Annotated in this window: 193 protein-coding genes, 1 tRNA gene and 1 pseudogene (2 of these 195 only partly in view); 127 read left to right on the top strand and 68 right to left on the bottom strand. The window is 59.9% G+C overall.

Features of this window, described 5'->3' with window-relative positions; all coding sequences use genetic code 11:
- On the top strand, positions 1-487 hold the 3' portion of the coding sequence (locus LF252_RS01515; RefSeq protein WP_226266601.1) for a hypothetical protein. Its footprint begins 245 nt before the window's first position; only the last 487 of its 732 coding nucleotides appear in the window; its start codon lies off the left edge, out of view; it ends in the stop codon at positions 485-487.
- A gap of 103 nt (positions 488-590) precedes the next feature.
- Here the strand turns inward: LF252_RS01515 and LF252_RS01510 are convergent, their stop codons facing one another.
- Together LF252_RS01510 and LF252_RS01505 are read right to left on the bottom strand one after the other, a co-directional pair.
- Positions 591-2,126, bottom strand: a complete 1,536-nt coding sequence (locus LF252_RS01510) for a glycosyltransferase family 39 protein (protein WP_226266599.1) — start codon at positions 2,124-2,126, stop codon at positions 591-593.
- A gap of 33 nt (positions 2,127-2,159) precedes the next feature.
- Positions 2,160-2,405: a hypothetical protein gene (locus LF252_RS01505; RefSeq protein WP_226266597.1), complete on the bottom strand. Its 246-nt coding sequence runs from the start codon at positions 2,403-2,405 to the stop codon at positions 2,160-2,162.
- A 147-nt stretch (positions 2,406-2,552) separates the two neighbouring features.
- Here LF252_RS01505 and LF252_RS01500 point away from each other — a divergent pair, with 147 nt between their 5' ends.
- Positions 2,553-3,899, top strand: coding sequence for a YfcC family protein (locus LF252_RS01500; RefSeq protein WP_226266595.1), 1,347 nt, complete (start codon positions 2,553-2,555; stop codon positions 3,897-3,899).
- 69 nt (positions 3,900-3,968) lie between these two features.
- Here LF252_RS01500 and LF252_RS01495 read toward each other — a convergent pair whose 3' ends face one another.
- Entirely contained in the window at positions 3,969-4,370 is a 402-nt protein-coding gene (locus LF252_RS01495; RefSeq protein WP_226266593.1) for a DUF6960 family protein, read from the bottom strand.
- 240 nt (positions 4,371-4,610) lie between these two features.
- Between LF252_RS01495 and LF252_RS01490 the strand changes: the two genes are divergently transcribed.
- The 8 genes from LF252_RS01490 (at position 4,611) to trpS (ending at position 13,272) form a co-directional block, all read left to right on the top strand.
- On the top strand, positions 4,611-6,431 hold the full coding sequence (locus LF252_RS01490) for an alpha-amylase family glycosyl hydrolase (RefSeq protein WP_226266591.1): 1,821 nt from the start codon (positions 4,611-4,613) through the stop codon (positions 6,429-6,431).
- A gap of 144 nt (positions 6,432-6,575) precedes the next feature.
- The gene (locus LF252_RS01485; RefSeq protein WP_226266589.1) at positions 6,576-8,414 is read left to right on the top strand and encodes a glycosyltransferase; all 1,839 of its coding nucleotides are present in this window, start codon (positions 6,576-6,578) and stop codon (positions 8,412-8,414) included.
- Positions 8,415-8,433: 19 nt separating this feature from the next.
- Positions 8,434-9,264 (top strand): DUF4198 domain-containing protein, encoded by an 831-nt coding sequence (locus LF252_RS01480; protein WP_226266587.1) that lies wholly within the window; start codon positions 8,434-8,436, stop codon positions 9,262-9,264.
- Positions 9,265-9,366: 102 nt separating this feature from the next.
- Complete coding sequence (locus tag LF252_RS01475) at positions 9,367-9,741, top strand: STAS domain-containing protein (protein WP_044002696.1); 375 nt, start codon at positions 9,367-9,369, stop codon at positions 9,739-9,741.
- A gap of 111 nt (positions 9,742-9,852) precedes the next feature.
- Complete coding sequence (locus LF252_RS01470) at positions 9,853-10,770, top strand: ribonuclease Z (RefSeq protein WP_226266585.1); 918 nt, start codon at positions 9,853-9,855, stop codon at positions 10,768-10,770.
- A gap of 106 nt (positions 10,771-10,876) precedes the next feature.
- Positions 10,877-11,626, top strand: coding sequence for a queuosine precursor transporter (locus LF252_RS01465; RefSeq protein WP_226266583.1), 750 nt, complete (start codon positions 10,877-10,879; stop codon positions 11,624-11,626).
- A gap of 19 nt (positions 11,627-11,645) precedes the next feature.
- Positions 11,646-12,278, top strand: coding sequence for a hypothetical protein (locus LF252_RS01460; RefSeq protein WP_226266581.1), 633 nt, complete (start codon positions 11,646-11,648; stop codon positions 12,276-12,278).
- Positions 12,279-12,294: 16 nt separating this feature from the next.
- A complete protein-coding gene (gene trpS / locus LF252_RS01455) occupies positions 12,295-13,272 on the top strand; it encodes a tryptophan--tRNA ligase (protein ID WP_226266579.1) in 978 nt (325 codons plus the stop codon).
- A gap of 108 nt (positions 13,273-13,380) precedes the next feature.
- Here the strand turns inward: trpS and LF252_RS01450 are convergent, their stop codons facing one another.
- From LF252_RS01450 to LF252_RS01440, 3 genes are all read right to left on the bottom strand, one after another.
- A complete protein-coding gene (locus LF252_RS01450) occupies positions 13,381-14,631 on the bottom strand; it encodes a T9SS type A sorting domain-containing protein (RefSeq protein ID WP_226266577.1) in 1,251 nt (416 codons plus the stop codon).
- A 286-nt stretch (positions 14,632-14,917) separates the two neighbouring features.
- The gene (gene carB / locus LF252_RS01445) at positions 14,918-18,148 is read right to left on the bottom strand and encodes a carbamoyl-phosphate synthase (glutamine-hydrolyzing) large subunit (protein WP_226266575.1); all 3,231 of its coding nucleotides are present in this window, start codon (positions 18,146-18,148) and stop codon (positions 14,918-14,920) included.
- Between the two features lie 65 nt (positions 18,149-18,213).
- Positions 18,214-18,606, bottom strand: a complete 393-nt coding sequence (locus LF252_RS01440; protein WP_226266564.1) for a hypothetical protein — start codon at positions 18,604-18,606, stop codon at positions 18,214-18,216.
- Positions 18,607-18,787: 181 nt separating this feature from the next.
- Between LF252_RS01440 and LF252_RS01435 the strand changes: the two genes are divergently transcribed.
- Positions 18,788-19,210 carry a hypothetical protein gene (locus LF252_RS01435; protein WP_226266561.1) on the top strand — a complete coding sequence of 141 codons (423 nt, stop codon included), beginning with the start codon at positions 18,788-18,790 and terminating at the stop codon, positions 19,208-19,210.
- Between the two features lie 30 nt (positions 19,211-19,240).
- Here the strand turns inward: LF252_RS01435 and carA are convergent, their stop codons facing one another.
- The 5 genes from carA to LF252_RS01410 form a co-directional block, all read right to left on the bottom strand.
- Positions 19,241-20,320: a glutamine-hydrolyzing carbamoyl-phosphate synthase small subunit gene (gene carA / locus LF252_RS01430; protein ID WP_226266559.1), complete on the bottom strand. Its 1,080-nt coding sequence runs from the start codon at positions 20,318-20,320 to the stop codon at positions 19,241-19,243.
- A gap of 661 nt (positions 20,321-20,981) precedes the next feature.
- A complete protein-coding gene (locus LF252_RS01425) occupies positions 20,982-22,121 on the bottom strand; it encodes an aspartate aminotransferase family protein (protein WP_226266556.1) in 1,140 nt (379 codons plus the stop codon).
- 176 nt (positions 22,122-22,297) lie between these two features.
- Positions 22,298-23,278 carry an N-acetyl-gamma-glutamyl-phosphate reductase gene (gene argC / locus LF252_RS01420; protein ID WP_226266554.1) on the bottom strand — a complete coding sequence of 327 codons (981 nt, stop codon included), beginning with the start codon at positions 23,276-23,278 and terminating at the stop codon, positions 22,298-22,300.
- Positions 23,268-24,458 carry an argininosuccinate synthase gene (gene argG, locus LF252_RS01415; RefSeq protein WP_226266543.1) on the bottom strand — a complete coding sequence of 397 codons (1,191 nt, stop codon included), beginning with the start codon at positions 24,456-24,458 and terminating at the stop codon, positions 23,268-23,270. The genes argC and argG overlap by 11 nt, the downstream gene beginning before the upstream one ends.
- Before the next feature lie 116 nt (positions 24,459-24,574).
- On the bottom strand, positions 24,575-25,144 hold the full coding sequence (locus tag LF252_RS01410; RefSeq protein ID WP_226266541.1) for a GNAT family N-acetyltransferase: 570 nt from the start codon (positions 25,142-25,144) through the stop codon (positions 24,575-24,577).
- Between the two features lie 624 nt (positions 25,145-25,768).
- Here LF252_RS01410 and argB point away from each other — a divergent pair.
- The 5 genes from argB (at position 25,769) to LF252_RS01385 (ending at position 30,827) form a co-directional block, all read left to right on the top strand.
- The gene (argB, locus tag LF252_RS01405; RefSeq protein WP_226266532.1) at positions 25,769-26,551 is read left to right on the top strand and encodes an acetylglutamate kinase; all 783 of its coding nucleotides are present in this window, start codon (positions 25,769-25,771) and stop codon (positions 26,549-26,551) included.
- Positions 26,539-27,612, top strand: coding sequence for a M20 family metallo-hydrolase (locus LF252_RS01400; RefSeq protein ID WP_226266530.1), 1,074 nt, complete (start codon positions 26,539-26,541; stop codon positions 27,610-27,612). The genes argB and LF252_RS01400 overlap by 13 nt, the downstream gene beginning before the upstream one ends.
- A 107-nt stretch (positions 27,613-27,719) precedes the next feature.
- On the top strand, positions 27,720-29,027 hold the full coding sequence (gene argH, locus LF252_RS01395; protein WP_226266528.1) for an argininosuccinate lyase: 1,308 nt from the start codon (positions 27,720-27,722) through the stop codon (positions 29,025-29,027).
- A 575-nt stretch (positions 29,028-29,602) separates the two neighbouring features.
- Positions 29,603-30,136, top strand: a complete 534-nt coding sequence (locus LF252_RS01390; protein ID WP_226266526.1) for a TetR/AcrR family transcriptional regulator — start codon at positions 29,603-29,605, stop codon at positions 30,134-30,136.
- Between the two features lie 28 nt (positions 30,137-30,164).
- Positions 30,165-30,827 (top strand): hypothetical protein, encoded by a 663-nt coding sequence (locus LF252_RS01385; protein WP_226266524.1) that lies wholly within the window; start codon positions 30,165-30,167, stop codon positions 30,825-30,827.
- Positions 30,828-30,899: 72 nt separating this feature from the next.
- Here LF252_RS01385 and lpdA read toward each other — a convergent pair whose 3' ends face one another.
- Positions 30,900-32,294, bottom strand: coding sequence for a dihydrolipoyl dehydrogenase (gene lpdA / locus LF252_RS01380; RefSeq protein WP_226266514.1), 1,395 nt, complete (start codon positions 32,292-32,294; stop codon positions 30,900-30,902).
- A 236-nt stretch (positions 32,295-32,530) separates the two neighbouring features.
- Between lpdA and LF252_RS01375 the strand changes: the two genes are divergently transcribed.
- Positions 32,531-33,268, top strand: coding sequence for a tetratricopeptide repeat protein (locus LF252_RS01375; protein WP_226266512.1), 738 nt, complete (start codon positions 32,531-32,533; stop codon positions 33,266-33,268).
- A gap of 209 nt (positions 33,269-33,477) precedes the next feature.
- On the opposite strand, the gene LF252_RS01370 is transcribed toward LF252_RS01375, so the two are convergent.
- Positions 33,478-34,713 carry an NAD(P)/FAD-dependent oxidoreductase gene (locus tag LF252_RS01370; RefSeq protein WP_226266510.1) on the bottom strand — a complete coding sequence of 412 codons (1,236 nt, stop codon included), beginning with the start codon at positions 34,711-34,713 and terminating at the stop codon, positions 33,478-33,480.
- A 151-nt stretch (positions 34,714-34,864) separates the two neighbouring features.
- Between LF252_RS01370 and fabG the strand changes: the two genes are divergently transcribed.
- Positions 34,865-35,614, top strand: a complete 750-nt coding sequence (gene fabG, locus LF252_RS01365) for a 3-oxoacyl-[acyl-carrier-protein] reductase (protein ID WP_226266508.1) — start codon at positions 34,865-34,867, stop codon at positions 35,612-35,614.
- Positions 35,615-36,003: 389 nt separating this feature from the next.
- Positions 36,004-36,681 carry a YiiX family permuted papain-like enzyme gene (locus LF252_RS01360; protein ID WP_226266506.1) on the top strand — a complete coding sequence of 226 codons (678 nt, stop codon included), beginning with the start codon at positions 36,004-36,006 and terminating at the stop codon, positions 36,679-36,681.
- Between the two features lie 60 nt (positions 36,682-36,741).
- Here LF252_RS01360 and LF252_RS01355 read toward each other — a convergent pair whose 3' ends face one another.
- Positions 36,742-37,497 (bottom strand): hypothetical protein, encoded by a 756-nt coding sequence (locus tag LF252_RS01355; RefSeq protein WP_226266504.1) that lies wholly within the window; start codon positions 37,495-37,497, stop codon positions 36,742-36,744.
- A gap of 671 nt (positions 37,498-38,168) precedes the next feature.
- Between LF252_RS01355 and LF252_RS01350 the strand changes: the two genes are divergently transcribed.
- The 14 genes from LF252_RS01350 to dnaK all read left to right on the top strand — a co-directional run bounded on the left by LF252_RS01350 (position 38,169) and on the right by dnaK (position 54,908).
- Complete coding sequence (locus LF252_RS01350) at positions 38,169-40,238, top strand: VWA domain-containing protein (RefSeq protein WP_226266502.1); 2,070 nt, start codon at positions 38,169-38,171, stop codon at positions 40,236-40,238.
- A gap of 24 nt (positions 40,239-40,262) precedes the next feature.
- Positions 40,263-40,664: a hypothetical protein gene (locus tag LF252_RS01345; protein ID WP_226266500.1), complete on the top strand. Its 402-nt coding sequence runs from the start codon at positions 40,263-40,265 to the stop codon at positions 40,662-40,664.
- Positions 40,665-40,715: 51 nt separating this feature from the next.
- A complete protein-coding gene (locus LF252_RS01340) occupies positions 40,716-41,648 on the top strand; it encodes a pseudouridine synthase (RefSeq protein WP_226266498.1) in 933 nt (310 codons plus the stop codon).
- Complete coding sequence (locus tag LF252_RS01335; RefSeq protein WP_226266497.1) at positions 41,648-42,622, top strand: alpha/beta hydrolase; 975 nt, start codon at positions 41,648-41,650, stop codon at positions 42,620-42,622. The genes LF252_RS01340 and LF252_RS01335 overlap by 1 nt, the downstream gene beginning before the upstream one ends.
- Positions 42,623-42,860: 238 nt before the next feature.
- Entirely contained in the window at positions 42,861-44,333 is a 1,473-nt protein-coding gene (locus LF252_RS01330) for a CoA-acylating methylmalonate-semialdehyde dehydrogenase (protein ID WP_226266495.1), read from the top strand.
- Positions 44,334-44,412: 79 nt separating this feature from the next.
- A complete protein-coding gene (locus LF252_RS01325; protein ID WP_226266493.1) occupies positions 44,413-44,709 on the top strand; it encodes a GIY-YIG nuclease family protein in 297 nt (98 codons plus the stop codon).
- A gap of 88 nt (positions 44,710-44,797) precedes the next feature.
- Positions 44,798-46,150 carry an aminotransferase class III-fold pyridoxal phosphate-dependent enzyme gene (locus LF252_RS01320; protein ID WP_226266491.1) on the top strand — a complete coding sequence of 451 codons (1,353 nt, stop codon included), beginning with the start codon at positions 44,798-44,800 and terminating at the stop codon, positions 46,148-46,150.
- 138 nt (positions 46,151-46,288) lie between these two features.
- Positions 46,289-47,665: a dihydropyrimidinase gene (gene hydA, locus LF252_RS01315; RefSeq protein WP_226266489.1), complete on the top strand. Its 1,377-nt coding sequence runs from the start codon at positions 46,289-46,291 to the stop codon at positions 47,663-47,665.
- A 91-nt stretch (positions 47,666-47,756) separates the two neighbouring features.
- A complete protein-coding gene (locus LF252_RS01310) occupies positions 47,757-48,167 on the top strand; it encodes a four helix bundle protein (RefSeq protein WP_226266487.1) in 411 nt (136 codons plus the stop codon).
- A 41-nt stretch (positions 48,168-48,208) separates the two neighbouring features.
- Complete coding sequence (locus tag LF252_RS01305) at positions 48,209-49,075, top strand: nitrilase-related carbon-nitrogen hydrolase (RefSeq protein ID WP_226266485.1); 867 nt, start codon at positions 48,209-48,211, stop codon at positions 49,073-49,075.
- Positions 49,076-49,208: 133 nt separating this feature from the next.
- A complete protein-coding gene (locus LF252_RS01300; RefSeq protein WP_226266483.1) occupies positions 49,209-50,534 on the top strand; it encodes an FAD-dependent oxidoreductase in 1,326 nt (441 codons plus the stop codon).
- Positions 50,535-50,610: 76 nt separating this feature from the next.
- Positions 50,611-52,002 (top strand): NAD-dependent dihydropyrimidine dehydrogenase subunit PreA, encoded by a 1,392-nt coding sequence (gene preA / locus LF252_RS01295; RefSeq protein ID WP_226266481.1) that lies wholly within the window; start codon positions 50,611-50,613, stop codon positions 52,000-52,002.
- Between the two features lie 89 nt (positions 52,003-52,091).
- Positions 52,092-52,706, top strand: a complete 615-nt coding sequence (locus LF252_RS01290; protein ID WP_226266479.1) for an immunity 53 family protein — start codon at positions 52,092-52,094, stop codon at positions 52,704-52,706.
- 258 nt (positions 52,707-52,964) lie between these two features.
- The gene (gene dnaK / locus LF252_RS01285; RefSeq protein ID WP_226266477.1) at positions 52,965-54,908 is read left to right on the top strand and encodes a molecular chaperone DnaK; all 1,944 of its coding nucleotides are present in this window, start codon (positions 52,965-52,967) and stop codon (positions 54,906-54,908) included.
- A 74-nt stretch (positions 54,909-54,982) separates the two neighbouring features.
- Here the strand turns inward: dnaK and LF252_RS01280 are convergent, their stop codons facing one another.
- A complete protein-coding gene (locus LF252_RS01280; protein ID WP_226266475.1) occupies positions 54,983-55,411 on the bottom strand; it encodes a hypothetical protein in 429 nt (142 codons plus the stop codon).
- A gap of 184 nt (positions 55,412-55,595) precedes the next feature.
- Here LF252_RS01280 and LF252_RS01275 point away from each other — a divergent pair, with 184 nt between their 5' ends.
- The gene (locus tag LF252_RS01275) at positions 55,596-56,747 is read left to right on the top strand and encodes an FAD-dependent oxidoreductase (RefSeq protein WP_226266473.1); all 1,152 of its coding nucleotides are present in this window, start codon (positions 55,596-55,598) and stop codon (positions 56,745-56,747) included.
- 2 nt (positions 56,748-56,749) lie between these two features.
- Here the strand turns inward: LF252_RS01275 and LF252_RS01270 are convergent, their stop codons facing one another.
- Entirely contained in the window at positions 56,750-57,919 is a 1,170-nt protein-coding gene (locus LF252_RS01270) for an endonuclease/exonuclease/phosphatase family protein (protein ID WP_226266471.1), read from the bottom strand.
- Positions 57,920-58,083: 164 nt separating this feature from the next.
- Between LF252_RS01270 and LF252_RS01265 the strand changes: the two genes are divergently transcribed.
- From LF252_RS01265 to hemE, 3 genes are read left to right on the top strand one after another with little or no spacing between them, the layout of a single operon-like run.
- A complete protein-coding gene (locus LF252_RS01265) occupies positions 58,084-58,710 on the top strand; it encodes a MarC family protein (RefSeq protein ID WP_226266469.1) in 627 nt (208 codons plus the stop codon).
- 7 nt (positions 58,711-58,717) lie between these two features.
- A complete protein-coding gene (locus LF252_RS01260; protein WP_226266467.1) occupies positions 58,718-59,263 on the top strand; it encodes a hypothetical protein in 546 nt (181 codons plus the stop codon).
- A gap of 50 nt (positions 59,264-59,313) precedes the next feature.
- Positions 59,314-60,351, top strand: coding sequence for a uroporphyrinogen decarboxylase (hemE, locus tag LF252_RS01255; protein WP_226266465.1), 1,038 nt, complete (start codon positions 59,314-59,316; stop codon positions 60,349-60,351).
- A 196-nt stretch (positions 60,352-60,547) separates the two neighbouring features.
- Here the strand turns inward: hemE and LF252_RS01250 are convergent, their stop codons facing one another.
- The 5 genes from LF252_RS01250 to LF252_RS01230 form a co-directional block, all read right to left on the bottom strand.
- Entirely contained in the window at positions 60,548-61,561 is a 1,014-nt protein-coding gene (locus LF252_RS01250) for a bifunctional heptose 7-phosphate kinase/heptose 1-phosphate adenyltransferase (RefSeq protein WP_226266463.1), read from the bottom strand.
- A gap of 66 nt (positions 61,562-61,627) precedes the next feature.
- A complete protein-coding gene (locus LF252_RS01245; RefSeq protein WP_226266461.1) occupies positions 61,628-62,851 on the bottom strand; it encodes a pyridoxal phosphate-dependent aminotransferase in 1,224 nt (407 codons plus the stop codon).
- Positions 62,852-63,063: 212 nt separating this feature from the next.
- Positions 63,064-65,055: a glycosyltransferase family 2 protein gene (locus tag LF252_RS01240; protein WP_226266459.1), complete on the bottom strand. Its 1,992-nt coding sequence runs from the start codon at positions 65,053-65,055 to the stop codon at positions 63,064-63,066.
- A gap of 196 nt (positions 65,056-65,251) precedes the next feature.
- Positions 65,252-65,866, bottom strand: a complete 615-nt coding sequence (recR, locus tag LF252_RS01235) for a recombination mediator RecR (protein ID WP_226266457.1) — start codon at positions 65,864-65,866, stop codon at positions 65,252-65,254.
- Between the two features lie 139 nt (positions 65,867-66,005).
- A complete protein-coding gene (locus LF252_RS01230; protein ID WP_226266455.1) occupies positions 66,006-66,287 on the bottom strand; it encodes an ATP-dependent Clp protease adaptor ClpS in 282 nt (93 codons plus the stop codon).
- 216 nt (positions 66,288-66,503) lie between these two features.
- Here LF252_RS01230 and LF252_RS01225 point away from each other — a divergent pair, with 216 nt between their 5' ends.
- Together LF252_RS01225 and LF252_RS01220 are read left to right on the top strand one after the other, a co-directional pair.
- The gene (locus LF252_RS01225) at positions 66,504-67,061 is read left to right on the top strand and encodes a hypothetical protein (protein ID WP_226266453.1); all 558 of its coding nucleotides are present in this window, start codon (positions 66,504-66,506) and stop codon (positions 67,059-67,061) included.
- Positions 67,062-67,115: 54 nt separating this feature from the next.
- The gene (locus LF252_RS01220; protein WP_226266451.1) at positions 67,116-67,862 is read left to right on the top strand and encodes a hypothetical protein; all 747 of its coding nucleotides are present in this window, start codon (positions 67,116-67,118) and stop codon (positions 67,860-67,862) included.
- Between the two features lie 58 nt (positions 67,863-67,920).
- Here LF252_RS01220 and LF252_RS01215 read toward each other — a convergent pair whose 3' ends face one another.
- Both LF252_RS01215 and LF252_RS01210 read right to left on the bottom strand, forming a co-directional pair.
- Positions 67,921-68,559 (bottom strand): YceI family protein, encoded by a 639-nt coding sequence (locus LF252_RS01215; RefSeq protein ID WP_226266449.1) that lies wholly within the window; start codon positions 68,557-68,559, stop codon positions 67,921-67,923.
- A gap of 59 nt (positions 68,560-68,618) precedes the next feature.
- The gene (locus tag LF252_RS01210; protein WP_226266447.1) at positions 68,619-69,068 is read right to left on the bottom strand and encodes a MarR family winged helix-turn-helix transcriptional regulator; all 450 of its coding nucleotides are present in this window, start codon (positions 69,066-69,068) and stop codon (positions 68,619-68,621) included.
- Between the two features lie 198 nt (positions 69,069-69,266).
- Here LF252_RS01210 and LF252_RS01205 point away from each other — a divergent pair, with 198 nt between their 5' ends.
- From LF252_RS01205 to LF252_RS01155, 11 genes are all read left to right on the top strand, one after another.
- Positions 69,267-69,833 (top strand): DUF6799 domain-containing protein, encoded by a 567-nt coding sequence (locus LF252_RS01205; protein WP_226266445.1) that lies wholly within the window; start codon positions 69,267-69,269, stop codon positions 69,831-69,833.
- Between the two features lie 187 nt (positions 69,834-70,020).
- Positions 70,021-72,873 (top strand): hybrid sensor histidine kinase/response regulator transcription factor, encoded by a 2,853-nt coding sequence (locus tag LF252_RS01200; RefSeq protein ID WP_226266443.1) that lies wholly within the window; start codon positions 70,021-70,023, stop codon positions 72,871-72,873.
- Positions 72,874-73,076: 203 nt separating this feature from the next.
- Positions 73,077-73,961 carry a sugar phosphate isomerase/epimerase family protein gene (locus LF252_RS01195; RefSeq protein WP_226266441.1) on the top strand — a complete coding sequence of 295 codons (885 nt, stop codon included), beginning with the start codon at positions 73,077-73,079 and terminating at the stop codon, positions 73,959-73,961.
- Positions 73,962-74,076: 115 nt separating this feature from the next.
- Positions 74,077-75,753 (top strand): GMC oxidoreductase, encoded by a 1,677-nt coding sequence (locus LF252_RS01190; protein WP_226266439.1) that lies wholly within the window; start codon positions 74,077-74,079, stop codon positions 75,751-75,753.
- Between the two features lie 13 nt (positions 75,754-75,766).
- Complete coding sequence (locus LF252_RS01185) at positions 75,767-76,375, top strand: gluconate 2-dehydrogenase subunit 3 family protein (protein ID WP_226266438.1); 609 nt, start codon at positions 75,767-75,769, stop codon at positions 76,373-76,375.
- A gap of 115 nt (positions 76,376-76,490) precedes the next feature.
- Positions 76,491-77,666 (top strand): Gfo/Idh/MocA family protein, encoded by a 1,176-nt coding sequence (locus LF252_RS01180; protein WP_226266436.1) that lies wholly within the window; start codon positions 76,491-76,493, stop codon positions 77,664-77,666.
- Positions 77,667-77,735: 69 nt separating this feature from the next.
- Positions 77,736-78,788 carry a sugar phosphate isomerase/epimerase family protein gene (locus LF252_RS01175; protein ID WP_226266434.1) on the top strand — a complete coding sequence of 351 codons (1,053 nt, stop codon included), beginning with the start codon at positions 77,736-77,738 and terminating at the stop codon, positions 78,786-78,788.
- Between the two features lie 15 nt (positions 78,789-78,803).
- Positions 78,804-79,274, top strand: a complete 471-nt coding sequence (locus tag LF252_RS01170; protein ID WP_226266432.1) for a c-type cytochrome — start codon at positions 78,804-78,806, stop codon at positions 79,272-79,274.
- A gap of 217 nt (positions 79,275-79,491) precedes the next feature.
- The gene (locus LF252_RS01165; RefSeq protein WP_226266430.1) at positions 79,492-80,748 is read left to right on the top strand and encodes a nucleoside permease; all 1,257 of its coding nucleotides are present in this window, start codon (positions 79,492-79,494) and stop codon (positions 80,746-80,748) included.
- A gap of 48 nt (positions 80,749-80,796) precedes the next feature.
- Positions 80,797-81,687, top strand: a complete 891-nt coding sequence (locus LF252_RS01160; protein ID WP_226266428.1) for a hydroxypyruvate isomerase family protein — start codon at positions 80,797-80,799, stop codon at positions 81,685-81,687.
- Between the two features lie 154 nt (positions 81,688-81,841).
- Entirely contained in the window at positions 81,842-82,612 is a 771-nt protein-coding gene (locus LF252_RS01155; RefSeq protein WP_226266426.1) for a 3-keto-disaccharide hydrolase, read from the top strand.
- A gap of 89 nt (positions 82,613-82,701) precedes the next feature.
- Here the strand turns inward: LF252_RS01155 and LF252_RS01150 are convergent, their stop codons facing one another.
- The gene (locus tag LF252_RS01150; RefSeq protein ID WP_226266416.1) at positions 82,702-83,718 is read right to left on the bottom strand and encodes a dipeptide epimerase; all 1,017 of its coding nucleotides are present in this window, start codon (positions 83,716-83,718) and stop codon (positions 82,702-82,704) included.
- A gap of 171 nt (positions 83,719-83,889) precedes the next feature.
- Between LF252_RS01150 and LF252_RS01145 the strand changes: the two genes are divergently transcribed.
- Both LF252_RS01145 and LF252_RS01140 read left to right on the top strand, forming a co-directional pair.
- Positions 83,890-85,311, top strand: coding sequence for a dicarboxylate/amino acid:cation symporter (locus LF252_RS01145; protein ID WP_226266414.1), 1,422 nt, complete (start codon positions 83,890-83,892; stop codon positions 85,309-85,311).
- A 208-nt stretch (positions 85,312-85,519) separates the two neighbouring features.
- Positions 85,520-86,176 carry a hypothetical protein gene (locus tag LF252_RS01140; RefSeq protein WP_226266413.1) on the top strand — a complete coding sequence of 219 codons (657 nt, stop codon included), beginning with the start codon at positions 85,520-85,522 and terminating at the stop codon, positions 86,174-86,176.
- Positions 86,177-86,244: 68 nt separating this feature from the next.
- Here LF252_RS01140 and LF252_RS01135 read toward each other — a convergent pair whose 3' ends face one another.
- Positions 86,245-87,243, bottom strand: coding sequence for a hypothetical protein (locus LF252_RS01135; protein WP_226266411.1), 999 nt, complete (start codon positions 87,241-87,243; stop codon positions 86,245-86,247).
- 180 nt (positions 87,244-87,423) lie between these two features.
- Here LF252_RS01135 and LF252_RS01130 point away from each other — a divergent pair, with 180 nt between their 5' ends.
- The 3 genes from LF252_RS01130 (at position 87,424) to LF252_RS22720 (ending at position 92,320) form a co-directional block, all read left to right on the top strand.
- A complete protein-coding gene (locus tag LF252_RS01130) occupies positions 87,424-89,070 on the top strand; it encodes a CTP synthase (protein ID WP_226266409.1) in 1,647 nt (548 codons plus the stop codon).
- A 211-nt stretch (positions 89,071-89,281) separates the two neighbouring features.
- Entirely contained in the window at positions 89,282-91,159 is a 1,878-nt protein-coding gene (gene yidC, locus LF252_RS01125) for a membrane protein insertase YidC (RefSeq protein ID WP_226266407.1), read from the top strand.
- Between the two features lie 126 nt (positions 91,160-91,285).
- On the top strand, positions 91,286-92,320 hold the full coding sequence (locus tag LF252_RS22720; protein WP_262904824.1) for a DUF6438 domain-containing protein: 1,035 nt from the start codon (positions 91,286-91,288) through the stop codon (positions 92,318-92,320).
- Between the two features lie 74 nt (positions 92,321-92,394).
- Here LF252_RS22720 and LF252_RS01110 read toward each other — a convergent pair whose 3' ends face one another.
- A complete protein-coding gene (locus tag LF252_RS01110) occupies positions 92,395-93,144 on the bottom strand; it encodes a superoxide dismutase (RefSeq protein ID WP_226266405.1) in 750 nt (249 codons plus the stop codon).
- Between the two features lie 199 nt (positions 93,145-93,343).
- Between LF252_RS01110 and LF252_RS01105 the strand changes: the two genes are divergently transcribed.
- Positions 93,344-94,636 carry a carboxypeptidase-like regulatory domain-containing protein gene (locus LF252_RS01105; RefSeq protein WP_226266403.1) on the top strand — a complete coding sequence of 431 codons (1,293 nt, stop codon included), beginning with the start codon at positions 93,344-93,346 and terminating at the stop codon, positions 94,634-94,636.
- Positions 94,637-94,717: 81 nt separating this feature from the next.
- Here LF252_RS01105 and LF252_RS01100 read toward each other — a convergent pair whose 3' ends face one another.
- On the bottom strand, positions 94,718-94,858 hold the full coding sequence (locus tag LF252_RS01100) for a hypothetical protein (RefSeq protein WP_226266401.1): 141 nt from the start codon (positions 94,856-94,858) through the stop codon (positions 94,718-94,720).
- A 106-nt stretch (positions 94,859-94,964) separates the two neighbouring features.
- On the opposite strand from LF252_RS01100, the gene LF252_RS01095 reads away from it, so the two are divergent.
- The 4 genes from LF252_RS01095 (at position 94,965) to LF252_RS01080 (ending at position 101,730) form a co-directional block, all read left to right on the top strand.
- Positions 94,965-95,996 (top strand): alkaline phosphatase D family protein, encoded by a 1,032-nt coding sequence (locus LF252_RS01095; RefSeq protein WP_226266399.1) that lies wholly within the window; start codon positions 94,965-94,967, stop codon positions 95,994-95,996.
- Positions 95,997-96,395: 399 nt separating this feature from the next.
- The gene (locus LF252_RS01090) at positions 96,396-99,320 is read left to right on the top strand and encodes a glycoside hydrolase family 3 N-terminal domain-containing protein (RefSeq protein WP_226268697.1); all 2,925 of its coding nucleotides are present in this window, start codon (positions 96,396-96,398) and stop codon (positions 99,318-99,320) included.
- A gap of 3 nt (positions 99,321-99,323) precedes the next feature.
- Complete coding sequence (locus LF252_RS01085; protein WP_226266397.1) at positions 99,324-99,908, top strand: hypothetical protein; 585 nt, start codon at positions 99,324-99,326, stop codon at positions 99,906-99,908.
- Between the two features lie 199 nt (positions 99,909-100,107).
- Complete coding sequence (locus LF252_RS01080) at positions 100,108-101,730, top strand: 3-(methylthio)propionyl-CoA ligase (RefSeq protein WP_226266392.1); 1,623 nt, start codon at positions 100,108-100,110, stop codon at positions 101,728-101,730.
- A gap of 217 nt (positions 101,731-101,947) precedes the next feature.
- Here LF252_RS01080 and LF252_RS01075 read toward each other — a convergent pair whose 3' ends face one another.
- The 3 genes from LF252_RS01075 to LF252_RS01065 all read right to left on the bottom strand — a co-directional run bounded on the left by LF252_RS01075 (position 101,948) and on the right by LF252_RS01065 (position 105,059).
- Positions 101,948-102,457, bottom strand: coding sequence for a DUF2059 domain-containing protein (locus tag LF252_RS01075; RefSeq protein WP_226266390.1), 510 nt, complete (start codon positions 102,455-102,457; stop codon positions 101,948-101,950).
- Between the two features lie 40 nt (positions 102,458-102,497).
- Positions 102,498-103,631: an acyltransferase family protein gene (locus tag LF252_RS01070; protein WP_226266388.1), complete on the bottom strand. Its 1,134-nt coding sequence runs from the start codon at positions 103,629-103,631 to the stop codon at positions 102,498-102,500.
- A gap of 249 nt (positions 103,632-103,880) precedes the next feature.
- Positions 103,881-105,059 (bottom strand): acyltransferase family protein, encoded by a 1,179-nt coding sequence (locus LF252_RS01065; protein ID WP_226266368.1) that lies wholly within the window; start codon positions 105,057-105,059, stop codon positions 103,881-103,883.
- 410 nt (positions 105,060-105,469) lie between these two features.
- Here LF252_RS01065 and LF252_RS01060 point away from each other — a divergent pair, with 410 nt between their 5' ends.
- From LF252_RS01060 to LF252_RS01045, 4 genes are all read left to right on the top strand, one after another.
- Entirely contained in the window at positions 105,470-108,610 is a 3,141-nt protein-coding gene (locus LF252_RS01060; RefSeq protein ID WP_226266366.1) for a SusC/RagA family TonB-linked outer membrane protein, read from the top strand.
- 108 nt (positions 108,611-108,718) lie between these two features.
- Positions 108,719-110,299 carry a SusD/RagB family nutrient-binding outer membrane lipoprotein gene (locus tag LF252_RS01055; protein ID WP_226266364.1) on the top strand — a complete coding sequence of 527 codons (1,581 nt, stop codon included), beginning with the start codon at positions 108,719-108,721 and terminating at the stop codon, positions 110,297-110,299.
- A 41-nt stretch (positions 110,300-110,340) separates the two neighbouring features.
- Positions 110,341-111,618 carry a hypothetical protein gene (locus LF252_RS01050; protein ID WP_226266362.1) on the top strand — a complete coding sequence of 426 codons (1,278 nt, stop codon included), beginning with the start codon at positions 110,341-110,343 and terminating at the stop codon, positions 111,616-111,618.
- A 132-nt stretch (positions 111,619-111,750) separates the two neighbouring features.
- Entirely contained in the window at positions 111,751-112,068 is a 318-nt protein-coding gene (locus tag LF252_RS01045; RefSeq protein ID WP_226266360.1) for a hypothetical protein, read from the top strand.
- A 101-nt stretch (positions 112,069-112,169) separates the two neighbouring features.
- Here LF252_RS01045 and LF252_RS01040 read toward each other — a convergent pair whose 3' ends face one another.
- From LF252_RS01040 to LF252_RS01020, 5 genes are all read right to left on the bottom strand, one after another.
- Positions 112,170-113,942 carry a glycoside hydrolase family 10 protein gene (locus LF252_RS01040; RefSeq protein WP_226266358.1) on the bottom strand — a complete coding sequence of 591 codons (1,773 nt, stop codon included), beginning with the start codon at positions 113,940-113,942 and terminating at the stop codon, positions 112,170-112,172.
- A gap of 169 nt (positions 113,943-114,111) precedes the next feature.
- Positions 114,112-114,735, bottom strand: coding sequence for a M15 family metallopeptidase (locus LF252_RS01035; RefSeq protein WP_226266346.1), 624 nt, complete (start codon positions 114,733-114,735; stop codon positions 114,112-114,114).
- A 100-nt stretch (positions 114,736-114,835) separates the two neighbouring features.
- A complete protein-coding gene (locus LF252_RS01030) occupies positions 114,836-116,041 on the bottom strand; it encodes a serine hydrolase (protein WP_226266344.1) in 1,206 nt (401 codons plus the stop codon).
- A 93-nt stretch (positions 116,042-116,134) separates the two neighbouring features.
- A complete protein-coding gene (locus tag LF252_RS01025) occupies positions 116,135-116,344 on the bottom strand; it encodes a hypothetical protein (protein WP_226266342.1) in 210 nt (69 codons plus the stop codon).
- A 20-nt stretch (positions 116,345-116,364) separates the two neighbouring features.
- Positions 116,365-116,670, bottom strand: a complete 306-nt coding sequence (locus LF252_RS01020; RefSeq protein ID WP_226266340.1) for a hypothetical protein — start codon at positions 116,668-116,670, stop codon at positions 116,365-116,367.
- 161 nt (positions 116,671-116,831) lie between these two features.
- On the opposite strand from LF252_RS01020, the gene LF252_RS01015 reads away from it, so the two are divergent.
- The 5 genes from LF252_RS01015 (at position 116,832) to LF252_RS00995 (ending at position 122,225) form a co-directional block, all read left to right on the top strand.
- The gene (locus tag LF252_RS01015) at positions 116,832-117,938 is read left to right on the top strand and encodes a TonB-dependent receptor plug domain-containing protein (RefSeq protein ID WP_226266330.1); all 1,107 of its coding nucleotides are present in this window, start codon (positions 116,832-116,834) and stop codon (positions 117,936-117,938) included.
- Between the two features lie 100 nt (positions 117,939-118,038).
- Positions 118,039-118,881 carry a rhomboid family intramembrane serine protease gene (locus tag LF252_RS01010; RefSeq protein WP_226266328.1) on the top strand — a complete coding sequence of 281 codons (843 nt, stop codon included), beginning with the start codon at positions 118,039-118,041 and terminating at the stop codon, positions 118,879-118,881.
- Between the two features lie 164 nt (positions 118,882-119,045).
- A complete protein-coding gene (locus LF252_RS01005; protein ID WP_226266326.1) occupies positions 119,046-119,957 on the top strand; it encodes a T9SS type A sorting domain-containing protein in 912 nt (303 codons plus the stop codon).
- Complete coding sequence (locus tag LF252_RS01000; protein WP_226266324.1) at positions 119,954-121,159, top strand: alpha/beta fold hydrolase; 1,206 nt, start codon at positions 119,954-119,956, stop codon at positions 121,157-121,159. The genes LF252_RS01005 and LF252_RS01000 overlap by 4 nt, the downstream gene beginning before the upstream one ends.
- A gap of 37 nt (positions 121,160-121,196) precedes the next feature.
- Positions 121,197-122,225 (top strand): 2Fe-2S iron-sulfur cluster-binding protein, encoded by a 1,029-nt coding sequence (locus LF252_RS00995; RefSeq protein ID WP_226266322.1) that lies wholly within the window; start codon positions 121,197-121,199, stop codon positions 122,223-122,225.
- A gap of 114 nt (positions 122,226-122,339) precedes the next feature.
- Here LF252_RS00995 and LF252_RS00990 read toward each other — a convergent pair whose 3' ends face one another.
- The gene (locus LF252_RS00990; protein ID WP_226266320.1) at positions 122,340-124,772 is read right to left on the bottom strand and encodes a glycoside hydrolase family 31 protein; all 2,433 of its coding nucleotides are present in this window, start codon (positions 124,770-124,772) and stop codon (positions 122,340-122,342) included.
- Positions 124,773-124,977: 205 nt separating this feature from the next.
- On the opposite strand from LF252_RS00990, the gene LF252_RS00985 reads away from it, so the two are divergent.
- On the top strand, positions 124,978-126,114 hold the full coding sequence (locus tag LF252_RS00985) for a glycosyltransferase (protein WP_226266318.1): 1,137 nt from the start codon (positions 124,978-124,980) through the stop codon (positions 126,112-126,114).
- On the top strand, positions 126,111-126,593 hold the full coding sequence (locus tag LF252_RS00980; RefSeq protein ID WP_226266317.1) for a YdeI/OmpD-associated family protein: 483 nt from the start codon (positions 126,111-126,113) through the stop codon (positions 126,591-126,593). The genes LF252_RS00985 and LF252_RS00980 overlap by 4 nt, the downstream gene beginning before the upstream one ends.
- 87 nt (positions 126,594-126,680) lie before the next feature.
- Here the strand turns inward: LF252_RS00980 and LF252_RS00975 are convergent, their stop codons facing one another.
- Entirely contained in the window at positions 126,681-128,744 is a 2,064-nt protein-coding gene (locus LF252_RS00975; protein WP_226266316.1) for an alpha amylase C-terminal domain-containing protein, read from the bottom strand.
- 141 nt (positions 128,745-128,885) lie between these two features.
- On the opposite strand from LF252_RS00975, the gene ggt reads away from it, so the two are divergent.
- From ggt to LF252_RS00960, 3 genes are all read left to right on the top strand, one after another.
- Complete coding sequence (gene ggt, locus LF252_RS00970) at positions 128,886-130,610, top strand: gamma-glutamyltransferase (protein ID WP_226266315.1); 1,725 nt, start codon at positions 128,886-128,888, stop codon at positions 130,608-130,610.
- Between the two features lie 590 nt (positions 130,611-131,200).
- Positions 131,201-131,755: a phage tail protein gene (locus LF252_RS00965; RefSeq protein ID WP_226266314.1), complete on the top strand. Its 555-nt coding sequence runs from the start codon at positions 131,201-131,203 to the stop codon at positions 131,753-131,755.
- Between the two features lie 174 nt (positions 131,756-131,929).
- The gene (locus tag LF252_RS00960) at positions 131,930-139,267 is read left to right on the top strand and encodes a LamG-like jellyroll fold domain-containing protein (RefSeq protein ID WP_226266313.1); all 7,338 of its coding nucleotides are present in this window, start codon (positions 131,930-131,932) and stop codon (positions 139,265-139,267) included.
- 81 nt (positions 139,268-139,348) lie between these two features.
- On the opposite strand, the gene LF252_RS00955 is transcribed toward LF252_RS00960, so the two are convergent.
- The 4 genes from LF252_RS00955 to LF252_RS00940 form a co-directional block, all read right to left on the bottom strand.
- Positions 139,349-139,690 carry a hypothetical protein gene (locus LF252_RS00955; RefSeq protein WP_226266312.1) on the bottom strand — a complete coding sequence of 114 codons (342 nt, stop codon included), beginning with the start codon at positions 139,688-139,690 and terminating at the stop codon, positions 139,349-139,351.
- Positions 139,691-139,798: 108 nt separating this feature from the next.
- Complete coding sequence (locus LF252_RS00950) at positions 139,799-140,353, bottom strand: YceI family protein (RefSeq protein ID WP_226266310.1); 555 nt, start codon at positions 140,351-140,353, stop codon at positions 139,799-139,801.
- A gap of 40 nt (positions 140,354-140,393) precedes the next feature.
- Complete coding sequence (locus tag LF252_RS00945; RefSeq protein WP_226266309.1) at positions 140,394-140,912, bottom strand: hypothetical protein; 519 nt, start codon at positions 140,910-140,912, stop codon at positions 140,394-140,396.
- 163 nt (positions 140,913-141,075) lie between these two features.
- Positions 141,076-142,230 (bottom strand): helix-turn-helix domain-containing protein, encoded by a 1,155-nt coding sequence (locus tag LF252_RS00940; RefSeq protein ID WP_226266307.1) that lies wholly within the window; start codon positions 142,228-142,230, stop codon positions 141,076-141,078.
- Positions 142,231-142,291: 61 nt separating this feature from the next.
- Between LF252_RS00940 and LF252_RS00935 the strand changes: the two genes are divergently transcribed.
- The 6 genes from LF252_RS00935 to LF252_RS00910 all read left to right on the top strand — a co-directional run bounded on the left by LF252_RS00935 (position 142,292) and on the right by LF252_RS00910 (position 149,247).
- Positions 142,292-142,753 carry a hypothetical protein gene (locus LF252_RS00935; protein ID WP_226266305.1) on the top strand — a complete coding sequence of 154 codons (462 nt, stop codon included), beginning with the start codon at positions 142,292-142,294 and terminating at the stop codon, positions 142,751-142,753.
- Between the two features lie 118 nt (positions 142,754-142,871).
- On the top strand, positions 142,872-143,753 hold the full coding sequence (locus LF252_RS00930) for an AraC family transcriptional regulator (RefSeq protein WP_226266304.1): 882 nt from the start codon (positions 142,872-142,874) through the stop codon (positions 143,751-143,753).
- A 280-nt stretch (positions 143,754-144,033) separates the two neighbouring features.
- Positions 144,034-144,435 (top strand): DUF983 domain-containing protein, encoded by a 402-nt coding sequence (locus tag LF252_RS00925; protein ID WP_226266302.1) that lies wholly within the window; start codon positions 144,034-144,036, stop codon positions 144,433-144,435.
- A 106-nt stretch (positions 144,436-144,541) separates the two neighbouring features.
- Positions 144,542-145,867: a carboxylesterase family protein gene (locus tag LF252_RS00920; RefSeq protein ID WP_226266290.1), complete on the top strand. Its 1,326-nt coding sequence runs from the start codon at positions 144,542-144,544 to the stop codon at positions 145,865-145,867.
- A 198-nt stretch (positions 145,868-146,065) separates the two neighbouring features.
- Positions 146,066-147,568 carry a serine hydrolase gene (locus LF252_RS00915; RefSeq protein ID WP_226266288.1) on the top strand — a complete coding sequence of 501 codons (1,503 nt, stop codon included), beginning with the start codon at positions 146,066-146,068 and terminating at the stop codon, positions 147,566-147,568.
- 329 nt (positions 147,569-147,897) lie between these two features.
- Positions 147,898-149,247 carry an alpha-amylase family glycosyl hydrolase gene (locus LF252_RS00910; RefSeq protein ID WP_226266286.1) on the top strand — a complete coding sequence of 450 codons (1,350 nt, stop codon included), beginning with the start codon at positions 147,898-147,900 and terminating at the stop codon, positions 149,245-149,247.
- Between the two features lie 155 nt (positions 149,248-149,402).
- Here the strand turns inward: LF252_RS00910 and LF252_RS00905 are convergent, their stop codons facing one another.
- On the bottom strand, positions 149,403-151,001 hold the full coding sequence (locus LF252_RS00905; RefSeq protein WP_226266284.1) for an N-acyl-D-amino-acid deacylase family protein: 1,599 nt from the start codon (positions 150,999-151,001) through the stop codon (positions 149,403-149,405).
- 15 nt (positions 151,002-151,016) lie between these two features.
- Complete coding sequence (locus LF252_RS00900; protein ID WP_226266282.1) at positions 151,017-151,589, bottom strand: YdeI/OmpD-associated family protein; 573 nt, start codon at positions 151,587-151,589, stop codon at positions 151,017-151,019.
- A gap of 131 nt (positions 151,590-151,720) precedes the next feature.
- Between LF252_RS00900 and LF252_RS00895 the strand changes: the two genes are divergently transcribed.
- The 3 genes from LF252_RS00895 to LF252_RS00885 all read left to right on the top strand — a co-directional run bounded on the left by LF252_RS00895 (position 151,721) and on the right by LF252_RS00885 (position 154,122).
- Positions 151,721-152,674 (top strand): aldo/keto reductase, encoded by a 954-nt coding sequence (locus LF252_RS00895; protein ID WP_226266271.1) that lies wholly within the window; start codon positions 151,721-151,723, stop codon positions 152,672-152,674.
- Positions 152,675-152,834: 160 nt separating this feature from the next.
- Positions 152,835-153,332: a GNAT family N-acetyltransferase gene (locus LF252_RS00890; protein WP_226266269.1), complete on the top strand. Its 498-nt coding sequence runs from the start codon at positions 152,835-152,837 to the stop codon at positions 153,330-153,332.
- A gap of 70 nt (positions 153,333-153,402) precedes the next feature.
- The gene (locus tag LF252_RS00885; protein ID WP_226266267.1) at positions 153,403-154,122 is read left to right on the top strand and encodes a DUF421 domain-containing protein; all 720 of its coding nucleotides are present in this window, start codon (positions 153,403-153,405) and stop codon (positions 154,120-154,122) included.
- Positions 154,123-154,201: 79 nt separating this feature from the next.
- On the opposite strand, the gene LF252_RS00880 is transcribed toward LF252_RS00885, so the two are convergent.
- Positions 154,202-155,380, bottom strand: coding sequence for a serine hydrolase domain-containing protein (locus LF252_RS00880; protein WP_226266265.1), 1,179 nt, complete (start codon positions 155,378-155,380; stop codon positions 154,202-154,204).
- A gap of 75 nt (positions 155,381-155,455) precedes the next feature.
- Here LF252_RS00880 and gloA2 point away from each other — a divergent pair, with 75 nt between their 5' ends.
- Positions 155,456-155,845 carry an SMU1112c/YaeR family gloxylase I-like metalloprotein gene (gloA2, locus tag LF252_RS00875; protein WP_226266263.1) on the top strand — a complete coding sequence of 130 codons (390 nt, stop codon included), beginning with the start codon at positions 155,456-155,458 and terminating at the stop codon, positions 155,843-155,845.
- 142 nt (positions 155,846-155,987) lie between these two features.
- On the opposite strand, the gene LF252_RS00870 is transcribed toward gloA2, so the two are convergent.
- On the bottom strand, positions 155,988-156,638 hold the full coding sequence (locus LF252_RS00870) for a hypothetical protein (RefSeq protein ID WP_226266261.1): 651 nt from the start codon (positions 156,636-156,638) through the stop codon (positions 155,988-155,990).
- A gap of 124 nt (positions 156,639-156,762) precedes the next feature.
- Here LF252_RS00870 and serA point away from each other — a divergent pair, with 124 nt between their 5' ends.
- Positions 156,763-158,667 (top strand): phosphoglycerate dehydrogenase, encoded by a 1,905-nt coding sequence (serA, locus tag LF252_RS00865; RefSeq protein ID WP_226266251.1) that lies wholly within the window; start codon positions 156,763-156,765, stop codon positions 158,665-158,667.
- A 591-nt stretch (positions 158,668-159,258) separates the two neighbouring features.
- Here the strand turns inward: serA and LF252_RS00860 are convergent.
- Positions 159,259-161,100, bottom strand: coding sequence for a T9SS type A sorting domain-containing protein (locus LF252_RS00860; protein WP_226266249.1), 1,842 nt, complete (start codon positions 161,098-161,100; stop codon positions 159,259-159,261).
- 374 nt (positions 161,101-161,474) lie between these two features.
- Complete coding sequence (locus tag LF252_RS00855; protein WP_226266247.1) at positions 161,475-162,818, bottom strand: D-alanyl-D-alanine carboxypeptidase/D-alanyl-D-alanine-endopeptidase; 1,344 nt, start codon at positions 162,816-162,818, stop codon at positions 161,475-161,477.
- A 135-nt stretch (positions 162,819-162,953) separates the two neighbouring features.
- Here LF252_RS00855 and LF252_RS00850 point away from each other — a divergent pair, with 135 nt between their 5' ends.
- The 3 genes from LF252_RS00850 (at position 162,954) to LF252_RS00840 (ending at position 166,899) form a co-directional block, all read left to right on the top strand.
- A complete protein-coding gene (locus LF252_RS00850; RefSeq protein WP_226266245.1) occupies positions 162,954-163,811 on the top strand; it encodes a T9SS type A sorting domain-containing protein in 858 nt (285 codons plus the stop codon).
- Positions 163,812-163,930: 119 nt separating this feature from the next.
- Positions 163,931-164,485 carry a hypothetical protein gene (locus tag LF252_RS00845; protein ID WP_226266243.1) on the top strand — a complete coding sequence of 185 codons (555 nt, stop codon included), beginning with the start codon at positions 163,931-163,933 and terminating at the stop codon, positions 164,483-164,485.
- An 86-nt stretch (positions 164,486-164,571) separates the two neighbouring features.
- Complete coding sequence (locus LF252_RS00840) at positions 164,572-166,899, top strand: GAF domain-containing protein (protein WP_226266241.1); 2,328 nt, start codon at positions 164,572-164,574, stop codon at positions 166,897-166,899.
- 92 nt (positions 166,900-166,991) lie between these two features.
- On the opposite strand, the gene LF252_RS00835 is transcribed toward LF252_RS00840, so the two are convergent.
- The 3 genes from LF252_RS00835 to LF252_RS00825 all read right to left on the bottom strand — a co-directional run bounded on the left by LF252_RS00835 (position 166,992) and on the right by LF252_RS00825 (position 168,749).
- A complete protein-coding gene (locus LF252_RS00835) occupies positions 166,992-167,672 on the bottom strand; it encodes a phosphatase PAP2 family protein (RefSeq protein WP_226266239.1) in 681 nt (226 codons plus the stop codon).
- A gap of 144 nt (positions 167,673-167,816) precedes the next feature.
- Positions 167,817-167,898 (bottom strand) — tRNA-Leu (locus tag LF252_RS00830).
- 134 nt (positions 167,899-168,032) lie between these two features.
- Positions 168,033-168,749 carry a phosphatase PAP2 family protein gene (locus tag LF252_RS00825; RefSeq protein WP_226266237.1) on the bottom strand — a complete coding sequence of 239 codons (717 nt, stop codon included), beginning with the start codon at positions 168,747-168,749 and terminating at the stop codon, positions 168,033-168,035.
- 96 nt (positions 168,750-168,845) lie between these two features.
- Between LF252_RS00825 and LF252_RS00820 the strand changes: the two genes are divergently transcribed.
- Positions 168,846-169,487, top strand: coding sequence for a class I SAM-dependent methyltransferase (locus tag LF252_RS00820; protein ID WP_226266235.1), 642 nt, complete (start codon positions 168,846-168,848; stop codon positions 169,485-169,487).
- A gap of 155 nt (positions 169,488-169,642) precedes the next feature.
- On the top strand, positions 169,643-171,481 hold the full coding sequence (locus LF252_RS00815) for a M61 family metallopeptidase (RefSeq protein ID WP_226266233.1): 1,839 nt from the start codon (positions 169,643-169,645) through the stop codon (positions 171,479-171,481).
- Between the two features lie 192 nt (positions 171,482-171,673).
- Here LF252_RS00815 and LF252_RS00810 read toward each other — a convergent pair whose 3' ends face one another.
- The 3 genes and pseudogenes from LF252_RS00810 to LF252_RS00800 all read right to left on the bottom strand — a co-directional run bounded on the left by LF252_RS00810 (position 171,674) and on the right by LF252_RS00800 (position 174,391).
- A complete protein-coding gene (locus tag LF252_RS00810; protein ID WP_226266231.1) occupies positions 171,674-172,843 on the bottom strand; it encodes a glucose-1-phosphate adenylyltransferase family protein in 1,170 nt (389 codons plus the stop codon).
- A gap of 80 nt (positions 172,844-172,923) precedes the next feature.
- Complete coding sequence (locus LF252_RS00805) at positions 172,924-173,580, bottom strand: hypothetical protein (RefSeq protein WP_226266229.1); 657 nt, start codon at positions 173,578-173,580, stop codon at positions 172,924-172,926.
- A gap of 169 nt (positions 173,581-173,749) precedes the next feature.
- Positions 173,750-174,391, bottom strand: a pseudogene (locus LF252_RS00800) (Bax inhibitor-1/YccA family protein).
- Positions 174,392-174,675: 284 nt separating this feature from the next.
- Between LF252_RS00800 and LF252_RS00795 the strand changes: the two are divergent.
- The 5 genes from LF252_RS00795 to LF252_RS00775 all read left to right on the top strand — a co-directional run bounded on the left by LF252_RS00795 (position 174,676) and on the right by LF252_RS00775 (position 180,615).
- Positions 174,676-175,254, top strand: coding sequence for a hypothetical protein (locus LF252_RS00795; RefSeq protein WP_226266227.1), 579 nt, complete (start codon positions 174,676-174,678; stop codon positions 175,252-175,254).
- 99 nt (positions 175,255-175,353) lie between these two features.
- On the top strand, positions 175,354-176,370 hold the full coding sequence (locus LF252_RS00790) for an MBL fold metallo-hydrolase (RefSeq protein WP_226266225.1): 1,017 nt from the start codon (positions 175,354-175,356) through the stop codon (positions 176,368-176,370).
- Between the two features lie 315 nt (positions 176,371-176,685).
- Complete coding sequence (locus tag LF252_RS00785) at positions 176,686-177,699, top strand: ABC transporter transmembrane domain-containing protein (RefSeq protein ID WP_226266222.1); 1,014 nt, start codon at positions 176,686-176,688, stop codon at positions 177,697-177,699.
- Positions 177,692-179,077 (top strand): HlyD family secretion protein, encoded by a 1,386-nt coding sequence (locus LF252_RS00780; protein ID WP_226266220.1) that lies wholly within the window; start codon positions 177,692-177,694, stop codon positions 179,075-179,077. Before LF252_RS00785 ends, LF252_RS00780 begins: the two co-directional genes overlap by 8 nt.
- Complete coding sequence (locus LF252_RS00775; RefSeq protein ID WP_226266218.1) at positions 179,074-180,615, top strand: TolC family protein; 1,542 nt, start codon at positions 179,074-179,076, stop codon at positions 180,613-180,615. Before LF252_RS00780 ends, LF252_RS00775 begins: the two co-directional genes overlap by 4 nt.
- 3 nt (positions 180,616-180,618) lie before the next feature.
- Here LF252_RS00775 and LF252_RS00770 read toward each other — a convergent pair whose 3' ends face one another.
- On the bottom strand, positions 180,619-181,194 hold the full coding sequence (locus LF252_RS00770; RefSeq protein ID WP_226266217.1) for a hypothetical protein: 576 nt from the start codon (positions 181,192-181,194) through the stop codon (positions 180,619-180,621).
- Positions 181,195-181,323: 129 nt separating this feature from the next.
- Here LF252_RS00770 and LF252_RS00765 point away from each other — a divergent pair, with 129 nt between their 5' ends.
- The 6 genes from LF252_RS00765 (at position 181,324) to LF252_RS00740 (ending at position 187,603) form a co-directional block, all read left to right on the top strand.
- A complete protein-coding gene (locus LF252_RS00765; RefSeq protein WP_226266215.1) occupies positions 181,324-182,805 on the top strand; it encodes a sodium:solute symporter in 1,482 nt (493 codons plus the stop codon).
- Positions 182,806-182,986: 181 nt separating this feature from the next.
- Positions 182,987-183,469: an energy transducer TonB gene (locus tag LF252_RS00760; RefSeq protein WP_226266209.1), complete on the top strand. Its 483-nt coding sequence runs from the start codon at positions 182,987-182,989 to the stop codon at positions 183,467-183,469.
- 112 nt (positions 183,470-183,581) lie between these two features.
- Entirely contained in the window at positions 183,582-185,432 is a 1,851-nt protein-coding gene (locus LF252_RS00755; RefSeq protein ID WP_226266207.1) for an ABC transporter ATP-binding protein, read from the top strand.
- An 85-nt stretch (positions 185,433-185,517) separates the two neighbouring features.
- On the top strand, positions 185,518-186,066 hold the full coding sequence (locus LF252_RS00750; protein WP_226266205.1) for a hypothetical protein: 549 nt from the start codon (positions 185,518-185,520) through the stop codon (positions 186,064-186,066).
- On the top strand, positions 186,066-186,599 hold the full coding sequence (locus LF252_RS00745) for a hypothetical protein (RefSeq protein ID WP_226266204.1): 534 nt from the start codon (positions 186,066-186,068) through the stop codon (positions 186,597-186,599). Before LF252_RS00750 ends, LF252_RS00745 begins: the two co-directional genes overlap by 1 nt.
- A gap of 110 nt (positions 186,600-186,709) precedes the next feature.
- Positions 186,710-187,603, top strand: a complete 894-nt coding sequence (locus LF252_RS00740; RefSeq protein ID WP_226266202.1) for a DUF2911 domain-containing protein — start codon at positions 186,710-186,712, stop codon at positions 187,601-187,603.
- A 217-nt stretch (positions 187,604-187,820) separates the two neighbouring features.
- Here LF252_RS00740 and LF252_RS00735 read toward each other — a convergent pair whose 3' ends face one another.
- From LF252_RS00735 to LF252_RS00720, 4 genes are all read right to left on the bottom strand, one after another.
- On the bottom strand, positions 187,821-189,506 hold the full coding sequence (locus LF252_RS00735; RefSeq protein WP_226266200.1) for a sodium:solute symporter: 1,686 nt from the start codon (positions 189,504-189,506) through the stop codon (positions 187,821-187,823).
- Complete coding sequence (locus LF252_RS00730) at positions 189,503-189,643, bottom strand: hypothetical protein (protein WP_226266198.1); 141 nt, start codon at positions 189,641-189,643, stop codon at positions 189,503-189,505. The genes LF252_RS00735 and LF252_RS00730 overlap by 4 nt, the downstream gene beginning before the upstream one ends.
- 80 nt (positions 189,644-189,723) lie before the next feature.
- Positions 189,724-190,350, bottom strand: a complete 627-nt coding sequence (locus tag LF252_RS00725; RefSeq protein WP_226266196.1) for a phosphatase PAP2 family protein — start codon at positions 190,348-190,350, stop codon at positions 189,724-189,726.
- 262 nt (positions 190,351-190,612) lie between these two features.
- A complete protein-coding gene (locus LF252_RS00720) occupies positions 190,613-193,180 on the bottom strand; it encodes a PIG-L family deacetylase (protein ID WP_226266194.1) in 2,568 nt (855 codons plus the stop codon).
- A gap of 333 nt (positions 193,181-193,513) precedes the next feature.
- On the opposite strand from LF252_RS00720, the gene LF252_RS00715 reads away from it, so the two are divergent.
- On the top strand, positions 193,514-195,160 hold the full coding sequence (locus LF252_RS00715; protein WP_226266192.1) for a S8 family peptidase: 1,647 nt from the start codon (positions 193,514-193,516) through the stop codon (positions 195,158-195,160).
- A gap of 185 nt (positions 195,161-195,345) precedes the next feature.
- The gene (locus LF252_RS00710; RefSeq protein ID WP_226266190.1) at positions 195,346-196,272 is read left to right on the top strand and encodes a YitT family protein; all 927 of its coding nucleotides are present in this window, start codon (positions 195,346-195,348) and stop codon (positions 196,270-196,272) included.
- A gap of 19 nt (positions 196,273-196,291) precedes the next feature.
- On the opposite strand, the gene LF252_RS00705 is transcribed toward LF252_RS00710, so the two are convergent.
- On the bottom strand, positions 196,292-196,957 hold the full coding sequence (locus tag LF252_RS00705) for a DUF3667 domain-containing protein (RefSeq protein WP_226266188.1): 666 nt from the start codon (positions 196,955-196,957) through the stop codon (positions 196,292-196,294).
- 187 nt (positions 196,958-197,144) lie between these two features.
- Between LF252_RS00705 and LF252_RS00700 the strand changes: the two genes are divergently transcribed.
- The 3 genes from LF252_RS00700 (at position 197,145) to LF252_RS00690 (ending at position 199,910) form a co-directional block, all read left to right on the top strand.
- Positions 197,145-197,972, top strand: a complete 828-nt coding sequence (locus LF252_RS00700; RefSeq protein ID WP_226266186.1) for an MOSC domain-containing protein — start codon at positions 197,145-197,147, stop codon at positions 197,970-197,972.
- A 360-nt stretch (positions 197,973-198,332) separates the two neighbouring features.
- A complete protein-coding gene (locus tag LF252_RS00695; protein ID WP_226266184.1) occupies positions 198,333-199,139 on the top strand; it encodes a DUF547 domain-containing protein in 807 nt (268 codons plus the stop codon).
- 93 nt (positions 199,140-199,232) lie between these two features.
- Positions 199,233-199,910 (top strand): DUF2461 domain-containing protein, encoded by a 678-nt coding sequence (locus LF252_RS00690; protein ID WP_226266183.1) that lies wholly within the window; start codon positions 199,233-199,235, stop codon positions 199,908-199,910.
- 81 nt (positions 199,911-199,991) lie between these two features.
- Here LF252_RS00690 and LF252_RS00685 read toward each other — a convergent pair whose 3' ends face one another.
- The gene (locus LF252_RS00685; RefSeq protein ID WP_226266181.1) at positions 199,992-200,615 is read right to left on the bottom strand and encodes a deoxynucleoside kinase; all 624 of its coding nucleotides are present in this window, start codon (positions 200,613-200,615) and stop codon (positions 199,992-199,994) included.
- Between the two features lie 146 nt (positions 200,616-200,761).
- On the opposite strand from LF252_RS00685, the gene LF252_RS00680 reads away from it, so the two are divergent.
- Entirely contained in the window at positions 200,762-201,187 is a 426-nt protein-coding gene (locus tag LF252_RS00680; protein ID WP_226266179.1) for an STAS/SEC14 domain-containing protein, read from the top strand.
- An 80-nt stretch (positions 201,188-201,267) separates the two neighbouring features.
- Here the strand turns inward: LF252_RS00680 and LF252_RS00675 are convergent, their stop codons facing one another.
- Positions 201,268-201,936, bottom strand: coding sequence for a DUF6565 domain-containing protein (locus LF252_RS00675; protein ID WP_226266167.1), 669 nt, complete (start codon positions 201,934-201,936; stop codon positions 201,268-201,270).
- Between the two features lie 160 nt (positions 201,937-202,096).
- Between LF252_RS00675 and LF252_RS00670 the strand changes: the two genes are divergently transcribed.
- A complete protein-coding gene (locus LF252_RS00670; RefSeq protein ID WP_226266165.1) occupies positions 202,097-202,609 on the top strand; it encodes a GNAT family N-acetyltransferase in 513 nt (170 codons plus the stop codon).
- 45 nt (positions 202,610-202,654) lie between these two features.
- A complete protein-coding gene (locus tag LF252_RS00665; protein ID WP_226266164.1) occupies positions 202,655-202,936 on the top strand; it encodes a CDGSH iron-sulfur domain-containing protein in 282 nt (93 codons plus the stop codon).
- A 76-nt stretch (positions 202,937-203,012) separates the two neighbouring features.
- Here the strand turns inward: LF252_RS00665 and LF252_RS00660 are convergent, their stop codons facing one another.
- Complete coding sequence (locus LF252_RS00660) at positions 203,013-203,264, bottom strand: acyl-CoA-binding protein (protein ID WP_226266162.1); 252 nt, start codon at positions 203,262-203,264, stop codon at positions 203,013-203,015.
- A gap of 155 nt (positions 203,265-203,419) precedes the next feature.
- On the opposite strand from LF252_RS00660, the gene LF252_RS00655 reads away from it, so the two are divergent.
- Positions 203,420-204,712 (top strand): amidohydrolase family protein, encoded by a 1,293-nt coding sequence (locus LF252_RS00655; RefSeq protein WP_226266160.1) that lies wholly within the window; start codon positions 203,420-203,422, stop codon positions 204,710-204,712.
- An 84-nt stretch (positions 204,713-204,796) separates the two neighbouring features.
- Positions 204,797-205,297, top strand: coding sequence for a CinA family protein (locus tag LF252_RS00650; protein WP_226266158.1), 501 nt, complete (start codon positions 204,797-204,799; stop codon positions 205,295-205,297).
- A gap of 86 nt (positions 205,298-205,383) precedes the next feature.
- On the opposite strand, the gene LF252_RS00645 is transcribed toward LF252_RS00650, so the two are convergent.
- Positions 205,384-206,427 carry a hypothetical protein gene (locus LF252_RS00645; RefSeq protein WP_226266156.1) on the bottom strand — a complete coding sequence of 348 codons (1,044 nt, stop codon included), beginning with the start codon at positions 206,425-206,427 and terminating at the stop codon, positions 205,384-205,386.
- Between the two features lie 165 nt (positions 206,428-206,592).
- Between LF252_RS00645 and LF252_RS00640 the strand changes: the two genes are divergently transcribed.
- Positions 206,593-207,831: a zinc dependent phospholipase C family protein gene (locus tag LF252_RS00640; protein WP_226266154.1), complete on the top strand. Its 1,239-nt coding sequence runs from the start codon at positions 206,593-206,595 to the stop codon at positions 207,829-207,831.
- 190 nt (positions 207,832-208,021) lie between these two features.
- Positions 208,022-208,756: a peptidylprolyl isomerase gene (locus tag LF252_RS00635; RefSeq protein ID WP_226266152.1), complete on the top strand. Its 735-nt coding sequence runs from the start codon at positions 208,022-208,024 to the stop codon at positions 208,754-208,756.
- 111 nt (positions 208,757-208,867) lie between these two features.
- Here the strand turns inward: LF252_RS00635 and LF252_RS00630 are convergent, their stop codons facing one another.
- The gene (locus LF252_RS00630) at positions 208,868-209,230 is read right to left on the bottom strand and encodes a hypothetical protein (RefSeq protein WP_226266150.1); all 363 of its coding nucleotides are present in this window, start codon (positions 209,228-209,230) and stop codon (positions 208,868-208,870) included.
- 97 nt (positions 209,231-209,327) lie between these two features.
- Positions 209,328-211,442 carry a M13 family metallopeptidase gene (locus tag LF252_RS00625; RefSeq protein WP_226266148.1) on the bottom strand — a complete coding sequence of 705 codons (2,115 nt, stop codon included), beginning with the start codon at positions 211,440-211,442 and terminating at the stop codon, positions 209,328-209,330.
- Between the two features lie 208 nt (positions 211,443-211,650).
- Between LF252_RS00625 and xseA the strand changes: the two genes are divergently transcribed.
- From xseA to LF252_RS00590, 7 genes are all read left to right on the top strand, one after another.
- Positions 211,651-213,135, top strand: coding sequence for an exodeoxyribonuclease VII large subunit (xseA, locus tag LF252_RS00620; protein ID WP_226266147.1), 1,485 nt, complete (start codon positions 211,651-211,653; stop codon positions 213,133-213,135).
- 20 nt (positions 213,136-213,155) lie between these two features.
- Complete coding sequence (gene xseB / locus LF252_RS00615) at positions 213,156-213,380, top strand: exodeoxyribonuclease VII small subunit (protein ID WP_226266145.1); 225 nt, start codon at positions 213,156-213,158, stop codon at positions 213,378-213,380.
- A gap of 81 nt (positions 213,381-213,461) precedes the next feature.
- The gene (locus tag LF252_RS00610) at positions 213,462-213,812 is read left to right on the top strand and encodes a hypothetical protein (protein WP_226266143.1); all 351 of its coding nucleotides are present in this window, start codon (positions 213,462-213,464) and stop codon (positions 213,810-213,812) included.
- 17 nt (positions 213,813-213,829) lie between these two features.
- Entirely contained in the window at positions 213,830-214,531 is a 702-nt protein-coding gene (locus LF252_RS00605) for a hypothetical protein (RefSeq protein ID WP_226266142.1), read from the top strand.
- A gap of 64 nt (positions 214,532-214,595) precedes the next feature.
- Positions 214,596-215,294, top strand: coding sequence for a hypothetical protein (locus LF252_RS00600; protein ID WP_226266140.1), 699 nt, complete (start codon positions 214,596-214,598; stop codon positions 215,292-215,294).
- A 188-nt stretch (positions 215,295-215,482) separates the two neighbouring features.
- Positions 215,483-216,295: a sensor histidine kinase gene (locus LF252_RS00595; RefSeq protein ID WP_226266138.1), complete on the top strand. Its 813-nt coding sequence runs from the start codon at positions 215,483-215,485 to the stop codon at positions 216,293-216,295.
- Positions 216,292-216,717: a response regulator gene (locus LF252_RS00590; RefSeq protein ID WP_226266136.1), complete on the top strand. Its 426-nt coding sequence runs from the start codon at positions 216,292-216,294 to the stop codon at positions 216,715-216,717. Before LF252_RS00595 ends, LF252_RS00590 begins: the two co-directional genes overlap by 4 nt.
- 99 nt (positions 216,718-216,816) lie before the next feature.
- On the opposite strand, the gene LF252_RS00585 is transcribed toward LF252_RS00590, so the two are convergent.
- Together LF252_RS00585 and LF252_RS00580 are read right to left on the bottom strand one after the other, a co-directional pair.
- Positions 216,817-219,624 (bottom strand): TonB-dependent receptor, encoded by a 2,808-nt coding sequence (locus LF252_RS00585; RefSeq protein ID WP_226266134.1) that lies wholly within the window; start codon positions 219,622-219,624, stop codon positions 216,817-216,819.
- 159 nt (positions 219,625-219,783) lie between these two features.
- Positions 219,784-220,140 (bottom strand): MGMT family protein, encoded by a 357-nt coding sequence (locus LF252_RS00580; protein WP_226266132.1) that lies wholly within the window; start codon positions 220,138-220,140, stop codon positions 219,784-219,786.
- A 255-nt stretch (positions 220,141-220,395) separates the two neighbouring features.
- Between LF252_RS00580 and LF252_RS00575 the strand changes: the two genes are divergently transcribed.
- From LF252_RS00575 to LF252_RS00555, 5 genes are all read left to right on the top strand, one after another.
- Positions 220,396-221,565, top strand: coding sequence for an efflux RND transporter periplasmic adaptor subunit (locus tag LF252_RS00575; protein ID WP_226266130.1), 1,170 nt, complete (start codon positions 220,396-220,398; stop codon positions 221,563-221,565).
- 107 nt (positions 221,566-221,672) lie between these two features.
- The gene (locus tag LF252_RS00570) at positions 221,673-224,753 is read left to right on the top strand and encodes an efflux RND transporter permease subunit (RefSeq protein WP_226266129.1); all 3,081 of its coding nucleotides are present in this window, start codon (positions 221,673-221,675) and stop codon (positions 224,751-224,753) included.
- 53 nt (positions 224,754-224,806) lie between these two features.
- Positions 224,807-226,231, top strand: coding sequence for a TolC family protein (locus tag LF252_RS00565; RefSeq protein WP_226266127.1), 1,425 nt, complete (start codon positions 224,807-224,809; stop codon positions 226,229-226,231).
- A 25-nt stretch (positions 226,232-226,256) separates the two neighbouring features.
- Positions 226,257-226,682: a hypothetical protein gene (locus LF252_RS00560; protein ID WP_226266125.1), complete on the top strand. Its 426-nt coding sequence runs from the start codon at positions 226,257-226,259 to the stop codon at positions 226,680-226,682.
- 213 nt (positions 226,683-226,895) lie between these two features.
- Entirely contained in the window at positions 226,896-227,081 is a 186-nt protein-coding gene (locus LF252_RS00555; RefSeq protein ID WP_226266123.1) for a hypothetical protein, read from the top strand.
- Positions 227,082-227,205: 124 nt separating this feature from the next.
- Here the strand turns inward: LF252_RS00555 and LF252_RS00550 are convergent, their stop codons facing one another.
- Complete coding sequence (locus LF252_RS00550) at positions 227,206-228,471, bottom strand: zinc dependent phospholipase C family protein (RefSeq protein ID WP_226266121.1); 1,266 nt, start codon at positions 228,469-228,471, stop codon at positions 227,206-227,208.
- A 218-nt stretch (positions 228,472-228,689) separates the two neighbouring features.
- On the opposite strand from LF252_RS00550, the gene LF252_RS00545 reads away from it, so the two are divergent.
- Positions 228,690-229,106: a hypothetical protein gene (locus LF252_RS00545; RefSeq protein ID WP_226266114.1), complete on the top strand. Its 417-nt coding sequence runs from the start codon at positions 228,690-228,692 to the stop codon at positions 229,104-229,106.
- A gap of 207 nt (positions 229,107-229,313) precedes the next feature.
- Positions 229,314-230,686: the 5' end (the start) of an efflux RND transporter permease subunit gene (locus LF252_RS00540; protein WP_226266113.1), read on the top strand. 1,789 nt of this gene lie beyond the right edge of the window; 1,373 of the gene's 3,162 nt are visible here — the first part of the coding sequence; it begins with the start codon at positions 229,314-229,316; its stop codon lies beyond the right edge, outside the window.

Raw genomic sequence — 230,686 nt, 5'->3', positions numbered from 1 at the left:
AATTGGCAAAGTGGGCGCCTCGGAGTGTGGCCACTGCCGGCAGGTGCTGAAGCCCAAGGAAATGGACGGCTCATTGCGGCAGACGTTTCAGGAACTGAAAAACCGGTCCAGAGTACCGCTGTGGCACTTTGTGGGCCTGGCCGCTTTGGTGGCCCTGGCGTGCTGGCTTCTGGTAAAAAACAGCAACGACCAGCGGGCCAATCAGTCGTTCATCACCACCCCGCACAAAGGCGACATCTACCACGTGCGCACCAACAACGGGCATTACTCTCTGTGGAAAGTGCAGGACGTGACGGGCAACGCGGTGAAGCTGCTGGCGAACAACTACGAAATCGATAACGAAACCAAAGTACAGGAGCTGAACCGGCCCGAAAACTACGCCACCGACCCACTGGAGCTTACCCGCTACGACCTCAAGATCATGCTCGATAAGCAGGAAATTGTGGATGTGGAGCGGCCGGAGTCGAGCGTAGTTGTCAAGCGCTGAGCTACCGGCTTCAGTAAGATGCCCTTAGCGGCCCGCCAATCATTCATTGGCGGGCCGTTTTTGTGGTGCCAACACCGAGAGTTGAAGTCTAGTACGGGTACCGTTAAAACCGCCCCCACTCGGCCAGGCCCTGGGTACGTTCCTGGTGGATGCGCTGCACGATAACGCTATCCGGGGCGGTGCCGAGCAGGATGGCCGTACCCCGCTCCCGGGCGTAGGGGTTGCGCACCTCCCCTACCCGGCAGAACGAGCGGAAGTGGGCGGCCAGGTTGTCTGGCTCGTCATCAATCAGGAGCACGTAGTGCCAGGGCTGCGGAGGGGCTTCGTGCTGCCAGAACAAATAGCTCCCGTTGAAGCTGTGGGCGGCGGGAATAGGGCGGTGGCGGTTGTAGTAGTTAATGGCCCCGGCCTGTCCGTAGTTGGCCGCCAGAATAAGCGTGCGGGCGCGGGTAGCGGCTGGCAGAGCCTGGTAGGCAGCCCAGGTTTTATCGGCCAACTCACGCCAGCCCACCATATCGGCAAAATCCTGCGGTAAGGCGTGGTCCCGGCCATCTTCCCAGCGCATGATGCCGGTGCCCTGGTAATGGCGGCCCACTTGCTGCATGCGCCCGGGCGGCACCACCGTGAAGATGACGGGCAGCAGTGGAAGGCAGGCCAGCACCGGCACCAGCAGTAGCGCGGGTCGTAGCACCCGCTGCCCACGGGGCCAGCGGGCCAGCACTTTTTCCCACCACGCCGCGCCGGCTGCCAGTAGCACCGGGTAATATCCCAGGGCGTAGTAGTTTTTGCCATGCAGCACCGTGAGCAGCAGCAGGCCCCCGCAGCACAGCAATGCCACCACCCGGTAAGCCCGCAGCCGGCCCACCAGAAGCGCCAGCAGCCCGGCCGGCCACACCCACAGCCCCGGCAGGTTCATCAGCAGCTGGTCCTGCCAGAACTCAGCCGCCGATACGTGCACCAGCTGGGTTTCGTGCAGCAGCTGCATGTGGTGCAGAAACGGAATGCCGTGCCGCAGCTGCCACACTAGGTTGGGCAGCCATAGCAACAGGGCTACCCCTGGCCCCAGCCAGAAGGCTCGGGTAACCAAGGCCCGCCGCATGGGCGTGAGCAGCAGCGCCGCGCCCAGGGCCGCTATGTAAAATAGCGTGGTGTATTTGTTCAATAACCCGAGTCCTAATACCACGCCCAGCGCCACCCACCGCTGCGGCGAGGGTTGTTGCTGCTGCCGGATAAGCAGGTAGGCCCCCAGCGTGAAGACCAGCACCTCAAAAGAGTTAGGCTGAAACAGGAAGTTGAGCCGGGCATACGCCCCCACCAAATAACACACGCCCGCCAACGCCACGGCCCAGTTGCCGCCATCTAGCCGCTGGGCCGCGCGACCTACCACGTACACCGTGAGGCTGCCCCACAACGCCGGCCAGAATTTCACCCAGAACCAGCCGCCCCCCAAGGCCAACGTAAGCCAGCTTTGCAGGGCCGTGAGCGGGGGTACCTCCAGATAGCCCCAGGCCAGGTGCCGGCCGTAGTCGAGGTAGAGGTATTCGTCGCGGTGCAGCTCGTAGGCGTGGCTGGCCAGGAGAAACGTGCTGCTGAATTTCAGCAGGGCTAGGAGCAGCGGCAGAGAACGGGCAGGCTTCATGGCCTGAATATAGCGGCTACCCGATATGTAATCTTATAACTCTTCCGGCAGTCGAATAGCGGCCAGGTAATCGTGCAGGCCGGCGGGGTGTTGGAACAGGTGAATGAACAGAACATGTTCCGCGTCCCGTTCCCGCCACTCCTCGGCATAAAAATCCCCCGCCGCAAACAGCCGCAGCCGAAAGCTGTCCTGTTGTCGCTCGGCTAGCAGGTGGCCGTGCCGCTGCAGGTATTCTGCCTGCCGGTACATGTGCAGCTGTTTGAATTCGGTGTACTTCATGCGCTCAGCCCTCAGAACCCTAAGGTACGCCGGGCGGGTTCAATTCGAGTGGTGCGGTAAGGGGCAAAAGTTGGTTGACAATCAGCAAAGTCTCATTCCCGGCGAAGTAGCGGCGCGTTCCTGCATCCGTGCACGTACCTTCGCGGCATGAAGACGATTCGCTTTCCGCACCCGCTGGTATTGCTGGTGGGCTTTATTCTGCTGGCCTGCCTGCTGAGCTACGTGCTGCCCGCCGGCGTGTTTGCTCGCCACCCCGATGCAGCCACCGGCCGCGACGTGGTAGTAGCCGGCTCCTACCACCGGGTAGCCGCCACGCCGGTTAGCCCTCTGCAGGCCTTAGTCGATATTCCGAAGGGTTTGGTGGATGCGGCCGCGGTAATTTTCCTGGTATTTCTGGCGGGCGGGGCGTTTACGGTGGTGGACCTTACCGGGGCCCTGCGCCAAGGCGTGGATTGGCTGCTGAGCAAGTTTCGGGGGCGCGAGGCCGTGGTTATTCCCATCATTTCGGTGCTGTTTGCTACCATGGGCGCTCTGGAAAATATGCAGGAGGAAATTGTGCCGCTGGTGCCCGTGCTGCTGATTCTGATGCGGCGCATCGGCTACCCCACGCTCACGGCGGCGGCCGTCAGTATCGGCTCGGCGGCCGTGGGGGCGGCGTTCAGTCCGCTTAACCCCTTCCAGGTAGGCATTGCCCAGAAGCTGGCCCAGCTGCCGCTGCTCTCGGGGGGCGGGTTCCGGCTGGTGTTCCTGGCCCTGGCGCTGGCCATCTGGATTGGGGGCACCGTGCGCTACGCCCTGCGCCACCGCGTGCAGCCCCAGTCGGCCGAAGCCGCCGACCCCGGCGTGGCTCCTACGGGCCGCAACCACGGGTTGGTACTCCTACTACTGTTCGGGGGCTTTGCTTTTTTTGCGTACGGGGTTTTGAAGCTGGGCTGGGAGTTTGAGCAGATGGCCGCCCTGTTTTTCACGCTGGGCGTGGTAGCCGGGCTGGTGGGTGGGTTGGGCCTCACGGGCACGGCCGAAGGCTTCATTGCCGGCTTCCGGGATATTGCGTTTTCGGCCCTGTTGATTGGCTTTGCCCGGGCCATTTTTGTGGTGCTGGAGCAAGGCCAGATTGTGGATACCATTGTCAACAGTATGTCGGCGCCGCTGGCAGGGCTGCCGGCCTGGGTGGCCGCCCTGGGTATGATGGGCGTGCACACGGCCCTGCATTTGCCGGTGCCCAGCGTGAGCGGCCAGGCCGTCCTGACGATGCCCCTGCTGGTGCCTCTTTCCGACCTCATCGGCCTTTCCCGGCAGGTAACGGTGCTGGCCTACCAGTACGGGGCCGGCCTCTGCGAGCTGATTACGCCCACCAACGGCGCCCTCATGGCCATTGTGGCCGCCTGCGGAGTGCGCTTTGATGAGTGGTGGAAGTTCGTGCTGCCGCTGTATGCCCTACTCCTGGCTCTGGGAGCCGTGGCCGTAGTTGTGGGTATTGCGGTGGGAGTGTAGAAGTTCAGGTTACCTAATGCAAAAAGCCTCCGCACCGGTCAGGTACGGGGGCTTTCTGCGTTTAGATACTTATTGCAGCTCCAACTCCGAGGCCTCAAAAATGCGCTTGACTTTGCGCTTGCGCTCCACCAGCTGAAAGCGGAAGGCATCGGCGGCTTCGTCGTAGTACACGTCGGAAATCAGACCTTCGTGGGCAGGTTGGTCCTCTGCGGGGTCAGTTTCCACCACCGGGTCGCCGAAGCTGAACGGGGGCTTCACGTAGAGCTCCTTGAATAGCTCACTACTCACCTTAAACTGCTGCTCATCGTAGCGGAGCAGCATCCAATCGTCGGTTTCATCAATCTTTTCGAACACTTTACCCACCGGTTCCAGCCACTCAAACGTGCGGCGGTTGGCGGGGTGAATGTAACGCAGACCGTATTCGGGCGTCCAAGAATACAGGCCGTACACAACAGGTTTGGGACGTGGCACGCAGTAAAAAAGTAAGCGAGTGGTAGCTTTATGCAACAGGCCGCAACGGGCAAGGGTTCCGGCTTGGGCTCTAGTAACGGGCCCTGAAAGCACGGGGCTGCGAAGGTGCACGGTTTTCTGCGAACTGCCTGCCGGGCTTGCCTAACCCGCTGGTTGGGCCCGAGCACAACTTTACTGATTTAGATGCAGTAAAGAGGCCTTAACTGTTGACCTTTTGTGCTGATTTTCTTCCACAATACAATGCCTGCTACTGACTCCCCTTCCGCCCCCGCCGTGCTACAGGCCGGCATGGGCGCTATACCACACGAACACGGCACCACGTTCCGGGTATGGGCCCCGGCCGCCACGGCCGTAACCCTGGTTGGCCCCTTCAACGACTGGGACGCCACCGCTCATCCGCTCACGCACGAAGCCGACGGCTACTGGGCCGCCGACTTCTCCGACCTGGGCCCCGGCACCGAATACAAGTTTCACCTGACTACGCCCGCGGGCGAGCTGACCAAAAACGACCCTTACGCCCGCGAAGTAACCCATTCAGCGGGCCACTCAGTGGTGCACGACCCCAACTTCGATTGGGATGACGAACCGTTTCAGATGCCGGCCTGGAACGAGCTAGTGGTGTACGAGCTGCATATCGGCACTTTCCACGCCCCCAACCCCGAGCGGCCGGGCACTTTTTACGACGCCATTGAGAAGCTTGACCACTTGGTTGACTTGGGCATTAACGCCGTGGAAATAATGCCCGCTACCGAGTTTCCGGGCAGCCTGAGCTGGGGCTACAACCCGGCTCATCCCTTCGCCATCGAAATCGACTACGGCGGACCTACGGCCTTTAAGGAGTTCATCAAGCAAGCCCACCGCCGCGGCATTGCCGTAATTCTGGACGTGGTGTACAACCACTTCGGGCCCGGTGATTTGGACCTGTGGCAGTTTGATGGGTGGCAGGAAAATGACGGCGGCGGCATCTACTTCTACAACGACTGGCGCGCCGAAACGCCCTGGGGCCACAACCGCCCCGACTACGGCCGCGAAGCCGTGCGCCGCTACATCCGGGACAATGCCCTGATGTGGCTGGAAGACTACCGCGTGGACGGCCTGCGTTGCGACGCCATTGCCCACATCCGCAACGTGGATGGCACCAACGACCCCGCCCGCGACCTGCCCGATGGCTGGAGCCTGATGAAGTGGGTGAACGAGGAAATCCGGGAGCGGATGCCCTGGAAAATCACCATTGCCGAGGACCTGATGGGCAATGAGTACATCACCAAGAGCCCTGAGGAGGGCGGCCAGGGCTTCTCTACCCAGTGGGACGCCCGATTTGTGTACCCCGTGCGCGACGCGCTGGTAACGCCCGAAGACGCCGACCGCAACATGTTTGCGGTAGCCGAAGCCGTGGAAGCCCGCTACAACGGCGACGCCTTCCAGCGCGTGGTGTATACCGAAAGCCACGACGAAGTGGCCAACGGTAAGGCCCGCGTGACGGAGGAAATTATGCCCGGTAATGCCACCTCCTGGTTTCCCAAAAAGCGCTCTACTTTGGGTGCGGCGTTGGTATTTACCGTGCCCGGCATTCCCATGATTTTTCAGGGCCAGACCATGCTGGCCGACGGCTCCTTCTCCGACGACCAGCCTCTGGACTGGAACCGCGCCGAGGAGCACGCTGGGTTGGTGCGCCTGTATCAGGATTTGATTCGGCTGCGGCGCAACGGCGACGGGAACACCCGCGGCCTGCTGGGTCAGAGCGTGCACGTGCACCACATCAACAACGACGACAAAATCCTAGCCTTTATCCGCCGCGACCAGGGCGGCCCCGGCGACGCTACTGTAGTACTCTGCAACTTCGCCGACCGGGCCCACCCCAACTACACCATTGGTCTGCCCCGTGGCGGCACCTGGCGGGTACGCTTCAACTCCGACTGGCAAGGCTACGACCAGGAATTTGGCAACTTTGAAAGCGTAGATTCGGAGGCGGAAAATGGTGTGTACGATGACCAGCCTTTCCACGGCACCTTCGGGCTGGCCCCTTACTCCGTGCTCATCATCTCGCAGGACCCGCAATAGGGGTAGCCTTTTCGCCAATCATGGCGGCGTTTTACGGCAGCGCTTCGGGCGGGCCGTAAAACGCCGCTTTTTCTTGCCGGTAGCCGTCGGAAACTCCGGTGGGCCGTATATCTTGCCGAGACTCCCATCCGTAGCCCGTTCTGCATGCAAGTTCCAGTACCCTCTCCCGAACCCGTTGCCCCCGATGCCCTGCTGGTAGAAGCCGCCTGGGAGGTCTGCAACCAAGTAGGCGGAATTTACACCGTTATCCGCTCCAAAGTGCCCGCCACCGTGCAGGCCTGGGACGACCGGTACTGCCTGCTGGGCCCTTACTTCGCCCACCAGGCCCAAGGGGAATTTGAGCCGTTCGATGATTATCAGCTGGCCAAGCTCTCCGACCCGTTTGCGGATGCCGTGCGCGAAATGCGCCGCCAGGGCTACGATGTGTGCATGGGTATCTGGCTGGTGACGGGCCGGCCCCGCGTGGTACTCATCAACCCTTACCAGGCCTACCCCCGCCTGGGCCAGATCAAAACCGACCTGTGGCACCACCACCATATTCCGGTGCCCGATAGTGACGACCTGCTGCACCAGGTAGTCGCGTTTGGGGAGTTGGCCAAAACCTACCTGCAGATTCTGGCCGCGGAGGTACAGGCGCCTCGCCGCCTGGTAGCCCACTTTCACGAGTGGATGACCGGTGTGGCTATTCCGGAGCTGCGCCGCCAGCAGGTACCGCTGCATGTAGTATTCACTACCCACGCCACCCTGCTGGGCCGCTACCTGGCCATGAACGACCCCAACTTCTACGACCACCTGATGCAGGTGGACTGGCAGGCGGAGGCCCGGCATTTCAACATTGAGCCGGCCGTAACCATGGAGCGGGCAGCGGCCCACGGTTCCCACGTGTTTACCACCGTGAGCGAGCTGACGGTGCGGGAGTGCATTTACTTGCTCGACCGGATTCCGGACGCGGTGCTGCCCAACGGCCTCAATATTGAGCGGTTTGTGGCGTTGCATGAGTTTCAGAACCTGCACCAGCAATACAAGAGCAAGATTCACGAGTTTGTAATGGCGCACTTTTTCCAGTCGTATTCCTTCGACCTGGATAAGACGCTGTACCTGTTTACCTCGGGCCGCTATGAGTACCACAACAAAGGCTTCGACCTGACCCTGGAGGCGCTGGCCCGCCTTAATTACCGCCTGCAGCAAAGTGGGCTGGAAGGCCAGGTAGTAATGTTCTTCATCACCAAGCGCCCCTTCCACAGCATCAACCCCCAGATTTTGCAGAGCCGGGCCGTGCTGGAAGAAGTGCAGGCCACCTGCGAGGCCATTGAGCAGCAGGTGGGGGAGCGACTGTTCTATGCCGCCGCCGCCAGCACCGACCACCGCCTGCCCGACCTGAGCAGCATGGTGGACGACTATTGGAAGCTGCGCTACCGCCGCCTGCTCCAAACCTGGAAAACCACTAGCCTGCCCCCCGTCATCACCCATAACTTGGTGGATGATGCCCAGGATGACATCCTGAATTTCCTGCGCCGGGCCAACCTGGTCAACAACCAGCACGACCGGGTAAAAATCGTGTACCACCCGGACTTTGTGGCCCCCACTTCGCCCCTGTTCGGCATGGAGTATGGGCAGTTTGTGCGCGGCTGCCACCTGGGCATTTTTCCGAGCTACTACGAGCCCTGGGGCTACACCCCGCTGGAGTGCGTGGCCCGGGGCGTACCCGCCATTACCAGTGACCTTTCCGGCTTCGGCGACTACGTAATGCAAACCGTGCCCAACCACGAGGATAAGGGCATTTTTGTGGTGCAGCGCCAGGAAAAGAGCTTCGATGAAGCCGCCGACGAACTGACCGATATGCTCTGGGACTTTGTGCAGCTCAACCGCCGCGAGCGAATCATGCAGCGCAACAACGTGGAAAGCTCCGCCGAGCTGTTCGACTGGAAAAACCTGCGCGTGCACTACGACCGAGCCTACCAGTTGGCCCTGGAGCGGCAGTAAGCGCTACTTACCGTTGCGCATGCGTAAAGCTGCATTCGTGCTTTTGAGTCTGGGAGTGACAACTACCGCCCTGGCCCAACAGTTTTGGCTGGAGCCGGCGCGGTTTTGGGTAGCGCCGGACGCTGCCGTACACATCCGCCGGCTGATGGGCGACGGTTTCCAGGGCACTCCGTGGGCTGGAAAAAGCCGCCGCGTGGTAGATCTATGGCATTGCGCCCCGGGCCTGCCCACTCGCAGTATGCTGCCCGCCGCCACAGCGGCCGATACGCTCAGCACCACGTTCACGCTGCAACAGCCCGGCACTCATTTGCTGGCTCTCACCACCGATAATGCCTTCAGCACGTTTTCCGGCCCCGATTTTACCCGGTATCTGAAGCAGGAAAATCTGCAATACATTGCTGCTCAACGCGCACTTACCGGCGACACAACCAAATCGGTGCGCGAAGCGTACCGACGGTGTGCCAAAACTATGGTTCAGGTTGGCCCGGCAGTGGCTCACGATACGGCCCGAGCCTGGAGCCGCGTTTTGAATCAGCCCTTAGAGTTGGTACCCGAGCAGAATCCTTACCTATTGCTGCCTGGGGCTTCCCTCACTATTCGCGTACTGCGCCATGGCCGCCCGGTAGCGGGCCAGCCGGTGGTGCTTTGGCGGCGTTATCGAGGGATAGTAATTCGTCAAAACCAACTCTATAGTAACCAAAATGGGCGTTTGCTGTTTCGTTTATCAGACCCGGGTGATTACCTTGCCAGCACCGTGCGGATGGAGCTAGCTTCCAAAGCTGCTTCCGCTGACTGGCAAAGCACCTGGAGCACGTTAAGCTTCGCTCTGGCCGACAAAAAACAGCATTAATGTGCCTGTTTTGGCACTTTTTGCTCTGTTCACCAAGTCCTCACGTCCCACGAGTTTTTTTGTTACCTTCGCAACTCCCGTAACCACCGAATAACCTGCGGTATGAAGTACTCCATCGATAAAAAAGAGACCTACACGATTATTACGATTGATGAGAAAAAGCTCGACACCACTGTTGCGCCGGATCTGAAATCGGAATTCGTGAAGCTAAATGCCGAGGGCATCAATAACCTCATTCTGGACCTGAGCAACGTGAAGTACACTGATTCGTCGGGGCTGAGTTCCATTCTCATTGCCAACCGTCTGTGCAACTCTACGGGTGGCTTGCTGGTGCTCACCGGCCTGCAGGACCACGTAATGAAGCTTATTACCATCAGCAAGCTGGAGTCGGTACTGCACATCCTGCCTACGGTGGAAGAAGGTATTGACCGGATTTTTCTGCACGCCATCGAGCGGGACTTGACCAGCAAGGAGTAACCTTCGCTACAAGCTATAAGCTGCAAGCTGCAAGCGTTTTGTTCTGCTGGGTTGGTTCCTCAGAACAAAGGCTTGCAGCTTGCAGCTTATAGCTTGTGGGCTTTTCTATCTATGGAGTTTGAGCTGAAAATTCTGGGTAGTGCGTCGGCCACCCCGTTTCTGGACCGTCATCATACAGCCCAGGTACTCACGGTGGGCGGCACGCAATACCTCATTGACTGCGGCGAAGGCACCCAGCGCCGGCTGATGGAGCAGAAAATCCGGCACCAGCGCATTCATACCATCTTTATTAGCCACCTCCACGGCGACCATTTTTTTGGGTTATTTGGGCTGCTAGGCACTATGCACCTGAACGGCCGCACCGAGCCATTGCGCCTGTTCGGGCCAGCGGGGCTTGATGAGGTGCTGACGATGCAGTTCCGGCACTCACACACTCAGCTCAGTTTCGAGCTGGAGTTTACGCCCGTCGATACTACCCTGCACCAACTGATATTCGAGGACAAGAACCTGATGGTGCATACGCTGCCCATGCGCCACCGCATTCCGTGCTGCGGCTACCTGTTCCGGGAGAAACCCAAGCGCCGCCGCCTGCTGGCCGAGCGTCTCCCCGATGGCCTGACCCCGGCTCAGCTCACGGCCCTCACGCTGGGCGAGGATGTGCTGGACGATGCGGGCCAGGTGCTAGTGCGCAATGCGGAGGTAACTGTGGAGCCCAAGCGGGCCCGTAGCTACGCTTTCTGCTCCGATACGCTCTACACCGAGAGCTTAGCTGATCTGGTACATGGCGTTGACCTGCTCTATCACGAGGCTACCTTTCTAGACGATATGCGCGAGCGGGCCGCCGTTACGCACCATTCTACGGCCCGACAAGCGGGTTTGCTGGCCCGACGGGCGCAGGTGCACCGCTTACTTATCGGCCACTTCAGCAGCCGCTACCGTGACTTGCAGCCCCTCTTAGCCGAGGCTAAAACTCAGTTTGAGTGGACAGAACTGGCCGTAGAAGGCCTCACGGTAAACGTAGCCGAGTAATTTTTGTCCTGCATTCCGAGCAACGCGAGGAATCCGGGTATAATACTCCATGGTAAAGCCAGATTCCTCGCGTTGCTCGGAATGACAGTTTCCCTCTCCCCTCTTTATGCCCCAACCTTTATCCCATAAAAAGCAGCAGCTCTACCTGGTATTGAGCGGCATTTTCATTGTAAACGCGCTGCTGGCCGAAATTATCGGTGTCAAGATTTTTTCGGTAGATGCGGTACTGGGCTTGCCCGGCAACCTCACGGCCGGCGTCATCATCTGGCCCGTGGTATTCATCACCACCGACATCATCAACGAATATTTCGGGCGGGCCGGGGTATTGCGCGTGAGCTTTCTCACGGTGGGGCTGATTCTGTATGCTTTCCTCGTAATTCTGGCCACTACCAAGCTGCCGCCAGCTCAGTTCTGGCTGGAGGTGAACAGCAAAGACGCCCAGGGCCGGCCGTTCAATATTGAGTTTGCCTACCAAAGCATTTTCCGGCAGGGGCTGGGCATTATCATTGGCTCTATCACCGCCTTTATCATTGGACAGGTGCTGGATGCTTCAGTGTTCCAGTGGTTCCGGCGCGTAGCAGATGGGCGCTACATTTGGCTGCGGGCCACCGGCTCCACGCTCATTTCCCAGCTCGTCGATTCGTTTGTGGTGTTGTTCGTGGCCTTCTACGTGTTCGGCAACTGGACTTTTGATCAGGTGCTGAGCGTGGCAAACACCAACTACTGGTATAAATTTGCGGCGGCCATTCTGCTCACGCCCCTGCTCTACCTCGCCCACGCCATCATTGACCGATACCTGGGCGACGAGGCCACCCGGGAGTTGCAGCAGGAAGCCGTGGCCGACAAGGCCGTGTAGTTATCATTTCTCCATACTGATGCGTTTCCTACTTCTATTCGCTGCCTTATTATTACCACAGATATTGTTAGCTCAATTTGAGCCGGGCTATTACGTCCTCACTACGGAACCGGGTGTCCGTCGTGTGGCCCAAATCAAAATGCCTGATGAGAACACCCTGTTGATCAAAGAAGGAGAACAAAAGAAGCAAGAGCTTGCCCTCAGCCAGGTTGCATATTTCAAGGCTGGCGGTAAAACTTACCGTCCAGTTAGCGGCTTTTCTATCAAGAGTGGTAAGCAAACCATAACTCATGGTTTTGCTGAAGTAATTGACAGTGGTCAAGTAATGCTGTATAACTATTCGTACCGGGAAAAGTCTCCCCCAACGATGAGTGGCAATGGCCTGATGTATGGCGGTGGATCGACTTGGGTCACTATTCGTCTGATTGAAAACGCGGGTCAACAAAATTTTACCATCATTTCAGCACCCAGCTTTTCTGGCACTAGCCAAGAGTTTCGTGAGCGTCTGCGGCCTTTTCTAGCACCTAGGGCCGATATGGTTAAATACTTAGATGCTAAGCTTCTGCTTATCTACCATCTTGAGCAGGCAGTCCAGGCACTCAACCAAGGCGAGGCTTTCGTTCCGGTAGATCCTTGGAAAGCTGCCAGATAATTAAAACTCCTTTTTCATGTCCCGCATCCTCACCGGCATTCAGAGCACCGGCCGGCCGCACCTCGGCAACCTGCTCGGCGCCATTCTTCCGGCTATTGAACTCTCCAAAAGCAGCGCCAACGAAAGCCTGCTGTTCATTGCCGACCTGCACTCCCTCACCACCGTGCGCGACGCCGAAACGCTGCGTCAGAACACCTATGCCGTGGCCGCTGCTTGGCTGGCCTGCGGCTTTGATACGGAGAAAAATCTGTTCTACCGCCAGTCGGATGTTCCGCAGGTAACGGAGCTGGCCTGGTACCTCTCGTGCTTCACGCCCTACCCCATGCTGGCCAACGCGCACTCTTTCAAGGACAAAAGTGGGCGGCTTTCGGATGTCAACGCGGGCCTGTTTACGTACCCCGTGCTGATGGCCGCCGACATCCTGCTCTACGACGCCGAGTTCGTGCCCGTAGGCAAGGACCAGGTGCAGCACCTGGAAATCACCCGCGACATTGCCTCGGCCTTCAACAGCCGCTATGGTGAGACCTTTGTGCTGCCCCAGGCCCGCGTAGATGAGCAAGTAATGATTGTGCCCGGCCTCGATGGGCAGAAAATGAGCAAGAGCTACGGCAACATTATCGACATTTTCGTGGATGACAAAGCCCTGCTCAAAACCATCAAGAGCATCGTATCGGATAGCACCCCGCTGGAAGAGCCCAAAAACCCCGATACCGATAATACCTTCAAGCTGTTTTCGCTGGTGGCCTCGCCCGAGCAGGTGGAGGAAATGCGCCAGAACTACCTGCGCGGTGGCTACGGCTACGGCCACGCCAAGCAGGCCCTGTACGAGGTTATCCGTACGCGTTTTGCCCAGGAGCGGGAACTGTTCACGTACTACATGAACAACCTGCCTGAGTTGGACCTCAAGCTGGCTGAGGGTGCTGCCAAAGCGCAGGCCTACGGCAGCACCGTTCTTAACAAAGTGCGCGAGAAGGTAGGGTATCAACCTCGCTAGAAGAGTGCTTTTACCAAACAGCAACGGCCCGGACAAATATTTGTCCGGGCCGTTGCTGTTTGACACCAGCCAAAGCATAGTTTGCTTATGGCTTTCGGAAGCTAGACACTACTGCAGTTGGACAGTAGCGCTGGTTTGATTGCCTTGGCTGTCCAGCAGTACCGTTCGGTGCAGGCCCGGCTTCAGTCCGGTCAGGTCGATTGTGGCTGCGCCGGAACCGATGGTTGCCGTGCGCTCTTGCCGGCCACTTACATCATACACGTACAGCTGCCGTTTGTCCCGGCTGGGTGCAATATGCAGTACGCCTGTGGTTGGGTTGGGATAGAATGCCATGGGTGCGACTTGGGCCCGGCGCGTTGACAGCGCGACACCCGTGTAAGCAAACACACCGCCCCGGCCGGCCGCATAAATCTGGTTTCCGAACTGCGCGAAATTCAAGGGACTGATATTGGTATCCATGTTTTGCCACGTAAGGCCGTCGTCATAGGAGATAGACATACCACCCTCCTGAAACGGATCGGATCCGGTCAGGTACGTGCCGGCTGAGCCTACCACCGCCATGGCGGCGGTTTTGTATACTGGCCCGGTCGTCGTTACGGGGCTCCACGTCTGCCCTCCATCGGAGGTGCGCCGCACTTGCCGGTCGGTGCCAAACGCCAGGCCGTGCAAAGCATCCCGGAAACACACCTCCCGTAGCGCCGTACCCATGCCGGTTGAGTTTCTGGTCCAGGTGCTGCCCTGGTCCGTTGAGTGTAGCACCTCTCCGGTGCTGGTAGTTACCCAGAGCTGATTGCCCAACGTAGTACACCGTATTGGCTTGATATTACTATCATAAGAGGATAGCGGGGGGCCGCTGTAACGCATCCATGTAGCACCGCCGTCCTTGGTTTGGTAAATAGGCCATGAACGTTCGCCTGCCTCGGGTATACCGATCAACACCCCGACGGACGAACTAAAGAACCGCACAAACCGCAGTGGCGAACTCGGGGTGTTGGATACGGTAATAAAGCCCTCTGGGCCGGTGGTGGTACGCATCAGGGTACCCGTCGTGCGACGAATCAGCCACGCGTTCTGGGCATCCATACCCCATACATCATCGGCCCCTTTCAGCGCGCCTTCCTGCCACGTTTCCCCGCCGTTCGTTGTGCAAAAGACAAAATCCTGGTAAGCGCCCATTCCGTAATTGACGTAGCGGGTGCCCCACATCATCTTGGCAGTGGGCAGCATCAACGAGGTGTAGCTGGACCCTCCCATAACTGTATTGGGTGGCGTGATGCACGTCCAAGACGACTGCGCGTAGCAGGGCAGCATTGCGGCAGTACTCAGCAGGGCGCTGACAATTAGTATACTTTTTTTCATACGTGCTATAAATAATTTGGAGCTCAAAAGGTACGGACAATAACCAGCGAAAAATGCTCTTCGCCGTGGAATTCATTGAAAATGAATTCCTGCTCAACTTACCTTCCGGGAACAAGCGCTAACTAACCGGTGCTCTTTGTTGGTTGAACTCATTTTTGCTCGCAGGCAGCAGCGCGAACTGCACCGAGAAATAAACCACAACGGCCCGGCTACCTAAGGTAACCAAGCCGTTGTAGTGGTGGCCTACCGGTCGTTCTGAGCTACGCCAAGACGACGGCGGCGAGTGTTACTCAGCTTTATACTCGTTCCAGCTCTTAATCTTTAGATCCTTCATTTCCAGGCGGCAGAAGGCCTGGATGAAGGCTTTGGCCAGGCGGGCGTTGGTGAGTAGCGGGATGCCGAAGTCGATGGCGGTGCGGCGGATCTTGTAGTCGTTGTCCAGCTCACCCTTCGAGAGGTTCTTGGGGATGTTGATGACCAGGTCAATCTTCTTCTCCTTGAGGTAGGTCAGCACGTTGGGTTCCTCGTGGTCATCGGGCCAGAAAAGCAGGCTGCTGGGGATGTTGTTTTCGGCGAAGAAGCGGTGCGTACCCTGGGTGGCGTAAATCTGGTAGCCTTTCTTCACCAGCAATTCCACGGCCGAAAGCAGGGCTACTTTCGACTTGATGGGGCCGCCGGAAATCAGCACCGACTTCTGCGGAATCTTGTAGCCCACGCTCAGCATCGACTTCAAAAGAGCTTCCTCGGCGGTGTCGCCCAGGCAGCCTACTTCGCCGGTGCTCACCATGTCTACGCGCAGCACCGGGTCGGCGCCGGGCAGGCGGGTGAAGGAGAACTGCGGAGCCTTCACACCCACGAAGGGCGAATCGTACACCAGCTCGCTGGCGTCACGCTCCACCTTCTTGCCCAGCAGTACCTGCGTAGCCTTTTTGATCAGGTTATTGCCCGATACTTTGGACACGAAGGGGTAGCTGCGCGAGGCGCGGATGTTACACTCAATCACCCGGATTTCGCCGTTTTTCTCCAGGAACTGGATGTTAAACGGCCCGCTGATTTCGTAGCGCTTGGCAATCTTCTCGGCAATGATTTTGAGCCGGCGGATGGTGCGCACGTATACCTTCTGGGGCGGGTAGTACATGGTGGCGTCGCCGGAGTGCACGCCGGCAAACTCCACGTGCTCCGAAATGGCGTAGCTCACAATTTCGCCTTTGTCGGCCACCGCGTCCAGCTCAATTTCCTTGGCCTCCTGCATAAACTCCGATACCACCACCGGGTACTCGGCGCTTACCTCGGTAGCAGCCTGCAGGAAAGCTTCCATTTCGAAGGCGTTGGACACCACGTTCATGGCCGCGCCCGATAGCACATAGCTGGGCCGAATGAGCACCGGGTAGCCCACTTCGCCCACAAACTCGAACATGGCGTCGAGCGAGGTCAACTCCTTCCAGCGGGGCTGGGCAATGCCCAGTTCGTCCATGATGCTGGAGAACTTGTGGCGGTTTTCGGCCTCGTCGATGCGGGCCGGGGCGGTACCCAGGATGGGCGCCTTGGCATCGGCCAAGCGGGTGGCGAGGTTGTTTGGAATCTGGCCGCCGGTGCTCAGAATCACGCCTTCGGGCTGCTCGAACTCCAGAATGTCCATCACCCGCTCGAAGCTCAGTTCCTCGAAGTACAGCCGGTCCGACACGTCGTAGTCGGTCGAAACAGTTTCGGGGTTGTAGTTGATGATGATGGTTTTGTAACCTTCTTCGGAGGCCGTCTGCACGGCATTTACGCCGCACCAGTCAAACTCCACGGAGCTACCAATGCGGTACACGCCCGAGCCCAGCACGGCAATGGACTTGTCGGTTTCCGGCTGCAGGTCGTTTTCGGTGCCGTGGTAGGTGCTGTAGAGGTAGTTAGTTTTGGCCGGGAATTCGGCGGCCAGCGTGTCAATCTGCTTGATGACGGGCAGCACACCCAGGGCCTTGCGGCGGGCGCGCACCAGCAGCTCGTCGGCTTTCACGTCGCCTTCGCCCAGCAGCTTTACGGCAATCTGCTGGTCCGAGAAACCCGCTTTCTTGGCTTCGCGCAGCAGCTCTGTTTCCAGCGCATCTACGCCGTGGCCGCGCTGGGCGGCCAGCTGGTTGCCCAGCTCGAAAATGGTGAGCAGGCGCTGCAGGAACCACAGGTCAATCTTGGTCAGATCATGCACCTGCTGGATGGTGTAGCTGGCCTCAAACGCCAGGTTGATGGCGAAGATGCGCTCCTCGTTCGGCTCGCTCAGCAACCGGTCGATGGTGGCATTATCGGCCTGCTCGGGCTTATTGGCTACGAAACCGCGCTTGCCGGTATCCAGCATGCGCAGGCCTTTCTGAATGGCTTCCTCGAACGATTTGCCGATGGCCATTACCTCGCCCACACTCTTCATGGCCGAGCCAATCTGCCGGTTTACCCCCGAAAACTTGCTCAAATCCCAGCGCGGCAGCTTCACTACCACATAGTCGAGAGCCGGCTCGAAGAAGGCCGAGGTAGTCTGCGTTACGCTGTTTTTCAGCTCAGCCAGCGAGTAGCCCAGGCTCAGCTTGGCCGCCACGAAGGCCAGTGGGTAGCCCGTAGCCTTGGAGGCCAGCGCCGAGGAGCGCGACAGACGGGCATTCACCTCAATTACGCGGTAGTCCTCCGACACGGGGTCGAGGGCGTACTGAATGTTGCACTCGCCCACGATGCCCAGGTGGCGGATGGTCTTGATGCCAATGCTGCGCAGCTTGTGGTACTCCCGGTTGCTCAAGGTCTGCGACGGAGCCACCACGATGCTCTCCCCGGTGTGGATACCGATGGGGTCGAAGTTCTCCATGTTGCAGACGGTGATGCAGTTATCGTACGCATCCCGCACCACTTCGTACTCCACTTCCTTCCAGCCCTTCAGCGACTCTTCCACCAGAATCTGGTCGGAGGTGGTGAAGGCCTTTTGAGCCAGGGCGCGCAGCTCGTCCATGTTGTTGGCGAAGCCGCTGCCCAGGCCGCCCAGCGCAAACGCCGCCCGCACGATGATGGGGAAACCAATTTTCTCGGCCGCCGCCAGCGCGTCGTCCATAGTCGTCACGGCCACGCTGCGGGCCGAGAGCACGCCAATCTGGTCGAGCTTCTCCTTGAAGATGTCCCGGTCCTCAGTGTCGATAATGCTTTGCACGGGCGTGCCCAGCACCTTCACGTTGTACTTCTCGAATACCCCGGCGCGGTACAGGGCCACGGCGCAGTTCAGGGCCGTCTGGCCCCCAAACGCCACCAGAATACCATCGGGCTGCTCCTTCTTGATAACTTCCTCCACGAAGAAGGGCGTCACGGGCAGGAAGTACACGTCGTCGGCAATGTTGTCCGACGTTTGCACGGTGGCAATGTTGGGGTTGATGAGGATGGTGCGGATACCTTCCTCTTTCAGGGCCTTCAGCGCCTGCGAGCCGGAGTAATCGAACTCCCCGGCCTCCCCAATCTTGAGAGCACCGGAACCAAGGATGAGAACTTTCTGTGGTTTATTCATTCTGGGTGTGAAGCAACAGCCCTATGCGGGGGTCGTGTTAAAAGTCTTGTGGAGTTGGTTACAGCTTACTGGCTTGCCTGGGCGGTTTTAGGCGCGCTGAAAAGCGTATCCGTTTTGATCATATCCCATTTCCCGGACGGCCGTCTGACCATCCAGAGTTTGATGGTAGCATCGGCCCGCTCGCCCTGCAGAAAGAACTGAAAGACCGATGTATCCTTTTTGGCGCCAAGCTGATGCACTTTGAAGTTTCGCTCGGTGATTTCGCCCGTGCGGCTGGTAATGCGCGGAGAAACCTTGGCTGATTTCATGGCCCGATTGACAATGTCGCCCGGCTCCCCCAACATGGCTTTTAGGATGGTTTTCTGGCCAAAGAACTTGCCGAATACATACACGGCCAGCACCAGGGCGCCAGCTACGATAAACACCCAATTCGGCAGACCTCTGCGTTTTTCTGACATATGGAAAGTGCGTTGGAGGAAGCGAAGGTAGTAGGCAGCCAGAGTTCAGTATGTTTGAAGAATCTTAACTCGCGCTGACTTACCAAATGGGCGTTTTATAATGAAATGTGTCTTTTTGTTTTTATTCTGCTGTGCATTGGTAAGCCAAACATTAGCCCAGTCTTATCGGGCCAAGAATGCCATGCGTACTCACGAAGTACCAGTACCGGCCAAAGTTGTCAAGAAGTTTAAGCGAACCTATCCAGATGCTCAAATTGATTCTTGCCGCGTTTACGGTGACTTAGAGAAAGGTGAAGAAGAGTACATGTTTTACTCTAAACGGCAGAACAAAGTGCTCAATGTAGCTTTTGACAGACATTGCAAATTCGCCGAATCTAAAACCGAAGTTTCCGTAAAAGAACTACCGTTGCAGCTCCAGCAAAGACTGATTCATAATTCATTCAATGCCCAAGGCATCGGCAGAGTATTTAAAACCGTAGGCAGTCGAAGACGCGACGAGGTGGAGTACATGGTTGAATGCGTTACAGACTTTGATGGCAAACCACTTATGCTCTACATGTACTTCAAGGAAAACGGCTACCCGGCTAATCCAGGCTTCCGGTAGAGATGCTTCGACAAGCTCAGCGTGACGCTCTTACGGATGCTGCGCTTTATACTTCTCTACCTCGTCCAGAAACTGGTCAAAGAGGAACTCCGTATCCTGGGGGCCGCCGGCGGCTTCGGGGTGAAACTGGGTGGAGAAGAAGGGCTTGGTTTTGTGCTTGATGCCTTCGCAGGTGCCGTCGTTCAGGTTTTCGAACAGCATGTCCCACTCAGCGGGCAGCGTGGCGGTGTCCACCGCGAAGCCGTGGTTCTGGCTGGTGATGTAGCTGCGTTGGGTGCCGGTTAACTTCACGGGCTGATTGTGGCTGCGGTGGCCGTATTTCAGCTTGAAGGTGTCGCCGCCCGCGGCCAGGCCCATAAGCTGGGAGCCCAGGCAGATGCCGAAGATTGGCTTGTCTTGCTCCAGCGCTTTTTGCAGGTGGCTGATGGTGGCGGTGCACATTTTCGGGTCGCCGGGGCCATTGCTTAGGAACAGGCCGTCGTAGTCGAGCTGGGTGAAGTCGTAGTCCCAGGGCACCCGAATCAGCTCTACATCACGCTCCAGGAAGCAACGGATGATGTTGGTTTTGGTACCGCAGTCCACCAGCACGATTTTGTTTTTGCCGGTGCCGTAGCGCTGCACGCCCTGGGGACTCACTTGGGCCACCAGGTTGTCCTGGTTGGGGTCGTGCAGGGGCACGTCCTGCTCGGCCACAATTTTGCCGAGCATGGCCCCCTTCTCGCGCAGCTTCTTAGTGAGCATGCGGGTATCCACCCCGAAGATGCCGGGGATGTTGTACTCCGCCAGCCAGTCGCCCAGGCTCTTGGCGGCGTTCCAGTGGCTGTGCTCCTCGGAGTAGTAGTTCACCACCAGCCCGGCAATGTGAATCTTGTCCGACTCAAAAATCTTCGAAATCGACTCGTACAGCTCCTCGCCCGGCACCCCGTAGTTGCCCACCATGGGGTAGGTCAGCACCAGAATCTGCCCGGCGAAGGACGGGTCGGTGAGGTTTTCGGGGTAGCCGGTCATGGCCGTGCTGAATACCACCTCGCCCGCGGCGGAGGTGAAGGCGCCGAACGACTGGCCCTGAATTTCAGTACCGTCTTCGAGGACGAGTTTTACTTGCTTCATGTTATTCACCCTTGTCGTAGGTTTCTTTTGAGTAACAGGTGGGGTAATCTTGGAAGCCATTCCAGTAAACCCAGAGTCTTTCGCACTGGTCGCAAACCAATATGTGCTTCATCTTATCATAAAGCTCATTCGAGTCAATCTTTTCTGTAAAGGCGTCGTACTCGACATCGGAAATGAAAAGCAGCTCAGCTGGGTTGGGGATAGTACTGAAACTAATCCAGTTGCCGCACTTACAAATGATTTTCGGCATGGCTATTTCAGAGTTAGAGGCGTAACGATTCTGAAACGCCCTGTATCGGGTGCCTGATAAGGACGAGACGAGGCCGCGGGCCGGATTTGGAACCGTCCGGATACAATTTCGGCTGGAACAGAACCGAATACCAGGGGTCTATTCCAGCCGAACAATGAGGTAAGCCAAACGGGAGAGAAAGAAACTAGATCAATCGGTCCCGCACCCTGCCACTTCCAAATGTCAGGCATCGGGAAGTCGGGCGGGCACAACTGCTGGAAGGAAAAGGGGGAGGCTGTTCTTTCGGGGAAAGAACCGGCCGGTTGCTGCACAGGAGTCACCAATGGCAGCGGGCAGCTTGTCAGAAGGGGAGCGTGGCTCGGGAGCTTCAGGGTGCTACTCATTGGGGCTGCAAGTTAGGCCACAGGTCGTTTACTTTTTCACTTCGGCCGGAATTAATGCGTACAGCGCCTGCAAGAACCGGTCTACCTCGGCCTTGGTGATATTCAGCGGGGGCAGCAGGCGCAGCACCGTGGGGTCGGAGGCGTTGCCCACGAAGATGTGGTGCTCCGCCAGCAGCTGGTCGCGCAGGTCCTTGATGGGGAAATCATACTTGATGCCCACCATCAGGCCCCGGCCGCGGATTTCCTCGGCCCCGGCGTGGGCTTCCAGCTCCGTGCGCAGGTAGTCGCCCAGCTCGGCGGCGTGCTGCACCAGGTTTTCCTGCTCAATGACTTCCAGCACGGCCAGCGCAGCGGCGCAGGCCAGGTGGTTGCCGCCAAACGTGGTGCCCAGCAGTCCGTAGGACGCCTTCAGCTCGGGCGCAATCAGAATGCCACCGATGGGGAAGCCGTTGCCCATGCCCTTGGCCACCGAAATAACATCGGGCCGGATGCCGGCGTGCTGGTGGGCGAAGAACTTGCCGCTGCGGCCGTAGCCGCTCTGCACCTCATCGGCAATTAGCAGCGCACCATACTGCTTACACAGCGCCGCCAGCCCCTGCAGGAACTCATCAGAAGGCATGATGATGCCGCCCACGCCCTGGATGGGCTCGATGATGGCTCCGCACACGTCGCCGCCCTGCAGCACCTGCTCCACCGCCGCCAGGTCGTACTCCAGGAAGCTGATGTGGTGGTCGGCGTTGAAAGGTGCCACGATTTTGGGGTTATCGGTGGCGGCTACCGCGCCCGAAGTGCGGCCGTGGAACGCGCCCCGGAATGCTATAACGCGCTTTTTGCCGGTGTGGAAGGAAGCCAGCTTCAGCGCATTCTCGTTGGCCTCGGCCCCTGAGTTGCACATAAACAGCGTGTAGTCCTCGTAGCCCGACACCCGACCCAGCTTCTCGGCCAACTCCCGCTGAATCGGAATCTGCACGGAGTTGGAGTAGAAGCCCAAGTTCTGCAGCTGCCCAGTAATGCGCTGCACGTAGTGCGGGTGCGAGTGGCCGATGCTGATAACGGCGTGGCCACCATAAAAATCCAGGTACTCCTGGCCTTTGTCGTCCCAAAGCGTCGCCCCCAGCGCCTTCACGGGCGTGATGTTGACGAGCGGATACACGTTGAAAAGCTCCATGGTATAGATGTGAGAGCTGAGAAGTTAGAACTTAGAAACGTACGGCAGAACTCAAAACTGAACGTTATTCCAAGCTTGCCGAGGAATCTCGCGTGCTGATGTTGTGATGGTATTCCGTACGTCAGCACGCGAGATTCCTCGACTTCGCTGCACTCCGCTCGGAATGACGTTCTGGGTTAGAACAGCCCAGCCTTCAGACCCAGCCCCGTCGTTTCGGGCAGGCCAAAAATTAGGTTCATGTTCTGCACGGCCTGGCCGGAAGCACCTTTCACCAGGTTGTCGATAACCGAGGTGATGAGCAGCTGCTTGCCGAGTTTCTGCACGTGCAGCAGGCACTTGTTGGTGTTGACTACCTGCTTCAAGTGCACTTCCTTGTCCGATACCGTGGTGAACGGCGCGTCCTGGTAGAACTGCTGGTACAGTGCGCGGGCTTCGTCCTGGGTCAAATCCGACGGCGTGTAGACGCTGGCGAAGATGCCCCGAGTGAAGTTGCCGCGGTATGGGATGAAGTGAATGTCCACGTCCAGCGCGTGCTGTAGCTGCGCCAGACTCTCCCCTATCTCGCCCAGGTGCTGGTGCGTGAAGGGCTTGTAGATGGACACGTTGTTGGTGCGCCACGAGAAATGCACCGTCTCCGACAGGCTCTGCCCCGCACCCGTGCTGCCCGTAATGGCCGATACGTGCACGTCGTCCCGGAGCTTGCCCGCCTGGGCCAGCGGCAGCAGCGCCAACTGGATGGCCGTGGCGAAGCAGCCGGGGTTGGCAATGCTCTGGGCCTGCTGGATTTGGCTGCGGTTCAGCTCCGGCAGTCCGTACACAAACTCCCGGCCCGCAAACTCGGCGTCGGCTTCCAGGCGGAAGTCGTTGCTCAGGTCGATGACGTGGGTGGTTTCGGGCAGCGGGTTCTGGGTCAGCCAGGCCTTGGAGTTGCCGTGGCCCAGGCAAAGGAACACCACGTCTTCGTCGCCCTGTAGCGCGGCCGCAAAGCGCAGCTCCGTGTCGCCCACCAGGTCGTCGTGCACCTGATAGATGGGGTTGCCGGCGTTGGAGAAACTCACTATGCCGCCCAGCTCCACAAACTCGTGGTGCAGCAGAATGCGCAGTAGCTCCCCCGCCGTGTAGCCGGCCCCGCCGACGATGCCAGCCTTAATTTTCATCGTTGAACGAGCCGTGAATCCGCAGTTGGTTGCTGAAGATTTTGATGAAGCCTTTCGCGTCGCGCGAGTCCCAAGCGTTGTTTTCCTCCCCGTAGGTGGCCACCTTCGACTGCATCATATCGAAATCCGACTCAATACCCAGCAGCTCAAATTGGTAGGGCTTCAAGTTTACGTACACCGTGCCCGATACCCGCGCCTGCGACGACTCCAGGAAAGCCTCCATGTCGCGCATCACCGGGTCGAGGTACTGGGCTTCGTGCAGCAGCGTGCCGTACCAGTTGGCGATGTAGTCCTTATGCAGCAGCTGCCAGCGGCTGGAGGTGTGTTTTTCCAGCAAGTGGTGGCCTTTGATGAGGATCAAGGGTGCCGGAGCCTCAAAGCCTACGCGGCCCTTAATGCCCAGAATCGTGTCGCCCACGTGGGTGTCGCGGCCAATGGCGTATTGGCCGGCCAGCTCGTTGAGGGCCACAATCAGGTCCACCGGCTTCATCTGCTCGCCGTTCAGGGCCACCGGCTCACCTTTCTCGAAGGTGATGCTGATTTCCTGCGGCTCTTGCTTGCTCAATTGCGTCGGCCAAGCCGACTCGGGCAGGCCCTGGCGGGAGGTTAGCGTTTCAACGCCGCCTACGCTGGTGCCCCAGATGCCTTTGTTGATGGAGTATTTGGCTTTTTCCCAGCTCATCTCCACGCCATTGGCTTGCAGATACTCAATTTCCTGCTGGCGCGAAAGGCCCAGGTCGCGGATGGGCGTGATGATTTCGGTATCGGGCGAAATTACCGAAAAGGCCACATCGAAGCGTACCTGGTCGTTGCCGGCGCCGGTGCTGCCGTGAGCAATGTAGTCGGCCTTGTTCTCGCGGGCGTACTCGGCCAGCGCCAGGCTCTGGAACATGCGCTCGGCACTCACGCTCAATGGGTAAGTATCGTTTTTGAGCACGTTGCCAGCCAGCAGATAGCGCAGGCACTGCTGATAGAACCGCTCCGTTACGTCAATCACCTCGTGGCGCGTGGAGCCCATTTCATAGGCTCGTTCCTCAATGGCTACCAACTCCTCCTTCGAGAACCCGCCCGAGTTAACAATTACCGTGTGAACTTCCAGGCCCAGCTCCTTGGTCAGGTACACCACGCAATAGGATGTATCCAAGCCGCCGCTGTAGGCGAGAACTACTTTTTTCATCAAATGAGAGCTTAGAACTAAGAGGTTAGAGCTTAGAAAGCAGGATTTGGAAAAGAGAAGTGAGCTGAGAGAAGTCCGTTCGCACAACGCGAAACCCTACCCTCTCACTTCGAATTTCTCTACTGCTCCTGGCTCAGGATTTCGATGGTTTGCTGACTGAATTTGTCGTTCAGGTTATCGTACACCATGCCGGTGCAGAGGCACATCTTGCGCTGGTTCTCCATCAGAATGCCGTAGTTCTTGCAGCTGGAGCAGCCTTTCCAGAAATCATCCGACTGCGTAAGCTCCGGGAACGTGACGGGCCGGTAGCCTAGCTCGTTGTTGATCTTCATAACGGCCGCCGATGTGGTGATACCGAAGATCTTAGCCGCCGGATACTTGGTGCGCGACAGCTCAAACACCCGGTGCTTGATGGCGCGGCCTAGCCCTTCCTTGCGCAACTCGGTATTCACAATCAGGCCGGAATTCACTACAAACTTGGCGTCCTCGAACGTCTCGATGTAGCAGAAACCCGCCAGTTGCTCGTCAATGAAAGCAATGATAGAATCACCCTTCTCCATCTTCTTAATCAGATAGTTAGGGTCACGCTTGGCAATACCAACGCCGCGCGTTTTGGCTGACTCGGCATACCATTGACAGAGGGTGTCCGCATACTGCGCATCGGCAGCAGTGGCAACGCGTAAAATCATGGTCAGGGCTCGGTTAGTTGCCAGGTGTATACGGCAACAGACTCGGAAAGACGATTAGGGAGGAGGTTGCTTGCGTAACAAGCGGCCAAGGCTCCGCGGCCAGCCGAATGAAATCGGCACCGTAGTGAAAGAGCTTGGAAGGAAGTAGAAACCCGCTGCCTGCGCCCATTTGGCGGCTTAGGGTGGCTTAGGGAGTCAGGAGAAGGGAGCCGGAGGCCTACACTCGTGTCAGGGAGTTACTCAGGAAAAACTTTCTTCAGTGGGGCACTTACGGTAGTGGCCCCTTTTCGCCGGTTTCGGTACTGTGGAAACCCGATGCGAAACATTGCACGCCAGCCTACGCTGGCATTGTTCGCACAACCATCACTGGTCGTCGCAGAAGTGCAATTGAAGAGAGGTGAGTCATTGACAGTGCCGCGGGGCGGCGTGAAGCGTTTTCGTGGTTTAAATCGTTTAAACCGCTAAATCGTTGCAAAACTAGATGTTTTTTTTTGGAAACTTTGTCCCCCCGAGTACAAAAAAAGTTCTGATCGGTAGCTGTATCCCGGTGATGCCCAAGCCGACCTTCCCTTCATTTTGGCCGCTGTTGTTCTGTTACGGCCCTTTTTACTTCCTCCGAAAGCTATGCGTGAAGGCCTGAAAATTTTCAAGATTGGCGGCGGCATCATTGATGATGAAGCCCAGCTGCGGCAATTTTTGCTGGCCCTATCCCAGGTGTCGGGCCACAAGCTACTGGTGCACGGCGGTGGCAAAGGCGCCAGCCAGATGCTCCGCGACCTGGGCATTGAACCCCAGATGATACAGGGCCGCCGCATCACCGATGCCGCCACGCTGGACATCGTGACCATGTTCTACGCGGGCAAAACCAACAAGCAGGTGGTAAGCCTGTTGCAGAGCTTCGGGGTGAATGCCCTGGGCCTTTCCGGGGCTGATGGCAACGCTATCCGGGCGGTGAAACGGCCAGTAAAGGACATTGACTACGGATTTGTGGGCGACCTGCCCGCCGACGCGGTAAACGTGGCCCTGCTGCATCAGTTGCTGCAAGCCAGCCTCACGCCCGTGTTCTGTGCCATCACCCACGATGGACAAGGCCAACTGCTCAACACCAACGCCGATACCATTGCCAGCACCCTGGCCCGCACCATGGCCGCGCACTACGAGGTAGAGCTGCATTTCTGCTTTGAAAAGGACGGGGTGCTGCGCGACGTGAACGACGACAGCTCGGTGATTCCGCAGATAACCGCCGAGCAGTACCAGCAGCTGAAAGCTGAGGGCATTATTGCCGCCGGCATGGTTCCCAAGCTCGATAATGCGTTTGAAGCGCTGGAAGCCGGCGTGGAGCGGGTCGTAATTGAAAACGCGCTGCTGATCAACGAGCCGGTAAAAACTATCCTATGCCGGAGCTAATCGAACAACTTGCCGACGAAGCCATTGCGCTGTTGCAACAACTCATCAGTACCCCATCCTTTTCGCGGGAAGAGGACCGTACTGCTGATGTGCTGGTGGAGTTTCTGGCGCAGCACAGCGCCAAGCCCCAACGCGACGCCAACAACGTGTGGGCTATTTCGAAGCACTTCGACCCCAGCAAGCCTACCATCCTGCTCAACTCCCACCACGATACGGTGAAGCCCGGCAGCACCTGGACCTACGACCCGTTCGGAGCGGTGGTAGAGGGCGACCGGCTCACGGGCCTGGGCAGCAACGACGCGGGAGCCTCGGCGGTGTGCCTGCTGGCCACGTTTCTGTACTTCGAGCAGCAAGAAACCGCCCCGCCCTTCAACCTGATTTGCGCCATTACGGCCGAGGAAGAAGTGTCGGGCGTGAACGGGATTCGACGGCTGCTGCCGTTACTGCCCCACATTGACTTAGGCGTTGTGGGCGAGCCGACGCAGATGGACCTGGCCGTAGCCGAAAAAGGCCTGGTAGTGCTGGACTGCGTGGCCCACGGCCGCACCGGGCACGCCGCCCGTGAGGAAGGCGAAAATGCCCTCTACAAAGCTGTGGCTGATATTCGCTGGTTTGAAACCTACCGCTTCCCGCAGGTATCGGAGCTGCTGGGGCCGGTGAAAATGACGGTTACCCAAATCCAGGCCGGCTCCCAGCACAACGTTGTGCCCGACCGGTGCACCTTTGTGGTGGATGTGCGTACCAACGAACTGTATTCCAATCAGGAAATAGTAGAACTAGTGCGCCAGCACGTCACCTCCGACGTTGCGCCTCGCTCTACTCATCTCAACTCTTCCCGCATTGCCCTTGAGCATCCGCTGGTACAGCGCGGCGTGGCACTGGGCCGTCGCACATTCGGCTCCGTTACCCTCTCCGACCAAAGCATGATGCCCTTTACCACAGTGAAAGTAGGCCCCGGCGACTCGGCCCGCTCCCACACCCCCGATGAGTACATATTGCTCAGCGAAATCCAGGCTGGGGTGCGTGGGTACATTGAGTTGCTCGACGGGCTGCAACTATAAAACCGGAGGAAAAACCACGTGCTTTAGCGTTGCTCAGTATGTGGTTCAACTATTTTCAATACTCTGCCCTCTCATTTTGAATAGCGGAGCGACTACCACCAACGAACATGAAAATCTGGGATAAAGGCATTGCCGTCGATAAGAAAATTGAGCAGTTCACGGTGGGCCGTGACCGGGAGCTGGACATGTACCTGGCGCAGTTTGATGTGCAGGCCTCCAAGGCCCAGGCCAACATGCTGGCCGCGGCCGGCCTGATTTCAGCGGAGGAAAACCAGCAGCTGCAGCAGGGCCTAGCAGAGCTGGCGGCGCAGGTCGAAACCGGTACGTTCATCATCGATGAGGCCTTTGAGGATGTACATTCCAAAATCGAGTATTACCTCACCGAGAAATTCGGCGACGCGGGCAAGAAAATCCACACCGCCCGCTCCCGCAACGACCAGGTGCTGACGGCCATCCAGCTTTTCCTGAAAGACTACACTCAGCGCGCGGCCGCCCGCACCCTGGAACTGGTGGATGTGCTGCTGCAGAAAGCCGAAGCGCACAAGACCGACCTGATACCCGGCTACACCCACTTCCAGGCGGCCATGCCCAGCTCGTTTGGGTTGTGGTTTTCGGCCTACGCCGAGCATCTGCTGCTGGATTTGGCCCTGTTTGAAGCCGCTCACACCGTGGCCGACCAGAACCCCTTGGGCTCAGGCGCGGGCTTCGGCTCCTCCTTCCCCATCGACCGGCTGCAGACCACCCGGGAAATGGGCTTCGGCAACCTGGCCGTGAGCAGCGTAGGCGCCCAGATGCTGCGCGGCAAAACGGAAAAGACGCTGGCGTTTGCCTTGGCCGGCATGGCTGCCACCTTGGCCAAAATGGCTTACGACCTGGTGCTCTACAACTCCCAGGACCTGGCCTTTGTGGAGTTGCCTAAGGAATTTACCACCGGCTCCAGCATCATGCCGCACAAGAAAAACCCGGATGTGTTTGAGCTGATTCGGGCGCGGTGCAACGCCTTGCAGGCCCTGCCGAATACGCTCATGCTAGCCACCAGCAACCTGCCCAGCGGCTACCACCGGGACTTCCAGATTCTGAAGGAAATTCTGTTTGAGCCAATGACGCAGTTTCTGGACATTCTGGACATTGTGCTGTTTGCCCTGCCGGAGCTGAAAATCAAGCCCAACTTGGTAGAGCAGGCCAAGTACGATGCCATTTTCACCGTGGAAAACATCAACCAGCTTATTCAAAGCGGGACCCCCTTCCGGGAGGCCTACAAACAGGTTGGCCACGCCGTAGAAGATGGCAGCTACGTAGCGCACCGCGAGTTCCAGACGACGCACTTGGGCAGCGTGCACAACCTTGGGCTGGATGAGATTCAGAAGAAAGTAGCTCAGTTTCGCACTGGCAGCAAATTAGTCCGAGCCAAATAGCGTCAAGATAATCACCGAGTGTAACAGCCCCCGCAGAACCTGTCTGTTCTGTGGGGGCTGTTGCTTTTACACTCTCAGCCAGCTCAATTACAGATTTTTTGTCAATGACAAAATTATATACATTATTTACAACATTTTGAAAAACAATGCTTTGCAATATAATTTTCTATAGGTGAGTGATTACTTACAAAAAAAAGTAAGCCAATACTTACTGATGTCAAAATCCTTCTGTAATATTGTCCCACTAACGGTAGCGACTCCCACTAGCTGCCGCCTAGTAATTCCCACGCTCTGTTATCCGGCTGTACTCCCACCCTCAGCCGGCCCTTTCGAAAATCGCGCGAATTTGCCCCCGGCTCTTCGCCAGCTGATCTTCGGAAACCACGTAGCCGGCCGATTCGGACCCTCCGAGTCGGCCGGCTTCTGTTTGGGGCTTGAGGTGACCTTTATGGGAGCCTACTGCTTTTATTGAAAAAAAACGCGTTTTTAGCGAACAGAGCCCGAACTTGCGGCTTCAACAGCACAAAGAGGTTTTCTACCTCTGCCTCCCTTCGCCGCGCTAAACCAACTGCCATATGACCAACCGCAAACAGCACATTGCCGACGTAGCATTGCAGCTCTTTGGGGACAAAGGCTTCGAAAACACGTCTACACAGCTGATTGCTAAAGCTGCCGGCGTTTCGGAAGCTTTGATTTTTAAGCATTTCGGCTCCAAAGATCAGCTGCTCGAATTCGTAATCCGGAACGGCTACAAGCGCATTATTGAGGACAACCGCGGCGGCTTGGCCGAGCCCGATCCGCTGGCGTTTATTCACAGCGTAATTGAGCTGCCCTTTAAGCTGGTGCAGGCGGAGCCGCACTTCTGGAAGCTGCAGTACCGCCTAGCCGACTCCGAAATGGCCCGGCAGCAGCACGAGCGGTTTATGAAGCCAGTGCCTTCCTTGCTGCGCGACGCCTTCAAGAAACTTGGCTACGCCGACCCCGACAAAGAAACGGAGCTGCTGCTGCTGCTGGTGGAGGCCCTCTGGAAGCAAGAGGCTACCAAAACGGACGACACCTCCGGCCAAGCCATGCTAGATTTTATCAAGCAGAAGTACGGCCAGCAGTAAACCGTGCTTTTCTGCGCTATTGCTACGTATGCGTTACCTGGGTTTCGTAGGAGCTGGATTGATTGTGAGCGTACTGAGTATTGCTCCTTCCTGGGCGCAGACCAGTGTAGTGCAGCAGCTGGAGCAAGAGTTGGAATACGTACGACTTCAGCCCGATTCGCTTGACCAGAACCCGGGCCCGGCGTTGGTGCTACCATCGGCATCCTGGGGCAGCGCACAGAAGCAGCTCCCTGCCGACAAAGGTGTGATTTACGGCAGCTGTGTGCAGCGTTTGGGAGGTACGCGTAGTGGTGGGTTGGGCCAGTATATCCGGGTGGTGAACCTTAGCACGGGCAAGTATTTCCGGCTCGGGGTTAAGCCTATCCTTCGCTCCCGCCGCGAAAACGCGTTTTGCTACGCCCTGCCCCCCGGCCGCTATGCGCTCATCAACTATGAGTTTGCAGATAGCAAGTGGTACGGGGCAGAGCTGCACATAGAACCGATACGAAAACACCGCAACAGTCAGACGCTGCGCAACACTCGCTACCTATTCGACGTTCGACTGGGCGAAGTGCAGTACCTAGGGACCTGGGATTTTAGCCAAGAGTTTGACCCGCGCTTTCTGGACGAGAAGTTTAGCTTAGATGGAGCATTCGGACCCAATTTCCCCCATCTCCCCATCAGCCAAGCCCGCACGGAATTACCCAAATAAGCAACGCCCCGACCAGTAGTTTTGGCCGGGGCGTTGTGTATAGGAGCAGAAGCTAAACTATGTGCTCCTGTATTACAGGTGAATTACCTCGCCATAGGCGGCGGCAGCGGCCTCCATGACGGCTTCACTCATGGTGGGGTGCGGGTGCACAGCCTTAATGATTTCGTGGCCGGTGGTTTCGAGCTTGCGGGCTACCACCACTTCGGCAATCATTTCGGTTACGTTGGAGCCAATCATGTGGGCACCAAGCCATTCGCCGTACTTCTTGTCGAAAATAACCTTCACGAAGCCGTCCTTCACGCCGCCGGCCGAGGCTTTGCCCGAAGCCGAGAAGGGGAATTTGCCCACCAGAATATCGTAACCCTGTTTTTTGGCTTCTTCTTCGGTAAGGCCTACCGAGGCAATTTCCGGCGAAGCGTAGGTGCAACCGGGAATGTTCTGGTAGTTGAGCGGCTCGGGGTGGTGGCCGGCAATTTTCTCTACGCAAATGATACCCTCAGCCGAAGCCACGTGGGCCAGCGCCGGTCCGGGCACAATGTCGCCGATGGCGTAGATGCCGGGCACGTTGGTCTGGTAGAAGTCGTCCACGATGACGCGGCCTTTCTCTACCTTGATACCCAGCTCTTCGAGGCCAATGTTTTCGAGGTTGGTAACCACACCGGCGGCCGACAGCACCACGTCGCAGGCAATCTGCTGCTCACCTTTGGCGGTTTTGATGGTTACGTTGCAGCCTGCGCCGCTGGTATCTACCTTGGTCACCTCAGCCGACGTGAGGACGTTTACGCCGATTTTCTTGAAGGATTTCTCCATCTGGCGAGACACCTCTTCGTCCTCTACGGGCACAATGCGGGGCAGGTATTCTACCACCGTCACTTCGGAGCCCATGGTGCGGTAGAAGTAGGCAAACTCCACACCGATGGCGCCGGAACCTACTACTACGAGACGCTTGGGCAGCTCAGGCAGCACCATCGCCTGGCGGTAGCCGATGATTTTTTTGCCGTCGATGGGCAGAGCGGGCAGCTCGCGGGAGCGGGCCCCGGTAGCCAGAATGATGCTCTTGGCTTCTACGGTTTCCTTGCCGCCATCGGCTTTGGTTACTTCTACTTTGCCGGGAGCCAGCACTTTGCCGGTGCCGGAAACCACGTCAATCTTGTTTTTCTTGAACAGGAAGTTGATGCCCTTGCTCATGCCATCGGCCACGCCCCGGCTACGCTGAATTACGGCGCCGAAATCGTACCCCACACCTTCGGCTGACAGGCCGTAGTCTTTGGCGTGATTGAGGTATTCAAATACCTGGGCGCTCTTGAGCAGGGCTTTGGTAGGAATACAGCCCCAGTTGAGGCAGATTCCGCCGAGCGACTCGCGCTCCACCACGCCTACTTTCAAGCCCAGCTGCGAAGCCCGGATGGCGGCCACGTAGCCGCCGGGGCCGCTGCCGATAACGACCAGGTCGTATTGCAATGCCATGTTGTGTTCAGTTGAAGGTGAGGAAAGAAGAGCCACCCGCAGCGGCCAAGCCGGGACAAGGGCCGGGCAAAGATAGGCAGGCTGGGTTAGTATGCCACGCTACGGCCTGACCGGCGGCCAACCCGGCCCCGACAAAATTTTGTGCGTCAGCTCAGCCTTTGCCCGCATGGGTGCGTACAAGGCCCATTAGCTGCTGGCTAACCCCTTCCTTCTGACTTGATTGCCCGTTCATACGTATGAAATTACCCCTACTGCCGCTACTAGCCGCTTCTACCCTTCTGCTGGCTGGGGCCTGCGCCCGAGGCACCACCGCCGATGTGGAACGCCCAACCTCTTCTGCCCGCAACGTGGCCCGTGAAACTGCCGTGGCCCAACGCGCCGATTCAGCGGCCCGCCCGGTTGCAGCTGCCACCGTAGCCTCAGCAACGCCCGCCACCCCGCTGCCCGTAGAGGCTGCGGCCCGTAAAACCAACGCCGACTACCGGGAAGAAGTCCGGGTGGCCGACCAGAAGCTGAAGGTGAAGCCCCGGGACTTTGACGCCCTATTGATGCGGGCCAAAGCCAACAGCCACCTGAAGAACTACAAGGACGCTATGCCCGACTATAACGCGGCACTGCGCCTAAAACCCGCTAGCGCCGAAGCGTACTACAACCGGGGCCTGAACCGCCTCAAAATGAAGGAGTACAGCGCCGCCATTGTAGATTTCAGCAAGGCCGTGAAGTATAACCCGGAGGATAAAGAAGCTTATTTCGGCCGCGGCGCTGCCAAGATGCAGCTCTTCAACTTTAAAGGCGCCGTGCCCGATTTTGCCAAAGCCATCAGCATCGACCCCAACTACGCCGACGCCTACGAGTACCGCGGCATCAGCTACGCCTCTATCAACAAGCCCGCCGAAGCCAAAGCAGACCTGGAAAAAGCTGCCCAGCTGAACCCTGAGGCTGAAAAGAGCCTACGCCGCTACGCCGGTAAGTAACCTTCATTGCTAGGAGGCAGGACTAAGCACCCGAAGGTATGCCCGTCATTGCGAGCGGAGCGAAGCAATCCGTCCTTCTCGCAGCACCAAACTCTTCTCTACTCAAAAGCCCCTGACGCCAGCGCGGACGTCAGGGGCTTTCTGCTTTTCTGAGTTTTGCGCCCTGAAAAGGACGGACTGCTTCGTCCTTTGTCCTCGCAATGACGGGCCTATTTCCCCAGCAGCAGTTTCAGGTAGAAGCTGGGCTGGCGCAGCCGCTCGCGCAGGTCCAAGTCGAGGAACATGTTGCTGATGGTTTCGGCCAGGGTGGGGTTGTTGGCGGCGCGATTGGCTACGAAGTTGAACAGCCAGGGATACCCCAATAGGCGCTGCATGGCCCGGCTCAGGCGCAGCTCCTGCCAGAGGCGGTTGTACACGGCCGCGTCGTAGCCTTTCAGGAAAGCCGGGGAGAAATCCTGGGCAATTAGGGCCTGGGCGGCCCAGTCGGCGGCGTGGCGGCCCGATACCATGGCGTGGCTGATACCCTCGCCCGAAAACGGGTCGATGAGCGAGCCAGCGTCGCCGAGCAACAGGTAGCCGGGTCCTGAGAGCGGGCGGCGCTTAGAGCCCAGCGGCAGCCCGAAGCCGCGCACCGGCCCCAGACGCTCGGCCGTGGCAAACCGGTCTTTGAGGGCCGGGTGAGTGCGCAGGATATCGTCGAGCCGCTCGCGTAGCTTTACTTTCTTCTTCGACACAGCTTCGGTGAGCATGCCTACGCCCACATTGGCCTCGCCGTTGGGCAGCGGAAACACCCACAGGTAGCCCGGCAGAAACTCCTTGATGAAGTGCAACTCAATGAAATTATCGGGGTGCAGGCCCTGCACGCCCCGGTAGTAAGCGCGCAGGCCGGCGCAGTGGTGGGCCGGCTCCAGCTCGTGGCCGCCTACCACCCGCGCAAAGTGCGACTGGGCCCCGTTGGCCACCAGTAGCAGCCGACAGGTGGTAATTTCCTGACCATCGGCGGAAAATAGCTGCCAGCGGCCGTCGGGCAGCTGCTCGTGGCGGGCTACCTCGGTGTTCTCGCGCAACTCGATTTCGGGTCGGCGGCGCACTTCTTCAATCAGGAAATTATCGAAGTGCAACCGCTTGCTAATGTGGCCGGCCGATTGGTCGAGGGCGGGGTTATAGCGGGGTTTGAAGGGTACGCCTAGGCGGCGGCCGTTGGGGGCGTAGAAGTCGATACCCCAGCTGGGCAGCTGGATGGGTTCAGCCGCAAAACGAGCGGGTAGCTCCTCGCCTATACGGCGCAGTTCGCTGATGACTTTGCCGCTGAGTGCATCGCCGCACACTTTGTCGCGGGGGAAGGTGGCTTTATCAAGCAGCAGGCAGCGGTGGCCGGCATTGGCTAGGTGCAGCGCCGCCGTGGCCCCGCCTGGGCCGGCTCCTAGGATGCAGATATCAGTCATTTTGAGCTGCTAGCTATTAGCTGTTCGCTGATAGCATAATGAAGAGAATAGTGTTGCAAGCTACGGCAAAGCTGGTAGTATCTGGGTAGTTGAAAAAAGCCAGCATCTCACGGCCAATATCTAACAGCTTCTATCCCCTATCTTCGCCCTCATGACGAAACTGCTCGACGGAAAAGTGGCCCTGATTACGGGTGCTTCCAAAGGAATTGGCCGCGCCATTGCGGTGTATTTCGCCCAACAGGGCGCTCAGGTAGCCTTCACCTACCTGTCCAGCGTGGAGAAAGGCCAGCAGCTGGAACAGGAGCTGGCCGCCCACGGCTCGAAAGTGAAAGGCTACCGCTCCGACGCCTCCATCTACGCCGAAGCCGAAAAGCTGGTGGACGACGTGGTGGCCGAGTTCGGCAAGCTGGACGTGGTAGTAAACAACGCCGGCATCACCCAGGATGGCCTGCTCATGCGCATGAGCGAGCAGCAGTGGGACCAGGTAATGGCCGTGAATCTGAAATCGGTATTCAACCTCACCAAAGCTGCTACCAAACCTATGATGCGCGCCAAAGCCGGCAGCATCATCAATATGACTTCGGTGGTAGGCATCAAGGGAAACGCCGGGCAGGCCAACTACGCCGCTTCCAAGGCCGGTATTATCGGCTTCACCAAATCGGTGGCCCTGGAGCTGGGCTCGCGCAACATCCGCTGCAACGCTATTGCCCCCGGCTTCATCGAAACGGAAATGACCGGCGAACTGGACCAGAAAGTGGTGGACGAGTGGCGCAAGGCTATTCCGCTGAAGCGCGGCGGCCAGCCCGAGGACATTGCCAAAGCCACCGCCTTCCTGGCCTCCGACGATTCGTCGTACATCACCGGCCAAGTGCTGCAGGTAGATGGCGGCATGCTGACCTAGACGCCGAAGCACCAAAGCAAACTCAACGTCATGCTGGGCCTATCGGAGCATCCTTACCGAACCATTGATGTTCGGAAAAGATGCTCCGACAGGCCCAGCATGACGCTTTTTTATCTAGTATGATATGAGGCGTGTTCTCTACTTTTTGTCTCTTACCACAATTCTGCTTTTTCTCTTATCCACGTTACTCTGGATTGGGTTGCAACTCTATAGGCCTTATGCGCAGCGGGAAGCCGTACTTGCAAGAATTCAGCACTTTACTCAGGTACCTAAGATACCGCAGCCTATTAAACCTGACACACTGGCACCAGCAGTTCGCAACTGACGTCAAAGCATAATCCGTTTATAGTTGTAGAAGGCATTAATGCTTTCTTACCCTCCTGATCTGTATGCGTCGCCCCCTGTCCATTGTTCTGGCCTTACTGCTGATTGCAGCCGCTATGGCCGCTGCATACCTGCAGCACCGGTTCAGCCGGTTTCAGCGGCGGCACCGGGGTGAGCTGACGATTCTGTCCATCTCGCTGCAACTGCGTGAAGGGGATTTGATTTTCCATACGTCGCGCTCCGCGCAGAGCCAAGCCGTTCAGTTAGCCACCCATTCGCCTTACAGCCACTGCGGGATGCTGCTGCGGCAGGGCGGCGAGTGGCAGGTGCTGGAGGCCGTGCAGCCGGTGCGCCTCACGCCGCTGGAGCAGTGGATTGGCCGCGGCCGGGGCAGCCACTTCGTGGTAAAGCGCCTGCGCGACGCCGACCAGGTGCTCACGCCCACCGCCCTGCGCCGCCTCCGGCGCACCGGCCTGCAGTACCAGGGCCGCCCCTACGACCTGTATTTCGGCTGGGACGACGAGCGGCTGTATTGCTCCGAGCTGCTCTGGAAAATCTACCAGCAAGCTACCGGCCGCAAAATCGGGAAGCTCCAACAGCTACGCGAGTTCGACCTCTCCCACCCCGCCGTGCAGCAGAAGCTGCGCGAACGGTACGGCAACCACCTGCCCCTGAACGAACAGGTCATTTCCCCCGTCGCCATGTTTGACAGCCCGGAACTGGTGAAGGTGCTGCAGCGGTAAGCGTGGCTTGTTCAAACCGGTTTAGAGACGCAATAGCTCACTTGCCAACAATGTTACATGTTACGCCTCAGCCTTTTTGGCTTCTTCCAGCAGTTGCAACACCGCTGACACCTGCGCGCCGTAGGGAGTTTCGGCGTGCTGCCAGAAGGTAGCGGTAAGCTTTCCCAGTAGCTCGGCGCGCGTGAGCCATTGAACAAACTGAGTTCCTGTTTCAGTTGAATCGGCCCAACTGGAAAGCTGTTTTTGGCGGAGCAGGCGGCGGGCGTTCCACTCTACGAAGTGAACTAGGCGGCGCAATGCGTGTGGGCCGGGAGCAGCCTCCCAGTAACGCAGCAACTCCGAAAAATCGGGGTAGACGTGGGCAATGGCTTCCAAGTAGTCACCAAACACGGCGTCGGCCATATCGTGGTCGGTTGTCAGCAGGTACTGCCACAGGGCCAGCAGGTACGCCCGGACGGCCGCTTGCTCAGCGGCGGGCCAGGTGTGCCATTGGCCATAGCGCAGCTTGTCCAGGGCTACCCACTCTTCCCAACCGGTATCCAGCGACGTGAGCAGGTCGAGTATCCGGGGCAAAAAGTGGCGAAAATCGTCCACGTCACCCCAAGTGGTCATGGCTTTGAAATAGAAAATCAGCAGGTCGTCGACCGAGAGCTGCCGGAGGGGTCGGGCAGCCAGGGCGTGGTTCCAGGCCGGTAGCGTATCCGCGTACACCGGGCTGCCATCTATGAATGCCTTGAGCAGGTACCGCGCAAATACCCGGTACAGTTGCTCCACTGCCACCGCGAGGGTTTCGGTAGTATCGTTTGGTTCGGACATTGGAGTAGCTTATCGGGCGTACCGCAACTGCATTAGGCTATCGTATTTTTCGTGAAACCGCTCAGGAATTCGATGTAAGTAGAAGGCACCTTCTTCTGTAGCCAGAGTTACCTCACTTTGCATGCCTTGCGCTAACACCTCATATCGGCTGCCATTATGCCTCAAAATCTTCACAGGGTATTCGCCGTGAGCCCGCAGGCTGTCATTAAGCTGGTTGATTGCAGCAATTATTTTCAAACAGTCTGCTACGTAGTAAGCCGGGTCTTGGTGTAAGTTACCATCCAGCGCAGTTCGCACCTTAATAGCTGTTTTCAGACTGGTATTCGGAAAGCACCACGTAGCATTTGGGGGCGGCGGGGCAATTACTATCTCTGGCGGTACTAATTCATATTTACTTTTAGTCCAGGCATACCCTACGGTAATTACACCGGTAGCTATACCCAAAATGAACAATAGAGGATACCCTAGCCATAGAGGAACTAAGCTTTTGAGTCTGCTCATAATCATAGGCTTTGATCTTAGAATACACTTAAATCTATTTACAAAGTAATTCTCTTCATCCACATAGCTCCCCCGCAACCTGCTACCTTCGCTACCCGGCCGCGGGGCGCGGCGCAACTCTGCGGGCATAACCGGGGTTCTTTAGGTTCTCACCTGATTTTAGTCGGCTTTTGCTGTTATCTGCTTCTCCCTGGTTTATTGCGTTATGCCTGCTGGCCGGGCTGGGCTACGCGACCCTGCTGTACTCGGCCCGCGCTCCGTGGAGCCGGGGCCTGAACTACGCGCTGGCGGCCGTGCGCCTAGTGGTAGTGAGCTTCCTGTGCTTCCTGCTGTTGTCGCCGTTCCTGAAATCCACCTCCACCACCCGGCAGGAGCCTACTTTGGTGCTGGCCCTGGATAACTCGCAGTCGGTGGGGCTGTTTACGCCCCCGGCGGTGCTACGCCAGGCTACCCAGGGCCTGCAGCAGCTGGCTACCGAGCTGCGCGGGCAGGGCTTTCGGGTGGAAACCCGCACCCTCAGCACCCCCGCCGTTTCCCGGCCCGATTCGGTACGGTTCCGGGCAGCCAGTACCGATGTGGATGGCTTGCTGGCGGGTATCAGCAATGAGTTTGAGGGCCGTAATCTAGCGGGCGTGGTGCTGCTGTCGGACGGGCTGGTAAACCGGGGGCGGGCCCCGCAGTACGCCGAGTACCCCTTCCCGGTGTACGCCGTGGGCGTGGGCGACACCATTCCGAAGAAAGACGTGAGTCTGCCGGCCCTTACCTATAACCGCGTGGCCTTTAGCGGCAACCAGTTTCCCCTGGAAGCCGAAATTGGGTACGACGGGTACGCGGGCAGCACGGCCACGGTGCAGGTGCGCGAGAATGGCCGGGTGCTGCAAACCCGGCAGGTGCGGTTGCCAGCCGGGCAGCGCCGCGTAAAAACCACCTTCCTGCTCACGGCCCCGGCCCCCGGCAAGCGTCGCTACGAGGTGGTGGTGGCCCCGCTGGCTGGCGAGTTTACCCGGCTCAACAATCAGAAATTCGCTTACCTGGAAGTGGTAAAGGGCCGGTTGCGGGTACTGTTGGCCGGGGCGGCCCCCCACCCCGACCTCAAGGCCCTGCGCGCCGCCATTCAGCAGAACGACAACTTCGACCTGACCACCTACCTGCCCGGCATCAGCCCGCTTACCCGGCAGGATTTCGACGTGGTCATTCTGCACCAGTTGCCGGCCCAGAGTGGCGTGGGCCAGGAGGTGCTGGCCCAAGTGAAAGCCCGCCGGGTACCGGCCCTGTACGTGCTGGGAGCCCAAACCAACTTTGGGGCGTACAACGCCTTGGGCACTGGCCTCACAGTGCTGCCCCGCGGCACTCAAACCGACGAGGTAACGCCCGTGCCCAACCCCGGTTTCACCCGGTTTTCGTTTGAGGAAGACGCCCTACGCCGGTTTCTAGCGTATCCGCCCGCGGCGGTGCCATTTGGTGAGGTGCGCGTGAGCGGGGGCACCGAGGTGGCCCTGTGGCAGCAGGTGGGCCGGGTGAAAACCCAGAAGCCGCTGCTAGTATTTGGCGGCACGCCGGCCCAGCGCCAGGCCACGTTGCTCACGGAGGGCAGCTGGCAATGGCGCCTGCAGGAAGCCGTGGAGCACGACGACCGGCCCGAAGCCTACGACCGGCTGGTGCTGCGCACCCTGCAGCTGCTCACTCAAAACGCCAACAAGAAGCGCCTCGACGTGTATCCCACCCAGGACGCCTTCGACACCCAGGACGACGTAACCTTCGGGGCTGAAACCTACAACGCCATCTTCGAGCGCATCTACGGCCAGGCCCTCACGCTCACGCTCACCGACGAGCAGCAGAAGACCCGCACCTTCAGCTTCACCACCACCGAGGACGGCGGGCCCCTGCACCTGGGCCCGCTGCCCGCCGGCCTGTACCGCTACGTGGCCCGCGCCACCCTGGGTGGCCAGCCCCAGCAAGATCGGGGCGAAGTGCTGGTGCAGGCCCAGCAGTTGGAAGCCACTCAGTCGAGGGCCGACCACAACCTGCTGGCCCAGGTGGCCCGCCGTAGCGGGCAGCGGCTGTACTTTCCGCAGCAACTGGCGCAGCTGGCGCAGGATATCCGGAAGGCCAACTACAAGCCTATTTTGTATGAGCAGGAAGATTTGCAGGACCTGATTAACCTGAAATGGCTGTTTTTCCTGCTGCTGGGCCTGCTCACGGTGGAGTGGGCCACCCGTAAGTACCACGGCGGAGTGTAACCGTTTTCTGATTTGTACGACTATATGAAGCGCCTTTTTCTCTTTATTCCGGCCCTGACGCTGCTGAGCAGCTGCTCCAAAACCACCCAGCAACAGGCCGAGCTGGCCGTGAAGGATTTTGTAGGCAGCCAGCTTTCCGACTCCAAGAACTACTTCCCCGAGAAGTTCCGCTTCCGACCCTACACCAAGCGCGACTCCCTGCTGTACCTGGCCGATATGGCCCGCATCAACAACCAGCCCACCCCGCCCGCCCCCACCGCCAAGGACTCGGTGCGAATTGGCACGCTGGTGTACCACACCTACCGCGACGAAACCCGCGACGGAATTAAAGTGGTGGACAGCGGCGAGTTTGTGGCCCGCCCTAATGGCTTCGTGCGCAGCCTAGTGGCCGAAAGCATCCGGAAGCGCCGCTTGGCGGGCAAGTAAGCGTACCTTTGCACCCCATAGTTACGGGTGCTGCCTGGCGCCCTCTTCCACATGCGCTACATCCTGCTCAACAAGCCCTACGAAGTTCTCACCCAGTTTACCGATGAAAATGGCCGGCAAACGCTCAAGGATTTCGTGGACATACCGAACATTTACCCGGTAGGCAGGCTTGATTACGACTCCGAGGGCCTGGTATTGCTCACCGACGATAAGCAGCTGCAGCACCGCCTGTCGGAGCCTCGCTTTAAGGTACCCAAAACGTATTGGGTGCAGGTGGAAGGCACACCCACCGAGGAAGCCCTGGCCACCCTGCGCCGTGGGGTGGATTTGAAAACCGGTTTTACCTCCCCAGCCGAAGCCGAGCTGCTACCCGAAGTACCCCAACTCTGGGAGCGAAGCAAACCAGTGCGGTTCCGGGCTAACATTCCCACCAGCTGGCTGCAAATCCGGATTTCGCAGGGCATGAACCGGCAGGTGCGCAAGATGACGGCGGCCGTGGGCTTTCCCACCCTGCGCCTGGTGCGCGTGCGCATTGCGGACTTAACAGTAGGTACGCTCAAACCTGGGGAGTGGCGTGAACTGACGGAAAAAGAGGTAAAGGCCCTGACGGATGATATGGCGGCCCAAACCGCTGCGGCTGGCACCTTCAAAACGCCCAGCAAAGGCTCCGAATATTGGCCCGGAGGCGTGCGGCCGGCCAACGCGAAACCAGCCCCCGGCGGTTTCAACCGTTCGGCTTCCGCATCTGCCCCCGAGAGCCCTAAACGCAACGTAGGAAGTCGGGGGGCGAGCCGTAGCACTGGCCCTAATTCCTTCGGCACCAAGCCAGGTGGCGGAAAAGGCAGTGGCAAAGCACCAGGTAGCGCCGGGCGAAACTCCGGCACCAAGCCAACTGGTAAGGGCCCGGCCCCTACGGGCGGCAAATCGGGCAACCCGAGCCGTAAACCAAGTTCCAACGGTGGCAAACGTTCCGGACGCAGCTAATGGCAACCAGTAAGCTAGCCCGCTACAGCCGCCGCACTCTTGTGCTGGCGGCTATAGCGTTTACAGGGCTGAATGTGGTAGCTGCTTTTCACGCCTGGCGGTTCACGCATTTCTCCACCGAAAGCGGCTCTCACACCGAAAACCCCGAGCAGCTGACGCCCGGGCAAAAGCTGTGGGTGTTGCTTACGGGCATCAAAAACCCCAAGCCCGTCAACCACCAGCGCCCGGCTTTTCCCTACACTCCCCTGCGCTTGGCCAGCCCCAATGGCCACCTGGAATGCTGGTACGGCCCGGTGCGCCGGCCCCGCGGCACGGTGGCTTTGTTTCACGGCTACACCAGCTCCAAAGGCAAACTGCTCACCGAAGCCGCCTACTTCCGCCGCTTGGGGTACAACGTGCTGCTGACAGACTTTGCCGGCAATGGGGGCTCCGATGGGAACGTGTGCACCGTAGGCCACCATGAAGCCGCCGATGTGGCCACGGTAGTGCACTGGCTGCAGCGGCGGCCGGGGCCGGTAGTAGTATATGCCAACTCCATGGGGGCTGTAGCTACGCTACGGGCCGAAGCCGAACTAGGCGTGCGGCCCACAGCCAACGTGCTGGAATGCCCCTACGGCTCCATGCTGCAAACTGCCCAGAGCCGTTTCCGCACTATGCATGTGCCGTCCTTCCCAATGGCCAACCTGCTGGTACTGTGGGGCGGTTTGGAGAATAATTTTTGGGCCTTTGATCTAGATGCAACGCGCTACGCTGCCCGCGTGCACACGCCCACCCTGCTACTATGGGGCACTGCCGATCCACGCGTAACACAGCCAGAAACTGATGCCATTTTCACAGCACTGGCCGGACGTAAACAACGACAGGATTTCGCCGGCTCCGGCCACGAGCCTTACTGGCGCCGACACCCGCAGCAGTGGCACGCTACCATTCGAAACTTCCTAGTTGCTTCGTCTACGGCGCTTGAAGCCAAATAGCATTTTCCTAATCAGGCCCAGATTCATTTTATCAGCAGCATTCCAACTTTACACTCATACCAGAAGATGATCGAAATGGCCTCTAAATTGAATTAAATTCATTCATTTAGACTTTTCACTGGCATATCATTCATCATAAACGACTGTTCGTCACAAATTCTTCAATAAAAATTAATTGCCGGGCAGTAGGTTCTTTTTAAAAAACCTCTTACTTGCGGATACTTAACAATTCCGTAACATGGAGGCAGAAACTGTAAAATACCCGGTTATACGCAACTACGTCGCCGGTCAGTTTGTCGATACCGAAACTGCGAATACGCTGCCCGTTGAAAGTCCTCTGACGGGTGAAGTGCTGGCCGAAATGTCGCTTTCCGGTGCGGCAGCGCTGGATGCAGCAGTACAAGCAGCCCAAGCGGCTTTCCCGGCGTGGTCAGCCATGCCCATCAAGGAGCGGGTGCAGATTTTCTACCGCTACAAAACCCTGCTGGAGCAGCACATGGCCGAGTTGTCGGAACTGGTGCACCAGGAAAACGGCAAAACGCTGGACGAGGCTCGGGCTGAAGTGGAAAAGGCCATCGAGCTGACGGAATTTGCCTGCTCCCTGCCCCAGTTGGTGGCCGGCGAAGTAATGGAGGTAAGCAAAGGCGTTGAGTGCCGCATCGAAAAGCGCCCGTTGGGGGTGGTGGCCTCTATTGCCCCGTTCAACTTCCCCAACATGGTGCCGCACTGGACCATTCCCAATGCCATTGTGCTGGGCAACTGTATGATTTTGAAACCCTCGGAGCTGGTACCGCTCAGTGCTATGCGCATCGCCGAGCTGCTGAAGGAAGCCGGCCTGCCCGATGGCGTGCTTAATGTGGTAAACGGCGACAAGGAAATCGTGGAAGCCATTTGCGACCATCCGGATATTCAGGCTGTGTCGTTTGTGGGCTCCACGCGCATTGCCAAAGTGGTATACCGCCGGGCCACCAGCAACCTGAAGCGTTGCGTAGCCCTGGGCGGAGCCAAAAACCACCTACTGGTACTGCCCGACGCCCACGCCGATATGACGGCCTCCAACGTGGCCGCCTCCATGTCGGGCTGCGCGGGGCAGCGGTGTATGGCCGGCTCGGCTATGGTGGCTGTGGGCAGCGTGGACCACATCATCAGCAAGCTGGTGGAAGAAGCCCGCAAGATTGTACCCGGCCAGAACCTGGGTTCCGTTATCAGCCGCCAAGCCAAAGAGCGGATTGAGCGCTACATCACCGAGGCCGAGCAGGCCGGTGCCAAAGTGCTGCTGGACGGCCGCAACCCCACCGTAAACGGCCACGAAAACGGCTACTACGTGGGCCCCACCATCATCGACCACGTAACGCCCGATATGGCTATTGCCAGCGAGGAGGTGTTTGGACCGGTGCTGGCAATTATGCGCACCAACTCTTTGGACGAGGCTTTATCCATCGAAAACGCCTCTGCATACGGCAACGCCGCGGCCGTATTCACCCAAAGCGGCGGCCTAGCCCGCCACGTGATGGAACACGCCTCGGCCGGCATGATTGGGGTGAATATTGGGGTACCTGTGCCCCGGGAGCCCTTCTCCTTCGGCGGCTGGAACGAGTCGAAGTTCGGCGCCTGCGACATCACCGGCAAAAGCTCCATTGAGTTCTGGACGCAGATGAAGAAGGTCACCACCAAGTGGAACCCCGAGTCGCGCACTAACTGGATGAGTTAGGATGAACGTCATGCCGAGCGAAGGCGGAGCCGTAGCCGAGGCATCTCGCGTGCTGACGTTGCCAAAGTAACTTCACTGCATGAGCTTCTATGTGTACATCCTTACTAATCCGGCACGAACGGTATTGTACACCGGCGTCAACAACAACTTGGAGCGCTGCCTGCACGAGCACAACGAAGGATTAGGAGAAGTCGGAAAATCTACCGGCCACTACCAATGTAATCTGCTGGTGTATTTCGAGGATTACCCAGAAGCAAAGCAAGCAGTTACGCGCGAAAAGCAAATCAAGAACTGGACGCGCAGCAAGAAGGAATATCTGATTAACTTATTCAATCCCAACTGGTCATCTATCGATTTACAGACCTGGAACGGATAAAACACTACTCAACATCAGCACGCGAGATGCCTCGGTCACTGGCTTGATGCGCCACATGCCCGGCATGACGTTCTAAAACCTTCCCCGCATGGAAACCACTTTCGACACCGATAAGCAGCAGATTCTGCAGGATAACCTCGACCACACGCTGTTTTCCTGGTCGAAGCAGGCAGGGCTGAACCCGATTAGCGCCGAACGGGCCGAAGGGGTGCACCTCTGGGACCGGGACGGCAAGCGGTACATCGACTTCTCGTCGCAGCTGATGAACGTGAACATCGGCCACGGCAACCAGAAAGTGACGGAGGCGGTGGCCGCCCAAATGCGGGAGCTGAGCTACGTGTACCCCGGCATGATTACCAAGGCCCGCGGCGACCTGGGCCGCCGCCTGGCTGAAATCACGCCGCCCAATCTCACCAAAGCCTTTTTCACCCTGGGCGGGGCCGAGAGCATCGAAAACGCCGTAAAGCTGGCCCGCATCTACACCGGCCGGCACAAGATTGTGAGTCTGTACCAGTCGTTTCACGGGGCGTCGTACGGGGCCATCAGCGTAGGCGGCGACCCGCGCAAGTTCGCCGTGGACTCCCAGGCCATGCCCGGCACGGTGCACGTGGAGAATCCCTACTTCTACCGCTGCCCCTGGTACAGCTCCACGCCCGAGGATTGCGCCGAGCGGGCCGCCGCCGCTATGGAGCGCATCATTGGCTATGAAAACCCCGGCAGCGTGGCGGCTATTATTCTGGAGGGCGAGTCGGGCACCTCGGGCTGCATCAAGTACCCGCCCGGCTACTGGCAGCGGGTGCGCGAAATCTGCGACAAACACGGTATTCTGCTGATTGCCGACGAGGTCATGTCGGGCTTTGGGCGCACCGGTAAGTGGTTCGGCTCCGACCACCACGGCGTGAAAGTGGACCTGATGTGCATGGCCAAGGGCATTACGGCCGGCTACCTGCCCCTGGGCGCGGTGATGGTGGACGAGCAGATTGCTCACTACTTCGATGAGCGGGCCCTGCCGCTGGGCCTCACCTACTCAGCCCACCCGGTATCCTGTGCTGCCGCCGTGGCCGTGCTGGATATATACGAGGAGGAAAACATGCTGGAAAACGTACAGGAGCTGGGCCACTACCTCGACGCCCGCATCTGCGACCTGATGGGGGAACACCCCAGCATCGGCGACTGGCGCAACACCGGCCTTTTTGGCTGCCTGGAGCTGGTGAAAAATCGGGAAACCAAAGAGCCCATGGCCCCCTGGAATGCCGCCCCCGACCAGATGGCCATCATGAACCAAGTGGCCGCCAAAATCCGGGAGTTGGGCATGTACACCTTCGTGCGCTGGAACTACATTTTCATTGCCCCGCCCCTCAACATCACCCGCGAGGAGCTGGATGAAGGCCTGGCCATCATCAGTGAAGCCCTCAAAATAGCCGACGCCCACACGCACTAGGCCCTATCTGCCCTTATTGCTTGATTTTCAATTCGCCTGCCGACGAGTTCAGCTAGCCTTTTTGCTTTTTCAGCGCGGCTTATCGGGCAACAATTCGTATCTTTTTCTCTTTCAATTCGCTCACGTTCACCTGGTTTGATGGCAACTCTACTGGTAAAAAATGGCCGGGTTATCACGGCTGACTCCGACAGCGTGTGCGACATTCTGATTGAGGGCGAAACCATTGCCGCCATCGGCAAAAACCTGCCCGTGCAGGCCGATGAAATCATTGACGCCACCGGTAAGCTGGTGATGCCCGGCGGCATCGACCCACACGTGCACCTGGACATGCCCTTCATGGGCACGTTCAGCTCTGATACCCACGAAACCGGCACCCGCGCTGCCCTGCATGGGGGCACTACCACCGTCATTGATTTCGTGCTGCAGAAGCAGGGCCACAGCCTCCGCGAAGCCCTCACGGAGTGGCAAGGCCGGGCTACCGGCACTGCCGTGGGCGACTACTCGTTTCACATAGCCGTAACGGACTTCAACCCCAGCACCAAGGAGGAAATCAAGGACATGGTGGCCGAGGGTATTACCTCTTTCAAGACCTTCATGGCCTACAAGGGCGCGCTCATGATTGATGATGCGCAGATGGTGGGGCTGATGCAGGAGGTGAAGAAGCATGGCGGCTTGGTAACGGCCCACGCCACCAACGGCGACATGATTGACACGCTCATTGCCCAGCACCGGGCCGCGGGTAAGCTCACGCCCCGCTACCACTACCTCTCCCAACCCGAAGTAACCGAAGCCGAAGCCTCCGGACGCTTCGCCGATATTGCCAATTACACCGGCGTGAATGCCTACATCGTGCACCTCACCTGTGAGGGGGCCCTCAACCAGGTACGCCGCGCTACGGAGCGCAACCAGCGCGTGTTTGTGGAAACCTGCATTCAGTATCTGGTGCTGGATGCCTCCCTGTACGGGGAGGAAATTGAGGGTGCCAAGTGGGTAATGTCGCCGCCGCTGCGGGAGGAAAAGGACCAGCAGACGCTGTGGGCCGGCATCAACCAGGGTCTGGTGCAGGTGGTGGGCACCGACCATTGCCCCTTTATGTGGGAGCAGAAGCTGATGGGCAAGGATGATTTCTCCAAGATTCCGAACGGGCACCCCGCCATTGAGCACCGCATGGAGCTACTGTTTTCGGAAGGCGTGATGAAAGGCCGCATCAGCCCGCAGAAGTTCGTGGAAGTGACCAGCACCAACGCGGCCAAAATCTTCGGCATGTTCCCGCGCAAAGGCACCATCAGCATCGGGGCCGACGCCGACCTTATCCTCATCGACCCCAGAAAAAAGCACACCATTTCGGCCGAAACCCACCACATGAACGTGGATTACTCCGGCTACGAAGGCTGGGAATTAACCGGCAAAATAGACACGGTATTGCTGCGCGGCCAGGTAGCCGTGGACCACGGCGAAGCCAAAGTAGGCCGCGGCTACGGACAGTTCATCAAGCGAGGGAAAGTAAGTTTCTAGTTGCTGGTTGCTTGTTTCTAGTTAACGAGCAACCAGAAACTGAGGCGCCCCAACTAGAAACAAGCAACCAGAAACCAGCAACTTAAAAAAGATGGCGACGATAACCCGGTTTGAAGAGCTAGCCGCCTGGCAGAAAGCCCGGGAGTTGACGCGCTGGGTGTACGCCTGTACCCGCACCGGAGAATTTGCGCGTGATTTCGGCTTGTGTGACCAGATTCGTCGGGCTGCCGGGTCGGTGATGGACAACATTGCGGAAGGCTTTGACCGGGGTGGACGCGGCGAGTTTGTGCAGTTCCTGGGTGTAGCGAAGGGCTCAGCGGGCGAAGTTCGCTCCCAGCTCTACCGAGCCTTTGATCAGCAATATGTAACTCAAGCAGAGTTCGATGAACTCCGGGAGCTGACAGAGGAAATAGCCCGTCTGATAAAGGGTCTGCTCAAATACCTGAGCACTTCTACCGTGCGCGGAGAGCGGTACCAGCAACCTGCTGTGACGCAGCCCTAAAACTAGAAACCAGAAACAAGCAACCAGAAACTTTAAAAAACATGCCCAGAATTATCAAATCCGGCCTGATTCAGATGAGCTTGCCGATGACGGAAGGCGAAGGCAGCATCGAGGAAATCAAGGAAGCCATGGTGCAGAAGCACATTCCGCTGATTGAGGAAGCCGGCTGCCAAGGGGTGCAGATTCTGTGTCTGCAGGAAATTTTCAACACACCCTACTTCTGTCCCGGCCAGGATAAGGCGTGGTACGCCTCAGCCGAATCGGTGCCCGGCCCCACCACGGAACGTATGGCCGAGTACGCCAAGAGGTATAACATGGTGATGATTGTACCGGTGTACGAGCGGGAGTCGGCGGGCTTCCTGTACAACACCGCCGCCGTTATCGACGCCGATGGTACCTACCTGGGCAAGTACCGCAAAAACCACATTCCCCACACTTCGGGCTTCTGGGAGAAGTTCTTCTTTAAGCCCGGCAACATGGGCTACCCCGTGTTCCAAACCAAGTACGCCAAAGTGGGCGTGTACATCTGCTACGACCGGCACTTCCCCGACGGAGCCCGGGTGCTGGGCCTAAATGGGGCGGAAATCGTGTACAACCCGTCCGCCACCGTAGCCGGCCTCTCGCAGTATCTCTGGAAGCTGGAGCAGCCGGCTCACGCGGCGGCCAACGGCTACTTCATGGGCTGCATCAACCGTGTTGGCGAGGAAAAACCCTGGAACCTGGGCCGCTTCTACGGCACCTCCTATTTCGTGGACCCGCGCGGCCAAATCATTGCCGAAGCCGACGAATACAAGGATGAACTGCTGGTGGCCGAGTTCGACCTGGATATGATTGAGGAAGTGCGCTCCACCTGGCAGTTTTTCCGTGACCGTCGCCCCGAAACCTACGAGAAGCTGGTAGAGCTGTAGGGGTTTCTAGTTGCTGGTTTCTTGTTTCTGGTTGACAAGAAGCTCCGGCCTGCAAGCAGCGGGTTCCTGCTGTTGCTGATGAACCGTGCAACCAACTAGAAACAAGAAACCAGCAACTAGAAATCTTTAAGAAATGGCCGAATACGCTACCCCTACTACCGGGCAGGAGTTTGCTGAGAATTTTGCCCAGCTTAAGCCGCTGATGAGCAACTCGGAGGCGCTGCTGGAAAGCTCCCGCTGCCTGTTCTGCTTTGACGCGCCCTGTATCAAGGCCTGCCCGTCCGGCATTGATATTCCGCTGTTCATCCGGCAAATCAACTCCGGCAACGCCACCGGCGCGGCACGCACCATCTACGAGGCCAACTACTTCGGCAACGCCTGCGGCAAAGTATGCCCCACTGAGGTGCTCTGCGAAGGGTCCTGCGTGTACACGGCCACTGGGGCCAAACCCATCGAAATTGGGCGGCTGCAAAGCCACGCCACGCGCAAGGTCATTGACCAGGGCAAGCCGCTGTTCCGGCCAGGCGCGCCTACTGGGTTTCGGGTGGCAGTAATTGGGGCCGGTCCGGCGGGTATCAGCTGTGCCTGTGAGTTGCGCAAGCTGGGCCACGAGGTGGATGTGTTTGAAGCCAAAAGCCAGCCCTCCGGCCTCACGCTCTACGGCGTGGCTCCCTACAAAATAACCAACGAGGAAACCCTGGCCGAAATGGCCTATCTGGAAGCGCAATTCGGCTTTCGGGTGCACTACAACTATCCTATTCAGAGCCGTGCCGACTTGGAAAAGCTGGAGCAGGAGTATGCTGCTGTTTTTCTGGGTATTGGGTTGGGTAGTACCTCCGTGCTGGGCCTGCCCGGTGAGGAGCGTGACAATTGCGTGGGTGCGGTGGAGTTCATTGAGCAGCTCCGCATCCGGCAGGAGCAAACCGCCGTGGGCCGTAAGGTAGTGGTGCTGGGCGGGGGCAACACGGCCATGGATGCAGCCTCGGAATCGGCACGATTGGGTGCCGAGCGGGTAGTGCTGGCCTACCGCCGCGGTAAGGAGGAAATGGGGGCGTATGAGTTCGAGTACGACCTGGCCAAAGGTGTGGGCGTGCAGGGCTTGTTCAACGTTGCCCCGCTCGAAATCCTGGGCAACGGCAAGGTGGAAGGCGTGAAGTTTGTGCGCACCGCCGTCCTCAACGGCCAGGTACAACCCGTGCCCGGCTCGGAGTTCATAGAGCCCTGCGACATGGTAATTAAAGCCACTGGCCAGGCCAAGCAAACCAGCTTCCTGAGCTTCATTCCGGAATTGCAGCTGGATGGTCGGGGCCGCATCGTCTTCGCCCCTGGCACCTATCAAACTACCAACCCCCGGTATTTCTGTGCCGGTGATGCCGCCAACGGTGGGGCCGAAGTAGTAAACGCTGCCGCCGAAGCCAAAGCCGCCGCCCACGGCATTCATCAGTATTTGATGCACTAGAACGTCATTTCAAGCTCAGCCGCTGAATGACGGATTACAGCCACCCAGAAACCTGCAATTAGAAACGCCCTCCCCCATGCCTGACCTATCCATCAATTTTGCGGGCATCAAGTCGCCCAATCCGTTTTGGCTGGCTTCGGCGCCGCCCACCAACTCAGGGTATCAGGTGATGAAGGCCTTTGATGCCGGCTGGGGCGGAGCCGTGTGGAAAACGCTGGGCGTGCCAGTAGTCAACGTATCGAGCCGCTACGGTAGCGTGAACTACCGGGACAAGCGCATGATGGGCTTCAACAACATCGAGCTGATTTCGGACCGCCCGCTGGCCGACAACCTGCGCGAGATTGAGGAGGTGAAAAAGCGTTTCCCCCACCATGCCGTCATTGCTTCCCTCATGGTGCAGAGCCGGCAGGAGTGGCACGACATTGTGCGCGACGCCGAAAACGCCGGCTCCGACGGTATTGAGCTGAACTTCGGCTGCCCCCACGGCATGTGCGAGCGGGGCATGGGCTCGGCCGTGGGCCAGGAACCGGAGGTGCTGCAAACCATTGTGGAATGGGTGATGGAAGTGGCGCGTATTCCGGTTATCGTGAAGCTCACGCCCAACATCAGTGACATTACCGAGCCTGCCCTGGCCGCGCGCCGGGGAGGAGCCAATGCCATTTCGCTAATCAACACCATCCAGAGCATTGTGGGCGTTGACTTGGACTCCTTCGCCCCCTACCCTATTGTGGATGGGAAGGGCAGCAACGGCGGCTACTGTGGCCCGGCCGTGAAGCCCATTGCCCTGAACATGGTAAAAAACTGTGCCCAGCACCCTGACGTGCGCCTGCCCATTTCCGGCATCGGTGGCATCGAAACCTGGCGCGACGCGGTGGAGCATATTCTGCTGGGAGCATCATCGGTGCAGGTGTGCACGGCGGCCATGCACTACGGCTTCGGCATCATCCGGGAAATGACCAGCGGCCTGGAGCAGTACATGACGGAAAAAGGCTTCCGCACCATTGACGATATGGTAGGCCGCGCCCTGCCCAACGTGAAGCACTGGGAAGACCTCAACCTGAAGTACAAAGTCACGGCCAGCATCAACCCCGATAAGTGCATCGGCTGCCAGCTGTGCTACACCGCCTGCGAGGATGGTGCCCACCAATCCATCCGGTTGCAGGAAGGCACCCGCGTACCGGAAATCATCGACGAGAATTGCGTGGGCTGCAACCTTTGCTCCCTAGTATGCCCCGTGGAGCAGTGCATTACCATGGAGCGCCGCGACGACGGCACCCAGCACCGCACCTGGAAGGAGCGCACCGAAGCCGACGATATTCCCGTCACTTTCAACGACGAACGGGCCGGCGGCCGCCACCACTGGGTACCCGAGCCAGTTGCGGCGCTGGGTAAGGAGCGGGAGAAAACGCTACCCGGTAAGGCGCGGCAGTATGTGTCGGTGGCTGTGAAGATGCCGGTAGAAAAGTAAGATACTTCGGCGTCCCTAAAATTATAGGCTCTGAATCTGCGCAGATTCAGAGCCTATTTGCTTTAAGCTTGCACTTACATTACATAAAAATGGCCGACTTACTTCAACGACTGCAACGCTGGTACATAATCAATTGTGACGGTGACTGGGAACATGAACATGGTATTTCAATCACAAACGTCGGCAATCCAGGCTGGTGGGTAACTATCGATTTGCAGGATACCTGTCTTGCAAAAGCTATCAAGCATAGGGATTCTGCTCACAGTATAAAGCGCTCATCAATAGATTGGCTAATGTGTTATGTAGAAGATCAACAGTTCATTGGCTCTGGAGGACCAAATAACCTATCAGAGATTCTAATCTATTTTTTAGATACGTTCTTGCCAGAAAACATTGACCCCGAATGTACCTATGACGTCCTTCTCCCTTTGTTAGGCTATGAGCATAGAATTTGGTTGAAAGCGGAGGCACGAATGCTATCTGAATCAGTTTTAAAGCTTGTGTCGATTGGTGATAACCAGCAGGAGCAGTTTTATGAAGCAAGTACTGACGCAGATTACAATGCATTCGAGACACTTGTTGGCACCGGTTCGCTCTCTGATCTTCGAGTTGCTTATAACGTAGGTGATACTGTTGAGCCCTACACGCTTGGGTTAGAAGCCAATTCTTTATACACCTTCCTAGTAGCACCCATAAAACGCTAGCCTATAGTTTAGGCTTGAGTACAAGCATACTGTCTTTGACTGTATCGTAAACTGTCCACCTGTCAGGAAATCCCAACGGTAATTTTCCCGTAGAAGTCAGACCGTCCGGAAAGAACTGCGCAGCTTCGCCCAAAATGACAATCTGTCACGAACAGAGGCCGTTTTTCGGGCTGGTACGCGTCTTGTAACTACCCCGGCGTGAGTGCTTCGGCGCTCTTTCCATCTGACACCTCAACACCCTAACGATACTCCTGAACAATGGGAAAAATAATTGGTATTGACCTCGGCACCACCAACTCTTGCGTGGCCGTAATGGAAGGCAACGAGCCGGTGGTGATTCCAAACAGCGAAGGCCGCCGCACGACTCCGTCGATTGTGGCTTTCCTGGACAACGGTAAAGGTGAGCGTAAGGTAGGTGACCCGGCTAAGCGTCAGGCCATTACCAACCCCCACAACACCATCCAGTCGATTAAGCGTTTCATGGGCCGCAACTTCTCGGAAGTGTCCGAAGAAGCCAAGCACGTGGCCTATGCCCTGGGCAGCGGCTCCAACAACACGGTGGGCGTGAAAATCGGTGACCGTACTTACACGCCTCAGGAAATTTCGGCCATGGTTCTGCAGAAGATGAAGCAGACCGCCGAAGACTACCTCGGCCAGCCCGTAACGGAAGCCGTTATTACGGTTCCTGCTTACTTCAACGACGCCCAGCGCCAGGCTACCAAAGAAGCCGGTGCTATTGCCGGCCTCGATGTGAAGCGCATCATCAACGAGCCCACGGCCGCAGCCCTGGCGTACGGCCTCGACAAAGACCACTCGAACCACAAAGTAGCCGTGTATGACCTCGGCGGTGGTACGTTCGATATTTCGATTCTGGAGCTGGACAACGGCGTATTCGAGGTACTGAGCACCAACGGTGACACCCACCTCGGCGGCGACGACTTCGACCAGGTTATCATCAACTTCCTGGCCGACACGTTTGCTTCGGAAAACGAAGGCCTTGACCTGCGTAAGGACGCTATGGCCCTGCAGCGCCTGAAAGAAGCAGCTGAGAAAGCCAAAGTAGAGCTGTCGTCGTCGACGGAAACCGAAATTAACCTGCCCTACATCACCGCTACGGCTTCGGGCCCCAAGCACTTGGTGGTGAAGCTGAGCCGCGCCAAGTTCGAGCAGCTGGCCGATTCGCTGATCCGTCGCTCGATGGAGCCGGTGAAGAAAGCCCTGCAGGACGCTGGCCTGAGCACCTCGGACATCAACGACGTGATTCTGGTAGGTGGTTCGACCCGCATTCCGCGCATCCAGGAAGAGGTTGAGAAGTTCTTCGGCAAGAAGCCTTCGAAAGGCGTTAACCCCGACGAAGTAGTAGCCGTGGGCGCTGCCATCCAGGGCGGTGTATTGACCGGTGAAGTGAAGGACGTACTGCTGCTCGACGTAACCCCGCTGAGCCTCGGTATCGAGACGATGGGCGGCGTGATGACCAAGCTCATCGAAGCCAACACCACCATCCCGACCAAGAAATCGGAAACCTTCTCGACGGCCTCCGACAACCAGCCCAGCGTGGAAATCCACGTGTTGCAGGGTGAGCGGCCGCTGGCTTCGCAGAACCGCACCATCGGTAAGTTCCACCTCGACTCGATTCCGCCCGCACCCCGCGGCGTTCCGCAAATCGAAGTAACCTTCGACATCGACGCCAACGGTATTCTGCACGTGACGGCCAAGGACAAAGGCACCGGCAAAGAGCAGAAAATCCGCATCGAGGCATCCTCGGGCCTGTCGGATGCTGACATTGAGCGCATGCGTCAGGAAGCCCAGGCCAACGCCGAAGCTGACAAAGCGGAGCGGGAGAAAATTGAGAAGGTAAACCAGGCCGACTCGATGATCTTCCAAACTGAGAAGCAGCTGCAGGAGTACGGCGATAAGCTGAGCGGCGGCAACAAAACGGCCGTTGAAACGGCTCTGGCCGACCTCAAGAAAGCCCACGAGAGCAAAGACCTCGGCCAGATTGATACGGCCATGGCCGCCATCAACGCGGCTTGGCAGGCTGCCTCGCAGGAGATGTACGCCCAGAGCGGCCCCGAGGGTCAGCCCGGCGCGGAGGGTGGCAACCCCTTCGGTGGCGGTGCCGGCCAGCCCGGCGGCAACGGCCAGCAAGGCGCCGGCCACGACAACGTGACCGACGTGGACTACGAAGAAGTAGGCAAGTAATTGCCGACTGCCAATAAAAAAGCCCCGCAGCAAGTTGCTGCGGGGCTTTTTTGTTTCCAGCGGTTGCTGCGGTATTACGCCAGTTGCAGGAGCCACTGCCTAGCCAGTTCCTCTTCTTCAAAGAGCCGGTAGACTAACCCAGACTCCCGGGTTTCGCTAATCATCAGGTTCATAGAGAGGCGGGCGAAAACATCGTGGGAGAGCAGCACGGCTACGTGGTACAACGGCGTGCCTACGGGCCGGATATCCAGCCAGTGCTCAGCTATCCAAGCGCGCTCCTCCTCCGTGAAGGCCATCATGTCGCGCTGGTCGTTGAGGATTTTGTACCAATTGCGGGAGACGAGCAACTGGCGGGTATGGGTGAGAAAAGCCTGCATTTCTTCGAAATTGCGCTTGCCTGGTTTGTACTGAACCACCGCGCAATTGGTCGGGTCACCTACTTCTAGCAGACGACCAACCGGGTTTTCGAAATATAGGCGTGTACGTTGCGAGGAAAACGCCATAGAAGGGGGCGAAAAGAATGAAGGAATTTGGTAAGATATAGGTGGCAAAAAGGTCACGTAATTACCAAGAAAACCTCGGATATGACAGCTGAACAATGTATTGTCTAATTTCAACTGCCTGCGTAGTGCCGCCTTGCACTATTAAGTAGACGAGGCCGCTCGAAGACATATTACCACATACCCCATGGCGCATTTTCTGATTATTGGAGCCGGTATCGGCGGGTTGACTACTGCATATGCCCTGCTCCAACAGGGCCATACAGTGCAGGTGCTCGAAGCCGCGCCGGAAATTCGGGAAGTAGGGGCCGGCTTGGTACTGGGTGCTAATGCCATGCGGGCCTTACATGAAGTAGGACTGCATGCCGCCGTACAGGCCCACGGCACGCCCGTAACGCTGCTTTACCTCCTCGACCAACGCGGCCAGGTACTGCAGCGCGTCGATACTACGCCATTTACCCGTGCCGCAGGGTTTGACAACCTAGGAATTCATCGGGCCGCGCTGCAGCGTACGTTGCTGCAACACCTACCACCCGACACGGTGCAAACCGGCACGCCCTTCGAGCGGCTCAGCATGGAGGGAGCACGCGTAAGCGCGCATTTTGCGGATGGCAGCACGGTTTCAGCCGATGCCCTGATTGGGGCCGATGGTATTCGCTCCCGGGTGCGGCAGCAGCTGTGGCCGACAGCGGCACCACGCTACGCAGGCTACACCTGCTGGCGGGCCGTAGTGAATGCCCAACAGCTCAACCTGCCCCCAGGCGAGTCGGTGGAAGTGTGGGGAGATGCCGGGCGGCGGTTCGGGTACGTACCGGTAGGCAACGGACAGGTATACTGGTTTGCCTGCCTGAATAGCCCCCTGCCCCGCAACCCACGGTTCCAGGCCTATTCCCCTATTGATTTGCAGCGCGAGTTTCAGGCGTTACCGCAGCCGGTGCCCCAGCTTCTGGCTCTTACGGAAGCCCACCAATTGCTCTGGAACGATATTCAGGATTTGCCCCCGCTCACTCACTTCGCGCACGGCCGGGTACTGCTGCTCGGTGATGCCGCCCACGCCACCACGCCCAACATGGGCCAGGGTGCCGGCATGGCCGTGGAAGATGCCGCCGTGCTGGCCCACTGCCTCCGCGCCACTCCAAAAGACATACCCGCAGCGTTCCGGGCATTTGAGCAGCGCCGTAGGGCCCGCACGGCCCGGGTGGTGCGCACTTCTTGGCAACTGGGCCGGGTGGGGCAACTGGAAAACTCCTGGCTAACTGGCCTGCGCAACCGGATGATGCAGCTCCTGCCCGATGCTGTGGCCCAGCGACAAATGGCCTGGCTGTACCAGGAGTTGTAGGCTCAGGTAGTCAGTTCCTTTTTTTCGTCGGGGTTGGCGGCCTCTTCGGCTTCCTCCTCATCCTCTTCTTCAAAGCCTTCCCGGATTTTTTCGAGGGCTTCTTCATGGTCGCCGGCATCGGCTTCCTCGCAGTTTTCCTCCTGCTTTTGCTTATCCTGGGGCTCGTAGCTGAGCTTGATGTAGATGGGAAAATGGTCGGAGCCCACGTAAGGCAGGCGCTCCATATCATCTACCTTGAAGTGCGCCGACACAAACACGTGGTCGAGGGGCCAGCGCAGCAGGGCGTAATCGGCGTGGAAAGTGGGCAGCAGGCCCCGGCCCACGCGCGGGTCCATAAGCCCGCTGATACGCCGAAACAGCTCGGACGTGTGCGACCAGGCCACGTCGTTCATGTCGCCGAACACAATGGTGGGCTCGTCGCGCTTGTCAATCTGCTTGCCTACCAGCAGTAGCTCAGCGTCGCGCTTGGTGCTGGTTTTGGACTCGGCTGGTGCTGGCGGCTTGGGGTGCAGGCCGTACACGCGCACCCAGGTGCGGCCGTCGGCCAGCTGTACGCGGGTGTGCAGGCTGGGCACGTCGTCATCAAGCAGGTACTTAATTTCGCAACTTTCCAGCTTTAGCCGGGAAAAGAACAGCAGGCCGTAGGTATTGTCGAGGGGCTCGTGGCAGGTATGGGGGTGCGTTTCTTCCAGCGGCTTAAGCTGCTGATACCACCATTCATCGGTTTCCACGGTCATGATGATATCGGCATCGGCCTGCTGCAGTACCTGCAGGGCTTTGGCCCCTTGCTTGTTGAACTGCAGCACGTTCATCATCACCAGGCTCAGGTGGCGCTTCCCATCCGGTAGCGTACTATCTCCTACTTGCTTGCTTACCAGCCGCGTGTAGGGCACAATGCGGAAAGCCTGGTAGATGACCGTAATGCCCAGTAGTAGCAAGACTCCTACACCATAATACCCCGGCAAATCGGGCCAGCCCAGGGCCAAGCCGGCCAGCATCACGGCCAGGGTAACGCCCACAATCTGCAGGCGGGGAAAATCAAATACCCGAATCCACCACGCCGTTTGGCGCAGCAGCGGCAACACAGTGGCAACCAGTGAGGCCAGGGCCAGCAGAAAGGTGAGGCCGTGCGCCAGGGTAAGCCACCACGGGAGAACAGTAAAGTTGGGCAAGGGTGAAGGGAAAGAAAGGGTGGTGAGAGCAGTACAGAGGGGGTGCTGGGAGGCGTAGCTTCTACGCATGCCTTGCAGCATAGTTCAGACATTAAACATAGCATTTTCTCTGTTTGCTGATTCTTAAAGGCTCGTACCTTTACCTGCCGCCACTTGCCCAGCTTATGGAGATTCTGCTCGCTACGTTTACCACCTTGTTTTCTGTGGTGAACCCCTTCGGGGCCATGCCCGTGTTTTTGACGCTCACGGAGGAAGACAGCCCCGCCGAACGGGCCAACGTGGCCCTGAAAGCCTGTATTTACATGATTGGGGTGCTTACCGTGTCGTTTTTCGCGGGGCAGTACGTGCTCAATTTTTTCGGCATCAACATTCACCATCTGCGCATTGCGGGCGGCATCCTGCTCATGCGTTCCGCCTTCGATTTGCTGACGCCGGGTGGCAACCGGGCCAAGGTATCGGAAGCTACTCTGGAGGAAAGCCGCCACAAGGACGACATCAGCTTCACGCCGCTGGCCATGCCCATGCTTTCGGGCCCCGGATCCATGGCCGTGTGCATCGGCCTGTTCACCGGCAAACTCACCGTGCCCGATATGGGCCTGATTGTGCTGGGTTTCTGCCTAGTAGCCCTGGCCGCCTATATCATCCTGATGTCGTCGTTGCGCCTGACGCGGTTTTTGGGCCGCCCCGGTATGTCGGCCCTGGCGCGCATCATGGGCTTTATCACGCTGGCTATTGGTGTGAATTTCCTGGCCACGGCCATCAAGTCACTGTTTCCGGGGCTGAGCCAGTAGCATTTGTATGTGGGCTCTCATCGTTATCATTCCTGTACTGCTCATCTTGGCTTTCCTAGCCATGTGCTGGGCAGTATATAGATGGCTTCGACGGCGCATCAGTAACTGGGCAGGTATTCTTTTCCTGGCTGGTGTAGGTTTCTGTGTGTCCTACTTGCTCTATATAGAACTTTATCCTCCTGATGAGTTCTACCGAAAAGAATACGAGCAGATAACCCTGCTTCCTTTTCCAGCATCAGGCCACATTCTTCGAAAAGATAGTTCTTACCCAACGCTTCTGGATGGCGACTATGAGTCCTGTGCGCTGGTAGAAATTGGAACCAAGGAATACCTGCGTCTGCAACAGCATCTGGCTCATAATCCACAGTTTTCGCCTGAACCCTGCATCACAGATACAGCATTTGCCTACAGCTTACCTTTTGAAAAGGTGGCGCGCGGTATTTCGTGCGCTCAGTACACTTCTGGTTATGGGCAAAAAGATGGGATTGGCCTCTTCTACGTTGGTTTATTAAATGATAAAAAGTCAGTCGTTACCTACCGAATACGTATTTGATTATTCTAGTCGCTGACAACATATAGCAGAGGCGTATCTTTGCGCCTCCTATGCTGAAGAACGACCTCATCCTCCGGGCCGCCCGTGGCGAAGAAACTGAGCGCACCCCCGTGTGGCTCATGCGCCAGGCCGGCCGCATTCTGCCCGAATACCGCGCCCTGCGCGCCCGCCTCAGCGGCTTCAAAGAGCTGGTAGAAACCCCCGACCTAGCCGCCGAAGTAACCATTCAGCCCATCGACGCGCTGGACGTGGACGCGGCCATCATCTTCTCCGACATTCTGGTGGTGCCCGAGGCTATGGGTCTCACCTACGAGATGGTGGAAGCCCGCGGGCCGCTGTTCCCCGAAACCATCAAAACGGCCCACGATGTGGCGCGCATGCGCGTGGCCGACCCTGAGGAGCATCTGGGCTACGTTTTGGAAGCCATTCGGGTAACCAAGCGCGCCCTCAACGGCCGGGTGCCGCTCATCGGGTTTGCCGGGGCGCCCTGGACGATTCTAGCCTACATGGTGGAGGGCCACGGCTCCAAAACCTTCAGCAAGGCCCGCCGCATGCTCTACGCCGAGCCCGCGCTGGCCCACGCCCTGCTGCGCAAAATCACCGATACCACCATTACCTACCTGCAGGCCCAGATTGCCGCCGGGGCCAACATGGTGCAGGTATTTGATTCGTGGGCCGGCATCCTGCCGCCCGCCCACTACCAGGAATTCAGCACCCGCTACATTGCCGAAATCTGCGCGGCCATGCCCGCCGATGTACCCGTAACGGTATTTGCCAAGGGAGCCTTCTGGGCCGTGGGGGATTTCGCCCAGCTGCCCTGCCGCACCATCGGCCTCGACTGGAACCAGGACCCGCGCACGGTGCGCCCCCTGGTGGGCGACAAAACCCTGCAGGGCAACCTCGACCCTTGTGCCCTCTACGGCACGCCCGAACAGGTGCGCGCCGCCACCATTGCCATGCTCGACCAGTTCGGCCCGCACCGTCACATTGCCAACCTTGGCCACGGCGTGTATCCCGATACCAACCCCGACAACGTGAAGGTGTTCATCAACACGGTGAAAGAGTACAGCGCGACGCTACGCAAATAGCCCGTCATTGCGAGGAGGAACGACGAAGCAATCCGTCCTTTACCAAGTTCTCCACCTTGACCTATTCAAAAGCCCCTGACGCCAGCACAGACGTCAGGGGCTTTTTGCCTTTCAGGGTTTGGCGCGCTGAAAAGGAAGGATTAGCTGCGCTGTCCTTCGGGTGCTTCGGGTGCTTCGCTCCGCTCGCAATGACAGGCTATAAGGCCAGTCCTATCCGCTCGGCTTCTTTTAGCAGCAGGCTTTTCTCGATGGGTACCACGCCCACCTGCTCGCATACCAGTCCGCCGCCGAGGTTGGCCAGGGCGGCTGTGGCCGGGGCGGTGAGGCCCAATGCCACGCATAGGGCGGCAATGCTGATTACCGTGTCGCCGGCCCCCGAAACGTCGGAGATGGTGCGCAGATGGGCGGGAATGTAGGTGCGCCGGAGCTGGCCGTTTTCCACGAATACGCCGCGCTCCGAGAGAGTTACCAGCACAATTTCCGGGGCCAGCACCTCGCGCAGCCGGTTTACGGCGGCTTCAAACTGCGGGCGGGCGGCTTCAGTTTCGTCAAATTCCAGCTTTAGGCCCTCGCGCAGCTCCTTCAGGTTGGGTTTAAACAAGGTGCAGCCGCGGTAGGCCAGGAAATTCTTTTTCTTGGGGTCTACTACAGTAGGCACTCCTTGCGCCCGGGCCAGTTCAATGAAACGCTGGATGCTGCTTTCCTGCAGCACACCCTTGTCGTAATCCTCAAAAATCACCACGTCGGCGCGGCTGAGCAGCTCCTCGAAGCGGGCGGTGAGCTGGGCGTTTTCCTCGGCGTTGAGGTTGGTTTCCACCTCCGAGTCGATGCGCAGTAGCTGCTGACCTTGGGCCAGAATACGCTGCTTCACAGTGGTAGGCCGGTGGCCGGAGCGCACCATACCGTCGGCCGACAGCCCAGTGGTGTGCAGCAGTTCCAGCAGCTGGTCGCCACCCTGGTCCTCCCCTATCACGGCGCACAGCAGCGGCGTGGCGCCCAGAGCCTGCACATTCAGAGCCACGTTGGCGGCTCCGCCCAGGCGGTTTTCGGTGCGACTCACGTTCACTACCGGCACCGGCGCCTCGGGCGAGAGGCGGGCAGCTTTGCCCCACACGTAGGCATCCATCATCACGTCGCCCACGATGAGCACGGTGAGGTGGTTGAAGGCGGCAAATAACTCGGGCAGCGAAGCGGGAACGGCAGCAGGCATTACGGCGTGTTCAAGGTAAGAGGCCGCAAAGGTAGGTAGTAGCGCGCAGCTCTGCTGCGCGCTACTTTACTGCAGCTTCGCTAAGCTGTTCTTGATGCGGATGAATGCTTCGCGCAGCTTTTCATCGGCGGCAGCAGTGCTGAAGCGGATGCAGTTGGGCGCGCCGAATGCGCCACCGTCCACGGCGGCCACGTGGGCGTCGTTGAGCATGTACAGGGCTAGGTCGGCGGCGGAGTTGATAACCTCGCTGGTGGGCGTGATTTTGCCGAAGTAGCCGGTTACGTCGGGGAAGATGTAGAACGCGCCGCTGGGCGTGGGCGTGCGGAAGCCAGGAATATCCTTCACCAACTCCAGCACCATGTCGCGGCGGCGGCGGTAGGCTTCCACCATCACGTCGGCTGAGCTGCGGCCACCCTGCAGCGCGGCCAGGCCGGCCCGTTGGGTGATAGAGCAGGTGGCCGAGGTAATCTGGCTTTGCAGCTTCTCGCAGGCGGCGGCAATTTCCTTGCGGGCCGCCAGGTAACCAATGCGCCAGCCCGTCATAGCGTAGCCCTTGGAGAAGCCGTTGACGGTAATTACCCGGTCTTTCACCTCATCAAACTGGGCCAGGCTGGCGTGCTCGCCCACAAAGTTGATGTACTCATAAATCTCATCGGCCAGCACGTGCACCTGGGGGTGGCGGGCTACCACCTCGGCAATGGCGGCCAGCTCCTGGCGGCTGAACACGGCCCCGGTGGGGTTGCAGGGCGAGGAGTACATGATGAGCTTGGTGCGGGGCGTAATGGCCGCTTCCAGCTCCTGGGCCGTCACCTTAAAGTCGTTTTCCAGGGAGCCGATCAGTTGCACGGTGGTTCCCTCGGCCAGCTTCACCATCTCCTCGTAGCTCACCCAGTAGGGCGAAAACACAATTACCTCGTCGCCGGGGTTTACCAGAGCCAGCACGGCGTTGGCCAGGGCTTGCTTAGCCCCGGTGCTTACCACAATATTTTCGGGCTTGTAGCTGAGCTGGTTGTCGCGCTGAAACTTGTCGCAGATGGCCTGCCGCAGCTCCGGGTAGCCGGGTACGGGCGTGTAGAAGGTATAGCCCTCGTCAAGGGCCTGCTTGGCAGCATCCTTGATGTACTGCGGCGTCTGAAAATCCGGTTCCCCGAAGCTGAGGCTGATGACGTCCACACCTTCGGCGGCCAGCGCCCGGGCCTTTTTGGCCATGGCAATGGTCTGCGACTCCTGCATGGCATTGATGCGGTCAGAAAGAACAAGGGGCGCGAGGGTGGTAGCGTCAGCGGACATCTAAATCAGGGGGAATGGTACGAGAAATGGGTGGGGAACAAAGGTACGGGTAAGGTACGGAGGTTTTGGTGAGGAAGAAGTAGAATACGACTGTCATCCTGAGCTTGCGAAGGACCTTATCACATTGCCACGCAAGAACGAATCGTTGCAATGTGATAAGGTCCTTCGCAAGCTCAGAATGACAACGACACTTACTTTACCCGTACTCTCCCCTACTCTTCCCGCCCCAGGCTGCGGAAGCACTGCCACAGCACGCGCACATCCGTGGAGGGCTCGTAGTCTTTGGCATAAAGCAGCTCCAAGCGGCGACGGGTAGCTTCGGAAAGCGGGGTACCAGTTTGCACCGCATCGGCTGGCGAGAGGATGGCGCGGGCCTGGCGACTAGGGCCGGAGGCGTAGCGCAGCCCCACCCAGGTACGGGTACCGGCCAGCACCCGCAGGCAGTTGCGCAGGAAGCCCGCCTTACGCGGCTGCACCCACAACAGCACCGGGGCCAGCACCAGTAACAGCAGACTAGCCACCATGGCCAGCAGCCGCTTGGTGCGGGCCTGCTGCGGCCGGTACAGGTTCAGGGTAATATCGAGGGTGTAATAATCACCGGGTGAATCCTTACCGGAGCTACCAATGATGTATTCACTATCCTGGGGCAGAATTTTGTAGGCCACCGGCGGGTGGTGTGGCAGGCCTACCATCAGCCCAATAATCTGACTAGCAGGCAGGTCGCGGCCACAGAATACCAGCTCGTTGAGGCCGTAGATACGGATGATATCCTCCAGCTGCCGCACCTCACCCAGCAGGTCATCGGGGTTGGAGGTGCTGGGGCGAGCGGCCGCCTGGGGTTCGATATACCCAATTACGCGGGCCGGCACGGCCGCCTGCTCCAGCAAGTGGCGCACACGCTGGCTTTCCTCCCAGGAACCCACAATACCCACCGTTTTCTGCTGCTGACTGGCCAGACTAAGAGTGCGGTACCGCAGGAAATTGCTTGCCACGCGCCGCAGCACCAAGGCCGCCACGGCCCAGACCCCGCCCAGCACAATGAGGGCCTTGGAGAAGCGCCAGGCATCCAGAAAATTACTAACCGCCGATATCAGCACCGTGCCCAGAAACACGCCCCGCACAATGCGACTGGCCCGGGTGGGCTGGTCGTAGGCCCCGCTGAAAAACGCGGCCAGCAGCCACACGGCAATGTACACGGGCACGGCCACCAGCATAAACTGCGGTGGGTAGGCCGTGGGCACGTATTTGTGGTTGTCTTCCCAATAGTTTTTCAGGAAGTACATGCCCGCGTAAATGAGGGCGGCGTCCAGCAGCACGGGCGCGGCCTGTGTTATCAGCCGCTGGGCCACGGCCGCCACGGCCCGCAGCCAGATGGCCCCGTTAATCAACAGGCTGAACATACCGGCCCTGCCCGGCGCGAAGTGCTTGCGCGCAAAAATGACCATGGCCCGGTAGAACACGAACACATAGTTCACGCTGGTGCGCTTGGTGCTCTCGCCCTTGTAGTGGATGATGCGGGTGCCGGCGAAGTAATAGTTCTTCCAGCCGCCCTGCGTGAGCCGGTACGAGAGGTCAATATCCTCACCGTACATGAAGTAGTCCTCATCCAGCAGGCCCACCGCATCCAGCGCCGTTTTGCGCATGAGCATAAAGGCCCCGCTCAGCACCTGAATTTCGTGCGTCTGCTCGGGGCTGAGGTAGCCCAGGTGGTAGCGCCCAAACCGCCTTGACTTTGGAAACAGCCGGGCCAGCCCGAAAATCTTGTAGAAGGCCACCCAGGGTGTGGGCAGCCCCCGCTTGCTCTCGGGTAGAAACCGGCCCTGGCCGTCCAGCATCTTCACCCCCAGACCACCGGCTTCGGGATGAGCATCCATAAACTCGCAGCACAGCCGGAAGGTATCTTCCTCCACCACCGTATCGGGGTTGAGCAGGAGTTGGTACTGGCCGGTAGCTTGGCGTAGGGCTTGGTTGTTGGCTTTGCTGAAGCCGGGGTTGTCGTGGTTTTCGAGCAGAATCACTTCCGGAAAGCGGGCCTTTACCATGGCCACCGAGCCATCCACGGAGTTATTATCCACCACGAACACCTCTACCGGTGCGCCCAGCTTCTCCACCGCCCGCCGCACCGACAGCAGCGCCTGCTCCAGAAAGTAGCAAACGTTGTAATTGACGATGACGACGGAAAGCTTAACGGGAGCGGGCGGCACAGACGAGAATCGGAAAGGTCCCGAAAGGTAGTTGAAAAGCTACAAGCTGTCAGCGGCATGCGGCAAGCTTCAGGTTGTAAGCCGTCAGCGACAAGCGGCAAGCTGCCCGGTGCCATTGCGAAGAGCCACTTTTACAAGAAAAGCCGCAAGCCCGGAAAGGCTTGCGGCTTGTAGCTTGCTACTTGCAGCTGAAATACTACCGGGCTTGGCGCTGGCGCTCCACAATGGAGCGGCCCAGGGTAATTTCGTCGGCGTATTCCAGCTCCCCGCCCATGGGAATGCCGCGGGCAATAGTGCTCACGTTGATTTCGGGCAGGTCGCGGAGCTTGCGGGAGAGGTAGAAGGCTGTGGTGTCGCCCTCCATAGTGGGGCTGATGGCCAGGATAACTTCCTTGATTTCCGAACCTTCTTTGGTCACCCGGTCTACCAGGGAATCAATGGTCAGGTCGGAAGGGCCAATGCCTTCGATGGGAGAAATGACGCCGCCCAGTACGTGGTACATGCCCTGGTACTGGGCCGTGTTTTCAATGGCAATTACGTCGCGGATGTCCGACACCACGCACACGGTGCTCTGGTCACGCAGGTGGTTGGCGCAGATGCCGCAGGTAGGCGTATCGGAAATGTTATGGCAGGTGTCGCAGTAGCGGATTTCGAAGCGCATTTTGGCCAGTGCTTCGGCCAGTGAAGCCGTGGTATCGGCTTCGGCTTTCAGCAGGTGCAGCGCCAGGCGCAGAGCCGTTTTTTTGCCCACGCCCGGCAGCTTCGACAACTCGCCAACGGCGTTTTCAATCAATTTGGAGGGAAATTCCATTCAGGTCGGGAAGTGGTAAAAAGAACTGTCATCCGGGGGTTGCCCGGGGTATCAGAGGGCCCGACTGATAACACCAGATGGGCTCCGATAGGTCCTTGGCAAGCGCCGGATGACAGATTTTTTTTTTGCGGAGAAACGGCTATACCACGTCGGCCGAGATGCCCCGGTCGTGGATGGCCGTGCACATGCTGGCTAGCTCATCGTAGCCGCCGTGCTTCACGGTGCACTGGCCTTTGTAATGGATCAGCAGGGTGCACTGCTCGGCCTGCTCAGGCTGGTGGCCACACACGTCCATCAGCGTTTTGATAACGTGGTCGAAGGTGTTGATATCGTCATTATACACCACCAGGTCGCGCACGTCAATGGTTTCTTCCAGGAGCAGTACGTCCTCGTCGTACTCGATTTGCGGGTTACTGTTCATAGGGCAAAATTACGCAAAAACCGGCAAAAAGGTGAATCTATTGCGCGCCAGCCGCTCCGTACAACTCCCTGACCCAGTGCTTTGTTAAGCGTTGGGCAGCCATTACCCACTTCTTTTTCCCGCGTAGTTTCCGGGGGCTGATGGCGGGCTATATCCGGGGCCGCCTGCTACTCGTATTCAAGGGGCTATTTACCTTTGAGCTTTCTGCCCAAGCACATGCCCGTTCCTTCCGCCGAATTTAAGCGTGCCCTCAAACGCCTCAGTGATAAAGAAAAGGAGACGCTGCTGCTACGCGCGGCCCGCCGCGACGCCGAGCTATACGACACGCTTTGCTACGAGCTGCTGCCCGACGTAACTACGGAAACGGTATTTGAGCAGGCCTCCGACCAGATTCATGAGCTGTTTGCCGTGGGCGCTACTGGCCGCCTGCTCAACCGTAGCCTCACCAAAGCCCTGGGCAAAGCCACCAAAGAGGTAGCCCGGGCCCGCCGCATTACCAAAGATAAGCGCCTGGAAATAGAACTAAACCTCTACACCCTACGCCACATTTTTGAGAATTACACCGGGCAGTTTGAAAGCGTGTACGCGGGCTTCTACACCAGCACGGCCCGCTTAGCGGCCCGTACGGCCCAGCTGGTACTGCAAAATCTGCACGAAGACCTGTGGCTGGAATACAAACCCGAGCTGGATGACTTTCTGCAGTTGCTGCACGCCCGCACTAAAAGCCGCAGCCTCAAATTTGAGCTTCCCCGGAAGCTGGAGCTGCCAGATTAGCTGTATTCTTGCAGACAACAATTCTGCAGATATACGATGTGCACAAAGGTTTTATTGATCCTTTTGTTGCTGGGCGGGCTGGTAGCCTGCTCCGAAAACCCTGAGCGCCGCCCGGCGGCTTCTCCCAGCAACCCAACCGCCGATTCTGCTGCCGTTCAGCGGGCCGCTCGTGAGTACCGGGTTCATTATAACACGCCGGTAAATCTTGACAGCACCGGCTATTATTATCAGCCGGTTTCGGTGGTACCCATGGATGAGCCCACCCAGAGCCGTACGTTGTCCAGCAGCTCGTACGGAAGTGAATACGAAGAGAACAATGGGATTGAGGGTACTTGCTTCAATTTGCTGTTCTTTCAAAAAACCTCGCTCCAGGAGCATGCTCTGCTCCCGCACGGCCGCTTCGTCATCTCCGAAATTGATATGGATAGCAAACCGGATGTTCGGTGGCCCTTCCTGTTCTACACCATCATCAAGGCCGATACCAACGCCGATGGGGAACAGCGCCAGGACGACGCCACCGCCTTATTCGTATCGGACCGTAGCGGGCAGCAGCTCCGGCAGCTCACCCCCGATGGTACCCAATTGCAAAGGCGGTATATCCTGCCGAGGTCCAGTCTGCTGCTCGTAGAAGTGCGCCCCGATGCCAATAAGGATACCCAATTTACCTACGCGGATGGCAGCTACTGGCTCCGCTTCGATTTGCACACACTCACGACTCCTGCCGTGCGGCAGCCTACTGCGGCGCAGGCCGGCACCCTACAACAGCAAATGCTGAAGCGCCAGAGTAGTATAGGGCACTAAACATAAAAAAGCCTGCTGGCAGCTGCCAGCAGGCTTTTTTATTATGAATTGGCAGGAATTACTTCTTGGCAATTACGTTGAAGCTCATGGTGAATTCGTCCATGATGGCTTTGTCGCCGATGCTCTCGAAGAACGACTTCGAGCCGTACTTGATGTCAAACTTGGTCCGGTCGATGGTGGCCGTGCCGCTGGCCGAGGCTACACCGCCCTTCACGCCTACTTTGGCGGGGAAGGAGATTTTCTGGGTGATGCCTTTAATGGTCAGGTCACCGGTTACGGTGGCATTGTTGCCGTTGGCGTCGCCTTTCAGCGGAGTTACGCTGGTGATTTTGAACGTGGAGGTCGGGTTTTTGTCGATGCTGAAGAAGTCTTCGGAACGCAGGTGGCCTACCAGTTTGGCGTTGTATTCGGCTTCCTTGATGTCCTCCACTTTCAGCGAGTTCATGTCAACCACAAACGTGCCGCCTACAATCTGGCTGCCACGCACCAGTATCGTGCCTTCTTTGAACTGCACGTTGCCGTTGTGCTGGCCGGTTACCTTCTTACCAACCCAGCCCAGGGTGCTCAGCTGGGGCTGCAGCGCGTACGACTGCGAAGCGGCCTTCTCGGAGCCAGGCGTCACTTTTTTCTGGGCCGAAGCAGGCGAAACAGCAAACAGGGCAGCAGCCAGCAGAGCTGGTACAAACAGTTTTTTCATGATCTAAAAAAAACAGGAAAAAGGGAAAATGAACGTGCGAAGTGAGTAACTGAAAACCGTCAGTTGCGGATTTTATCGAGCAGTCCGCTTAGGTGGGCCGCTTCCTCATCGGTCAGGTTTTGGAGACCGTTGCGCTGGGTTTCCAGCACGGGGTCCAGTTGGTGCAGCAGGTCGAGGCCGGCTTCAGTAATGCGGATGTCCACGGCCCGACGGTTGCTGGGGCACACCGTGCGGGTTACCAGCTGCTTGGCTTCCAGCTTATCCACAATGCGCGAGGCGTTGCTGGTTTTGTCCAGCATCCGATCAATAAGCAGGTTCACCGTAGCCGGCTTGGGATGCTGCCCCCGCAGAATGCGCAGAATGTTGAATTGGGGCAGCGTCAGACCATAGCTTTTAAATAAGCTGCTCTGCTGCTGCTGGAGCCACCCCGCCGTAAACACCAGATTAATCAGGGCCTTCTGGTAATTATCTTTGAAAGTGGGCTGCTTAATTTCGTCCTCTATTTTCATGTAGTGCGAGAAAGTAACGGAACGCGCTGCAAATATATGTACATACATTTAATGTGCAAACACAGTTCCGACTCTTTTTGCGAAAATAGAGGACCTGATTGAAATCTGAGTGGTCGGGCGCAATTATGGTGCCTGTTTGCAAACGCCATGCAGTGGAGCTGCGTAGTACAGGCATTCTCCATGCTACTGCGCATCACCATGAAAAAGATACTGATTCCTTTTGTTGCCTTGCTGCTGGGCGGAGCGGGGGCGGCCAGCGCCCAAACTATCGTAGCCAGTGCCGTTGAAACCACGCCCACCGATCGGTTCATCATGCAGAATGGAGAGGTTGTGCAGGTGCGGGGCCGCCGGCCCATGCCCCTTGCCCACAATGTGCTCCTGACCAACGGCACCAAAATCAACTATAAGAGTGGTATTGTGGAGCTGCCTGGCGGCAAAATCACCACACTAAAGGAAGGCGACTACGTGCGGCCCACCGGCGAAATTGTGTTTGCCACGGCGGGTAGTGCCGCCCAGGCCCGCGGCGACAACAGCGTACCGGCCAATGCGCAGTTCAACACCTACACCGACCCGCGCCCGGCCCCGGCTACCCCCGCCGCTATGGAAACGCGCTTGGCGGAGATGAACAGCAAAATTGATTTGATGGCCGAAAAGATTCAGTTGCTCAATCAGAAAATCAGCTTGCTGAGCACTAATGCGCAACGCCCTACTGACACCTCCGCATTGGATCAGAAAATTCAGGCCATTGATGCCAAGCTGAAATAAGCAATTCCGACTTTCCTTCTGGTTAACGCCCCGCTCAATATAACGTCTTTGGGTGGGGCGTTTTTTTGGAACCGGGTGCTTGCTACGCCGTCGTATCAGGCTATAGTCAGAAGCCATTCGCTAATTATGTACCTTAAGCAGCCCGTTCGTATCGGCCCACCACGTACCTTCTACCTCAGTTATCCGCGTGCTTCGCCTTGTTTATCTGCGCCGTTTCGGACTGTTGCTAGGGTTACTAGGCGCGGTAGCTGGTTGCTCACCCACTCCGCCGGCGCCCACGTACCGCATTGGCTTTTCACAGAGCGTCAGCGCCGGTGACTGGCGGCAGGCCATGCTGGCCGGCATGGAGCGGGAGTTGGTGTTTCACCCCGAAATTCAACTGCTGACCCGAGATGCGCAGAGCAACAGCCGGCAACAGCAGCAGCAGATTCATGACTTGCTGGACGCCGGGGCCGATGTGCTCATCATAGCCCCGAATGACGCGCATGCCCTGTCTCCTTCCGTTGAGGAGGCTTACCGCCGTGGGGTACCCGTAATTTTGCTGGATAACCGGACTACCTCGCCGCACTACGCCGCCTACGTGGGCGGCGACAATGCCAGCGCGGGGGCCACCGCTGCCCGGTATACCGCCCAGCTTCTGCAGCAGCGGGGGCAGGTGATGGAAATAACGGCGGCTACTTCGTCCGTTTCCAGGGAGCGGCACCAAGGGTTCACGCAAGCCCTAAAAAAGTATCCGCGCATGCAGGTGGTCGGCACAGTACCCGGCGACTGGGGCGCTACCACCCTGCAACCGGCCCTGACCCGCCTGCTCCAACAGCATCCTGAAACCCGGCTGATTTTTGCCCACAGCGACCTGATGGCCCAGGGAGCTTACGAAGTATGCCAGCGGCTGAAGCGGCCGGATATCCGCATTATTGGGGTAGATGGGCTGGCAGGCAAAGGTAACGGGCTGGAAATGGTGCAGCAGGGCCGTAGTACCGCCTCGTTGTTTTACTCGCCGGGCGGGGAGGAGGCCATTCGGGTGGCGCTGAAGATTCTGCAGCACCAAGCTTACGAGCGGGAGAATATCCTGGGCACCATCGTCATTGACTCTACCAATGCCCTTACGCTGCAGCAGCAAGCGGCCAAGCTGACTAGTCAGCAGGAAGGTATAAAGCAGCAGCAGCAGCTGTTGCACACGTTGCAGGCCACGTATGCCAGCCAACGCACGGTGCTGTATGGGCTGCTACTTACCCTGGCGGCCGCTTTGGGACTGGGAGCCAGCGCCTGGCGGGCCGCCCGCAACAACCGGCGCATCAACCAAGAGCTGGCCCGGCAAAACGCCGCCAACGATGCCATCAACCAAGAGCTGGTACGGCAGAATGCGGCCAACGACGTCATCAACCGCCAGCTCAGTGCCCAGAACGAGGAAATCAGGGAGCAGCGCAACCAGATTGCCGAGCTGGCTGAACAGGCCCGGGTGGAAACGGAGGCCAAGCTGCGCTTCTTCACCAACTTCTCCCACGAGCTACGTACCCCGCTTACCCTGATTATGGGCCCGGTGGAGGAAATGCTGACGGGCCGCAACGGGGCCGCCCTGCTGCCCAGCCAGCGCCACGACCTGGGCCTGATTCGGCGCAGCACCCAGCGCCTGCTGCAGCTGGTAAACCAGCTGCTCGATTTCCGCAAGATTGAAGTGGGTAAGATGGCCGTACAGGCCCGCCCCGATGATTTGGTAGCGTTTGTGCGGGAATTGGTGGAAGCGTTTGAGCCGGCGGCCCGGGTGCAGCAGGTCGGCCTGAGCTTCCAGCCGACTGCCCCTACCCTGCCGGGCTGGCTGGACCGCAACGTGCTGGACAAGGTATTTCTAAACCTCTTATCCAACGCCCTCAAATACACCCCCGCCGGCGGGCAGATTACGGTGAGCGTACAGCCCGCCGAGGAAGGCCGCAGTCTGCAGGTGCTGGTAGCTGATACCGGCCGCGGCATCCGGGCCCAGGATAGCCCCCATATTTTTGAGTGGTTTTACCAGGGCGAGCAGCCGGCCACGGGCAAAGGCTCGGGCATGGGATTAGCCCTGGCTCAGGGCTTGGTTCGGCTGCACCAGGGTCAGCTCACGTTCAGCAGCCAGGTGGGCCAGGGCAGCACTTTCACCGTGACGCTACCCCGGGAGCTGCCCGCCGAACTGCGCGCTACCAACCCGGCCGAGCCCCTGGAGATGACGCTGGATGAGCCACTGGCCCTGCCCGCCACCGAAACCGAAGCGCTGACGGCAGAAGCTGAGGCGCTGGTGCTGGTGATTGAGGACAACGCCGACGTAAACGAGTTTGTAGCCCGCAAGCTGAGCCCCCATTTCCGGGTGCAGGCGGCCGCCGATGGGAAGGCGGGGCTGCGGCTGGCACTGGAACTGATTCCGGACCTGATAGTGTGCGACGTGATGATGCCCGGCCTGAGCGGTTTGGAGGTAGTGACCCGGCTCCGCGCCAACTGGCGCACCTCGCATGTGCCGGTGATACTGCTCACAGCCCGCAACGCCCCCGAGCAGCAGGTGGAAGGCGTGCAGGCCGGGGCCGACGTGTACCTGACCAAGCCCTTCAACCCGGCCTTCCTTCTGGAGAGCGTGCGCACCCTGCTAGCCAACCGCGCCCTGCAGCGGGAGCACCTCAGCCGGCAGCTGTTGCCCCTGCCGGAGCCCACCGAAGCTCACCAAGAAGTACCGAGTCCCGATCAGGAGTTTATTGCCGCCCTCACGGCCCAGGTCGAAACCGACCTCACCCGCACCGACCTGACGGTAGAGGAGCTGGCTCACGCCCTAGGCTTCTCGCGCATGCAGCTTTACCGGAAAGTGAAAGCCGTACTGGGCACCAGCATCACCGACTTTATCCAGAGCGTGCGGCTGCGCAAAGCCTGTGATCTGCTGCGTGAGGACTCGCTCAGCGTTACTGCCGTAGCCTACGAAGTGGGCTACGCTTCCCACTCCTACTTCTCCAACAGCTTTAAGGCGCGTTACGGACTAGCCCCCTCGGAGTTCCGAGCCCGGTATCAGGCCGGGGTTAGTTGAAATAATTGTGCACCTACCGCTTACATCACACGCATTATCCTGACGAAATTACTACCCATATCATTTTTAACTATTTGATTATTAATAATTTGATTGTTTATTTCATCTTGTACACAATCTGTACGATTTGAGCATAAGGCGGGAAGCTAGACGCTGAATCTTTACGGAGTCACCCCATCCTTCCTCCCACTCTTATTAGCTCTATGACTTCCCGTCGTGCCTTTGTAAAGTCCGCCGCCCTGCTTTCGGCAGGCGTGTTGGCGGCCCCGTCCCTGCTGGCAAAGTCGCCCTCAACTATTGGCCTGCAGCTGTATACCGTGCGTGACGCTATGCAGCAGGACCCGGCTGCCGCGCTGGCCCGGGTAGCCAAGCTGGGCTACAACTCGGTGGAGGGTGCTACCTACACCGGTAACCAGAAGTTCTACGGTATGGAGCCGGCCGCTTTTGCCAAGCTATTGAAGCAGAACGGCCTCATCATGCCCAGCAGCCACTACTTGCTGGGCGAGCAGGAAAACAACGGCCAGGCCACCCAGGGCACCATCCTGCACGGCTGGGATAAGGCCGTGGACGACGCCGCGCAGGTAGGCATCAAGTATATGGTGTGCGCTTACTTACTGGATTCGGAGCGGGGCAACCTGGACCACTACAAGCTGCTGGCCGAGCGCCTGAACAAGGCCGGGGAGCGGTGCAAAAAGGCCGGTATTCAGATGGCCTACCATAACCACGACTTCGAGTTTGCGGCCCAGAACGGCAAGCTGCCCTACGACATCCTGCTCAAGGAAACCGACAAAAACCTGGTGCAGATGGAGCTGGACCTGTACTGGGCCACCAAAGCCGGCCACGACCCGGTGGAGTTGTTCAAGAAAAACCCCGGCCGCTTCCCGCTCTGGCACGTGAAGGACATGGACAAAACGCCCCAGCGCAGCTTCACGGAGGTTGGCAACGGAACCATCGACTTCAAGCGCATTTTCGCCCAGGCCAAGCTGGCGGGCATGAAGTACTACTTCGTGGAGCAGGACCAGACGCCCGGCTCCCCTTTCGACAGCATTCAGCAGAGTATTTCCCACATCAAGCGCAACCTGATATAGTTTCTGGTTGCTTGTTTCTGGTTTTTAGTTGATAACGCGGCTTCAAAGGATAAGCCAAACAACTGGAAACCAGAAACAAGCAACTAGAAACTTTCATCCAGAAACTTCTTTCGACATGGAAAAGAATACCTATGATGCCATTGTCATCGGGTCCGGCATTTCGGGCGGCATGGCGGCCAAGGAGCTAACCGAAAAGGGCCTGAAAACCATCATGCTGGAGCGGGGCCGCAACGTAGAGCACATCAAGGACTACGTGAATGCCAACAAGAACCCCTGGGAATTCGCGCACCGGGGCGGCAAAACCGAGCAGATGATTAAGGACTACCCGGTGCTGAGCCGGGACTACACCCTGAACGAGAGCAACCTGGATTTCTGGGTGAAGGAGAAGGAAAGCCCCTACGTGGAGGTGAAGCCCTTCGACTGGTTCCGGGGCTACCAGGTGGGCGGCCGCTCCCTGATGTGGGGCCGGCAGAGCTACCGCTGGAGCGAGTACGACTTTGAGGCCAACGCCAAGGACGGCATTGCCGTGGACTGGCCCATCCGCTACAAAGACCTGGCCCCCTGGTACAGCCACGCCGAGAAGTTTGCGGGCATCAGCGGCAACCGGGACGGCCTGCCCCAGCTCCCCGACGGCGAGTTTATGCCGCCCATGGAGATGAACTGCGTGGAAAAGGACGTGGCCTCCCGCATCCGCAAAAACTATAAGGACCGCCACATGGTGATTGGCCGCACGGCCAACATCACCCGCCCCCACAACAACCGCGTAAACTGCCAGTACCGCAACAAGTGCTGGTTGGGTTGCCCGTTTGGGGCCTATTTCAGCACGCAATCGGCTACGCTGCCGGCGGCTATGGCTACCGGCAACCTCACGCTGCGGCCGTTTTCCATCGTTACCAAAATCCTCTACGACAAGGACACCAAGCGGGCCAAGGGCGTAGAGGTGCTGGACGCGGAAACCAACCAGACCTACGAGTACTTCGCCAAAATCGTGTTTCTGAACGCCTCGGCCCTGAACTCAGCCTGGGTACTCATGAACTCGGCTACCGACGTGTGGCCCGAGGGCCTGGGCAGTAGCAGCGGGGAGTTGGGCCACAACCTCATGGACCACCACTTCCGGGTGGGAGCCCACGGCGAAATGCCCGGCTACGAGGACAAATACACCTACGGCCGCCGCGCCAACGGCATTTACGTGCCCCGCTACCGCAACCTGTTCGGGGATAAGCGCGACTACATTCGGGGCTTCGGCTACCAGGGCGGCGCGGGCCGGGAAGGCTGGGGCCGCGACATTGCCGAAATGAGCATTGGCGGCGACTTCAAGGACGCCCTGACCGAGCCGGGCGGCTGGACGATGGGCCTGGGGGCTTTCGGCGAGACCCTGCCCTACCACGACAACCGCGCCTACCTCGACAAGGATAAAAAGGACAAGTGGGGCCTGCCGGTACTGGCCATCGACGCCACCATTCGGGACAACGAGCAGAAAATGCGCATCGACATGATGAACGACGCGCAGGAAATGCTGGAAAAAGCCGGCCTGAAAAACGTGCGCACTTACAACAGCGGCTACAACCTGGGCGGCGGCATCCACGAAATGGGCACCGCCCGCATGGGCCGCGACCCGAAAACCTCGGTGCTCAACCAGCACAACCAGGTGTGGGATGCTCCCAACGTGTACGTAACCGACGGAGCCGCCATGACCTCGGCGGCCTGCCAGAACCCCTCTCTCACCTACCTGGCCCTCACGGCCCGGGCCGTGGACCACGCCGTGAGCGAGTTGAAAAAACAGAACGTGTAACCCCTTTTTGACGATGAACAGACGTGATGCCCTGGCCCGCGTAGCTCTGCTGATGGGCGGAGCCGTTATCGGGGGCGACTATTTCCTGAGCAGCTGCTCCTCCCCCAGTGAGGAGAAAACCAAAGCCCAGAAACCCACCGCCACTGCCCCCAAGGAGCTCCCGCCGGTACTGAATGCCGAGCAGGTGGCCTATCTGAACGAGGTGGGTGACACGATTTTGCCCACCACGAAGTCGCCCGGCGCGAAGGCTGCCGACGTGGGCAGCTTTATGGCCGTGATGGTGCGTGACTGTTACAAGCCCGCCGACCAGCAGATTTTCAAGCAGGGTTTGACCAAGCTGGAGGACGCCGCCAAGCAGAAGTACAGCAAAGGCTTTATGGAGCTGGACGCCACCCAGCGCACGGCCCTGCTCACGGCCCTGGATGCCGAGCAGAAAAACTACGCCAAAACCAAAACGCCGGAGCAGCCCAACCACTACTTCCGGATGATTAAGGAGCTGACGCTGCTGGGCTACTTCACCTCCGAAGTAGGGGCCACCAAGGCCCTGCGCTACCTGCCCGTTCCCGGCAAGTACGACGGCTGCATCCCCTACAAGAAGGGCGACCGGGCCTGGGCTACCTAAGTTGTTGAGTTTCTAGTTTCTGGTTACTGGTTTCTAGTTGCTGGCAATCAGAATTATACTAAAACCCAACAACGGACAACCAGAAACTAGAAACTAGAAACTGAAAAGCAACTGAATGAAACTACGACTGGGCATGATTGGCGGGGGGCAGGGCGCATTTATCGGGGCGGTGCACCGCATGGCAGCCGCCCTGGATGGCCTGTACGAGCTAACCGCCGGCGCCTTCAGCAGCAACCCCGAAACCTCCCGGGCCACCGGTCAGGAGTTGGGCCTGGCTCCCGAGCGGGTATACGGCTCCTACCAGGAGTTAATTGCGCAGGAAGCCAGCCGGCCAGCGGGTGAGCGGGTGCAGGTTATCAGCATCGTTACGCCCAACCATTTGCACTTCGAGCCGGCTAAGCTGGCCCTGGAGAATGGCTTTGATGTGGTGCTGGATAAGCCGATGACGTTTTCTTTGGCCGAGGCCCGGGAACTGCAGCAGGTGGTGCAAGCTACCGGCCGCAAGCTCTGCCTCACCCACACCTATACGGGTTATCCCATGCTCAAAGAAGCTCGCCATTTGGTAGCGTCTGGAGTGTTGGGTGCCATCCGGAAAGTGTACGTGGAGTACCCGCAAGGCTGGCTGAGCGCCTTTGAGGAAGGCGGCAACAACAAGCAGGCTGCCTGGCGCACCGACCCCGCCCGCAGCGGCGTGGCCGGGGCCATGGGCGACATTGGCACCCACGCCTTCAACCTGCTGGAATACGTGAGCGGCCTGCAGGCTACCCAACTCTGCGCCGACATCAATACCGTAGTACCCGGCCGCCAATTGGATGATGACGGGGCGGTGCTGCTGCGCCTGACGGGCGAGGCCAGCGGGGTGCTGGTGGCTACCCAGGTAGCGGCCGGTGAGGAAAACAACCTGCGCCTGCGCCTCTACGGAGAAAAAGGGGGCCTCGACTGGCAACAAGCCGATGCCAACACGCTGCTGGTAAAGTGGTTGGACCGGCCCACTGAAATCCGGCGCACGGGCGCGGGCTACCTCAGCGCCGCCGCCCGCCACAACAGCCGCATTCCGGCCGGCCACCCTGAGGGCTACCTCGAAGCCTTTGCCAACCTCTACCGCAATTTCGCCCTGACCCTGCTGGCCGAGCAAACCGGCCACCCCGCCCCGCCCGAAGCCCAGGATTATCCCGGTATTGAGGACGGCGTGCGGGGCATGGCCTTCATCGAAACCGTCATTGCCTCGGGCCGCTCCGAGCAGAAATGGACGGACTTTCCGGCTTCTGAGAGCTTAGAACCTAGAACGTAGAACTCAGCTTCCGTTCAACCGAAAAGGCCTACTTTCTAAGCTCTACGTTCTTGGCTCTAAGCTCTAACAATGAAAACAATCAAAGGACCCGGCATATTTCTGGCCCAGTTCATCGGCGACCAGGCCCCCTTCAATAGCCTCGCCAGCATCTGCCAGTGGGCGGCGGGACTTGGCTACAAGGGCGTACAGCTCCCGACCCTGGACCCCCGCTTTATTAACCTGCAACTGGCCGCCGAAAGCCAGACCTACGCCGATGAAGTGCGCGGCACGGTACAGGCGGCTGGCTTGGAAATTACCGAGCTATCCACGCACTTGCAGGGCCAGCTGGTGGCCGTAAACCCCGTGTACGACCAGCTGTTTGATGGTTTTGCACCCGAAGCCGTGCGCGGCAACCCCACCGCCCGGCAGCAGTGGGCGGTGCAGCAGCTGAAATATGCGGCCCAAGCCTCGCAACGCTTGGGCCTCACGGCCCACGCCACGTTTAGCGGGGCCTTGCTCTGGCCCTACGTGTACCCCTGGCCCCAGCGCCCGGCCGGCCTCGTAGAAACCGGCTTTGACGAGTTGGCCCGCCGCTGGCGGCCTATCCTGGACGTGTTTGATGAGTGCGGCGTGGATGTGTGCTACGAAATTCACCCCGGCGAGGACCTGCACGACGGGGTGACCTACGAACTATTTCTGGAGAAAGTCGGCCAGCACCCCCGGGCCTGCCTGCTCTACGACCCCTCCCACTTTGTGCTGCAGTGCCTGGATTACTTGGCGTACATCGACATTTACCACGAGCGGATTCGGGCCTTCCACGTGAAGGATGCCGAGTTCAACCCCACGGGCCGCCAAGGCGTGTACGGGGGCTACCAGAACTGGGTAGACCGTGCCGGCCGCTTCCGCTCCCTCGGTGATGGGCAGGTAGATTTCAACGCCGTTTTCAGCAAACTCACCCAGTACGACTACCCCGGCTGGGCCGTGCTGGAGTGGGAATGCGCCCTCAAACACCCCGAGGATGGAGCCCGCGAAGGCGCGCCCTTCATTCAGAACCACATCATCCGCGTCACTGATAAGGCCTTCGACGACTTTGCCGCCTCTGGCATCGACGCGGCCCGCAACCACGGCCTGCTCGGCCTCTAACTTTCCGAACCACCCATGAAAAACGCTCTTCTGCTCCTCTCCCTTTGCGCTGGCCTGGCTTCCTGCGGCTCTGAATCCGATAAGGCCGCCGCCAAGGAAACCTATACCCTGGCCGATGAGGCCGCCACGGCCCAGGACAGCACCATCGGCGCCAACGTTAGCGCCGTAGCCCGGCAGCCCCAGGTAGATACCAGCGCCACTAAAATCGGCACCACCCCCACCGGCACGCCCGCCGAAACGGGTGCCAAACTCATTGCCGGCTCCGACTGCACCACCTGCCACCGCGACAATGAAAAGCTGCTGGGCCCGGCCTACAAGGATGTAGCCGCCAAATACCCCAACACGCCCGCCAACGTGACCATGCTGGCCAAGAAAATTATTTCGGGCGGCAGCGGCAACTGGGGCGACGTGGCCATGACACCCCACCCCGGCCTCTCTCAGAAAGACGCCGAGGAAATGACCCGCTACATTCTCAGCCTGAAGTAAAATAACTGTCATTCCGCACCCAGCAGCACGTCATGCTGAGCGCAGCGAAGCATCTCGCATGCTGACGTTGCCAAGCTAACTGTCATGCTGAGCTTGTCGAAGCATCTCTACCGCTTCGATGGATTACTACCACAACATCAGCACGCGAGATGCTTCGCTTCGCTCGGAATGACGTTCTATTGAAACCCTAATTCCCAATCCCACTTCCCACCTGCTCATGACTTCTACAATCCGGGTAAAACTGTCCCTTATGATGTTCCTGGAGTTCTTCATCTGGGGCGCGTGGTTTGTCACGCTGGGCACGTATTTGCTGCGCAACCTGGGGGCCTCGGGCACGCAGGTGGGCGTGGCGTTTCTCACGCAGTCCATTGGGGCCATTGTGGCGCCGTTCATTGTGGGGCTCATTGCCGACCGGTTTTTCTCGGCCCAGAAGATTCTGGGCGTGCTGCATCTCGCTGGGGCGGTGCTGTTGTGGCGCGCCTCTCAGGCGCCAGATTTCGGCAGCTTCTACCCCAGCATCCTCACCTACATGATTCTGTACATGCCCACGCTGGCCCTGGTAAACTCCATTGCGTTCCGGCAGATGCAGAACCCGCAGAAGGAGTTTGCCCCCATCCGGGTGCTGGGCACGCTGGGCTGGATCGTGGCCGGCCTCACCATTGGGTGGCTGAACTGGGAGCAGAGCAACAGCCTGCAGCTTACCTTCCTGATGGCGGCCGGGGCTTCAGCCCTGCTGGGCCTGTTCAGCTTCACGCTCCCGGCCACACCGCCGGTGAAGAAGGGCCAGTCCAGCTCCGTGGGGGATTTGCTGGGGCTGGATGCCATTGGGATGCTGAAGAACCGCTCCTACCTCACGTTTTTCCTGGCTTCCATTGCCATCTGCATTCCGCTGGCATTCTACTACGGCTTCACCAACCCCTTCCTCAACGAAGTAGGTATGAAGGCCGCCGCCGGTGTACAGAGCCTGGGGCAGGTTTCGGAGCTGCTGTTTATGCTGGCCATTCCGCTGTTTTTCAGCAAGCTAGGCGTGAAGAAGATGCTGGCAATTGGCATGGCCGCCTGGGTACTGCGCTACGTGTGCTTCGCCTATGGCAATGCCGAAAGCGGCTATTTGCTGCTGATTGCGGGCATTGTGCTGCACGGCATCTGCTACGATTTCTTCTTCGTAACCGGCCAGATTTACACCGACAACCTGGCCGGGGAACAGTTCAAAAGCTCCGCCCAGGGCTTTATCACGCTGGCTACCTATGGTGTTGGTATGCTGATCGGCACCCTGCTCTCGGGTCGCATCTTCGACCAGTATCAACTGGCTGCCGGGGCCCACGATTGGCGCATGATCTGGCTGATTCCGGCCGGTATTGCCGCTGCCGTGCTGGTGCTGTTTCTGCTGCTGTTCAAGGAGCGTAACACCGCTCCTGCTTCTACCGAAACGGCCGACGCTGACGCTGCTCCACGCCTGGCCAACGCCAACTAATCCGCCTTTGCATGCTGGGCCTTCGGCTCAGCCTATACATTTGAGTTTATGGCCACCACCTGGAACCGCCGCGCTGCCCTGAAAGGGCTGCTGACTACTACCGCCGCCGTGGGCACCATTGGCCTAAGTGGGGCCGCCGCACCCGTTGAAACCCTGACTACCATGCCTGCTGCCCTCAAAGGAAACATCCGCCAATCGGTGTGCCGCTGGTGCTTTTCTGATTTGTCGCTGGAGCAGCTGTGCGCCGCCGCCAAGGAAATGGGCATCAAGGGCATTGACCTGGTGGGCCCCCAGGAATGGCCCACGCTGAAGAAGTACGGACTGGATTCGCCCATGTGCAACGGCGCGGAAATCAACCTCGTCGACGGCTTCAACGACCCGCAGTTTCACGCCCGCCTGCAAAAACAATACGCCGAAATGATTCCGCTGGTAGCCAAGGCCGGCTACCGCAACCTGATTTGCTTCAGCGGCAACCGCCGGGGCAAAACGGACGAGCAGGGCTGGACGAACTGCGTGGCTGGGCTGAAGCCCCTGATGAAGCTGGCCGAACAGCACAGCGTGGTGCTGGTAATGGAGCTACTCAACAGCAAAATCGACCACAAAGACTACCAGTGCGACCGGACGGCCTGGGGCGTGGAGCTGGCCAAGCGCCTGGGCTCCGAGCATTTCAAGTTGCTCTACGACATCTACCACATGCAGATTGACGAGGGCGACGTTATCCGCACCCTCACCGAGCACCATCCTTATATTGCGCACTACCACACCGCCGGCGTACCCGGCCGCCACGAGCTCAACGACGCGCAGGAGCTGAACTACCCCGCCATCATGCGTGCCATCCAGGCCACCGGCTTCAAGGGCTACGTGGCCCAGGAGTTCATCCCGAAGCAGGCCGACAAGCTGGCCTCTCTGCGCCAGGCCGTGCAGCTCTGCGACGTGTAGTGTGGTTTGGCCCGATTTTCACTAGTTGTCATTCCGAACAAAGGGAGGAATCTGGGTTGACCTCCTAACGAGAAACCCGGATTCCTCCCTTCGTTTGGAATGACAAGAGAACTTAAAGCCGCTGTGCTTTTGTACCAGCTCAACCTTCCATCCTATGAAATTCCCGCTTCTGACTGCCGCTTTACTCAGTATTTCCGCGGCCGCCTGTGCGCAACAAGCCGGTAAACCGGAAGACACCGAGGTCTGGAAGCCCGAGCCCAAAGTGGTAGCGGGCAAGCTGAAAACGACCCCACCGCCTGCCAAGGCCATTGTACTGTTTGATGGAAAGAATCTGAACGAGTGGGTATCGGCCGATGACCGCACCCAGCCGGCGCAGTGGAACGTTGCCAATGGTCTGCTGACGGTGGACAAGCCCAAGGGCAACATCGAGACTAAGCGTACCTTCACCAACTACCGCCTGCACCTGGAGTGGCGCGTACCGGCCGATATTACCGGCCAGGGCCAGCTGCGCGGCAACAGCGGCCTGTTCCTGGCCTCCCTGGGCAAAGGCGACTTAGGCTACGAGCTGCAAATCCTCGACCCTTACCAGAACCCCACTTACGTGAACGGCATGGCGGGCAGCATCTACAAGCAGCGCATCCCGCTGGCCAACCCCGGCCGCAAGCCTGGCGAGTGGCAGTCGTACGACGTGTGGTGGACGGCCCCCACATTCAAAGCCGATGGTACGCTGAACACCCCGGCCCGCGTAACGGTGGAGTTCAACGGCGTAACGGTGCAGAAGAACGTAGTCCTGGCCGGCCCCACCCGCTACATCGGCCCGCCCCAGTACGAAGCCCACGGCCCTTCTCCCATCAAACTCCAGTCGCACGGCGACCCGAGCGCGCCGCTCAGCTTCCGCAACATCTGGGTGCAGGAGCTGAAGTAGCCACTCACGCCCCGAAAGGTAGCACAACAGTGAAAGAGCCCGTTCCCCTCAGCTGAGGGGAACGGGCTCTTCTTATTTCCCAGTGATTTTTATAAGCGTGCGGGGCCTTCCACCAACATCCCCTCCCGCTCGTGCACCAGCCCAAACGGCTCGTCCCGCACGATAATGATGCCGTCCAGGTCGCACACGTCGGCCAGGGCACTCAGCTGCACCGCCGACCGGATACCCAGCGAGGTTTCCACCATGCAGCCCAACATGGTTTGCAGGCCGTGGGTCCGGGTTTCCCGCAGAATCCGCAGGCCGTTGAGGTAGCCCCCGGCCTTCATCAGCTTCATGTTCACCCCATCAAACTGTCGGGCTATGTCAGCGAAGTCAGCTTCGTCGGTTACCGACTCATCGGCGAAAACCGGGCACTGCAGCTGCCCTTTCAGGGCGCGGTAGTCGGCGGCGCAGGTGGCGGGCAGGGGCTGCTCCAGCAGGCGTACGTTCAGGCCCGACAGCGCCAGTATCTGTTCCCAGCTCTGCCGCAGGCTGTCGGCATCGGTCCAGGCTTCGTTGCCGTCCACAATCAGCGGGTGGCCGGGCAGCAGGCGCGTTACCTCCCGCAGCAGGTCTACGGCTCCTTCCCGGTTTACCTTCACCTTCAGCAGCGGAAAGCGGCTTAGCTGCTGGGCTTCCAGAAACCCGGCTACCTCCCCGGGCTCCATGATGGGCAGCGTGGCCGCCGTGCCCACGGCCGCAGCAGGCGCGGGCACGCCCAGCCACTGCGGCACCGTTTGGCCCACCCGGGCGGCTTCCCAGTGCACAAACGCCGATTCCAGCGCAAACCGCAGGGCATGGGATGGCTGATGCTGTTGCAGGAAGGCTGTTAGCTCCGCTATGGTTTCGCACTGGCCCAGGCCCGCCGCCTGCAGCTGCGCAAATTCCTGCTCCAGGCCCTCGGGCGTTTCGCCGTAGCGCACGTTGGGGGCAGCCTCGCCCCGGCCCTGCAGGCCCCGGCCTTCCACCCGCAGCAGCAGGTTGGTTTTGAACGTGGAGGAGTTACGGGAGATTTTCCAGGTGTAGCGCAGGGGCAGTTGCAGCAGCGTGAGGGACCAAGTGAGCATGGAGAGGACTGGATAGAGCAGAAATACGCGGCGGCAAGGCACCCGCCAAGCCCAGCCAAGCGGAAAATTTGCCAACCACTAAGCCAAGCTACACCATCGGGCACAGTTCTCAGCCATCAGAAACCTATCTTTGTCCGGTTCCCACTGTTTTTCTTTCCTGAATTGCCGCGCATGAAGTTTTCGCGACTCTCGCTTGTTGTACTTATTCTGTTTCTGGTAGCGGCGGTACTCACCGTACTGGCGGCCCAAACGCCCCCCGCCCTCGACCCCATGGTGGCCCTGGTTGTGCGGTGGCTGGCTTTGGCCGGCATTGTCTTCCTGGCGGCCAAGCGCCGCTCCATCACCTTCTGGATTGTGGTGAGTATGCTGGTAGGGGCTGAAATCGGCCACGATTTCCCGAAGCAGGCCGTAGAGCTGAAAGTGCTCAGCGACGTATTCCTGCGGCTGGTGAAAACCATCATTGCCCCGCTGGTATTCGCCACGCTGGTAGTGGGTATTGCCGGCCACGCCGACCTCAAGAAAGTGGGCAAAATGGGCCTGAAGGCGCTGGTATACTTTGAGGTAGTTACCACGTTTGCCCTGTTCATCGGGCTGGCGGCCATCAACCTGAGCCGGGCCGGCGAAGGTGTGGACCGCAGCGGCATTGCCGCCGACACGGAGCAGCTGCAAACCGTCAAGCAAACCACCGCCGATATCATCCTACACATCTTCCCCGAAAACATTGCCAAATCAGTGGCCGAGGGGCAAGTGCTACAGGTAGTGGTATTTGCCATCATCTTCGCCATTGGCCTGGCCATGGTGCACCAGAAGCACCGCCAGCCCATGCTGCAGTGGACGGAAAGCCTCTCGGAGGTAATGTTCAAGTTCACCAACGTGGTTATGTTCTTCGCCCCGCTGGGCGTAGGTGGCGCGTTGGCCTACACGGTGGGCAAAATGGGCTTTGCCCCGCTGCTGAACGCCTTTAAGCTGCTGCTCACCCTGTACGGCGCCCTCATTGCCTTCGTGCTGCTCATTCTGGTGCCCATTGCGCTGCTGGCCCGTATTCCGCTCAAGCGCTTTGTGCAGGCCATTGCCGAGCCGGTGAGCATTGCCTTTGCCACCACTTCCTCGGAAGCGGCTCTGCCCCGGGCCATGGAAGCCATGGAAAGCATTGGCGTACCGCGCCGGATTGTGGCTTTTGTGATGCCCACGGGCTACTCCTTCAACCTCGATGGTACCACGCTCTACCTGTCACTGGCCGCCATTTTCGTGGCCCAGGCCGCCGGCGTTGACCTGACCTTTGGGCAGCAGTTGGTGATGGTGTTTACGCTCATGCTCACCTCGAAAGGGGTGGCAGGTGTGCCCCGGGCCTCGCTGGTAATTCTGCTGGCTACGGTGGCCTCGTTCAACCTGCCCTCGTGGCCGGTGTTTATTATTTTGGGAATTGATGCCCTGATGGACATGGCCCGTACCGCCGTAAACGTAATGGGGAACTGCCTGGCTACGGCCGTAGTAGCCCGCTGGGAAGGCGAGTTTATCGACAACTACGTGGCCCCTGAGCCCGTGGAGGAGCTGGCCGAAGCAGATAGCACGCTGGCCCACCACGCCCACTAGGCACTTCTCTCTTTTGGGATTCCCGCTTCCTGTTTTGGGAGCGGGAATGTTTTTTTCAGATAGTGCGTAGTACTGATAACCATCTGATTATGGGCTACTCACCGAGTTTTTTCGTAATTACGACCAAAGCGGTATGATACTGCTGGCTGCGTAGTTATTTTTGAACTTCTTCCTGAACCGCTGCTTCTCTTTTCATCTTCTATACTGTATGGTATACCGCTACGCCTCGCTCTTGTGTCTGTTGGGTTTTCTGGGGTTGACGAGCTGTAAATCGACGGAAAAGGCCGTGTACCGCACGGTGCGCTCCAACAACTCCGTGGCGCTGGGCCGCTTGCCTAAGCTAGATGCAGTGGTAGAGCCGGGTCCTCTGAGCCTGCAGGAAGGCGAAGGCGCTTATCCTGATGACGCCAGCAAGCTGTTCCGGCAGGAGCTTTCTTACCACTTGGCCGAGCCGCAGGATGACACTACGCGCTACGGCTACGCCAAATTCATGGTCACCAAGGCCGAGCAACAGCGCACCGGCCGCGTGCTGCAGGCCTTCCAGATGCTTACGCTGATGACGCCGAGTCTGCTGGGTGTGCCCCTGGAGTGGTACCGCACCAACGTAACGGCTGAAGTACAGATAATTAACGCCCGAGGCGAGGTAATTGGCACCTACACCGGCACTGGCCGCAGCAAAGTGCGCGTGGCCATGTACCACGGCTACGGCCAGTCGAAAGCCGCCCGCCTCTCCGATGTGCAGGCCCTGCGCCTGGCCCTCGACCAGATTCGCCCCCAGCTGGACGCCGACGCCGATACGCTGCGCCTGCAACTGGCTACTTCCGGCCCCGTAGAGGAAATTATTGGCTCGGCAGAGGTACGGTAACGCCCAGCCCAGCACGAGCAACTACCCAAAGAATTATATATCATAACCCAAGTCAATGATGGCTTGGGTTATTTTAGTTTAACGCCCCGGGCTTTCAGCACGGTTTGTTGCTGAATTGCCACCAGCTCATCTACAAAATTGCCGTACTCAGCAATAGCCTTCCCATTTGCTATTCGGTAGTATGGGGCAGGGTACAGTTCTTTTATCCGGTCAGCATCAAAATTGGCTACGTCAATTTCAACCGGAGCTGCAAATACGATTTTACGCGGCTTGGGAGCCCTCTTGGCCATCGGATGCGTTAGGTCGTTTATTTCTACGGGGGCGGCCCACCGTCCATCAAGCGTTTTGTACAGCGGGTAGAATGTGTACTTCTGGTGGATGTACTCCCCGCAGTACCGGCTTACAAACAGTAATACCGTTTCGTAGCGGCTGAACCCCGGCCAGCCGTAGTGGTCGTAAACCGTAAACTTTAGCATGGAGTCGGGTAGAGAGCCGACCACATTGGTAAGCACCCGGTAGTGCCCGGTGAACTTGCTGTCCATTGAAAAACGGTTGCAGTAGTAGGGCTCCTGGGCGCGCGTTACCTGACGTTTGCGGCCAATGAATACGAAGTGAGCCGGGGTTTTCTCTTGACAGGGCACATATTCCTGACAGGGCTGCGGAGCCAGCTGAATGCGCACCGGGGAGCGGCGCAGCAAGTCCTGCACTGCAAACGTTTGTGGAATGTGCCGATACGAAGAGAATAGCAGAGAGTCGCGGAGCTGGACCTCTACCTGGAAATTGCCCACCGAATCAGTGGAGAAAACGTAGCGGCCGGCAGCCCTGATATTCTCGGTTTTCTGCACTGCCTGCTCCGCCAATTCCTTTTGGCGCGCAGTAACCACGGACTGATCGGGCACGGCCCGCCATAGTTTGCGGATGGTGTCATTCACTACCACCTGTACCGTGCGGCCCTCCACCGTGGTGGCTGTGCCCCGCAGCACTACCGATTGCCCCCGACTGTTCCCACTGAGTAATACCAGAGCCAATACGATAGTCGAAATTCGCTCAATTTGCCATTTTTTCATATATCAATAGCAATAATTCAGGCTGTAAGATAGAAGGAATTTGCGGCCTGCCTGATGCGCTTCTTTTAGGTTATTTACTTCTCTGCTGCCTCTGGGCTGGACGTGACCCGCCCCTAAGTCAAAAGAAAACCAAATGCAAGCCCGGCCGGCCGGAGATAAAGCCTACCTTTGTTTCCCGTTATGCCAGACCGAAATTCCACTTCCGCGGCTGCCACTACGGCCAAATTCATTTTCGTAACGGGCGGCGTTACCTCCTCGCTGGGCAAAGGCATCATTTCGGCCTCCCTGGCCAAACTGCTGCAAGCCCGCGGCTTCCGGGTCACCATCCAGAAGTTCGACCCCTACATCAACATCGACCCCGGCACGCTCAACCCCTACGAGCACGGCGAATGTTATGTAACCGACGACGGCGCCGAAACTGACCTGGACCTGGGCCACTACGAGCGGTTCCTGAACGTGCCCACCTCGCAGGCCAACAACGTGACCACCGGCCGCATCTACGACCACGTAATCCGGCAGGAGCGCGAAGGGGCGTACCTGGGCAAAACCGTGCAGGTGGTTCCGCACATCACCGATGAGATTAAGCGCCGCATGCTGCTGCTGGGCCAAACCGGGCAGTTCGATGTGGTGATTACCGAAATCGGGGGCTCTATTGGCGACATTGAAAGCCTGCCCTTCGTGGAATCGGTGCGGCAGCTGCGCTGGGAACTGCCCGAAAACAGCTCCCTCGTGATTCACCTCACGCTGCTGCCCTACCTGAAGGCGGCCGGCGAGCTGAAAACCAAGCCCACCCAGCACTCGGTACGCGACCTGCGCAGCGCCGGCCTGCAGCCCGACATCCTGGTGTGCCGCTCCGAGCACCCGATTCCGACGGAGATGCGCCGCAAGATTGCGCTGTTCTGTAACGTGAACATCAACTCCGTTATCGAGAGCCTCGACGCCGACAGCATTTACTCGGTGCCGCTGCTAATGCTGAAGGAGCACCTAGACGAGCGGGTTATCAAGAAACTGAAGCTGCAAGGCGGCGCCGCCCAGCCCGACCTGGAGGCCTGGAAAGATTTCCTGGGCCGCCTGAAAAACCCCACCGAGGAAGTAACCATTGCCCTGGTAGGCAAATACGTGGAGCTGCCTGATGCCTACAAATCCATCATCGAGGCCTTCGTGCACGCCGGCGCGCAGAACGAGTGCAAGGTGACCGTGCGCAGCGTGCAGTCGGACCATATCAACGCCGACAACGTAGCCCAGCTGCTGCACGGCGTGGATGGCGTGCTGGTAGCGCCCGGCTTCGGCGAGCGGGGCTTCGAGGGCAAGATTCTGGCGGTGCAGCACGTGCGCGAGCGGGGCATTCCCTTCTTCGGGATTTGCCTGGGCATGCAGGTGGCCGTGGTGGAGTTTGCCCGCAACGTGCTGGGCCTGAAAGATGCTTCTTCTACGGAAATGGACGCCCAAACGCCCAACCCCGTTATTGCCATGATGGAGGAGCAGAAGAGCATCACCCAGAAAGGCGGCACCATGCGCCTGGGGGCCTACGACTGTGAGCTGCGCAAGGGCTCGAAAGCGGCCAAAGCCTACGGCCGCAACCACATCAGTGAGCGGCACCGCCACCGCTACGAGTTCAACAACGACTACCTGGAGCGCTACGAGGAAGCCGGCATGCTGGCCTCGGGCCGCAACCCCGAAACGGGTCTGGTAGAAGTGGTAGAGCTACCCAACCACCCCTGGTTTGTGGCTGGCCAGTTTCACCCCGAGCTGAAAAGCACCGTGCAGAACCCGCACCCGCTGTTCGTGCGCTTCGTGAAGGCCGCCATCCAGTTCCGGAAGGGATAATTTTTGGCTATGAGCTTTTGGCTCTCGGCTAGTGGCTTTCTTTCCGAAACCAGAGCTAACAGCCAACAGCCAAGAGCTAACAGCTGAAGATTATCTGACAAATACGCCGGTGCGAAAAATATTCGCCTGACAACACCGACCTTTGCAGCAGGGTTGCCGGATTTTTGCTGGCAGCCCTGCTTCTCTTTTTGTTTGCTTCACCAGTACCTAAATGGACAGAAATTCAGCAATTGGCGTCTTCTTGATGGCCGCCTTGCTTCTGATTTACCTGCAGTTTGCGCCCAAGCCGGAACCGGAAAAGGCTGCCCCCGCCAAAACCACGGCCACTGCTACTGCTCCCGGCGCTGCCCTCGCTCCCGCCGACTCAGCGGCGCTGGCCCGGCAGCTGGGCACCTTCGCCGCTGCGGCCCAGGGCACGGCCCAAACCACTGAGCTGAAAAACGACCGGCTGACGGTTTCGTTTTCCTCGAAAGGCGGCCGCGTGGAAGCCGTGCGCTTGAACAACTACAAGACGTTCTTCGGCAAGCCGCTGGATATTTTCGACGCCAAAAGTGCCCAGCTGGATACCCGCTTCCGCACTACCGATGGCCGGCAGGTAAAGCTCTCCGACCTGTACTTCCGGGCCGAACCCCAGGGCAGCAATGCGCTGCGCTTCGTGGCCGACGTGGCCGGAGGCCAGATTGAGCAGCTGTACACCCTGCCCGCCAACAGCTACGAGTTGAGCTATAACCTGCGCTTTAACGGTCTGAACTCGGCCGTGGCCCAGGAGCCGCTTACGTTCACCTTCGTGGACAACGTGCGCCAAACCGAGCAGGACCGCAAGCAGAACCGCAACCACACTACCATCAACCGCTACCTGGCCTCCGGCGACCATACCGCTCTGGCCGAAGCCTCGGAGAAGCCCGAGGAAATCAAGGTAACGGAGCCGCTGAAATGGGTGGCGCACAAGCACGACTTCTTCGTGGCTGGTATTGTGGCCGACCACGAGTTTTCGTCGGGGCAGCTGAACTCCACGGTTGACCTGAACGATACTACCTACATCAAAACCCTGAGCACCACGCTGGCCATTCCGGCCGCCGACGTGCAGCAGGGCAAAGCCAACTTCCGCTTCTACTTTGGCCCGAACTCCTTCAACATCCTGAAGGACGTGGCCCCCGATTTCGACCGGAACGTGTACCTGGGTTGGGGCCTGTTCCGCTGGGTAAACCGCTTTGTGGTACTGCCGGTGTTCCACTTCCTGGAGCAGTTCATCAGCTCCTACGGCATCATCATTGTGCTGCTGGTGGTATTGATTAAGCTGGTTACTTGGCCGCTCACGTACAAAACCTACGAGAGCCAAGCCAAGATGAAGGTGCTGAAGCCTGAGTTGGACGCCATCAAGGCGAAGTACCCCGACGACCAGGTGAAGCAGCAGCAGGAAACCATGAAGCTGCACCAGAGCATGGGCGTGAACCCGCTCAGCGGCTGTATTCCCACGCTGCTGACGATTCCGATTCTGTTTGCCATGTTCCAGTTCTTCCCGAACGCCATTGAACTGCGGCAACAGTCGTTCCTGTGGGCCCACGACCTGAGCACCTACGACGACCTGATTAAGCTACCCTTCACGGTACCGTTCCTGGGCAACCACATCAGCCTGTTCACGGTACTGATGACGCTGTCGACGCTGGCCATGACCTACCAGAGCAACCAGAGCAACAGCGCCATGCAGGGCCCCATGAAGTTCTACAGCTACCTGATGCCGGTAGTGTTCTTCTTTGTGCTGAACAGCTTTGCCGCGGGCCTCACGTGGTACTATCTGGTATCGAACCTGGTAACGATGGCCCAGCAGGCCATTACCCGCCGCTTCGTGGACGATGCCTCGGTACGGGCCAAGCTGGAAGCCAACAAGGAGAAGAATAAGGATAAGAAGCCTTCCGGCTTTGCCGCCCGCCTGCAGGACGCCATGAAGCAAGCCCAGGAGCGCGAAGCTCAGGCCCGGCAGGGCGGCCGCCCCACCGCCGCTTCTTCCGATGATGACTCGGACGTAGAGCCCGGCACCGGTGCTTCGGATATCTCGCCGAAGAAGCCCCGCAAGACGCGCCGCTCCTAAGTACGCATCCTGAGTTACCCTAAGATGCCCCGCAGCCGAAAAGCTGCGGGGTATTTTTATATCTGGCACCAAGTTTGGCTATAGGGTTTCAACTATATTACTGTCCCTTTTCTGTTCTCCTCTCCCATGCGTACTTCTTTACTACTTTCGGTTGTTTCACTGTTGGGCGCGGCAGCTTTACCAGCCTGCACCATCAACTACTATGTGCCCGCCGCCACCGATGCCTCAGTGGCCAGCAACGGCCCGCGCCGAAACCCGCCCGCCGGGCAGTGGCAGCAGGTACCCGGCCCGCCACGCCAGGGACAGTACCCGCCGGTGGCCTCAGCGCCGGTTCCATCCCCAGCTCCTCAGCCCAGCTACCCGGCACCACAACCCGGTTACCCGGCTCCGCAGCCGAACGGGCCGGGGCGTCAAACGCCGCCTCCGCCACCCGGTCCGCCCCGCCACGGACCAGTGCGCGAAACGCCAAGTGGCCCGGCGCCCTCCCCGGCGCCGTCCATTCCTCCCCGAACTGGTGGTATAAAAACGCCTAAGCCGGTACCGCCCCCTGCGCCTACCACGCCCGCGCCGGCTCCTGCTCCCGCCCCAAGCCCTGCTCCGTCACCTGCGCCGGTACCTGCTCCCGCACCGATGCCAACACCCGCTCCAGCCCCTACACCGGCTCCCGTACCAAGCCCGGCACCAGTGCCTGCCCCGGCTCCGGTACCCGGCCCCACTCAGCCGTCCAGTATGCCTGTTGGGCAACCGGCGGACGTGCCTAGTGATTCTGAAGTTATTCAGGCGCGGCCGGTTATTGTTTTCGGTAAGACGCCGTGCTTTGGCAAGTGCCCGCATTATACCGCCCGGCTGTACGCCGATGGCCGGATGCAGTACGAAGGCCTGCAGTACGCTCCCGTCGAAGGCAACCGGGAGCTGATGCTCGGCCCGGAGGTAATACGCCAGATCATGCAGGCCGCTGAAACCAGCCACTTCCGCAATTTCAAAGCGGAATACTCCAGCGGGGCCGCTGACCTGCCCTCCACCACGCTGGCCATTACCTATCCGGATGGATTTGTGAAAACGGTGCGGGTGGAAGAAGGTGCTCCGGCTGAGTTGGAGAAGCTATTCGCTTTTATCAGTTCACAGATTGAGAAGGGCTTGGGCGCCGCCAACGACCGATAAACCTATGCACTAACGCACAAGAGGCGTCCTCCCCATGGAGGACGCCTCTTGTGCGTTAGTGCGTAATAGGCAAATTACCCTTTGCGGGCTTCGTCGTAGCGGCTGGTTACCTCGCCCCAGTTGACCACGTTCCAGAAGGATTTGATGTAGTCGGGGCGCTTGTTCTGGTGCTTGAGGTAGTAGGCGTGTTCCCACATATCAAGACCCAGAATAGGCGTGCCGCGCTGGATACCGGCCACATCCATCAGGGGGTTGTCCTGGTTGGGGGTGGAGGTAATCATCAACTTGCCAGCTTTCTTATCGTAAATCAGCCAGGCCCAGCCAGAGCCGAAACGGCCGGTAGCAGCCTTGGTGAATTCCTCCGTGAATTTGTCGTAGGAGCCAAAGTCTTTATTGATGGCCGCGGCCAAGCCGCCGGTAGGCTGTCCCCCTCCCTTGGGCGAGAGAATCTGCCAGAAGAACGAGTGGTTCCAGTGGCCCCCGGCGTTGTTGCGGATGGCATCGGGCTGCTTGCTAGCGGAAGCCAGCAGTTGGGCCAGACTCATCTTCTCTTCAGGCTTGCCGGCCACGGCCTCATTCAGCTTCGACACGTACGTTTTGTGGTGCGCATCGTGGTGAATTTCCATGGTTTTGGCATCAATGTGCGGCTCCAGGGCATTGAAGGCGTAGGGCAGCGCGGGCAGCGTGAAGGGGCCATCGGCAATGGGCGTGGCGCGGGCTTCGCGCAGCAACTTTTCCTCGTGAGCGGCGGCCAGCACGGCGGGGCTTACCAGGGCCCCAACGGCCGTGAGCAGGGCATTTTTCAGAAAATCTCGCTTCAGCATGGGAGTAAAAAGGCAGAATGAGTGGAAAGGCCGCGGCGGCCGGCCAGCGCCGGCTGCCGCGGCCCAAGGTAGGACTACTTACCCGAAAAGGTGCCTTCCTGTTGCGTTTGGCGGCTACTTTTGTGTAAGCGGGCACGGTTTTGGGTTGGCTGCGCGTTTATCCGCAAGCTACCTTGCCGTTTCATCCGCTTTCCTGCTTATGTCAGCCACTCGCCGCTCCCGTTTCTTTCCCTCTTCTCTTCGCACCGGCCGCGTGCTGGGCCCGTTGCTCCTGTTTCTGCTGCTCGCGCAGCTGGCCCAGGCCCAGGTACAGCTGCGCGGCGTGGTGCGCGACAAAGACACCCAGGAGGCCTTGCCCTTCGCCAGCGTAGCCGTGCCCGGCACTACCAACGGCACCACCACCAACCTGGAGGGTGAGTTTACACTGGTGGTGAAGCAGCTGCCCGTAACGCTGCTGTTTTCGGAGCTGAACCACGTGAAGGATACGCTACGGGTTACCTCAGCCGCTGCCCCTATTACCGTTACGCTGGCCGAAGCTACGGTGGTATTGCCGGAGGTGAAAGTGGCCAGCTTCCCGTTTCAAGTAGCCGACCGCGCCTTTCGGAACCTACAGCGCAACTACCGCCGCAATTACTACGGCAAAGCCTTCTACCGCCAGATTACCCGCATTGATGGTCAGCCAACCGAGTTGCAGGAAGTGGTGTGGAACGTGAAATCGAACCCCGCCCGCATCATTGGTACCACCCTGGCCCAGGGCCGCTACGCCGCTGTGCAGGCCCCCATCAACCTGAGCAACTTCTCGGTATACACCCGCAAGTTTGGCCTGTTCGACCCCGGTCAGGACAGCACTACATCACTGGCCCTGCTGAGTCCGAACGTGGAGAAAAACTACCTGCTAGAGCTGAAAGGCATTGTGGGCGAGGATTCTACTGGGGGCGTGGCCGAAATTCACTTTGAAACCCGCCCCGAGATAAAATACCGCGCCGAAGGTACCGTGTGGATTGATATTGAGAACTACCAGGTAGTGCGCTACCGTATGACGCAGCCCAACTTCACGGGCAGCACCAACAACCCCCGCCAGAAGTTCGACGACGCCAAGCTGACTATTGAAATGGCGTTTCACCCCACCAATGGCAAGGGCGAAGTGGCCCCGCTGGAGCTGATGAAAATGGACCTGACCACCAACCTCACCGAGCCCGGCAAGCAGCCCCTGGCCATCAACGTGTCGTCGTTCACGTATTTCTTTGAGCAGAGCAGCAAGCCCCAGAACCTGCCCTACGCCCGCGCCAGCCTCACCGACCGGGACCTGGATGCTATCCGGGCCAAGCCCTACGACCCCGAATTCTGGGCTAACAACCCCGTGGTGCAGCGCACTCCCGCCGAGGAAGAAGTAATTAGTGCTTTTGAGAAGAAGGGCGCTTTCGGTACCATGGTGAAGAAACCCGCCCCTCAACCTGCCCGCAGCCTGCGTAACGGGTCCGTGGTGCGCTAACGAAGCACTGAGTAGCCGTAAAACGGCCCCGCGCTTATAGCCCTGTTCGGGGTGTAAGCGCGGGGCCGTTTTATTGGCGCATTATCCCAGAAAAGCCACCAGCAGCATCAGCAGCAGCCCAATGAGGAAGGAACTGCCAATGCCGATGGCAATGCCTTTGAGCAGGCGGGCATCGGACGAGGAAAAATGCGTGGGGCGGTCGGTGGGGCGGCGAACTGGCATAGGTAGCAAACCCACGAAACGGGAAAAAGTATCCGGACTGGCACCCATTAGTTGAGTTTTTGGCGTTTAGGGCGCAGCGTTGTGGTTCTGACTGCATCTTTAGTCTATGAAAACGACTTTGCTTGGCTTACAGACGGCCAGTGCCCTGCTACTGGCGGGCCAGGTGGCTCAGGCTCAAACCGTACCACCGGCCACCACCGAGTTGCGCATTGCGTTTGGCTCCTGCAACCGTCACGACTTACCCCAGCCTCTCTGGGACGATATTGCCCACGACCAGCCCAACGTATGGATCTGGCTGGGCGACAATATTTACGGGGACTCCGATGACCCCGCCGTGCTGCGGGCCAAGTACGCGGCCGAGTTCAACCAGCCCGGTTACCGCCACCTGCGCGAGCAGGGCACCCAGGTAATTGGCACCTGGGACGACCATGACTACGGCCGTAACGACGGCGACAAGAACTACCCCTTCAAAGCCCAAAACCAGCAGCTAGCCCTGGATTTTCTGCAGGAGCCCGCCGGCAGTCCGCGCCGCACGCAGGAAGGTATTTACGCCTCGTATGAGTATGCCGTAGGCAAGAAAAAGGTGAAGGTGATTCTGCTAGATGACCGGTATTTCCAGGACCCGCTGTTCCGCGACTCGGCGCTGGTGTACCACCCCAACCCCACCGGCGACGTGCTGGGCGAGACACAATGGGCCTGGCTGCGGCAGCAGCTTACCAATTCCGATGCCGACGCCCACATCATTGCTTCGGGTATTCAGTTTTTGCCTTACCAGCACCGGTTCGAGAAATGGGCCAATTTTCCGGTGGCCCGGCAGCGCCTGCTTACCCTGCTCAAGGACACCAAACCGAAAGGCGTACTGCTCATCAGCGGCGACCGGCACATCGGTGAAATATCCCGGGTACCGGTAGCGGGCCTGAAGCGGCCGGTGTACGAAATAACCTCCAGTGGCCTCACTCACCCGGCCACGCATAATACCTCGGAGCCCAACCAGTACCGGGTAGGGCCTCTGGTGAATCAAAAACACTACGCTCTATTCCAGTTTCGCCCCCACGGGCGGCGGCTGGGCGTTACGGCCTCCCTGCGCGGCGACGATGGGCAGGTGTTTTACACCGAAGAAATTAACTTGAACCGTTAGCCAACTTCCTCGGGGCCCGGAACCTGTACGTCGGTTCCTGCCCTGGTTCGGCTAACTTCGCAGCCTCACCTTTTGCCTTCCGCCGTTTTGTCCTTCTCCCGCTTTCTTTCCCTGTTGCTGCTGGCGCTGGTATTGCTCAGCCCCGATACTGGCTCTGCCCAGCGTCGTCGCAAAAAAGCCTCTGCCCGCACAACCACCCGTACCGTAGCCCGCCGGCCCCCGGTACGCAAAGCGCGCTCCGCAGCGCCAGCCGCACGACGCGCAACACCAGCTGCCCCGGCTACCGTGGTTGCGGTAAGTGGGAAAAATCGATTTGTTCCACCAAGAATTTTTCGAGGAAAGAATGCTCCCATTCCATTTGAGCAGGAAGCATTCTATTCTTTATGGGTTGATTCGGTGATGCAGACGCTTACGCCTGACCAGCGGGTGGCCCAGCTGTTTATGGTGGCGGCCTACTCCAACCGGAAGCGCATCGATGAGGACTCCATTTCGACCCTGATTCAGCAATACGGTATTGGGGGGCTGATTTTCTTTCAGGGCGGGCCGGTGCGCCAGAGCCGCCTGCTCAACCGCTACCAAAGCCAGAGCAAAGTGCCCTTGCTGGTAGCCATGGACGCCGAGTGGGGCGTGGGCATGCGCCTGGATAGCGTGGTGCGCTTCCCCTACCAGATGAGTATGGGCGGCGTGCGCGACAACCAGCTTATTTACGACATGGGCACCGAGGTGGCCGCGCAGTTCAAGCGCCTGGGTATGCACGTGAATTTTGCCCCGGTGATTGACGTGAACAACAACGCCGCCAACCCCGTCATCGGCTTCCGGAGCTGGGGCGAAAACAGGGAAAGCGTGACGGAGAAAAGCTACCTCTACATGAAGGGCATGCAGGACGCGGGCGTGCTGGCCGTAGCCAAGCACTTCCCCGGCCACGGCGACACCGATACCGACTCCCACCTGGCCCTGCCCCTGCTCCGCATCGACCGGAAGCGGATTGACACGCTGGAGCTCTACCCCTTCAAAAGCCTGATCAAGCGCGGCATTGGGGGGATGATGGTGGCTCACCTCAACATTCCGGCCCTCGATACGACGGGCCTGCCCTCCACCCTTTCCAAACCCATCATTCAGGGCTTGCTGCAGCAGAAGCTAGGGTTTGAAGGCGTCATCTTCACCGATGCCATGAACATGAAGGGCGTTATCAGCAAGTACCCGCCCGGTGATGCCGATGTGCGGGCCCTGGTGGCCGGCAACGACATTCTGGAGTTCAGCAAGAACATTCCGCTGGCGTTGCGCATGGTGCGGGAGGCCATTAATCGGGGTGAGCTGACCCAGGCCGAAATTGACCGGCGCTGCCGCAAGGTACTGGCCCTGAAACAGTGGGCGGGTCTGAATAAATACCGGCCCATCAACCTGGCGGGCCTCACGGCCGACCTCAACACGCCCCACGCCCAGTACCTCAGCCGCCAGCTCACGGAGCTGAGCGTAACGGTGCTGCGCAACCAGAAAAGCGTGCTGCCTTTGCAGCGCCTCGATACGCTGCGGCTGGCCACCCTCACCATCGGCACCAAGGATACCACCGACTTCCAGCGCATGGTGGCCGATTATGCCCCGGTGCGCCACTTCTGGCTGCCCGCCACGCCCACCATGGACGAGCTGACGCGGATGCGCGAAACCCTGCGAGCCTACAACACCGTGCTGATTGGGGTAAACAACCTGGGCCGCCTGCCCGCAACCAACTTTGGGGTAAGTCCCGAAACCAACGTGCTGCTGCGGGAGCTGGGCGGCAAAGGTCAGCGGCTGATTGTCTCGGTGTTCGGCTCGGCCTACGCCGCCGCCAAGCTCCGCGACCTGGACCGCGCCGACGCCGTGGTAATGGCCTATCAGGAAAGCAAGAACGCTCAGGAAGTAGCCGCCGAGGTGATTTTCGGCGGTATTTCGGCCAGCGGCAAGCTGCCCGTTACCATCTCCGACCGATATTCCTACGGCACAGGCCTAGCCACCCAGGGCGGCACCCGCCTGCGCTACAGCTTCCCCGAGGCGGTCGGCATGAACAACAACCTGGAAAGCCGGGTGGATTCAATGATGCAGGCCGCCATTGCCGCCCGGGCCTTCCCCGGCGGACAGGTACTAATTGCCCGGCGCGGCACCGTGGTGTTGCGCAAAAACTACGGTACCCAGTGGTACCCCGAGGCCGGCAAGCCCGCCCGCCCCGTGCAGAGCAACGACCTGTACGACCTGGCTTCCCTGACCAAAGTATCGGCCGCGCTGCCTTCCTTGATGAAGCTGCAGGACGAGGGCAAATTCAACCCCGACATGACGATGGGCCAGCTGTTTCCCGAGCTAATGGGCACCAACAAACAGGACCTGAAGCTGCGCGACGTACTCACCCACCAGGCCCGCCTGAAAGCCTGGATTCCGTTCTGGAAGGACTACACCAAGCCCCACGGCTTCTTCAACTCGATTCTCGGCAAAAGCCCCGAAGCCAAAGAGGTATCCGCCACGAAGCCCTCGGAGCTGAACCGCCGCTACTTCCGCCCCGATTCATCGGCGCGGTTCCCACTGCCGGCCGGGCCCGGCCTGTGGGCCCGCAAGGATTTCCCGGAGCGCATTGTGAAGGCCATTGCGGAGTCGCCGCTGAACGAGAAGCCGGGCTACGTGTACTCTGATTTATCGTTCATTCTGTACCCGCGCTTTGTGCAGCGCGTGTCGGGCAAGCCGATTAACCAGTTTGTAACGGATGAGGTGTACCGGCCGCTGGGCGCTACTACACTGGGCTACAACCCCACCCGCCGTTTCCCGCTCAGCCGCATCGTGCCCACCGAGTACGACTCCCTGTTCCGTCACGGCCAGCTGCATGGCACCGTGCACGATGAAGGCGCGGCCTTGCTGGGCGGCCTCTCCGGCCACGCCGGCCTGTTCGGCTCCGCCACTGATTTAGCCAAGCTAGTACAGATGTATGCCTGGAACGGCCGCTACGGCGGGCAGCAACTTTTGAAAGCCGAAACCGTGCAGGAGTACACCCGCTGCCAGTTCTGCCCCGATAACCGCCGCGCCCTGGGCTTCGACCGCCCCACTGCCAACCCGGCCATCAACTCGGCCCCGCTGGCCTCCCAGCAGAGCTACGGCCACACCGGCTTTACCGGCACCTATTTCTGGGTGGAGCCCAAGGAAGAGCTGTTCTGCATTCTACTCACCAACCGCGTAAACCCCACCCGCCGCAACAACAAGCTCACCGAGCTGAGCGTGCGGAGCAACCTGCTCCAGATTGCCCTGCAAAGCGTGCGGCAAGCGCAAAAGCAGGAAGTGGAAAGTACCGTTCCGAAGGAGGAGTAACGAATGGATTCTCTTGACACCCCATGTCAGTTATTAACTGAATTTGAGTTTGCCCGGGCTGGGCATTCACACATTCGCCCTGTCATCTGGTCATTGTGGTCTGATGGTATTCACCTGGCAGTGCCGGGCGAACCTACACGCATCGTGCCCTATTCAGCTCTCACTACAATCCGGCTCTATGAGCAATCAGTGAAACCAGCCCAAAGCGTTTATCATTGCTATATACATGTGCAAAACGCAGAAACACTGGATTTCACAAGCTACCAGATGACGGGCCCTGGAAAGTCTGAGTACCAGAATTCCGGATACAAAGCTTTCGTCACGACGCTCCTGCAACAGGTTACGCTTCATACCTCCAGCTGTAAAGTATTGGGCGGGGAGAAGCCCTGGCTTTATAGCATCGCACGGGCATTGAGCTTTGTGGTAATTCCTGGTCTTTTACTATATCTGTATTATGCTTGGCAGCACAATGACCTTCTGCACGCTTCAGCAAATGCCAGCCTGATTGTGGCTCCGCTGATGGCCGCTCTCCGAAACCCACCGAAACAGCTGGATTCATTGAATGTTTCTCAGTTTCTCCCAGTGTAGTAATGCACATTAACACGCTTTATATAAAAACGCCCTAGCAGCTTTGTTAGGGCGTTTTTATATAAAGCGTGTTGATATTCGCTGGCAATGATTGTCATTGCACAGATGAGCGTAGTTCTTAGGATATCTATTTTCGGCTGAATACAACGAAGCGCTTCCCGCTTGATACTACATATCCCACATTCACCCCCACCAGACCATGCTACAAGGCCTCATGATGAACACCCCCCTGCGCATTGCGGGGCTGCTGGAACACGCCGAGAAATGGCACGCCGACACGGAAATTGTGAGTCGCCTGCCCGAAGGCGGCCTGCACCGCACCACCTACGCCGGCCTGGGCCGCCGCAGCCGGCAGCTGGCCAACGCTCTGCGCCGACTGGGTATTGAGAGCGGTGACCGGGTGGGCACGCTGGCCTGGAACACGCACCGCCATTTGGAGCTGTACTATGCCATTTCGGGCTCGGGTGCGGTGTGCCACACCAGCAACCCGCGGCTGTTTCCGGAGCAGTTAGTGTATATCATCAACCACGCCCAGGACCGGCTGCTGTTCTTCGACCTGACTTTCCTGCCGCTGGTGGAAAAGCTGGCGCCCAGCTGCCCCACCGTGGAAGCCTGGGTACTGATGACTGACCGGGCCCACATGCCGGAAGCTACCACCTTGCCCGACCTGCGCTGTTATGAAGACTTGCTAGCCGCTGAAAGCGGCGCGTTTGCGTGGCCGGTGTTCGACGAAAACACGGCCTCTTCGCTGTGCTACACCTCCGGCACCACCGACCAGCCCAAGGGCGTGCTATATTCGCACCGCTCCACCCTGCTGCACAGCTACGCCGCCGCCATGCCCGACTGCTTTAACTGCTCGGCCCGCGACGTGATTCTGCCCGTGGTGCCCATGTTCCACGTCAACGCCTGGGGGATTCCGTACCTGGCGCCCATGGTGGGCTGCAAGCTGGTACTGCCGGGGCCGGGGCTAGATGCGGCCAGCCTCTACGAGCTGTTCGAGACGGAGGGCGTAACGTTTTCGGCCGGGGTGCCCACCATCTGGTTTGGGCTGCTCACCTTCATGCGCGAAAAGCAGCTGCGGTTTTCTTCCTTGAAGCAGATGATTGTAGGCGGCGCCTCCTGCCCGCCGGCGCTGCTGAGGGCCTTCGATGAGGAGTTGGGCGTGACCATCCGCCACGCCTGGGGCATGACGGAAACCTCGCCCTTGGGCACCGTGTGCACGCTCAAGCCTCAGCAGCTCAGCCTCAGCCCCGATGAGCAGTTTGCCATCCAGACCAAGCAGGGCCGCGTCATCTTTGGCGTAGATATGAAGATTGTGGACGACGAAGGCCGGGAGCTGCCCCACGACGGCGTGGCCTTCGGCGACCTGCTGGTGCGCGGCCCCTTCATCGTGGCTGACTACTTCGGCACCGAGCCCGGCCACCTCACCCAGGATGGCTGGTTCCGCACCGGCGACGTAGCCACCATCGACCCCGCCGGCTTCATGCAGATAACCGACCGAAGCAAGGACGTCATCAAATCGGGCGGGGAGTGGATTTCGAGCATTGAGCTGGAAAACCTGGCCATCGGCCACCCCAGCGTGGCTGAAGCCGCCGTCATTGGCGTGCCCCACCCCAAATGGAGCGAGCGGCCCCTGCTGATAGTGGTGCGCAAGCCCAATCAGGAATTGAGCAAAGAGGAACTCCTGACTTTCTACGACGGCAAAGTGGCCCGCTGGTGGGTGCCCGAGGCCGTGGAGTTTGTGGATCAATTACCGCACACTGCTACCGGTAAGCTGCTCAAAACCCAGCTCCGCAAGGATTTTGACGGCTACCAGTGGTAGCGTGAGTATCACGGCGAGGCAGCCACCGTCATTGCGAGGACGAAGGACGAAGCAATCCGTCCTTTGCAGAATGCGAAGCCTTAAAGAAGCACAAAGCCCCTAACGTCCGAACTGGCGTCAGGGGCTTTTAAGTAGGTCAGGGCTGAGAACTGGGTGAAGGACGGATTGCTTCGTCCTTCGTCCTCGCAATGACGGTAGCTTTAGCGTAACCACCCGGCTACTTCACGTCGGCTGGGGCTTGGCTTTTCATCTTTTCAGCAATGGCCTGTTGTAGCTCCGGTAGGTGCTCCTGCATACGGCGCTGGCCGATTTCCATGCTGGCAGCCATCAGTTGGGGCATCTTGTCGATGGTTTTGCGGCCGATGGGCGTTTGGTAGAATTTGGCTAGTTCTTTCAGTTCTTTCTCGGTGAATTCGCGGGCGTAGAGCTGCACCATGTCTTCCTTCATGGCGCTCCAGCTCATGTACTTGGTAATGTAAGCACGCATTTCGGGCTCCACCGTCTTCATGCCGGGATTTTGCTCAATCTGCATAGCCAGCATCCGGTCGATGGATGTGGTGAGGTTCTTTTCGGCGTTGGTAGCGGCCAGCAGTTCCTCGGCGGCTTTGCGCTGGCTGGCCGATAGGGGCGACTGGGCTGCAGTGGCGGTAGTGGGAGCAGTTGTCTGCGCCTGCGTTGCGGAGGCAGTCAGGGCCAGCGCGGCGGTCAATATCCAGCAGTATTTCATACCCGAAGTACGGAAAATTTGGGCGGGCAGTCGGCCGGGGCTACACTGTAAAGAAGATCCGACGGCGGTACAGCACCCACAAAATGCCTATCCATACCAGTGTGTAGCACACGGCATACGCCAGGGAAGCGTGGTACGGGTTGGCAATGTGGGCCGTGAACAGGTGCTTATACAGCCAGTCGCGGGCGTAAAACACGGTACCGTGGGCATCGTGCAGCTTCAGGCGGGTGAGCAGGCGCTCCAAGGCTTCGGGTAGAAAGAACACCAGCAGCGCATTACTGCCGCAGGCCACCAGCGGCTTGGTCCAGGCCCCGCGCCACTGCTGCACATCCACCAGAAAGTATAGCACGGCCAGCACCAGCACGCTGATGCCGCCGGCGTATAGCACGTAGGAGCTCGTCCAGAGAGCTTTGTTGATGGGAAACCACCCATTCCAGACGAGGCCCGCCAGCACCAACCCACTGCCGCCCACCAGCATCCACACGGCTTTAGTGGTAGCATCGGGCCCCGGCCGACGCAGCCACTGCCCCACCAGTACACCCAGCAACCCGGTTACAATAGAGGGCAGCGTACCCAGCACAGATTCCGGGTCCCAGCCCTGCTCTTTGAGGTAGATATGGTGGACGGTGAACAGGCGCTTATCCAGCCAGGCCCCCAGATTGGTGGCGGGCTCCAGGTTCGCAGGGCCGATTCCCGGCACCGGTACCATCTGCAGCAGCACGTTGTAGAATACCAACAGCCCGATTCCAATCCACACCTGCTGCCGCCAAGTGGTTTTCAGGAAGAGCACGGCGCACACCCCGTATACCAACGCAATGCGCTGCAGCACCCCCGGAATTCGGAACGAGGTGAAGTAGAAGTACGGAATCAACCCAATCAGCAGGCCCAGCACCAGCAGCACCAGCGCGCGACGAATGATGCGCCCGATAGCCGCCCGGTGCCGCTCCGGCTGCGCCCGCATGGCTGCCAGCCCATACACCAACGCCACGCCCAGGATGAACACAAACGACGGGAATACCAAATCGGCGGGGGTGCAGCCGTGCCAGGGCGCGTGGGCCAGCGGCCGGTAATACTGGGTGTAGTCGCCGGCATTGTTCACCAGCAGCATCAGAATCACCGTCAGCCCACGAAAAACGTCCAGGGAAAGTAAACGGGCAGGTTTATCGGCGGGCATGTTGAGGTGGTGATGAGGAATTGAGGTAATGAAGTGATGGGGTGATGGGGTAAGCACGTCATTCCGAGCATGTGGCGCATCAAGCCAGGGTCCGAGGAATCTCGCGTGCTGACGTTGTAGTACTATTCAAACTTTAGCACGCGAGATGCTTCGGCTGCGCCTCTGCATGACAATACCACTTCAACATCAGCACGCGAGATTCCTCGGCGGGCCCGGAATGACGTGCTAACCTATTGAATCCTCTCAGCCTCACACCTTGATGATGATATTGCGCCGGTACATCAGCCACAGCACCACAAACCAGATAAGCACGCAGGTAATGGCCCCGGCCAGGGAAGCATTGATGGGGCTGAAATAGGGCACGAACAGGGTATCGTAGAGCCAGTTGCGCAGGCCGGTTTCCTGGCCGTTGGCCCCGGTTATTTTTACCATGTTCAGCAGCCGCGGAATGAGGCCCGAGAGGAAAAACGCGGTAATAGCATTGACGCCGAACACCAGTGGGGGCAGCGTCCAGCGGCGGTACTGCTGCACATCCACCAGCCAGTACAGGCCCGCCAGCAGCGCCAGTGCCAGCCCACCGGTGTAGAGTACGTAGGAACTCGTCCAGAGGGCTTTGTTGATGGGAAACCAGCCGTTCCAGACTATACCCAGCACCACGCAGCCCGCCCCGGCCACAAACAGCCAGGCTACGCGGGTGGCGGGCTCTACCTCGCGGCGGCGCAGCCACTGGCCCGCCAGCATACCCAGCAGCCCGGTGCTCACGGCCGGCAGCGTGCTGAGCAGCCCTTCGGGGTCCCAGGTGCGGCTTTGCTTCCAGAGGTGGGCTTCCCCCAGCACCGTGCGGTCGAGCCAGGCCCCGAGGTTGGTACCGGCCTCCAGGTTGGCGGGGCCATAGCCGGGCACTGGCACCAGCTGCATCAGTACGTTGTAGAAAATCAGGATAAAGGCCAGCAGCCCGATTTGCTGCTTGCGGTTGGTTTTCAGGAATAGCACGCCGCACACCAGAAATACTACCGCAATGCGGGCCAGCACCCCGGGTATACGCACCATGCTGAAATCGAACTTCGGAAACAAGGCCGAAAACAGCCCTAGCCCGAACAGGATGGCCGCCCGCTTCAGTACCCGCAGCATGGTGCGGCCGTGGGTGGCGGGCTGCTGCCGGGCCCCGTCCAGCGCATAGGTAATGCTGACACCCACAATGAACAGGAAAAAGGGGAAAATCAGGTCGGTGGGGGTGCAGCCGTGCCAGTGGGCGTGCTCCAGCGGGGCGTAGATGTGGCCCCAGTCGCCGGGGTTGTTTACCAGAATCATCCCCATGACGGTGAGGCCCCGGAATACGTCGAGGCTCATGAGGCGGCCGGGCTGGGAGGCCTCGGCCAGGGGTACAGTACCGGTAGTGGCTTGGGCAGCCTGCGTGGTGGTTTGCATACGGAACAGAATACGGGGGGCGGAACTACCGGCAAGATGCAGCATCCGGCGGAGTTTTGCTGCTTCTCTCCTGCAGCTCAACCGTACTAATTCTCGCCGAGGCCACACGCTAAACGAATGTCGGTACAGCCTTCAAAAAATACCATATATAGTTGTTTCACTGTACAACAACTGTTAGTTTTAGCTGCATTCCACACGCTGCTTTTCTATTTCCGCTCTTTCCGCCCCACCCATTTCCCACCCTTTGCCCCCGGTAGCCACTACAGTTCCCTGCTGGCTAGGCTGATTACTCCCGTTTCAGTCTCCCTTTCCCACCGACACTATCCTGCCATAGTCCAACTGCCGCGCACCGGTTTCGGTACGCTGGCTGCGGCATTTTCTTCTCTTCCTCTCACTTCTCTCTATTGCGTATGAAAAGACAACTATGGTCCTCTCCGCTGGCATTGGGGCTGCTGCTGGCAGCGCCGGCCGCGTGGGCCCAGCAGGCCACCGTTACCATGCAGGGCGTGGTACAGGGTGCCAACGATGGCCAGCCCCTGCCCGGCGTGAACGTGCTGGTGAAAGGCACTGCTATTGGTACTCAAACCGGAGCTGACGGCCGCTACTCCCTGGCCAACGTGCCCACCGGCAGCACCCTGGTATTCAGCTTCATCGGCTACGCCTCGCAGGAGTACCGCGTGGGCAACACCACCACCGCCAACATCAACCTGGCCCCCGATACCAAAAGCCTGAACGAGGTGGTGGTAACGGGTATGGGCATTAAGCAGGAACGCCGCGAGCTGAACTACTCGGCCCCGCAGGTGCAGGGTGGTGAACTGGTAGAAACCCGCCAGACGAACATCGTGAATGCCTTGCAGGGCAAAGTAGCGGGTGTTACCATCACCTCTTCGGGTGGGGCTCCGGGCGAAGGTGCGGCCATTGTAATCCGGGGTGGCAACTCCTTGGATGGCAACAACCAGCCCCTGTTTGTAATTGACGGGGTGATTATGGATAACTCCTCGTTTGTGGAGAGTACGGCCCCCGGCGGCGGCTCAGGCTTCAACGGGATTCTGGGCCGCTCGGTAGCCAGCCAGAACCGCGTGGGCGACCTGAACCCCGAGGATATTGCCTCGCTGACGGTACTGAAAGGCGGGGCTGCCGCGGCTATTTACGGCCTGCGCGCCGCCAACGGCGCCGTTATTATTACCACCAAAAAAGGTGCTTCGGGCCGCACCAGCATCAGCTACCGCACCCAGTTTTCGGTGGATGAGGTCCTCAAGCTGCCCAAGCTGCAGGACCAGTACAAGCAGGGCAGCAACGGCATCTACGACCCCGCAGTACGATCCTCCTACGGGCCGCGCTTTCAGCCCGGCGAAGCGGTGTACGACAACGTGGGCAACTTCTTTCAGAAGGGCAAAAGCTGGCAGCACTTCCTCACTCTTTCGGGCGGCAACGAGAAGAACTCATTTATTTTCTCAGGCTCGCGCAACACTACCGATGGGATTGTGCCCACCAGCCGCTACGAGAAAACTACTCTGCGCCTGGGCGGCTCGGCTAAGCTTACGGATAAGTTCACGCTGTCGGGCTCCACGCAGTACATCAACACAGGCGGCGTGGCTCCTATTCAGGGGCCCGGCTTGTTCGGGGGCACGGGCGGTTTCTACACCAGCCTGCTCAACTGGCCGCGCAACGACGATGCCCGCGTGTACCTGAACCCCGACGGTACCCGCCGCCGCCTGCTGGGCGCGGCTACCGCCGTGAACGACGCCGACAACCCGTACTTCTCCATTTACAAAAACCCCCAGACCACCCGCAACAACCGTTTCATCGGGAGCATTCAGGCCTCGCTGGACCTGTTGAAGTGGCTGAACATCTCCAACACCACCGGCACCGACTTCTATTACCAGAAGGACCGCTCGGTGCGGGCCGTGGGTACGTCGCTCACCGCTAACCAGGACGGGGGTATTGCCGAAACCGGCACCATGAGCCGCCTGCTCAACTCCAACACGCTGCTCACCTTCAAGCACGATTTCTCGGAGAACCTGGGCGGGGCGCTGGTGCTGGGCAACATGGTGGACGTGAGCCGCTCGGAAGTAACCGATGTGCTGGGTCTGATTTACCTGAACCCCAACCCGGCAGTACCGTCCATCAACAACACGGTAAACCGCAACGCCCTCACCACCAACTCGGAGCGCCGGCTGGTGGGCAACTTTGCCCGCATCAACCTGAACCTGCTGAACCAGGTAACGCTGGAGCTGAACGGCCGCCGGGACCAGACCTCTACCCTGCCCCGGCCCGGCGAGAACAAGAACTACGGCCGGGCATTCTACTACGGTTCGGCGGCGCTGGGCTGGGAATTCACGCAGCTGCTGGGCCTCTCGCAGAACCCCTGGGTGAACTACGGCAAGATTCGGGGGTCTATATCGGATGTGGGCAAAGACACCGGCCCCTACCGCGTCGAGTCACCGCTGGCCCAGGGCACGTACATTGGCGGGGGCTTCCGCAACGGGTTCTTCGGCTCCAACCTCAACCTGATACCCGAGCACACCCGGGGCTTCGAACTGGGGTTAGACTTGCAGTTTCTGCGTAACCGCGTGGGCTTGGAGGCCAACGTGTACCGGCAGGTTACTTCCGACCAACTGATTGCTCCGCGCGTAAGCCAGGCTACCGGCTTTATTCTGCAGTACATCAACGGCGGTACGGTAACCAACAAAGGGCTGGAAATTGCCCTGCGCGGCACGCCCGTGCAGCAGGCTAACTTTAGCTGGGATGTGGTGGCCAACTACTACGCCAACCGCAACTCCGCCACTAAGTTGCCCGGCTTCCTCACGGAGGTGTACCAGTCGGATGCGTGGGTGATTGACGTGGCCCGGGGCGGGGCATTCCCCGGCTACGCTATTTCATCCATCAGCGCCCTGGACTACCAGCGCGCCCCCGATGGCCGCATCCTCATCAGCCCCACTACCGGCTTCCCGCTGGTAAACACCAGCACGTTTGTGTACGCCGGCAACCGCGCCCCGCAGTACACCGTGCAGGTAACCAACACGCTGCGCTACAAAGAGCTGTCGTTCTCCTTCTTGTGGGACTTCCGCAAAGGCGGCAAAGTGGTGAATGGCAACGAGTGGGCGGCTGTGCGCTCGGGCCTGAGCACCCGTACCCTAGACCGCTACAATACGGCGGTGTTTGATGGGGTTATAGCCACCAAAAATACCGACGGCTCGACCTCCTACGTGCCCAATACCCGGCCCGTGGAGCTTACCCAGAGCTACTACCAAAACATCCTGGGCGTGATTGGCACCCCTTACATTGAGGATGGCTCCTGGTCCCGGTTGCGCTACGCTACCCTGTCCTACCTGGTGCCGGCCAAGCTGTTTACCGGTTCTAAAACGGTGAAAGGCGTGGAGTTGTCGGTAACGGGCCGCAACCTGCTGCTGTTCACCAAATACTCCGGCGGCGACCCGGAAACCGCCTCGGCCGGGGCCGGGGTGCGCGGTGGCGGCTCGGGCGGCTTCGACTACGGCGGAGTACCCCGCACCCGCGGCGTGGATATGAGCCTGCGCGTGAACTTTTAACCTAGTGCTTAGTGGTTAGTGCCTAGTGCTTGGTGAAGAGAAATAACCATCAAACACTAAGCACCAAGCACTAAACCCTATTCACTAAATACAACTGACTTCTTTCTGATGAAAAAATATATTCTGCTGCTGGGGCTGGCGCTGAGTAGCGGGGTGATGACAAGCTGCGACAAGTTCTTCGACGTCAACACCGACCCCAACAACCCCACTACCTCTACCCCGAACTTCCTGCTGCCCGGCATTATCTCGCAGGGCGTGCAAACGCAGATGTTCACCTCGCTGGTAACGCCGTTTCTGACGCAGTACCTGGTGCGCCGCTCCCCCACGGGCGGCTCCGACCAGTTCATCCTCACCAACGGCAACAGCACCAACACCTTCAACTACAGCTACTTCTACTCGGGCGGCACCATTCCTACGCTAACTAAGGCGGCGGAGCAGGAAGGCTCGCCGTACTATATTGGGGCGGCCAAAATCATCCAGGCCATGCTGCTGGCCCACGCTACCGATATGCTGGGGGATATTCCGTACTCGGAAGCCTACCAGGGAGCGGCCAACTACACGCCCAAATACGACTCGCAGGAGCAGATTTACGCCACCATCAACACGCTCTGCGACGAGGGCATTGCCTTGATGCAGAAGCCGGCCTCGGATAACTTCCGGCCCCTGTACGTGACGTCGCCCAGCATTTCCGGCGACATCCTGTTCCAGGGCAACACGCAGAAGTGGATCAAGTTTGCCAACGGTCTGAAGGCCCGGCAGCTCAACCACCTCACCAAAAAGAGCAGCTACGACCCCGCCAAGGTGCTGGCTTTGGTAGACCAGAGCATGACCTCCTCGGCCGATGATGCGCAGCTGCAGTTTCAGGTGGCCGTGGCTCCGCTGGCGGGCACTACCAACATTTTTGGTACCACCCGTAACAACTTCAGCACGTCCAGCACCTCGGCTACGTTTTCCAGCAACATCATCAAGTACCTGAACGGTAACGCGGCCGGTGCCGCTTACCCCGGTGTGGTTGACCCTCGCCTGCCCATTATGGCCACGGCCGGCAGCCCCGGTGCCGACCCCGGCGTGGGCAACACCTCGGCCGCCACGCTGGTGAATGGCTACGTGGATTTCTACAGTTCCTGGTACGCCCGCGACCTGGGCTACTTTGAGGTACTGACCTACCACGAAATCAAGTTTATTGAAGCCGAAGCCGCTTACCGGGCCGGTAACCTCAACCGGGCCCTGGCGGCGTACCGGGAAGGCATTCGAGCGCACATGGCCAAAATTGGCGTGGGCGGCACCAATTCCGTTCCGCCGGTAAGCTTCCCTCTCATTTCGGGGGCCCAGATTGAGGCCTACCTCAATAGCGCCGCCGTGGCCCAGAGCACTTCGGAGCTCACGCTCAAGCGCATCATGGAGCAGAAATACATTGCCATGTTCCTGAACCCGGAGTCATGGTCAGATCTGCGCCGCCTGGATTACGACCCCACCATCTACCCCAACCTGAAGTACCCCGCCGGCAACGCCGTGAATGCCACCCTGGCTGCGCAACCCGATTACAAAGACCGGTGGCCCCGCCGCCTGTTGCCGGGTGCTACGGAGGTACTGTACAACCCCCAGGCCGTAGCCAAGCTGTTCGCCGATGCCATGGCCACGTCTAACGACGACTACATTGGCAAGCCGCTGTGGTGGGACCGTCCGTGAGGCCGCGCCCCTTTCTCCCTCCCCTATTTCTCTCGCAACGCATGAAACAATATATAACCTCGTGGGTAACCGCCCGCCGCGAGTGGCAGCCGCTGGCGCTGGCCGGCCTGCTGGCGCTGGGTCTGGCTACAGCCAGCTGTAAGAAGGAAGACTTCAACGACTACGTACAGCTGCAGGACAACGCCGGCTTTGGCTCTATCAGCACGCTGGGCGGCTCCTTGGCTACCAAGTATGCCCCCGGCGAAACCGTGCCCGTCATTGTAGCCTTCAACCAAGCCGACAACCTGAAGGACATTACCGTGTTTCAGGTTATCAACAAGCAGGACTCGGCTGTGGTAGGTACGTATCCCGCCAACGGGCAGCTTAATGGTACTCCGCAGCTATTCAACCAAACGGTGCCCTACACCGTGTCCACCACGCTGGCCAACAAAACGCCGGTGCGGGTGGATGTGACGCTGAACTTTGCCGACGGCAGCAAGCGCCTTCGCCGCTTCACGTACACGGCCGCTAGCTCGCCCACGCTTAAGTTCTCCGCCACGCCGGTTACCTACCGCAACGGCCTGAGCGCCACGCAGCAAACCTCGGGTGATATTCTGGGCTACTCCATTATTCTGAACGAGGGCGGCATTGCTACGGTACCCGCTGCCGGCAGCACCAGCACCCTGTTCAAAAACGTGGATAGCCTCACGTACTTCGTGCAAAGCGGCACGGGGGCCGCCCGCCGCCTGGGCGTAGTGCGCGGGCCTTCGGCCGGGGCTGCTACCACCGTAACGGTGAATGCGCCGGTACCCGCTGGGTCCAACGGCCAAACGCTCACGTACTCCTTCGTGGCGTATGCCCAAAACACGTCCACCACGCTTACGGCTGCGCCCATTACTATTGCAGCCCCGGTATCGTTTGCCGCCACGGCCAAAACGGGCCGGGTAGCTTTTGGGGTGGCTGCTCCTTCCGACTCTCTGGCGTTTAACCTGCGCACGGGCCTGAACGAGCCTCAGTCCGGGCCAGCTACCAACAAAGACCTGTCGGTTTCTTCCTACACCTCGGCGGGCGTGGCTCTGACTGCTTCTAACACCACTCGTTACTACAAGCTGACGCCGGCACAGGTAGCGGCGGGCTTATATACTACTGCCTCGGCCAACTCCATTGGTTTGCTCCTGTTCCAGAACACTACTTCGGCTGAACTGGGTACCGTGGCCGTGAACGACGTGTACGCCGTGCGCGTGCGGGGTACTGAAACGATGCTCCTGCGTGTTACCGGCATCAAACCCAGCGCCTCCGGCTCCACCGGCCGCGTGAAGTTTGAGTACCGCACGCTGTAACTGAAACGGCACATAGCGCTATTCTCCTAATAAGGGCCAGCTTCAAAACTGGCCCTTATTTTATTACTTATTACTCCTTGAATTCGAACCAGTTTAAGTACTTTCAGCTATCCACCATACCCATCAATCTATATGAGAAAATCATTCGCGTTGTTTGTTTTAACCGCTCTTTCTACCCTGGGCACTTTGCCTCTTACAGCCACGGCCCAACCGTACCCAGTAGCAACTACCGCAGCGGCTTCGTACGAAACCTATTACCAGGGCTTTGATGCCGGCCGGGAAAAGCGGTCTGAGTTCAACGGCATCTATTCCGAGGGTACCCGCGACTTTGACCGGGCTGTGTCAATGGAGTATGACCGGGTGCAGAATACGTACATCCAGGGCAACACCGACCCCGATTCGCTGGACTATTGGAACGGCTACCTAGATGGCCTGACCAGTGCCCCGTAACGCCAGCATCTACCCACTATCGAAAGCAAAAAAGCGAGGCCTGACTGCCTCGCTTTTTTTATGGATTTATGGTTCCGACGTAGCGCGCTGGGCTGCTTCTATCACCCCCCGAACAGCCGCCGGAAGAAGCCGCCGCGCTTGGATTTGGTTTTCACCTTCACTTTGGTGGGCACCGAGGCCGGGCGGGTTACTACCGGGCGGGGCGCAGTTGGTTGGGGTGCCGTGTTTACTGGCGGCGTAACGGGAGCCGGGGCCGGTTGTGGGGCTGGGGTAGGTTCGGGCGGAGCCTGCTGGGCCACTACCACCTCGGCCGGGCGGCCGGTGGTGCGCACCGAAATAGGCCGGCTTTCGTTGTGCAGACGGTCGAAGGCGGTGAGGTAGTAGGCGTAGGCGTGGCCGAAACGGGCCGTGGTATCCTGAAACTGCAATTTGCGGCCCGCCTGCGGCCGGATGATGGCCAACAGGTTGCGTGGGTCATCGGGCGAGGGTGTTTGGTCGGGCGTGAAGCGGTAGAGGGCGTAGTAGGTAGCCTCGTCGCCGTCGGGGGCGGCGGGACCGGGCTGCCACGTGAGGGTATTCACATTCAGCTGGGTGCTCACGCTGAGCTGCTGGGCCGGCAGCGGCGGTACGGCATCCAGCCAGGGCATAGCCGGCGGCAGGGCCGGGTACCGAAACTCATGTTCCCGCAACGAATCGGTGGTGTGCAGGGCGTTAGCCATCAGGGATTTTGAGCTGAAGAACACGCTGCCACTCACCTCGGCCGGGAAGGTACGGTTAAAGCGTACCTGCCGGGGCAGCTCACGGGGGTTGCGCCACACCGTATCGGAGCGGGTGCTCTCCAGCATGCGGTAGGCCCCGTGGCCAATGTACACGTGGCGGCCGTTGGCGTTGCGGGCCCACCACTCCACCAGCACCGGGTACTGCGCCACCCGGAAGCCCGTGCTCCAGTACAGTTGGGGCAATACATAATCAATCCAGCCCTGACGCGTCCATTCCAGCGCATCGGCGTACAGCCCGTCGTAGCCCTGGAAAGCCTTGGTAGCCGAGCCGTTAGGGTCAGAGGTTTGGTTACGCCACACGCCGAAGGGCGAAATACCGAATTTTACCCACCGCTTGGTCTGCCGGATGGAGGCGTGCAGGTCTCGGATGAGCACGTTCACGTTCTGGCGGCGCCAGTCGGCCACGGGCAGGTTGTCGGGGTTGAAGCGGGCATAGGCGTCCTCGTCGTGAATCACCTGCCCGGCCTCAGGGTACGGATAGAAGTAGTCATCGAAGTGCACCCCGTCGATGTCGTAGCGGCGCACCACGTCCAGAATCACCTCGTTGATGTACTGGCGCACTTCCGGCAGGCCGGGGTTGTAGAGCAGCTTGCCGGCGTAGCGCATAAACCACTCGGGGTGGCGGCGGTACGGATGGTTGGCAGCCAGTCGGCGCGTCACGGTATCCATGGTGGCGCGGTACGGGTTAAACCACGCGTGGAACTCCATGCCCCGCTGGTGGGCTTCCTCAATGAGGAAGGGCAGCGGGTCCCAGAGCGGCGCGGGTGCTTTGCCCTGGGTGCCCGTCAGCCACTTACTCCAGGGCTCCAGGCTACTCTGGTAAAAGGCATCGGAGGCGGGCCGCACCTGCACAAACACCGCGTTTACGCCGCTTTTCTGGTGGTCATCGAGCATGCGGCGGTATTCGCGGCGCTGCTGCTCGGGGGTGAGGCTACGGCTGCTGGGCCAGTCAATATTCTCGACGGTGGCAATCCAGACGCCGCGCAGCTCCCGCTTGGGTGGCACATCGGCGGCGCGGCTGCTGGCGGCAAGCAGCAAGCCACAAGTCAGCAACAGGAAAAACAGGCAACGGTAGGCAGTACGCAACTGGGTCATTACCCCAAAAATAGTGCTTTGTGCAGGAGTTAGCCGGCCTTTCCCGCCCATCAACACGGAATTTCTATCAAACCTGAACCGTATCTGTTCCCTCTCTTGAACTTCAAGAGCTGCTGATGCGGCCCCAATGGCCGTGCAGATACTCAAATACGCACCAAGCTGCGACAACCTATAGCTCCTCAAACGGGAGGTCCAGCAGGTCAAAGTCGTTCCACTGCTGGTAGTCGTAGTGCCACCATTCGTCTGAGTAGTTCACAAAGCCCTGGCGCTTCATGGCGGCCAGCAGAATGCTGCGGTTGAACAACACGTGCGGGGGCAAGTGGGTGTAGCGGGAATGGGCCGCCGGCGTCAGCTCGTCAAAATCGGTGGGTAGGGGCAGGTGCCGACCGGTGGCATGCTCCACGAGGCCCACATCCACGGAGCAGCCCCGATTGTGCCGAGAGCCCCGCCAAGGTGGCGCGGCAAATTTCTCGTTACGGATGTGCTCAAAAAACTGCACCGTTACGCCGTAGGGCCGGTAGGCATCATACACGCACAAGCCCAGCCCCAGCCGCCGCAACGCCTGCTGCACGCGCGCCAGCGCCTCGGCTACGGGCCGCCGCAGAAAAGCCCGCGCCTGCGAGTACAGGGGCCGGCCCAGCAGGTTGCGGGCCGTGGCATACCGGATATCCAACACCAACTCCGGAATCAGGGCCGATAAATCCACCAGCTCCCGCTCCGGATGATGCGCTACCCGCTGCCGATACTCCAGCAGCGAGGAAATAACCGTAAGTCCGTAAGAGTTTGTGGCCATATACTACCCGGAACAAATCAGAGCCCGAAACTCCTCCGTACTGCCCGGCATACGGGCAATATTTCCTTACTGTTGTGCTGATGTTATCCGAAAGGGTGTATTACTGGTGGCGCTGCAGCTCTAATTGATACACGGCCTCGCTCAGCCGCCGCAAAAACGGCAGCCCTACCGTATCGTAGTCGTACTGGTCGTCGTTGAGCACCCCGTCGTGGTTCACGTACAGCACCGCGCTGAGCAGGAACTCCACACCGTGGGCGGAGTCAGTGATGTAGGCGTTATCGATGAGGAAGCCGTAGGCCTGGCCGATTTTGTTGTAGATGCGCACTCCCTCGGGCAACGGCTGTGGGGCGCCTCCCACCAGCAGGTATTTGGCGTAGTTATCGGGGTATTGCGCCACGGGGTAGCGGGGCCACTGGCTCTGGCGGGGTAGCCGGTGCAGGTAGTCCAGCAGCAGGCGGCGGTCCAGGGAGTCCAGCTGAAACTGCCGCCGCCGGGCCACCGACTGCGCAAACACCACGGCCTGCAACGTGCGCTGCAAATCCGCCAGGGTAGTGGCATTTTTGGCACTAAAATCCATGGGCTGGTTGATGCGTTGCCCGTTTTGCAAGTACGCCTCGCCCACCTTGCGCCGCCGTGGTGCCCCCCGCGCCCAACGCTCCCGGAAGGTAGCCGCCGGCTGCACGTACAGCGCCCGGCTCAGGCTGGTATCCGCAAACAGCGCTACGGGGTTGGTGCGACGGGCCGTGGAGTCCTGGTCGCCCACGGAAAGGCGGTGCCGCAGCACCGTGCGGCGCAGTCCGTGTCGGCGCAACTGCTGCTGCAATGCCGCCGGGCCCACAAACTCATACAGCCGATTGTACGCATCGTTGTCGCTCACCAGCAGAATCTTGCGCACGTACTGCGCCACACTGGCCCGGTGGTTCTGGCTGCTAGTATCCCGCAGCACGCGCGTTTGCCCGTACGCCGCCGAATCGATGCGCAGTGGCGAACTACTGGACAGCGTTGGTACCTGCCGGGCCAGCTGGTGAATTTTCTCCAGGGCCAGCACGGCAGTGGGCAGCTTGATGGCGCTGGCCGGGTAGAAATACTCCCGGGGCCGCACCCGGTAGCGGTAGCGCCGGAAATGCGGCTGCCCCTGTTTGTCGCGCCTGATTTGAGTATACAGCACCTGCAGGCGGTACTGTGCCGCCTGGCCCGCCACCGGAGCCAGCACGGAGTCGGTGTGGAGCAAGCGGGGCAACGGATTTTGGGCCGCTGCTACTACGCTGGCGCACAGCAGCGCCCCCAAAACCACAAACTGTTTCATGGCCCAATATACCGGTATCAGCACAGCAGCGCCCGGCCCTTACGTTGCGTATGGGGTCGGGCGCTGCCGGGGTGTAGTTTAGAAAAAGGAGCCTTATTCCTGTTTCTCAGATTTATCTGCTGGCTGTTGGTTATCCGAAGCTGAGGCGGAGCCACCTTCCAAGCCGTTGGTTTGGTCAGAGTTGCCGTAGCCGCCCCGGATGCCGTCGCCGCTGTCGTGGGCGAGTTGCTCCTGGGTGGTTTCGGGGGTTTTGGCGGTATCGGGCTGCTGCTCGTGGGCAGGTTGTTGGGGTTGCTGAGCCATTGTTCAGTAAGAATAAGAGGTTATAGATTGACCTGGCCGGTTTGACCGCCCGATACGCCAGTACCGCTGCTGGTAGTGTTGCCACCCACGTCGCCGTCCTGGGCGTTGCCGGGTGCGTCGTAGTTAGGGGCACCCGATTTTACCCGGCTGCCGCTGATGGGTTGGCCACCTTCCGTACCGCCACTGCCGGAATTATCGTCGGCGTTCAGGCCGGTATCGTGGCTGCCGGGGGCCTGCCGGCCTTCGGGCTGGCGTTGGGTGGGCTGCGTGTCGGAAGCTTCGGGTAGGTTCCGGGCGTCGGTGGGTTCTTCGCGGGGTTGTGTCATGGTTAGGGTATCGAAAGAATGAAGGCCCGGCGTGTAGCCCGGCCACTGCTGGTCTATACGCACGGGGGCGGGCGGCGTTTGCTTTCCAGAGCTTGAAATGCGGCTGTTTTTCGGCAATTTTAGAGCCGTTTACACCCCTATTATCTCTTACGTATCGGCTCATGTCTTCGTCATCCGATTCCTTTCTGCAGAAAACCACCGAAGAGTTATTGTACCTGGTGCAGCACCCGGAGCTATACCACCCGGCACTGGTAGCCGAAGCCGGCCGGGAGCTACGCCGCCGTGGCACCGACATACCCCGCCCTCAGGCAGCTACTCAGCCTGATGTAGCCGCCGCTACCTACGATACCGAGTACGAGGCCGCCTCTCCCCTGCGGCGGTGGTGGCCGGCTGGCCTGATTGCCGTAGCTGTGGGTGGCTTGGCTTGGTGGGGTCTGCGCAGTTCCACCGCGTCATCGGCCACAACGGCCAAACCAGCCGTGGCCAAACCCATTGTGCTGGAAGCCGTGAAGGCCGACCGGATGCCCGACTTTGAGAATGAAACTGCCCGGCAGGTAGCTACCATCCGAAGACAGCTGCCTGCTGCCGACCGGGCCGATACCACTGCTACCGGCCGCTATGCCCGTACCGCCCGCCGTTACTGGCTAGCCGAAAATGCGGCAGCCTATCTGACAAAACAGGCTCAGAACGACTCAGCGTCCGCCCTGTTCCCGAACCAGATAGACCTGACGCTGGAACGCATTAGCTGGTTTATGAAAGCCCGGGCGTACGACCAGCACCTACATCCCATCATGGAAGCTCACCTTACCGAAATGGAGCAGGGGCTGACGCTGCGCCGAGCCTCCTTGCAAGCGCTCAGAACCCAGTACAGCGTAGGGGCCGAAGTAACCCAGGAGAAAAAGGCTTTCACCCAAGCGGCCGAAGCGGCTGATATTGGCCGGGTATTGCTGGGTCAACCTTCCCAAAAAGCGCCCATTGCCGGCAATCTGGCCAGCCTGGGCAGCTCTGCTACGGCACCGGCCTCCCAGGGACTGAAAGCAGTAAAGGAATTACCTAAGCCCCACCGAAACCAGAACCCGCTGTACGTGGTGGATGGCGAGCTGCTGGCTAGCGACGCTTTCAGTGGGGAGGCACCCGCCGAAGTGCGTAACATACCACCCGATAATATTGAGTCCATTGTGGTTTTGAAACGCGACAAGGCCGTTCTGCTGTTCGGGCCCCGGGCGCACGATGGTGCCATAGTGGTTACGACTAAAGCAGGACGCTAACAGTAAAAGTGCAATCCTGTCAGGCTAGTTGAGCTGGCAGGGTTTGTGACGCGCACTAGCGGAGCCCCACTACCGGAGCTTTGCTAGTGCGCGTTGCCGTATGTCGGAACCTACTTCTGCCGCTGATTTCTTCGCCGAAAAAACCGATGCTGAGCTGCTGTACTTAGCGCAGCACGCCCAGCAATACCCGCCGGCGGTAGGCCAGGCCGCCGTGCGGGAGCTGCAGCACCGCGGCCTGGTGCCCGACGTGCCAACCCAGCCGCCCGCGGCGGCCCCAGCCGCCCCACCCACTCCCAACGCCACAGTAGGCCAGACGCTAGCCGGTATCTTCGGCTTCCGGTCGGGGTACCGCATCACGCCGCTGCTGCTGTGGCTCAACCTGCTGGGCTATGCGCTGCTGACCTTGGCGGGCCAGAATTTCTGGCAACCCTCGGCGGCTACGCTGGTGCGGTGGGGTTCTAATTTTTCTCCGCTCACGCTGCCCAACCAGCCCTGGCGGCTGCTTACCAGCGTATTCCTGCACGGCGGCGTGGGGCACTTGCTTATGAACATGGCCTCATTGCTGTTCCTGGGCCTGCTGACGGAGCGGCTGACGGGCTCCCGTCGCTTTTTACTGTTTTATGTGCTGTGCGGGGTGGCGGGCAGCCTCGCCAGTCTGTGGTGGCACAGCCAGGGCGTAAACTCGGTGGGAGCTTCGGGGGCTATTTTTGGGCTGTACGGGCTGTTGTTGGCTACGTTGGTAAGGCGGCCTACGGCCTTCTCTAAGCCCCAGCGCTACACTGTGGGCCTATTTGTGCTCTACTTGCTGGCCGGCAGCCTGGCGGGTGGCCTTCAGGCCCACGCCACCGATAACGCTGCCCACATTGGCGGCCTGCTAACGGGCACCTTGCTGGGTGCGGCCTTCCCGCCCGAGCCCACACCCGCCAGCAACGGCGGGGCCTGAGAAACCGGTCCGGGATACCGAACGGCTTCTCAGGCTGAGCTTGCATCCGGCCAGTATCAACCAATTATGCGGTAGAATAAAATATATAATATTTAGTATATTTACTATACGACGCTGTACACCGGTGCCGGTTGGTTTTTCCATCCTTTCTACCTCCCTGTGCTATGAAAACGATGTTACGCTTCCTGGTTAGTGCGGCCTGCCTACTTGGCCTGGTATGCCCTGCCTTCACTCAAAACATCCCAAATGGGGGCCTGGAAACCTGGGTAACGCGTGGCAGCGGGGAAAGCCCGGATGGATGGTACACTTCCGACGAGTTGTACGGCAGTCAGAGCATTCCGCTGGCTCTGGGCACCGTTACCAAATCAACGGACCGGCAGGCGGGCAGCTTCGCGGCCAAAATCGAGAGTAAAGTCTTTTTTGGGGCTTCCGTCCCGGCGCTGCTGCTGCTGGGCAACCGGTTCCGGCCGTCCACCTACGGCATCAGCGGCGTGCCCTACACAGGCCGGCCGCGCGAGTTGCGGTTCTGGTACAAGCTCAGCACCGCTACCGACGATACCGCCGGGGTATACGTGGTGCTCACACGCGGTGGGGGCAACGCTTTGCAGTTTATTGCCGGCTACGCCGATGTGCTGCCGGCCCGCGCCACCTACGGGCAGCTGGCCGTGCCGCTGAGCTACGTTTCGGGCGCTACCCCCGATTCGTTGCGGCTGTTTTTTGTGGCCGGCAATGGCCAAACCACCGGCACCTCCACGCTGTACGTGGATGAAATTTCGCTGCAGGGTACCGTATCGGCCGCCGAGGCTCCGGTGCATCTGCAGATGGCCTTGAGCGTTTACCCCAATCCGGGCGCTGGGGGCACGTTCTACTTGGCGTCCCTCACCGAACCCGCCGTGGCTACGGCCCCGCTGGAAGTAACCGATGCGGCCGGCCGGGTGGTGCTGCAGGCCCCGGCTGTGGCCCCGGCGCTGGCCAGCGGCCGGCCCCTGGAGTTGCACGGCCAGCCTGCCGGAGTGTATCTTTTGCGACTCAGTACGCCGGAAGGGCTGCTGGTTCGCAAACTGCTCATTCCATGACCGACTCCCAAGACCCACCGCCCAATTCCGCTTCTGCCAACAATTCCGATGCCTCTCCTTCACGGTGGCGGCGGGCGGCGGCGGCCGTGGGCCGGGTGGCCCGGGCTCCGTTTGATGGGGCCGGTCTGCTCTATCGGATTGGTCAGGATAATCTGCACTTCACCCTCCCGGTGCTCAATGGGGCCTTCGGCGACCAGCTAGCCGCCCGCCACGACCGGCGCGCTATTCAGATGAGCTTCCGTCGCTATGAGGCCGACGTGCCGGTAGCAGATTTAGGCCTGCAACCAGCTACCGATGGACGGCCGCGCAAAACGGTAGTGTTTCTGCACGGGCTGATGGGCGACGAAATCATCTGGCAAACCGGCAACGGCCCCGACGATTTGCGTTTCGGCCCGCGGCTGCAGCAGGAAACCGGCGTGTGCTGCCTGTACGTGCGCTACAACTCCGGCCTGCACATCTCCGAAAATGGCCGCCGGCTACACCACCTCCTCACCGAGCTGCTGGCTACCTACCCCGAGGCTATGGGCGAGCTGGTACTGGTAGGCCACAGCATGGGCGGACTAGTCATTCGCTCGGCGGGATATTATGGAAGCCGGGATGAGTTGTCAGTTGTCGGTTGCCAGTTGTCAGGTTCCAACAACGAACAACTGTCATCTGACAATCAACGACTAACAACTGACAACGAACAACTGACAACGAACAACTCATCCTGGCTGAGCCGGTTGCGAGACGTGTTTTTACTGGGAGTGCCGAATGATGGGTCGTTTCTGGAGCAGAACAGCCACCTCACTAGCCTGATTCTGCGCAAAATCAACCTGTGGCCCACCCGCGCCATCAGCGGCCTGATTGATAAGCGCAGCAACGGCATCAAGGACCTGCGCCACGCCCGATTGGTGGACGAGGACTGGCTTAGTGAGCACGCCGACGACCTGTTTCCGCCCCGCACGGTGGTGCCGCCCCTACCGGGGGTGCGCTACCACATTCTGGTGGGCTCGTTACTGAAATCGGCCAACTCGGCCCTGCACGACTACTTCGGCGACGGATTGGTGGGGGCCGGTAGCGCCCGGGGGCGGGTGTTTCAGGACCCTGCGGCCCCACCCGAGCTGCTCATCAGCACCCACATCTACCCCAAGCTGCACCACGGCACCCTGCTTAGCAACCCCGAGGTGTATCAGTACCTGCGCGACCGGGTGCAAGCGTAATTCGTAGGGCTCCGCTGCCACCAACCCGCCCCACCGCGTGACCACTACCCTGCGCATCAGCCGCATTACCGAGGAAGCCCCGGACGCCAAAACGTTCTGGCTAGGATCGGCGGCCCCGCTCCCCTATCAGGCCGGCCAGTACCTCACGCTGCTGCGGCCCGAATACCCGGAAATACGCCGCTCCTACTCGCTCTCCACCACTCCCGGCGTGGATGCCACCCCGGCCATTACGGTGAAGCGGGTAGATAATGGGTTCTTTTCGCGGTGGCTTGCCGATGTGGCCCAGGTAGGTACCGAGCTGCTTACCACCGGGGCGGGTGGCCGGTTCACCCTGCCCGTCCCGGCCGAACTGCCCTACGAGCAGGTGGTGCTGCTGGCGGCCGGCAGTGGCATTACCCCCGTATACTCGCTGCTGAAGGAAGTTCTGTACCACCAGCCCACAGTGCAAGTGCTGCTGCTCTACAGCAACCGTAGCCCGGAAACCACCATTTTCGGGGCGGAGCTGCGGGCGTTGCAGGCGCAGTTTCCAGCGCGGTTGCGGCTGGAAATGCTGTACAGCAACCACCCCAATCTGCGGCGGGCCCGCCTGTACCGGGAGCTGCTGGTGGAACTGGTGCACCAGCACGCCACCACCGCGCCCGACCGGATGCTGGCCTTCGTGTGCGGGCCGGGCGAGTACATGCGAATGTGCGGCTACGGTCTGCACACAGCCGGCCTCCTGCCCGAGCGAATCCGACGCGAAAACTTCGTGGTGCCTCCACCCGCCGCGGCTGCTCCCCCACCCGATGCGGGCACTTACCACGTCAGCCTCGCAGGCCCTAGCGGCACCCGCACGTTTGAGGTAGCCTACCCCGACAGCATTCTGCAGGCTGCCCGCCGGCAGGGCATTGCGCTGCCCTACAGCTGCGCGGCAGGCGTGTGCGGCAGCTGCACCATGCGCTGCCTCAGCGGCCGGGTATGGATGTCGTACAACGAAGTCCTCACCGACCGGGATCTGGCCCAGGGGCTCGTCCTTACCTGCACTGGCCACCCGCTGGGCGGCAACGTGCAGTTGGGCAGTTTGTAGATAAGCACCTGTCATCCTGAGCAAAGCCAAGGACCCTACAACGCATGAGCAAACCGTTTCTACGGCACTTGTTCTCACGTTATAAGGTCCGCTTTGCTCAGGATGACAGATGATTTACCCAATCACCAGCTCCGTGAAACCGGCGCCGACTACCACGGCGGGCAGGGTGAGGCCGGTTTCGAGGGTGGCTTCGGTGGCGGTGGCGGGCTGGCCATCGGTGCTGAAGGCGGCGGGCTGGAATGGCAGGCCGTGCAGCACTACGCGGTAGGTAGTCCAGGTGGGTTGGTACTGGCCCTCTAGCTCCTGTTGCAGCAGCAGGCCGTTCTCAGAGCCGGTTACGCGGAAGCGGCGGGTGGTGCTGTGGCCTTCCTGATAGCCGTAGCCTTCTCCCCCATCCTCGTACAACTCGCTGGTTTCGGTGCCCTGCTTGAAGTACACGTGCAAGGTTATTTCTTCCACCACTTTCTCGCCCACGTACTGCATCAGCGGGTACATGGGCAGTACGGCCCCGGCCTTGATGAATAGCGGAATGCGGCTCAGGTCGGCGGCGGCCCACACTTCCTGACCGCCGGTTTTAGCCTCGTCGGTGTAGTAGTAGAACCAGTCGCCGCGGGGCAGGTACATCCAGCGGCCATCGGCGCCAGGCGTGGTGATGGGGCACACCAGCAAATGGTCGCCGAGGCTGAACTCGGCCATGCGCAGGTACGTGTCGGTATCGGCCTGGTCGAGGAAGGCCAGGGGGCGCAGCATGGGCGTGCCCTGGGTGGTGTGCTGCCAGAACGTGGTGTACATGTAAGGCAGCAGGCGGTAGCGCAGCTCAATGAAGCCGCGGGCCAGCTCCATGTAGTGCTCCCCAAAGCTCCAAGGCTCCTGGTCGCCATGGTCGCCGCTGCTGTGGGTCCGGAAGAACGGGTGGAAGGCCCCCAACGCCACCCAGCGCACGTACAGCTCGCCGTCGGGCGTGTCGATGAAGCCCCCGATATCGGAACCGATAAACGAGAAGCCCGAAATGCTCAGGCGCTGGCACTGGATGTTGGCCAGCCACAGGTGCTCCCAGGAGGCAATATTGTCGCCGGTCCAGGCCGAGGAGAAGCGCTGCCCACCCGAATAGGTGCTGCGCGTGATGGTGAAGGGCCGATTGGGGTAGCTGAAGCGCTTCACGCCCTCGTTGGTAGCCCGCGCCATCTGCATACCGTAGATGTTGTGGGCCTTGCGGTGGGAGGCGTGGTGGCCGTCGTAGTTGAAGCGCACGTCGTCGGGGAAGGTGCCCTTCTCGAACACGGCGGGTTCGTTCATGTCGTTCCACACGCCCTTCACGCCTACTTCCTCAATCAGGCCCTTGAACAAGCCAGCCCACCACTCGCGCACCTCGGGGCGGGTGTAATCGGGGAAGTTGCAGAGGCCGGGCCACACCGAGCCTTTCATCAGCGGGCCATCGGCGCGGCGGCAGAAATAGTCGTTTTTCAGCCCCTCGCGGAACACCGAGTAGTCGGGGTCAATCTTGATGCCGGGGTCGATAATCACCACGGTTTTGAAGCCATCCTGGGCCAGCTCCTGCACCATGCGCTTGGGGTCGGGGAAGTGCGTGGGGCTCCAGGTAAAGCACCGGTACCCGTCCATGTAGTCGATGTCGAGGTACAGGGCGTCGCAGGGGATTTTCCGGTCGCGGAAGCCCTGGGCAATGGCTTTCACCTGGCTTTCGGGGAAGTAGCTCCACTTGCACTGCTGGTAGCCCAGGGCCCACAGCGGGGGCAGCTCGGGCGGCGAGGTCAGGCGGGTGTATTCCTGGGTCACCTCCATCAGCGAGGGACCGTAGATGAAGTAGTAGTTCATCTCCCCGCCCTGAGCCCAGAACGAGGCCACATCGGCCCGCTCGGCAGCAAAGTCGAAGGAGGCTTTAAACGTGTTGTCGAAGAAAATGCCGTGGGCCACCTTCTGGTGCAGGGCCAGGAAAAACGGAATATTCTTATAGAGCGGGTCGGAGCTCTTCTGGTAGCCGTAGGTATCAGTGCCCCAGTTGGTGAACTGCTTACCGCGCAGGTTCATGTTGTCGGGCTTGTCGCCGAGGCCGTAGTAGTGGGCCCCGCTCTGCACCTGCTTGCTCATCTTCACGATGTCGTTGCCCGAGTCGTAATCGTACTCCCAGTGGAAGCCCTTCTCGTCGTCGGTGAGCACTAGGCCGGAGCGGTTAAGCACCCGGGTACGCAGACTTTCCTTGTCCACCACGCAAATCAGGCGGTCGGTGGTGATGCGGTAATGGTCGGGCTTCTCGCGGAACTCCAGAAACTCCAGCTCCTGGCGGGCGGGCACGCCGTCGGAAAAGGCGTAACTGAAATCGGGCGGAAATACGCCCTCGGTAATGTAGCGGAAGCGCAGCACCTTGTCGGTAATTACCTGCAAGCTGAGCTGCACGCCATTTTCGCAGCGGAAGATGAAGTCAGTGCCTTGCCGCTCGCCCGACAGTACCCGGCCGGGGTACAGTTCCTGGCGGGCACGGGCGGCCAGGTCATTGACCATGTAGTTGAGCTCCTGAATATTGTCGGCCATGCAAATAGGGTGTCGGGAAGAAAAAGTTGTGCGTTCCGGCCAGCGCGCAGGGTGCCAGCACTACCGCAGCCCGTAAAGGTAAAAAGGTGCCGGGTACCACACAGCAGAAAGCCCGCTGATTTCGACCAGAGGCAGTTTTGGCACTACCGGCACCTTTTTTCTCTACCTTGCCGTACTCCAGCTTACTGCTTTGCCTATCCTTTCTATGCCATTTGCCCCGTTGCCTGTGCTGTTGCTGGGCTGGAACAGTACGCCCCGCAGCGGCGAACCGGTTCCGGCCCTGGCCCCTGTTGTTGATTCGCTGGCTGCTGCTACTGCGCTGGAAGTAGTGGTGCCGCACCTCCCCGCCGATCCGCTGCCGCAGGGGCAGCACACGCACATTATTTCCCTGGCCGCCCTCACGCCCGAAGAAATCCGGGCTGCAGTGTCCAACGTTCCGCCGCGGCCAGCGGCCTGGCGGCACCCGGCGGCTCCCTACACCGGCGCAACCCCTCCAGCCGCAAGCCTCACGGATGCCCGTGAAGGTGCGGCTAATGGGGCCGGCGGCTCCTGGCAAGTCCCCGCGGCTCCGTACCAGGGCGCTACGCCGGCGCTGGCTTCGGCTGCGCCTACCTTGGCGCTACCAACGGGCTTTCCGGAGGAACGCCCGGCGCTGGTTGATCAGCAAATCACCACCGAGGCGCTGCAGCCTTCCTCAGCGCTGGCTTCTCCTGCCCTGGCAAACACCGCCGCTCCGCTCACCGAGCCCATACTGCCGAATGTAGCACTGCCCAGCTCGGCTGTCGATTTGCTGCCCGTTGCTATAGCCGAGGTTGAGCTGGCGCCGGAGCTTAGCCCCAATACTACGGCCCTGTTGGCTTCGGCCCACGCTACGTTGCCGGAGGCATTGGCCGTACTGAACCTGGACCTGGCCCCGGATGCCGACCTCAACTTTCAGGTGATTCAGTACGCCCGCTTTGCCACGCGCCAAGCGTTGCAAGACAGCTTTTCGGTAATTTACGCCCCGGATTGGCCGACGTGGCTGGCCGCCATGGAAATCCGCCAGCAAACCGGCCGGCCGCTGGTGCTGCACGTGCACAGTCTGGCCGAGGAGCGCGCCACCCCCGCCGACCGTGGCTGGGCCTTGGAGTTGGAACGCCTGGCCCTACGCCGCGCCGATTTGGTACTGGCCGCCTCCGCCGAGCTGGCCCACCGGCTGCGGGTGCGCTACAACCTCACACCCGAGCGGCTACAGCTGGTGCACGCCTCTGACACCGATGCACTTCAAGGTGTGTTGCAGCAATTTGAAAACCGATTACCTGGCCGCCCGGCCGTAGTACCCTTTTTTCCGCCTACCCCATGAGTTCTGAAGCCCCCCTCCGCCACGAGTTTGATGCCCCCATGGAGATGGACGGTGCCGACAGCGGCGTTTTCTTGGTTGTTCCCTTCAGCGTGCCCGATACCTACGGGGTAAAGGGGCCGCTACCGGTTATTGGCACTATTGATGGGTTTCCCATCCGCACCAACTTGGTGCCGTTCGGCGACGGGCAGCACATGCTCAGCATCCGTAAAGAAGTGCGCAACGCTATCAATAAAACCTGGACCGACACCGTGCACTTGATATTGGAGCGCGACACCGAACCCGGCGGCATTGAGCTGCCTGCTGACTTTGAGCAGGCATTAGAACGGGCCGGCCTCCGCGTGCAGTTTGACGCCTTGCCTTTCACCCAACGTAAGGAATTGGCTATGCGCATTGCCCGTACCAAAAAGGACGAGGCCCGCTCCCAGCGCATTGAAGACGCGCTGGAAATTGCCCGCACCGGCCGCAAAACCAAGCAGTAGTCAAGTTGGCCGTTATGAGTTGCCCGTTGCGAGTTGTCAGAACTGTTCTGATAACTCGCAACGGGCAACTCATAACGGCCAACTTGACTACACCTGCGCCAGCACCAGGGCCGTGCGGCTGGTTACGTAGAGGCTGAGCTTGTTGGTGCCGTCTTCCTGGAAGGTTTCGTAAACGTAGTTGTCGTCTACCCGGCCGAACCCGCCGAATTGCGCATCATCGGAGTTCAGCACAATGCGGTAACGGCCGGCGGTGGGCACCGCAAAGCGGTAGTCCGTCACGCTCCGGTCGACGTGGAAGCTGAACACGAACACCAAGCCGCCCCGCTCAAAAATGAGCACTTGGTTGGTGCTATCCACGTTGAGCTGCCGGGCCGGGCCGGCGCTGAGCACACGGCTGGTGCGGGCCAGTTGCAGCATGGCCTTATCAAATTGCAGCAGGTACTGGAATTTCAGGTCGGGGTTGTCAGCCAAGCTCCATTGGCGGCGGGCGAAATGGTGGCTCCAGTTGTTGCCCTCGCGCGGAAAATCCACCCACTCAGGATGGCCAAACTCGTTGCCGATGAAATTCAGGTAGGCCTCACCGCCCAGGCTCAGCGTAGCCAGTCGGATAAGCTTATGCAGGGCCATACCCCGGGCCGCCACGGGGTCGGGGTCGTCCTTGTGCATATGCTCGTAGATGGCACGATCAAGCAGCCAGTGGGCCAGGGTTTTGTCGCCTACCAGGGCTTGGTCGTGGCTTTCGGCGTAGGCTACGGTTTTCTCGCCTTGGCGGCGGTTGGTAAGCACGTGCCACAGGTCGTAGAGGTTCCAGTCCTCGTCGCGGGTGTGCTTGAGCAGCTTAATCCAGTAATCCGGAATACCCATGCCCAGGCGGTAATCAAAGCCAATGCCGCCCTCCTCGATGGGCCGACACAGGCCGGGCATCCCGCTCATATCCTCGGCAATGAGTACGGCGCTACGCTTGAACTCCCGCACCAGCGTAGTAGCCAGTTGCAGGTATAGAATAGCGTCCTCGTCGGCATCCTCGCTGAAATACTGCTCGTACGAACCAAACGCCACGCCCTCGCCGTGGTGCTGGTAGAGCATGCTGGTGATGCCGTCGAATCGGAAACCATCGAAGTGGAACTCCTCCAGCCAGTAGCGCAGGTTGCTTAGTAAGAACTGCTGCACCTCCGGCTTGCCGTAGTCAAACAGCTTGGAATCCCAGCCAGGGTGGTCACCGCGGCGGCCGGCGTGGAAGTACTGGTGGCCCGAGCCGTCGAAATTGGCCAGGCCCTCGGCCTCGTTTTTCACGGCGTGGGAGTGCACCACGTCCAGCAGCACGGCCAGGCCCCGGCGGTGGGCTTCATTGATGAGATACTTCAGTTCCTCGGGCGTACCAAACCGCGACGATACCCCGAAGAAGTTGGCCACGTGATACCCGAACGAACCATAATACGGGTGCTCCATCACGGCCATCAGCTGCACGCAGTTGTAGCCCTCGGCCTGGATGCGGGGCAAAATCTGGTCGGCAAACTCCAGGTAGGAGCCTACTTTGCCTTCTTCCAGGGCCATGCCCACGTGAGCCTCGTAAATCAGCGGCTCGCGCACGGCGTTGGGCACCCGAAATTTCTGGTCGGCCCACTGAAACTGCTGTTCCGGCTTCCACACTTGCCCGGCAAAATCGTGGGTTTCGGGGTTTTGTACGGCGCGGCGTAGCATGGCCGGCAGCCGGTCGTGGCCGCCCTGGGCCGTTACCACGTGTACTTTATAGAGGGAATGGTGCGTGAGGCGGTCTTTGTATTCCTTATCACCCAGAAACACTTCCCACACCCCGTCTGCGCCCTTGATGAGCGGGGTAGCCTGCCGGTCCCAGCCGTTGAAGTCACCCACCAGATACAGGGCCTCGGCGGCGGGAGCCCACTCCCGGAACCAGTAGCCCCGGCGGCGGCCGTCGTAGTTGAGACCCAGGCGTTGGTGAGCCAAGGCGAACTTGCTTAATGAACCGTATTGCGCTGTTATTTCCTGGAGGCGCTGCGCCAGCCGTTGTTGGCGCTGCTGCAGCACCGGCTCAAACGGGGCCAGCCAGGGGTCGTGCTGCACGAGCGGCAAACGGGCCGTTACATCGGTAGGAGCCGCAGCAGTTGGCGAGTCAAAGGTATCGGGCGTCATAAGCAGGACAGTCAGGTTCAGGCCAAAGCTACGGGGTTTAAGGCATTGGAGTTGACGGATAACGGCCTGCGGCCCTGATCTGTCAATGCTCCATCATCAGGGCATCAATTCAGCAATAATCCTCTTGTACCTTTACCTGCTATGAACCGCTCTGTCTCCTTTCTGCTGGTAGCGGCCCTGGCGGCCTGCACCACCTCCTCCCCTACTACCACTCCCTCTGCCACCACGCTGGCCGCGCCCATTCCGGCCGCTACGCCCGTGGTAACGGCCAAAGCTATGGTTACCTCGGCTCACCCCGAGGCCACACGGATTGGGGTAGAAATTCTGCAGAAAGGCGGCAATGCCTACGATGCCGCCGTAGCTGTGCAGTTTGCCTTGGCCGTGGCCCTGCCGGTGGCCGGCAATATCGGGGGCGGGGGCTTTCTGCTCTACCGCGGCGCCGACGGCCAGGAAGGGGCCCTCGACTTCCGGGAAACTGCACCAGCCGCCGCCTCCCGGGATATGTACCTGGACGCCCAGGGCAACGTGATTCCCAACCTGAGCACCCTGGGCCACCTGGCCGCCGGCGTACCCGGCACCGTGGCCGGCATGTGGGAGCTGCACCGCAAGCTGGGCAAGCTGCCGTGGAAGGACGTGGTGCAGCCCGCTGTAGACCTAGCCGCTAAAGGCCTCAAGCTAACAGAGAAGGAAGCAGCCGGCCTCAACGGCCAACACGATACGTTTGCGAAGCTTAACCCCGGCAGTGCCTACCTGAAAGAGGGCACTTGGGTTGCTGGTGAGGTAATCCGGTACCCGGAACTAGCCCGGACTTTAGAACGGGTTCGGGACCAGGGCAAAGCTGGTTTCTATGAGGGCGAAACCGCCAATCTGCTGGTAGCCGAGATGCAGCGCGGCAAAGGCATCATTACCAAACAGGACCTGCTAAGCTATCAGCCCAAGTGGCGCGCACCGCTGCATGGACAGTACCGGGGCTACAACGTCCTCACGTTTCCGCCGCCCAGCTCCGGCGGGGTAGCCCTGCTGCAGATGCTGCAGATGCTGGAGCCTTACAACCTGGGCAAAGCCGGCTGGCACTCCCCCCAGGCCACGCACTGGATAACGGAGGCTGAGCGCCGGGTGTACGCCGACCGCGCCACTTACCTCGGCGACCCGGATTTTGGTAAGGTTCCTGTGCCGCAGCTGCTCGATGCCAAGTACAACAAGCAGCGCATGGCCACTACCCTGCCCTACCGAGCTACGCCCAGCGCCCAGGTAACGGCTGGCGCGGGCCTACCCGGCTACGAATCAGACCAGACGACGCACTACAACGTGGTGGATGCCCAGGGCAACGCCGTGAGCTGCACCACCACCCTCAACGGAGCCTACGGCAGCAAAGTGGTAGTGGCCGGGGCCGGCTTCCTGCTCAACAACGAAATGGACGATTTCAGCAGCAAGCCCGGCACGCCTAACTCCTACGGGTTGGTGGGCGGCGCGGCTAACGCCATTGCCCCCGGCAAACGCATGCTGTCTTCCATGACGCCGACCATCCTCACCAAAGGCAACAAGCTAGCCTTAGTAACCGGCACGCCCGGTGGCAGTACCATCATCACCAGCGTACTACAGTCTATCCTGAACGTGGTGGATTATGGCATGAATGCCCAGCAGGCCGTGGCCGCCCGCCGCCTGCACCATCAGTGGCTCCCGGATCAAATAGATGTAGAAGCTGGAGCCCTGCTACCCTCCGCCCAGGATACCCTGCGGGCCCGGGGCTACACGCTGAGCCCCCGTGGTGGCTGGGGCCGGGTAGAAGTCATTCGGGTGCTGCCCGATGGCAAATTGGAAGGCGGTGCTGACCCGCGCGGCGACGATGCGGCGGCGGGGTATTAATCTGCGGCTGAAAGTACGAGATGTACTAGGCGACCTATCAGCAAGAGTAGACCGCCCTTTTAGCCTAGTATAGATTTGCAACTATATAGTTAGCCTACTCAAGCACTCACCTATTACTCAATCAATTGTAAGCAAAAGGGTATGTTATTCAATATTAAGTATATATGATTAATATACTATAATTACCTCTTTATTCAGCAGAAAACCGCTTCTGTACGGAGTTATTCAACATTGGTTACAAATGTTTGTAGAATGCTATTAAAAGTGAATTTATTTCAGCAAGTTTGCATGCTTTTCTACTGAACTCAACAGTACCTTCCGCTGCCACTCGCTCTATCGCACTACTATTTGCTCCCTACTACCAGAGCAATTTATCCCCTTAGCTAAGCTGCCGGTAAGTGGCTTGACTTTCCCGACCTGATACTGCTCGTGGGTATATAGCCCCTACGGTCCTACCTCTCACACACCTTTGTTTTGTGATTTCTCTCCCTGCTATACAGCAGCAGGGCTGGTCCTATATGCCCACAGTATCCCCTTGGTACGAAGCCAAGGGCGTGTTCACTCTCTTTCACTTTCACTTACAACCCGCTATGGACGAAGCTTTCATTGGTTCCATTGTACTGTTTGCCGGCAATTTTGCTCCCAAAGGCTGGGCCTTTTGCGACGGCTCCCTGCTGAATATCGCGCAGAATTCGGCGCTGTATTCGATTCTGGGTACCTATTACGGCGGCAACGGCACTACTACGTTTGCGCTGCCTGACCTGCGCAGCCGCGTACCCGTGCACTCCAACAACGGCCAGCCCGGCCCCGGCTTGCAAGGTGTGCAACTGGGCGAGCGTGCCGGTGTGAGCAACGTGACGCTGACGACTTTGCAGATGCCCAATCACACCCACACCTTGGCGGTTAACACTGGCAACGGTACGGCCCCCAGCCCAGCGGGTGGTGTACCTGCCATTGGCAACTTCGAAGATGCGGGTAGTGGTACTACTGTAACGACAAACGGGTACACTCCCACTGCCAACGGCTTAGCCAATCCGCAGGCGATTAGCCCGGCGGGCGGCAACCAGCCTTTCAGCGTAATGCAACCTTATCTGGGTCTGAACTACATCATTTGCCTGTACGGCCTGTATCCCTCGCGTAACTAACGGCACCCGAAGGTTTTGTGCTGTCGGAATACGGGGCACCGCTCGGCGTCGAAAGCCGGGCGGTGCTTTCCAATTTGACGGGAGGACTAATATATAGCTTGACCTATACTAAGCTAGAGAATCGTCCTCTTACTGCTTCGTTCGCCTTTTTGCTTCATTCATAGCCGTTTCCTTATGAAACACCCTTACAGTTCTGTCCAGCGAAGGCCATTGGTTTCGCCGGGTACGCACCTCTTACTGCCCCGGCCGCCAGTTGGTGGCTACCTGGGCCAGTTCCTGGCGTTACTGCTGGTTTTACTGGTCAGCGTGAGCAGTCTGGCCCAAACGAAGGTGTACTATTCCGTCAGCGACGGTAGTTTCAATACTACCAACGACCAGTTGCGTAGCATTCCGCTAGCCGGAGGGAGCGAGACCGTTGTGGCCCCAAACGCCGGTGGCAACAACATCGCGCCCTCGCCCTCACAGGTAGCCTACGACGCTACTAATGATCGGGTGTTCATAGCGAATGCCGTAGGGAACTCGCCCGTTATTTATGTAGTCAGTGCCACCGGGATATCTACTGTATTCAAGACGCTGGCGAACATTCCTGGTGCTACCACTACTATCTTAAATGGCATGGTGGTGGATAACGCGGGGCGCTACCTGTACTACGCCCTTAGCGACAATGCCTTTGGTGGCCGCCTCGACCAACTGCGCCGCATTCCGCTGGGTGGGGGCGACGAAGAAGTCTTCGTTAACAGTGGTACCACTAACTTCCCGGCTACCCCTCAGGCGCTGGCCCTCGACCTGCAAAACAACCGCTTGCTAGTAGCAAACGGTGTATCCGTTGGCGTTAATAGCGGAGAGACCAACAACCTGTATATATCGGCGGTTAACTTAACTACCAGAGCCGTAACGAAGCCCTTTGAGTTTTCAGCAACCACTAGCGGCGGTTCCGTAACTACCCAAGGAGGTATTGCCGTTAACACGCGCGACAATACGCTCTACTACGTTCTCCGCGACAATGGCATTACCACCTTCAACGACCAACTGCGGCGCATCCCGCTAGGCGGCGGCATTGAGGAAACTGTAGTCGATGTAAACAGCAATGGCCGGGGCTTCCCCACGTCGCCGGGCCCGCTCTCTTACGATGCGGCCAACAACCGGGTGATACTAGGTGACATCAGCATCAACAACCGGGATATCGTCGCCGTAACTCCGGCTGGCGTCATTACCTCGTTACTCAACGACGGTGCCCAGATTGGTACCTCAAATACGAGTATTCTTGGCCTTGCCGTGGGGGCTGGCTCTGCCGCCGCGCCGACCGTCACGACGGCCGACGCGGCCAGCATCACAGCCTCCAGCGCCGTGCTGGGCGGCACCATCACCGCCGAAAACGGCTCCATTACGGGCCGTGGCGTGGTGTACAGCACCACCGACAACACCCCCGCCATCGGGGAAGCCGGCGTCACGCAGGATGCCAACGCGGCTACCACGACCACATTCTCGGAAACCATTTCGGGCTTGGCGCCGAATACTACCTACTACGTGCGCGCCTACGCCATCAACGCCACGGGTACGGGCTACGGTAGCACGTTCACCTTCGTCACCCTTGCTAACGCCCCCACCGTCACGACGGCCACGCCGAGCAGTGTTACGACTAACAGCGCCGTGCTCGGCGGCAATGTCTCCGCCGACGGCGGTGCGACGGTCACCGGCCGCGGCGTAGTCTATAGCATTACCAGCACCAACGGCACGCCCGCCATCGGCGGCACCGGCGTCACGACGGCTGCCAACGGCTCGGGTACGGGTACGTTCTCGGCTACTATCTCGCCCCTTAGCCCCGGCACCAGCTACTCGGTGCGCGCCTACGCCACCAACTCGGCCGGCACCAGCTACGGCGCCGTGCAAACCTTCACGACTGCGGCCAACGCTCCCACGGTTACGACGGCCACGCCGAGCAGCATCACGACCAACAGCGCCGTACTCGGCGGCAACGTGACGGCTGACGGCGGCGCGACGGTCACCAGCCGCGGCGTAGTCTATAGCGTAACCAGCACCAATAGCACGCCCGCCATCGGTGGCAGCGGCGTCTCGACGGGCGCCACTGGCTCAGGGTCGGGTGGGTTCTTGGCCACGACTTCGGGCCTGACGCCCAACACCAATTACTCGGTGCGGGCTTATGCCACCAACTCGGCCGGCACCAGCTACGGCGCCGTGCAGACCTTTACTACGGCCGCCCTCCCCACCGTGGTATCGGTAACGCGCCTAGATCTTTCGCCCACGGCCACGACCCAGGTAAGCTACCGGGTAGTTTTCTCCTCTAGCGTGACGGGAGTAAACCAGAGCAACTTTACGCTAACGAACAACGGCCTGACGGGCACCAGCATCACCGGCGTAACAGGCTCGGGCACTACGTATACCGTGACGGCCAACACTGGTAGCGGTGACGGCACTCTGCGGCTGGACGTGAACAACACGGCCGGCAACATCACGCCTGCCCCATCAAACGTACCGTACACGGCGGGGCAGGAGTACACCATCACCAAGAGCTTCGCCGCTGCCCCCACCCTGCGCATTCAGGCGGCGGGCAGCGCCAGCAATAACGGCGACGTGACGGCCTTCGTGGACGTGGTGCAGGTGCTCAATGCCAGCAACGGCAGCGCCGTGACCACCGGCCTGCAAAACGGCAGCTTTGAGGACAACAACGTACCCACTACCGCTGGTAGTTATTTGTATGCAAACCAAGGCTTGACCGCCCCGCCGTGGGCCTTCACTGCCCGGTCCGGGGTGTCGCGCAATGGCGGCGGCATCAGTACCTTTAACTCGACGGCGTACGACGGCACCTCGGTGGCTCTGATCCAGAGCGCCGGCGACAACAACGCCAGCATCTCGCAGAACCTGGCCGTGCCCACGGGCAGCTACCAGATCAGCTTCCGCGCCATCCAGCGTAACTACTCCTCGCTCGATCAGCGGCTGAACGTGTTCGTCAACGACGTGTTCCTGGGCACCTTTCAGCCCAACAACGTCCCGTCCTACGGCCTGTTCACCTCGCCTACGTTCAGCGTGACGGCCCCGGCCCTGACGGCCACCATCACTTCGGCGGCCGGCAACAACGGCGGCTCGACATCCATCTCGCCAATTCCGTTCACGGTCACCTTCTCACAGAACGTAACCGGTTTCGAAGCCTCCGACGTGACGGTGGGCAACGGTACGCTCTCCGGCTTCGCGGCCGTGGATGGCAAGACCTACACCTTCAACGTGACGCCGACAGTCAATGGTAACGTGACGGTGAACGTACCGGCTGACGTTGCCGCCGACGCCAACAACACCGCCAACTCGGCCGCTCCGCAGTTCACCATCCAATACGCCCAGACCGTGACGGCGGCCCCAGTGGTGACGGCCCCAGCCAACGGCAGCCTGACCAATAACCCGCGGCCTACTTACTCAGGTACGGCTGCGGCCGGTAGCACTGTTACGATCTACGCCGGCCCAGCTTCCGGCTCGGCCACGGCCATCGGCACGGTTACGGCCACGGGCGGCACGTTCAGCCTGCCCCAGCCCACAGCTCTGGCTGGTGGCACCTACCAGGTGTACGCCACGGCGCAGCTTAACGGCCAGGCTGTGAGTGCCAACTCCAACACGAACACGTTTACGGTAGACACCCAGGCGCCATCGGTGGCCAGCATCGTCCGGCTGAACCCAAGCACTGCCACCACCAATGCCACCTCGCTGACCTTCCGCGTGACGTTTAGCGAAGCTGTAACGGGAGTGACCACAGGCAGCTTCACCTTCACGACGACCGGTGGCAGCACCACCGGCAGCATTGCCAGCGGGGCCGCGGTGAGCGGCAGCAACAACACGCAGTACGACGTGACGGTGAACAGCGTGAGCGGCAACGGCACGGTGCGCCTCGACGTGAAGAGCAGCGGCTCGGGCATCACCGACGGGGCTGGTAACGCCCTGAACGGCGGCTACACCAGCGGCCAATCCTACACCGTTATCCAGAGCGTAACCGTAACCTCGGTCACGCGCCTGACGCCTTCGCCCACGGCCACGAGCCAAGTAACTTACCAGGTGGTATTTTCGGGCAGCGTGACGGGCTTGACGACCAACAACTTCACGCCCACCATCACGGGCGGGAGCGTCAGCGGCGCGTCGGTGAGCAGCGTGAGCGGTTCGGGTACGACCTACACCGTGGTGGTGAATACGGGTACTGGCAGCGGCACCCTGCGCCTGGATGTGACCAGCAGCACGGGTACCACGCCCACGATATCGAACGTTCCCTACACCACCGGCGAGCAGTATACCATCACCAAGAGCTTCGCGGCCGCGCCCACGCTGCGCATCCAGGCCGGCGGCAGCCCCACGGGCAACCCCGACGTGACGGCCTTCGTGGACGTGGTGCAGGTGCTCAATGCCAGCAACGGCAGCGCCGTAACCAACGGCCTGCAAAACGGCAGCTTCGAGACCAACAACGTCGACCCGAGCAGCTTCAAGAAGACGCCTGACGTGCTGGCCACGCCCTGGGCCTTCACCGGCTTTGCGGGCATTTCGCGCAACGGCAGCCAGTTTAGCTCGTCGGCATACGACGGCACCTCGGTGGCCCTGATTCAGAGCGCCGGCGACGACAACGCCAGCATCTCGCAGAACCTGGCCGTGCCCACGGGCAGCTACCAGATCAGCTTCCAGGCCATCCAGCGTAACTATACCGGAAAGAACCAGCGCCTGAACGTGTTTGTCAACGACGTGTTCGTGGGCAGCATTCAGCCCAATAACGGCAATCCTCCTACGTACGATACCTTCACCTCGGCCGCGTTCAGCGTGACGGCCCCGGCCCTGACGGCCACGGTAAGCACAAGCTCGACCAGCCCGACTAGCACCAGCCCGATTCCCTTCTCGGTGAGCTTCTCGCAGAGCGTGGGCACGAGCTTTACGGCCTCGGACGTGACGGTAGCGGGCGGTACGCTGACCAGCGGCAGCTTCAGCGGCAGCGGCGCGGGTCCCTATACCTTCACCGTGACGCCCAGCGGCGCGGGTAATGTATCGGTAAGCCTAGCCGCAGACGTGGCCCAGGATGCCAACAACACCGGCAATATGGCTAGCAACACGGTCAGCGTGCAGTTTCAGATACGAACGGCAGCTCCGGTGGTAACAACGCCAGCTAACAACAGCAGCGTTTCCACCAACCAGCCAACCTATACCGGCACGGCCCCCGCCAGCAGCACCATCACGGTGTACGTGGACAACACCAACATCGGCACGACCACAGCCAATGCCAGCGGCAACTGGACGCTAACCCAACCGACCGCCTTGGCGTCGGGTTCGCACACCGTATACGCCACGGCCCAGGCCAGCGGTGAGGCGGTAAGCAGCCCAAGCACCACCAACAACTTCACGGTGCTGAACTCCGCCACGTATACTAGCAGCACAACTGAGCAGCTGAACACTGGCCTAGCGCAGGTAGGCAGCACGAACCAGGAAATTCTGCGCGTGAGCGTGGTTATTGGCGGCGGTACTTCGGCTCCGCTCAGCGCCACGTCACTTACCTTCACCACCACTGGTAGCACCCGGCCGGCCGACATTGCGGCGGCCCGCGTGTATTACACGGGCACGAACGGCACTCTGACGACCACCACCCTGTTTGGAAGCGCGGTGGCCAGCCCCAATGGTACCTTCACCGTAACGGGCAACCAGCTGCTTACAACCGGCACTAACTACTTCTTCCTGGTGTACGATGTAGCTGCCACTGCCACGCCAGGCGGTGTGCTGGATGCCACGCTGACGAGCCTGACCGTTGGGGGCACCGTACGCACGCCCACGGTAACGGACCCGACCGGTAACCGCCGGATTGTGCAGACCAGCCGCGTAGCGGGTATGGCCCTGCGTTTTGTGGGCGGCGGTACGCCTGGCTACGTAGATTTCAGCGCTAGCACTACTGCCGCTCCCGTACTGGGCCCATCGTACACGCAGGTGGCCTGGATCAAGCCCGCCATTGGCACGAGCAGTGACACTTACTATATACTGGGCAATGGTACTGGTAATACGGCCGCTCCTTACATTGCCATCACCGGCAACGGCCGCGTAGAGGCTGGTTTCGGTACTGGCTCCACGCTGCGCAGCATCCGCACCGGCCCGCAGACTGTTACGGCCAATGAGTGGAGCCAGATAGCCGCTACCTTCAACGGCAGTGCGCTTACGGTATATCTGAATGGAGACGTTATTGCTTTAGTCAACGGCACGGGTTCCCCTGTTGCTACTCCCGTTAATTACGTGGGCAATGCCGGCACGACCGGTACCAGCTTCTACCCCGGCAACATGGACGAAGTGAGCCAGTGGAACCGGGCCCTGAGCCAGACGGAAATACGCCAGCTGCGCCACCTGACATTGAGTGGCGGGGAAAACGGCCTGGTATCGTATCTGCAGTTCAACGAGAACGGTGCTACGACCACGCTAGATGGCGTTTCGGGCGCGGTGGGTACGCTGACTGGAGCCAGCCGGGTAACCAGCACCGCTCCAGTGGGCGCGGGGACCAGCAACCTACAATCGGTTTCTGCTACTGGAAACTACACCTTCACCGGTACCAACGTGGCTATCAACTTCACCTCGGCCGGCAGTACGCCCTACGATGTAGTTGTGACCCGCTTGGAAGGTACGCCGCTGGGCACGCCGGTTACCGACCCCAACCTGCGTAGCACCCACACCCGGGCCTACTGGATTGTGGACCGGTACAGCACCAGCACCTTCTCGGCCAGCATTACCTACACGCTGGATCAGGGACTGATCAGCGCTGGTGATGCGGCTGCTCCTGCTAACCTGAAGCTTTATAAGCGTGGCAGCAACAGCGACGGGGCGTTTGATGCGCCTATTTCGGCCACGGCAGCTAATGCGGTTGCCAGTACGGTGACGTTCCCCGTCAACTCGTTCAGCCAGACGTTCATCGGCACCTATGGCAGCTCGCCGCTGCCAGTGGAGCTGGTGCGCTTCACGGCCGAGCGAAAAGGCAATGATGCACTCTTGCTATGGGCTACGGCTCAGGAGCGTAACAACGCCTACTTCGAAGTGGAAAGCAGCGTAGACGGGCGTACGTTCCGGGCCGTGGGCCGGGTAACGGGCCAGGGCAGCAGCAACCAGGGCCGAGCCTATAGCCTGACGGACCAGAACCTGGGCCGCTATGGCCGTGCGCTGATCTACTACCGCCTGCGGCAGGTAGATACCGATGGCACAACGGCCTACTCCGGCGTGCAGACGGTGCAGATACCCCGAGTGGCTACGGACCTGACGGTATCGGTATTCCCGAACCCCACCGCCGGCCAGCTGACTATCCGCCTGAGCGACGCCTATACGGGCAAAGCACAGGGCGGACTGTTTGACGCCCAGGGCCGCCTGGTGCAGGAGTTGAGCCACCAGTTGGCAACGGCTACCAGCCTGGATATTCCAGTGTCGGTGCAGCATCTGCCTACGGGCGTGTATACGTTGCGCCTGATCCTGAACGGCCAAGTATTGCATCAGCAGGTAGTGGTGCAGCACTAACCTGTTCCACACAGTAAAAAAGCCCCGGCGCGTTATGCGCCGGGGCTTTTTTTATACTTGTACTGCTGTAGGATAGTACCACTAACTTACTTTCAGGTTGCCGGCGGCGGTGATGAGCGTTTGGCCCAAGTGGCGCAGCTGGTCGCCGGTGGCGTCGTGCAGATTGCGGGCAATAAGGGAGGTTTCCTGGCCGAGGTGCTGAAGGGAGTTGGCAATGGCAGCCCGGTCGTCGCGCTCCACGTAGCTGCGCAGGTTCCGTAGCTCCGCTTGTAGCCCCGTCAGGGCCGAGCCCCCGAGGCCATCCAGGGCCGAAATCCAGCCGTCGATATAGCCGATGCCGTTTTCTATGGGGTGGTTGTGGTGGTTTTCCAGCGCATCGTAAATGTTCTGGATGGTTTCTTCAATGCGGGCATTATGGTTCATAGCGTGTGGGGTTGAGCGTCAGACACGAGGGTTTCTGTAATCTGTACGCCACCGGGCGCATTGGTGTTGCCGGGCACTAGGCTTCTCTTACCACCCCGGTTCATCAGCTCAGTTCCTCCGAGCCACCACCGCAAAGTTCAGCGTAAACTCGTTGCGGATGGCGTAGGAGCCTAGGTTCTGAAAAAAGCTACTAGAATTGTAGTTGATGCCGAACTGAGTACGGTCGAGGGTAGCTTTACCGGTTACGCGGAGCTGCGCATTGGGGAGTTCGGTAAGGGTGAGCGGGAACTGCACCGGCCGGGTAACGCCGCGCAGGGTGAGCTGGCCGACGGCGGTACCGTTCTGTACCTTATCCAGTATAAACACGGCGGTAGGGTACTTGGCCACATCGAAGAAATCGGGGCCGCGCAGGTGTTCCGCCAGCTGGGCCTGCTCCTGTGCGATGGTGCGCAGGTCGAACTCAAATCGGCCCGCCCGGAGGTTGCGGCCGTCGTAGGCGAAGGTGCCGCGACTCAGCTGCACAGTGCCGGTGGGGGCATAGCTGCCTACCTCGGCGTAGCCCGTCCAGGTTACGCGGCTGGCGGCGGGGTCAATTCGGTACGTATCGGCGGCGGGCCGGGCAGCCAATAGCGTGCAGAGCAGCAGAATGAGCAGTGCTTTCATGATGAGGTTGGAAAGTGGAGGATTGGCGGAAATGCGCGGCTTAGCGCAGGGTAGCTTCGGTTTCGATGAGGCCCATGCCCTTGTAGAGCTTGCCGGCCGCGTCGCGGGCCAGAATGTACCAGAGGGCGTCGCCGCCGTAGAGGTGCTGGACACTGTCGGCGAAGCGGTAGTTCTTAACGAACGTGTAGGCGCGGCCGGGCTGCAGCCGGGCACCAGGGCACTGAAACAGCTCGGCAAACTCGGCCGGCGTTTCTACCATGTTCTGTTGCCAGCCCCGCTCATCGTACCAGATAAAACTACCGCACTCCACTACCGTCAGGGGCCCTACCTCGGAGCGCACCGTGGTGCTGTGCTTCCACACATAAGCCCCCGGCTGCTCGGGGTTGGGCTCCGGATACACGGGGTTGGGCGTGTGCCAGAGGGTAAGGCCCACGGGTACCTCCCGAAGCTTATCGGGCAGGGCGCGACGGTGGTTACTCCACGCGGCGGGGACCGTTTGGGCGAGTAGCGGAGCAGCGGCAGTGGCCGCCAGCAGCAGAAATAGCAGCAGAGTTTTCATGGGGCGTGGGGAAGAATGAACAGCCCAAAGGTGCCCCGCTACTGGCCCGTAAGCGCCCCGAATCCGGCTTCGGCACGTCCCACATCATGTTATGGGACTACTTTGGAGGGTAAGAGGATGTGAGGGTAGAAGAGCATGGGTTGTATTCCAGCCTCACACCCTCTTACCCTCCTACCCTATCTTCGCCCCATTCACTGGGGGCTACACCGGTAAACTGTTTGAAGATGCGGTTGAAGGTAGTTTTGGAATTGAAGCCGCTTTCCAGGGCAATACCCAGCAGGGTAAAGCGCTGCGCATCGGGAGCGGCCAAGCGGCGCTTCACCTCCTCTACCCGGTAGCCGTTTACCACTTCGTTGAAGCTCTGTCCGAACCCTTGGTTGACGGTGGCCGAAATCAGCCGGGGAGCCAGGCCCGTATGGGCGGCCAGCTCGGCCAGGGTGAGGGTGGGGTTCAGGTATACCTTCTCCATCTCCAGCGCCTGCCGGATGCGGGCCAGCGCGGCGGCATCAACCACTGATGCCGCTGTGGCTGCCGGAGCTTCCGCCGCCGATGGAGCGGCCCCAACGGGCTGCGGCAGCACGGCCGCCTCTGGCTCAAAACGGACCGCCTGCATATCGGCCTGACGCAGGCCTACCACGCCAATCAGAAACAGCACCACGCCCAGTAGCTCCGTGGAGTAGTCGTACTCGTAATACAAGCCGAAGAACTCGCGGAGCACCACTTCCAGCAGCCACTGCGCACTCACCACGCCCACCGCCACCAGCAGCACCCGCAGCCACTGCAGCCGCAGCTGCGACACCTCCGAGAAATTATCCGTCAGCCACCGCCCGTACTCGCGCAGCAGCCGCAGACTCAACAACAGGTACACCGTAAGGGAAAGCCAGGTGCCAATGAACTCCAGGCGGTAGGTGAAGGGCCGGTGCACGTGCTCCCAAAACCACAGCCGCGTGCTGTAGGGCGCCAGCCGCAGCCACCAGTACAGGCCCGCCTGCAGCGCTACTGGGGCAAAGTGCCACCAGTGCCGCTTCTCAAACCGAAAACTGTGGTTGATGAGGCTGCGCACGTAGAAATACAGCAGCGGCCCAAATGCAAAAGAGTAGTAGATAGGCGCGAAATACCAGTTGGCGCTCTGCCCGTAGATGTTGGCCACCCGGAAGAAGCCATCCAGCAGCCACAGGGCAATACTCAGCATCAGCAGGGCCAGAAACCGGTTGGGTAGCCGGTTGGCCGGGGCCATCCACAGCAGTCCGGCCGCCAGCAGGGCCTGCGCCACTACAGCCCACAGCATGACAACCAGCGGCGTAAAGGGTATTTGCATGAGCGGGCGAGTATCTTTGACGGGCTCCGGAAAATTAGCCGTTTTCTTTTCGCTCACCTGCATGAAAGCCAAAGTTGTGGAATGGCTGCGCCGCTACCTGCCGGCCGAAATGCTGTCGGTGGTAGCTACGCTGGCAGGCGCGGCGCTGGCCTGGCACCTCGCTCCGGGGCAGGAGGTACAGGCGGCACTGGCGGGCACCTGGGCCGGCAACGTGGCCTATTTTGGGTGGCTGCTGGCGCAGGATGTGCGCCATACCCGTCGCCTGCTACACGGCAGCGGCCAGCGGTACACCCGCCGTACCTTGGGGCAAAATGTGCGGGCCCTGGTGGTAGAGTTTGGCCCCGCCGAGCTGCTGGACAGCCTGCTGATTCGGCCAGCGCTGATGGTATGGCTGCCGCGCCTGCTGGGCAGCCGCAGCGGCGGTATTCTGGTCGCCAAGCTGCTGGCTGATGTTACATTCTACGTTCCGGCCATTATCAGCTACGAGTTAAGCAAAAAGCGGCTGCGGCGGTTTGAGGAGTAGCGTCTGAGGGATAGGACTTCTGCACAATAGCGCGGACAGGTTAGCTTTACCAACGGCCGCGGGCACTGCCTTCCCAGCTGCACTTCCTCCTACCCCTCACCTTCCTACCGCAGCTCACATGGCCCTACCCGTTCTCACGCTTGAATCGTTTCCTCAGGGGCGGGCGCGGCGGCCGTGGTACCTGGAGCGGCTGGCTCAGCACGTGGCCAACTTCCCCGGCGTGAGCCAGCCCCACGCCCACGATTTTTACCTGCTGCTGTACGTCACGGAGGGCCACGGCACCCATACCATCGACCTGATCAGCTATGAGCTGAAGCCTGGCAGTCTGTTTTTTATGACACCCGGCCAGGTGCACCAATGGCAGCTTTCTGAGAATGCGCAGGGCTACGTGGTGTTGTTCGAGGCCGACTTCTACCTGTTCCGCTACCCCGGCAGCCGCCTGTTTGAGTATCCGTTTTTTCAGCACGCCCACGCCCCGGTGCTCTACCTCCCATCCCCGGATCTAGCGCTAGGCCCTATCATGGAACGGATGTGGCGGGAGCACCTGAGCCCGGCCCCGCAGCAGGACGAGGTATTTCGGGCGTACTTGCTGCTGTGCCTGGAGCTGGCCGCCCGCCAGTATCCGGCCGATGAGCCCCGGCCCGCCGGGGAGCCTCGCCACGCCCAGCAGCTTTTGCGCGAGTTTGGCAGCCTGCTTAACCAGCACTTCCGGCAGCAGCGGGAGGTGCAGCAGTACGCCGACTGGCTGCACGTTTCGCCTAATCACCTTAACGCCCTCTGCAAGCGCCACCTGGCCAAAACGGCCAGCACCCTCATCCAGGAGCGCGTGCTGATTGAAGCCCGCCGCCTGCTGCGCCACACCGATGCCACCGTGGCCCAAATAGCCGACCAGCTGGGTTTCGAGGATGCGTCCTACTTCGGCCGCTACTTCCGCAAGCACACCGGCCAAACCCCCGAAACATTCCGGCTGGCCAGCAGTGCGGTAACAGGTAATAGGTAGCAGTTGGTACGTCATTCCGAGCGAAGCCGAGGAATCTCGCGTGCTGACGTTGAAGTGTAATCCCAACGAAACGGCAGACATGATTCGACAAGCTCAGCATGACGTTCTCATTTATGTATTTCTAGTTTGCCGGTCCGGCTCCCGAAGGCTTTTTTCGCCTATTCATGTCTTTGCCTCTGGGCTGCGTTGATTTGTACCGGACAAACCCGGAAACGCCCCTTACATCCGCGTGAGGGGTGTTTTATTTTGGTCATGTACTTCGCAATACGCGTTTTCAACCATGGCAACTATCGATTCCACCATCCTGGCCGTAGCGCAGCAACGCTGCCCCCGCTGCCACGAAGGCCATTTGTTCAGTCACTCAGTATTCAATCCGGTGCGCTTCGCCGAAATGCCGGAGCACTGTCCTATATGCGGTCAGGCCTACGAGCCGGAGCCGGGTTTTTACTGGGGGGCCATGTTTATCAGCTATGCTTTTTCCACGGCTATTATGCTGGTAACCGGCTTTCTGGTTTATCACCTGCTCCAGGACCCGGCCGTGTGGGTGTACGTGACCAGTGTGGCCGCAGTAGCGGTGCTGCTCACCCCGCTTAGCCTGCGCTACTCCCGCACCCTGATGCTGTACCTGTTTGGCGGTGTGCGGCATCAGCCGCGCCGTTACCATCCGGCCGGTAACCAATAGCCGGGGAAGTATGCGGGCCGCCAGGGCCGGGGTGCATACTGTGGAAACCTGAAAGCAGGGTCGATGGTATGCATTATCCGCCCAGGCCACTTTGTTCCCGCCTTGCATGACTGATTCCGCTCCTCTATTCCTGACCGCCGACGGCCCTGTGCAGGGCCATTACTACGCCGGCCTGGTGCGCGCCAGCGGCATCCGCTACGCCCGGGCCGCCCGGTTTCAGCCGCCCACCGATGAGCCCGCCCACACCGAAACCTTTCAGGCCATTGCTCCCGGCCCGGTTTGCCCCCAGATGCCCGATCCAGCCTTGCAGGAGGCCCTGGGCCCTGCCCTGGCCGGCCGTACTTTCAATGAGGACTGTCTGCGCCTGACGGTTACGACCCCGACCGATTACCAGACGGGTCCGCCACGAGCGGTACTGGTCTGGATTCACGGGGGCTCCTACGTGAGCGGGGCCGGCGACCTGGCCTTTTACGACCCCGCCCCGCTGGTGCGGGAGCAGGGCCTGGTAGTAGTGGCCGTGAGCTACCGCCTGGGCATGCTGGGGTTTCTGGGCCACCGGCACGCGCCCGCCAACCTGGGCCTGCTCGATTTGCTGAGTGCCCTGCGCTGGGTGCAGCGCAATAGTGCCGCTTTCGGGGGTGATGCCGGCCGCGTGACGCTGCTGGGCCACTCCTCGGGTGGCGACGCGGCAGCCCACCTGATGCTGGCGGAAGGGGCTAACCAGCTCTTTCAGCGCGTGATTCTGCACAGCGCCCCGCTGGGGCTGGCCCCTGGCCGCGCCCGCATGGGCCGGGCTATGGCCGCCGCCGTGCACCCCCTCCCGCCTGATGCGCCCCTGGCAACGGTGCTGGCCGCCCAGCCCCGGGCCGAGCGGGCCGCCCGGTGGTCGGGCCTGCGGGCCGGCATGCCGTTCGGGATTCAGTACGGAGCCGCCCCGCTGCCCCCCGAAACACAAGCTCCGGCCGCTTGGCAGGCCGCCGCCCGGCACTTCGACGTGCTGATTGGGGCCACGGCCGATGAGCTGCGGTTCTTTGCTGTCATTGCCCCGCCGCTGCGTCGGCTGCTCACGCTGCCGCGGCCGGTGCCGGCGCTGCTGCAGGCGCTTATTACGGGCGGCTCGCGGCGCATTTACGTAGGGCCGGCCGCCGCCTTTGCCCGCCGCCACGCCCGGGCCGGGGGCCGCGCCTACTTGTTCCGGGTGCCCTACCACCCGCCCGGCAGCGAGTTTGGCGGGGCCCACACTATTGATTTGCCGCTGCTGTTCGGCTCGGCCGAAGCCTGGGCACCCGTGCCGTTGCTGGGCGAGGCCGCTTGGCCCGAAGTGGAAGCCGCCGGCCGCCCCGTGCGCCAGTTCTGGGCCGATTTTGCCCGCACCGGCCAGCTTCCGCCCCACATTCGCCTACCCGGCGTGCTGGACGTAGAGCAGGTGTAAGGCGGTTCTTCAATACCCCTATTATAACGGCGCTGATTATTCAATTAGCGCCGTTGGTGTTTTCTTTCAGCAGATACTCAACGTCTTATTCAAATCCCGACTCACCCAGGGCAACCGTGGCCGCCGGTGGGCCATCTGCCTTATCAAACGCTCTGGTGCGGGTGCGCCGGGGTGCTGTTCGCCTATTCTGACCATGCTATGAAAACGTCCTTCCGCTCCCTGTGCGCCGGCCTGCTCGGCAGTTCCCTGGCGCTGGGTTTCGCCCCCGTTGCGGCGGCTCAGAACTCGCCCCTCATCACCCAAACGGCCCCTACTGACAGTATAGATTTGCTGGTGAAGCAGGCTATGCAGCAGTTGCGCATTCCGGGTTTGCAGCTGGCGGTGGTGCGCCGCGGCCAAATAGTAAAGCTGGGCAACTACGGCCTGTCCAACATCCAGGATTCCGTGCAGGTAACCGGGCAGACGCGCTTTTTCCTCAACTCCATCACCAAAGCCTTTGTGGGCGTGGCGGTGATGCAGCTGGTGGAAGCCGGCAAGCTGGACCTCGACGCGCCCATTGGCCGCTACCAGCCCGAGCTGCCCACCGCCTGGCACCCGGCCACGGTGCGGCAGCTGCTCACCCACACCTCCGGCCTGCCCGATATCCTGCCCGAGGATGCGCTGGTGACGGAAAACAACGAGGCCGCCGCCTGGCAGCAGGTGCAGCAGCAGCCCCTGGCGTTCAAGCCCGGGGAACGGTTTGCCTACAACCAAACCAACTACCTGCTGCTGGGCCGCCTCATCACCCAGCTTAGCGGGCAGCCATTTGCTGAGTTTATCCAGCAGCGGCAACTGGACGTGGTGGGCCTGCCTCGCACCAGCTTCGGCGACGCGCACAACGTGGTGCCCCACCTGTCGCGCGGCTACACCTTCACGCAGTACAGCAACGGGCAGCCGCGCCGGGGCAAGGAGCTGCGCAACCTGTTTGAGGTGTTTCCGCCCTCGCTCCGCCCGGCGGCCGGCATGAGCTCCACGGCTCAGGAAATAGCCCGCTGGCTGGTGGCGCTGCAGCAGGGCCAACTGTTGAAGCCCCAAAGCCTGACCGCCCTCTGGACGCCCGGCCGCCTCACCGACGGTTCCACCCGCAGCTTCGGGGGCAAGCTCACCGGCTACGCCTTGGGCTGGCCCACCGTCGGCCGCCCCGAGCACCCGGCCGTGGCTCCGGTGGGCGGAGGCCGCTCGGCGGTGTTTGTGTACCCGCAGGATGAGCTGGCCATTGTGGTGCTCACCAACCTGCAGGGCGCCAACCCCGAGCGGTTCGTGGATGCGCTGGCCGCCTGCTACCTGCCCGACATGTGCGTAGCCGACGGCTTCGGCCTGCCCCCTACCCTGCGTGCGTTGCACCGCACCCTGCGCCAGCGGGGCTTTGCCCACCTGAACGAAGAAGTGAAGAAGGTCCGCCGCCAGAACCCGGCCACCGAGCTACCTGAACCGGCCATCAACGCCTGGGGCTATTCGCTGGTGGAGCAGGGCCAGCTCAATGATGCCCTGGCCGTGTTCCAGCTCAACGTGCAGCTCTACCCCCAAAGCGCCAACACCTACGACAGCCTCGCCGAAACCTACGCCGCTCTCGGTAACAAGAAGCTGGCCACCCAGCACTACACCCGCGCCCTAGCACTCAACCCCAAAAACCGCGCCGCCGCCGAGTATCTGAAGCAGTAGAGTGGCCGTTCTGTGCTACCAAGACAGATTTTGTGTAACAGAAATTGTGAAGATTAAAGGCTAGAGCTAGTTCCCCTCCTTGGAAAGGAGGGGTTAGGGGTGGTTGACCTCGCGTCTGAAAATCAACTAGAAACTCCTTCTGAAAACCGTTCTACGATTATCAACCACCCCTAGCCCCTCCTTTCCAAGGAGGGGAACTAGCTCTAGCTCTCGGGTGTCGGCTTCGCTCGGAATGACTGTCTGAGAGGTGGATTTCTTCGAGCCCCAAGCCAATTAAGCAAAGAACCTCCGCCGCTGCTCGTCGTTCAACCGCAGGAAACACCCCTGTTATGTCTGCTGAAGAACCGCTGCATCCCCAGTCGCACCTGTTTCGGGTGCGCCATCCCGAGTGGGCCGTCAACGCCACCATTTACGAAGTCAACCTGCGTAATTTCACCCCGGAGGGCACGTTCCGGGCGTTTGAGGCGCATTTGCCCCGGCTGGTGGCCATGGGCATCAGCATCGTGTGGCTGATGCCGATTCACCCCATCGGCATGGTGGAGCGCAAAGGCACACTGGGCAGCCAGTACGCTGTGCAGGACTATTTCGGAGTGAACCCGGAGTTTGGCACCTTGGACGATTTACGCCACTTGGTGCAAACCGCTCACCGCCTCGGCCTGCGGGTGCTGCTCGACTGGGTAGCCAACCACACCAGCTGGGACAACCCGCTGGTGCAGCAGCACCCCGAGTGGTACCAGCACGACGCCCAGGGCAACTTAGTACCGCCCGTAGCCGACTGGACCGACGTGGTGGCCTTCGACTACTCGAACCAAACCCTACGCCGTTACATGACCGACGCCCTGCTGTACTGGGTGCGCGAGGCCGATATTGACGGCTACCGCTGCGACGTGGCCGGCTTGGTGCCCACCGATTTCTGGGACGAGGCCCGCCTGGAGCTGGACGAGGTGAAGCCCCTGTTTATGCTGGCCGAGTGGGACGAGCTCTACCCCAGCGGCGGCCTGAGCTGGGAGGAGTTCAATTCCGACACCAAGTTGCTGGAGCGGGCCTTCAACATGACCTTCGGCCTGCGCCTGCACTACCTGCTCGACCACATTGCCGAAGGCAAAGCCCGTCTGCAGGACATTGATGTGTACCTGGCTGCCGAGCGGGCCAAATACCCGCCCTCGGTGTACCTGATGCACTTCACCAGCAACCACGACGTGAACAGCTGGGACGGCACCGAGTACGAGCGGCTGGGCCCGCTGGCGCTGCCGTTTGCCGTGCTCACGGTGCTGCTGCCCGGCATGCCGCTGGTGTACACCGGTCAGGAAGCCGCCCTCAACCGCCGCCTGCAGTTCTTCGACCGGGACACGATTGACTGGGCCAGCATTCCGCTGCAGGCCTTCTACACCACCCTGCTCCAGCTCAAGCGCCGCCACCCGGCCCTGCGCAACGGCGACCCGGCCAGCCGTTTCCACCGCCTCCCCGGCCCCGAACAACTCTACGGTTTCCTGCGCGAAAAACAAGGCGCGGCCATCCTCTGCGTCATCAACACCGAACCCCGCGAAACGCCCCTCACGCTGCCCACCGAAGCCGCCGGCACTTGGCGGGACGTGTTTAGCGGCCAGCAGCTGATGTTTCAACCCGGCGACGAGCTGCCGGTGCCCGGCCACGGCTGGCGCGTGCTGGAACGGGTGTAAAAAAATCCTGTCATCCTGAGTATGTCGCGCATCAAGTGAGGACGAAAGACTTTATCACGTCTGAACAGGTCGTTACAACGTGACAAGGTCCTTCGTCCTCGCCTGATGCGCGACATGCTCATGCCGACAGCAGGGTTTATTACTGGTGTTTTGTGCTACTCCTTCCCCGGCCCGTAGAGCACCTGCCCGGCGCGCTGGCCGGTGTGCCGGCCTTCGCGCACGGTGAGGCGGCCGTTTACCAGCACGTAGCGCATGCCTACCGAATACTGGTGGGGCTGGGTGAAAGTGGATTTATCGGCCACGGTGGCGGGGTCGAACACCACAATATCAGCCGCGAAGCCGGGACGCAGCAGGCCGCGGCTGGTGAAGCCGAAGGTCTGGGCCGGCAGGCTGGTCATGCGCCGGATGGCTTCTTCCAGGGTGATGACGCGCAGCTCGCGCACGTAGTGGCCCAGCACGCGGGCGTTGGAGCCGTAGCCGCGCGGGTGCGGCGCGCCCTCCCGCCACACCCGGATACTGGCATCGGAGGCCACCATGTTCTGGGGGTAGCGCATAATGGTCTGTACGTCGGACTCACTCATGCCGTGAAACACCATGCCGACATCGTACTGCAGCACTAGGTCGAGGATAGTGGCGGCTTCGGCGCGGGCATTGTGCGGGCGGTGGCGCAGCCGGTTGATTTCCTCCAGGCTGCGGCCGTGGTAGCTGGTGTCGGGCGGGAAGCTGGCTACCACGGCGTAGCTGAAGTGCCGGAGCCCCTTGCTGCGCAGCCGCTGCACCAGAAACTGCTCCACCGCGCGGCGCGTGGCCGGGCGGGCCAGGCGGGCGCGCAGGGAGTCGCGGCCGTCGGCCTGCACGTCGTCGGGCAGCAGGGTGCTGAGGCTGGTGGAGCTGGCCGTGTAGGGGTACTGGTCGATGGTGACGGGCTGGCCCTGCTGGCGGGCGGTTTCAATGAGTTGCAGCAGCTCGGCAGCGTGGCCCCAGTTGCGTTGGCCGCCCAGCTTCAGGTGCGAAATCTGCACGGGCAAGCCCGTTTCCCGCCCAATCAGCAACGCCTCCTGAATGGCCTGCCGCACGCTGTCGGACTCGTTGCGCATGTGGGTGGCGTAGAGGCCGTGGTGGCGGGCGGCTACCCGGGCCAGCCGCACCAGCTCGGGCGTGCGGGTGTAGGTGCCCGGCACGTAAATCAGCCCCGACGACAAGCCCACCGCTCCGGCCCGCATGGCGCTATCGGTGAGGGCCTCCATGCGTTGTAGCTCCACCTCGGTGGGTTGGCGCTGCGCCCGGCCCATCACGGCCTTGCGCACCGTGCCCTGCCCTACCAGAGAAGCCACATTCACGGAGAGGTGTAGGCTATCAAGCTGACGGAAGTAGCGGCGCAAATCGGACCGGGAGGAGCCGCAGTTGCCGGTTACCACGGTCGTAACGCCGTCGAGCAGGAAGTTATCGGCCGTGGGTTGGCGAGCTTCGTCGTCCTCGATGTGGGTGTGCACGTCGATGAAGCCGGGGGCTACGGCTAGGCCGCGGGCGTCCAGCACAGTATCGGCGAGGTAGCCGGCGGGCAGCCGGCCCACGGCCACAATGCGCCCCGCGCGCACGGCCACGTCGCCCAGCGTCCAAGTGTTGCCGGTACCGTCGTACAGCCGCCCGTTCCGAATCAGGATATCCGCCCGCTCAGGCATTTGGGCGACAGCCAGACCGGGCAGGCACAGCAGCGCCAAAGCTGAGCAAAACAGGCGCAGGGCAATAGTCATACGAAATGGCAAGCATTAGAAGGGCCGCTCGTTGCGGGCGGCGCGCTCCACAATGCGGGTAATGTGCTGCTGCCGGGTTTCGGGGCGCTTCACCGCCAACAGGCGCTGCAGCACCATTTTCCGGACGCTAGGCGAATAGGCGGTGAAATGCTGATTAGCCACCTCGTTGACAGATAGAGCAGCGGCTAAATCGGGCGGCAATTCCAGCCGTTCTACGGCATCAAGGAGGGTCCAACTACCATCTTGCTGGGCGGCGGCTATTTTGGCTTGGCCGGATGGGTGCAGCAAGCCCGCCGCCGCCAATTCGGCAAGCCGCTGCTTGTTCACGGCCGACCACACGCTGCCTTTCTTGCGGGGGCTGAAATATTGCTGCCGCCGCTCCTCATCGATTTTGCGCGGTACCGAGTCAATCCAGCCGAAGCACAGCGCCTCCTCTACGGCTTCGGGGTAAGTGAGCCGGCCGCTGCCTTTGCGGTATAGTACCAGCCACACGCCGGTGGGCTGCTGGTGGTTTTCCAGCAGCCAGGCGCGCCACTCGGCTCGGGTGGGGGCATCTACTACCGGTAACGAATCGAGCTTATTAGCCATGCCAGCAAGATACAGCGCGGTCCGTCGCCTTCATAACCAACCGTACCGCTGGCCGGTTATTTTGGCATCATCCCGGCTGAGCACTTAGCCGGCCGGCGTGTATTACCCCGTTTTTCCTTTCCTGTTTCTGTATGCAACACCGTGAACTGGGCCATTCCGGCCTGCACCTTGCGCCGCTGGTTTTGGGCGGCAATGTATTTGGCTGGACGGCCGATGAAACCGCTTCTTTCCGGGTGCTGGACGCCTTTGTGGCGGGCGGCGGCAACGCCATTGACACCGCCAATGTGTATTCGGCTTGGGCACCCGGCCACCAGGGCGGCGAATCGGAAACGGTTATCGGCAAGTGGCTCAAGCAGCGCAACCGCCGCGACGACGTGCTCATCTTCACCAAAGTGGGCATGCAGATGGGCGACGGCTCGAAGGGCTTGGCTAAAGACTACATCCGCCGCTCAGTGGAGGATTCGCTCCGCCGCCTGCAAACCGACTACATCGACCTGTACCAAAGCCACCAGGACGACGAAACCTTGCCGGTAACGGAGCCGCTGGAAGCCTACGCCGAACTAATCAAGGAAGGCAAAGTGCGCGCCATCGGGGCCAGCAACTTCTCGGCCAGCCGCCTGCGCGCGGCCCTGGAAGCCAGCCAGCAGCAAGGCCTGCCCCGCTACGAGAGCCTGCAGCCCGAGTATAACCTGTACAACCGCGCCGGCTTCGAAAAAGAGTTGCAGCCGTTGTGCCAGGAGTTCGGTTTGGGGGTGATTCCCTATTTCGGGCTGGCTTCGGGTTTCCTCACCGGCAAGTACCGCACCCAGGCCGACCTATCCAAAAGCATTCGGGGCAGTAGCATCGGGCCCAAATACCTCAACGAGCGTGGCCTCGGTATTCTGGCCGCTTTGGATGCCGTAGTGGCCCGCCATGCCGGCTCCTCGCCCGCCCAGGTAGCCCTGGCCTGGATACTGGCCCAGCCCGGCCTCACCGCTCCTATTGCCAGCGGCACCACGCCCGAGCAGGTGCAGGAGCTGTTGAAAGCCATGCACCTGCAGCTTACTGAGGTCGACGTGCAGGAGCTGAACAAAGCCAGCGCCTGAGCAGGCTGCCCCCACCTGCCCCGAAGCGCCCCTGGCAACTGGTTTGCCGGGGGCGCTTTAAGGTGATGCTGGTCCACCTATCAACAGGGGTATTTCGGACCGAATACTGAGTTTCTGACTTCTGGTACACATCTTACGGCTTCGTCCGTACTTGTTTCGCATGCTTGTTCGCCTAGCTACCCGCTCCGATTTGCCCGCCGTGTACCGCCTGTGGTGTGAGCTGATGGATGCCCATACGTTGTACCATCCGGTATTCGGATATTACCGCCGGGCTGAGGTGGAGCTTAAGCACATGCTGCAAAAGCGGATGCGGGAGCCGTACACGCGGTTTTTTGTGGCGGAGGTGCCGGAGGGTCTGGCGGGCTTGCTGGTGGCCATCTACCAGGAGGGCCACCACGGCCTGCACTACAAGCACCGCGGCTACATTGCCGAAACGATGGTGCACCCGGCTTTCCGGCGACTGGGGATTGGCCGGGAGCTGTTTCGGGCCGGGCGGGAGTGGCTGGTGCAGGAAGGGGTCGACCACCTGGAACTGCAGGTGGCCGTGCAGAACGAGGGCGCCCAACGATTTTGGGCGGCTATGGGCTTCGCGCCGTCCACCTACCACTTGGTGCAGCCGCTGGTGCCCCCGCCGGGTCCGCACGAATGGCCCGCGTAAAGCGGCGCTAACTGTTGAGCCAGGCTTTGCGTTAGGTAGAGTATCCCTGCCACTGCTAGCTGCCCTGATCTTGCCTTTTCTGCTCGCCGCCGCCATCAAGCCTTTTGACTGGAACCGGATTCTGTTTTCTGATGAGTCGCCGCCGCTGTTCCTGCTGGAAGTGGGCCTGCGCTGCTTCGTTACCTACCTCATGATTCTGGCGGCCCTGCGCGTAACGGGCCGGCGCGGGGTGCGGCAGCTGTCCATTTTCGAGCTCAGCATCATCCTGGCCCTGGGTTCCGCCGCCGGCGACGCCATGCTCTACCACGATACGCCTTTGCTGCACGCGGCCGTGGTATTTATGGTAGTGTCGGGGCTGTATGTGCTGTTTAACCGGCTTACGGAGTGGTTTCCCCGGTTTTCCGACTGGCTGGAAGGTGCCCCGGTACTGTTGATAGAGGACGGGGAAATCAACCTGCCCAACTTCACCAAGCAAAACCTCACGCAAAAGGAGCTGTTTGGGGAGCTGCGCCAGTACCAGGTAGAACACCTGGGCCAGGTGCGCCGCGCTTACATTGAGGCTACTGGTAACGTGAGCATTTATTTCTTCGAAGACGCTGACGTACGCCCCGGCCTGCCTATCCTGCCCGAGCGCAAACTCGACAAGCGGCACCGCGTGGAGCAGGCCGGTACCTACGCCTGCGCCTGCTGCGGCCATGTGCAGACCATTGCCAAAGGAGAGCACGCCGAGTGCCGCAGCTGCCACGAAGGCGTCTGGATTCCGACCTGCGACACCAAGCGGGTTAAGTAAGCGGCACAAGCTCCCGCAGGTAGTGAAATGAATTTTCCATCAGGAAAAACGGACGGCTGCACCGGCTCCTGACCGGCTGCTATTTTTCCGCTACGTAATAGGGTACGTAGTTTTCCCATTGCCAGGGCGTGCTTTGGTCGCCGAGCAGCTGGCGTAGCAGGGACCAGAAAATCCGGTCGGCATTGGAGCTGTTGCCCATCAGCAGCAGGGCTGTTTTCTGCTGCGGAAACACCACACTGTGATTTTCCCAGCCATCATCGTGGCCTTCCTTGAAGTACGCCGGGCCGTAGGGCGTCTGAAAAACACCCCAGCCCAACCCGTAGGCCAGTTGAATAGTACGGTTGCTGTCGGGCGCGGCTACCGTGGCCAGCGGCCCGAACTGCGCCCGGAACGGAATGCGCACCTGCGGGCGCGTCATTTCCGTGAGGGCGGCGGGAGCCAGCACCCGGCCCTGCATGAGGGCGGCTAGAAACGCGGCGTAGTCGGCAGGAGTGGTTTCGAGGGAGCCGGCCGCCTGGGCCTTGGTGCGGCGGCGCTTCTCCAGGGGCTGCCCGGCCTCATCGTAGCCCAGCGCGTAATTACTCTCGAAGGCGGGCTGCCACACGTAGCTGCTGCGCGTGAGCCCCAGCGGCTGCCAAAGCTGTTCCTCGCTGAGCTGCCACAGGCCTTTGCCCGTAATCTTCTCGACTACCAGCTGCAGCAGCTGCAGCCCTTCGCCGGAGTAGCCGTAGCGGGCTCCGGGCGCAAACTTGAAGCGCAGCTTTTTGTCGGGCTCAATCCAGCGCCAGTTGGGCAGGCCGGTGGTGTGGGTTAGGGCCATGCGGGCCGTGAGTTGCCGCCACCGCTCGTCGCCGGCCAGGTCCTGCCAGCCGGGCAGTTCCGGAATGGGCCGGCCCAGGTACTCGTGCAGCGGCTTGTCCAGGTCGAGCTGGCGGGCCTGCACCAGCTGCATCACCAGGCAGGCAAACACCGCCTTGCTCAGCGAGGCCCCATACATGGCCGTATGAGGTTCCAACGGAGCTTTTTCGGCCACATTGCGGTAGCCAAAGGTGCGCAGGTAGCGTACTTGGTTGTTTTCCAGCAGGGCCACCGCCAGCCCCGGCACCCGCGCCGAATCCATGAGCTGGCGCACGGTCTGGTCGATGTTGACGGGGCGCAGCCGACGGCCATCGAGGGTGTGAAATGACCGGGCCGGTTGGGCCCCGCTCAGCAGCGGCACTGCGGCCAGCAATGCGGCTGATAAGAGGCGTACTAGCATGACTGTTACCCGGCTGGTTTACCCCCTAAAGAACTCTAATTTCCCCGATATTGCGCCAGAATCTTCTATTGCCATATGCTGCCCCTGCTCCGCATCCATCACATTGCCATCATCACGGCCGATTACGCCCGCGCCAAGCGGTTCTACACCGAGGTACTGGGCCTGCGCGTCATTCGGGAGGTGCACCGGGAGGCCCGGCAGTCCTGGAAGCTGGATTTGGCGCTGGGCGAGCAGTACATTATCGAGCTGTTTTCCTTCCCCAATCCGCCCCGGCGCCTCACCCAACCCGAGGCCACTGGCCTGCGCCACCTGGCCTTTGCCGTTTCCGACCTGGATGCCACCGTAGCGCACCTTACTGCTCACAGTATTGTTTCGGAGCCCATTCGGGTAGATGAATTGACAGGCCGCCGCTTCACGTTCATTGAAGACCCGGACGGTTTGCCGCTGGAGTTTTACGAGGTCTGAACCGACCCAAAAAAAGCAGCGCCCCGGCCACAAAGACCGGGGCGCTGCCGTAGCTGCGAATCGAATTTGAGCCAACTCGCAGGCTTGCATGGTATGCATCGGGGTGTACGTAATGGGGGGCGGTAAAGGTTACGGCCGGGGGCTACCGGGCGGGGGCGGCCACCGTCAGTTTCCAGTACGACACGGGACCTTCCTGCCCCTGCGGAAACTCCCGCCGCTTCAGGTACAGCGTATTGGCATCCGTCCAGAACAGCTCCTGCGGCTCCCAGCCAGTAGGCCGCACTTCCCAGAGCGGCCGGAGTACGCCCTGCTGCAGCTGGAACAGCTGGATGCTATTGGGCTGGCCGCCGCTGTATTCCAAGCCTGCACAGATAGTGGCTACGCTCTGCTGATCAGGTGAATACTCTGGTTTCCCGTACAGCGTCAGCCGCCGGCCTTCGGGGCTAATCAGCCACCACTCACTGGTTTCGTAGAAAGTTACTTCCACCACGTGACGCCGGAAGCCCGGCAGAAAACCGTGGTAGGTATAGTGAGTGGTTTCCACCTCCCCGTGCCCATTGGCAATGGCTTTTTCGTCAATTACCACGTTGCGGAAGGTTTGGGGGCCGGCGGTGGTTGGGATGACCAGCTGCCCGTTGCGTGCTTTTACCGGAAAGGTGGTAGGCATTTTCACCGGCCGGGCCACACGGTGGGCCTGGGCGTAGGTGGCGGCGGAAATCCGGTGGAACGTCACTGCGGAAGCCGGCGCGGGCGGGCCTGGCAGCAGCACAAGCAGGAGGACGAGCAGTTGCATGGCCCAAGCTACTCGTAAAATTCACTTGCCTCAGCAGCCCCCGGCCATACTTTTTGGTTGGAAATCGTAGAATGGGCCAGGGCCGACTTGCGCGCTATTGCCCGCGCCCCCCTACCTTGCCCCCATGATACCCGACAACCCCGCACCACTCCCCTACCTCATCATTGATTTCGACAGCACGTTCACCCAGGTGGAAGGCCTCGATGAACTGGCCGACATTGCCCTCACCGGCCAGCCCAACCGCCCGGAAGTAGTAGCCGCCATCCGCGCCCTCACCGACCGGGGCATGAGCGGGGAGCTGAAGTTTTCGGAGTCGCTGCGGCAGCGGCTGGCCCTGCTGCCGGCCCGGCGCGAGCATATCGGGCTGCTGGTGGAGCGGCTGAAGGGTAAGGTATCGGAGAGCATCCGCCGCAACCGGGGCTTCTTCGAGCAGTTTCCGGGCCGGGTATACATTGTGAGCAGCGGCTTCCGCGAGTTCATTGAGCCGGTGGTGGCCGAGTTCGGTATCGACGCCGACCACGTACTGGCCAACACCTTCACCTTCGACGCCGAGGGCCGCATTACGGGCTTCGACGCCACCAACCCGCTTAGCCAGGATGGGGGTAAAATCCTGCAGCTCCGCCAGCTCGACCTGCACGGCCCCGTGTACGCCCTCGGCGACGGCTACACCGACTACCAGATCCGGGAAGCCGGCCTGGCCGACCGTTTCTACGCCTTCACCGAAAACGTGACCCGCGACGCCGTGGTGGCCCGCGCCGATGAAGTGCTGCCCTCCTTCGACGAATTTCTCTACCAGAACAAGCTCCCGATGACCCTTTCGTATCCCAAGAACCGCATCAAAGTCCTGCTCCTCGAAAACCCCGACCCGCGCGCCGCCGAGCTGTTCCGCCAGGAAGGCTACCAAGTGGAAAGTGTGCCCGGCGGCCTCGACGAGGACGAGCTGGCCGCCCGCATCGAGGGCGTGAGCATCCTGGGCATCCGGAGCAAAACCCAGGTAACGCCGCGGGTGCTGGAGGCCGCCAACCGCCTTATTGCGGTGGGCGCGTTCTGCATCGGCACAAATCAGATTGACCTCACCGGCTGCATGAAGAAAGGCATTGCCGTGTTCAACGCTCCCTTCAGCAACACCCGCTCGGTGGTGGAGCTGGCCCTGGGCGAAATCATCATGCTGGCCCGCCGCATCCCCGAGAAAAACCCCAAGATGCACCGCGGCGAGTGGGATAAGTCGGCCGGGGGCTCGTTTGAGGTGCGCGGCAAGAAGTTGGGCATCGTGGGCTACGGCAACATCGGCTCGCAGCTGTCGGTAGTGGCCGAGGCCATCGGCCTGCAGGTGCTGTACTATGATGTGGCCGAAAAGCTGCAGTTGGGCAACGCCGTAAAGTGCCGCACCCTCGACGAGCTACTGCAGCAGGCCGACATCGTGACCCTGCACGTGGACGGCCGTAAGGAAAACACCAACCTCATCGGGGCCCGCGAGCTAGCCCTGATGAAGCCCGGCGCGCTGCTGCTCAACAACGCCCGCGGCCACGTGGTGGACGTGCCGGCCCTGGCCGCCGTGCTCCGCTCGGGCCACCTGGGTGGGGCCGCCGTGGATGTGTTTCCCTACGAACCCAAAACCAACCAGGAAAGCTTTGAGAGCGAGCTGCGGGGCCTGCCCAACGTGCTGCTCACACCCCACATCGGGGGCAGTACTGCCGAGGCCCAGCGCAACATTGCCGAGTTTGTGCCCGAGCGGATTATGCAATATGTGAACACCGGCAACACCCAGCAGAGCGTCAACTTCCCCAATATTCAGCTGCCCGAGCAGCAGGCCCACCGCCTCATCCACATTCACCACAACGTGCCCGGCGTGCTGGCCCGCATCAACAACGTGCTGGCTGCGCACCAGGTCAACATCCTGGGCCAGTACCTGAAAACCAACGAGCATATCGGCTACGTGATTACCGACATCGACAAGCAGTACGCCCCCGAAGTCATTCAGGCTCTGCGCGAGGTAGAGCACACCATCAAGTTCCGGGTGCTGTATTAATTTGTCTGTTCAGTCCCGCTACCTGTTGTGTTTTTGCCACCGTTTCCGCTCGTTGCCACTATTGCTACCGCACAGCTGCCCGCGTGGGCACAAACGGCTTGGCAACAGGCTCAGCTTGACCGAACATATGTGCGCAGTACGTATATCCGGCCAGGCTTTCTGGAGGCTGATTTTAATGGTGATGGAAAACCGGATGTAGCCATTGTAGTAGCACGCCGGGCCTCTCCCAGCCGGGGACTGATCATTTTCCACCAAGGTCAGAGTAAACCATTCATTTTAGGCATGTCAGGTAAAGCAAATGCTGAGCCTCCGGAGGCTAATTTCGACTGGGCTAGCCAGTGGAGGATTTATACCAAACGCACTACCTTCGAAGTTACAACTGACAAAAACGGAGATTTAAACGACACCTGAGCAGTGCGGCTACGGCATCCAGCTATTGAATTCATAAAGGATGAAAGTAGTATGGGCTTGCTTTACTGGACTGGGCGCGCCTACCGCTGGCTATACCAGAGTTGCTAAATCTCCCATAAGCCAACCGGCCGCCCCGAACTATAGCAGGGCGGCCGGTTGGCTTATGGGCGTGAGCAGAAACTAGCGGCGCACGACGCGCAGGGTGCTGCTACCGGTGGCAGTGGTGAGGCGCAACACATACACACCGGGCTTCAAGGCGGGCAGGCCGGGCAAAGCCTGGGCTACGCCCGACACATCCAGCGTGCGGCTATATACCGTCTGGCCGGCCAGCGTGGTGAGGCTTACTGTAGCTGCCTGGGCCGATGCGCCAGCGGGCAAGGCTACCAGCAGCTCCCCCTCGAAGGGATTGGGGAAGGCAACCAGCGCAGGAGCAGCAGTTGTAGCGGCGCGGGTTACTACTACCACGGAGGAATAAGCCGTTTTACCGTCAGTATCTACTTGGCGTAGGCGGTAGTAGGCAGTGCGCTGAGACGTGGCATCCAGGTACTGGTAGCTGCGGCCCGAGGCGCTGTTGCCGGCCGCCGCCACGGAGGCTACGTCCTGGTAGCTCAGGCCATCGGCGGAACGCTCTACTACAAACCTGGCGCTGTTTACTTCCTGAGCGGTTGCCCAGCGCAGCTGGTTGCCAGCCGTAGCGGCCGAGCCGGTGAAGGACGTGAGGGTAACGGGCAGCGGGGTTGAGGTGGCGTTGTTCGTCTGCTCGAAGCGCAGGGCATTGGCCCCGGCTGCGTTGCCGCCGGCCGTGTTGGCAGCCACGTTGTAGCTGCCCAGCAGCAGGTCCATCAGGCCGTCGCCATCCACATCGGCCATTACCGGGGCGGCGTACTGGGTAGCACCCAGCGCAATGCCGTTGAAGTTGCCGGTGCCAATGCGCTTGAAAGTCACGGCATTGGGGCTGGTTTGCTGGTATTGCAGCAGGTTACCATCGGAGTTGCCCACCAACAGGTCCAGCAGGCCGTCGCCCTCAATATCCAGCACCTGAGCTTTCGATACGGCACCGGCATCCAGATCAGTAGCCGTAGAAGTTACATCCTGCAGGAAACCCAGGCTGTTAAAGTTGGCGGTAACAGTGGCCTGCGCCGTTTTCTGCTCGTAGCGGCGAATCTTGCCGTGGTTAGCACCTACCAGCACATCCAGCAACCCGTCGCCGTCGAGGTCAACCACGGTGGGGCGGCAGTAGTAGCCATCGGCTACCGTAGGCTCGGGGTTGGGGAATAGCGTGCCGCGGCTCTCGAAGTTGTTGGGGTCGAAGGTCAGGGTGTTGGCCTGCTCGTACAGCAGCACGTTGCCGTTAGTATCCCCAATGAGCAGATCCAGGAAACCGTCGCCTTCCAGGTCCGTGATGTAGGGTTTGGCGAAGTTGGCTACGAACAAAGTGGACTTGGTGCCCGCTATACCGTTGGACACGGTGCTGGTGGTCAGCAGCACGCCGGTGGTGTTGGTGCCAAAGTTGCCATCGGTAGCGGAAGTTTGCTCGTAGCGGCGCAACGTGCCGGAGTTGGCCCCACCGTTGTACACCCCAAAGCCAACCACTAGGTCCAGCAGGTTATCATCGTCCAAATCACCCAGGCACAGGGTTGAAAAGTCGCCGGTGGTACCCGCGCCCGAAACGGCCGCCTGCGCCGGAAATGATAGAGACGTGGAAAGACGCGTTACCCGGAAGCCTTTGCTGGTAGTAGCCGTGCCGGCCGAGGTGGTTACGCGCACCAGCCCGGTGCTGGCTTGCGGCGGCACCTTCACCGTGAGCGTACCCGCCAGCGTATTCACCGTGAAGGGCATGGTTTCGCCGTTGATTTGCACCGCCGTGGCCGTGGCCAGCCCCGTGCCGGAGATGGTAAAGGAGTCGCCGATACGGCCGTAGGTGGGCGAAAAACCCGAAATGGTTTGCGCCGAGGCGGCAGCCACTGGCAGCAGTAAAGCGGCACTGAGCAGGCGGAGGCGGGAGCGTAAAGAACGATTCATAGGGCGGTTGATAAAGGCGGAGTTGCTGAGTCGGAAGAGGTCAAACCAGCGCGGCTATACCCGGCTTTTCTGTTTGACTGTGACAAAGCTATCAGCCCCTTTTCAGCCGGCCCAACGCCCCTTCCCAAGTTGGGCCAAATACCCGCCGAACCGGGTAAGCTGCACCATAAACCGGGCGTAATTCTGGCTCAAATTTTTACACAGGAAATCGCACTGTTCAGATAGAAAAGCTACTATTTAATATATAACTCCCTGTTTATCAGAACTAGTTTAAAAAACCAATTCGCAAGCTTTATCAGCTCTATGCCGCGTTACGCCGCTTTTGCAGAAGCCCGCCATTGATTCCCATATCGAGAAAACACTTTTCCCACTCCCTATATCTTCTCCCGAACCAGAGTCAGAATACGCTCCATTTCCCGGCGCACTTCGGCAGTAGGAACTACGTGGTTGTTGTTCAGAAAGCTGAACGCCAGCAGCCGGCCGGAGCGGGTGCGCAGGTAGCCCACTAGGTTGTGGTTGTTGGTAAGCGTGCCGGTTTTGCCCCACAACCAAGGACCGCGCGCATCCCGGTACACCCGCCGCAGGGTGCCCTGCCCGCCCCCGGCCGCCAGCAGGCTCAGCAGCCGGGGCTCGGGTACCTGCTGGTGCAGCTGGAGCAGTAGGGCCGTGAGGGTGCGGGGCGTAACCAGGTTCAGGCGCGAGAGGCCCGAGCCATCCACCCACACCGGGGCATCGGGCAGGTCGCGCAGGTAGTTTTGCTGCATCAGTTTTATTGCCCGGCCGGTACTCAGGGAGTCGTTGGCGAGGGAGGAAGCGCACATCAGCAGGAGCTGCTCGGCCAGGAAATTGTCGCTCACGCGCAGCATGCGGCGGTACAATGAATCAACGGGCAGGCCGCGCAGGGTGCGCACCGAATCCTGAGCCCGCAGGCGCAGCGGGGCCAGCAGTATGGGGCGGCGCAACGTATCCTGCAACAGCTGCAGCGTCAGGGCCGGGCTGGTGCGGAAGGGTGTTTCATCTACCCAATTGCTGGAAGCCGGAAACGCCAGAAACCGGTTTTCCAGCTCCGGCCGCCGTACGTGGTCCTGGTTGGGGTTGGGCGTGCCGGCCGGGGCCACCTGCGTAAGCGGCCGAAAAAAGCGGGGAAGCACCCGGGGCATACCCGCCCCGGCTTTGCCGTAGAAGCGCACGGTGTGCCCATACACCGGAAACGCCCCCCGCTCCGGCTGAAAGTAATAGTTGTAGTCGTCCCAGCCCCAGCCGGGGCCGTAGGGCGTGCTCACGGGCACCGGCGCGTATACCAACTTGCCGGGCATGGTTTGGAGAAACGTGAAAGCCCGGCGCGAAGGCACATCACCGTGCAGCAGCGTTGGGTCGCCGGTACCCCAGAACAGCAGCGTGTCGGGGCGCTGCACGTAGTGCAGGGCGGGCAATGAATCGGGGAGCAGACGCAGACCGGCGTAGAGGCTGAACAGCTTCATGGTGCTGGCCGGGGTAAAGTACCGGTCGTCGTTGAGGCCGAAAATGGGCTGGCCGGTGGTGGCATCCACTAAACTCAGGCCCACGCTATGCCGCCGCAATACAACGGACTCCCGCAGCGTTTGCTCCAGCCAGGCCGGCGAAGCCGCCGCTCCCCCGGCCCCCGACTGCGCAACGCCGGCAACCGGCAACAACCAACTGAGCAGCCAAAGGCACTGATGCAAAACACGACACTTCATAGTTGCAAGATGGCAGTTTGGTAGATGAAACACTCCCGTTGGCCGACCTTTTCGTGGCCGGATTAAACCAACGCCGCATCTTCCTCTCTATAGCCAAGGAGTGAGTTCAAGCCCTCCGTTTTTCTACTATCCCGTATGCAAGCACTTACCACCCGGTTTCTCGCCTGTGCGCTAGGCACACTGCTTTCCTGTTCGGCCCTGGCCGCCTCGCACCAGCCAGCCATTTCCGATCAGCCCACCCGGCAGCAGGTACGGGCTTACGTGCAGCGCAACGTACTGCCCACCTTGCGCCAGCAACGCCAGAAGCTGGAAGCCCGCCTCACCTCCTCCGATAAAGCCCAGCTGGCCGTGTACCGGGCTCAGCTGCAGGAGCTGCGCCAACGCGGCCAGGCGCTACGCCAGAATTCCGCGCCGACGTCGAGCCAGTCAGCCGCTGCCCCGGCCGCTGCGCTGACCGCCGACCAGCAAGGGCAGCTGCAGCAGCTTCGAACCGAAACCCGCGCGCTGTTGCAGGAGGTAGACAAGCTGGCCCGGCCCTACGAAACCGATATTGCCCGGCTGGCCCAGGAAGTAAAGCCGCAGAAAGAGCAGTGGACCGCCGATATCCGGGCCATAACGGCCAGCCACGCCAGCGGCTCGCGCCCCAAACGGCAACGCAGCCGGGTAGCGCAGTTTTTCCGGCCGGCTAGTTTCCTGCTGCTGGAGCCCCAGTCTGTTCCTACAACGGCCGCTGCTCCCGCAACCAGCCAGGTGTACCCCAACCCGGCCGTTGGCATCAGCCAACTCACCTACGATGTAACAAAGGCGGGGGCCGTTACGGTTGAACTGCTGGATGGGCGCGGCAATACGCTGCGCACCATTGCCCAGGAAGGCAAACAGGAAAAAGGCCCACATACGGTGGCTTTGGATGTTGCCGACCTGCCATCGGGCACGTACTTTTTCAAAATCAACACCCCTACCGGAGCCGAAACCCGCCGTTTCGTGAAAGAATAGCGTAGTCAGTCAATATTGCTCCGGGCGGGTACGTTCTGAAGCCGGTTTGCGGAGTGCAGGCCGGCTTTTTGCTGCCAACCCTAATCCAGAAGGCTATCCGCCCGTTATCTTTACGCCCTATGCTGCGTCCTTTCCTGACTTGGTTGTGTGTTCTGGCCCTGACTGGCCTGGTAGCAGCGTGCTGCGGCTCCGTGGGTTGCGAGTGCAACGACCGGTTTGCCGATGCCGTTCAGCTCCAGTTCAGCGCCGACACGGCGGGCACCGGCAAAGGCTTCAGGGCCCAGGATATTCGTAACGTGTTTCTGGTGCGGGTACCCAAGGATACGGCCCAGCGCCCCAAAGCCGATACCGTGGCTTTCCGAGGCCCCCGCGCCCAACAGCTGCGCGATACGCTGGTCATCAACAACCTCACGCCGTTCACCCGCAACGGCAACCGCAACCTCGATGAGTACCGCTACGAGGTGTATCTGGCCCCGGCCCGCAAAGGCCCCGTTGCGTTCCGCTACCGCATTGATAGCGTGGCACTGACCACCCGCCTGCAGGGCGACGGCTGCTGCACCTGCTACCAGAATACCAACAAGCTGGTGTACGTGAATGGTAGTACCACACCCCTCAACCTCACCGACCCCAGCGGCGAAAACAAGTTGGTACCCTTGGTACTGGCCAAGCCCTAGCGTAGCACCAACGGCTGGCCGGTTTTCTCGTATACTCAAGCGTCCGTCAGCCGGCTACCTGTGGGCGGCGGGCTTCTCCCCTTGTTATGCTGAAAGAACCGACTCCGGCCGTTTCCCCCACCTTCCCCTTCCGGACTACCCTGAGTCTGGAGCCCCTGATTGCGTACTGGCGGGCCGGCGAAGATTCCGCCAACCAGGGCATTGCCTTGCTGTCCCGCTCGGTGGGCCATCAGGTGGCCGCCGCCGACTGGGCCCGCGGCCCCATTACCGACCTGACGTTGCTGGAGTGCAACTGTGACTTGGTAGAAACCCTGATGCTGGCCGTGTTTCCGCCGGCGTCCTTCAACACCGATATCGTGGGGGCCATTGCGCCATTTCAGCGCCATAGCTTCTACCACACGCCCCGCTTTGCCGAGGTACTGCTGAACGCCAGCAACTCCATCAAGCAGCCGCTCAACATTGATATGCGGCAGCTGGAGGTGTACACCACCCGCATGGCCTACCAGCTCATTTTGGAGAAGGTGTACGGCGTGAAGCTGCCGTTGCAGGGCACCATCATCTTCACCGTGCCCGACTACAGCATTGGCCTGTACCGGCACTACGGCGTGGAGTTCAACTCTACCTTCCTGGATGTACAGCTGCACGGCGAGAAGCCCGAGCTAACCCCGGAGCAGCTGGACTTTCTGAGCCGCAACCCCCACCGCACCGAACTGTGGCTGGAACTGCTACCGCCCGAGCGGTTTGAGCTGGTGGGCTTCAATATTCTGCATCTGGTAGACGTAACCGAGCAGGAAATCCTCTCGGAGCTGAAGTACGACCTGCTGGAGCGGGACGTGCTGCAGGCCTCCGACCGGCTGGAACAGATTCAGGAGAAGCTACGGGTGCTGTTTGGCAAGCCGTTTCTGCAACTGGGCATTGCGGCCTATGATGAGAAGAAAAAAGCCTTCGTGGACTTCGGCCGCAAAATAAACCACAGCTTCCTGACCAAGCAGTTGCACAACCCCGACGCCAGCTCCGGCTTCCGGCAGATTTACAGCCAGCTCTGGCAGGACCGCCGCCCCCTGGTACTGGAGGACGTGGAAAACGCCGATATGCCCGAAGACCTGCGCCAGCAAATTCTGAGCCTGGGCATCCGCTCGGCCATTCTGGCCCTGCTGCCCTACGGCGACGATACGGTAGGCCTCTTGGAGCTAGGCTCTCCCAACGTGGGTGACTTGAACGAGTTTAGCCTCGAAAACGTGAACCAGTTTCTGCCGCTGTTTGCGGTGGCTGTGAAGCGTAACGCCGAGGACATTCAGACCCGGGTGCAGGCCATCATCAAGGAGAAGTTCACGGCCATTCACCCCACCATGGAGTGGCGCTTTACGGATGCCGCCCAAAACCTGCTGCAGAAGCTGGAAGACGGCAACCGCCAAGCCGAAATGGAGGACATCGTGTTCCATGATGTGTACCCGCTGCACGGTTCCTCGGATATCCGGGGCAGCAGCACGGCCCGCAACGAGGCCATTCAGGGCGACCTGATTGAGCACCTCACCCTAGCCGGCAAGGTGCTGAAAAAAGCTTCCGAGTTTCAGCAGCTGCCGATTCTGGACGAGCTGAAGTTCTACGTAAACAAGAACCTGCGCCGCCTGCGCCAGGGCATTCTCACCGGCGACGAAGTGAGCATCTTCGAATCCATCCGTACGGAGATGGAGCCGCTGTTTGAGTACCTGCGCCAGAACACACCCGAGCTGCAGCCGGTCATTCAGCAATACTGGTCCCACATCGACCCCGAGCTGGGTATTTTGTACAAGCGCCGTAAGGCCTTCGAGGAAACTACTACCCTGCTCAACGATGCCGTGAGTAGCTACCTGGATGAGGAGGACGCCAAGGCCCAGCAGATGTTCCCGCACTACTTCCAGCGCTTCAAAACCGATGGCGTGGAACACAACATCTACGTGGGCGCGGCGCTGGTACAGGACAAGCCATTTGATTTGGTTTTCCTGAAAAATCTGCGGCTGTGGCAGCTACTGGTAATGGTGGAAATCACCCGCCGCACCGCCGCCCTCAAGCCCACCCTGCCCGTGCCACTGGATACCACCCAGCTCATCCTCATCCACAGCCAACCCCTGAGCATCCGGTTCCGGCAGGATGAGCGGCAGTTTGACGTGGACGGGGCCTACAACATCCGCTACGAAATCATCAAGAAGCGCATTGATAAGGCCGTGGTGCAGGGCACCGGTGAGCGGCTTACCCAGCCCGGCCGTATTGCCTTGGTATACAGCCAGCAGCGCGAAGCCGATGAGTACTACGAGTACATTGACTACCTGCAGGATCGGGGCTTATTGGAGCGCGAAATTGAGGAACTAGAGCTGGAAGAACTGCAGGGCGTGAAAGGCCTGCTGGCCCTGCGGGTAAAGGTGAAGTTGAATTAAGAGCTAAAAACAAAGAGAGAAGCCAGAACGCAGGAGTACCGTTCGACGACTGTTTCAAACAGTGCCGATTAGTGCTTCTCTGTTCTGGTTTCTTAATTCTTAGCTCTCAGCTGATCCTCCTCCCGCCAAAACAACCGCAGGGCGGTGCGGAGCAGAATCAGCCAAAATAGAGCCCCGGCGAAGCCCGCCAGCACATCGGTGACGTAGTGCACGTGCAGATACACGCGGGTGAGGCCGATGCACACGGCAAACGTCAGGAGTAATATTGCCCAGATAGGGTGCCGCTCGTGCCGCCACAGCAGCCAAGCCAGGCAGCCGTATAGGGCCAGCCCAATCATGGCGTGGCCGCTGGGAAAGCTTAGGCCGGGCTGAAAGATTAGAGCGGAGGACGGCCGCAGCCGGTGGAAGTGGGTTTTGAGTAGCTGGTTGAGCAACGTAGCCCCAGCTACGGCCAGTAGTACCTCCAGCGCCTCGCGACGATGCCCGCGCCAGCGCAGCAATGCCGGAATACCCACGCCCGCCGCCACCAGCCACGGCAATGAGGCAAAAAACGTGAGTGCCCGCACCGGTGCGGTTAAGCCGGGATATGCGGCGCGTAGTGTGTCCATGCCAGCAAACGCCCAGTTATCAAACCGCACGGAGTGTTCCACGAATACTACCCGCGTGAGATAGAAGAACAGCAGGGCCGCCCCCACAAACACCCCGGCTACTACCAGCACTTCGAGGGTGAGCAGGCTAAACAGGGCCGCAAGCCGGGCCGCGAGGTTCTTCATGGAAGCACAGATTGTAGCTGATAAATCTGGTTACGCAGATTTTTGGCCGCAAGATGAGGAACGTACCTCGGCCCTACTGGCCAGCCGCTCCAACGCAAGCCCGTGACAAACAAAAAAGCCGACCCATTACTGGATCGGCTTTTGTGCGCTCGGAGAGACTCGAACTCTCACACCTTTCGGAACTGCCGCCTGAAGACAGCGCGTCTACCAATTTCGCCACAAGCGCAGCTCTTATTTTTATCGCCTGACCTCCGGGTGAGTGTCATTTGATGCTGCAAAGATAGGGGCGTTTTTCGACGCGTGTCAAGCTTTGCTCCAAAAAAAGTAAGAATATTTTTCGCAAAAAATTTCGTTTCTGCGCTATACAGGCTGTTTTTCAGCTGATTGCAGTTGTTTTTTGAATCGTTTTTTGGCTTGAATTTCCAGCTGTTTCAACACCGGAATAGCCACCACCAGCCACCCCAGCCCGGCCGTGAAGCCCGCCAGCACATCGGTAGCGTAGTGCACCCGCAGGTACACACGGGTAAGGCCGATAAGTAAGATGAGCAGCACCAGGAAAGCCGTAAGCCCATAGCGCCAGGCTGGGCGGCGCACGTTCGTCCAGACGAGGTAGATCAGCAAGCCGTAGAAGGAGGCCGAAATCATGGCGTGGCCGCTGGGGAAGCTCAGGCCCGAGGCGGAGGTGAGCGGCAGCAGCGGCCGGGGCCGGTTGTACAGCTGTTTCAATGCCAGGTTCAGCGTGATACTACCCAGCGCCACCACCGGCACCAGCAATGAATACCAGCGGTGCCGCCGCAACAGTAGAAACCAGTTGATAAGCAGGCAGCCCGCCGCCGTGATGAAGTTGCGGGAAGCCAGAAACGTAACGCCCTCCACCCACTGCTGCCGATCGGGCCCCAGCAGCTGGCGCACCCACCGAAAGGCCTCGGCGTCGAAGGTGGCGGCATCTTGATCAAACACCTCCCGGCTCAGGGCAAGGAACAGCACCACCCCAAGGGTACCCAAAGCCAGTGCAATGGCAAATTCCGTGATAAATAGCGTTATACCGGCCAGCAGCCGCCGAAGTGTGCCCGTCATGCCCAGTAATACGGGTAATAGGTGCTCAGTGGTACACCGCCAGCCGGCTCACTCCCCACGTACAATACGGTTCTTTGTGTTTTTGATACCTGTATAATGCGCCTGCCCGATTCTGGTTTTGATGCCGTAGCGGCTTTTTATGATGCGCTAGCCCGCCTGGTGTACGGCCCGTCCCTCCGGCAAGCCCAACAGGCGGCGCTGGAGGCGGGTTTGCCAGTTGGTGCAGGCCGAGTACTGGTAATTGGGGGCGGCACGGGCTGGGTACTGGGCGAAACACTACGGCGCACCCCCACCGCCCGCATTCTGTACCTGGAGGCCTCGCCCCAGATGCTGACCCGTAGCCGCCACTGGTTACAGCAGTACCATCCGCAACAAATGGCGCAGGTAGAGTTCCGCCTAGGCACGGAAGCGGCGCTGCTGCCATCCGAGCAATTTGCTGCCATTCTCACGTTCTTTTTCCTGGACCTGTTTGCGCCCGAGCGGCTGCGGGCTATTGTGGAGCGACTACACACGGTTCTAGCTCCAGCCGGCGTGTGGCTTCTGGCCGATTTTGGCTCGCCCCGGCGCTGGTGGCACCGCGTGCTGCTCCGGATGATGTACTGGTTTTTCGGGTTTACCACCGGCATCAGCGGCCGGCAACGCCCACCCATCGAGACAGAGTTGCGGCGGCTGGGCCTGCACCAGCAACTGGTGGGGCAGTTCTTTGGGCAGATGGTAGAGGCGAGTGTGTGGCGGTAGGGCTGCCGAAGCGTTTGAGGCCATCAATCACTCCGGCAGCATCGGAATCAGCGGCACCTTATTGAGCAATATTCGGCTTCTACTCGCTAGTAACCAGCAACGGAAAGCCGTAGGTTCGCGTCTGTATCCATCCTCTACCTGTTTCCCTGACTACGATGCGGAAAACCGCCGCTTTACTCCTTTCTCTGGCCGCGCCCCTGGCGCTGGCTCGCCCCGCTCAGGCCCAAGCCCCTGTTCAGTATGCCGTGGCCTTTCCGAATGCCGTGCACCACGAAGCCCGCGTAACAGTTACGTTCAAGGAGATGCCGACCGGGCCGCTGCAGGTGCGCATGGCCCGCTCCTCGCCCGGCCGCTACGCCCTGCACGAGTTTGCCAAGAACGTATACGATGTGCAGGCAACCAATTCCAAAGGCCAGGCCCTGTCGGTAAACAAGTCCGACCCCTACGGCTGGACGGTGGCCGGCCACGACGGCACAGTAATATTTACCTACACCCTGTTTGGCGACCGGACGGATGGCACCTACGCGGGTATCGACAGTCGCCACGCCCATTTGAATGCGCCGGCCACGTTTGCCTATGCCCAGGGCCTGGAGCAGCGGCCCGCGGCGGTGCAGTTTCAACTGCCGGAGGGCTGGACGGTGGCTTCGCAGTTGAAGCCCGAAGCCGGCGGCCAGTGGACCGCCCCCAACCTGCAGTACCTCATGGACTCGCCCACTTCCCTAGGGCCGCAGCAGACGCGCACCTGGCAGGAACAGGGCCGCACCATTGAGCTGCAGGTGCTGCACGATGGCACACCCGCCGAGCTAGATGCCTACACGGCCAATACCCAAAAAATTGTGAAGGAAGCCGCTGCCATTTTCGGGGGCTTGCCGGAATACGATTTCGGGCGCTATACCTTCATTGCCAACTATCTGCCCCAAACCAGCGGCGACGGCATGGAGCACCGCAACTCCACCAGCCTCACCAGCAGCCGCCCCCTACGCGGGCAGGGTGCCATGGACAACCTGGGCACCGTGGCCCACGAGTTTTTCCATAGCTGGAACGTGGAGCGCATCCGCCCGCAGGACCTGGAGCCGTTTGATTTTCAGCGGGCCAACATGAGCAGCAACCTGTGGTTTGCCGAGGGCTTTACGCAGTACTACGGCATGCTGCTGATGCGCCGGGCCGGCCTGCAAACCGATGAGCAATTCAGCCAGCAGGCCCTGAGCAGCATGGTAGATGCCATGCTGACGATGCCGGGCCCAAAACGGTACTCGCCGGTATACATGAGCCAGCAGGCACCCTTTGTGGATGCCGCCGCCGCCATTGACCCCAACAACCGCTCGAACACCTACCTGAGCTACTACTACATTGGCGCGGCCAACGCCCTGGCCTTGGACCTGGAGCTGCGCGGCCGCTTCAAAACCGACCTTGACACGTACATGCGGGCTTTGTGGCAGGAGCATGGCCAGCAGCAAAACTACGCCCCCACCAAGCCCTACACCCTGCGCGACCTGCAGCGGGTGCTGGGCACCGTAACCAAGGACACGGCCTTTGCCGGGCAGTTTTTCCGCCAGCACATTACGGGGCATGAGCCCTGGAAGTACGATGAGCTGCTGGCCCCGGCCGGCCTACTGGTACGCCCGGCCCGTGCTGGCCAGGCTACCCTGGGTGCCCGCTTGCAGTTCAACCCCGACAGCACGGCTATGCTGGGCACTACTCTGCTGGGCAGCCCCCTGTACCAGGCTGGCCTCGACCGGGAAGATGTAGTGTTGAAAATCGACGGCCGCAAGCCTACTAATGCCAAGGAAATGCAGGCGCTACTGGCCGCCCACAAGCCCGGCGACGTGCTGCCGGTGGAGGTTCGTTCCCGAGGCTTGGTGCGCACGGCTTCCGTCACGCTGCAGGAAGACAACACGCTGGAAGTTGTGACCTACGAACAAGCCAAGCGCCCCGTCAGCAACGCCCAGAAGAAATTCCGCGCAGCCTGGCTGAACGGGAAAGCCAAGAAATAGCGCTTTCTGCCTTCATTCTGAGATGCGCGAAGGACCTTGCCACGCTGGAATACTTTATTCTGGTGCGGCAAGGTCCTTCGCTTTGTGTGTACTTACTATAAAGTCATTCTGAGGCAGAGTATTTTGCCTACTGATGGTGCAAGGGCAGCCTTTATACTTCGCCGCTGGCTCTGCATGAAGTTCAGTTTCTAATCAATCGGCCTCATTCTCTTCTCCCGTATCACCCATGATTTTGATCCGCTCGCCGCGCCAGTGTAGGTTCGGGGGCAGGTCGTGGCCGGTATCTACTATCACCCGGCGTAGATGCACCCCAGCGGACACTTGGCAGTGACCCAGCAGTACGCACTCCTCCAGAGTCGCGCCCTCTTCCACCGTCACGCCGGGGCCTAACACACTGCGGGTAACCGTACCTCGGATGGTACTGCCGGGCCCGATGAGGCTGTCCGTTACCTGAGCACTGGCGCAGATGCGGGTGGGCACTTGGGGGGCGGGCAACGTGTACAAAGGCCAATCGGGCTGATTCAGGGTTATGCCGCTACCATCCAGCAGCTCCATGTGCGCCCGCCAGTACGCCTCCGGCACGCCCACATCACGCCAGTAGCTTTGCAGGGAAAAGCAATACGCGCGGCCGCCTTTTACCAGCGCAGGCAGCAGATAGTCGCCATAATCCTTAAGGTTGGTATGCTGGGCGTGCAGTTGCTCCAGAGTGCGTTCGAGCGTGGGCATATCGTACAGAAATACCTCGGTAGTGACGGTATCCGACAAGGCCCGTTTGGGCTTATAGGCGAAGCGCCGCACCCGGCCGCCCCGCGTGAGCTGCACGTTGCCAAAGCGCGTGGCGGTATCATGCGGGGGCACCGTGGTGGTCACCATCGTGAGGTGCGCCTTGCGCCGCAGATGCTCGGCCAGCACCTGCCCGTAGTCCAGCGTGTACAGGTGGTCGGCGGATAATACCAGCAATACATCGGGGGCAAACTCCCGGATGAGTGGCAGCTGCCGGTACAGGGCATCGGCGTTGCCGCCGGCAAATCCGCCGCCCTCGGGCCCGCTTACCGGGGGCAGCACCCGCAGGCCACCGTACGTCCGGTCCAGGTCCCAGGGGCGGCCGCCGCCCAGGTGGTCATTGAGGGTGTGCAGTTCGTAAGATTCCAACACCCACACATCGGCCAGCCCCGAGTTGACGCAGTTAGACAGCACGAAATCAATCAGCCGATAAGTGCCTGCTACGGGCAGCACCGGTTTGGCCCGGTGCCGGGTAAGCGGCCCCATGCGGGAGCCTTCGCCACCGGCCAGAATCAGGGCCAGCACCTTTTGGCCGTGCAGACGAGTGCCGCGGGCCTGGTTAAGAACGGGAATTTGCATAAGCGGCAGCTACGGCTTGGTAGTGCCCCTGCTTACGTAGCCCGCCGATTAACCGCCGAAAGCCGCCTAACGAGGCCCGCCTACTTTTCGTCCAGCAGCAGTTTCAAAGCCACCGAGCCGATAAAGCACACCGTGCCCAGCACCAGAATACGCAGGCCATGCGCCCGGTCCCGGGAACTGAAGGCCTGCACTTTGCGGCCATCGGGAAGCTGCTTGGTATGACTGTACAAATGCCAGCCGATAAAGATGGCCACCAGCCCTCCCAGCAGGGCCACCGCATAGCCGAAGAGCACCCACGCTTTTTGCGAGGGCTCGGGCTGGGCCAAATCCTGCAACCGTTGCTGCCGCAGCTGCTCCAGTAGCGCCGGACTCACACTCTGGCCGCGTTGGTGCAGAATGCGCCGCGTCAGCGCCACGTCAAAACTGCTCCATTCATCGGCTTTCAGCAGCACGTCCAGGAGCTCGGCTTCGCTAAAGCTGAACAGGTAGTGGTCGGCGGGAGCAGTGGCGGTCAGCTCGTCGTCGGCCGCTTGCTCCAGGGCCCGTACGGCATCAAAATCGGCCGGCCGCACCTGCACCACAAAGTAGGTGCTGGTTGGGTTGAAGGCAAACGACGGGTCGATGCGCGGCTGGTCGAGCTTGGTATCGTAGGGAATTTCATGCTGGCGCAGCAACTGCAGCAGGGGCTGCGCAACTTCTACGTTCGGAAAGCGCTGATACGTTTGAAACTCACTCATACTAAATGGTATTCCTGTTGAATCGTGAGGACTTTGCAGATGAAAGCGCCGCCGAAGCATTCCGGGGCGCTGCTGATTGTTTCTCATTCAGCAATGTCCGGAATGCTTCGGCGGCGCTTTTACCTACTCTTATAGGATGCCGAATAGTAATCTTGGCAATTCGCCACTGCTAGCGGCGACGGCCGAAAATGCGCAGCAGCAATAGGAACAGGTTGATGAAGTCGAGGTACAGGATAAGAGCCCCCAGAATGGCAGCTTTGCGGTCTGTCTCCTCATTGTTGACGCCCAGGAAAGCCAGGGTTTTCATTTTCTGGGTATCGTAGGCCGTGAGGGCTACAAACAGAATAACGCCCACAAAGGTAGACACCCAGTATAGCGTATCATTCTGCCAGAACAGGTTTACTACCGAAGCCAGAATCAACCCCACCTAGCCCATCATCAGCAGGTTACCCCAGCGAGTAAGGTCGGTGCGGGTGAAGTAGCCGTAGAGGCTCATGGCGCCAAAAGTGCCGGCCGTAATGAAGAACGTGGAGGCAATAGAGCCCAGCGTGTACACCAGGAAAATCACGCTTATAGTTAGCCCCGTAAGCACGGCGTAGGCCATAAATACGGCCGAGGTAACGCCTACCGACCACTCCAGCGCCTTGCGCGACAGGAAGCCCACCAGCAGCAACTGCACCACAAACAACCCCAGCACTACGCCCACATGGCCAAAGAGCAGTTGCATCAGGGTTTCGGAGGAGGTAGCCAGCATGGCTACCCCGCCGGTGAGGGCCAAGGCGGCAGCCATCCAACCGTACACCTGCCGCATAAAGGCGCCCTGAATCTGCGAAGCCTCTTCGGCGCTGAGCTGCAACGTGGGCTGGCCGCTGGTTTCTTCGGGCAGAAAGTTCTCCATAATTCTTCTAAATGGTGATAAAGTGAGGAATACAGCAAGGAGCAATGCTACTCCTGTTCAAGTATACGAACTATCCTCGTGGCCGCAACCTTGGCACCGCTTCAGGGTTCTTAGAGGGCAGCGGGCACTAGCCTAGCCCGGCTATCGTTTGTACCTTAGCAGTTCACGGCGCTCTGGCGTGGCTGCCACCTTCTTGTATGCTACTTCGCACTTTGCTTTTGTCTGGCACGGCCTTACTGCTGGCCATTTCGGCCCGGGCCCAAATTACCGAGCCAGTACCCCCGAAGCGGCTGGGGCTGCAGCCGCAGTATAGCCTGCAGGCTGGGGCGGCATTTGCCGGGCGCTACGGCTCAGCTACGTACCTGAGCCCTACGGTAGCCCTACCCCTGACCAAGCGGTTTGCTGTATTTGGCGGCGTTACCTATCTGCGTACGGTGCCGGGCCTGGCGTATGCGCCGTTCATGGAAAGCGGCCGGGGCCTGCCGACGGCCACCAATCATTACCTAGTGCAGGCCGGTGGGCAGTACCTGGTGTCGCCGCGGCTTACGCTTACCGGCTCTGCCTGGAAGGACCTCGCGCCAGCCAATGGTCCCGTGTTAAATTCCTATGTCGGCTTCGGCGGCAACCTGGGCTCGGGCGTGAACCTGCGGGCCGATTACCACATCACCGAGAACTTTTCGGTATCGGGTGGGGTGCGCGTGAGCAACGGTACCACGGCCTACCCAGGAGGCGGGTACTCCCCACTGTTCGGGCCGGGCGCGCCGGTGGGCTACTAGGCACTTTTTTGAGTATTTGCAGCGGGCAGTCCGAACCAGATTCGGGCTGCCCGCTTGTTTACCTGTTTCTTTGGGCTGATTTCCTCTCTTTTCAGTTGTATGGCTGCTGCTCCGCGCTTTGTTTCCAACCCTGCCTTGTCCATTATCAAACCCGGCTACCCCGGCAACAAGATGATAGGCCGCGAGTACTGCAACGGCGAGGCCCTCTACGAACCCAACTTTGGTACGGTGTTGAAGTGGCAGCTGAGCAAAAACCCGCAGAAAGAGGAGAAAAAGGCTGATACCTGGGTGCCGGAAGTAACGGATTGCACCAGCTTTCTGCGCGGCTCCGACGAGGGGCTGGTGTGGCTTGGGCACGCTTCGTTTCTGCTGCGGATAGCCGGCAAGCTGCTCGTACTCGACCCAGTGTTGTTTTCGTCGCTGGGGCTGCGCCGCCGCCACGTCCTCCCCTGCCCCGTTGAGCAGTTCACGGGCATTGACTATATGCTACTCAGCCACGGCCACCGCGACCATCTGGACGAAAAATCGGTGCGCATGCTCAGCCAGCAAAACCCCGGGCTACGGGCGTTTGGGCCGCTGGGCATGGCCGGACTGCTGCGCGGTATGGCTCCTACGCTGCCCGTGCAGGAGGCCGGCTGGTGGCAGCAGTTTGACCTGGGTCCCGATGCGCCGTTTGAGCTGTTTTACCTACCCGCTTCCCACTGGCACCGCCGCGGCTTGCTGGACCTGAACACCGTGCTCTGGGGCTCCTTCCTGCTGCGCCTGCCCGATGGCCGCACCATTTACTTTGCCGGCGACACCGCCATGGCCGGGCACTTCGAAGAAATTGAGCGGCAGTTTGGCCCCCTGGATATTGTGCTGATGCCCATTGGAGCCTACAAGCCGCCGTACATGATGCAGATGAGCCACGTAAACCCGCACGAGGCCGCCAAAGCCGTAAACCTGCTGCGGGCGGGCCACATCGTACCCATGCACTACGGCACCTTCGACCTCAGCGACGAGCCGGCATCGGAGCCTATTCGGGAGCTGCAGCTGGTGGCCAACGGGGGTATGCTGCGCGGCGAGTTGCACGTTCCAGCCGTGGGCGAAGTGCTGCGTTGGCAGGATTGGGAGTAGCCTGCTTTGAAGCCCGAGCACCACAAAAGTATGTCCTGTAAGCAAGCTACGGTGCTTTTCACGCTTAGCTGGATTAAATCTATTTAATATCGTTTTAACAGTAATTAAATATCACCGGGGAGCCAGTGCCGTAATTTTGCAGCTGAACAGCAACATGGACGAATGAGCGGGTGGATACGTGCCGAAACAGCCAGCACCGCGTTGCCGGGTGTGGCTCCGTGTTCCGCCTCCTTACCGTTCAGCTCTCTTGCCCGTTTGCCACGTAGTATGCCTGGCGCGTAGCAAGGGTGTTGCGCCTCAGTCACTCTGTTCTGCATGGCCTCCAACAACCTCCCCTACCCTCCCCCAACCCCCTGGCAGCGCTTTACGCGCATTCTCGACACGGAGCGGCGCTCCATCCGCTACATCCTGTTTTATGCCATTGTAACCGGCCTGGTCAGCCTCACGCTGCCGCTGGGTACGCAGGCCGTGTTCAACCTCGTATCTACCGGGGCCGTGTTCAGCTCCACCTACATTCTCATTGCCGTGGTAGTGGGTGGGGTGCTGCTGGGCGGCCTGCTGCTAATTGGCCAGCTCACGCTAGTAGAATCCATTGAGCAGCGGCTGTTTGCCAAGGCCGCCATTGAGTATGCCTACCGCCTGCCCCGCATCAAGCCCGAGGCTTTGGAAGGCGAAAACCCACCGGAGTTGGTAAACCGCTTTTTCGACATTCTAACGGTGCAGAAGGGCCTCACCAAGATGCTCATTGAGCTGATGTTTGCCGGTATTCAGATTCTGTTTGCCGTCATCGTGCTGTCGTTCTACCACCCCATCTTCATCGGGTTTGGGTTGTTCACGCTGCTGATGCTGGCCCTGATCTACTGGCTCAATTACAACCGGGCCCTGGACACTAGCCTGAAGGAGTCGAAGTACAAGTACAAAACTGTGGCGTGGCTGGAAGAAGTAGCCGCCGCCCTGCCCCGGTTCCGCAACAACGCCGCGGAGCAGGAGCTGGCCCTGGACCACACCGACGAGCTGACGGCCAGCTACCTGAAAGCCCGCAACGAGCATTTCCGGACCCTCAAAACCTACTATGGCTGGGCCGTGGCCCTACGCACGGTGCTCACCGGTGGCCTGCTGGTGGCCGGCACGCTGTTCGTAGTGTCGCGCCAGATGACGCTGGGCCAGTTTGTGGCCGCCGAGGTGCTGATTGTGCAAATCAGCGGCTCCATTGAAAAGCTGGCCACGGGCGTTAGCACCGTGTTTGATATGCTGACCGGCGTAGAAAAGCTAGCCGTAGTAACCGACCTTCCCCTCGACGACAAGAAACTCACCGGAACCCATGCTTAATCTATCGAACCAAGACGTGGACAGCACCGTCTGGCACGAAGAGCTGGACCGTTCCCACAAGGAATTACTGGACCCGCGCGGCGGGCAGCGCCTGGGCCGCATCATGGTGGCCATTGGCATCATCTTCATTATCATCCTGTTCCTGCCCTGGCGCCAAACCATTGAAGGAGCCGGTACGCTTACCACCCTGCGCCCCCAGGACCGCCCCCAAACTGTGCAGAACCAGATTGCCGGCCGCATTGAGAAGTGGTTTGTGCGCGAAGGCCAGCTGGTACAGCGCGGCGACACGCTGCTCACCATTTCGGAAATCAAGGACGAGTATTTTGACCCCAACCTCCCCCAACGCCTGCGCGAGCAACTGAGCGCCAAGCAGGGCGCGGTGGAAGCCTACCAGGCCAAAATCAACGCCACTGACCAGCAGATTGTGGCCCTCACCGCCACCCTGGAAGTGCAACTGCAGTCGGCCCGCAATAAGGTGGAGCAGGCCGAGAACTACCTAAACATTGACCGGGCCGACCTGGTAGCGGCTACCAACTTCTACGAAACGGCCCGGGCCCGCCTGGCCCGCTACGAGGAAGGCTACAAGAACGGCCTGTTCTCCCTCACCGATATTGAAACCCGCCGCCTGAAGCTGCAGGAAGATTTGGCCAAGGTAACGGCCGCCCGCAACAAGGTAGCCAGCAGCCAGCAGGCCCTGGCCAACGCCCGCATCGAGCTGAGCAACCTGCGCGCCAAGTACGAGCAGGACGTGGCCAAAGCCCGCTCCGACCGGAGCTCCACCGAATCTTCCAAGGCTACTTCGGAAGGTGAGGTGGCGGCCATGCGCAACAAGCTCAGCAACGTGGAGGTGCGCCGCGGCCTGTACGTGGTGCGCGCCCCCCAGAGCGGCTACGTGGTGCGCACGCTCAAGGCCGGTATCGGCGAAACCATCAAGGAGGGCGAGTCCATTGCCACCATGCAGCCCGACGCGCCCGTACTGGCCGCCGAGCTGTACGTGCGGGCCATGGATGTGCCCCTGATTCAGCGCGGCCGGCAGGTACGGCTGCAGTTTGATGGCTGGCCGGCGGTGCAGTTTTCGGGTTGGCCCTCAGTGGCCGTGGGCACCTTTGCCGGTACCGTAACGGTAATTGACGTGGTGAGCAGCAACAACGGCAAATACCGCCTACTGGTGCGCCCCGACCGCCACCCCGAGCAACCCGGCGACAAAGACCACGAGTGGCCGGCGCAGTTGCGCCTGGGCTCGGGCGTGTACGGCTGGGTAATTCTGGACTCGGTACCGGTGTGGTATGAAATCTGGCGGCAGCTCAACGGCTTCCCGCCCAGCCTACAGGCAGCCCCCGATGAGGCTCCTATTAAAACCAAAGCAGATAAAAAGTGAGCCGCAACCCCATAACTATCGTGAAGGCCCTGGTGCCTTTCCTGGTGGGTGGCCTGCTTTTCCTGACGTCTGCTGCCCACGCCCAGGCCCCCCGACTGCCCACGCAGAAGTCGGGGCTGGAGCACGCGCCCCTGCAAACCAGCCAGCTGGCCCAGGACCGCCCCCCGGCCGACACCGCCCGCATATTCTCGCTGCAGGACTTGGCCGAGCTGGTATTCGCCAACCATCCGGTAGTGAAGCAGGCGGCCCTGCTCAGTGAGGATGCCCGCTCGCAGGTGCAGCAGGCCCGCGGCGGCTTCGACCCCAAGCTAGCCTCCGGCTTCGATCGGAAGATGTTTGGTGGCACTGACTATTATAACATCTGGGGCAACGAGTTGAAGATTCCGGTGTGGCTGGGCGGGGCCGACCTGAAGGTGGGCTACGACCGGATGGTGGGCACGTACGTGAACCCCGAGCACCGCACCCCGCTGGACGGGCTGGCCGTGGCAGGCCTGTCGGTGCCGCTGGGCCAGGGCCTGCTGATTGATGAACGCCGCAGCACCCTGCGCCAGGCCCGCATCATGGTAGACGCTGCCGAGGCCGAGCGGGTAAAGCAGATCAACGAAATCTGGCTGCAGGCGGCCAAGGACTACTGGACGTGGTACTACACCTACCAGCAGATGGTGCTGATTCAGGAGGGCGTGCAACTGGCCGATACCCGCTTCCGGGCCACCAGCCGCCGCGCCCAGCTCGGCGACCAGGCTCCGATTGATTCGGTAGAAGCCCAGATTACGGTGCAGGACCGCCAGGTGCAGTATGAGCAGCTGCGGGTGGAGCTGCAGAATGCCCGCTTGCTGCTCAGCAACCACCTCTGGACCCGCGACGGCCAGCCCGGCGAGCTACCGGCTTACGCCGTGCCCCAGCGCCCCGCCCTCGTAGCCGTCGACTCGGCGCGTTACGAGGAGCTGCTGGATTTTGCCACCAGCCGCCACCCCACCCTGCTCAAGCTCGACGCCAAAATCCGGCAACTGAGCGTGGAGGAGCGGTACCGCCGCGAGATGCTGAAGCCCACCGTGAATGTGAGCGGCTACCTGCTCAGCCGCGGCGACTTTTACCGCCCGGAGGTGCCCAAGTACTACGACTTCGGCCTGAACAACTATAAGGTGGGCGTGGACTTTGCCTTCCCACTGTTTCTGCGCAAAGAGCGGGGCAAGCTCTGGCAAACCCGCCTGAAAGTGCAGGATGCCTCCCTAGAGCAGCAAAATAGCCGCCGCAACATTCAGAACCAGGTAGGTTCCCGCTACAACGCCCTCAAAGCCTACGAGCGGCAGCTGCAGCTGCAGGCCAGCGCCATTGCCAACCAGCGCCAGCTGCTGGCCGCCGAGCTGCAGAAGTTTGAACTGGGCGAAAGCACGCTGTTTCTCATCAACGCCCGCGAAACCAAGCTCATCGACCTGCGCCTGAAGCAGGAAAGCATGCGGGCCAGCTATGAGAAAACGCTGGCCGAGCTGTACTACTACGCCGGCACCCGCACGGTGGGCACCGGCGTAGTAGAATGATGACTATTGTCCGGCTGTAACGGCGGGCTGGCGTAGTTTGGCTTGTTCCAGCTGCCCCAGCTTGCTCTGGTTGCCCACTACCTCCGTAAAGCCATATGTAAGCCCGGCAACGCCCGCTCCGGCGGGAGCTACATCGCCCTGCAAATAATATTCTTTACCCGGCTCCAGCGTAATTGCCAAAGGCGGAGGTGTTCCGAAGGTGAACAGCGGGATTCGGGCCGTAAATGCCGTAGTGCCAGCAGGTAACGTTACCTGACAGCGGCTGTTGCGGCCTAGTTTGCAGAGCAGCTGACCGTTAGCATAAATCCGATACCGCGGCACAAGGAAACCGTATGCTTTGCTCTGATAGAAATAAACTGTGGCCGCCTCCGCTGAGGCCGCAGATACTCCTTGAGCTGCGGCCTGCTGTTGGCTTAGGCAGGCAGCCAATAGTGCTGGCACGACGAATAGCGCTTTCATAAAAGATGTAAGTGAGGTGATTGTGGCTATGAAGAAGTAACGGTATCCTGAGCCACCATATTGCTGCATAGTATTTTCATTAATACGAAATAGAAGGTAGTCATAAGTGTACGTACGCACTGCCGGAAGCAGCGGCGGTTTGCCTGTTAGCTGTTAGCTTTGATGTCTATTTGGTGCTATAGCCAAGCCAGCTGGGCCATTGTTGCCTCTGGCCGCACCTCCAGCAGCCAAAAGCTAACAGCTCCCCGTATGTCGCCCACCCTTATTCTGAGCCTGATTGCGGGCTATTTCGTCGTCCTCATCATCATTGCCTACCTCACCTCGCGGAAGGCTACCAGTGAGTCGTTTTTTATTGCCAACCGCAATGCACCCTGGTACATGGTGGCGTTTGCCATGATTGGGACCTCGCTTTCGGGCGTCACGTTCATTTCCATTCCCGGCATGGTGGCCTCCCAAAGCTGGAGCTACATGGCCGTGGTGCTGGGCTACATTGTGGGCTACCTGGTAATTGGCACCGTGCTCATGCCCCTGTACTACCGGCTGCGGCTGGTGAGCATTTACACCTATTTGGAGCAGCGGTTTGGCTTCTGGAGCTACAAGACGGGGGCGCTTTTCTTCCTGATTTCCAGGGCCGTGGGCGCGGCGTTCCGGCTGTTTCTGGTGGCGGGCGTGCTGCAGTTTGCCGTGTTTGACGGGCTGGGCGTGCCGTTTGCCGTGACGGTAACGGTCAGCATCTTTCTGATTTACCTCTACACCTTCCGAGGCGGCCTCAAAACCATTCTCTGGACCGATACTTTCCAGACGATGGCCATGCTCGTGTGCGTGGCCGTGAGCATTTACCTGATGGCCGACGAGCTGAACCTAGGCTTTGCCGGGCTGGTAAAAACGGTGAAGGAAAGCACCATGTCGCAGATCTACTTCTCCGACCCCCGCGACGACAAGTTCTTCTGGAAGCAGTTTGCCTCGGGTGCCTTCATCACCATTGTGATGACCGGCCTCGACCAGGACATGATGCAGAAAAACCTGAGCTGCCGCAGCCTCCCCGACGCCCAGAAAAACATGTTCTGGTTTACGCTGGCCATTGTGGTGGTGAATGTGTTCTTCCTCTCGCTGGGCGTACTGCTCTACCAGTTTGCCGCCGCCAAAGGCATTCAGCTGCCCACCAACCCCGCCACTGGCAAGGTTATCGGCGACAATGTGTTTCCGCTGCTGGCTACCAACCACTTCTCCCTGTTTGCCGGCATCGTGTTCATTCTGGGCATCATTGCCGTAACGTATGCTTCCGCCGACTCGGCCCTGACGGCTCTGACCACTTCATTTTGCGTGGATATGCTGGATATCAAGCAGTACGATGAGGCCAAGCAGAAGCAGCTACGCCAGGCCACGCACTTCGGCTTCAGCATCGTGCTCATCATCATCATCCTGATTTTCCGGGCCATCAACGACCAGAGCGTAATTACCTCCGTGTTCAAGGCGGCGGGCTACACCTACGGGCCGCTGCTGGGCCTGTTCTCGTTCGGTATTTTCACCAGCCGCGGCCTTAACGATAAGCTGGTGCTGCCCGTGTGCGTGGTGGCTCCGCTGCTCACGTGGTTCATCAACGCCAACTCCAAAGCCTGGTGGGGCTATGAGTTCGGCTTTGAAATTTTGATGCTCAACGGGCTGATTACCTTCCTGGGGCTGCTGGCCATTTCGCGCCCCCGCAACCTGGAATTGAACCCAGCGGCGTAGGCGTTGTTTAGGGAGGCGTACCTTTGTGTCCTAGGTAGCTTTAATAGTACGTCATGCTGAGCTTGCCGAAGCATCTCTCCCGCTTCGTCGGCACGATTGAATTAGCCAGCAGTAGAGATGCTTCGGCAAGCTCAGCATGACGTTCCCTTCACTTCCTGCCACTTCCCAACCTGCCAGCCCTATGAAACATGCTTTCTTCATCTTCGCGCTTGTAGCTTTGTCGGCTGGCGCGGCGCAAGCCCAGCAGCCTACTCCGGCCCCCAAGCAGCCCATTGAGCTGCAGCCGGGCCGGATGCAGGCCCAGGCCAAGCCCGCCGCCAACCGCCCCGACGCACCACCCCAATTTCCGGGCGGCGCGCAGGGACTAAACGCGTTTTTTCAACAAAACTTAAAGTATCCGGAGGCAGCCAGCGTCAAGCAAATCAGCGGCAACGTGGTGATGACCTTCACGGTGGAAGCCGACGGCCACCTCACCAACCCCTCGGTGGTGCAGCCCCTCAGCCCCGAGTGCGACACCGAGGCGCTACGAGTGCTGGGCCAAATGCCGGCCTGGAAACCGGCTACCCGCAAGGGTCAGCCCATTGCAACCCAAGTTCGCCTGCCTGTTCCCTTCGGCAACTCGGAGGGCCTGAAGGTGGAACAGGGGAAGAATAAATTTGAATAATGAATTGAGACAAGAGACAGTAAGACAGGAGAAGTGAGACTTCCGTTCAACGCCCCAAAGCCCAGAACGAGAGTCTCACTTTTCCTGTCTTACTGGCTCACTTCTAAATACGATGGCAGCCAGAAGCGGATTTAATACCAGTGGCCAGGCAGGCAGTGATGCCCCCAAGGTCAAGCTTACCAAAGAGAATTTCAAACAGGGCCAGCGGATTTTCCGCTTCTCCCTGCCTTACCGGTTACCATTTATTGCCGGCTTAGTATTATTAGGGCTCAGTAGTGCCTCAACGATGATAATGCCTAAGATGATGGGTTACATCATCAACGTAGCTAATCATGAGTCACATACGTTGCCCGCTTTTTTGCCACGCACGATTACCGGCATTGCTATTCTGCTGTTCGTGGTAATCCTGTTACAGGGTCTGTTCTCCTTTGGGCGAATCTACTTATTCTCGCGAGTAAGTGAGTTTACTCTACGAGACATTCGCAAGGCTCTTTACAGCAAGCTGGTAACGCTACCGATTCCGTTCTTTGAGCAGCGCCGCGTAGGCGAAATCATTTCGCGCTTAACCTCGGATGTGGTTTACATTCAGGATACTTTCACGCTGACGCTGGCTGAGTTCATTCGTCAAATCGTGACGCTGATTGCAGGCGTGGCATTCATTATGTGGGAGTCGTGGCGGCTATCGTTGTTTATGCTGGCCACTTTCCCGCCAATGGTGCTGCTGGCGTTCCTGTTCGGCCGCAGCATCCGAAAGCTTTCTAAACAGACTCAGGATGAGCTAGCCAAAACAAATGTCATCGTGGAAGAAACCATGCAGGGCATTAACTCGGTAAAGGCTTTCACGAGTGAGCAGCATGAGGTAAACCGATATGCCACTGGACTGAACACCACCGTACAAGCTGCTTTGAAATCCAGCATGTTCCGCGGCGGTTTCGTCTCATTTATAATCGTAGCCATTTTTGGCGGTATCATCTTGGTTATCTGGCGCGGTGCTACTTACGTGGAGTTACCCGCCACTGACCCGCGCCATCTACCCATGGGCGACCTAGTATCGTTCATCCTCTACACCATGTTCATCGGCGCTTCAGTAGGCGGCCTAGGCGAGATGTACGGTAAGATTCAGAGCAGCCTCGGCGCTTCGGAGCGGATTCTGGAAATTCTGGATGAAGAATCGGAGCCGGTGCACCAGCCTCGCCTGAACGATGCGGCCTCGCTGCAGGTGCGCGGCGAAATTGACTACCAGCACGTGCAGTTCCGCTACCCCACGCGGCCCGATTTGGCCGTACTGAAAGACATTTCGTTCCACATCAACGCCGGCGAAAAAGTAGCGCTGGTAGGCCCCTCAGGAGCAGGCAAAAGCACTATTGTGCAGTTGCTGATGCACCTGTACCCACTGAGCGGCGGCAGCATCTCGGTAGATGGCCGCAACATCAATGACCTAGACCTCACCGAGCTGCGCCAGCACATCGGCATCGTACCCCAGGAAACCCTGCTGTTTGGCGGCACCATTCGGGAAAATATCCTCTACGGCCGCCCTGATGCTCTGGAGGCTGATATCGTGGACGCTGCCCGCCGGGCCAATGCCTGGCAGTTTATTCAGTCGTTCCCCGAAGGGTTGGATACAGTAGTAGGCGAACGGGGCATCAAGCTTTCAGGTGGGCAGCGCCAGCGCATTGCCATTGCCCGCGCCATCCTGAAAAACCCCGCCATTCTCCTCCTCGACGAAGCCACCTCGGCCCTCGACTCGGAAAGCGAGAAGCTAGTGCAGCAAGCCATGGATGAGCTCATGCAGAACCGGACCAGCATCATCATTGCCCACCGCCTGAGCACCATCCGTAAAGTGGACAAGATTCTGGTGATTGACGGCGGCCGCATCGTGGAACAAGGTTCCCACGAAGAACTCAGCAACGACGACAACGGCCTCTACGCTAATCTGCTGAAACTACAGTTCGAGTTGACGTAAAACGGGACAAGGCACAACTACTTGAAACGGGTGTCACCGCAGTGACACCCGTTTTTGCTTTATTTGAATTACTCTCCGCGCTGTTATGCCCGCTATTAACCTCCCTGCCATCCCGCCCACTTTTCAGGAGTATCAACTGATCCACCAGACGCAGCAGCGGCAGCGGTACCCGGAGTTGGCGCAGCGTCGGCAACCGGTAACCTCGGAAAGGCGGCAGGTGCGTACGGTAGCGGTGGCATTGCTGGTGGGTTTAGTGGCGTTGTACTTCTTACCGCTGGCTCGTCCTATGGTAAAAATATGGCTGGCGCTGGCGGCCACTGGTCTGGGCCTGCTGTATCAGTGGTGGGAATACCGACGGGCTTTTCGGGAATATCAGGCGCAACCGCAGCCCTTAGCTTACCGGATATCAGAAGCGGGATTAGCCGTGCAGTGGCCCCAGGGCTGGCAGCGGTTACCCTGGCACTCTCTCACCCGCGTGCAGCAGGTAGGCGACTGGCTCCTGCTTTACCCTGGTCCCGATTTCGCCTATTACCTGGATTTACGCCGCGTACCCGAACCCTACACCGCGGTGGATGTGCTGGCCCTGATTGGCAAAGGAGAAAAGAACGACCCAGCGGCTACTTTTGCCTCCTGATGCAGTCAACTCCTCTGATACTGTCCGGCGTGCAGCTTTCCGCCGATGAGTTTGTGGCCGTAAATTTCCGGCTGTGGCGGGCCCGTCCGCGCACCCGCCTCAACCACTGGATTCTGGGTGCGGCCGTGATGCTGCTGGGCGTGAGTGTGGGGCTGGATGTGTATTCGAATAGCCATTTAGCGCAGCCCTCTACTGCCGTACTGTTAGGCGTGGCGGTGCTGTATGCCGCTTTGCGCTTCGGGCTGGTGCGCTACCAGCTGCGCCGGGGCTATGCCAAAAATACCGCCGCGCATCACCCCACCAGTTTCACTCTTACACAATCCGAAATTATAGGCCGTAGCACACTGGGGCAGTTTTCCGGAAAATGGCAAGTGATTCGGCGGGCTGTGTGGGTGCAGCCACACTGGCTGCTGCTCTACCCCACTGAAGCCGCCTGCTACTATTTGGATCTGCGCAAGCTGGAGGCTCCGGCCATCCCCGCCGACGTGGCCGCCCTGCTGGAGCACCACCGAATTCCGCAGCAGCTCCTGTAGCCGCAACCCGGCTGGTAAAGCTCCGTCTGTAGGCCGGTATTCTGCACCGGCTACCCGGGCAGATTTACCTACTTTCGCTCCGAATTCTCAACGCTCATTTTCTCTCCGAAATGCGTATTTCAACTTCATTTATTTCCTCTTCCCGCACCTTGGGCGCTACGTTGCTCGTGAGCGGTTTGCTGCTGGCCGAAGCCGCCCAGGCTCAGATCAGCACGCCCCAGGCCAGCCCTAAAAGCACCATTCAGCAGCGCGTGGGCCTCACCGATGTTACGCTGGTGTACTCCCGCCCCAGCCTGCGGGGCCGCGTAGCGTTTGGCAATCTAGTACCGTTCAGCAAGCGGTGGCGCACCGGGGCCAATGCCACTACCAGCATCAAATTCTCGGACGACGTAACCGTAGAAGGCAAAAAGGTGCCGGCCGGCGAATACGGCATTTACACCATTCCTGGCAAAACCGAGTGGATTGTGGTGCTGAACAAGAGCACCAAAATGGGTGCTGATGTGGATGCCTTCAAGGACGATGAGGACGTTGCCCGCTTCACCATCAAAACCTACAAGGTGCCCACCAAGGTGGAAACTTTCACTATGAACTTCACCGACCTCACCCCCGCCACCGCCAACGTGGATATCCAGTGGGAAATGACCGGGGCCAAGTTCAAAATCAGCACCGACGTGGAGCCCAAGGTGATGGCGCAGATTGACGAGAAAGTCATCAAGAACGCTAACCCCAGCAACGGCGACATGGCCGCCGCCGCCGTGTACTACCTCGACAACAATAAGGACCTGAAGCAGGCCCTGACTTGGATGCAGAAGGCCAACGAGAAGGACCCCAAGTTCTGGAACCTGCTCACGGAAGCCAGAATCCGCATGAAGATGAAGGACTACAAAGGCACCATCACGGCCGCCGAGCAGTCCAAGAAACTGGCCCTCGACGCCAAGAACGCCGACTACGTGAAGATGAACGAGGACATAATCATGGAAGCCAAGAAAGCCGGCAAGCTGTAGGCGAAAGGCTACATCTGCACCCACACTGTCATTGCGAGGCGGAGCCGAAGCAATCCTTCCTGCCAAAAACTCTTAGCCCTGACCTACGCAAAAGCCCCTGACGCCAGCACGGACGTCAGGGGCTTTCTGCTTCCTCAAGGCTTAGCACCTAGAAAAGGAAGGATTGCTTCGTCGTGCCTCCTCGCAATGACAGCGTAGGGGGCGCTGGCTTTGTGCTTTAGACCCGTGCCGTCTTACGCCCCAACAAACTACCGCCCACCACCACGGCGCAGCCGATGATATTGAACCAGAGGTAGCCAATGTCGGTGGCAAAAAACAGGGTGAGCACCACGGCCTGGGCTACCACGGCGGCCCAGAACACGGCCCGGCCGCCCACGGCTTTCAGGAAGAAGGCCACCATGAAAATGCCCAGAATGGTACCGTAAAACAACGAGCCCAGAATATTGACGGCCTGAATCAGATTTTCGAGGCGGGCGGCGAAGGTAGCAAACCCGATGCCGAGCACACCCCAGCTTACGGCTGCCGCCCGGGAGGCCCGCACGTAGTGCAGCTCCGGCTGGCCTGGCCGGCGCGGCTTGTACAGGTCGACCACCGTGGTGGAAGCCAGCGCGTTGAGGCCAGCGGCGGCCGAGCCCAGCGCGGCACTCAGTACCACGGCCACCAGCAGCCCCACCAGCCCCTGGGGCAGGTAGTTGAGCACGAAGGTCAGGAACACGTAGTCGGTGTCCTTGGCCTCGGTGGCGGGGCGGGCCTGCTTGAGCAGCTGCTGGGCCTGCTGGCGCAGGCCGAGGTTGGCGGCCTGAGTGGCTTGCAGGTGGGTTTCGGCGGCGGCAATGGCCGTGGGGTCCTCGGTTTGCAGGGCCTGCACGAGGCGGCCGGTGGCGCGGCGGCGCACCTCAAACAGGGTGACGTGCTCCCGCTCCATCTCCCGCAGCCGGGGACCATACTGCTCGGAGTGGGCCACATCCATGTACACCGGCCGGTTGAAGGTAAGCGGGGCCGGGTTGAACTGGTAGAACACGAACAGCAGCACGCCCAGCAGCAGAATGCCAAACTGCATCGGGATTTTGAGCAGGCCGTTCATCAGCAGGCCCAGGCGGCTCTCAGTGATGTTGCGGCCGGTGAGGTAGCGCTGCACCTGGCTTTGGTCGGTGCCGAAGTACGAGAGGGCTAGAAACAGCCCGCCAGTCATGCCCGACCAGAAATTATACCGGTCGGTGGGGTCGAAGTGGAAGTCGATGAGGTTGAGCTTGCCTTGGTGGCCGGCCACGCGCAGCGCATCGGTGAAGCCCACTTCCTGGGGCAGGTAATGCACCAGCAGGTAGCCCGCCACCAGCAGCCCCACGAAAATGACGGCTACCTGCCCCTGCTGCGTCACCATCACGGCCCGGGTGCCGCCCGAGACGGTGTAGGCAATCATGACGGTACCCAGCAGCCACACCGTCAGCTGAATATCCCAGCCCAGAATGGCCGACAGCACCAGCGCCGGCGCGTACAAACTCAGGCCGTTGCTGAGCCCCCGCTGCACCAAAAACAGCAGCGCCGCGAAGGTGCGGGTGCGCCGGTCAAACCGGCCTTCCAGGTACTCGTAGGCCGTAAACACCTTGAGCCGGTGGTAAATGGGCACCACGAATACGGCAATGAGCACCATAGCCACCGGCAACCCCAGATAGAACTGGATGAAGCGCATGCCGTCGTCGTAGGCTTGGCCGGGGGTACTCAGGAAGGTAATAGCCGAGGCCTGGGTGGCCATGATGCTGAGCCCGATGGCCCACCACGAGGCCTGCCGCCCGCCCAGCAAATAGCCGTCCAGCGACTCGCCGGCGCGGCGGGTGCGCCAGGTGCCGTAGCCCACAATGAACAGCAGCGTTCCGCCCAGAATCAGCCAATCGAGCCCGCTCATGCAAACGCCCGGGTCAGGTACACAAACAGCCCGATTTCCAGGGCCAGCGCCCCCAGCACCAGCCAGTACCACGCCCGCCACGAAGGCAACAGCGGCGGTTGTTCGGTTTCAGTTTCGGAAGACGAGCTATGCGGCACAGTGGAGAGGAAATTGACTGGCGAAAGATAACGCCGGAAACGGTAGCACCGACGCAGTGGCGAGCAGTTGTGGTGGTCTTTTACTTCTGCAGCAGGCCCATTCCGATGGGGGTAGCTGGGCTCAGCCGTAACCAGCCGGTGGCCAGTTCCCAGAGGCAGGTAAGGACAAGCCCGAGCGCCACACCAGCTACCACGTCACTGAGCCAGTGGTATTCCAGCACCACCCGCCCCAGGCACACCAGCATCAGCCAGCCCAGCAGCCACGGTCGGGCTTTGTGAAACCGCAGCGCCCAGGGAAGTAGTAAGCCCGCCGTGCCGGCCGCGTGGCCCGAGGGAAACGCATCGAACCGCCCCACCGTCTGCCAGAAATCTGCGTTGGCGGCCAGCTGCCCGAACACCTCAAAGGGCCGGGGCCGGTTGAAGTACATAGCCAGCAAGTTGCGCAGGCCCTGGCTGCTTACCATCGTCAGCAGCCCTACCAACCAAATGGTGCAGTGCGGCCAGTGCCGCAGCCGGGCCACCACGAAAATCACCAGCAACATCAGCCACAGCCACGGTGTCAGCAGGCGGCCGGTTACCTCGTCGTGTACCCGCATTAGTCCTTCAAAAAACGGCCGCAGCGGTACGCCGTGCCGGTGCAGCAGGCCGGCCAGCGGTTCGTCCACGGCTATAATCAGCAGCAGTACCAACGGCACTGAGGCTAGCATGAGGAGTAACCAACGCAGGTATGGTCGCATAGGAACACTGTAACTTTAGACGTGAATTAAAGCCAGAAACTAGTTCCCCTCCTTGGAAAGGAGGGGCTAGGGGTGGTTGATTCGTTGAACGATGACTAGAACTAGAAATAGAACTAAACACTGTTCTAACGCGAGGTCAACCACCCCTAACCCCTCCTTTCCAAGGAGGGGAACTAGCTTTTTAGCTCTAGCCTGCAGCCTGAAATATGTAGTATAGTTCTAAAGCTGCGCGCTACTTGCCTAACGACACCATATTCGTCAATAGCCGGTAGGCGCCGGGCACGCCGGCGGGCAACTCCCGGAACAGCGAAAGGCCGGTGTAGATGTAGTGGCCCTTGCCGTAGTCGGCTACCAGGATGGCGCTTTGCTTGGCGGTTTCGCCGGGGTCCTGGCTGCTCAGCACGGTCTGATACTTAGGGTCCCACTGGCTGGGGTAGTAGAGGCCCTGCTCCTGCACCCAGCCTTCAAAATCCTTGCTCGTGATTTTGTTGGGGGTGTTGAGCAAAGGCTGCGTGGGGTTGAGGAAGGTAACGGGGGCGTTTTCTACCGTTACCCGGTCGGTGCTGAGGGTGAGCGGGTACGGACCGATTTGCGGCAGCACCGTGCCCCGGTTCACCACGTACTGCACCACCAGGTTGCCGCCGTTTTCCACGTAGCGCAGCAGCGTGGGCTGCAGGGTTTTGAGGCGGTCCAGGGTGTTGTAGGCCCGCACGCCCAGCACCACGGCGTCGAAGCGGCGCAGGTTCTGGTCGGTGATGTCCTCGGGCTTGAGCAGGGTGACGGTGTAGCCAATCTGGCGCAGGGCGTCGGGCACCTCGTCGCCAGCCCCCATCAGGTAGCCGATTTCCTGGCCTTTGCGCCGCAGGTCTAGCTTCACCAGCGGGGCCACGGCTTCGGGGAACAGGGTTTGGGTGGGAATGTGGGAGTAGGCAATGGTCTGGTAGCCGCGCGAGTACGCCTGCCCGTCCACGGTAGCCACGGCCCGCAGCTCCGATTTACCTTCCGCCGCGCCCGCGCCGGGCTGCACCCGGAACTGCACGGTCTGCTCGGCGTCTTTGGCGGCCAGCTCGAAGGGGATGCTGGTGGGCTCGGCAGTCCAGCCTTTCGGCAGGCTTAGGGCCAAAGTACCCTTCACGCCCGCTTTGCCGGCCCGCAGCGTCACGGGCACCGTTTTGGGCTGGTTATCAGCAAACACGTAGGCCCGCCCGCCGATGTTCACGGCCACCGGCGGCACCACCGTCAGCGGGCGGTACTTCTCCCCTTCTACCGGGTCAGTGCTTTTGTATTGGACGGGGACAGTGTACTGAATAGACTCTCCTTGTATCTGGATCTTTATATCTACCGCAGCAACAGCATCGTTTTCCGCATTGCCAATTTGTCGAGGTTCCGCTACCACGTACATGCCGGTCGTACCAGGCTTAAGTAGCCAATAAGGCTGTGATTGGAGTGCATCTTTGAAGTACCCTATATAGATATTGGTTTTCTTATTTGGCAATACAGTTGCCTGATGCGCTACATTATTATCCCCGACGTCTTCATGGTCATTAGGTAGCCCTTGCACCGATAAAACTCCTACAGGAATTGAGGAACGATTTAGTATTTCGACTTTGACGTTTACAATATTATCCGCTCCACCTTTGACATTACTGTTAAAAAATGGAGCTGTAGGAGTATCAGCCGTTGCCTCAATAAATAGTCCTGTACTGACTCGAATCAGCTCATCCAATTCGGCTAATTTTTCGGTTTGCCAGAATTTATTGATTGACAACTGTTCGGTTAGGCTTACCGGTAGCTTTTCCAACGCCGCCCGCACCTTCAGCAGCCCCGCCACACTCGCCGACGGATTAGCCGGGTCGTACTTGCGGATTACCTCGTCAATCATCTTCCCGATGGCCGCGCCGCCGGGCACCCGGTTCCAGGTCATATCCACGCCCTCGAACAGGTCGGTGGTGGCTTTGTCGCCTTTCAGGGGCTGGAAATACTCCAGGGCCTCGCCGCGCTGGGCGCTGCTGCCGAAGCCCTGGCTGCGGTGCTGGGAGCGGCTGCGGGCGGCAATTTCGCCGTAGCTCTGCCCCAGCAGCGGGTTGTAGCCGCCGGCATCGAGCTTCAGGTACTGGCTCATGTCCTCGCCGGGCTTCACGAAGAAGCTGCCGGTGTTCCAGAGCAGGCGCTTAGCCTGCCAGGGCTGCACATATTGTAGCTGCTCGGGGAAACGCTTGGGGTCGGCGGCGGCCGAGAAGGCCTCGATGGCCAGCATGGCCGAGGCCGTGTGGTGGCCGTGGCCGGCGCGGCCGTCGGGCGGGAAACGGGTAATCATCACATCGGGACGGCGCTGGCGGATGACCCACACCATATCGGCCAGCACCTGCTCGTTGTCCCAGATGGTGAAGGTTTCCTCGGGCGTTTTGGAGAAGCCGAAGTCGTTGGCGCGGGTGAAGAACTGGTGGCCTCCATCGATGCGGCGGGCGGCCAAGAGTTCTTGGGTGCGAATAACGCCCAGCCCCTCGCGCAGCTCCGGCCCGATGAGGTTCTGGCCCCCGTCGCCGCGGGTGCAGCTGAGGTAGCCGGTTTCTACGAGGCGGCCGTTGGCGAGGTAGGCAATCAGGCGGGTGTTCTCGTCGTCGGGGTGGGCGGCCACGTACAGGGCCGAGCCCAATACGTTCAGCTTCTTGAGCCCCAGCAGAATCTCGGAGGACGACCAGGTTTTGGGGGCCTGGGCGGCAGCGGTCAATGGGCGAATGAGTGACTGAGTGAATATCACAGCCAGCAGGGCCGTGCGCAGAACGGAGCGAAGGAGCATGGAACGGACAGTTGAGAAGCCGGGCGGTAAAGATAGAGGCCGAAGCGGGAGGTTGCAGCCGCCAGCATCACCCGTCCTTCGCTTATATGTCATGCCCCTCCGGAATACAGCCCGAATCCATGCCTGACAGGCGGCAGGTCGGCCCAGGATCAGTATTTCACGAAGGTTGGCGGTATGTTGCCTCGGCAGACTCAGTATGATGGTCTTGTGCGTTACTGTTCACTCCGCCCGGGCCGGGGTCGGGTCGGGCTGGTTCCGTAACTTCGGCTGCCCGACTTCACCCTCTTGGCCCGGTGCTTGCGTACACCGGGGTTTGTATCCGTATTTCCGCTCATGACTCGTTCTTTCCCCTCGCGCCTGCGTTTGTTGGGCCTATCCTTGTTGCTGCCGGTGCTGGCTACGGCCCAAACTACGCCGCCCGTTTCGCCTTCCCCCACTCCGGCTGCTCCGGCTTCACCTCAGTGGTATCTGCTCGATGCCCAGCAGGATGGCGGCATAATGGGCGTAAGCGTGAACCGTACGTATAAAGAGCTGCTGCAGGGCAAGGCCTCCACACCCGTGCTGGTAGCCGTTATTGATGCCGGTATCGACACGGCTCACGCCGACCTGCGCCGGGTGCTGTGGCGCAACCCCCGGGAAGTGGCCGGCAACGGCCTCGACGACGATAAGAACGGCTACGTGGACGACGTGTACGGCTGGAATTTCCTGGGCGGGGCCGATGGCCGCAACATCAACGAAGAAGCCCTGGAAGAAACCCGTTTGCTGGCTCGCCTACAGCCGCTGTACCAAGGCAAAACCCGCACCGCCGTGCCCGCCGCCAAACGCGCCGAGTATGACCTGTACATCAAGGTGAAAAAGGCCTATGAGGCCAAGGTGAAAGAAAACAACGAGCAGTTGCAGCAATTCAGCCAAGCGTATGCCGAGAACCTGCAGGGCTCCGAGGGCCTGAAACAGGCCTTAGGCGTGCAGCGCCTCGATACGGCCACCCTGCGCAACCCACCCACCCAGGACGCCGAGCTGCGCCAGGTAACCAAGGGCTTGTACCAAACGCTTCTGCAAACCGGCTTTGCCTCGCTGGAAGATGTGCTGGCCGAAATGAAAAAGGGCGTGCAGGAAACCAAGGACCAGCGCGAATACGGCCTGAATCTGAAGTTTAATCCGCGCAGCATTGTGGGCGACCAGCCCGACAACGTGCAGCAGCGCAACTACGGCAACCGTGACGCCACCGGCCCCGACGCCATGCACGGCACCCACGTGGCTGGTATCATCGGGGCCGACCGGGAAAACAATGCGGGTATTCTGGGTGTAGCCCCCAACGTGCAGATTATGTCGGTGCGCGCTATTCCGGACGGCGACGAGCGGGACAAGGACGTGGCTAACGCCATCCGCTACGCCGTAGACAACGGTGCCCAGATCATCAACATGAGTTTTGGCAAGTACTTCTCGCCCCAGCGCCCGGCCGTGGAAGAAGCCATCCGCTACGCCGACAAGAAGGGCGTACTGCTGGTGCACTCGGCCGGCAACGAGAACAACAACCTCGACCAGGTAACGCAATACCCTTCGCCTAACTTCCAGAACGGACAGCGCATTACCAACCTGATTACCGTAGGCGCTTCGGCCCGCACCAACGACGCCACCCTGGCCGCCGACTTCTCCAACTACGGTAAAACCCAGGTAGACGTGTTTGCGCCCGGCAACCAGATTTACTCCACCCTGCCCGGCAGCAAATACGGCAACCTCAGCGGCACCAGCATGGCCTCGCCGGTGGTTACGGGCATTGCGGCCACGCTCAAATCGTACTTCCCGCAGCTCACGGCCGCTCAGCTTAAGCGTATTATTCTGGAGTCGGCGCAGCCCATCCATACCAAGGTGCGCCAGCCCGGCAGCAGCAAGCTCGTCGATTTTGCTGACCTCTCACGCACGGGCGGCATTGTGAACCTGTACCGGGCCGTGCAGCTGGCCCAGCAGCCCATGCCATAGCCACGGTTTTTGCGGTTTGACGCAACCCTGCCCCCGTTACCGAGTCCGTAAAAAAGGCCGGTGGCGGGGGCAGTTGCGTAGAACGGGGTTGCAGCCGGGCCCAACCATCCGCCGTCACTGGCGTATTTTTTTTAGTAACTGCTGCCCTGCGTATGCTTATACCCCAACTCCTGTTCCTTCGAAAAATGCGTCCATCTACCTCTCAGCCCACACCCACGCCTGCCCCCATTGTACCGCCGCCCGTGCATGACCGGGGCTGGTGGCGGCGGCAGGTTGTGAACACACTGCTGATGGTAACGGGCGTGTTGTCGGCGGGCTTTGGGCTGGAAAGCTTTCTGCTGCCGGGCGGCTTTCTGGATGGGGGCGTAACCGGTATTTCGCTGCTGCTGGTGCAGGTGTTTGGCCTGCCGCTGCCGGTGCTCATTGTGGTGCTCAACGTGCCGTTCGTGTTCATGGCCTGGCGCCAGCTCGACCCCGGTGTGGCCATTCGTACGCTTATCGGCATTGTGGCCCTGGCCGCCGTACTGGCTTTGTTTCCCTACCCCATTATCACCCAGGACAAGCTGCTGGTTTCCGTGTTTGGCGGGTTTTTCCTGGGGGCCGGCATTGGGATGGCCATGCGGGGCGGCGGCGTGCTCGATGGCACCGAAATCATGGCCATCTATTTGAGCAAAAAATCCAGCATGACCATCGGCGACATCGTACTGGTCTTCAACATCATCATCTTCGGCGTAGCGGCCTACATCCTGTCTATTGAAACGGCGCTGTATTCCATCCTGGCTTACCTGGCCGCCGCCAAAACCATCGACTTTGTGATTGATGGCCTGGAAGAATACACCGGTGTTACCATCATGTCGGGCCAGGCCGACGCCATTCGGCGCATGATTACCGAAAAGCTGGGCCGGGGCGCCACCGTGTACAGCGGCAAAGGCGGCTACGGCACCCACGGCCACCAGCCCAACGCCATCGATATTGTTTTCACGGTAATCACCCGCCTGGAGCTCACCCAGCTCAAAACCGAGGTGGAACTGCTGGACCCCAACGCCTTTATGGTGATGCACAGTGTAAAGGAAACCAAAGGCGGCATGATCAAGAAACGCCCGCTGCACTAGCCCTTCTCACCTGCTTCCTTTACCCCATGTAGTGTACGTACCAGTTGAAGGCGAGGTAGTTGACGAGGAAGTTAAAGCTCCCGGCCACCACGCTCACCAGCAGTGCCCGGCTTGTGGCTCCAGCCCAAGTGTACTGCAGCCCGGCGCGGGCTACCAAGCCGAAGTACACCAGATACACCAGCCCTTGCAGCAACCCCGTACTGCTGCCGGGGGCCCGGCCCGTTATCAGAAACAGCGTAGGCAACGCCAGCAACAGGATCAATTGGAATGCGCTGCCGACCACTACCACGGTCAGAAACGACTCCGCATAATTGAGCTTCTGCCGGAATGCTGCATGTACTATGCCGGCGTGGGCTGGTAGCAGTAGCAGCCACCATATATTGAAGTATTTGCCCAACCCCGCAAAGTACGTTCCTACCCGAGCCAGCTTCGCCGCCGATACACCCTGCCGCAGCATGCCCTGTTGCACGGCAGTGCCAACGTGTTCGTAATAATGCAGCTGCGTGGCCAGCAGCGTGCTGATGCCTACCGCCAGCAACAGGAACTGAAACGGGTTGAAATACCGCTTGCGCCGGCCCCGCAGATAATCGGCCACTATCCTGCCAGGCCGGGTCAGCACTTGCCCGGCGTACCCGAAAATGCTTTTATCGGCGTGCGTGAATACGTGCACCAGCTCGTGCAGCACATGGGGCACTGTAAGCCGGTGCGGGCGCTGCTGCCCACAGTTTGGGCAATAGGGGCCCGTTGTTAACGCTGCGTTACAGTTCACACAACTTTCCACCGAGTGGGAAACAGGGTCCATAGCAGGCCAATTTGGAAGTTACCAAGTACGGTATTTTCAGCTTACTTCGGGCACCTCCTATCTTTGCCGAATGGCTGCTCCTCTCCTGCTCTCCGATCTGTACATCTACCCGGTAAAATCTCTGGGTGGCATTCGTCTTACCGAGGCCACCGTGGAACCCCGTGGCCTGCGCCACGACCGGCGGTGGCTGATTGTGAACGAGCGGAACCAATTCATGACGCAGCGGCAAACCGCCACCATGGCTCACTTGCGGGTAGCCCCGGCCTACAATGGGTTCCTGCTCAGCCACCAGCAGCGCCCCGAGTTGCTGCCGCTGTACGTGCCTTTTACGGCCACTCCCGAGAAGACCCTATTCGTGACCATCTGGGATGATATGGTATTTGCTTGGCGCGCCAAGCCCGAGTGCGACGCTTGGCTGACGGAGGCGCTGGGTGAGCCCTGTAAGCTGGTATACATGTCGGATATGGTGCGGCGCGATGTAGAGCCCACCCGCAACCCCGAGGGCCAGCTAGTGAGCTTCGCTGATGGGTACCCATTCCTGCTCATTGGTCAGGAGGCGCTGGCGGACCTGAATGCTCGTTTGGCGGAGCCCGTGGGGATGGAGCGGTTCCGGCCTAACCTGGTTTTCAGCGGCGGCGAGGCGTTTGCCGAGGACGGCTGGGAGCAATTCACCATCGGCGAAATCACCTTCCGGGCCGTGCGCGGCTGCGGCCGGTGTGTGCTGACCACCATTGACCCCGCCACCGCTCAGAAAAGCCCCAAAGGCGAGCCCCTGCGCACGTTGGCCACTTACCGCACCGAGGGTAGCAAAGTGTTGTTCGGCCAAAATGTAACCGGTCCGGGCCAGGGCATTCTGCGCATCGGCGACGCCATCCAGGTTGTCAGTCACAAGGCCTAACCACCGGCCGTTTCGGTTCGCCTCTTACTGGTAAGTCTAGGCTCATGGATACAATGCGCTCCTGAATACTGTGCTGTACTTTGTGCGGGTCAGGAAGTAATACGCGCGGTAGTCTGTTGCCTTCTTCACAGCTGACAGCCTACTAAAGGCGTATTTACTGCGTAAAAAGCAAGTATAACAGGCAAAATTCGACAAATCAATAATTGTGTTTTGCCAAGTACAGTAGATTGCTGTACCTTTGATAAAACAATTGAATCTAGAATAATCCTAATTCAGTTGTACAGCTGATTTCCCGGAAATCCGGCATTCCCAATCAGTTGCGTACTTTAGTGCTTTCGCCGCCGCCGCCTGCCCGCCCTTATGCCCATTGCACACCGCTTGCTAACCCGCCTGTTTGCTGCTGTTACGGTTCTGCTACTGCCCCTGCTGGCTGCTGCCGAAGACAACAACACGCTACAGCGGCTGCAGGAACCATGGAGCGAGCTCCTACACCGCCACGTGACCACCGATGGGCGGATGAACTACGAAGGGTTGCTGGATGACGAAGACCGATTGTTGGCTTATCTGCAGAGCCTGCGCAAAGTAAAGCCCGACCCCACGGCTTGGTCGGCTACCGATACGGAGGCTTTCTGGCTGAACACGTACAATGCCGCGGCTACTTACCTGGTGCTCCAGTATTATCCCGTGGCCAGCATCAACGATATTCGAGTGAAAGTGCTGGGCGGTACAAAGTCGCCGTGGGAAGCGCCGGTGGTAAACGTGGGCGGCCAGATGTATTCTCTCAACCAGATTGAGCGGGAAATGCTGCGCAACCAGTTTCACGACCCGCGTGCGCATTTCGGCCTGATGTACGGCGCGGCTTCCGGGCCGGCCCTGCTGGCCGAAGCCTACGACGGACAGCGCCTCGACCAGCAGCTGGACCAGCAAGCCCGCCGCTTCCTCAACGACCCTATACTAAATCAGCTTACACCCCAGCATGTACAGCTCTCAGGTCTATTTGAAGCCTACAGCGCTGAGTTTGGCACTGAAGAGCAATTACTTACTTTTATCAACCGCTACGCCCGCGTGCCCGTGCTGCTCACTGCCAAAGTGGAATACCTCTCGTTTAGCTGGGCCCTCAACGACCGTACTGGCCTCAGCAACTCCCAGGCCCTGGGCAAACACTAACCTTGCCGGCTAACCCGGCCCGGCAGTGCCCCGTACCGGTAGCCGGTGCGGGGCACTTTGTTTATCGCCCGGCTGTTCTTACCCTTTTTGCTGATGAATCTCGCTTTTGTGCTGGACTTCCTGCGGGAGCTGGCTGCCAATAACAACAAGCTCTGGATGGACGCCCACCGCGCCGACTACCACCGGGCCCGCGCTGAATACACTTCCCTGGTAAATACCCTGCTCCGGGAGGCTTCCGGCGACCTGGAGCCCGGCCTGCGGGGCCTGACGCCGGGCGACGTAATGTTCCGCATCAATAAAAACGACCGGTTTCAGCAGAGCGACGAGCCGTACAAGCGGCATATGGGTGCCGGCCTGAAGCCGGGCGGCCGTCACAGTCCCTGGGCGGGCTATTTTATTGCCCTGGAGCCCGGCGGCGAAACCTACATCGGAGCCGGCCGCTGGATGCCCGAGCCGCAGCAACTGGCTCGCATCCGGCAGGAAATCCACTACAACGCTCCCGCCTTTCACGCCATCCGGCAAAGTGCGGAGTTGCTACGGTATTTCCCGCAGGGCCTCGATATGTCGCAGGCCCTAAAAACGGCTCCCAAGGGCTATGATAAACAGGACCCGGACATTGAGTGGCTGCGGCTGAAAAGCTACTTCGTGTGGCAGTCCTTTTCGGATGCTGAGGTAACGCGGCCCGATTTTGTGGAGCGAGTGCTGGCCGGTTGGCAGGCCGCCAAACCGCTGGTAGAGTTCCTGAACGAAGCGATGCGCGGCGAGGAGTAGTGCTTAGTATGTATGAAAAAGGCCCCGCCGTGGTTACGGCGGGGCCTTTTTTTGCTGTTTTTTGGCTCTAAGCATCAAGCACTAAAACAGCCCGAACAGCGTGCTATTGATTTTGTCGATGATGACGCTCAGGTCCTCGGGATTGTGCACGTAGTCGAGGTTATTCACGTCCACAATCAGCAGACGGCCGGCCGTGTAGCCTTTAATCCACTCCTCGTAGTGCTCGTTGAGGTGCTTGAGGTACTCAATCTTGATGTTATTCTCGTAGTCCCGGTTGCGCTTTTCAATTTGCTGCACCAGCTTAGGCAAATCGGCCCGCAGGTAGAGCAGCAAATCGGGTGGGTTTACCATGCTGATCATCGACTGAAACAGGTTCAGGTAGTTCTGGTAATCCCGCTCCTCCATCAGCCCCGATTGGTGCAGGTTGGCCGCGAAGATGTGAGCATCCTCGTAAATAGTGCGGTCTTGAATAACACCCTTGTTCGTCGTCTGCAGCTCCTTGATGCGCTGCGTTTGGCGGAAGCGGCTGTTGAGGAAGTATACCTGCAGGTGAAACGACCAGCGGGGCATGTCGTCGTAGAAATCCTTGAGGTATGGATTGTGGTCGACGTCTTCCAGAAATACCTCCCAGTTGAAGTGGTGGGCCAGTTTATTGGCCAGCGTGGTTTTGCCAGCCCCAATGTTGCCGACTATTGCAATGTGCATGAGCGAGAAGCGCGAGAAAAAGAGAGGCGCAAAAATACGGATAGCATTTGAACCTAAAGCATTCCCGGCAACGTCGTACATTACATAGCACTTTCCCTATATACACACCCCTCATGGACTCGCTACATCTTCAGCCACTCGGAACTTTGCCAGATGCCAACGGCTCTACGCTGGTAGAACTACACTACGCCACCGCCCAGAAGCTGCTGTACGTGCGCTGGTTTGGCAATCTCACCAGCCGCGAGGTAATGTACGTGGCCAACGAAGCGCTGAAACTATACGCGCAGTACCCCACTACCCTGCTGCTCAACGACAAAACCCACGCCACCGGCGACTGGTCTGAGGCCATGGACTGGCTGGAGTACGAGTGGCTGCCCCAGTCGATGGAAAGCGGCCTGCGGGCCATTGCCTACGTTTTCTCGCCGGATATGCACAATCAGCTGGCCAGCCTGGAATTTTTTGAGCGGGTGCGGCAGTACATTCCTATTCAGCTGTTTCAGGAGCTTACGGCGGCCTGGCAATGGCTGCGCCAGCAGGGTCGCCCGCCACGCTCTGTAGCCCAAGCCATCTAGGTCTGCCCCAAACCAAACGCCCCCGGCTACTGCAGTAACTGGGGGCGTTTGGTTTGGGGTTAAAACTATAGTGGTTTCTATTACTCGCGCATTACATCTTTCACGTCGCGGGCTTTTTCCAGGGTGCGGAACTCGCCCTGCAGGCTCCGGATGCGCAGGCGCTCCTCCAGTGGCAGTTGGTCGCGCACCTGGTCATAGCGGGCATTCAGGCGACTGAGCACGGCGCTGGCAGCGCTCCAGTCGGCCTGGGTCCAGTCCTTTTTGTCGCTACGCATAGTTTCCACGAGGCGGAAGTACAGGTCGGGCAGTTCAGAGGCCCGGGCTTTGCTGATATTCACGTCCTCGTTCAGCAAACGGCGTTGGGCTTGGTCGGCGGTGGCGGGGCGGCGGGCAGCAGCATCCAGGCTGTCCTGACGGTCGGCCCAGCGCTTATAGCGCACCTTCTGGGTGTTGTATTCCTTTTTGCCCTCCACCGTCAGGCTATCCACGGCCCGGTCGATGCGGCGGCTCTGGCGGTCAAACTCTTCGCTGATGCGCGGCAGTTCGCGGCGGGCGGTGGTGGCCACACGGTCTACTTTATCATTTACCCAGTCGCTGAAATCGGCCAAGTCTTTTTCCAGGCCCGCGGAGGTAGCCGTACCAGTAGAGGCACGGGTGGTGGTCTTTTTGGGAGTTTGCTGCGCCGAGGCTCCGGTGGCCGTGGCCAGGCCAGCCAGCGTCAGCAGTGTATAGGCAATGGAGCGTTTCATAGGCTAGTGTACGGGAAACAGGTGGTGATGGAGAGATTCTACCGAAAACGGCTCCCCGCGCCGAACCGGTATACCGTTACAGGCAATTTCCGGCCCAAAAACGAATGAAACCGGTAAATGGGTTCGGTTTTGCGCCGGATTATGACGTTTTTTGCTGGCTATGTCCGTTGCCGCTGCCCCCTCCGTCCGCATTCAGCCGGCCACCCTGGCCGATATTCCGACCATTGTGGCGCTGGCCGAAGCTACCTGGGAACCTACTTACCGCTTCATCATTTCCAAGGAGCAGATTGAGTACATGTACCGGGTGATTTATACACCGGCCTCGCTGCAAAAGCAAATAAGCGAGCAGGGCCATACGTTTCTGCTGGTGTACGTGGATGAGCAGCCCGCTGGGTTTGCTTCGTACTCGGCCAAAGCACCGGCCGGCCATTACCACCTCAATAAAATTTACGTGCTACCCACCCACCAGGGCTTAGGCCTGGGCCAGCGGCTGATTGGAGCCGTGGAAACGGCCGTGCGCACCGCCGGCGGCCGCATCTTGGAGCTGAACGTAAACCGCCACAACCCCGCCCTCAACTTCTATGAGCACCTAGGCTTTCAGCGGCAACGGGAAGAGGACATTGCCATCGGCCCCTACTGGATGAACGACTACGTAATGCAGAAAGCACTGTAGCCGCGTAATACCTACCGTACCACTTACTTTTTCTTCTGCCCTTTTATGGCCACGAAACTTACCGTCCTGAGCAATGGCTCCCTCCGCGTTGATGGCAACGATTTTGAACTGGTAGACGCCCAGGGCAAACCTTACGGCCTGGCTGGCCGGGAGCGAATCAGTATCTGCCGCTGCGGCCTCTCCAAAAACAAGCCGTTCTGCGACGGCTCGCACAAGGGCCACTTCGAGCACAACGCTGAGGCCTTCGACCTGCCGGCTCCCAAACCCGCTACTCCGCCCGTAACGCCTCCCGCTGCCCCTGATGCTGGAGCTGCGCCGCTGGCGTAACCCGTTCTCACGCATAAACAGCAAGCCCCCGGCTACCAATGGTAGCCGGGGGCTTGCTGTTTATGCGGAGTAACGCCTAGAACAGTGAGTTTACGAAGTCAACGTACTCCTGACGGGCTTCTTCCTGGCTTTTGCCGCGCTGGCCGGCCCAGGCGTCGTACTTGGCAATGGCTTTGAAATCGAACCCGCCGGGCCGGTCGCCGCTTACGTCGCCCTCGCTGCCTTGCTTGTAGAGGGAGTACAGCTTCAGCAGGGTCATGTTGTCGGGTTTGGCGGGCAGTTCCTTGCTGCGGGCGGCGGCAGCTTCAAATTCTTCGATGGTAGCCATACGGTGAACTGGTGAGGTGGTGAAATGGTGAGTGAGCCGCTGCAGCGAACCGAACGGCTGGCAAAAGATACGGATTACCCGCAATTTGGTAGGCATGCAGCATTTAATTGTGCTGTATCTTCCTCCCGCATCTCCCACTCTTCAACCCCTCCCCTATGCTTTCACCCGTACGCTTGGCGCTGCTGGCGGGCTCGTTGCTGCTGGCTACCGCCGCGCAGGCCCAAAAAACCTACCTGCACTGCGGCCGCCTGCTGGACATGCGCACCGAGCGTGCCCGCTCCGAAATGACTCTGGTGGTAGAAAAAGGCCGCATTGTGGCCGTGGAATCGGGCTACGCCACGCCTACCGGGGCGCAGGACAAGGTGGTGGACCTGAAAAACCGCACCGTGCTGCCCGGCCTTATCGACTGCCACGTGCACCTGGAGGGCGAAACCAGCAAGGATAACTATCTCAAGGAATTTACCCAGAACCCGGCCGACGTGGCGTTTGGCACCCTGGAACACGCCCGCAAAACCCTGCTGGCGGGCTTTACCACGGTGCGCGACTTGGGCGGCTCGGGCGTGAACATTGCCCTGCGCAACGCCATCAACCGGGGACAGGTGGTGGGGCCGCGCATTTTCACGGCGGGTAAGGCCATATCGGGCACGGGCGGCCACATGGACCCCACCAACGGCTACCGCCTCGACCTGATGGGCATGCCCGGCCCGCCCGATGGCGTGGCCAACGGCCCCGACCAGGGCCGTCAGGCCGTGCGCGAGCAATACAAGCGCGGAGCCGACCTCATCAAGATTGCCAGCACCGGCGGCGTGCTCAGTGTGGCCAAGGATGGCTCGGCCCCGCAGTTTACGGAGGAAGAAATCAGGGCCGTGGTGGAAACGGCGCGGGATTTGGGCCTAAACGTGGCCTGCCACGCCCACGGGGCCGAGGGCATGAAACGGGCTATTCGGGCGGGCGTGACCAGCATTGAGCACGGCACCCTCATGGACGACGAAACCATGAAGCTGATGAAGAAATACGGCACCTGGTACGTGCCCACCATCACGGCCGGCAAATCGGTAGCCGACTCCGCCAAAATCCCCAACTACTACCCCGCACTGGTAACGCCCAAGGCCCTGGCCATCGGGCCCAAACTACAGGACACCTTTGGGCGGGCGTACAAAGCGGGCGTCAAAATTGCCTTTGGTACCGATGCCTCCGTGTACCGCCACGGTGTGAATGCCCTGGAGTTCCGGTATATGGTGGAGGCCGGCATGCCCGCCTACGAGGCTTTGCGCAGCGCCACCGTAGCGGCGGCTGAGCTGCTGGGCCAGACGGGCAGCCTGGGTACGCTGGAGCCCGGTAAGCTGGCCGATGTGGTAGCCGTGGAGGGCGACCCGGTGCAGGACATCAACGCCATGCAGCGGGTGCGCTTTGTGATGAAGCAGGGCACCGTGTACCGGCAGGAATAGCCCGACTGTGGGTGCAGCCGGCCCTAAGCTCGGCTGCACCCTTCCCGGACGGGCCTGCGTAGGCGGGGTACATTCCTGCCTGCTATGAAAAAGACGCTTCCTGACGAGCTAGTCCAGAATTTCCTGAAGCACAAGCTCACCCTGGCTCTGGCCGAAAGCTGCACCTGCGGCCTGGCCGCCGCCCAGCTGGCCCCGGCTACCGGCGTGAGCGAAGTACTGCTGGGCTCGGTGGTAACCTACCACCCCGAGGCCAAGCAGCAGCTGCTGGGGGTGAAGAAAGCAACCCTGGCCACGTACTCGGCCGAGAGCCAGCAAACCACCAACGAAATGGCCCTGGGCCTGCACCGCCACCTGCCCGCCGCCGACGTGTGCGTGGCCGTAACGGGCCTGTGCGGCCCCGGCAAATCGGAAACGCCCGAAAAGCCGGTGGGCACGGTATTCGTCACCATCCTGTTCCAGGGCAAGGCCCACGAGTACCGGGAGCAGTTCACCGGCACCGGCGACGCCATCCGCCAGCGCGCCACCGAGTTCATCTACGAGAAGCTAGCCGACCTGCTGGAACGCCAGCAGCTGGCCCCGGCGTGATTTTTTAGTTTCTAGTTGCTGGTTTCTAGTTTCTGGTTGTGACACTGTTCGGCAACCAGAAACTAGAAACCAGCAACTAGAAACTCTCACCCCTCCAGTGCCTTGTTGGGGGCCAGCAGCATAATTTTCAGGTTCAGGCGCACTATGTCGCCCATGGTGCGGCAGCGGCTGAACTGCTGGGTGTGGTGGTGCTGGTTGAGCTGCTGTTTGAGCTGATCCACTTTTTCGGGGGGCGATACGTCGTCGTGGCGCAGGCAGTCGATAAGATCTTTGAGGCGGCGGCGCTCCGAGCGGACTCGCCGAGCCATGAGGGTGCGCTCCTCCGTTTGGTACTGCCGGATGCTTTCGGGCGTAAGCAGCTGGCTGCACAGCATCACCACGGCCCGGTTGTCCTTGAAAAACTGCGGCAGGTACATGTTCTTTTTACCCTCGTAGCACTGCTGGTCGAAGTCGATGGCCCGCACGCGGTACTGCTCGTCCTCGAAATCGGGCGTCACGTCGATAACGTAATTGTAGGCCCGCATATCACCCAGCAGACGGGCAAAGCACCGCTCATTGAATTTCACAAACTCCTTGGCAATGCGTACCTGGTTGAGGTGAGGCCGCTGCAGATGGTCCCGGATAAAGTCGTCGCCGGGGATGCCGGCAATGTGCTCCTCAATAAGCGTATCGCCGTGCACCAGGTAGTTCATGCTGTTGGGGCTGAGCAGGTGCTCCAGCTCCAGCCCGTACACCCGTGAGGCATCGGCCCGCTTCACGTAGAAGTAGTCGTAGTTGTCGTTGAGCTGGTTCACGATGCGCACCCGAAACGGGTTGCTGTTCCCGAAGCGGCAGTAGTCCACCCGGTCGGCCACGAGGTGGTCGGTGAAGGATAAGTCGCCGGCGGTTTTCAGCAGGGCGTACACCTCGGCCAGCCCCTCGCTCAGCTCCCGCAGGGCCTGGGGCTCGAAATAGACCGTTTCCCAGAGCGTATCCCGGCCCTGGCGGTTGAGCAGGGGGAAGGAACCGGTAAAGCGGGTGAGTTCCTGATACGTCACGGGCAGCTGAGTTTCCCGGTCGTACTGGTGCAGGTAGTCGCGCAGCCGGGGCCGGATGGCGTAGGGTATTTTCTTCTTGGAAACAAGCGTCACGGGTGGGCTGGGCAGGTGGGGCTCAATGATACGGGTTTCAAAGGTGTAGGGCGAAGCAGGGGCTGCTCACAGGCCGACCATAGGCCGACAACCCGCAAAAAATCAGCACGTCAAGTCCTCATATCGTACCTTCGTTCTTCGCCCGTTACCCGTTTGGCTTGCGTCATGAAAAAACTACTACTCACCCTTTTTATCGTGCTGTTGTGCCCGGTGTTGTCGCCGGGTTGGGGCTTTTTCGGTCACCGCACCATCACGCAGCTGGCCGTGTATTCCCTACCCGCTCCCATGCGCGGCTATTACTACCGCAACATGGCCAAACTGGTGAAGCTGAGCACGGCCGCCGATGAGCGCCGGGACCAGGACCCCGCCGAGGCCAGCAAGCACTTTATTGATATTGACCACTACGGCGACGACCCCTTCGGCCTGATGCCCAAAATGTGGGAGAAGGCCGTAGCCAAATACACCGCTGATACCCTGCGCAAGTACGGCACCTTGCCCTGGGCCGTCATTGAAACCAAGGAGAAACTCACCAAGGCATTCCGCGAAAAAGATACCACGGCTATCCTGGCCCTCTCGGCCGACCTTGGCCATTACGTGGCCGACGCCTACGTGCCCCTGCACACCACCGAAAACTACGACGGCCAGCTTACCAAGCAGGAAGGCATTCATGCCCTGTGGGAAAGCAAGCTGCCCGAACGCCACATTGGCAAGTACAAGCTGGATAACGAGTCGGGCCGCTACGAGAAAGATCCGCTGAAGGACATCTGGCAGGTAATTCAGGAATCGTACGGCTTCCTGGGCGACACTTTCGATAAGGAAGAAGAGGTAACCCGCAAGTATACGCCCGAAACCAAGTACGTATTCAGCCACAAATATGGCAAAACCCGTCGCGCCTACTCTGATGCCTTTGCCGACTCCTACCACGAGAAAGTGGGCGGCCAGGTAGCTTTCCGCCTGAAGCTGGCCCCTACCCTAGTGGCTTCTATGTGGATGACAGCCTGGAAGGACGCCGGTTCGCCCGATCTGGATGCGATGCTCAAGCGCAAACCCAGCAAGGAAGAGGAGGAGAAGCTGAAGTCGGAAATGGGTGCCTGGAAGGACAACCAACTGCTGGAGCAGGGCCTGCTACTGTCGATGCAGAAAGTGAAAGCCGAGGAGCGCCCCGACCTCATCAATGCCGCCCGCGACATGGCCCCGCTGCCCGCCGATGCCGAAGCCACACCGGCACCTGCCCCAGTAGCCGGTGCCCCCGCGCCGCCCGCTGGCACTACCAAAGTAAAAATCAAGAGCAAGCCTGCTGATGGCCCCTCCCAAAAGGAAAAGGTGAAAGTCGACAAGCCGGCAAAGCCCAAAAAGAAGCCGGCTTCAGATGGTTGGGATACGCCGGCCGGCTCCGGCTGGTAGCGCCCTTCCATTCTCTACTTTGAAAGCATAACGGCCCCGGTCAGGTATTGACCGGGGCCGTTGCATGGTAGCAGGTATTCTGCTTAGTGGCTGGGTGGACCTTATCGTCAACTACTGAAGCACCGTATCTTGCGGGGCGGCCTACCCCATTGGGCCGTTTCCGGCTTCGTTTCCTTTCTTCCTGCAATCTATGTTCTCGTCAAGCCTGCGCTGCCTGCCCCTGCTGGGGCTTCTGCTGGCCTGCAACCAGCGCCAGCCCGAAGCTACAGCCACTACGCCCAAAGCTCCCGAGGCCCCCGGCCCCGCCCTTCGCTCCCTGGCCGATTCCAACGTGGTGCAGCTACTTACCGAGTACGGCCACCAGTACCCCGGCCGCGAGGTACTGCTGCAAACTCGCCACGGCAACATGCGCATCCGCCTCTACGAGGACACGCCGCTCCACACTGCCAACTTTCTGCTACTGAGCCGCAAGGGATACTTCGACCAAACCGTATTTAACCGCGTGGTGAAGGATTTTGCCATCCAGGGCGGTACCTCCGAGCAGCTGGCCATCCGGCTCAGCCGCTACCACCTGCCCCCCGAAATCCGCACCTCGCACTATCACAAACGCGGGGCCGTAGGCATGGCCCGCTTCGACGACGACCAGAACCCGAACAAGCTCTCCTCCAGCCACGATTTCTACATTGTGCAGGGCAAGAAAGTACCGGCCTACGAAGCCCAAGTAAGCACCTACCGCACCCTCACCCCCGAGCAGCTGCGCACCTACGCCACTCAAGGTGGCGTCCCCAGCCTCGACGGGCAATACACCGTGTTCGGGGAAGTAGTCGAAGGCCTGGATGTCATCGACAAAATTGCCGCTGAGCCCGTCGGCTCCGACAACTGGCCCGTGGAAGACGTGGGCATCAAGATTAAAGTACTGAAATAGCTGTGCCAGTAGCGCGCAGCTCCGCTTCGCGCACGAGCGAAGCGAGTATCCGGTATTGCACCATGCGCGTGGGAACTCGCCTGTTGCTCGTGCGCGAAGCAGAGCTGCGCGCTACTGGCGTTTCACGGCTACCAGCTTGCTGTGCTGTATGTCGCCGGGTTGTTCCTGTAGCAGCGCCAGCGCTTCGGCGCGGGTATACGTCAGCACCTTATCCGAGAAAAATCCAGGCTGGCTGGCGTCCACGTCCGCTTTTAGAGATTCCTGCTGGGCCGCAACTAGTTCCACGGCTTCGGGGCGCACCGCTTTTACCTGGTACAGGAAGTAATGCGGCTCGGCGCTGCCAGCGGGCTGGAACTGCACCACGTACACGTCGCCCACTTTGGGCTGCTGCACCAGCTCCTCAACCGAAGGGCGGCAAGCGGTAAGCAGCGTGATGAGCAGAGAGCAGCAAAGGATACGGGCGTAATTCAGCATGCCGCAAGATAGGCACCCCTGGCTCAACAGCGCGCAAAAAAGCCGGCCCGCACGATGCGAGCCGGCTTTTCAGCACAAAGGCGAATAACTCACCACATTACCACACCCGGGCACGGTCAGCTTGAGCACGCACCATCTTGGCGTCGTCCTTGCAGCCGAAGGCCTCAAAGAACTCGGGCATGTTCATTAGGGGGCCCACCGTGCGGTACTGGGCCGGCGAGTGGGGGTCCGTCATTACCTGCTGGCGCAGGTACTCGGGGCGGGCGTTGGTACGCCACACCTGGGCCCAGGCCAGGAAGAAGCGCTGCTCAGGCGTAAAGCCATCAAACTTGGGGCGGTTCGAGTTGCCGTACTGCTTGGCCAGCTGCTTTTCCAGGGCCGAGTAGGCCAGGGCCAGGCCACCGAAGTCGGCCAGGTTTTCGCCCATGGTCAGCTTGCCGTTCACGTACACCGAGTCCAGCGGCGAGAAGGCCGAGTACTGCTTGCCTACCATGTCGGCGCGCTGCTCAAACTTGGCGGCGTCTTCCTTGGTCCACCAGTCGCGCAGGTTGCCCTGGGCGTCGTACTGGCGGCCCTGGTCATCGAAGCCGTGGGTTATTTCGTGGCCAATTACCGCGCCCATGCCGCCGTAGTTTACCGCGTCGTCGGCGTTGGGGTCGAAGAACGGTGGCTGCATGATACCGGCTGGGAACACAATTTCGTTCATCGACGGGTTGTAGTAGGCATTTACCGTGGGCGGCGTCATGCCCCACTCCTGCCGGTCGATGGGCTTGCCGAACTTGCTCACGTTGTCATTAGCAGCCCACTCGCGGGCGGCCAGCACGTTTTTCAGGTACGACTCGCGCGAGATGTTCAGGGCCGAGTAGTCCTTCCACTTATCGGGGTAGCCAATTTTCACGGTGAAGGCGGCCAGCTTCTTCTGGGCTTCGGCCTTGGTAGCGTCGCTCATCCAGTCGAGCTTCTGGATGTGCTCACCCATAGCTTCCTTGATGTTGTTCACCATTTCCATGGCCTTCTGCTTGGTAGCCGGCGTGAAGGCCTTCTCTACGTACACCTGGCCGAAAGCTTCGCCCAGCGCACCGTCGGTGGCGCGGAGCATGCGCTTCCAGCGGGGCTGCTGCTGCTTGGCCCCGCTCAGCACCTGCGCAAATTTGAACGACTCGTCGCCGTAGGCCTTGGGCAGGGCCGAGGTCAAGGACGACACCAGGTGCCAGCGCATGTAGGTTTTCAGGTCGCCGATGGGCTCCTGCTTCAGCATGGTGCTTACTTCCTTGAAGAAAGCCGGCTGCCCTACGATGACCGTTTTAGCCGAGCCCAGGTTCATCTTGCGCAGTGTGCCAGGCAAATCCAGGTTCGGGAACTGCTTACCGGCCTCGGCCACCGTCATCTTGTTGTAGTTGGCGTTGGGGTCGCGCAGGTCAACACGGCTCTTGCTGGCTTTGGCCAGGCGGGTCTCCAGGCGCAGCACGGCGGCGGCGTTTTTAGCCGCCGTGGCCTCGTTGTCGCCCAGCATCTTGAAGGTGTTGGTGAGGTAGGTGGTGTAGGCCGCCCGGATGCCTTTCGAGCGGGCATCATCCTTCAGGTAGTAGTCCCGGTCGGGCAAGCTCAGGCCGCCTTGGTACAGGTTCACGGCGTACTCGTCGCTCTTCTTGTCATCCTGCCCTACGTAATCAGAGTAGAATACGCCGGTGGAGATTTTGTGCGCGTGTACGATTTCGTTTTGCAGGCCTTTCAGGTCCTTGATACCGTTGATGCGGGCCAGTTCGGGCTGCAGGTACTTTAGGCCAGCTTTTTCAATAGCCATCGAGTCCATTGCCGAAGCGTAGTAGTCGCCTACTTTCTGGGCGTTGGAGCCTTTGGCGGCCGAGGTGTTAGCCGCCGACTCGTCCAGAATCTGGCGCATTACCGCGTTGTTCTTGTCGGCCAGCTCGTTGAATGCACCCCAGCGTACTTCAGCGGCCGGAATCGGGTTGTTCTTCAGCCAGTTGCCCGAGGCGTACTGGAAGAAGTCGTCGCAAGGGTTCACCGATTTATCGATGTTGGCCACGTTCAGGCCGGTACCGGCGGGGTCGGGAGCCGGGGCGGGCGTGGTAGCGGCCGGCGTAGTAGTAGCGGCGGTGGTGGGTGCGGCCGTTTTGCTGGAGGCGCAGCCCGCCAACGACAGGCCAGCGGCGGCCAAAGCGGCCAGCGAGAGGCTGTTGCGGTTCTTCATACTAGGAGGAAAAGGTTGAGATGCTCGAAGGGTGGGAAATCAAACAGGTAGGCAAGGTAAAAGAAAATACCGCCCCCCGGGCCGACTTTGCGGAACGCAAAGACAAAACTCCACCGTTAGCCGTTGCATCCCGGGATGGGCAGATGCATAGGCAGCGTTGCGTTTCTGCGTCGCCGTCACCTTCTCACCTCGTACCTTTACCAGTAGAATGCCGCTGTACAACCGTCGCCCCGAACCGGGCCTTGCCCCTGCCAAACACCTACCCCCGGCCGCTATGCCCCTGAGCGAGCTGCTGGCCCGGGTGCGGCAGACCTTGAGCGAGCGGTTTGCCGATTCGTACTGGGTGGTAGCCGAAGTGGCCGACCTCACCCTACCCCGCACCGTAGGGGCCCACTGCTACCTTACCCTCACCGACCAGCACACTACCGGCCGCGGGGCCCAGCTGAAAGCCCAGGCTCGAGCTACCATCTGGAGCCAGCGCTACCAGCAGCTGGCCGCTGCTTTCGAGGAGCATACCGGCCTCACGTTGCGCCCCGGCCTAAAACTAATGCTACGGGTACAGGTGAAGTTTCACGAGCAGTTCGGACTGAGCCTGGACGTGCTGGCCCTCGACCCTACCTACACCATAGGCGACCTGGCCAAGCAGCGGCTGGAAACCCTGCGCAAGCTGCAGGCCCAGGACCTGCTGGAACGCCAAAAGCGCCTGACGCTGCCGCTGGGCGTGCAGCGGGTAGCCGTAATATCATCCCCTACCGCCGCCGGCTGGCAGGACTTTGTGCAGCAGCTCCGCGAGGCCCCGTATGATTTCGCCCTGACGCTGTTTCCGACCCTAATGCAGGGCGACGACTCCCCGGCCAGCATTCGGGCGGCGCTGGATACCATCCGGCCCCGCCGCCAGGAGTTTGATGCGGTGGTCATCATCCGGGGCGGGGGCTCCAAAACCGATTTGCTGGCCTTTGATGACTACGGGCTGGCGGCCACCGTGGGCGCGTTTCCGCTGCCCGTACTGGCCGGCATCGGCCACGAGCGGGACGAGGCGGTGGTTGACCTAACGGCCCACCTTTCTCTGAAAACGCCCACCGCCGTAGCAGCTTTCCTGATTGAGCGGCTGGCCCGGTTGGAAACGGCCCTGGAAGGCTACGGCAGCCGTATTCGGGAGCTGGCCCAGGCCCGGGTGCAGCAGGAAACAGGGCAGCTCAGCCGCCTGCTCCGGCTGGCCAACCTGGCGGCCCAAAACCAGCTCCAGGACCACCGCAACGCCCTGCACCAGCGCATCCGGCTGGCCGCCAACGCGCCCCGGGCCCAACTGCGGCAGCAGGAGCAGCAGCTCACGCGCCGCCGCCATCAGCTGCACCGCACCGCCCGCAAAACCCTGCGGCAGCAGGAGCAACAGCTGCGCCAGCGGGGCCGGACTTTGGCCGGGCGCTTCCGGCGGCTGCACCGGCGGCGGCGGGAGCAACTGCTTTGTCAGCAGCACGCTACCCACCTGGCCGCCGTACGGTTGCTGCACCGCCAGGAGCTACAACTGGCCCAGCTGAATTCCGCCCCTACTACCGGCACCGTGCGCCTGCTCACCGCCAAGGGCCAGCCCTTTACCGGGCCGTTACGCCCGGGCCAACAGGTACTCCTGCGCCTGCCCGATGCCGTGGTACCGGCCCGCATTGGGGGCCAAATGCCCCTCTTCCTTCCTTAACTGACTTTCCGTTTAGTTCTATGTCGCCCCAGAATCTTACCTACCGCCAGGCCATCGAAGAGCTGGAAACCATCCTGCGCGCCCTCGAAACCGATGCCGTGGACGTGGACGACCTCACGGCCCGCGTGCAGCGCTCCGCCGAACTAATACGCCTGTGCAAGCAGAAGCTCCGTTCCGCCGAATCAGCCATCGACCAGGTATTTGAGAACCTGGAAGATGAGGACGACGAGTACGCCGAGGAATAAATACTAGCAATATTCCCTGTGCTGCATAGGTTATTTTTTATATTTGATTCTTCCTGTTCCTTACTCTCCTTATAACACACCATGACAAACAACGACCTGCAACAGGCCAGTGACTGGACGCGCAATTACCGCAACCAGAACCCTGGCGGGGTAAAGGGCCATTGCATCTCTGCCGCTATCCTGAATGACCTTCTATCCCAGCCCGGCTGCGTGGGCGTACGCGCTTACTACGGATTAGATGACAACGGGGCACCCAAGCTGATTTTGGTTGGGTACGACTCTAACGACAACGACATTTTGAGCAGCACAGCCACAGCTGCCCGAGGTGTAATGGATGAGGAATCTTCTTCGCTCACTTCTTCTTCCCAAATAGCTACCGCCCTGCCGCCTTGCCCTCCTTGCTGCAGCATTGACAACCCCCTAAATAGCTAGAGGCGTATTCCTCTGAAATGCCCGTTTGGTTCATCACCCTGTGCAAAGGCATTGATTTTGTAGTCTACTGGGCTATGGTAATTCCCATTGCCATAGCCCAGTACAATCGTCGATGGCTAGTTGGGGGACTTCGGACGCTACGTTTTATCCCGTTATTTCTGCTTGTAATGTATTGCTGCGCCCAAGTTGCAATTATACTGTGGCGTTATACTTTACCAATCAACCACCTGAATACTGTTGGTGAGGCGCTTCTGTATTTGAAGGTGTATCATGATGAATTCACGAACAGTATTATCAAGCGACGTGTACGACTAGTTGCCGTAATCTTCCTCGCATTTGCGGTAGTTGATTCCTTCTGGTTGGAAGGTTTTCAGCAAATCAATGCTTACACTAACCTTATTGAAAGTTTCTTAATTATTACTCTGGCACTTATATATTTTGAAATACATATTCTGAGACGCCAGCGAATAGCGGCTTTGCGGAAACCTATGTTCGTGGCCTCTATTGGCATCATACTCTATTTAGCCGGCACTATTGTTTTACATCTGGTTACCAATCACCTGATTGCTGCTAACGATGAAGGAGATGCACGGATAGTGTATTTAATCAGCTCTTTTTTGCTGTTCCTCATGGTTACATTGTTCAGCCGGGCGTTTTGGCTGGCGCGGCCCGTTAAGGCTCTGGATACCACTACTGCACCGATAATTATTAACGCGTGAAGGTTGCCTTCCCTCACAAGTCTCAGGGTTGATGCTTTTGGCCTCTCTGTTCACGCAGACGCTGATGCCTGCCTGGCTCCGTCCTTTCTGCGACTTGGTTGAGGCCATTGGCTATGGCACTATGCTTATTCCAATAAGCCTAGCGTGGCAGCGCCGCTGGGGGTTGCGTGGTGGAATGAAACCCCTCGCGTTTCTGCCCGCTTACATGCTAAGCATGGCGATACTCATGAAGATAGCCGCCGTTGTGTGGCGCAACAATCTACCCGTAATCCATGTATCTACCGTAGGAGAAACTTTGCTCTATTTAGTAATCTATCATACCGAGTTTAAACACAAACGCGCTAAAAAAATCATTCGAATATTAGCAATTACCTTTTTGATATTTGCTGCAGTTGATTCTTTTTACTTAGAGGGATTCAGCCGCATAAATTCATTCACCAATTTATTAGAGAGCATTATAGTTACAGGTTTGGCGCTGTTGTATTTTGAACGCACTCTTATTCGGAGACGAAACACTCAATTGCAGCGGGTGCCGCTTTTTATCGCCACAATTGGTATTATCATGTATCTATCTGGCACCGTCGTTATTTATTTGGCTACTAATCATTTTATAGACACAAACGATGAATACGGCGCGCGGCTGATATTCCTGCTTAATTCGGCATTGATCTTCACGCTGGCCCTGCTGTTTGCCCGTGCATTTCTGCTAGTCGATAGTAACCCTCAATCTTCAATAGTTGAAGGTCACCGTAACAGACGGTAGATTGATCCCTGCTTAGCGAAGCTCACTCTAAGGAAAGCTCTGCGCAACGCTTCTCCAGTGTCTAAACCAAGGAATCATCCAGCTACCTTCTTAGGCCTATTGTTGAGGGTTTCTGAGTTATTTTGTTTCTTGCTGCAATACCATAATCTACCGTTTACCCCGAGGCCGTTTGCGGCGGCTGCTGCCCAATGAACCATTGGCTGTATCCTGTATTGCTGGCTACCCCGGTGCTGCTACTGCTGGCTCTGGGTATAGTGGGCTTTGTGCTGCGCTACCAGCGCCGGCTGCTCCGCCAGCAGGAGGAAATGCGCCGCATGCAGGAAGATGCCCAGCAGCAGGCCCTGGAAGCGGCCCTGTTGGCCCAGGAGGAGGAACGCCGCCGCATTGCCGCCGACCTGCACGACGGCGTAGGAACCACGCTGGCCATTGTAAAGCTACACCTGAACACCCTCAACCAACCCGACCTGACTGAGGAGGCCACCCTACTGCTGGACCAAGCCATTAACGAGGTGCGCCGGATTTCGCGTAACCTCCTGCCCGCGGCCTTACAAAAGTTTGGCTTATCCTTCGCCCTGGAAGCCCTGGCCCGCACCATGCCCGCCGACGGGCCTACCCACGTAACGGTGGAGCAGCTGGGCACCCCGCGCCGCCTGGAGCCCAAGCACGAGCTAATTGTGTTTCGGGTGGTGCAGGAACTGCTGGGTAACGGCCTGCGCCACGCCCACGCCAGCCAGATTCATATTGAGGTGGAATACGGGGCCGACTCCTTGGCGCTGCGCTACACCGATAATGGCGTGGGCTTCGACCCTACCGCCTCCGACCAGCCTCCCCTGCCCGGCACCCGTACCGGCCTGGGCCTTACAAACCTACGCAGCCGCGTGGGCGTGCTGCGGGGCACGCTCCGGCACGAGTCGGCTGCCGGGCAGGGCACCCAGGTTTGGATTTCGCTGCCCCTGCCGTACCTTACTACCACTCAAGCACCTAGCCTCTCACTCGCATGAGCACACCCGCCATCCGTCTGGCCGTCGTCGACGACCACATTTTATTTCGAAAGGGCTTGCGGGCTCTCATCAGCGGATTTCCGGGTATGGAAGTGCTGTTTGAAGCAGGCGACGGCCAGGAGTTGCTGGAGCGCCTGGACCAGGGCACCATTCCGGATGTGATTCTGATGGACCTGCAGATGCCCGTGCTCGACGGCCTGCAAACCGTGCGGCTGCTGCGGGCCCAGTATCCGCAGGTGCGCTCTATCATCATTTCTATGCACGATGAGCCGGAGCTGATTGATTCACTTCGCGCTGAAGGAGCCCACGGCTACCTGCTCAAGAATGCCAGCCCGGAGGAAGTATTAGGGGCCATCCAGAGTGCCATCAATACCCGTCCCGGCTCTGGTAGCTCCCGTACGGTACTCTCCGCCTCTTTCTAGCTCCTGAGCAAATTACCGAGGCTTAGCAAGCACTATAAAACACAACGCCCCTGACCGTTATGGCCAGGGGCGTTGTGTTTTTGGGGTAGCACAGGGCGCTTACAGCCCAATGGACATACCCAGGGTGAAGGTGCGGCCCCGGTTAAAGAAGGCCTGCAGCAGGTTGGGGTCCACTACGTTGGAGCTGTTCCGGTTCGACACGTCGGTGAAGTAGAACTGGTTGAGTACATTCAGCACCGAAGCCCGGAAGCCAATGCGCACTTTCTCGCGGTACATGGGGCGCAGGTCGTAGCCGAAGTGCAGGTCCAGGTTTTTGCTGGTGGGCAGGCGGTACGCATCTGTGCGGGAGCTTTCTTCCAGAATGCTCTCGGGGTTGAAGGCGGCGTAGTACTTAGAGAATACCAGCAGCGAGGGGCGCACGTAGAATCCGCGAATCGGCTCGTAGCGCAGGCCCAGCTGAAACTGGTTCTGGGCGGCATCACCCACGTGTACCCCATCCAGGTACACCGGCTGGTCAATCTGGTTTACCTGAATGCCCGATTCCGTTACCTGGTTCAGCAGGCCCTTGCCTACCCAGCGCCAGTCGGCCACGGCAATGGCGGCGTTCAGCTGTAGGCTGCGGCTGATTTCCTGGGCTACGCTCATTTCCACGCCCATGTGGCGGGCATCCACATTGCGCACCGTGCTGTACACCACCTCACCGGTAGCCGTAGATACCGAGTTAGTAGATTTGTTGGCCCACAGGATGTAGTAGGCATTCAGGGTAGCTTTTAGGCTGGGGTAGCTGATGCCGTAGCCCAGCTCCACGGTCGTAATGCCTTCGGGCTTCACATTGCGGTACTGCTGGCCCTGCGAGGTGTACACCTGGTTGAAGAATGGCACGCGGCTGTTGTAGCCCACGTTCATAAACAGGTTGTTGCGCTCGGTTACGTTGTAGTTGGCCCCAGCTTTCAGGCTATAGCCCGTGAACTTGGCCCAGGGAGTTTCCAGGTAGTTGCCATCGGCGGCGGTGTAGACTTGCCCGTTGATGGTTTGCGACTGGTTGTAGCCCACATCGTAGCTCTGGCCGTCCACGGTTACTTGCTTGGGCCGGAAGTAGTCGATGCGCTTGTAGCGAATCTGCGACAGGGTACCGCTTACCACGGCCGACAACACCGGGGTTTTGTACTCCAGCTGCGCGTAGCCGCCCAGCCACTGGGTTTTGCCGTCGTAGTTGTAGCTGATTTTGTCGCCTTCGCGCAGGCGGGTAGCGGGGTCCTGGTTCCGGTCGCCGGCGTTGGTAATGGTGGTGTTCAGGTAGGTATAATCACCGCCCAACAGGTCGCGCACTTCGCGGTAGTGCAGGCCCCGGTAGAGGCGGCCATCCACCCCAGCCGAGAAAGTCAGCTTCTCGCCCAGCGTGTAGTCGGCCCCCAATACACCGCCGTACCAGCGGTGGCTGTTCACGTTGTTCACTAGGAACTGCAGGGAGCGGTTTTCAGCCCCAAACACCGTGTCGCGGCGGCCGGTAGTGGGGTTACGCGTTACGGACACGATGTCCCGGTTCCGCACGTTCCGGTCGTAGATACCCTGGAAGTCCGTCTGGCCAGTGAGGGAACTGGCGGTAATGGTGCTGGAGTTGGCCGTGGTGAGGCCGCTCACCCCGCCGCCATTACCGAAGGACGCATACGCCACGGCGCTGATGAACAGCTTGCTGTTCACCTGCCAGTAGTCGTTGAGATTGATTTGGGGCTTGTGGTAATAGTTGCTCCGCTCGTTCAGGATTTCGGTATCCTGCACGTTCGTCACCTGGCGGGTAGTAGGGTCCCGATCGTAGCGAATCAGCTGGCCCCAATATGGGTTGTACTTAAAGCCCCGGTTGCCGTTGGTGGGCGTAGTAGCCCCAATTTCCTGGGCTTTTTCCTGCGAAAACAGCCCTACCGTTTGCGCGAAGCTGCGCGTACCGTGGCTCTGGGGCGAGCCCAGGCCAGTGAGGGAGATGCGGTGGTTGCCTACTCGCTTGCTGATGTTGCCGAAATACGTCCAAGCATCATCAAAGGCCTTATCAACCCAGCCATTAGAGAGGCGGCGGGAGCCGTACACCGTCACGGCCCAGTCGCCCTTCATAGTGCCGGTGCTTAGCATTAGGGAGTACTTCTGGTAGCTGTTGGAGCCAGTTTCGATGCGGGCCAGAGCCGCTTTCTTATCATCGAAGCCGCGGGTGAGCACGTTGATGCTACCACCTACTGAGGGTACCGAAATTTTGGAAGCCGAGAGGCCGCGCTGTACCTGCAGGCTCTTGGTCACGTCGCCCAAGTCCCAGTTCGACCAGAACACCTGGCCGGTTTCCATATCGTTCACGGGCACACCGTTCACCAGTACGGCCACGTTGCGCTGGTCAAAACCGCGGATGTTGATGCGCGAGTCGCCGGTGCCGCCGCCTCCCTGGGTGGCGTACACGCCCGGCGTTTCGTTCAGAATCATGGGCAGGTCCCGGTTCGAGAGAGTTTCGCGTAGCTTCACCTCGTTCACGGCCGCAAAAGCCACCGGCGTAGAGCGCTCCACGGCCACGCCCAGGGAGCCTACTACCTGCACTTCGTTCAGGGTCGCACCATCGGAGGTGAGGTTGAAGGTAGCCGTGGCGTTCTGGTTGCTCACCGTCACCTTCTGCTCCAGCACCTTGTAGCCGATGAAGGAAGCCCGCACGGTGTAGGTACCGGGCTTGAGGCCGGGCACGATGTAAGTGCCGTTGTCTTCGGCCCCGGCCCCGGTGTTGGCGCCGTTGCCCACTACCTGCACGGTAGCGCCCGGCAGGCCCTCGCCCGTGAGCTTGTCAAGCACGCGCCCTTTAATAGAATACGTGGCCTGCCCCACTGCCGACAAAGCAGCCAGGCACACCAGCAAAAGAGAAAGTAAGGTGTGTTTCATGCAGAAATACAAGAAGTGCAGCGTTTGCGCCAGGCAAAGGTAAGGGTTTGGCCAGTAGCCCAAAAGCCAGCAAATGAAGTTCTGATGAGATTATACCCAAGCTGCTAGCTTCACTCCTACCAGTTCGGTACCTGGCCGTTTGTCACAACGCACGCCGCACTACGCCAGCTCGGTGCTGGGGTCCCAGAAACGGGTTTTAAAATCCTGCACCTGGTCGTCGAGTACGGGTACGCCTTCGGCTTCCAGAGCTTCCTGCATGGCCGTGGGCGTGGCAAAGTGCTGTTTGCCGGTGAGTAGGCCGTTGCGGTTGATAACGCGGTGGGCGGGTACATACTCGTTGGCGGTGTGGGCGGCCATCATGGCCCACCCTACCATGCGGGCCCCGTGCCGGGCCCCGAGGTAGTGGGCAATGGCTCCGTAGGTAGTAACGCGGCCCAGGGGCACCAGCCGTACCACCTCGTGTACATCTTGAAAGAAGTTGCGGTGCGCTTCGGTGGGGTTGCGAGGAATGGACACGGAGGTAAAGTGTGAAGTGGTGAATTTAACAGTAGGTCAGGCTCACTGGCGCAAGTAGCGCAGACGGAACAACAAACTCACCATTTCACAAATCCACTATTTCACCTTTCCCGTGCCGGCGCAACCCGCTGTCATTTTCTGTGTCTTACCCCCATCATTCCCCTCCGGTCCCGGCGTCAACCAAAACCCGCTGGTTCGCGTTGTGGCAGTTGCCCCATCTCTGCCTCCGGATGAGGTTCCACCCGAAGTACACCCATGCAGACCCAGGAACACCCCGAAACTTACGAAACCGAAACCCGCTCCGGTAGCGCCGGCCGCCGCATCCTTTGGCTGTTGGTGGCGCTGGCCGTGGTGGGCGCACTGGCGTTCATCAAAATAAAATATTTTCCCTCCCAAAGCCCCGATGCCAAAGGCGGCGGAGGCAAAGGCGCAGCCGGCGGGAGTAGCGGAAAAGGCGGCCCCGGTGGGCCGGGCGGCAAAGGCGGTGGTCAGAAGTTACCGGTGCAGGTATACGTGGTAAAAGCCACCAGCCTGGCCGACGAGGTAGCCGCCACGGGCTCTATTCTGGCCGAAGAATCGGTGGTTATCAAGAGCGAAATTTCGGGCAAGATTACCAGCCTGAACATCCGGGAGGGCCAGCCGGTGAGTAAGGGTCAGCTGCTGCTAAGCATCAACGCCGACGAGATTCAGGCGGCCCTGAAGAAGCAGGAATACAACATCAAGCTGTTCCGCGACCAGGAAAAGCGCCAGCGTACTCTGCTGGATAAGGAGTATATCAGCGCCCAGGAATACGAGCAGGCCAACAACCAGCTGCTCACGGCTCAGGCCGATTTACAGTCGTTGCGGGCCTCGCTGGCTAAGGCCTACGTGCGGGCACCCTTTGCGGGCGTATTGGGCCTGACCACCGCCACCGTAGGCACCTACGTGAGCCCCGGTGCCGAAATTACCACGCTTTCCCGGGTGAAGCCGGTGAAAATCAACTTCACGGTGCCCAGCCGCTTCTCTAGCCTGGTGCGCACCGGCGACCCTATTACCATCACCGACGAGGCTTCGAACAAGCAATACGAGGCCCGGGTGTACGCCCTCGACCCGCAGATTGACCCTGTAAGCCGCACCCAAACCGTGCGGGCCCGCTACGCCAATACCAACAACGAGCTGCGCCCCGGTGCCTTTGTGAAGGTGAACCTGCAGCTGGGCCAGACGTCTGACGCCCTACAGGTACCTACCGAATCCGTTATTCCCGAGGCCAACGGCTACAGCGTGTACACCGTGCAGAAAGGAAAAATGGTACCGAAAAAGGTAAAAATCGGGGTACGCTCCGACCGCCTCATTCAGATTACCGACGGCCTCGCCGTGGGTGACTCTGTTATCCGGACCGGCATCCTGCAGGTGAAGCCGGGTGATGCGGTGCGGGTGACCAAATAGTAATTCCCGCAGTGGGTGGCAGTGGATGGCGCAGTGTCTCGCGGTGGCCGTTCACGCACTGCGAACCACTGCGTTTTCCACTGCGAGACCCTGCGTGAAATAGACCTATGAGCTTATCCTCCACCAGTATCAACCGCCCGGTGCTCGCCATTGTGATGAGCCTGGTGATTGTGATTTTCGGGGTCATCGGCTTCCGGTATCTGAGTGTGCGCGAGTACCCGAGCGTGGACCCGCCCATCATTACCGTATCGGCCAGCTATACCGGGGCCTCGGCCGACGTGATGCAGGGCCAGGTGACGGAGCCGCTGGAAGAAGCCCTCAACGGCATTCAGGGCATTAAGAATCTGACCTCCAACTCCCGTGACGGCCGCACCCAGATTACCGTGGAGTTTGACCTCGACGCCGACCTGGAAACCGCCGCCAACGACGTGCGCGACAAGGTATCAGGCGCGCAGGGCCGCCTCCCGCGCGACATTGACCCGCCCATCGTGAGCAAGGCCAACGCCGACTCCCAACCTATTGTAATGACCTACCTCAGCTCCAACCAGCGCAACCTGCTGGAGCTAACCGACTACGCCAACAACACCCTGAAAGAGCGCCTCCAAACGATTCCGGGCGTATCGGAGGTGCGGGTGTACGGGGAGCGGAAGTACTCTATGCGCCTGTGGCTGGATCCGGTGAAGCTCTCGGCCCTGAGCGTGAGTCCCGTGGAAGTGCAGCAAGCCTTGACGCGCGAAAACGTGGAGCTGCCCAGTGGGGCCGTGCAGGGGCAGGCTACCCAGCTTACCCTGCGTACCATGGGTCGCCTAAGCACCGTAGAGGACTTTAACAATCTGATTATCCGCAAAGATGCCACCTCCCTGGTGCGCCTCTCGGACATTGGCTACGCGGAGCTCTACCCCGAGAACGACCAGACCATCTTCAAGGTGAACGGCGTGCCGATGGTGGGCTTGGCCGTTATTCCGCAGCCGGGCTCCAACCAGATTGACATTGCCGACGAGTTCAACAAGCGCATTGAGCTGTACGGCAAGGATTTGCCCAAGGACCTGGTACTCAAGCCGGGCTTCGACAACTCGGTGTTCATCCGCAAATCCATCAACGAGGTGGAGCACACCATTATCGAAGCCTTCGTGCTGGTAGTGGTGATTATTTTCCTGTTCCTGCGCGACTGGCGCTCCACTATTATTCCGGTAGTAGCCATTCCGGTGTCGCTCATCGGTATTTTCTTCGTGATGTACCTGATGAACTTCTCCATCAATGTGCTCACGCTGCTGGCCGTGGTGCTGGCCATTGGTCTGGTAGTAGACGACGCCATTGTGGTGCTGGAAAACATCTATTCCCGCATTGAGGAGGGCGAAGATCCCAAAACAGCCGCCATTAAGGGCTCCGAGGAAATTCTGATGGCCGTTGTCAGCACCACCATTGTGCTGGCGGCGGTGTTCCTGCCGGTAGTGTTCCTCACGGGTATCACGGGCCGCCTGTTCCGGGAATTTGGCATTGTGGTGGCCGGTTCGGTGCTGATTTCGGCGTTTGTGTCGCTCACGCTCACGCCCATGATGTGCTCGGTACTGCTGAAGCGGGAGGAAAAGCACAACTGGTTTTACCGCAAAACCGAGCCCTTCTTCGAGAAGATGATTGGGGGCTACAAAGAGAGCCTTGAAACCTTCCTGCGTAACCGCTGGCTGGCCTGGCTGGTGGTGGCGGGCACTGGGTTGGGCATCTGGTATTTCATGAAGGCTATTCCCTCGGAGCTGGCCCCGGTGGAAGACCGGAGCCGCATCAACCTGAACGCCACGGGCCCCGAGGGCGCCTCGTTTGAGTTCATGGATGCCTACATGGCTCAGCTTACCAAAATGGCCATGGACTCGGCCGGGGAGCAGAATTTGAGCAGCGTATTTGCCGTAACGTCGCCGGGCTTCGGGGGCGGCTCCAACTCGGGTACGGCCCGGGTGCTGCTGCTGGAGGCCGATAAGCGCCCCCTGCCCCAGCCCGCCATTGCCGATAAGCTGAGCGCCGGGGTGAAGAAGCTCACCGCCGCCCGCACCTCCGTCAGCCAGGACCAGAGTATTGGCGGCGGGGGCGGCGGCCTGCCGGTGCAGTTCGTTATTCAGACCCAGGACTTCGACAAGCTGCGCACGGCCGTGCCCAAGTTCCTGGATGCCGCCCGCCAAGACCCCACCTTCCAGTTCGTGGATGTGAACCTGAAGTTCAACAAGCCCGAGCTGCGCGTGAACATTGACCGGGAAAAGGCCCAGAGCCTGGGCGTGTCGGTGCAGAGCATTTCGCAGACGCTGCAGGCCGGCCTGAGCGGGCAGCGCTACGGCTATTTTATTCGGGAGGGCAAGCAGTACCAGATTATCGGGCAGGTGGCCCGCGAAGACCGGAGCCAGCCCCTGGACGTACGCTTGTTATCGGTGAAAAACGCCAACGGCGAGCTGATTCAGCTGGATAACGTGATTCGGCTGGAGGAAAGCAGCACCCCGCCCCAGCTCTACCGCTTCAACCGCTACAACTCGGCCACTTTCTCGGCCTCGCTGGCCCCCGGCCGCACGCTGGGTGATGGTATTGCCGCCATGCAGGCCATTGCCGACAAAAACCTGGACGACACGTTTAGCACCGAACTGGCCGGTTCCTCCCGTGACTTCCAAGAAAGCTCCAGCAGCTTGGTGTTTGCCTTCGGGCTGGCTCTGGTGCTAATTTACCTAGTGCTGGCGGCGCAGTTCGAAAGCTTCCGCGACCCGGTAATTATCATGGTAACGGTGCCGCTGGCCCTCTCGGGGGCGCTGCTTAGCCTGTGGTATTTCAACCAGACGCTCAACCTGTTCTCCCAGATCGGCATTATCATGCTGGTGGGGCTGGTGACGAAGAACGGTATCCTTATCGTGGAATTTGCCAACCAGCAGGTGGAAAACGGCAAGGACTACATGACGGGGCTGATTGAGGGGGCCACGGCCCGTTTCCGCCCCATCCTTATGACCTCGCTCTGCGCCATCCTGGGCATTCTGCCCATTGCCGTAGCTACCGGCGCGGGCGCGCTCAGCCGCCGGGCCATGGGTATTGGCGTAGTGGGTGGGCTGTTTTTCGCCACGGCGCTTACCCTGTACGTGGTGCCAGTTATGTATTCGTATTTCGCTACGGCCAAGAAACACAAGCATTCTGAGGCCGAAGAAAAAGCGGTTGCGGCGTAGTGCCCCCGCGCTACTGCCGTTTCCGCCGCCTTTTTCAGCCGTTGACTTACTCCATGCCTCGCTCCTTTCTTCTCGCCCTGCTGCTGGCTGCTCCCCTTCCCTTGCTGGCGCAACGGCCGGTGCTGCCCACCCGCGCCCCGGCCACTCAACCCCAGAGCAAGCCACAAACCGAAAAACCCGAAACCGTTGCCTCCGCCCCGCCCCTGTCGCTGGCGGAAGCCATTCGGATTGGGATTGAAAACAACTACAGCATCCGGCTTTCCCGGCAGGATGAGCGCATTGCCACCAACAACGTAACGCGCGGCAACGCCGGTCAGCTGCCGGTAGTGAACGGCAACTTCACCCGCACCTTCAACCGCAATAACGTGCGGCAGGAATCCTCAGCCCGACCAGAGCCCAGCGTAGCCAGTGGGGCCAAGTCCAATCTGTTCAACACGAACGTAGCGGCCACTTGGACGATTTTTGATGGCCTCGGGATGTTCATTGCCTACGACCGGCTGCAGGCCCTGGAGCAAAGCCAGCAGCAGCTGACGCGGGCCACCGTGGAGGAAACCGTGGCCAGCATTACCGACGCCTATTTTGTGGTGGTGCGCGAGTCGGGCAAAATCAACTCCATTGAGGAGGCGCTGAAAATTGGCCAGTCCCGCATCGACCTGACCCAAGCCCGCGTGGATGTGGGTGTGGCAGCTAAAGTAGAAGTGCTGACGGCCCGCGTGGATTACAACGCCGACCGTTCTATTCTGATTCAGCAGCAGGAAGCCCTCAAAACGGCCAAAATCACGCTTAACAATCTACTGGGCCGCAACCCTAACCTCGATTTTCAACCTCAGGACTCAATTGTAGTAGCCCAAAACCTGAACCGGGACGAGGTACTGGCCCAAATCCGGCAAAACAACCCCCGCCTGCAACAGGCCCGCACCAACACTGAGGTAGCCACCTATGACCGCAAACTGGTACGCGCCTCCCGGTTCCCGCAGGTGGGCCTGACCTCGGGCTACAGCTTCAACCGCAACATCAACGGAGCGGCGTTTTTCGGTAATCAGTTGGTGACGAACATCGGCCGCACCTACGGCCTTAACTACGGCGTGGTGGCCTCCGTGCCTATCTTCGATGGATTCAACCGCAACCGTCTGGAGCAGAATGCCCGCATTGCCGAGGAGCAAAGCCAGCTGCAGCTCGACCAAACCCAGCTGCAGCTGGATGCCGAGGCCGAACAGGCCTGGGCTCAGTACCAGAACCGGTTGCAACTCCTGGAACTGGAGGAAACAAATATTCTGCTGGCCCGCGAAAACGTGGCTATTGCCCTAGAGCGGTATCGGCTGGGCCTACTTACACCCCTGGATTTGCGGGTGGCCCAACGCACGCAGCTGGATGCCGAGGTGCGGCTGCTGGATATCCGCTACCAGGCCAAGCAGGCCGAAATTGTGCTGCGTCGCCTCAGCAGCGGGTTGGTACAGACCTCCGCTACTCAACCGTAATTTTTCGACCTCGTATCAGCAGGGTATGAACACTGCCACTTCGTTAGCGGATTTCCTGGACCTGTCGTACCGCCCCGATCTGCACATCCTTACGGTGCGCTGGCTACGGGCTGTTTCGCACGAGGAGTTGCAGGCGGGCTTTGAGGCGGCCCGCCGCTACGGCCAGGAGCGTCACGCAGCGCGGTGGCTGGTGGATGTTCGTCGCCGTACAGAGCTGGATGCCTCTTCCTCGGCGTGGGTAGCCGAAACCCTGCTTCCGGCCGCCGCGGCCGATGTAGTGCCGGCCCGTTTGCAGGTAGCCTACCTGTTGTCGCCGGCGCGGGTTGAGATACTGCACACCGATAAGGGGATGCACTCCGTGGTTACTACTGCTCAGCAGCCCACCCAGTCCTACCAACTCCAAACGTTCCTGGATGAAGGCCCGGCCGTTAACTGGCTGCTGCACACCTGAACACTGCACTTTCGATTTTAACAACACCCCCGGCTCCTCTGAAGCCGGGGGTATTTTTTTGACTGATTGCAACATCCCGAAAAACCATTCACATCCAAAATCACCGGGTTCAAAGAGAAACCAGCCTGATCAAGCGAAGTAATGGAACCCGCGAGGTGGCAGGGGCTAGTTTTGTTTCAACAACAGCTCCACTACACCACACACCTGCCGCGTATGTTCGCTCGTCTTCTCAAAACCAGCCTCGTTCTTTTCGCTTTATCGTTCTGCCTGCCGGGCCACTCATCGGCGGCAGGCTTGTTCGGGGGCCGTTTGCTGCCTTCGGTGAAGGCCAAGCAGCGCGGCTACATGCATGTGCACCGTCCCAATTACCGCCTCTACCGCTCGTACCGCCATTTCTAAGCGTAATCAGCCAGTCTGCGCCGCAGCCCTAACCTGCGGTGCAGACTGGCCACAATGCCACTCCCCTCGCCGCCCTGGCCCTACACTCGTAGCGCCGGGGCTGATTATTTTGCGGATGAACAGTTTACTGTGGCTTGTAGGCCCGCAGTTGCTGCAAGGCTTCCAACGTTTCTTTGCGCTTGTCCTTCTCTTTTTCCTCCTCGCCTTGGGGTTCTTGGGAAGGCGTGCTGAAAAAGGTTAGGATGTGCTGCTGCTGGGTTGCCGTCAGATGCTCGAATTTCTTATCGGCCAGTTTGCGCAGCCATTCGCCGTAGGTTTCATCGGTGAGGGCATATTCTCCCAACTTGGTGGGTTTGCCCGTGTCAAAGTCGGCATTGGCCAAGCGGGGTGCGGCGGCCGTAGTGTCGCGCGGCTCCTTTTCTAATAGGGTGCAATAGTTGCGCATTACGCTCCGGAAGCTGGCTTTGAACAGCTCCTGCGCTTCGGGCGTGGGCAGCTTGAAAGCAAACGGTTTCAGCGGCCCTATTTTGGGCAACACCCGCACAAAGTAGGAAAGCACTCGGGCTCCGGTGCCGGGGTGTTCGTAATCAGTACCGTACCGCTTGCGGTACTCCTGCTCGCTTTCCTTATACACATATTCGCGGCGGCGGGCTCGGGGGCTGAGCCGGCGGATTTCCTTTTTCTGGCTCTGCCACGCGGCCCGGCTGGCAATGGGAATGAGGCTGCGCACGGCAAACCGGAACGAACTGACGGCCAGATCCACGTTAAATACAATCTGGCCCAACTCCAGCCCGTAGGTTTTCAAAAATGCCCGTTCCAGCACCGGCTTACTCACTTGAAACCCAATGTAGCGCTGGTAATCAGCCGTACGGTAACGGCCGGCGGCTACCTGCACCACATCGAAGGCAAACTCCAATTGCGTGTGCTGAATGGGCGCTTCCTCATAGGTTATGTTGTCGCCGAACTTGGCCCGCAGCTCCGGGTACACGCTAGGCATGGCGCGGTTGGTACCCTCAGGGTGGCCGTTGATATCGGCGGCGTAGTGAGCCAGTGCCCCCAGTGCAAAGGCGTACTCGTTGCGGTCATGAGCCTCGTTGAGCAGGTTTCGCACAAAATCTCCGGAGCGGACGTAGTGCGTGAGGTTGGTAAACAGCACCGAGCCGAACGGGTAGTAGCCCATATCCTGCAGAATGGAACCCCCGTAGGCGTAGCTTTTCGCCTCAAGCAGCTGCTCGTCGGTGGTGCCGGGGTAACGCGCCTGCAGTAGCGGTACCAAGCAACGCTGCCAACTGGAATCCACGTTGGCTTGGTGGGTGAGGACGGAATAGGCGCGGGCGGGACGGGCAGTCAGCCCCAGCACCACGGCTAGGGCAAGTATCCATTTGTACATACGGAGGAGCCCAGGCAGATACTAGATGGCCGCAGGCACCCTCAGTACGGTTGCGTTACCACGGTGGTTGTTGGTACACGAATCCGTAGACTCAAAAGCTTGCCAGCCCGCTTCCGCCTCCCCCGATTTAGCCCAACCTGAATTCAGAAACCTACCAAATTTCGGTAGCAACACAGGTTTGGCTACCCAATCCGGGAGTTCAGCCGTACCTTTGCCTCGTGAAGCAACTGGTAGCCTTCTTTCTGGGAATGCTGATGCTCGTGAGCGGCTTGGTTCCGCAGAACGACCTGTCGGAACTAGGTAAGCTACCGGAGCTGGCCCAGCACTACCGCTACCACCGGGCCTTAGCGGGCGGCAACTTGTCGCCGCTGGCGTTTCTGGCGCTGCATTACGGCCCCCACGGCGCGGACCACCGCCGCCACCCCTACTCCCAGCGCGATGCGCAGGACCACCACAAACTGCCACTTGAGCAACACCACCACGATTGTGTGATGGTGAGTTTTGTGCTGCCGCTTGGCCGGGTGCTTCTGCCCCCGCGCCCCCTCTCTTGGCCCGCTGCCGCCTACCGCGTGGCTCCCGGCCCGCTCTACGCCTTCAGCGTGAGCACCTCCTTGCTGCAGCCGCCCCGAGCGTAGCTACCCAAAGCCCCTGGGCGTAGTGTGCCCCGGCTTCCCGTAGTTTTCTGCTCATTTCGCTGGATTTAGGTGATTTCCCTGTCATCCTGGGCGGAGCGAAGAACCCTATCACCTCATTACGATTCTTCAGGAATCAACTGACTTGATAAGATCCTTCACTCCGCTCAGGATAACTGAGGCAGCCTACTGGCGGCAATTCCTTTTCTTATGCTTGCCCGCATTATCCGGGGCAGCATCCACAACAAGCTGTTTGTGGTGCTGCTGCTCCTGGCACTGGTGGCGTGGGGTGGCTACTCAGCCACTACCCTCCCGCTGGATGCCATTCCCGACGTAACCAACAACCAGGTTCAGGTACTTACCCAGAGCCCCGCCTTGGCGGCTCAGGAAGTGGAGCAGCTCCTGACCATTCCGCTGGAGCAAAGCCTGCGCACCATTCCGGGCGTCACGGAAGTGCGCTCCGTGTCGCGCTTTGGCCTCTCGGTGATTACCGTGGTGTTCGAGGACGATGTTCCGACGCTGCAAACCCGCCAGCTGGTGGCCGAAAAGCTCCGTACCGCCGAGGCCGACTTGGGCGCGGGCCTGGGCCGCCCCGAAATGGCCCCCATCACCACCGGCCTGGGCGAGATTTTCCAGTACAGCTTAGCTATAAAGCCCGGCTTCGAACAGAAATACTCCCTGGCCCGCCTGCGCGAGTTGCAGGACTGGGTGGTGAAGCGGCAGCTGGCTGGCGTGCCCGGCGTGGTAGATGTGAGCAGCTTCGGGGGCTACGTGCGTCAGTACGAGGTAAGCGTGAGCCCCGAGCGTCTCAACGCCAGCGGCGTGACCATGCCCGAGCTGTTCTCGGCCCTGGAGGCTAGCAACGCCAACACTGGTGGTAGCTACTTAGAGCGGGGCCGCAATGCCTACTTTATCCGGGGCGAAGGCCGAGCCAGCTCCCTGCAGGATGTGGGCAGCATTGTGGTGAAGCAAAACGGCGGCGTGCCCCTGCTGGTGCGCGACGTGGCAGAGGTTCGCTTCGGCCACTCGGTGCGCTACGGAGCCATGACGCGTAACGGCCAGGGCGAAACCGTGGGCGGCATTGTGCTCATGCTCAAAGGGGCGTCGTCCGAGCAAACCATCAAAGAAGTAAAAGCCCGCGTAACCGAAATCAACCAGGCACTGCCCCAGGGCGTGTACGTGCAGCCCTTCCTCGACCGCACCAAGCTGGTAGATACCGCCATTCACACCGTGGCCAAAAACCTCATTGAAGGCGGCATTATTGTGATGGTAGTGCTGCTGGTGCTGTTGGGCAACTGGCGAGCCGGGCTGGTGGTGGCCTCCATGATTCCGCTGTGCATGCTGTTTGCCCTGGGCCTGATGCGCACCTTCGGCGTATCAGCCAACCTGATGAGTCTGGGCGCGCTGGACTTCGGGCTGATCGTGGACGGGGCGGTGATTATCGTGGAAGCCATGATTTTCCACCTCGTGCATTTCCGCGCCCGGGCCGAAAACGAAACCATGGACCAAGTAGCCGAAACGGCCGCTACCCGCATGATGCGCTCCGCCTTGTTTGGCCAGCTCATCATCCTCATCGTGTACCT

It is taken from the genome of Hymenobacter pini (assembly GCF_020421205.1).
GTDB classification, from domain to species: Bacteria; Bacteroidota; Bacteroidia; order Cytophagales; family Hymenobacteraceae; genus Hymenobacter; species Hymenobacter pini.
The sequence above is the reverse complement of the archived record's forward strand: the minus strand, read 5'-3'. Positions and strand labels throughout refer to the sequence as shown.

What these genes read in the sequence shown, in the direction of transcription:
- LF252_RS00640 (WP_226266154.1), top strand. Translation starts at nt 206,593, where the DNA reads ATGAAAAAACTACTACTCACCCTTTTTATCGTGCTGTTGTGCCCGGTG.
- carA (WP_226266559.1), bottom strand. Translation starts at nt 20,320, where the DNA reads ATGAAGCAAGTAAAACTCGTCCTCGAAGACGGTACTGAAATTCAGGGC.
- LF252_RS01230 (WP_226266455.1), bottom strand. Translation starts at nt 66,287, where the DNA reads ATGAACAGTAACCCGCAAATCGAGTACGACGAGGACGTACTGCTCCTG.
- LF252_RS01215 (WP_226266449.1), bottom strand. Translation starts at nt 68,559, where the DNA reads ATGAAAAAACTGTTTGTACCAGCTCTGCTGGCTGCTGCCCTGTTTGCT.
- LF252_RS01150 (WP_226266416.1), bottom strand. Translation starts at nt 83,718, where the DNA reads ATGCTCACTTGGTCCCTCACGCTGCTGCAACTGCCCCTGCGCTACACC.
- LF252_RS01290 (WP_226266479.1), top strand. Translation starts at nt 52,092, where the DNA reads ATGGCCGACTTACTTCAACGACTGCAACGCTGGTACATAATCAATTGT.
- LF252_RS01490 (WP_226266591.1), top strand. Translation starts at nt 4,611, where the DNA reads ATGCCTGCTACTGACTCCCCTTCCGCCCCCGCCGTGCTACAGGCCGGC.
- LF252_RS00890 (WP_226266269.1), top strand. Translation starts at nt 152,835, where the DNA reads ATGCTTGTTCGCCTAGCTACCCGCTCCGATTTGCCCGCCGTGTACCGC.
- LF252_RS00635 (WP_226266152.1), top strand. Translation starts at nt 208,022, where the DNA reads ATGTTCTCGTCAAGCCTGCGCTGCCTGCCCCTGCTGGGGCTTCTGCTG.
- LF252_RS00755 (WP_226266207.1), top strand. Translation starts at nt 183,582, where the DNA reads ATGGCAGCCAGAAGCGGATTTAATACCAGTGGCCAGGCAGGCAGTGAT.
- LF252_RS01100 (WP_226266401.1), bottom strand. Translation starts at nt 94,858, where the DNA reads ATGCCAGTTCGCCGCCCCACCGACCGCCCCACGCATTTTTCCTCGTCC.
- LF252_RS01025 (WP_226266342.1), bottom strand. Translation starts at nt 116,344, where the DNA reads ATGGCTCAGCAACCCCAACAACCTGCCCACGAGCAGCAGCCCGATACC.
- LF252_RS00570 (WP_226266129.1), top strand. Translation starts at nt 221,673, where the DNA reads ATGAGCTTATCCTCCACCAGTATCAACCGCCCGGTGCTCGCCATTGTG.
- xseB (WP_226266145.1), top strand. Translation starts at nt 213,156, where the DNA reads ATGTCGCCCCAGAATCTTACCTACCGCCAGGCCATCGAAGAGCTGGAA.
- LF252_RS01355 (WP_226266504.1), bottom strand. Translation starts at nt 37,497, where the DNA reads ATGTCCGAACCAAACGATACTACCGAAACCCTCGCGGTGGCAGTGGAG.
- ggt (WP_226266315.1), top strand. Translation starts at nt 128,886, where the DNA reads ATGAACCGCTCTGTCTCCTTTCTGCTGGTAGCGGCCCTGGCGGCCTGC.
- LF252_RS01160 (WP_226266428.1), top strand. Translation starts at nt 80,797, where the DNA reads ATGGCCACCACCTGGAACCGCCGCGCTGCCCTGAAAGGGCTGCTGACT.
- LF252_RS01250 (WP_226266463.1), bottom strand. Translation starts at nt 61,561, where the DNA reads ATGCCTGCTGCCGTTCCCGCTTCGCTGCCCGAGTTATTTGCCGCCTTC.
- LF252_RS01500 (WP_226266595.1), top strand. Translation starts at nt 2,553, where the DNA reads ATGAAGACGATTCGCTTTCCGCACCCGCTGGTATTGCTGGTGGGCTTT.
- LF252_RS00715 (WP_226266192.1), top strand. Translation starts at nt 193,514, where the DNA reads ATGACTCGTTCTTTCCCCTCGCGCCTGCGTTTGTTGGGCCTATCCTTG.
- LF252_RS01140 (WP_226266413.1), top strand. Translation starts at nt 85,520, where the DNA reads ATGGTATACCGCTACGCCTCGCTCTTGTGTCTGTTGGGTTTTCTGGGG.
- LF252_RS00785 (WP_226266222.1), top strand. Translation starts at nt 176,686, where the DNA reads ATGGCCTCCAACAACCTCCCCTACCCTCCCCCAACCCCCTGGCAGCGC.
- LF252_RS01310 (WP_226266487.1), top strand. Translation starts at nt 47,757, where the DNA reads ATGGCGACGATAACCCGGTTTGAAGAGCTAGCCGCCTGGCAGAAAGCC.
- LF252_RS01135 (WP_226266411.1), bottom strand. Translation starts at nt 87,243, where the DNA reads ATGAAAAAATGGCAAATTGAGCGAATTTCGACTATCGTATTGGCTCTG.
- LF252_RS01145 (WP_226266414.1), top strand. Translation starts at nt 83,890, where the DNA reads ATGAAGTTTTCGCGACTCTCGCTTGTTGTACTTATTCTGTTTCTGGTA.
- xseA (WP_226266147.1), top strand. Translation starts at nt 211,651, where the DNA reads ATGCCGCTGTACAACCGTCGCCCCGAACCGGGCCTTGCCCCTGCCAAA.
- LF252_RS00825 (WP_226266237.1), bottom strand. Translation starts at nt 168,749, where the DNA reads ATGACGGGCACACTTCGGCGGCTGCTGGCCGGTATAACGCTATTTATC.
- LF252_RS01300 (WP_226266483.1), top strand. Translation starts at nt 49,209, where the DNA reads ATGGCCGAATACGCTACCCCTACTACCGGGCAGGAGTTTGCTGAGAAT.
- LF252_RS01475 (WP_044002696.1), top strand. Translation starts at nt 9,367, where the DNA reads ATGAAGTACTCCATCGATAAAAAAGAGACCTACACGATTATTACGATT.
- LF252_RS00600 (WP_226266140.1), top strand. Translation starts at nt 214,596, where the DNA reads ATGCCTGCCTGGCTCCGTCCTTTCTGCGACTTGGTTGAGGCCATTGGC.
- LF252_RS01070 (WP_226266388.1), bottom strand. Translation starts at nt 103,631, where the DNA reads ATGCCCGCCGATAAACCTGCCCGTTTACTTTCCCTGGACGTTTTTCGT.
- LF252_RS00610 (WP_226266143.1), top strand. Translation starts at nt 213,462, where the DNA reads ATGACAAACAACGACCTGCAACAGGCCAGTGACTGGACGCGCAATTAC.
- LF252_RS01035 (WP_226266346.1), bottom strand. Translation starts at nt 114,735, where the DNA reads ATGGCCACAAACTCTTACGGACTTACGGTTATTTCCTCGCTGCTGGAG.
- LF252_RS00630 (WP_226266150.1), bottom strand. Translation starts at nt 209,230, where the DNA reads ATGCTGAATTACGCCCGTATCCTTTGCTGCTCTCTGCTCATCACGCTG.
- LF252_RS01410 (WP_226266541.1), bottom strand. Translation starts at nt 25,144, where the DNA reads ATGATTTTACGCGTTGCCACTGCTGCCGATGCGCAGTATGCGGACACC.
- LF252_RS01510 (WP_226266599.1), bottom strand. Translation starts at nt 2,126, where the DNA reads ATGAAGCCTGCCCGTTCTCTGCCGCTGCTCCTAGCCCTGCTGAAATTC.
- LF252_RS01190 (WP_226266439.1), top strand. Translation starts at nt 74,077, where the DNA reads ATGGAAAAGAATACCTATGATGCCATTGTCATCGGGTCCGGCATTTCG.
- LF252_RS01225 (WP_226266453.1), top strand. Translation starts at nt 66,504, where the DNA reads ATGCCCGTTCCTTCCGCCGAATTTAAGCGTGCCCTCAAACGCCTCAGT.
- LF252_RS01340 (WP_226266498.1), top strand. Translation starts at nt 40,716, where the DNA reads ATGCGCTACATCCTGCTCAACAAGCCCTACGAAGTTCTCACCCAGTTT.
- LF252_RS01325 (WP_226266493.1), top strand. Translation starts at nt 44,413, where the DNA reads ATGAGCTTCTATGTGTACATCCTTACTAATCCGGCACGAACGGTATTG.
- LF252_RS01440 (WP_226266564.1), bottom strand. Translation starts at nt 18,606, where the DNA reads ATGTCAGAAAAACGCAGAGGTCTGCCGAATTGGGTGTTTATCGTAGCT.
- LF252_RS00555 (WP_226266123.1), top strand. Translation starts at nt 226,896, where the DNA reads ATGTTCGCTCGTCTTCTCAAAACCAGCCTCGTTCTTTTCGCTTTATCG.
- LF252_RS01075 (WP_226266390.1), bottom strand. Translation starts at nt 102,457, where the DNA reads ATGAAATACTGCTGGATATTGACCGCCGCGCTGGCCCTGACTGCCTCC.
- LF252_RS00840 (WP_226266241.1), top strand. Translation starts at nt 164,572, where the DNA reads ATGCTGAAAGAACCGACTCCGGCCGTTTCCCCCACCTTCCCCTTCCGG.
- LF252_RS00735 (WP_226266200.1), bottom strand. Translation starts at nt 189,506, where the DNA reads ATGAGCGGGCTCGATTGGCTGATTCTGGGCGGAACGCTGCTGTTCATT.
- gloA2 (WP_226266263.1), top strand. Translation starts at nt 155,456, where the DNA reads ATGCTGCCCCTGCTCCGCATCCATCACATTGCCATCATCACGGCCGAT.
- LF252_RS00820 (WP_226266235.1), top strand. Translation starts at nt 168,846, where the DNA reads ATGCGCCTGCCCGATTCTGGTTTTGATGCCGTAGCGGCTTTTTATGAT.
- LF252_RS00920 (WP_226266290.1), top strand. Translation starts at nt 144,542, where the DNA reads ATGACTGATTCCGCTCCTCTATTCCTGACCGCCGACGGCCCTGTGCAG.
- LF252_RS01185 (WP_226266438.1), top strand. Translation starts at nt 75,767, where the DNA reads ATGAACAGACGTGATGCCCTGGCCCGCGTAGCTCTGCTGATGGGCGGA.
- LF252_RS01345 (WP_226266500.1), top strand. Translation starts at nt 40,263, where the DNA reads ATGAAGCGCCTTTTTCTCTTTATTCCGGCCCTGACGCTGCTGAGCAGC.
- carB (WP_226266575.1), bottom strand. Translation starts at nt 18,148, where the DNA reads ATGAATAAACCACAGAAAGTTCTCATCCTTGGTTCCGGTGCTCTCAAG.
- LF252_RS00855 (WP_226266247.1), bottom strand. Translation starts at nt 162,818, where the DNA reads ATGAAGTGTCGTGTTTTGCATCAGTGCCTTTGGCTGCTCAGTTGGTTG.
- LF252_RS01205 (WP_226266445.1), top strand. Translation starts at nt 69,267, where the DNA reads ATGAAAAAGATACTGATTCCTTTTGTTGCCTTGCTGCTGGGCGGAGCG.
- LF252_RS00745 (WP_226266204.1), top strand. Translation starts at nt 186,066, where the DNA reads ATGCAGTCAACTCCTCTGATACTGTCCGGCGTGCAGCTTTCCGCCGAT.
- LF252_RS01180 (WP_226266436.1), top strand. Translation starts at nt 76,491, where the DNA reads ATGAAACTACGACTGGGCATGATTGGCGGGGGGCAGGGCGCATTTATC.
- LF252_RS01320 (WP_226266491.1), top strand. Translation starts at nt 44,798, where the DNA reads ATGGAAACCACTTTCGACACCGATAAGCAGCAGATTCTGCAGGATAAC.
- LF252_RS00945 (WP_226266309.1), bottom strand. Translation starts at nt 140,912, where the DNA reads ATGAAAACTCTGCTGCTATTTCTGCTGCTGGCGGCCACTGCCGCTGCT.
- LF252_RS00565 (WP_226266127.1), top strand. Translation starts at nt 224,807, where the DNA reads ATGCCTCGCTCCTTTCTTCTCGCCCTGCTGCTGGCTGCTCCCCTTCCC.
- LF252_RS01275 (WP_226266473.1), top strand. Translation starts at nt 55,596, where the DNA reads ATGGCGCATTTTCTGATTATTGGAGCCGGTATCGGCGGGTTGACTACT.
- argB (WP_226266532.1), top strand. Translation starts at nt 25,769, where the DNA reads ATGCGTGAAGGCCTGAAAATTTTCAAGATTGGCGGCGGCATCATTGAT.
- LF252_RS01065 (WP_226266368.1), bottom strand. Translation starts at nt 105,059, where the DNA reads ATGCAAACCACCACGCAGGCTGCCCAAGCCACTACCGGTACTGTACCC.
- LF252_RS00780 (WP_226266220.1), top strand. Translation starts at nt 177,692, where the DNA reads ATGCTTAATCTATCGAACCAAGACGTGGACAGCACCGTCTGGCACGAA.
- LF252_RS00950 (WP_226266310.1), bottom strand. Translation starts at nt 140,353, where the DNA reads ATGAAAGCACTGCTCATTCTGCTGCTCTGCACGCTATTGGCTGCCCGG.
- LF252_RS00665 (WP_226266164.1), top strand. Translation starts at nt 202,655, where the DNA reads ATGGCCACGAAACTTACCGTCCTGAGCAATGGCTCCCTCCGCGTTGAT.
- LF252_RS01305 (WP_226266485.1), top strand. Translation starts at nt 48,209, where the DNA reads ATGCCCAGAATTATCAAATCCGGCCTGATTCAGATGAGCTTGCCGATG.
- LF252_RS00955 (WP_226266312.1), bottom strand. Translation starts at nt 139,690, where the DNA reads ATGAACCATAATGCCCGCATTGAAGAAACCATCCAGAACATTTACGAT.
- LF252_RS01020 (WP_226266340.1), bottom strand. Translation starts at nt 116,670, where the DNA reads ATGACACAACCCCGCGAAGAACCCACCGACGCCCGGAACCTACCCGAA.
- LF252_RS01155 (WP_226266426.1), top strand. Translation starts at nt 81,842, where the DNA reads ATGAAATTCCCGCTTCTGACTGCCGCTTTACTCAGTATTTCCGCGGCC.
- LF252_RS00905 (WP_226266284.1), bottom strand. Translation starts at nt 151,001, where the DNA reads ATGACTATTGCCCTGCGCCTGTTTTGCTCAGCTTTGGCGCTGCTGTGC.
- LF252_RS01175 (WP_226266434.1), top strand. Translation starts at nt 77,736, where the DNA reads ATGAAAACAATCAAAGGACCCGGCATATTTCTGGCCCAGTTCATCGGC.
- LF252_RS00685 (WP_226266181.1), bottom strand. Translation starts at nt 200,615, where the DNA reads ATGCACATTGCAATAGTCGGCAACATTGGGGCTGGCAAAACCACGCTG.
- LF252_RS00655 (WP_226266160.1), top strand. Translation starts at nt 203,420, where the DNA reads ATGCTTTCACCCGTACGCTTGGCGCTGCTGGCGGGCTCGTTGCTGCTG.
- LF252_RS00765 (WP_226266215.1), top strand. Translation starts at nt 181,324, where the DNA reads ATGTCGCCCACCCTTATTCTGAGCCTGATTGCGGGCTATTTCGTCGTC.
- LF252_RS00870 (WP_226266261.1), bottom strand. Translation starts at nt 156,638, where the DNA reads ATGCAACTGCTCGTCCTCCTGCTTGTGCTGCTGCCAGGCCCGCCCGCG.
- LF252_RS01370 (WP_226266510.1), bottom strand. Translation starts at nt 34,713, where the DNA reads ATGACTGATATCTGCATCCTAGGAGCCGGCCCAGGCGGGGCCACGGCG.
- LF252_RS00725 (WP_226266196.1), bottom strand. Translation starts at nt 190,350, where the DNA reads ATGCTAGCCTCAGTGCCGTTGGTACTGCTGCTGATTATAGCCGTGGAC.
- LF252_RS01005 (WP_226266326.1), top strand. Translation starts at nt 119,046, where the DNA reads ATGAAAACGATGTTACGCTTCCTGGTTAGTGCGGCCTGCCTACTTGGC.
- LF252_RS00740 (WP_226266202.1), top strand. Translation starts at nt 186,710, where the DNA reads ATGCGTATTTCAACTTCATTTATTTCCTCTTCCCGCACCTTGGGCGCT.
- LF252_RS00845 (WP_226266243.1), top strand. Translation starts at nt 163,931, where the DNA reads ATGCTGCGTCCTTTCCTGACTTGGTTGTGTGTTCTGGCCCTGACTGGC.
- serA (WP_226266251.1), top strand. Translation starts at nt 156,763, where the DNA reads ATGATACCCGACAACCCCGCACCACTCCCCTACCTCATCATTGATTTC.
- LF252_RS00585 (WP_226266134.1), bottom strand. Translation starts at nt 219,624, where the DNA reads ATGAAACACACCTTACTTTCTCTTTTGCTGGTGTGCCTGGCTGCTTTG.
- LF252_RS01085 (WP_226266397.1), top strand. Translation starts at nt 99,324, where the DNA reads ATGGATTCTCTTGACACCCCATGTCAGTTATTAACTGAATTTGAGTTT.
- hydA (WP_226266489.1), top strand. Translation starts at nt 46,289, where the DNA reads ATGGCAACTCTACTGGTAAAAAATGGCCGGGTTATCACGGCTGACTCC.
- LF252_RS00675 (WP_226266167.1), bottom strand. Translation starts at nt 201,936, where the DNA reads ATGAAACGCTCCATTGCCTATACACTGCTGACGCTGGCTGGCCTGGCC.
- dnaK (WP_226266477.1), top strand. Translation starts at nt 52,965, where the DNA reads ATGGGAAAAATAATTGGTATTGACCTCGGCACCACCAACTCTTGCGTG.
- LF252_RS00990 (WP_226266320.1), bottom strand. Translation starts at nt 124,772, where the DNA reads ATGGCCGACAATATTCAGGAGCTCAACTACATGGTCAATGACCTGGCC.
- LF252_RS01170 (WP_226266432.1), top strand. Translation starts at nt 78,804, where the DNA reads ATGAAAAACGCTCTTCTGCTCCTCTCCCTTTGCGCTGGCCTGGCTTCC.
- LF252_RS01090 (WP_226268697.1), top strand. Translation starts at nt 96,396, where the DNA reads ATGCAGACGCTTACGCCTGACCAGCGGGTGGCCCAGCTGTTTATGGTG.
- LF252_RS01010 (WP_226266328.1), top strand. Translation starts at nt 118,039, where the DNA reads ATGTCGGAACCTACTTCTGCCGCTGATTTCTTCGCCGAAAAAACCGAT.
- argC (WP_226266554.1), bottom strand. Translation starts at nt 23,278, where the DNA reads ATGAAAATTAAGGCTGGCATCGTCGGCGGGGCCGGCTACACGGCGGGG.
- LF252_RS00895 (WP_226266271.1), top strand. Translation starts at nt 151,721, where the DNA reads ATGCAACACCGTGAACTGGGCCATTCCGGCCTGCACCTTGCGCCGCTG.
- fabG (WP_226266508.1), top strand. Translation starts at nt 34,865, where the DNA reads ATGACGAAACTGCTCGACGGAAAAGTGGCCCTGATTACGGGTGCTTCC.
- preA (WP_226266481.1), top strand. Translation starts at nt 50,611, where the DNA reads ATGCCTGACCTATCCATCAATTTTGCGGGCATCAAGTCGCCCAATCCG.
- trpS (WP_226266579.1), top strand. Translation starts at nt 12,295, where the DNA reads ATGTCCCGCATCCTCACCGGCATTCAGAGCACCGGCCGGCCGCACCTC.
- LF252_RS01265 (WP_226266469.1), top strand. Translation starts at nt 58,084, where the DNA reads ATGGAGATTCTGCTCGCTACGTTTACCACCTTGTTTTCTGTGGTGAAC.
- LF252_RS00625 (WP_226266148.1), bottom strand. Translation starts at nt 211,442, where the DNA reads ATGAAGAACCGCAACAGCCTCTCGCTGGCCGCTTTGGCCGCCGCTGGC.
- LF252_RS01210 (WP_226266447.1), bottom strand. Translation starts at nt 69,068, where the DNA reads ATGAAAATAGAGGACGAAATTAAGCAGCCCACTTTCAAAGATAATTAC.
- hemE (WP_226266465.1), top strand. Translation starts at nt 59,314, where the DNA reads ATGCTGAAGAACGACCTCATCCTCCGGGCCGCCCGTGGCGAAGAAACT.
- LF252_RS01195 (WP_226266441.1), top strand. Translation starts at nt 73,077, where the DNA reads ATGACTTCCCGTCGTGCCTTTGTAAAGTCCGCCGCCCTGCTTTCGGCA.
- LF252_RS01400 (WP_226266530.1), top strand. Translation starts at nt 26,539, where the DNA reads ATGCCGGAGCTAATCGAACAACTTGCCGACGAAGCCATTGCGCTGTTG.
- LF252_RS01110 (WP_226266405.1), bottom strand. Translation starts at nt 93,144, where the DNA reads ATGCTGAAGCGAGATTTTCTGAAAAATGCCCTGCTCACGGCCGTTGGG.
- LF252_RS01385 (WP_226266524.1), top strand. Translation starts at nt 30,165, where the DNA reads ATGCGTTACCTGGGTTTCGTAGGAGCTGGATTGATTGTGAGCGTACTG.
- LF252_RS00660 (WP_226266162.1), bottom strand. Translation starts at nt 203,264, where the DNA reads ATGGCTACCATCGAAGAATTTGAAGCTGCCGCCGCCCGCAGCAAGGAA.
- LF252_RS00590 (WP_226266136.1), top strand. Translation starts at nt 216,292, where the DNA reads ATGAGCACACCCGCCATCCGTCTGGCCGTCGTCGACGACCACATTTTA.
- LF252_RS00650 (WP_226266158.1), top strand. Translation starts at nt 204,797, where the DNA reads ATGAAAAAGACGCTTCCTGACGAGCTAGTCCAGAATTTCCTGAAGCAC.
- LF252_RS01165 (WP_226266430.1), top strand. Translation starts at nt 79,492, where the DNA reads ATGACTTCTACAATCCGGGTAAAACTGTCCCTTATGATGTTCCTGGAG.
- LF252_RS01390 (WP_226266526.1), top strand. Translation starts at nt 29,603, where the DNA reads ATGACCAACCGCAAACAGCACATTGCCGACGTAGCATTGCAGCTCTTT.
- LF252_RS00670 (WP_226266165.1), top strand. Translation starts at nt 202,097, where the DNA reads ATGTCCGTTGCCGCTGCCCCCTCCGTCCGCATTCAGCCGGCCACCCTG.
- recR (WP_226266457.1), bottom strand. Translation starts at nt 65,866, where the DNA reads ATGGAATTTCCCTCCAAATTGATTGAAAACGCCGTTGGCGAGTTGTCG.
- argH (WP_226266528.1), top strand. Translation starts at nt 27,720, where the DNA reads ATGAAAATCTGGGATAAAGGCATTGCCGTCGATAAGAAAATTGAGCAG.
- LF252_RS01045 (WP_226266360.1), top strand. Translation starts at nt 111,751, where the DNA reads ATGAGAAAATCATTCGCGTTGTTTGTTTTAACCGCTCTTTCTACCCTG.
- LF252_RS00860 (WP_226266249.1), bottom strand. Translation starts at nt 161,100, where the DNA reads ATGAATCGTTCTTTACGCTCCCGCCTCCGCCTGCTCAGTGCCGCTTTA.
- lpdA (WP_226266514.1), bottom strand. Translation starts at nt 32,294, where the DNA reads ATGGCATTGCAATACGACCTGGTCGTTATCGGCAGCGGCCCCGGCGGC.
- LF252_RS01040 (WP_226266358.1), bottom strand. Translation starts at nt 113,942, where the DNA reads ATGACCCAGTTGCGTACTGCCTACCGTTGCCTGTTTTTCCTGTTGCTG.
- LF252_RS01465 (WP_226266583.1), top strand. Translation starts at nt 10,877, where the DNA reads ATGCCCCAACCTTTATCCCATAAAAAGCAGCAGCTCTACCTGGTATTG.
- LF252_RS00925 (WP_226266302.1), top strand. Translation starts at nt 144,034, where the DNA reads ATGGCAACTATCGATTCCACCATCCTGGCCGTAGCGCAGCAACGCTGC.
- LF252_RS00750 (WP_226266205.1), top strand. Translation starts at nt 185,518, where the DNA reads ATGCCCGCTATTAACCTCCCTGCCATCCCGCCCACTTTTCAGGAGTAT.
- LF252_RS01095 (WP_226266399.1), top strand. Translation starts at nt 94,965, where the DNA reads ATGAAAACGACTTTGCTTGGCTTACAGACGGCCAGTGCCCTGCTACTG.
- LF252_RS00595 (WP_226266138.1), top strand. Translation starts at nt 215,483, where the DNA reads ATGAACCATTGGCTGTATCCTGTATTGCTGGCTACCCCGGTGCTGCTA.
- LF252_RS00790 (WP_226266225.1), top strand. Translation starts at nt 175,354, where the DNA reads ATGGCTGCTGCTCCGCGCTTTGTTTCCAACCCTGCCTTGTCCATTATC.
- LF252_RS01280 (WP_226266475.1), bottom strand. Translation starts at nt 55,411, where the DNA reads ATGGCGTTTTCCTCGCAACGTACACGCCTATATTTCGAAAACCCGGTT.
- LF252_RS00960 (WP_226266313.1), top strand. Translation starts at nt 131,930, where the DNA reads ATGAAACACCCTTACAGTTCTGTCCAGCGAAGGCCATTGGTTTCGCCG.
- LF252_RS01435 (WP_226266561.1), top strand. Translation starts at nt 18,788, where the DNA reads ATGCGTACTCACGAAGTACCAGTACCGGCCAAAGTTGTCAAGAAGTTT.
- LF252_RS00720 (WP_226266194.1), bottom strand. Translation starts at nt 193,180, where the DNA reads ATGCTCCTTCGCTCCGTTCTGCGCACGGCCCTGCTGGCTGTGATATTC.
- LF252_RS00935 (WP_226266305.1), top strand. Translation starts at nt 142,292, where the DNA reads ATGAAAGCCAAAGTTGTGGAATGGCTGCGCCGCTACCTGCCGGCCGAA.
- LF252_RS01330 (WP_226266495.1), top strand. Translation starts at nt 42,861, where the DNA reads ATGGAGGCAGAAACTGTAAAATACCCGGTTATACGCAACTACGTCGCC.
- LF252_RS00560 (WP_226266125.1), top strand. Translation starts at nt 226,257, where the DNA reads ATGAACACTGCCACTTCGTTAGCGGATTTCCTGGACCTGTCGTACCGC.
- LF252_RS01030 (WP_226266344.1), bottom strand. Translation starts at nt 116,041, where the DNA reads ATGAAACAGTTTGTGGTTTTGGGGGCGCTGCTGTGCGCCAGCGTAGTA.
- LF252_RS01105 (WP_226266403.1), top strand. Translation starts at nt 93,344, where the DNA reads ATGTCAGCCACTCGCCGCTCCCGTTTCTTTCCCTCTTCTCTTCGCACC.
- LF252_RS01055 (WP_226266364.1), top strand. Translation starts at nt 108,719, where the DNA reads ATGAAAAAATATATTCTGCTGCTGGGGCTGGCGCTGAGTAGCGGGGTG.
- LF252_RS01335 (WP_226266497.1), top strand. Translation starts at nt 41,648, where the DNA reads ATGGCAACCAGTAAGCTAGCCCGCTACAGCCGCCGCACTCTTGTGCTG.
- LF252_RS01470 (WP_226266585.1), top strand. Translation starts at nt 9,853, where the DNA reads ATGGAGTTTGAGCTGAAAATTCTGGGTAGTGCGTCGGCCACCCCGTTT.
- LF252_RS00940 (WP_226266307.1), bottom strand. Translation starts at nt 142,230, where the DNA reads ATGCAAATACCCTTTACGCCGCTGGTTGTCATGCTGTGGGCTGTAGTG.
- LF252_RS00575 (WP_226266130.1), top strand. Translation starts at nt 220,396, where the DNA reads ATGCAGACCCAGGAACACCCCGAAACTTACGAAACCGAAACCCGCTCC.
- LF252_RS00915 (WP_226266288.1), top strand. Translation starts at nt 146,066, where the DNA reads ATGAAAACGTCCTTCCGCTCCCTGTGCGCCGGCCTGCTCGGCAGTTCC.
- LF252_RS00815 (WP_226266233.1), top strand. Translation starts at nt 169,643, where the DNA reads ATGCGGAAAACCGCCGCTTTACTCCTTTCTCTGGCCGCGCCCCTGGCG.
- LF252_RS01480 (WP_226266587.1), top strand. Translation starts at nt 8,434, where the DNA reads ATGCGTAAAGCTGCATTCGTGCTTTTGAGTCTGGGAGTGACAACTACC.
- LF252_RS01000 (WP_226266324.1), top strand. Translation starts at nt 119,954, where the DNA reads ATGACCGACTCCCAAGACCCACCGCCCAATTCCGCTTCTGCCAACAAT.
- LF252_RS00760 (WP_226266209.1), top strand. Translation starts at nt 182,987, where the DNA reads ATGAAACATGCTTTCTTCATCTTCGCGCTTGTAGCTTTGTCGGCTGGC.
- LF252_RS01505 (WP_226266597.1), bottom strand. Translation starts at nt 2,405, where the DNA reads ATGAAGTACACCGAATTCAAACAGCTGCACATGTACCGGCAGGCAGAA.
- LF252_RS01450 (WP_226266577.1), bottom strand. Translation starts at nt 14,631, where the DNA reads ATGAAAAAAAGTATACTAATTGTCAGCGCCCTGCTGAGTACTGCCGCA.
- LF252_RS00700 (WP_226266186.1), top strand. Translation starts at nt 197,145, where the DNA reads ATGGCTGCTCCTCTCCTGCTCTCCGATCTGTACATCTACCCGGTAAAA.
- LF252_RS00965 (WP_226266314.1), top strand. Translation starts at nt 131,201, where the DNA reads ATGGACGAAGCTTTCATTGGTTCCATTGTACTGTTTGCCGGCAATTTT.
- LF252_RS01060 (WP_226266366.1), top strand. Translation starts at nt 105,470, where the DNA reads ATGAAAAGACAACTATGGTCCTCTCCGCTGGCATTGGGGCTGCTGCTG.
- LF252_RS00930 (WP_226266304.1), top strand. Translation starts at nt 142,872, where the DNA reads ATGGCCCTACCCGTTCTCACGCTTGAATCGTTTCCTCAGGGGCGGGCG.
- LF252_RS01015 (WP_226266330.1), top strand. Translation starts at nt 116,832, where the DNA reads ATGTCTTCGTCATCCGATTCCTTTCTGCAGAAAACCACCGAAGAGTTA.
- LF252_RS00695 (WP_226266184.1), top strand. Translation starts at nt 198,333, where the DNA reads ATGCCCATTGCACACCGCTTGCTAACCCGCCTGTTTGCTGCTGTTACG.
- LF252_RS00835 (WP_226266239.1), bottom strand. Translation starts at nt 167,672, where the DNA reads ATGAAGAACCTCGCGGCCCGGCTTGCGGCCCTGTTTAGCCTGCTCACC.
- LF252_RS00980 (WP_226266317.1), top strand. Translation starts at nt 126,111, where the DNA reads ATGAGTTCTGAAGCCCCCCTCCGCCACGAGTTTGATGCCCCCATGGAG.
- LF252_RS00805 (WP_226266229.1), bottom strand. Translation starts at nt 173,580, where the DNA reads ATGAGTGAGTTTCAAACGTATCAGCGCTTTCCGAACGTAGAAGTTGCG.
- LF252_RS00985 (WP_226266318.1), top strand. Translation starts at nt 124,978, where the DNA reads ATGCCATTTGCCCCGTTGCCTGTGCTGTTGCTGGGCTGGAACAGTACG.
- LF252_RS01050 (WP_226266362.1), top strand. Translation starts at nt 110,341, where the DNA reads ATGAAACAATATATAACCTCGTGGGTAACCGCCCGCCGCGAGTGGCAG.
- LF252_RS00850 (WP_226266245.1), top strand. Translation starts at nt 162,954, where the DNA reads ATGCAAGCACTTACCACCCGGTTTCTCGCCTGTGCGCTAGGCACACTG.
- LF252_RS01245 (WP_226266461.1), bottom strand. Translation starts at nt 62,851, where the DNA reads ATGTCCGCTGACGCTACCACCCTCGCGCCCCTTGTTCTTTCTGACCGC.
- LF252_RS00810 (WP_226266231.1), bottom strand. Translation starts at nt 172,843, where the DNA reads ATGCAAATTCCCGTTCTTAACCAGGCCCGCGGCACTCGTCTGCACGGC.
- LF252_RS01360 (WP_226266506.1), top strand. Translation starts at nt 36,004, where the DNA reads ATGCGTCGCCCCCTGTCCATTGTTCTGGCCTTACTGCTGATTGCAGCC.
- LF252_RS00795 (WP_226266227.1), top strand. Translation starts at nt 174,676, where the DNA reads ATGCTACTTCGCACTTTGCTTTTGTCTGGCACGGCCTTACTGCTGGCC.
- LF252_RS22720 (WP_262904824.1), top strand. Translation starts at nt 91,286, where the DNA reads ATGCGTACTTCTTTACTACTTTCGGTTGTTTCACTGTTGGGCGCGGCA.
- LF252_RS01375 (WP_226266512.1), top strand. Translation starts at nt 32,531, where the DNA reads ATGAAATTACCCCTACTGCCGCTACTAGCCGCTTCTACCCTTCTGCTG.
- LF252_RS01130 (WP_226266409.1), top strand. Translation starts at nt 87,424, where the DNA reads ATGCCAGACCGAAATTCCACTTCCGCGGCTGCCACTACGGCCAAATTC.
- LF252_RS01425 (WP_226266556.1), bottom strand. Translation starts at nt 22,121, where the DNA reads ATGGAGCTTTTCAACGTGTATCCGCTCGTCAACATCACGCCCGTGAAG.
- LF252_RS00605 (WP_226266142.1), top strand. Translation starts at nt 213,830, where the DNA reads ATGCCCGTTTGGTTCATCACCCTGTGCAAAGGCATTGATTTTGTAGTC.
- LF252_RS00975 (WP_226266316.1), bottom strand. Translation starts at nt 128,744, where the DNA reads ATGACGCCCGATACCTTTGACTCGCCAACTGCTGCGGCTCCTACCGAT.
- yidC (WP_226266407.1), top strand. Translation starts at nt 89,282, where the DNA reads ATGGACAGAAATTCAGCAATTGGCGTCTTCTTGATGGCCGCCTTGCTT.
- LF252_RS00710 (WP_226266190.1), top strand. Translation starts at nt 195,346, where the DNA reads ATGCGTCCATCTACCTCTCAGCCCACACCCACGCCTGCCCCCATTGTA.
- LF252_RS00880 (WP_226266265.1), bottom strand. Translation starts at nt 155,380, where the DNA reads ATGCTAGTACGCCTCTTATCAGCCGCATTGCTGGCCGCAGTGCCGCTG.
- LF252_RS01080 (WP_226266392.1), top strand. Translation starts at nt 100,108, where the DNA reads ATGCTACAAGGCCTCATGATGAACACCCCCCTGCGCATTGCGGGGCTG.
- LF252_RS01485 (WP_226266589.1), top strand. Translation starts at nt 6,576, where the DNA reads ATGCAAGTTCCAGTACCCTCTCCCGAACCCGTTGCCCCCGATGCCCTG.
- LF252_RS00910 (WP_226266286.1), top strand. Translation starts at nt 147,898, where the DNA reads ATGTCTGCTGAAGAACCGCTGCATCCCCAGTCGCACCTGTTTCGGGTG.
- LF252_RS00550 (WP_226266121.1), bottom strand. Translation starts at nt 228,471, where the DNA reads ATGTACAAATGGATACTTGCCCTAGCCGTGGTGCTGGGGCTGACTGCC.
- LF252_RS00690 (WP_226266183.1), top strand. Translation starts at nt 199,233, where the DNA reads ATGAATCTCGCTTTTGTGCTGGACTTCCTGCGGGAGCTGGCTGCCAAT.
- LF252_RS01460 (WP_226266581.1), top strand. Translation starts at nt 11,646, where the DNA reads ATGCGTTTCCTACTTCTATTCGCTGCCTTATTATTACCACAGATATTG.
- LF252_RS01260 (WP_226266467.1), top strand. Translation starts at nt 58,718, where the DNA reads ATGTGGGCTCTCATCGTTATCATTCCTGTACTGCTCATCTTGGCTTTC.
- LF252_RS00900 (WP_226266282.1), bottom strand. Translation starts at nt 151,589, where the DNA reads ATGGCTAATAAGCTCGATTCGTTACCGGTAGTAGATGCCCCCACCCGA.